We start from the raw sequence: 230,686 nt of genomic DNA, 5'->3' as shown, positions 1-230,686 counted from the left end.
ATGTTAGCGAAGAAATAATCACCGATGTTTACATGTCTACCATAGTCGACGTGTAAAGGCGGATGAACATATATATGTTTTCCTGTACTACCAAACAGTTCTCTTTCCAATTGAACGATTGTCTCAGTATCTTCAATAGGTGTTTGATTAATTTTTTGAGCAAGCATCTTAGCATGTTTAGCACCGTTTTCCTCATGAATTTCGTCTGCTAAATATAATTCGCCTTTTAACATCTGCATATAATCAAAATCTTTTGTCATTTGAATACCTCCACGTGTAATATGTATTTATTAGGAAATTTCCAATATTATGTTTTTATTGTAATAATATGGGTATTTAGTTATTACCAAGGTAATAACTTTGGTAATTAACTTCACTTTTAAGATCCCCTTAAGAGAATCTTAACACCTCACTATGTGTGAGGTGTATTTTTATGTTTATGTAAAAATAATATGTGGTAATAGTTAAATATCAAACATACTACCATTCGTTAGTTTATGTCGAAAAAATTATTTATATATCAATAATACTTCGAATTCTAGCGTATGTAAGAATACATTTAAGGAAGGAATGTTTTAATTTATAAGGTATTTACATTATAGAGGAGATTAGATAATTATGAAAGTTGCACTGAAAGAAATAAAAGATATTGGTGATGACTTATTATATATTTCAATCTTGTTGAGTGAGAAGAACAATTGTAATGTTAATGAAGAAATTACTGCGCTAGAAAAATGTCTGTACAAATTAAAACGTATTGATGATAAAGACAAAGAGACAAAAACCACCTAATCAGGGTGGCTTTTGTGTATCATAGGCACAATACATTTGTTATAGATTATTAAAAGCACTTTGATTTTTCATTAATCAAATATAAATTAAAAAGTAAAGATAAAGAGAATAAATTTGATATAGAAGTGAAAATTACATAGATGAAACATATAATAATGCATCAAAGTTTTAGCACGTAGGGTTAAGGAAACATTACCAGATAAAACTAAATAAAGAGCAGAGTCAGTGAATAAAGAGGCTGGGACTAATATATGTCTCAGCCTTTTTCAGTATCTTGGCAGTAGATGACTGAGTTTAAAATGCGCTTGTATCAAGCTTTTTTCAACTCTAGTCATCCTTGCCGGGGCGGGACTACGAAATCTTTTTATGTAAATTAGATTTCTGCCCCGCGCCCTTTTGCATTTAATCAATATTTTTGATTGACCATCATATTAATCTATTAATTTTATATACATCTTAATTTATGTGGTATTTAAACCTATTATTAAAACCATTTAAATTTCTAAACAATTAACTTAAAAAATATAACAAATTTTCAAATTGAATGGTATAATAGTCAATATTATACATTTTTAGGAGGCTAATATGAAAAATATTTCAGTTTTACTAAGTTTTTTATTACTTTTTACTCAAATGTTTGTTTTTAATAATCAAGCATTAGCAAAGGATTTAACGAATCAAGTGATTAACGATATCAATATTGTTAAACAAGATGGATCTAGTGGTGAATTTTCACACAGAGAAAGAGCTAAGATTTCCGTTTCGTTTGCTGGAAATGGCACTAAAATTTCTACAAACGATACTTTGTCTGTCAATTTACCAAAAGAATTATTAGGTTTTAATTCTTCAATTGCTTTAAAGAATTCTGAAGGCATCACGCTTGGCACTTGTAATGTAACTAATAGTTCAATAGATTGTACTTTTAATGATAATGTTGAAAAACTAGATAATATTAGAGGGGAATTCTTCTTTGAAGCAGAAATAAATAAATCAGAAGAAGGTACTCATAATGTTAATTTAGATTTTGGAAATACAAATATAACTAAAACAATCACTGTAAATAATGGTTCAGCTTCAGGCGTTGAGTCTGATGAAATATTTTATAAATCTGGTCAAATACTACCTGATGACGTTGGTAATATACAATGGGCATTAAGGTTTAACAATAAACAAGATTATTTTAGAGGAAATGATCCTGCATTAATTTCAGATACACTTGGAAGCGGTATGGAATTAAACAAAGATAGCTTGCAATTATCTGTAAAACAAATAAACGAAGCACAACCAAGATTTTATTCTGTTGAAGAATTTGAAAATGCTGGATTAGGAAATGTTGATGTAAATGGAAATAACATCAATGTTAGGTTCAATACACCGAGTTATAATGAATTGATGGTATATTATTCTACAAAAATCACTGATAATTCATTGAAATCATTTGAAAATCAATCATCAGCTACTTATATAGATAAGAATGAAAAACAGGTAACTGAAAATTCTAATGCTACTGTTCAGAATATTAATTCTGGAGGTAAGGCAGAGGGCGATTTAGCAAAATATAGTGGTAAGGTAGTTATTAATAAAGTTGGAAATGATGAAAATGGAAATTCTAAACCACTTGAAGGTGCTGAATTTGAATTAGTCAATTTAGATGGAGAAGTAGTTGGCAAAGGTACAACGGATTCAAATGGAACACTTGCTTTTGATAATATTAAAGGTGGAACATATACACTTAAAGAGACTAAAATTCCTGAGGGATACAAGATTGATGAAGCAAACTTCCCAAATCAAGTAGTCTTAGATTTTGAAAAAGATAAAGAAATTAATATAAATGTTGTTAATATTAAAGAACCTACTGAAGAACCAACAACGGAAGAGCCGACGACAGAAGAACCAACAACGGAGGAACCAACAACGGAGGAACCGACAACGGAAGAGCCGACAACGGAAGAGCCAACAACAGAGGAACCGACAACGGAGGAACCAAATAAAGGTGAATCAATTACAGGCAAATCAACTGAAGAAAAAATGAATAAAGATCAACAAAATAAAAAAGCTATAGAATCCAATGACCAAGGTGAAAAAGATCAAGCTAGAAATAATCATTCCGAAAAAGCAGCGAATAGTACAGGAACACCTGAGAAATCACAACAAAAAGATAATGGAAAATCTCAAGATAGTGGTAATAAAGGTGGAGTCTTACCTAATACGGGTGAAGCAATTCAAAATCATCCAATAATAACTACAGCAAGTATATTGTTATTATTAGCTTTCGGAATCTCTCTAGTATTCTATAGAAGAAAACAACAATAATATTTTTCGATTAAAAGAAAGCCACCCATTTAATATGAATGGGTGGCTTTTATTTATCCTCTAACATTTCATCAATTGTACTAATTTATCAAAGTTGTAAATATTATTTTTATAATAGCAAATAGTGTTAATAGGACACCGAAACTAAATAGGATGATGTTGAATATTTTCTTACCTTCCCATATAAGTAATAACATGCCTACTAGTATTATTGTAATACCGCATAATAAGTACATATTGCCTCCAAATATTTTATGTAAAATTTGAAATAACGTCTTCGTTTGTATGTTTAATTTAATTTTATCATAGTTTGCGACAAATTAGATGATGTTTAATCTTCTAGAAAGTGTGAATTAATAGAGAAGATATATTAACTTTATGAAACTGATAATTAATATATAGCAAACACAATTGTTTGTTGTATAATTGTGTTAAATTAAAAAAGAAATGTATTTTATGAGGAGAGAAAATTTTGGGATTATTGATGGTTAATGATAAGAATGATAATTTATATATGAAAGAATGCAATATAAAGCAAAGTATGGACATTTTAAATTCATTAGGAGATGAATTTAAGGAATTTGAAATGAAGTATGACTTTGAAACAATTAAGAATGTAGATAATTTGATATACATAAATTGTGTTCCTGCTGATAAGGACATGCAAGTGAATATTGATGCAGATATGAAACTCGAAAAATATTTTAAGTATCAAGTTAAAAATGAAATTGTCGAATATGTAAAGCAGTTTGAGTAAAAATGAGTTAAAATAGTCTCTATAAAAAAAAGATTGTGGGTGTATATTATGGATAATCAAGAATATGAATGGGTAAAGGGAACGCGTCATATTTTGTTGGAACAGTGTTCTACTTTAAGTGAAGAAGAATTATCAAAGTCTTTTGATGTTGGTTTTCAATCTATAAAGCAAACATTAGTACATATTGCGGGTTGCTATCATGCATGGTTAGGATCATATGTGCTTAATCTTACGTCAACACCTTTAAACAAGGAAAAAGACATAGAAGATGTATCGTTTGATGATATCGTTGATTATTTTAAACGTGCTGATCAATATGTTGAAGCAGTGTTGAATTTAAGTGAGGATGAATTCTATTTTATACATGATAAGAAACTGTCATGGAGACCAGATAGTCCTATGGTTCATAAATCAGCTAAACAATTATTATTCCATTCTATTAGCCATGAATTTCATCATAAAGGACAAATTGTAACGTTCATTCGTTTACTTGGTTATACGCCTAAAAATACTGATGTATTAGGGATAGATACTATATAATTGAGCCAATAAGGTTAGGAGGATTCATATGAAAGAGAAGAAAAAGAAGCGGGAGAAAAAGGGTTGGGAATATTTTGATTTCGTTGAAGGGTTCTTTTTGATATGGGATCTGTTTAAAGTAGTTGTGTTATATATTCCTCGAGCGATTGGTTGGATTTTTAGATTAATATTTAAGTTATTAGATTAAAACATCGTAATGATGTTTTATTTTTTTATGTATGAAATCAAAGAATGGAAAATATAAAAAAACGGTAATAAATAAGGCATTATTTTAAAATTGTAATATAAATTTCTTCCAAATTTGTTATTATTAAGGTAAGGAAAACAGTTTTAGGAGAGATTGAAATGAAGAAATTTTTATTTTGGGGTTTATGTATTATCATTTTTGCTATGATTGTGGGGATTTTTAGCGAGGACAGTACGGATAACGAATCGGGAAATCAAAGTAAAGATAAGGTGAAGGAAGAACAGAAAAAATCAAATAAGCCAAAGCAAGTAACGAAAGAAAAAACAGAGTCGACGGAAGTTCAATCAGTTGAGGATGATAAAGCACAAGACGACGCCGATCAAACAGAATCTTCAACTGAAGAGGTTAAGAAAAAAACAAAAAAATCTTACACGCCAGGAACGACAGATCGTATTCCTGTAGAATTGGCAGATACAGTTGATGGTGACACAGCGAAATTCTTTTATAATGGAAAGAAATCGTCATTTAGATTTTTGTTAATTGATACACCAGAAACGAAACATCCGAGGTTAGGTAAGCAGCCTTTTGGTCAGGAAGCTTCAGATAGAACAAAAGAATTACTGACGAATGCGAATCAAATTGAAGTAGAATTTGATGTGGGTGGTAAACAAGATAAGTATCAAAGATATTTAGCATACATATATGTAGATGGAGAAATGCTGAATGATATTTTAGTGGAAGAAGGATTAGCGAAAGTTGCTTATGTTTATCCACCAAGTACACGTTACTTAGAACAGTTGGAAAGTTCAGAAGCAATTGCTAAAGAACAAAAACGAGGTATTTGGAGCCTTGGAAGTGCTTTTGATGAAGAGACGACAGAACAAGCAACAACGCAAACGCCGGAAGTACAGCGTACACCAGAAGTTTCAACTGAGTCACCAAGTGTAGAGAATAGTAATCGCAATGAATCTTATCCAAATTGTACAGAATTGAGAAAAGTTTATCCAAATGGCGTGCCAAGTACGCATCCAGCATATGCACTGAAACATGATAGAGATAAAGATAACTTTGCTTGTGAAGCGAGCTAATGGATGGAGTGAAAGTTGATGAAGGTTAGAAAGTTCGAATCTAAGGATGCAGAAGCGGTTAGTAAAATGATTATTCATACGTTAAGAACGACGAATATTAAAGATGAATCTGAAGAAGAAATAGAAAACGTTGTATCGACAATTACACCACAGTCTTTAATAGAAAGAGCGAGTTTTACTCATTTTTATTTGTTTGAAGATAATGACGAAGTAATTGCTACTGGCGCGATAGGACCTTATTGGGATAGTGAAACAGAAAGTAGCTTATTTACCATATTTGTTACACCCGAATACCAAGATAGAGGTATAGGTAAATTAATTATTCAAACACTGGAAAATGATTATTACTATAGAAGAGCTAATCGCATTGAAATTCCAGCCTCATTAACAGCGGTAAATTTCTATAAAAAGTACGGATACGATTATAAGAATGGTATCACGACACAAGATGATGAAGGTATTGTTAGAATGGAGAAATTTAAATAAAAATCCTGAGACGTTGAGCGTCTCAGGATTTTTATTTTGTACAGTATCAAGATATCGTGCGATTGGGTGTGAATCGCACGATATCTTCACTCTTAACATCTTTTAACATCTCATCATTCTACCAATATCTATATCGTCCATTTGATTAACGAAGATGAATAGGTTAGACCGCCACCGAATCCAACGAGTAATAGGTGATCGTCTTTTTTTATTTTATTTTCTGTTACGGCTTTGTTGATGGAAAGTGGAATTGTTGCTGATGATGTATTTCCATAATAACCGAGACTCATAAGTGCTTTGTCGTTATTAATATTTGAACGTTCACTGATGGATTCTATCATTCTAGCATTAGCGCTATGTGGAACGAACCAGTCTAAATCTTCTAATTGAATTTGTCCTTTATGCAAGGTTTCTTCTATTATTTTAGGTACAGAACTAACAGCCCATTTATACACACCTCTACCATTTTGTACGACGTGCCCTGGATTTTCTAATTGCTCTCCAAACATTTCTGTTGAAAGTTCTGAGCAATATAAGTGTTTGCCTTTTGCACCATCTGAACCAAATGTACTTGCGATAAAGCTTGGTTCATCTTCTGTATATTCTACTAAAAATGCACCTGCGCCATCTCCGAATAAGATGCATGTATTTCTATCTGTATAATCAGTTACTTTTGATAAAGTTTCTGATCCTATAACGAGTATTTTTTTATTTTGTCCAGAGGTAATGAGCCCATTTGCAATATTGAGTCCATAGGTAAATCCTGCACATGCTGCATTGATATCTAAAGCACCGGAATGTTCCAATCCTAACTGAGCTTGAATGTATGAAGCCACGCTCGGAGTTTTAAAATCTGGTGTTAATGTCGCATTTATAATCATATCAACATCACTTAAATCTACATTATAATTGTCTTGCAGATTGAGTATGGCTTTATAACTCAAATCACTTGTATATTCATCTTCAGCTGCAATTCTTCGCTCGATTATGCCTGTTCTTTGTTGTATCCATTCATCACTTGTTTCAACGATTTGTTCGAAATCTTGATTGTTCATGATTTTACTAGGTACATAGGCACCTTGAGCGGTAATTTTTGCGTATGATTTCATAATAATATCTCCTTTAAATTACAAAATTAGTACCTAGTACTATTATCACATACTTACTCGAAGTCGTAAATATATCTTGTAAACGAATTAATGTAGATTCATACTTTTTTAGGTTAGTTATATAATTTAATTATATAAACGTTATGGAATATTAAGTTGACAGTATGTAAAGATGAGCGTATACTCTTAAAAATGTAAAGGAAGTGGATACGTTTGAAGTTCAATAAAAAGAAAATTAACGTCGTAGATATCAACATGGCAAAGAAAAGTGTATTTGCCACAGGTATTGGTAATGCAATGGAATGGTTCGACTTTGCACTTTATTCTTATCTTGCAGTAATTATAAGTAAGAACTTTTTTAGTCCTGTTCAAAATGATGAATTAAAATTAATATTCACATTTGCAACATTTGCTATAGCATTCCTATTAAGACCTGTAGGCGGTATCGTCTTTGGTAAAATTGGTGATAAGTTAGGTAGGAAAGTAGTCTTAACGTTTACTATTATCATGATGGCAATTTCTACGCTAATCATTGGTTTATTACCTACTTATGATCAAATTGGTATTTGGGCACCTATCTTATTACTCTTAGCGCGTATATTACAAGGGTTCTCAGTTGGTGGCGAATATGCTGGTGCGATGGTTTACATTGCTGAATCTTCACCAGATAATAAGAGAATTAGACTTGGTAGTGGTTTGGAAATCGGAACATTATCTGGTTATATAGCAGCGTCTATTCTCATTACAATTCTATTCTGGGCATTACCAGATGCTCAAATGGAATCTTGGGGTTGGAGAATCCCATTCTTCTTAAGTGCACCGATTGGTTTAATTGGTCTTTACTTAAGAACACATCTTGAAGAAACGCCTATCTTTGAAAATGATGTTGCGGATCAAGATGAACAGTTGAGTGTAATAGAAATCATTAAACAATACAAAAAAGACATTTTAATCTGTGTTGTATTCGTTGCATTCTTCAACATCACTAACTATATCTTATTAGGCTATATGCCTTCATATTTAGATGAAACAATTGGTATTAGTGATAAAATTAGTACACCAATCACAGCACTTGTGTTGTTGATTATGGTACCATTTGCGATCACTTTCGGTAGACTAGGTGATAAAATCGGAAATAAAAAAGTTATTTCTGCTGGACTTATTCTAGCTTTACTTGTATCAGTGGGATCATTCCAATTACTTAACCTTGGTGGTTTAGGATTCTTATTTATAGGATTACTTTTGTTAGGTATTGTATTATCAGTGTACGAAGGAACAATGCCTGGTTCATTACCAACATTATTCCATACAGATATTCGTTATAGAACGTTATCATGGACATTTAACATTTCAGTTTCACTATTCGGTGGAACAACACCATTAGTTGCTTCTTGGTTAGTACATGCTACAGGAAACAACTTAGCACCTGCATTCTATTTATTAGCTGTAAGTGTTATTGGATTAGTCGTCGTAGTATTCTTATTCGAAGATACATCTAAAAAATCTTTAAAAGGATCTTATCCAACAGTAGCATCTAAAAAAGAATTTAAACACGCTGTGGAAAATCCAAAAGATTCATTATGGTGGCATGAAGAAAGTCCAAAATAATAATTTTTCTTATAGTTGAAGAAGAATTTTAAAAAAACCAGCACAACCTATGAGTATAGGTTGTGCTGGTTTTTTCTATATAATGATGTGTAAATATATTGTTTCTTGGGTATGTGTATGAGAGCATGTAACATTCAATAAATTTATATTGCATGAGGAGTGAATCAATATGGGAAATATATTAAAACGTATATTAAGATATATAGGTACGGCAGTTATTTTTAAACTCATTCGTAACTTAATAAACAAAGCAACTAATAAGAGATAAAAGATGTAATTTGTGTTAATTTTATGTGAATGATTTGTTTAAAGCGTAAAAATCCTGGGTAATTTATTAGTACAAAGCTATTTACCTAGAGTGGTTTTGCTAATACTATTCGTATATTGTATTTGTAAAGGTCGATTCATCGTTTAGATGACTTCGACCTTTATTTTTTGCTTATTCACTCCAACGATCGAGTTTACGCATGAATTTTTTCGTGTACATTTTATTAAGGAAGTATTTTTGTACTTTGTTCATATCTGATTCTTGGAATCTCTTTAAATTGTAGTCATACATTTCATCAAAACTCAAATCCATAGTCCACTCGCCGTTTTGATAACAATGTGTACAATACTTAGAAGATAAACTGCCATCTTTTTCAGTGCCTGCTGGTGTTTTCTTATCTAATGGTATGCCACAACTTTGACATTGAGTAACTTTAGCCATAATGTTCGCCACCTTTTTTATTTGAGTATAGCAAATAGATGTTCAATATAGAAATCATATTTGATAATAAATAAACCCAAAATACACAAAGGCATTTTGGGTCATTGTTGCGTTTATTTAACATTTATTTTCTGATAGCTTTTAAAATAAATGAAACGATTAAAATTAATACGATTGAACCGATAAGTGCTGGAATAATTGCTACTCCACCAATTACTGGGCCTAAATCGCCTAATAATGATCCACCGATAGCAGAACCGATTAAACCAGCGATGATATTACCAATAATACCACCAGGAATATCTTTACCTAAAATAACGCCTGCTAGCCAGCCGATAAGACCACCTACGATTAACATTAAAATGAATCCCATAGTTTTGTTTCCTCCTTTTGCTTGAGCTTCTTTATATATAACCAGAGAAAGGTAGTGCTAAACACATTTTATAAAATATAAATTGGCAAATATACACAACAAAGGTATTAAAATGGAATGTGAATTTAAGCTTTATATCAAGGTATTGATCCTTTTGATTAATGATATGTAGATTCATAACTTATGTTTCGTTTTTAATTAATTTAACTAGTTCAGGCTTAGTCATATTTACTAACTTGTTATCATATATCCTGATTAATCTATTAGTGGCTATTGCGGTAGCTTCAGATGTATTATTGTTTTTTTTAGAGTTATTGCATAATTGAATATATATGTCTGCATCGTCATTTGAATTAAAGATGGATTTACTCTTTTCATTTTTCATGACACCAACAGAGATTGTCTCTTGATATGAAGCTGGATATTATTTTTGTCCAAAGATATCATTACCATTGGCTGTCACGATGATAATTCCTTTACTTCTTGCTTCTGTTATTTTTTCTTGAAGGTCTTTATAATTATGTGTAAAACCATAACTCATGTTAATAATATGCACTTTATTTTTAATAGCCCAATCTATACCATCTATCGTATCTTCTATGGTCCCATTACCATTATTATTTAATACTTCTGCATCGTATATAATGATTTTATTTTGATTTTCTATTTTTTTAGCAATATTAGTGCCATGCATATTTTTATGTTTAGATATGTGGAGAAAATTTTTAGAAATTACTTTACTTCGAATTAATTTACTATCTATACCCGTATCTAATACGGCTACTTTGATGAATTTATTGCTGTGATTATAGTAAATAAAGTAACAGATAAGCATCATAGTTGATATTATAATATACATACTTATGAATTTTTTAACATTAAAATCCTTTTTTATTATAGATTTCATTAAACGTATTCATACTTAAAATGTTCATATTTTTTCTTGAATGCTACATAATCATCTTTATTTTTAAAATTAACTCCTATACCTGTATCGTCATGCATAAAGAATGTTATATTTTGATCTTCACTTAGGATAAAGTAATCGTTCCAAGTCCATCGTTTGTTCATATTTGGTGTTCTTCTTGGGAAATCCATATTCGCGATACTTTCAATCAATTTCTTATGTCTTAAATCTTTTTTGTCAATTTTCACCCAGTAATATTCGAAGTTTTTAAAATCTTCATCTATATCAATATCATTTTTAAATACTTTTCGTTGTAAATGATATTTCCATTTGTGGTGATTTTTTATATATTTGGACAAGAAATTTGTACGTTCTTTTGGAACATCATTATAAGTCATAATAGAGGCAACAAAAATTAAATGATCATACTTTGAGAATACATAGTCGAAGACACTAACCGCATTCTCATTCACTGTTTTAAAATATATAGGATTGTATTCTGAAAAAGTATCTACACTAACATGTTCAGGTCTCTCTAAATATTGTTGTAGTCCTTCTGTTAAATCTACGTGAAATGTCATGTCTTTTAAAAAAAATTCTTTTTTATAAATGGGTAGTTGTATCATTGGTATCATCCTTTTAACTTTTACTTATTATTTTTCCATTTTTATCTAAAGCAGCTTTAATTTGGCCTTTAGGATTTTTTAATTTCCACCATTTTCCTCCGTGGCCAGCAGTATCTCTTTGAATTATCCATTTAGATTTTGGATCTTTATAGGTCGCTGGTTTTCCTTTTTTACTAACTCTGCTTGTGAATTTTTTTAAATTAACTCCTGTACTATTTAGTAAGCTTTTATTAATCCCTTTAGCTATACGGTGTGTATTTGATTGGACAGCTTTATTCACGGCTTTTTTTCCATATTTTTTAATAGCCCATTTGATACCATATCGAGCAGCCATGACAGCTACTACAACTAAAGGAGCTGCTGAAGCTTCAGATAAACGAGTATCGAATTCGTGTTCTTTTCCTGTTTTGTTATCAATTAAGAATCCTGCAATGTCGTTTTCATCCGCATAAGTTAAGTCTATAGAATAGTCGATGTTTTCTATTTCATCATTATTAGATATTTCTCCTTTTAAATTAATATCTCCTGTTTCAAAATTGTTCGTCAAAGTTGTATCTAATGATATTTCTTCATCGTCGATTAATGTGTTAACTTTAGATATTTCTCCAGATTTATTTTCAGTAACATCCGCATTTGAAAGGGTGTCGGTTACTTCAGGATTTTCTTTAATAATACTATTGTCCTCTTGTGCTTGTATATTACCAAATCCTGAGAATAATACAGCGAAAGCAATTAAATAGACAAAGGGTTTAAAATTTTAAACTTCATATAAATCCTCCTAGTTGATTTTGTAATTATTTTCATGAAGAAATAATTACTTATTACTATAGTTAATTATTTCCATAAGATTGTCAATATATGAATTTAATTCCTTTATATGTAAAATATTTCGCGTGAAAAATTTGGTTTTCATGAAAGAGGTGCTTATTTTTATTGTCACAGATATTTAGTACAGTAATCAATTTGAATTGATTACTGTACTAAATATAAGTTTATGAATTTAAGCTTTATGCCCAGCTATTAATCCTTTTCTTTCTAGGAGTGTACCACTTGGTAATAAGCTAGAACCGCGCATGACAATATTTTTCCCATATTTCAAACGGAGAAAGTCTAAATGTTTTTCAACCGCTTCTGTCTTAATTTGAAAGGGATCATCAAACAATGTGAGTTGCTGAATTTGATTAGGGATGAATTTACCAAATGAAATTGCGATTGTGCGATAGAGTCTATCTGTTTCTAAGTGTTGTGATAAATATGCCCATAATGTATCTACAATAGCGTATGTGTTCATGAACCCGGATTTGTTCGTAAATTGTTTTCTGACACCACCAACATCAGCATATCCTACGCTTACGCTAATACGTGTAGGATATAAATTTAACTTCCGCGCTCTAAAATACACTTCATCGACTTGTTCATTTAATACTGTTTTCAATTCATTCAGCTGGTAATCACGCATAAGGATTTGAGATTTTCCTAAAGATTTATCATATGTCTTATGAGGTTGTCTAATCATACTTTCATCAATACCATTTGCGTGTAGGTGTAAATCAACGCCTAAAATACCGAAGTCTCTCTTCAAATATTCAACAGAGTAGTTTGCTAAATGCCCAACTGTAAATATCCCTTTATGATTTAATTTAACTTCAGTACGTTTATTAATGCCCCACATTTTTCGTAATGGTTGAATCGGCCAAAGTTTATCAGGCACGTCTTCGTAACGCCACTCTGATATCCCGAGCTTTGTATGTTTAGCATCAATATCCATAGCAAGTTTCGCGAGCAATAAATTAGGACCAATGCCAATCGTGCTGCGAATTTGAGTATGTTTAAAAATGCGATCTTGTAACTGAACCGCTAATGAAAAGGGTGCATGCGCAAATAAATGATAAGACTCTGAAACATCCATGAAAAACTCATCAATGCTATATTGATGGAAATCTTCAGGTGCAACATAGTCGAGAGCGATTTTACTAATCTGTGTTGATAACTGAATATACTTCTTCATTGTTGGGTTAATAATATAAATATCTTTACGTTGAGGTATTTCAAATAAACGCGAACCCGTAGAAATACCGATTGCTTTCAATGGTGGAGTAGCAGCAAGTACAACAGAACCTTGACGTTTCGTATCAGCAACAACAGCTAGTTTTGTCGTAAGAGGGTCTAATCCCTTTTCAATGCAAGAAACAGACGCAAAGAAACTCTTTAAATCTACACATAAAATATCTTTGTTTAGACAATTATCGTAGTTATACATAAAACCACCTCAGTTATATAGTAGTTTTATTATAAGAACGTACGTTCTGTTTTGTAAAGAGAAAAATACTTAAACGTCTATAATTTTTAAGTCAGATAGAGGAAAATAAATTGTTGGCCATTCTATTTTAAAATCATATAATCTAAATGAATATCTAATAAATGAGGTGTGAACAATGGCTGAATTTATGACGAAAAAAGAATTTGATAAATTAAATGAGAAGATTGATCGCTTACCGAATATTATTCAAGATAAAATAACAATATCGATGCATCAATTTGAGAAAAATATGAACGAAACAAATAAAAGAAATCAAAAATCAATGATTACATGGACATTGTCCGGCATTGGATTACTTATAGCATTTGCTGGACTTATTGGTAACGTATTAGGATTATTTTGAACAAATTAAAATAGACCCATGTCAGCAATATGTGGCATGGGTCTATTACATTTTATTTAATTAATCGGGGAATGAGTTTAATGTAAATCAATTCTCCAATAAGTTCTATCAATGTTTGTGTAACAATCACAGTAGTTACAATGCTAGACCATTGATTGGGTAAGGATAATGCTAAAGGTAAGACGACTAGAGCATTTCGTGTACTTGAACTAAAAGCTAAAGTACGGTTTAAATCAACGGGTAGCTGAAACCATTTGCCAGCTAGTAAACCGATCAAAGGTGCAATAATCATAAAGCAAATATAAATAGGAACAACACGTAAGACATGATGAAAATCAGAGACAATACAACTCATTTGAGATCCGACAACAGTCATTAATACAAGTGCCATAAACGGTACTGGAATCCATTCCGATAAATTTAATAACGGAGTGAATGTTTTAGACTTGATACTCAGAAATTGTAAAGCAACCGCAGCAAGCAGAGGCAAGATTATCATACATATAAAAGTCTCAATAAAAGGTCGAAAATCAATGTAGTGAGAAAGATCTTGATTTAAAAATAATAAAAAATAAATAGGTAGTAATAACATTTGTAGAATAAATAATATAGGTGTAGAAATTAGCATATACTCCATATTACCTTTACCTAAGTTTGTAAATACAATGACATAATCAATACAAGGTGTTAACAACACTAAGTAAAGACCAATCAGAAGCGGTGTCGATGAAATGTTAAATAAAGATACGAGTGTAAATACAAGTATAGGTATGAATACAAAGTTTGAAAGAATCAAAGCATACAAATACTTTAGATTTAAACGCTGATTTCTCAATGAGAAGAACGGTACTTGAGTAAACATACCAAACATGAGAATGATAATAAAAATTGAAATAAAAGGTTCGAACACATATTTAGCATGTTCAAAAGAAAGACCGAAGACAATGCCAAAAATTAAAAATAGCATGTATATGTAAATTTGTTTAAGTTCTAAAAATAATTTAATACGATTCATAAGATGCTCCTTTAACGTAATCATACCTTCAATACAAAGCAGGTAATATAACAATCACTTATGCTATTATGTAGTATAATTACTCAAATTACCAATGAGAATTTAAGTGATAAAGATTCATAGGAGAAGGGGTGTCGTATGAAATATATTAAAATAAATAATGAATTAATTTTACGAGATGCAGAAGAACGAGACATTGAAGATTATATGTCTGTACCATTTAGTAAAGAATTATTAGAAATGTATGGATCAACATTAGATTATAAAACACCGAAGTCAAAGGACAAAGCTAAATTATTAATAGCAGAAATTAGAAAAGAACCTTACGAGTGGGCAATAGAATATAAAGGTACATTTATCGGGCAAGTAAGATTAGTAGTTGATAGTGAAAATAATAAAGCCAAATTTGCAATAGGTATCTTCAATTCAGAATATTGGTCAAAAGGCATAGGTACGAAGGTTACAAAGGAAGTATTAAAATACGGATTTGAAACCTTAAAGTTACATAGAATACATTTAAAAGTCTTGAAATATAATCAAAGAGGCATACAAGCATATGAAAATGCAGGATTTATAAAAGAAGGAGAAGAACGAGAAACTGCACTAATAAATGGAACATATTATAGTGACATTCACATGAGTGTGCTGGCAAAAGAATATTTGAAGTAATAACAAACCGCTAATCTGTCGTATGGACAGGTTGGCGGTTTGTTTTTTTATATTAATTGGTATTTTAAACTGAATATCCGTATTAATCGATTATTTTGTATACGATCGATTCATTAAAACAATTCTCCATCCATCAGGATCTTCAATCGTAACTCCTAGTTCTTCCCAATAAGTATTTTCTGGCGCGACTTCTGGGTAGCCTAAATTTTTTATGCGAGTGGCAACATTATTTATTTCTTGCTTATTCTCTATATAAAAAACTAAAAGATTATCTTTTGTTGGAGATGGGCAAGGGCTACCTTCTATATGTGTAGTGAATTCTAAGTGATAATTTGTATTTGGCAATCCAAGAGTAACCCCTTTATAACCTCTTTTTCCTTCAAATTGTTCTATTTTTTTCAAACCTAGTCCATTCTGATAAAAATTTATGACTTCTTCAAATTTATCAGTAGGTCTTGCTATTCTTATTTGTGATGCATGAAAGTCTTTAAATTCGATATTAGTTCACCTGTTTCTATATATTGTAGTTTGTGGTTAGAAAATTCTGATAATTATAATGGTAAACGAAATAAAATTTGAAATCAATTTATAATTTCCGAATCAATAGAAAAATAAAAATTTCTACTTGCAAAAATGAAACATATACTTTATATTTAAAACGTAGTCATTACGATTTACCTCCGAGAGATGATTTTGACTACTTTACTTTCTTTAATATACGATTTCAAGCCAACGTTATGTTGGCTTCATTTTTTCAATTCACATTAAAAATATAAAAGGAGCACTATAAATGGCGAAAAAATCTAAAATTGCAAAAGAACAAAAACGTATTCAAATGGTAGAAAAATATCGTGAACAACGTGAATTATTAAAAGCGAATAAAGATTACGAGGGTTTGAAGAAGTTACCACGTGATGCATCACCAACACGTATTACGCGTCGTTGCCAAGTGACTGGTAGACCAAGAGGTGTCTATAGAAAGTTTGGTATGTCTAGAATTGCTTTAAGAGATTATGCACATAAGGGTCAAATTCCTGGTCTGAAAAAATCAAGTTGGTAAGTTTTTTTATAAAAGTATGAGGAGGCAATGGTTTGAATAAGATACCTGTAACTGTATTAAGTGGCTATTTAGGATCAGGCAAAACGACGTTGTTAAATAATATTTTGCAAAATCGTGAGGGTTTAAAGATAGCGGTAATTGTAAATGATATGAGCGAGATTAATATTGATAAGGATTTGATTGTAGAAGGTGGCGGGATTTCTAGAACGGATGAGAAACTTGTCGAACTTTCAAATGGGTGTATTTGCTGTACATTAAGAGAAGATTTGCTGATGGAAGTTGAGAAGATTGTTCAGCGTGGAGATGTGGAGCAAATTGTTATTGAATCGACAGGTATTTCCGAACCTGTACCTGTTGCACAAACATTTACATATATGGATGATGAGCTAGGTATAGATTTAACACGTATATGTCGATTAGATACGATGGTTACTGTCGTTGATGCACATCGTTTTGTGAATGATATGCATTCTGAAGATTTATTAAGAGATCGAGACCAAGGTGTTGATTCGGAAGACGAGCGTTCTATTTCTGATTTACTTATTGATCAAATAGAATTTTGTGATGTTTTGATTTTGAATAAAGCAGATTTGGTTGATGAGGAAGATTTGAAGCAGTTAGAAACCATACTCAGAAAAATACAGCCTACAGCAAAATTTATAACGACACGTTTTTCAGAAGTACCATTAGAAGATGTTGTAAATACTGGGTTGTTTGATTATGAGAAAGCAAGTCAGTCTGCGGGATGGATAAAAGAATTAACAGAAGGTGGACATGCACAGCATACGCCTGAAACGGAAGAGTACGGTATTTCATCATTTGTATATAAGAGAAGATTGCCGTTTCATGCAGAACGATTCAACCAATGGATGGAAGATATGCAGCCTAATATTATAAGAACAAAAGGTATTGTCTGGTTAGCGCAGTATAATCACGTTGCATGTTTGATATCGCAGGCAGGTTCATTCGTGAATATACATCCAGTGACTTATTGGGTTGATGCAATGTCGCACGAGCAGAAAGAAGAAATATTAGCAGAACGTCCTGAAGTGAAAGAGAATTGGGATTCTGAATATGGTGATAGAGAAACACAATTTGTTATTATCGGCAGTGACTTAGATGTCGATGAAATTACACAATCACTAGATGCATGTTTAGTAAAAACACAAGAAATGGATGAAGATTGGTCTAAACTAAATGATCCATATCAATGGCAATTATCATAATAAAAATACCTATCAAAGGATAGGTATTTTTTGTGGTTAGTGGTATGATAAAGGATAAATTTAGTGAAGGAGGCGTTGACGATGATATTAGAAACTGAGCGACTGAAACTTGTACCACCAGCAAATACATATATCAATACATTATTTGAAGTGCACAGCAACCCATTGAACCAGAAATACAATCCAAATGGCCCCGTAACATCAATGGAAACATTTAAAGAAACATTAAATCAATGGATTCAACACTATGATACACATGGATTTGGGTATTATGTATTAATTAAAAAAGAAGACTATGAACCAATAGGTATGTGCGGACTACAATTTAAAGAAATAAAGGGACAAACATATTTGAATATATACTATCGAATAGAATCAGTTCAAACGAGAAAAGGATATGTAGGAGAAGCAAGTGAGCGCGTCATATCCCATGTTAAAGAACTAACAAATAATCAATATCAAATCGTTGCACTCACAAAAAAAGAAAACGAACCCTCCATAAAAACAGCAGAATCATTAGGGTTGAAACACGATTCAACGTTTGATGATTATAATGAAGAAGGAAATGTATATTATTTTAGTGAGTGAAGGGATAGAAACTGTAATACCGGCTCAGTACTGAAAATTACTGAGCCGGTAATCACCCTAAAAAATATAAAACTTTGTTTAACCTGCAGATTATGATAAGATAACGCCATTCATGAATTTACATAAACTAATTGGAGGACGTCTAAATGGATTACTACTTAAGAGATTTAAAACAGTCAGATATAGACGATATACACGCATTTAATGCCAAGCCAGAGGTGAGTCAATATCAAGTATGGGAACCTCAAACATATGAAGAAACAGAAGCTTTTGTGAATATGCTTTTAAACAGAGATGAAAACTGGATGTACAATGTGATTGTAGATGCTGACAAAGATAAAGTCATTGGCGCTGTCCAATTAGTCAGTGATACTAAAAACCAAAGTGCAGAGTTGGGTTATATTGTACACCCGGATTATTGGGGTAACGGTATTGCTACAGATATCGGTAGAACAATTATTAAATATGGTTTCAAAGTGCTGAAACTTAATAGAATTTGGGCATCAACAGATATTAGAAATACCGCTTCAGAAATAGTGTTACAAAAATTAGGCATGAAACATGAAGCGATATTAAGACAAAATGTGAAACTGAAAGATGGTTTCAGAGACTCATTAATTTACGGCATTTTAAAAGAAGAATATTAAAAAGTAATTTTAAAAAGGTTCGGTACTCGTTAAAAGAGTACTGAACCTTTTTTAATTCTATTATCACATCAAATAATATTAATTAAATCGTTGATCTAACTTATCGCAATGTTCCTTTAGTATATCTTCTATGTTTAAGTCGTATTTATCTACAATAATTGTTAAATTAGCAAAGACATCACCGAGTTCACTTTTTAATTCTGTTATCTTATCTTCATTATTTAATATAGATTCATCAGGGCGGTCTCTACCAATTTCGATTGCTCTAATGGCCCTTGCTACTTCACCTGTTTCTTCTGTCAGAAATGCTAAACGTTTGAAAACATCTAATTCGTACCATCCTCTTTGTTTGTAAAATTGTTTAGTCCATAATTGGAACTCATTTATATTCATCTGATTATCTCCTTTCAATTTCATTTTTAATTGTATAATAGTAGGTTCACGGTTTCAATTCTATATGATTTACGAACTATAGAGTGGGTATAGGGGTAGAACAAGTATGTGCTGTGAGGTGAGAATATGATTAGCATTATACAGGCGATTGGGTCTATAGGGACTTTTATTATGGCAATTTTGTACTTTATTTCCGTTATGATTCAAATTAGGCAAATAAAAATTTCGTTTATACCTTATTTATCTTTTGATCAAATTATTTTAGAAAAGAAAGACGATATTAAAGTAGTTAACTTAACTTCTTCTGACCATGAGTATGTTCATACCGCTTTTAAGTTATTAAATTTAGGCGGTGGTTCGGCTAGAAATATCGAAGTTGTTTTAAAATTAAACGATAATGAAATACTTCAAAGTAAACATATCAATATATTGCCGAACAATCAGTTTTATTTAATTCCAATTAATCAAAAGGTTTTTGAAGAGTTTAGAAATACGATTGAAAATAACGGGTATCAAACAAATATGACAGTTGAGTTAAAGTATAATGGTCAAGTTTCGAAAAAGAGAGATTCAAATGAATATAGAATTTCTATTGATAATTTTGTGAATTTGGATGACAAAGATTTGTACGAACTTTCATTTGAAAATTTAGAAAATGAATAAAATTGTATAATTAATGATAATAATTGCAAGAAATTAATTAATTTAGCACTATTTTTTAAGGAATTCGTGCTATCATGAAAATAATAAACAAAAAATAAGGAGGGAAGCAATGAGTAGTTTACTTTTTGTAATACTATGGATAATTATATCCATTGCCTTTATAACGACTTTAGTAACTGCAGTAGTCAAATATGCTAAAGATCGTGCTTATGGAAGCTATTTAGTGAGTACAATTATAATGTTCTTTATAGGTGCTATTTGTTTTGCTTGTATATTTGTAAGCATGGCATTTAATAAAGACTATTCATACAGCAAGCTATTTAATGAAGATAAAGGTGTTCAAGATAAGAAAATAGCAGACACATCTAAAAAAGATTTAAAAAATTTAAAAATAGGTGACAAAATAAGAGTCAATGAATTAGAAGTCACAGTAACAAAAGCTGAATTTGTCGAACCAGATGACGGATATTCATATTCTCAAAATGGTAAAATTTTAAAGGTTAACTATAAATTTAAGAATTTAAATAAAGAAAAAGCTTTAATCGATCATACGAATTTTAAAGTTACAACAGATGGTGAAGCGCAGCCACAATTTAACGGTATGAAAGATAATAAAGGTGGATTCCAATATCAATTAGAAAAAGGTCAATCTGAATCTGCATATGTATATTATGACGTGGCAGATATGAATGGTTATAAAGTAGAAATGGATTACAAACCATCTAAAAAACCATATAAAGCGGTATGGGATATTCCACGTAAATCAATTAATGAAGATAAACAACAAACAAATGAAAATCAAATGTTACCACCTCAAGAACTTCAAACAAGTGAACAACCTACAGTAGCACCACCGAATAATAATGATGCAGAAAAGAAACGTCAGCAAGAAGCAGATAAGCAAGCAGCTGCAGATGAGAAAAAACGCCAGCAAGAACAAGATAAACAAGCAGCTGCAGACGAGAAGAAACGTCAACAAGAAGCGGATAAAAAAGCAGCTCAAGAAGAGAAACAGCAGCAACAAGAAGCGGATAAAAAAGCTGCTGAAGAAGAAAAACAACGAAAACAAGAAGAACAAGCTAATGCTAAAAAGGAACAAGAAGCAGAGCAAAAGGCAGCTGAACAAAAGGCGGCAGATCAAAAAGCCGCAGAGCAGAAGGCCGCTGAACAGAAAGCTGCAGAGCAAAAAGCTGCAGAACAAAAGGCAGCAGAACAAAAAGCCGAGCAACAAAAACAACAACAAGCCGCTGAAGATGCTAAGCAACAGCAACAACAACAAGCAAAAGAAAGAGCCGCTCAACAGGCAGCTCAAAAAGCAAAAGAAAAATCAAATTCATCATCTGAAGAAAGATAAGATGTATATAAAAGAGGTTGGGAATCCCAACCTCTTTTTTTGTGTTGAAAATAAGTTGAATATAGTGTCGAACATTGCAAGTGAGGCCTGACAAGCAACATTGAGCGTCTGAACATTGCAAGTGAGGGCTGACAAGCAACATTGAGCGCCTGAACATTGCAAGTGGAGCCCGACAAGCAACATTGAGCGCCTGAACATTGCAAGTGGAGGCTGACAAGCAACATTGAGCGTCTGAACATTGCAAGTGAGGGCTGACAAGCAACATTGAGCGCCTGAACATTGCAAGTGGAGCCCGACAAGCAACATTGAGCGCCTGAACATTGCAAGTGAGGCTCGACAAGCAACATTGAGCGCCTGAACATTGCAAGTGAGGCTCGACAAGCAACATTGAGCCGTCGAACATCCGATAAGCAAGAGAATCCTATTAATATTTACACACAAAAAAAACTGAACTTATCAATCTAAGTTCAGTTTGTTCAAAGTATAAGCTGAGACATTATATCTCAGCCGCTTCTCTCAGCATAAATTAAACTGTTTCAACATTTAATTTAACATCTATATTATTACGTGTTGCTTTTGAATATGGGCAGAAATCGTGAGCGTCTTTTAGATATTTTTCAGCATCTTCTTGAGAAAGATTTTTTACTTTAGCATCAATATCTACTTCTAATTTAGGGCTTTCTGCATTTTCATCATCAACTAAACGTACTGTTAAAGTCACTTCTGGTTCAGCATCACGTACTTTATTTTGTTTAAGAATTAAATCAAATGCACCATTGAAACATGAAGCGTAACCAGCCGCGAATAGTTGTTCCGGATTTGTTGCTTTGCCGTCTGCTTGTTGTGGTGGTAAAACATCTACATCAATTGCTTTATCATCTGTATATACATGACCTTTACGTCCACCAGTGTTTGTTGCTTTTGTTTCATAATGAGTCGCCATTAAAAAAGACCTCCTAATAAGTTTATATATCATATTTACCCGTAACACGTTTTTTCAATCATAAATATATAAAAAGTTTTAATATAAAAATGTTTAATAATATGAAATAATAAATATTATACATAAAGAGAGGTTACGACATGAAGGCGATATTAATAGGTGTTCTTGCAGCTTTATTCTTTGCAGTTACTTTTGTTTTTAATCATATGATGGCAGATGAAGGTGGGGCGTGGTACTTTAGTGCGTCGCTTCGATTTATTTTTATGTTGCCGTTTTTATGGCTAATCGTATTTATTAAGGGGAGAACAAAAGTAGTTACACAACATATTAAGCATCATCGACGTTCATGGTTGATATGGAGCGTCTTTGCATTTGTATTATTCTACGCACCATTAACATTCGCTGCCGAATATAGCCCAGGCTGGTTAATTTCAGGTACTTGGCAAATTACGATTATTTGTGGCATGTTGTTAGCACCATTATTTGTTGAAAAAGTAGTTATTCAAGGCAAGGAAACAATGGTTAGACATCAAATTCCATGGCGTTCGTTGTTGATTTCAGGGATCATGTTTATTGGTATTATCATTATACAAATTCCACAAGCACGTCATATAGAAATGCATGTATTCTTATTAGGGTTCTTGCCAATATTAATTGCAGCAGTATGTTATCCACTCGGAAATCGAAAAATGATGCAAGTTGTAAATAGTGAAATAGGGACGATAGAACGTGTATACGGTATGACACTCGTTACAATACCAATTTGGATCACGATATTTATAATAGGCGTTGTGATTGAGGGTTTACCATCATTTAATCAAGTCGTTCAATCATTTGTTGTTGCTTTATTCTCAGGAATTATTGCAACAGTATTATTCTTCTATGCAACGAACTTAGTGAAGGATAATCAAGATCAATTAGCAGCTGTAGAAGCCACGCAATCTTTAGAAGTTGTATTTGCTATTATTGGAGAAATGATTTTGATGGGATTACCATTACCGAACGGATTGAGTATGATTGGTGTCGGTTTAATTATTGTAGGTATGTGTATCTATAGCTTTATAGATAAATTGTTTAATCGAAAAGTATCATAAAAATTGCTAAATATTGCAGGTGAGGGCTGACATACAACATTGGGCATGGCTAACGAGATAGTTCCGTGAAACAATCCCGTTAGAGCGAAAATAGCCCGCAAAAAAGCATAATTTACTACAAAAAATAAGAAAATGATACGCTAACGAGATAGTTTCAGAAAACAATCTTGTTAGAAAATCTAAAGAGATAGTTCCGTGAAACAATCCTGCTAGCATGGTTAATCTATATATAGTTAATGGACAAAAAGAGTCTGGGACATTATGTCCCAGACTCTTTTATTATCTTCAAATTTGCAAGATGATTAATAGAAGAAGCGATGTTTAAACTGAGATGTTGAATTCTGTGCTTCATCTTTTGTCGTTACTTTACGTCTGAATCATTGATGTTCCATTTCATTTCGTAAGCTTTTTCAGATGAACGTAATTTGAGATAAACTTCATATTTATCTGCGTCAGGTACATCATAATAAACATAACCTTCATCAGATTCACCTGGTTTTAGACTGGCTGAGAATCCATCGTCTGTATCGTCCATACCATAGAATTTAGAAACACGAGATCCATCTGCAAGAATACCGAAGTTTGAATCACTTACGTATAAACTAGAGTTATTAATATTTTGAAGTTTGTAGTAAACTTTTAATACTTTACCTTTAGAAGGTTTACTATATTTAGAACTTGGTTCAACGAATTCAGCTCTATCAACAGTTACTTTTGTACCGACCACATCAATTGAATTACCAACAGATGTAGATTTTCTTTCTGTAGTTGAACTACTGCTATCTTCTTCTGTCGTAGATTCCTCGGTTGTAGATTCTTCAGTTGTTGACTCTTCTGTAGTGTCTTCTTCAGTTGATTTTTCCTCTGTAGATTTTTCTTCTGTTTTGTTAGTCATGTTGTCAATTTGATTTTTGATTGGAGTTGCTGCACATGCACCAAGAATGACTGCCAAAATGATGAAGATAACTAAACACCCACCACAGCCAAATAGCCAAGGTTTCATGCTAGAACCATTTTCATCACCAGAGGTAGGTGGTGGATTACTCCCGTTTGAATCGTTAAATGGATTACTTTGTTGCGAGTTTTGCTGTCCCGAAGCATTCGTGTTAAATGGATTCTGGTTAGAATTTGCCATAATATTCCCCCCTTTTAATAATAATTTTAATAAGACTAAATTGTCTATACATAGCTAAAAAGGAGAATAGACCAGTTGTTAAGTGAATGTATAACAATTGTTGTGATTATTAATTACTTTTATTTTATAGTAATTAGGGAAATAAATCTACATAAGTTTAAGATAAATATAACTTTAATATTCAATTAATATAATTTATAAACTCAACTAAATGTACGAAGTATGTGAAGTAAATGCATAGATTCATAGAAAAAATATCGCTACTCATGTAAAATATAAATAGAAGAACATTGGAGGAATGACTATGACTGATGAACAAAAGAAAACGTTTCCTTATATCGTTGCGACAATATCGTTAGAAACAGAAGAAGATATCAAAAAAACTGTTCAAGAACTTGAATTAAACAAAGATTCAATAGATATCGTGGAGTTTAGAGCAGATACGTTAGCAGATACATCAATTGAAAACATTAATAAAACATTAATGACTTTTAAAGATGCATATCAACAAGCACCAATCTTGTTCACTTATCGTTCAGTAGGGCAAGGTGGGTTTGGAGAATTCGATCATGAAACTTACTATAAATTAATGCAAGACATGATTCATAATAAAAAAGTGGATTATGTAGATATTCAACTTGATACGTATGAAGATAATTTGATGAATTGTATTACAAAAGCACAAAATCATGAAGTTAAAATTATCATTTCACATCATGATTTTAAATCAACACCAGATGTAGAAGAGATGTATGTTACTTTTGAAAAAATGGCAGAATTAGGTGCAGACATCGGAAAATTAGCTGTAATGCCTCAAAATGAAAAGCATCTACTTGCAATGCTTAATGCAATGAATAGAGCGTATCATCAATTGGATATCGATGTGATTGGCATATCTATGGGTGAATTAGGAAGAATGACACGAATTACAGGTGGACTATTTGGATCTAAATTTACTTATGGTTACGTTGGTAAAGAAGCGGCACCTGGACAATTACATGTGAAAGAAATAAAAGAGCAACTCGCTTTATATCAAAAGTAGGAGTGTAGAAGATGGAATTAAAGCAAGCTATTATAGAAAGACGTAGCGTAAAGAATTATGATTATGAAATGTACATCGACGAAGAAAAAGTATTATCTTTAGTTGAACTTGCTGCATATGCGCCGAATCATGGAATGAGAGAACCTTGGAGATTGGTTTATATTAGTAAAAAACAAATTCCCGATTTCGCAGAACAAGTTGCGGAATCTGCATTTCCAAATGATAAAGAAAAGCAGGATAAATACATTAATAAAGTAACTAAAGTCGGAGGCATGTTTGTTATATTATCTAAACGTGATCCGAGACAAAAAGAATACTTAGAAGATCAAATGGCAATTGGTGCATTTGTGCAAAACTTAATGTTACTTGTACATGCTGAAGGAATGGGATCTTGTTGGAAGACACCGGAATTTATCTTCAAGCCGTCATTTAGAAGTATTGTTGATGCACATGCAGATGAAGAAGTGAATGGATTCTTATATATTACAGAACCAGATCCGAACGTTAAATTAATGAAAAGAAAAAACCAATCTATATTAACAAGATGGTAAATAAAAGAGACTGGGACATAATATAATGTCCCAGTCTCTTTTAGTATCTTGGCAGTAGATGACTGAGTTAAAAATGCGCTTGTATCAAGCTTTTTTCAACTCTAGTCATCCTTGCCGGGGCGGGACTACGAAATCTTTTTTTATAAATTAGATTTCTGTCCCGCTCCCTTTTTATATTATTTTAAATGTTCAGCTAAGAAAGCTTTTACATCTTCAGGTGTTTTCGCATTAGCTGAATGTAAGTGGGCAAGCTTTTCGTTTTTAGAGAATACTAATAAACTTGGGATACCCATAACATCATTTTCAGTTGCTGCTTCTGGCACTTGGTCACGATTGATTTGATACCAGTTGTATTGACTATATTCATCAATAATAGGATCAATCCATTGATTCATTCTCGTGCAATCTGGACACCAATCAGCAAAGAATTTTACAACGACAGGTGTTTCACTTTGTGTAATTTCTTCGAATTCTGCATATTGACTAATTGTTCTCATGATTTATTTGCTCCTTAGATATTATACTTATACTTGGATTATATCTTATTTTCAATATTAAAAAAAATATTTAACTCATTACTATCATGTTGAACGTTAATATTGTTATAATGGATTTAAATAGACAGATGGAGGTAAGTACATGATAAAATTTTATCAATATCCTAATTGTACAACTTGTAAAAAAGCAGCAAAGTTCTTAGAAATGAATGGTGCGAGTTTTGAACCGATTGATATTACACAACTTACACCTACAGCTAAAGAACTAAAGGATATGATTGATGGAACAGAAATTACTGTTGATCAATTATTTAATTCTAGAGGTGCTAAATACCGCGAGTTAGGCTTGAAGGATAAAATGCAAGATTTATCAGACAATGAAAAATTCGATTTATTAGCTTCAGATGGCATGTTAATTAAACGACCATTAGCAGTATTAGGTAACAAAGTAACGTTAGGCTTCAAAGAAGAAGAATATCGTAATACTTGGTTATAAAAATAGTTGCTTGAATAATCGCTTTATGTCATGATAATAATTGAATTACATATAGGAGGGGATTACTTTGACAGTGCCTAGTGAGTTAAAATATTCAAAAGAACATGAATGGGTAAAAGTAGATGGCGATGTTGCAACAATCGGTATTACTGATTTTGCTCAATCAGAATTAGGGGACATTGTGTTCGTTGAGTTACCTGAAGAAGGTGACGCATTAACAAGTGGAGATTCATTCGGTAGTGTAGAATCTGTTAAGACAGTTTCTGAACTATATGCACCACTATCTGGTAAAGTCGTTGAAGTAAACGAAGAACTAGAAGATAGTCCGGAATTTGTTAATGAATCATCATATGACAAAGCTTGGATGGTTAAAGTTGAATTAACTGACAAAGCTCAATTAGATGAGTTATTAGACGCGGATGCGTATAGCGAAATGATAGGTGAATAGCATGACATTTAACTCCACGGTACTGTAGTATCATGGAGTTTTTTGTAGTTTCATTTTGAAGTTGAACACTAATATTATTCATTTGTAGAAGGTGAAGCCCATGACGATCATAAAAAAAGTTTTAATCGTAGAAGGTATTTCAGATAAGAAACGAGTGAAAGAAGTATTAAATGATCAAGTTCATATTATATGCACCCATGGAACAATGGGTGTAGAAAAGATGGACGAGCTTTTAGATGAAATTTATGGTGCACAAGTATACGTGCTTGTGGATCAAGATAAAGAAGGCAAACGTATTAGAAAATGGTTTGAAAAATATGTAAGTGAAAGTCATCATATTTATATAGATTCTACTTTTTCAGAAGTAGCACGCTGCCCAAGACAATACTTAGCGAATGTGTTAAACTATCATGGATTTGCAGTGAACAATGATTTTGTATTGAAAGGGAAGTACCGTTATCATGACACACACAGAAATATCGAACGATATATACAAGCATTTTGATGAAGACATTCATTTATTATTTGGTTACACACCGACATGTGGTACATGTAAAATATCAGAACGCATGCTGGATATAGCAAACCAAATTACACAATTACCAATCAATAAAAGCGATTTGAATTTTTACCCTGAATTTTGTAAAGATTATGAGATTCAGTCGGTGCCAGTACTATTTATTATGAAACAGGATAAAGTGATGAAGCGTATTTATGCTTTTCAATCCGTCCCGTTTATAGTTGAGAATATTCAAAAAGTTATTGACGCTAAAAACTTATCATGATAGTATGAATTTAATTAAATACGTAATAACTCTTATCAAGAGTGGTGGAGGGATGTGCCCTTTGAAGCCCGGCAACCGTCATGTAAATGAAATGGTGCCAATTCACAGAAAGTGTTAACTTTTGGAGATGAGAGAAAGACAATAAATTTCACGCCTTTCTCTTATTTATTAGAGTGAGGCGTTTTTAATTTTTGAGATTAGGAGGCAACAGATTTGATTGAGTTAAATAAAGTTGTTAAAACTTTCAAAACTAAAAAAGGCGACATAACCGCTGTTGACAATGTTGACTTAAAAATAGATAAGGGAAGCATATATGGCGTTATAGGTTTTTCGGGAGCAGGAAAAAGTACGTTAATTCGAATGTTTAATGGACTGGAGTCACCAACTGAAGGTGAAGTCATTATTGATAATGTCAATATGGGAGAGTTAAATAAAAGTCAGCTTAGAAAAAAACGACAAAAAATAAGCATGATTTTCCAACACTTCAATTTACTTTGGTCTAGAACAGTGCAAGATAATATCGCATTTCCTTTAGAAATCGCGGGTGTACCAAAAAGAGAAATTAAAGAAAAAACGGTTGCCCTCATTAAACGAGTAGGATTAGAAGGAAGAGAAAATGCATATCCTTCTCAACTATCAGGTGGACAAAAACAAAGAGTAGGTATCGCTAGAGCGTTAGCTAATGATCCTGAAGTACTATTATGTGACGAGGCGACAAGTGCATTAGACCCTCAAACAACAGACGAGATTCTTGATTTATTAGTAGATATCAACAAAGAATTAAAATTAACAATCGTATTAATTACACATGAAATGCATGTTATTAGAAAGATTTGTGATCATGTTGCTGTTATGGAAAATGGTAAATTCGTTGAACAAGGTGAAGTTATCAGCGTATTTAATAATCCTCAAACACATGTCACACAACGATTTGTTAAAGATGATTTAAAAGCAGATGATCTAAATAAAACGTTAAGTAACTTTAGAGAAACTCAACCACATGGCGAAATTTGGAAATTGAATTTTGTTGGAGGTTCAAGTGCGAACCCGGTATTAGCTAAAATCATTAAAGATTACAATGTAGATATCAACGTCATTGAAGGTGATGTGAAGTTAACTCAAAATGGTACATTTGGTCACATGATCGTGCATTTACCTAAAGGTGATTACTCTAAAAAAGAAATCATTGAAGAGCTTAAAGATTTAGGTGTGAAGGTTGAGGTGAACGTAGGTGAATAAGTCATTTGGGGATATCATTACTGAAATGATTACAATGCCTAACGTGAGATGGGATGCTGTTTGGGAAGCATTAAACGAAACCCTTTATATGACAGTGGTTTCAACAGTATTTACATTTGTTTTCGGTTTAATATTAGGTACGTTATTATTCTTAACATCAAGAGGAACATCTAAAAGTTCACGTATATTCTATTCAATCGTATCGTTTATTGTGAACTTATTTAGAGCAATTCCATTCATTATATTAATTTTATTATTGATACCATTTACAGATATATTACTTGGTACAATTAGTGGTCCGAAAGGTGCTTTACCTGCTTTAATTATTGGGGCATCACCATTCTATGCGAGATTAGTTGAAATTGGTATGAAAGAAATTGATAAAGGTGTAATCGAAGCGGCTGTGTCTATGGGGGCAACAACATGGACAGTCGTTAGAAAAGTCTTATTAAAAGAATCACTACCAGCATTAATTTCAGGACTTACAGTGACAGCAATCGCATTAGTAGGATCTACAGCAATTGCCGGAGTTATCGGTGCAGGTGGACTTGGTAACTTAGCTTATTTAACAGGATTTACACGAAATCAAAACGACGTCATATTAGTATCAACAATACTTATATTAATCATTGTATTCGTCATCCAATTTATTGGAGATATAATAGTTAAAAAAATTGATAAACGTTAAAGGAGTGTCATTTATATGAAAAAAGTTTTTGGATTATTATTAGTATCATTATTAACGGTAGTTCTCGTTGCTTGTGGTGGAAATAGCGACAAAAAAGGTAAAGAAGAAACAATTAAAATCGGTGCATCACCAGCTCCACATGCTGAAATTTTAGAAGAAGCTAAACCACTTCTTAAAAAAGAAGGTTATGATTTAGAAATTAAAACAATTAACGATTATACAACACCTAATAAACTTTTAGATAAAGGTGAATTGGATGCAAACTTCTTCCAACACACACCTTACTTAAAAACAGAATCTAAAGAAAAAGGTTATAAAATCGAATCAGCAGGTAACGTACATTTAGAACCAATGGCAGTTTATTCAAAAAAATATAAAAAATTAAAAGATTTACCTAAGAACGCTACAGTATATGTTTCAAATAACCCAGCAGAAGAAGGAAGATTCTTATCATTCTTCGAAAAAGCAGGATTAATCAAAATTAAAGATGGCGTTAATCCAGTAGATGCAACATTTGATGACATTACTGAAAACAAGAAAAATATTAAATTCAACAATAAACAATCAGCAGAATTCTTACCAAAATCTTATCAAGCGAATGAAGGCGATGCGACAATCATCAACTCTAACTTTGCAATTGAACAAGGATTAAATCCACTTAAAGATTCAATCGCTGTAGAAGGAAAAGATTCACCATACGCTAACTTAATCGCAGTTCAAAAAGGACATAAAGACGATAAGAAAATCAAAGCATTAGTTAAAGTATTACAATCAAAAGAAATTAAAGACTTCATCAACAAAAAATACGATGGTGCTGTTATTTCAGCAAAATAAATTTTAAAGCCCTCTAACACAAAAGTTAGAGGGCTTTTTTTATGGATTAATATTGCAAGTGGAGGTCGACAAGCAACACTGGGGCGCTGAACATTGCAAGTGGAGGTCGACAAGCAACACTGGGGCGCTGAACATTGCAAGTGGAGGTCGACAAGCAACATTGGGGCGCTGAACATTGCAAGTGGAGGTCGACAAGCAACACTGGGGCGCTGAATATTGCAAGTGAAGGTCGACAAGCAACATTAAGGCGCTGAATGTTGCAAGTGGAGTCTGACAAGCAACATCGGGGCGTTGAATATTGCAAGTGGAGTCTGACAAGCAACATCGGGGCGTTGAATATTGCAAGTGGAGGTCGACAAGCAACATTGAACGCCGAAATTACTAAATATAAAGAGGCGATAGCAATATGATAAATAAAATGAACATTGTCGCTGCACTAAAATAAATGAATAAGCTGTTTTGTTTATAAATTTTACTTAGCGTTTCATAAATTAATAACTGAGTTAAAAAACTAAAGGTAAATAAAAACACCAAAGCTATCAATTGTCCAACTAACGGTCCAATACTGAAATCTAAATTAACGATAATGAAAATAGATGAAATGAATAAAATGATATAAATGAAATATTGAATGAAAATATTAAATCTGTTGAAGAAATGTGTGATCACTTCAAACGAGAAGATGAATTTCAATAAAAATATATTTAAGAATAGCGAATAAACAAACTGTAAGAATAAAAAAGAAGATAATCTGCCAGAAAACGAAGTGTTAAATTCGATAATTATTGTTATTACTGAAATTAAAAAAATTAATGCTATGAAAAATAAATTTTTGCTTTGATTCATTATTAGCCGCCTTATAACTTTTTTGTCTCTTTAAATCTCAACCTACATTCAAAATTTTACTCATACAAAATGGAAAGCAACATAAATATACCGAGTGTATATAAAATGATTCCGATGATTTTATGTTTTCTTATGTTAAATGTGGCTATGCTAAATAATGTAACGGCTGTAAGGAGTGAATGGTAAAGGTGATTCAAATTTGTGACGCCGACAATATTTAATAATAGTATAAAAGCACAAATGGCACTGATGACAAATGCGAATTGTTCATAACGTTCCATGTGATTATTCCTTTCTGTATGTAGCTTATCTTTCATTATAATATAAGAAACTTAAATCGCTTGTAAATGGATGTATTAGAAATGTTATAAATTGAGAATGAATTGAATTGATTATCATTTGAATGTGTTTTCATAGAAAAGGTTATGATGTGGTGTTTCTTCTATTTAAATTGAGCGAAAGTGTTTAATTGACTATTTAACTACGTTATAATATTAAGGGTAAAGATTCATAACAAACTTTGACGTTACATTAAAATTATTATAAACTAGAAAAGATAATATTGGGTTATCTTTTTAAATGTGAATAAATTCTCTGGAGGGAAAAATAATATGGCATCAAAATTAGAAATTAAAGATTTACACGTAGAAATCGAAGGTAAAAAAATTCTTAAAGGTGTAGACTTAACTATACAACAAGGTGAAATTCATGCAATTATGGGACCAAATGGTACTGGTAAATCAACTTTATCATCAGCAATTATGGGTCACCCTAAATATGAAGTAACACAAGGTGAAATTTTATTAGATGGTGAAAATGTATTAGAAATGGAAGTTGATGAACGTGCTCAAGCAGGTTTATTCCTTGCGATGCAATACCCATCAGAGATTTCAGGTGTTACAAACGCTGATTTCTTACGTTCTGCTATTAATGCAAAACGCGAAGAAGGCGACGAAATCAACCTTATGCAATTCATTAAGAAATTAGATAAACAAATGGATCTATTAGAAATGGATCAAGATATGGCACAAAGATATCTTAATGAAGGTTTCTCAGGTGGAGAGAAGAAACGTAATGAAATTCTTCAATTAATGATGTTAGAACCTAAGTTTGCAATTTTAGATGAAATTGACTCAGGTTTAGATATCGATGCATTAAAAGTTGTATCTAAAGGTATCAACAAAATGCGTGGAGAAGAATTTGGTTGCTTAATCATCACTCACTACCAAAGACTATTAAACTATATTACACCAGACTTCGTACATGTAATGATGCAAGGTCGCGTTGTTAAATCAGGTGGCGAAGAATTAGCGAAACGTCTTGAAAATGAAGGTTACGAATGGATTAAAGAAGAACTTAATATTGAAGACGAAACAATTAATGCTGAGTAATATATAGGAAATATAGTTAAGTAGGAGGAGTATAAATGGCAACTGAAACAAAGTTAAATATTAACGTTGAAGATATCGTTAATTATTCAGCATCTCAGAATGAACCTCAGTGGATGACTGATTTAAGAAAAGAAAGTTTGCAAAAATTAGATCAATTAGAAATGCCTAAACCAGATAAAACAAAAATCGACAAATGGGATTTCGATTCTTTTAATAAACATGTTGTTGAAAGTGAAACTTTTGACGCAATCGAAAATTTACCAGAATCAGTACAAAAAATTATAGATACTGAAAATGCTACTAACTTAATTGTTCAACATAATAATACACCTGCTTTTACTAAAGTAGATGAAAAGTTAACTGAACAAGGTGTTGTAATTAAAGACTTAAAAACAGCTTTAATTGAAAATAGCGATTTAGTACAAAAATACTTCATGACAGATGCTGTCAAAGTAGACGAACATAGATTAACTGCATTACATGCAGCACTTGTAAATGGCGGCGTATTCGTATACGTACCTAAAAACGTTGTTGTTGAAGAACCAATTCAATATGTTGTTCTTCATGATGATAGCGATGCAAGTTTCTTCAATCATGCAATTATTGTAACTGAAGAAAGTGCAGAATTAACTTACGTTGAAAACTATTTATCAACAGTATCTTCAAATAACGGTCAATTAAACATTATTTCAGAAGTGATTGCTGGACCTAATTCAAATATCACTTATGGTGCAGTTGACTTTATGGATAAAGATTTCACTGGTCATATTATCCGTCGCGGTACAGCTGAAGCTGACGCAACAATTGATTGGGCTTTAGGCTTAATGAATGATGGTAGTACGATTAATGATAATACAACGTACTTAATGGGTGACCGCTCAAATAGTAACTTAAAAACTGTAGTTGTTGGTCGTGGCGTTCAAAAACAAAACTTCACAACACAAATCATTCAATATGGTAAAGAGTCTAACGGACATATCTTGAAACACGGAGTTATGAAAGATAGTGCTTCTTCTATATTTAATGGTATTGGTTATATTAAACATGGTGGAACTAAAGCAGATGCACAACAAGAATCACGTGTATTGATGCTTTCTGAAAAAGCCCGCGGAGATGCGAATCCTATATTACTTATCGACGAAGATGATGTAACTGCAGGACACGCTGCTTCAGTAGGTAGAGTAGATCCAACACAATTATATTATTTAATGAGTAGAGGTATTTCACGTAAAGAAGCTGAAAGATTAGTTATTCACGGATTCCTAGACCCAGTTGTATCTGCATTGCCAATTGAAGACGTTAAACGTCAATTACGTGAAGTTATTGAACTTAAAGTAACAACACAAATATAAAAATAGGCACAGAAAGGTCTGATAATGTGGCCGAATCAACATTTAATGTAGAAAAAATTATAAAAGATTTTCCAATATTAGAACAGCAAGTAAACGGTAAACAACTAGTGTACTTAGATTCATCAGCCACTAGTCAAACACCAATTCAAGTTACTGAGAGTATCGCTGATTACTATAATCGATATAATTCGAATGTACATCGTGGCGTTCATACACTTGGTACACTTGCAACAGATGCTTATGAAAAGGCACGTGAAACAGTTAGAAGATTTATTAATGCACAATATTTTGAAGAAGTTGTATTTACAAGAGGTACGACAACGGCCATCAATTTAGTTGCACATAGCTATGGAGATGCAAATGTATCTGCTGGTGATGAAATTGTTGTGACACAAATGGAGCATCATGCGAACATTGTGCCATGGCAACAACTTGCTAAAAGAACAGGAGCAACACTTAAATTTATTCCAATGACTGAAAGTGGAGAACTAGCGAAAGAAGCAATAGATAACACGATTAATGATAATACAAAAATCGTAGCAGTCGCTCACGTTTCAAATGTATTAGGTACAATCAATGATGTTAAATATATTGCTGAAGTAGCACATAAACACAATGCTGTTATTGCAGTAGATGGTGCACAGTCTGCGCCGCATATGCAAGTGGACGTTCAAGATTTAGATGTCGATTTCTTTAGCTTTAGTGGTCATAAAATGCTTGGACCAACAGGTATCGGTGTTTTATACGGCAAGCGTGAATTATTAGATAAGATGGAACCAATTGAATTTGGCGGAGATATGATTGACTTTGTTGGCTTGGAAGATGCAACATGGACAGATTTACCGACTAAATTTGAAGCGGGTACACCATTGATTGCTGAAGCTATTGCATTAGCAGAAGCAATTAGATATATTGATTCAATCGGTTTAGACCAAATTCATCAACATGAGTATGATTTAGTAACGTATGCATATAATGAAATGTCTAAGATTGATGGATTAGATATTTATGGACCAGCACCAGATAAAAGAGCAGGTTTAATCACTTTTAATGTTCAAGGCGTGCATCCACATGACTTAGCAACAGCGCTTGATTCTGAAGGTGTTGCAGTAAGAGCTGGACATCACTGTGCACAACCATTAATGAAATGGTTAAATCAATCTTCAACTGCGAGAGCGAGTTTCTATATTTATAATACTACTGAAGATGTTGATAAATTAGTTCAGGCACTAAATGGAGCGAAGGAGTTTTTCTCTTATGAATTTTAATAACTTAGATCAACTATACCGTTCTGTAATTATGGACCATTACAAAAATCCAAGAAATAAAGGGATTCTTGAAGATGGATCATTAACTATAGATATGAACAATCCTACTTGTGGTGATCGCATCCGCTTAACATTAGATGTTGAAGATAATGTTATTAAAGATGCTAAGTTTGAAGGTGAAGGTTGCTCTATTTCGATGTCTAGTGCATCAATGATGACTGAAGCAGTAAAAGGCCATTCGATAGAAGAAGCTTTAGAAATGAGTAAAGAGTTCTCAAATATGATGCTCGGTGAAACGTACGATATTAGTGAAGAGATGGGCGATATAGAAGCCTTATCTGGTGTAGCTAAATTCCCAGCTCGTATTAAATGTGCAACTTTAGCTTGGAAAGCATTTGAAAAAGGAACTAAAGAGCAAAATAACGCGTAACAGATGCGATTGATATGAACGCTATAATAATAGAGGAGTGAAGAAAATGGCTAAAAAATCACCAGAAGTTGGAGATTATAAATATGGCTTCCATGATGAAGACGTTTCTATTTTCCGTTCAGGTAGAGGTTTAACTGAAGAAATCGTTAAAAAAATATCTGAAATGAAAGACGAACCTCAATGGATGCTTGATTTTCGTTTGAAATCATTAAAACAATTCTACAAAATGCCTATGCCAATGTGGGGTGGGGATTTATCAGAATTAAACTTTGATGAAATCACATATTATGTTAAACCATCAGAACGTTCAGAACGTTCATGGGATGAAGTTCCTGAAGAAATTAAAAATACTTTTGATAAATTAGGTATTCCTGAAGCAGAACAAAAATACCTTGCTGGTGTATCAGCACAGTATGAATCAGAAGTAGTTTACCATAACATGGAAAAAGATTTAGAAGAACAAGGTATTATCTTTAAAGATACTGACTCAGCTTTACGCGAGAATGAAGATCTATTCAAAGAACACTTTGCTTCAGTAATTCCTGCTGCAGACAATAAATTCTCAGCATTAAACTCAGCTGTATGGTCAGGTGGTTCATTCATCTATGTACCTAAAGGTGTTAAACTTGAAACGCCGTTACAAGCGTACTTCAGAATTAACTCTGAAAACATGGGACAATTTGAAAGAACATTAATTATTGCTGATGAAGGTTCTTCAGTACATTACGTAGAAGGTTGTACAGCACCAGTTTATACAACGAATTCATTACACTCAGCTGTAGTTGAAATCATTGTTAAAAAAGATGCATACTGCCGTTATACAACAATTCAAAACTGGGCAAATAACGTATTTAACTTAGTTACAAAACGTACATTTGTTTATGAGAATGGTACGATGGAATGGATTGATGGTAACTTAGGTTCTAAGTTAACTATGAAATATCCATCATGTGTATTATTAGGTGAAGGCGCAAGAGGTATGACTTTATCTATCGCACTTGCAGGTAAAGGCCAAGTACAAGATGCTGGTGCTAAGATGATTCATAAAGCTCCAAATACGTCATCAACAATAGTATCAAAATCTATTTCTAAAAATGGTGGTAAAGTTGTATACCGTGGACAAGTTCACTTTGGCCGTAATGCAACTGGTGCACGTTCTAATATTGAATGTGATACTTTAATCATGGATAATGAATCAACTTCAGATACAATTCCTTATAATGAAATTATGAATGATAACATTTCATTAGAACACGAAGCGAAAGTTTCTAAAGTATCAGAAGAACAATTATTCTACTTAATGAGCCGTGGTATTTCAGAAGAAGAAGCAACTGAAATGATCGTAATGGGCTTCATTGAACCATTCACTAAAGAATTACCAATGGAATATGCAGTTGAAATGAACCGTCTAATCAAATTTGAAATGGAAGGCTCAATCGGCTAATCATATTCATTTAAATAAAGTAAAAAAAGTAGAAATTCCAGTGATGGAATTTCTACTTTTTTTGATTTTAAATAGAATTGAAGGAGGAAGTATTATGGAGGAAAGAGATATCGTGCGATTCAGTATCAATCGCACGAAGACTAAACGATAAGCATATAAAAAAGACGACAAAGTCGAAAACTTTGTCGTTTTTTATCTAGATTTCTTTTTAATCAATCGCAGATAGTTGTGCTTTAGATGTGCGGTTTCTTAGATCAACTTCTATTTCTTCTAAACTACGTCCTCTTGTTTCTGGTAAGTATTTAATAACGAATATCATCGAGATAACTCCGATGAATGCGAAGATAAGGAATACTTGTTCTACACCCATAACTGATGTAAGCATTGGGAAGAACTGTGCGACTAATAAACTACCAATAGATAGTGATAATGTAGCAATTCCTGTAGCCGCGCCTCTAGCTCTCATTGGGAATAGTTCAGGTAACACAATCCAAAGTATTGGCCCCCAAGTAAATGCGAAGAATACGATGAATAAAGTTAAACAAACGACGATGATCCATGCACCGATTGTTGAATTTAAACCAATTGTCCATGATAAAGTTGCCATTATCAATAACGAGCAAACCATACCTATATTACCTGTAACAAGTAGTTTTTTACGATCTACTTTATCTAATATATACACTGCAAAGATTGTTACGATAACGTTGACTGATCCGATACCTACAGTACCTAAAATTGCAGTAGCATCTCCTAATCCAGCTTTACTAAAAATCGTAGGTGCATAATAAATAATGGCATTAATACCTATGATTTGTTGAAGTAAGGCGAATACACATCCAATGAGTAGGACAGGTCGTAACCAAACGGATTTGAGTACAGTCCAAGTGCTTTCTGAAATACGAATGATTTCTTTCATTTCACCAATTTCTTTATCGATTTCTTTTTTATTTCTTGTTATTGCCATAACTTTTCTAGCTGCACTTTCACTTTTATGTTCTAATAACCATCTTGGACTTTCTGGCATGAAATAAACACCAATCATAAGTATTACAGAAGGAACGACCGCTAAACCGACCATCCATCTCCATGCTTCCATATCTGCAAATGCATAGTTTATTAAATAAGATACGAGTATACCGATTGTTATCATTAGCTGATTCAGTGAACTCAATGATCCGCGTGAGTCTGTAGGTGCCATTTCTGAAAGATATACTGGCACAATTGCCGTTGAACCACCGACTGCTAAACCAATAATGAATCTACCTATTACGAGTACAACCATTGATTGAGCAAATGAAAGTATCATTGCACCAATGATAAATACGATGGCAATCATAAATACTAATTTTCTACGACCGAGTTTATCTGATAGTGGACCACTTGCCCCTGAACCAAATATTGCCCCAACTAACATTGAACTAACAACGAGCCCTTCAGTAAAATGAGTCAGTGGAATATCATTTTTGATGAAAAGTAACGCCCCTGAAATGACCCCAGTATCATAACCGTATAGTAAACCACCTAGCGCCCCTAAGAAGAATATCAATTTTGTTCTATAACTACTTGTTTCCATGTTTATTACCCCCTTATGTTTTGGAAAAGACAATGTTGTTTCGATTTATCGAACTTTGTTTTAATTATGTAATCAGATTTAATTATCTTAAATAACTAAAAACTGTTGTATTTATTTAACTAATCTGATTTAATTATAAATGTAAGCCTTTTCAAGAATAAAATCAAGTGTAAAATAAAAAAACTAGAATGATTAGTTATTTGAAGTTACTTAAAGGTATAGGGGGACGGTCATGAAACAAACTTCAAGAATAAATGTAAATTTAATGAAAGATTATAATAAGCAACTTGTTTTAAGAACGATTCAAAAGCATGGTCCGATATCAAGAGTTGATATAGCAAATCGAATTCAACTTTCAAGACCATCAGTTTCAGAAATAGTTACATTATTGATTGATGAACGGTGGATTGAAGAGAAACCTACGAATATGAAAGTTAGAGGTAGACAACCTATACCACTGGATATTAATAGAGAGCAGAAATTGATTATCGGATTAGAGATAGGCGCATATGTAACGAACGTCATAGTGAGTAATCTCAAAGCAGAAATATTGTATGAAGTACAAATAGAAATTAATGCCCAACATGAACCTGAGCAAGTGATTACGTATTTAGGAGAACAAATAAATAAAATTACTGCACATTATATCGAACAAAATATAGACATTTTAGGTTTAGGGGTCGGTATGCATGGTCTTGTTGATACGAAACAAGGTAAGAATATATTTGCACCAAATTTAGGTTGGCGAAATATAGAGATTCAATCGATTTTAGAAAAGATTACGAATCTACATGTCATGATCGATAATGATTGTAATAGTGCAGCATTAGCTGAAATGTGGTTTGGGCAAGGACAAGATGAAAATAATTTTATATCCGTCCTTGTAGATTACGGTGTAGGTGCAAGTATTATCAATCAAGGTGCAATTTTAAAAGGTGCTCACCACGTCACTGGACAGATTGGACATGTGACGATTGATCCTGATGGACCATTATGCTCATGTGGTAATTATGGTTGTTTAGAAACATTTACTTCTGAACAGGCAATTCTAAAAAACTTAAAACGCCAATTGAAACTAGGTGAGAAAAGTAGTGTCATGCAAAGTGTCACTGATATTGATGAACTCAATATCAATCATTTTTATCAAGCAGTTAAAGAAGGAGATTCATTATGTCTCACAATTGCACGTGATGTCGGTAAATATTTAGGACTTGGATTTACGATATTAATAAATTTATTTGGACCAAAGTTTATTGTACTGGGCGGAAGCATCACAACAATGAGTGAGATTTTAATACCAATCATTCAAGATATCATCCAGTTAAAAGTGATGGGCAATGATGCAAAGCATACACCCATCGTAACATCAGGATTAGGAAAAAATTTATATACAATTGGTGCATCGTCATTAATTGTTGAAGAGACATTTAAGTTAACAAATTTGAATAATGAATAAGGGGAGAAAAAACGATGGCAAATTTAAACGAACAAGTTGTAATAGTTACAGGTGCTGGTAAAGGTATAGGAAAAGGCATAGCAAAACAACTCGGCAGTAAAGGGGCGAAAATTGTCGTTGCAACAATTGATGAATCTTTTGGCAGAGAAACTGTGGAAGAAATTATTAAAGACGGTGGGGATGCCTATTTTGTAGAAACAGATGTTTCAAAAGAAGCAAGTATTATCAACATGATTGAAGAAACGGTTCAACATTATGGTCAAATTAATACACTTGTAAACAATGCAGGTATTACAGTATTTAAATCAATAGAAGAAGCATCAGTGGAAGATTGGGATTCAATTATTAATATTGATTTAAGAGGTACATTCTTATGTTCTAAACATGTGATTCCAGAAATGAAACGTCAAGGTGGAGGGTCAATTATCAATATTTCTTCAAATCACTCGCTAGCTACGTTGCCTGATACGGATATGTATGCAGCAGCAAAAGGTGGCGTAAACGGTATGACGAGAGGTATGGCGTTGAGTTTAGGGAAATATCGTATACGTGTGAATGCGATATGTCCTGGATTTACGAATACCTCACATTTAAAAAATTGGTTCGATTCAATGGATAACGAAGAAGAAGTGAGACAAGGTGTTCTTGATTTACATGCTACACATAGAATCAATGAACCTGAAGATATTGGTAAGTTAGCACAATATCTCGCTTCAGATGATTCTGAAATGATGACAGGCGAACATTTAGTTATAGATGGTGGATTATCAGCAAGATTGTACAATGCTGAAGGTTATTAACTTGAAAGGCGTGATGGAATGATGGACGTATTATCAATTGGTGAAACGATGATTGTGTTTTCTCCAAAAGAAGATGGACCAATGCGATATGCACATGATTTTACAACGCATATCGCAGGTGCAGAAACGAATACACTTATTGGTTTAGAAAAATTAGGCGTCAAATCAGGTTGGATTAGCCAGCTTGGAAATGATGAATTAGGTCATAAAATTCTTTCATTTGTTAGAGGTGAAGGTATTAATGTTGATTCCGTTACATTAAATAATGATGCTTCCACTGGATTGTTTCTAAAAGAGAAATTAAATCAAGATCAAACACGCGTACATTATTATAGAAGCAATTCTGCTGCTAGTAAAATGACAGACGCGAATATCGATTTAGATTATGTAGCTCAATTTAAATACTTATATGTTACAGGTATCACGCCAGCATTAAGTGAGAATTGTAAAAAAATGATCTTTCATTTAATAGATGAAGCGAAAAAGTTAGGTTTAAAAATCATTTTTGATCCAAATTTAAGATTGAAATTATGGGCTGAAGATGAAGCACGAGAAACTTTAATAAACATCATCGCTTTAAGTGATATTGTACTACCTGGTATTAGTGAAGGGGCATTTTTATTTGGTGACACGGATGAAGAAATCATCGCGAATAAAATGATTGAACTCGGTGCATCAACCGTAGTGGTGAAGCTAGGGAGCAAAGGTGCATTTTATAAAGATAAAAATGAAGCTGGCTATGCCCAAGCATCTAAAATAGTAAATGTTATCGATCCTGTTGGTGCAGGTGATGGGTTTGCTGCTGGTTTTATTGCTGGTTATATTAACGGATTATCATTAAATGAAGCGGTTGAACAAGGATGTAACGTAGGTGCACTTGTCACAACTGTTAAAGGTGATGTTGAAGGTTTACCTACATTGGAAGCTTTAGAACAAATGAAGGATTCAAATGATATTGAAGATGTAATTAGATGAGGAGGCTTTTCCATGAACACGTTAAATGTAATTAAAGAAACAAAGTTGATTGCTATTATAAGAAATGCGAATCCAGATGATATATTACCAATCGTTAAAAGTCTATATAAATCTGGGGTTAAAGCGATAGAAGTTACGATGAATTCACCAAAAGCATTAGAATCAATTGAATTAATAGCGAATGAGATGAAAGATAAAGTAGTTGTAGGCGCTGGGACTGTCTTAGATCCTGAAACTGCACGATTAGCGATATTAAGTGGGGCAACTTTCATTTTATCGCCGACAGTTAATAAAGAAACGATAAGAATGAGTAAAAAATATGGTGCAGTTAGTATTCCAGGTGCAATGACACCTACTGAAATATTAGAAGCATATGAATATGGTGGGGATATTATTAAAGTATTCCCTACAACGACTTTAGGACCAGCTTATATCAAAGATTTACAAGGTCCATTACCACACATTCCATTGTTACCAACAGGTGGCGTTGATTTAAATAATGTAAGTGATTTTATTAAAGCAGGTGCAGTGGGGGTTGGCTTAGGCAGTGCGCTCGTCAATACTAAAGCTGAAACAAACGACGCTTACTTTGAATCTTTAGAACAAACAGCAAAAGCATTCTATAACAAAGTACATTAATAAAGGACGTGTAAAGAATGAAGATTGTAGACTATGAATTATTTCAATTACCACCTAGATGGTTATTTTTAAAAATAACAACTGACGAAGGTATTTCCGGATGGGGTGAACCATTAATAGAAGGTAAAGCAGCTACAGTTGAAGCGGCTGTACATGAATTTATGAAACAACTCATCGGTAAAGATCCACTTAAGATAGAGGATCATTGGAATATGATGTATCGAAGTGGCTTTTATAGAGGTGGACCTATTTTAATGAGTGCCATTTCTGGGATTGATCAAGCACTATGGGATATTAAAGGTAAATATTATCAAGCACCCGTACATGAGTTAATGGGCGGTGCATGTCGAGATTCAATCAAAGTGTATTCGTGGATAGGTGGAGATCGTCCACAAGATACGGTTAATGCAGCTAAAAAAGCACACGAAAATGGATTTGAAGCGATAAAGATGAATGCGACAGAGGAACTACAATATGTAGATAGTTATGATAAAATCGATCAAGTTGTAGAACGCGTTGCAGGTATAAGAGAAGCGGTAGGGAATCAATTAGGAATAGGTATTGATTTCCATGGTAGAGTGCATAAACCAATGGCTAAAATATTGGCAAAAGAATTAGAACCATTTAAACCGATGTTTATTGAAGAACCTGTACTCAGTGAAAATATAGAAGCGATTCGAGAAATTAGTCAAACGACAACAATCCCAATTGCTTTAGGCGAACGACTATTCTCAAGATGGGACTTTAAACCGATACTTGAAAGTGGATTTGTAGATATCATACAACCTGATTTATCTCATGCAGGCGGAATTACAGAATGTAAAAAGATTATTTCTATGGCAGAAGCATATGATGTAGGTGCGGCACCACATTGTCCACTAGGGCCGATTGCTTTATCTTCATGTTTACAAGTAGATGCGACGAGTCACAATGCATTTATTCAAGAACAAAGTTTAGGTATTCATTACAATAAAGATAGCGATATACTTGATTACATTAAGAATAAAGAAGTGTTTGAATTTGAAAATGGTCAAGTGAAAATACCACAAGGTCCAGGATTAGGTATTGAAATTGATGAAGATCATGTGCGAGAAATGGCAAAGGTAGGACATGATTGGCATAATCCAATATGGAGACATAAAGATGGCAGTATAGCAGAGTGGTGATGAAAAAACAAAAACAGCGTATAAGATTAGTAGTTCGCTAATCTTATACGCTGTTATTTAATTTCTTTGTATTCAAATACTTGTAATGGATTGAATTTAATTAAAAAATGTTCATGCCACGTACTTAGTCCGTATTTTTGTTGGTAATGTTCAAGTGCTTCATCAATATACCCTTCTGATACATCTAAATAGTTACTGAGCTCAAACTTGTTGTGGACACCTGATTGATATGCTTGGACGATATTTTGTAGTGGAATGATTTTTTCAAAACCAAGTCTACGTGCTTTATGTTCAAATTTCCATTTCCATAATTCATCTGTGTCGATGATATTACCATATGAAATATCGTGATGTGCTAATTCTTCACCTAATACTTCAAGTTTTTCTTTGTCAGTTAAATTTTCCTGCAATAAAATTAACCCATCAACGTATAGACCTTTCAAATGATCAGGAAGGTTATTTGTTTCTTTAATGATAATGTGCTCATTATTGATAAGCGTCTTTTCATATCTATTCAATATATCCCCACCATAATTTTCTATTGATATCTTTATTTATTTTGATGTTTTAAGAAATCAACATATTCTAGCACTTTATTGAGTTCTGCTTCTGTTAATTCTCCATCTAAATGAGCAGCGATTGTTTCTGCGGTTGAGTTATACGTTGTTTTAGTTTCCCCATCTAATAAATAACTTACACTTACATTAAACAATTGCGCCATTTCTTCGATTTTCTTCATCTTTGGTGCTTTACGACCTGTTTCCCAATATGAAATGGATTGTTTTGAAACTTGTAATTCATCTGCTAATTTCTGTTGCGTCCAGCCCTGCTTAGTTCTAAGTAAACTGATTTGCTCTGAGAGTTTGTTTCCAGACACCATAAGTTCCCGCTCCTTAATTAATTGATACCTTAATTATAACTATTAGTTATATTATTTCAATAAAAAAACAAAAAATATAACTCAAAGTTATTGACGTCAACCAAAAGTTATACTATAGTGTAACCAAGGAGGTGAACGAAATGGTTAAAATGAATTTCAAATCAGACAAAGTAAACTTTGATTATTCAGAGGAAGATAACCGAATCGAAATAAATCCAGATAAGATCAAACAATTTATAGCTATGATTGGAGGATTTATAGGTGCAGTATATTTAGCATTGAGCGCATCTGGAATTTATATAGATTGGTTGAATCCTCAAAAGTTAGACGCGTGGATGAACGTATTAAATACAGGTATCCCAATAGTGTTCGTACTATATGGCATTTGGAAAAATACTTTCATTTTAACAAGTCGATCGAGAGACCAAGAAACATTTTTAAAACAATCAGGAAAAAAATAAAAAAGAAAAGGATGATTAAATGTTAACAGCAATTGATTACTTAACAAAGAAAGGTTGGGAGATTTCCTCTGATCCAAGAACATATAAGGGGTATCCCGATAAGTACGGATATAGAAATTATATTGAAGGTGGTATCAATTATGATGCATATTGCAGTGGATACCATAGAGCATTTGATGTATTTAACAACAAGACGGATCAAATACCTGCAGTAACAAGTGGAACAGTCATACTCAGTGAACCATTTGGGAATTTCGGTGGGACAATGGAAATTCGAGATAGCAACGGTAATGACTGGATTTATGGACATATGCAAAGAGATATTTTGAAATTTTCGAAAGGTGATAAAGTCAATCAAGGAGATATCATCGGACTGCAAGGAAATAGTAATTATGCAGGAAATCCAATGAGCGCCCACTTGCATATCCAATTAAGAAGAAAAGGCGAAGACATTACTAATGAAGTCACGAGAGTATGTAGTGGGATGCCAATAGAAAAATATGATATTACAAATTTAAATCAAAAATTAGACCAATCAAATAATAAAGGAGTAGTTAAAATGAGTAGAAAAATTATGATCGTAGCAGGACATGGATATAATGATCCAGGAGCAGTAGGAAATGGAACAAATGAAAGAGATTTTATTAGAGCAAATATTGTAGACCGTGTAGCCAATTATCTTAAACAAGCAGGCAATACAGTAGCAGTTTATGGAAAAGACCAAGATATGTATCAAGATACAGCATATGGAGAACAAGTTGGGAACAAGACAGACTATGGATTATATTGGGTTAAATCACAAGGATATGAAATAGTTGTTGAATTTCATTTAGATTCAGCAGGACCAACAGCATCAGGCGGACATGTGATTATTCCAAGTGGATTAGCACCAGATTATATTGATAATGGATTACAACAATCTATTCAGAAATATGTAGGAACAATTCGTGGCATTACACAAAGAAGTGATCTATTACATTGTAATGTTGCCAAAGCAGAATATATCAATTATAGACTTGTAGAATTAGGATTCATTACTTCAACTAAAGACATGAACGCAATTAAAAGTAATTTAAATAACTATACAAAATCACTAGCAGAAGCCATTCATGGCGCACCAATTGGAAGTACACCAACGACGTATACAGTAGTATCAGGAGATACATTATGGGGAATTAGTCAAAAAACAGGCGTATCCGTAGCTACATTAAAAAGTTTAAACGGACTAAAATCAGACGTCATTTACGTAGGACAAGTGTTGAAATTAAAATAAAGGAGCAGTTGAAATGAATGAAAACAATAAAAAAATGCCTTAACAAAAACATATTACAATGACGGCCATCATTTAAATGTTTAAGTAAGACATCTATATAGTAATGTAAATATAACATAAAACCCGCACACCGACAAATAAGGTGTGCGGGTTTTATGTTGTAAATTAATTACAAAAAACATATTGACAGAATATTATGAAATGAATATATTATAATTAAGCTAACTTAAAATAAAGGGAAGAAGTGATTGGGATGAAAAAATGGATATATAGTTTTATAATCATAGTTTTTGCAGTCTTTTCATTATTCGTGCTGAGATACTTAGAACCATATTTAGATAGGGTAAATCCGTTAGTTGAGAAGCAATGGAGTTATGCAGAAGTACCATTTTATAAAGATGCAGAATCAAAGACTAGAGAAGAAATAATAGAAATACAAGATTATAAAAATATAACGTCTTATGATGAAGAAGGAAATAAAAATCGATATAAACTTTCCTTTAAAGGACATGACCCATCAGGTCAATTTGTGAAAATTGAACATAAAGGTAAGTATGTTTTTTTTATTGAATATATAACTAAAAAAGAATTTGAAAGAAAAGTAAGTAAATAAGAGGAATCAAATATGTTTAACAATCGAAGCTAAAGTTAATTAATTTAACTTAGCTTCTTTTTTATTTAATTTTCATGAATAAAACAAACTAACTGAACTATAAATATACGATGTGTTATGATAAAAGTGGTGATGATAAATGATAAATATTGGACTAACTGGTTGGGGAGATCATGATGATTTATATCTCGATCTTTCGAATAAAAAAGATAAATTAAAAACGTATGCTGCTCATTTTCCAATTGTGGAATTAGATGCAACATATTACGCAATTCAACCTCATAGAAACATCGAAAAATGGATTAAAGAAACGCCGAAAAACTTTAAATTTATAGTAAAGATTCATCAAGCGTTAACTGGTCATGCTGAAGTGACTGATTTTGCTGAAGGTAAAGAAGCGTTATTTAATTTATTTAAAGATTCTATTATACCTTTACAAGCTGCCAATAAATTGGCAATGGTATTAGTCCAATTTCCACCGTGGTTTGATTTACAACCGCAGAATATTAATTATTTAAGGTACGTTCGAGAGCAATTAAAGGAATTTGATGTGTGTATCGAATTTCGAAATCGATCGTGGTTTAAAGATGATGTTAAGGAATATACGTTAGAATTTTTAACGAATATGAAATTCATTCATAGTGTTTGTGATGAGCCTCAAAGTGGAGAAGGTTCTATTCCTTTAGTTAATCGTATTACACATGATGTTGCATTTGTTCGATATCATGGTCGAAATGTGAATGGTTGGACAAAAAAGGATATGACTGATCAAGAATGGCGAAATGTAAGGTATCTATATGATTATAATGATGAAGAATTAAAGGAATTAAGCGAAAAAGTTAAGATTTTAAATCATAAAGCGAAAGACATTTATGTTGTATTTAATAATAACTCTGGTGGTCACGCTGCACAAAATGCTAAAACTTACCAAAATATATTAGATATAAATTATGAAGGTTTAGCGCCAAAACAACTTAAATTATTTTAGAGGTGACAGTAGTGGCATATTTAGTATTAGTAATCATAGGGGTTCTTTCGGCAATTATTGGGGCACTTGTTGGTATTGGTGGAGGCATTATCATCGTACCTTCACTTGTTTACTTTGGAATTGACCACCAATTATTGTCTGGAATGACACCTCAAAAAGCAATCGGAACATCTTCAGTTATCTTGATTACAACAGGATTAACTGCAACACTAGGCTATTTAAAAACGAAACAAGTGGATGTGAAGAATGGATTAATATTCTTAGTAGGTATTATTCCTGGTTCTTTAGTTGGTGCGTATTTAAGTAAATATTTTACATTAGATTCATTTAATTTATACTTTGGATTATTTTTAATCATAGTATCTATTATTTTAATGATTCGTAATCACGTCAAACCGATTAAATATTTTCAACAAGAAAAATATTTAAAATCATTCATTGATCAAAAAGGTGTGCATCATCGCTATGGTATCCCACCTGTAATGGCTGTGGTATCTGCGTTTGTTGTAGGTATAACAACTGGGCTATTTGGTATAGGTGGTGGCGCATTAATGACACCATTAATGATCATTGTATTTAAATTCCCACCACATGTCGCTGTAGGAACAAGTATGATGATGATATTCTTCTCAAGTTTATCTAGTTCTGTCAGTCATGTTATTCAAGGAAATGTATTATGGGTACATGCCATTGTGCTTATTGTTTCAAGTTACTTCGGTGCAAAAATTGGCGTGAAAGTAAACAGTAAAATGAATTCAGATACAGTAGTATTAGTATTGAGAATTACGTTATTAATCTTAGGTATATATTTGATTTTAAAAAGTGTTCTATAAGGAGTTGGATTAGTGAAACTCACGATATTTCATACAAATGATATTCACAGTCACTTAAATACATATGCAAAAATATCAAAATATATTAAAGAAGAGAGAAGTCAGCTAGAACATGATTCTTTATATATTGATATTGGCGATCATATAGATTTGTTTCATCCATTAACGGAAGCTTCACAAGGCTTAGAAAATATTAATATATTGAATGAAAGCAGTGTAGATGTCGTTACACTCGGTAATAACGAAGGTATGACAATTTCTCATGAAGCATTGAATCGACTCTATAAAGATGCTGAATTTGATGTTACATGTTGTAATCTATTTGATTTAGAAGGTAATTTACCAGAACATCTCACGTCTCATGTTGTAAAGCACATCAATGGTTTAAATGTTTGCATGATTGGACTTACCGCGCCATTTAATCATATTTATGAGACATTAGATTGGAAAGTTACATCTCCATTACTTGCTTTAAAAAATGAAATTGAACAAATTAAAGAAGACTACGACGTGTTACTCGTATTAAGTCATGTTGGTATATTCTTTGATGAACAACTATGTGAAGAATGTCCGGAAATTGATGTTATTTTTGGCGCACATACGCATCATTACTTTGAACAAGGTGAAGAAAAGAATGGTGTACTTATGGCGGCAGCTGGTAAGTATGGTCATTATGTTGGTACAGTGGAATTAGAAATCGAGGATCATAAAGTCATAAGTAAAAAAGCACATTTATTAGATACAAAAACGTTAGATGAAGTTGAGAATAATTATGAAGAAAAAGGTAAAGATTTATTAAGTAAACCAATTTTCAATCAAGAGATTTCTCTTCCTCGACGCGTCAACAGTGCGAGTTATACAACGGATTTATTATGTGAAAGTATACTTGAATTTACAGAGGCAGATTGTGCAATTATTAATGCAGGGCTTATTGTTAAAGGAAAGACGGGGAATGTTTTGACTGAATACGATATTCATCAAATGTTGCCACATCCAATTAACACAGTTTCAATTGAGCTCAAAGGTATAGAACTGAAGCAAATTATTTATAAAGCAATGGAACAATCTTATATGGACGAAGTAGCAATAGGGTTTGGTTTTAGAGGAGATATTTTTGGAGGATATGTATTTAAAAATATCGGCTATATAGAATCGACTGGACAGTGCTTCGTTAAAGGTGAAGAAATTCAAGATAACAGTACTTATAAATTAGGTACGATTGATATGTATACATTTGGAAGGTACTTCCCAACGTTAAAAGAAATGGATATCAATTATATTATGCCTGACTTTTTAAGAAATATTTTTGAACAAAAAATTATGCAAAGTGAAAAGAAAGCGTAACGAGCATTTAAATTTATATGTTTTTTGTTATAATGAACAAAGATGAAAATTAATTATAGAAGGGTGTATGCGTATATGGCTACCAAGAATGAAGAAATATTACGTAAACCAGACTGGTTAAAGATAAAGTTAAATACGAATAAGAACTATACAGGCTTGAAGAAAATGATGCGTGAGAAAAATCTTCACACAGTTTGTGAAGAAGCAAAATGTCCGAATATCCATGAATGTTGGGGAGAAAGACGTACTGCAACGTTTATGATATTAGGTGCTGTTTGTACAAGAGCGTGTCGTTTCTGTGCTGTAAAAACAGGACTTCCAAATGAATTAGATTTAGATGAGCCACAACGTGTAGCAGAATCTGTTCAATTAATGAACTTAAAACACGTTGTTATTACAGCAGTTGCAAGAGATGACTTGAAAGATGCAGGTTCAACGGTTTACGCTGAAACTGTACGTAAAGTTAGAGAATTAAATCCTTATACGACAATCGAAATCTTACCTTCAGATATGGGTGGAAGTTATGAAGCTTTAGAAACATTAATGGCTTCAAAACCAGACATTTTAAACCATAATATCGAAACAGTAAGACGTTTGACGCCAAGAGTTAGAGCACGTGCTAAGTATGATCGTACGCTTGAATTCTTAAGACGTTCTAAAGAAATGTATCCAGATATCCCAACGAAATCAAGTTTAATGGTTGGATTAGGAGAAACTGTAGAAGAAATTTATGAAACGATGGATGATTTACGCGCAAATGGAGTAGACATTATGACAATTGGTCAATATCTACAACCTTCACGTAAACATTTAAATGTACAAAAGTACTATACACCATTAGAATTTGGTAAATTAAGAAAAGTTGCTATGGAAAAAGGCTTTAAACACTGTCAAGCAGGTCCAATGGTACGTAGTTCATATCATGCAGATGAACAAGTTAATGAAGCAGCTAAACAAAAACACATTCTAGGTGAACAAGCACTTAATAATTAATAAGGTGATTGAATGTTAACTAAAATAGAACAAAGCTATTTTGAAGTAATTAAAGATGATCAAAAATCATTTAATGAAGAACAATTTACATCACGTTATTCTGAAATTCTAGATAAATATGATTTTATTGTTGGCGATTTTGGATATGATCAATTACGATTAAAAGGTTTTTACCATGATTCAAATAAAAAAAGCGATGCTAACAAACGTTTTTCAGCTATTCAAGATTACTTATTAGAATATTGTAACTTTGGATGTAAGTATTTTGTGTTACGACGACTTTCGAAATCCGAAATTGCAAAATTAACAGCCGAAGACGCTGACTTTGTAGATGAAGATAGTAAATTAGACAACGTAAAAATAGAACCGACAATACAACAAAATAGTAAAAAAGAATCTAAGAAACAAAATGAAATTGAAGAAGTAGAAAAAGTGGAAGAAGTGGAGCAAGTCGATGAAGTTGAAGAAATCAAGGAAATCGAAGCACCACAGACCCCTCGAAATACTTTGAAAGATTATTTATAATTACGAAAAGAGGCTGAGACATAACATTGTGTCCAGCCTCTTTTTTCTATACTGCGATTCTAAGGGACATAATTCGGAAAAGTGTCCGTTACACAGTTCTAAGGGACATAATTCGGAAAAGTGTCCGTTACACAGTTCTAAGGGACAGAATTCAGAAAAGTGTCCGTTACACGGTTCTAAGGGACATAATTCGGAATAATGTCCGTTACACGATTCTAAGGGACATAATTCGGAATAATGTCCGTTACACGATTCTAAGGGACATAATTCAGAATAATGTCCCTTACACGATTCTAAGGGACATAATTCGGAAAAGTGTCCGTTACACGGTTCTAAGGGACAGAATTCGGAATAATGTCCGTTACAGCATTCTAACGATCACAATCCGGAATTCTGGCAATTACAGCATTCTAACGATCACAATCCGGAATTCTGACACTTACGTACATACACAACTCAATCATTCATAAAAATAACCTCAATTAAACTAAATATCAATTACATCATTTAAATATTCAGTAACTTCGTCGCCTTCTTCCGCTGACAATCCTAATATATGACTGATATATCCTTCTTCTTCTAAATCATCTTTACCTATAATTCCAAATTTATTATTTTGTGTATTTAATACAATAGTTTTTCCGTAATGTCTGTCGGTATAAATGAGTGTTAAGTCATAACGGCTATGCTCGCCGACAAATCCTACGAATTGTATTTTTGCTTCATCTTGTTCATCATATAAAAACATATCTATCATGTGATTTCATTCCTTTATTTTTAGGGATAGTTTCATTGATAAGTATACAGAGCAATGCCGTATAATTCAAAATTATGATATTATAATATATGAATAGGAGGTTTTCTACATGTATTTTGTGGATAGTAAAACACTGAATTTAAAATTGAACTACTTAGAACAATTAACAATTGATTTTGAAGATGTGAAGCAATCACCATACGCGTTAGAAAGAGTTGCTCATATGATGATTGAATCGGTTGTAGATGTTGGGAATTTAATTATTGATGCATTTATTTTAAGAGATCCGGGCAATTATAAAGACGTAATTGACATTATGGAACTTGAAAAAGTGTTTCAACCTTCAACTGCTGAAGAGATTAGAATTTCCATTGATTATAGAAAAGAATTAACACGTAATTATGAAAATATTGATCATGATGCTTTAAGAAAAGCATTTGAACAAGCAACGCCATATTATAAACAGGCAATTGCGGATACGAAACATTTTTTAGTTAATGAAAATGTAGCCATCACAGCATTTGGTGAAGGAGATAAAAATGAAAGATTATAAAGGTTATTTAATTGATATAGATGGAACGATGTATAAAGGTACAGAAGTGATTGAAGGTGCAATTGAATTTATCAGTTATTTGAATGAACAAAATAAAGATTATTTATTTGTAACGAATAACTCATCAAAAACACCAGATGAAGTTGCTGAAAAATTAAATAATATGGGATTTCAAACATCAAGTGAACATGTAATCACTTCAGCGATGGCAACAGCTGGATATATTAGTGAAATCGCTCCTGGTTCAACAGTATATATGATTGGTGGCAGTGGATTAAGAAAGTCACTTACTGATGCAGGTTTAATCATTAAAGATGATGAACATGTTGATTATGTTGTTGTTGGACTTGATGTGAATATTTCTTATGAAAAATTATCTGTAGCTTGTTTAGCAGTAAGAAATGGTGCGAAGTTTATTTCTACAAATAAAGACGTGTCTATACCTAATGAGAGAGGTTTCTTACCTGGTAATGGTTCACTTACAAGTGTTGTTAGTGTATCTACAGGCATTACACCGATTTTTATCGGTAAACCAGAAACGATTATTATGGAACAAGCAATAGAAAAGATAAATCTTTCTAAAGATGAGTGTGTCATGATTGGTGATTTATATGATACAGATATTTTAGCTGGTATTAATAGTGGCATCGATACGTTGCATGTACAAACAGGCGTGACAACTTTAGATGAAATTAACAAGAAGGAAGTATTACCTACATATAGTGTAGAAAATTTATTCGAAGTCATTAATGAATAACATTAAGGAGTTGGAATCATGGAAGAGAAAGTATTAATATCAAGAAAGTTACCAGAAAAATTCGTTCAACAAATAGAGAATCTTGCTAAAGTAAAAATGTGGGATAGCGAATTAGAACCTATGCCTAGAGCACAATTTTTAGAAGAAGCTAAAGACGCTACTATAGTCATAACGACTTTAAGTGAAAAAATAGACGAAATATTTTTTGAAGCGGCACCAAATGTAAAAGGTGTTGTTAATTTAGCTGTCGGATTTGATAACATTGATTTAGAACTTGCTCATGAGAAAAAAGTGATTGTAACGAACACACCTGAAGTATTAACTGAAACGACGGCAGAATTAGGATTCAGTTTAATGTTAACTGCTGCACGACGAATTGTTGAAGCGGTTGAATATGTTCAAGATGGAGAATGGAAAAGTTGGGGACCTTATTTATTAGCCGGTCAAGATGTTCATGGTTCAACGGTAGGTATATACGGAATGGGTGCAATTGGTGAAGCATTTGCGAGAAGATTATTAGGATTTAATTGCAAAGTACTTTATCATAATCGCTCTAGAAAAGAAGAAGCGGAACAACGTTTAAATGTCGAGTATCGCTCATTTGAAGAACTACTTGAAGAAAGTGATTTCGTTGTATGTACAGCACCTTTAACACCTGAAACAAAAGGTATCTTTAATAAAGATGCATTTGAGAAGATGAAAAATTCTGCAATACTCATTAATATTGGCCGTGGTCCTCATATAGTTGAAAATGACTTAGTCGATGCGATAAATAATAATGAAATACTAGGTGCAGCATTAGATGTTGTTGAGAAAGAACCGATAGCAAATGATCATCCATTTTTAAAAATGGATCAAGTCATTGTCGTACCGCATATTGGTAGTAGTTCATTAAAAACAAGAAATAAAATGGTTCAACTTTGTGTAGATAATACAATTCAAATAATTAAAGGTGATGAACCACTGACACCAGTTAAAATTTAATATTTAATAAAAGCCTTCAAAACGATGATTCAGTTTTGAGGGCTTTTTATTTTCAACATACATTTTCCTTTTAAATACAAAAAATGCTATTATTTTACATATATTAATTGATAAAGATGGATACATAGAATATAATATTGAAATAGAATAAACAAAACATATAAACAAAAGGGGATTAACAATGGAAAAATTTAAAAGTATATTTCAAACTGACAATGCAAAAATAGTCGGATTAACCCTTTTCTATTTTGTAATCATGCTTATTTTATTTTGGATTTATGGTGGCGGGAACGCGAGTAATAATTTTATTTATAACGAATTTTAATAAAGGAGTAAGTATATGAGAGACATCTTAGAACAATTATCGTATATGAGTGAATATCATACTGATAATGTAGCAATAAGTTATAGAGAAACATCTTTAACTTATGGTGAGCTCGATTTTTACTCGAATCAATTAGCTACATTAATAGGTCATTCTAAACAACCACTGGTATTATACGGTCATATGTCACCTTTTATGATTGTAGGAATGATTGCAAGTATGAAAGCAGGTAATGGGTACGTTCCAATTGATATTTCTCTTCCGATAGAAAGGATAGAACATATCATAGAGAAGGTAGAACCTGTTTTTATTTTTAATACAACTGGAAAAATATTGAACGAATTACATATAGAGCAAATTACAATAGAGGATTGTGTCCAAACTGAAATACGCCTTGAAGATATTGAACCTATCAAACGTGAGCAAACGGTTTATACAATTTTCACTTCAGGTTCTACAGGGTTACCTAAAGGTGTTCAAATCAGCTATGAAAGTTTATTAGACTTTATTCAATGGATGACTGATTTAAATAAAGTTGGTAACCATAAGAAATGGTTAAATCAAGCGCCATTTTCATTTGATTTATCAGTGATGTCAATTTACCCATGCTTGATGACAGGCGGTACGTTGGAATTAGTCGATAAACAAATGATTGAAAAGCCAAGAGAACTATATGATTTATTAAATCATAGTGAAGTTGAAAGTTGGGTATCAACGCCATCATTTTTAGAAATGTGTTTATTACTACCTGATTTTAATCAAGATAAATATCCGAAATTGAAACAGTTTTTCTTTTGCGGAGAGATATTTAGTCATAAGACTGCACAGAAATTGCTTGATTTATACCGTGATGCGACGATTTATAATACGTATGGACCTACAGAAGCGACAGTAGCGATTACGGGTGTACAAATTACGCAAGACATACTTGATCAATTTAATCCTTTACCTGTTGGAACAGTTAGACCAAACACAGAAATTGAGCTGACAGATCGAGGTGAATTAGTAATTATCGGTAAAAGTGTGAGTCAAGGTTATCTCAAGGACAAAGAAAAGCATAACAAAGTGTTTAAAAATATAAATGGCAAAGTGCATTATCATACAGGAGATAAAGCAACATTCCGTGATGGATATTGGTTCATTCAAGGACGTTTAGATTTTCAAATTAAGATAAACGGCTATCGAATGGAACTTGAAGAAATTGAAATGATACTTGAACAATTACCAGAAGTGAAACAAGCGATGATAACGCCAATTAAAAATGGAGAAAAGGTTCAATATTTGTACGCCACTTTAGTATTAACTGAAATGAGTACCATTAATGAAGCGGAAATGTCCAAACAGGTAAAAGCAGCACTTAAATTGCAATTACCTGAATATATGATTCCGAGAAAGTTTAGATTTGTGGATCAATTACCACTGACAGTAAACGGTAAATTGGATAGGAAAAAAGTGTTAGAGGAGATTCAATCATGATACCTTACGGTGACTTTACGTATTTCTTAATTACCTTAACGTTAATGATACCTGTAATTGTCTTAGGGTTAATAGGTAAAAGAAGTCTTATTTACAATAGAATCATCACATTAATCATGCTTGTACTTATCTTCTCAGATGATAGTAAAAACATTTTTGATAATCCTTATTTAAGTTTTCAAATTATATTCTTTACTTTATATGTTTGTTATCAAGTTGTTTTAATTAAATCTTACATAACTATTAGTAAAAAATTAAACAACTTCAAACTATTTGTAGTCACTATATTTTTGTCGATTTTACCGTTAATCATTGTTAAAGTTCTGCAAAGTAGTTGGTTAGGTGAACATCAACTGATGATTCACGGTAATAGAGTAATTGAATTTATCGGTTTTCTTGGTATTTCATATATTGCTTTCAAAAGCATTCAGCTCATTATGGAGATACGTGACAATAGAATTAAATCCATTGATTCATTAAAACTCATAGATTTCATCACGTTCTTCCCAACGATATCTTCAGGACCAATTGATAGATATAAAAGGTTCATTAAAGATGAAGATAAAATGATAGATCCTGAAAAATATTATTCGTTGTTACTGAAAGCAATACATATGATATTTCTAGGTTTTTTATATAAATATATCATTGCTTATTATATTAACGAATATGTAATTAACGTCGTATCTATAGATACAGATCCTACATTTTTAAATTATGTGTACTATATGTACGGATATAGTTTTTATTTGTTTTTTGATTTTGCAGGATATAGTTTGTTTGCCGTCGCGTTCAGTTATTTATTTGGCATTCAAACACCGCTCAACTTCAACCAACCATTTAAAGCTAAAAATATAAAAGATTTCTGGAATAGATGGCATATGACTTTGTCATTCTGGTTTAGAGATTGTGTTTATATGCGATTTGTCTTTTGGGTATCTAAAGAAAAATTATTAAAAGATAAGCTATTAATTTCTAATTTAGGATTTTTTATTAATTTCTTTATTATGGGTATTTGGCATGGTATTGAGACATATTATATTCTATATGGCTTATATCACGCGTTATTATTTATTGGTTATGGATACTATGAGCAATGGCGAAAAGCACATCCACCTAAATGGAATAACAAATTTACAAATGCTGTAGCAATAGTAATCACGTTCCATAGTGTCGCATTTGGATTTTTATTATTCTCAGGAAAATTAATACATTAAACGAGGAGATTTATAATGAATTTTGATGAACAAGTATTAAATATATTAGCAGACGTAGCAGAAAATGATATTGTTAAAGAAAATCCAGATATTGCAATATTTGATGAAGGTATTATTGATTCATTCGCAACAGTTGGATTATTGTTAGAAATACAAAATAATTTAGATATTGATGTCACGATTACTGATTTTGATAGAGATGAGTGGGCAACACCAAATAAAATTATAAATGTACTTAAGGAATTACAATGAAATTAAAATGGTTGCTGCCATTACTTATTAGTGGAATTTTATTTGGCTTATTCTTATTGATACCAGTAGACTGGTTTACATCTTTATCAAAGCGACAAAATATTCATGAAGAAGCAACATCACTTAATGATTCGGTGTTAAAAGGTATTCATTCACAAGAAGAAATGTTGAGAAGTAACCGATATTATCCTATATTTGGTTCAAGTGAATTAGAGAAACAAGACATATTTCATCCGGCACATATTTTGAAAGACAAAAATTCAAAATTAAAACCATATTTAATAGGTAAGGGTGGATCAACTGATTTGATTCATGCGATTAATGTTGCTAGCCAAGCACAAAATCTCGAAGGTAAAAAAGTGGGTATCATCATTTCGCCACAATGGTTTACGAACCACGGTTTAACGAATGATAATTTTGATGCGAGGTATTCGCCATTACAAGTAGATCGCCTGTTTAAAAACCCAGCGATCAGCAGTGAATTGAAAGACCGTTTTGCACAACGATTACTAGAGTTTAAACAATTGAAATCCGACAATTATTTAAACTCAGCTGTAAAAAAAGATAATAACACCTATGAAGAAGGCACGTTTATGAATGATTTTCAAAATCGTATTTATGAAAAACACGATGCTTTAAAATCAATATTTGGGAGAGAACAAAGTGTCATTCCTAAATACACGCCTCGACACATAGGTGAAATGGATTGGACAGGTATGAAACGATATGACAGTCAGTATGGTGCAAAGCATTCGTCATCGAATGAATTTGGAATGAATGATCAATATTGGTCGTTATTAAATCAACAGCGTAAGAGATATAACCGAAGTTATGAGTTCAATGCGCATTCTAAAGAGTTTGATGATTTACAATTATTAATTGATGCTTTAAAAGAAGCAAAAGCAGATCCATTATTTATGGTGATTCCTGCGAATGGTAAGTGGTATGATCATATCAATGTTGATAAAAATAAACGGGAAGTCGTTTATAAGAAAATCAATAACATCATCACATCGAATAATATGAAACTTTACGACATTACAGATAAAGAATATGAATCATACGTTATTAATGACGCCGTTCATATTGGATGGAAAGGTTGGGTCTATCTTGATGAACAAATGTTGAATCATATCAATGATAGATTTAAACAAAAAACGCTTAATCGAAAAATCGATTAAGCGTTTCTTTTTTATTAAAATACTTGTTCTACTTCTACAACACCGGGTACTTCTTCTAATAAAGCACGTTCGATGCCGGCTTTTAAAGTAATCGTAGAACTTGGGCAAGTACCACATGCACCAAGTAGGCGTAGTTTAACAATACCATCGTCAACATCAACTAATTCACAGTCGCCACCGTCACGTAATAGAAACGGTCTTAATTTCTCAAGTACATCACTGACTTGATCAAACATTGTTTGTTGTTCGGTTGTCATTTATCGGTACTCCTCTCATCAAGTGTTTATAGATACATTTATCTTATTTATCTATTATAATGGATATAAACTAAAAAATCTATTCATGAAAACTAAAGGGGACGTTTATATGTCTAAAGCAAGTGTAGTGATTTACGGTGCAGATGTTGTGTGTGCGAGTTGTGTGAATGCACCATCATCGAAAGATACTTACGAATGGTTACAAGCAATATTAGGTAGAAAGTATACAGATTTAGATATTGAATACACATACATCGATATTATCAATCAAACTGAAAATTTAACCGACCATGACCAACAATTCATTGAGCGAATTAATGAAGATGAACTGTTCTATCCACTTGTAATTATTAATGATGAATATGTTGCAGATGGATATATTCAATTAAAACAAATTACAAAATACGTTGATAATCATATAGTGAGCACTTCTTAAATAGGGGAGTTAGTGCTTAAAAGTGCTTGTCAACATACTAAAAGAGACAGGAATTTGAATATTCCTGTCTCTTTCATATTATCCGTTATGATATTTATATAACCAAAGGACACCTGATTTAATGACTCTTGCTAAACGTCCAGTCACTGTTTGTTCCATTAAATAAGCAAAACCTTGCTTTTCACCTAATGAACCAACAAAGCCTTGTGGTTTTAACTCAGGCATTTTTTCAGGTAATGGTTTATTATTCCATTGTAATTTCATTACCTCAGCAATTTGATCAGCTTGAATTTCTGCTAAGTATGCACTTGGTGCATGTGGTAAAGCAGCACAGTCGCCGACGATATATACATTTTTATATGTTGGAATTTGGTGATACTGATTCACAATGACTCTTCTGCCATCATTTGTATCAACAGGTAAATTTCTGACGATTTCAACGGGTTGAATACCTGCTGTCCACACAACTAAATCAATATCTTGGATATCTTCGTTATTGTGTAATTTACCAGGTTCAACTTTTGTAATATTTGAATTTGGAATAACTTCAACATCATGTTTATCGAACCATTTTTTAACGTATTTACTTAATTTTTCTGGAAATGCAGGAAGAATTCGAGAACCTCTATCGAATAATTTGATTTGAATATCTTTACGACTTTCACGTAATTCACTTGCAAGTTCGATACCACTTAACCCTGCACCGACGATACCAACTGTTGCACCGCTCGGTAAGTCACATATTGATTGGTAAGTCTTTCTTGCATTTTGAATCGTTTGAATACTATAAGTGAATTCTTTCGCACCTGGTACATTGTGATATTTATCTTCACAACCTAGACCGATTACGAGGTCATCATAATCCACTCTTGTGTCACCAACTGAAACAATTTGATTATCTAAATCAATGTCAGTGATTTCCCCATACACAGTATTTATCTTTTTGTCATTTGGAAATTGAACGCGAACATCTTTATCTGGTGTTGTTCCAGCAGCTAAAGCGTAGAATTCTGTTTTTAATCCGTGAAATGGCATACGATCAATCAGCGTAATTGAATAATCGGAAGGTAATGTACTTGGTAAGATTTCTTTCATCAAGCGCATATTACCATATCCGCCCCCTAATAATACTAAGCTTTTCATCGTTATTCTCCTTTACCCATAAATCAAATTTCTACAAATTTGTATGTATATATTTTATAATACATAAGTATAGTTTTAGTATAATCTTTTTTGGCATAAACTACAATGAATGTTAAAATAGTTTAACGAATATTAAGGAGTAGGTGAACACATTGAACCCGATTGTCGAATTTTGTATTTCTAACATGGCTAAAGGTGCTGATGTAGTGTTTAACAAGCTCGACAATGATCCTGAAGTAGATGTATTGGAATACGGTTGTCTACAGAATTGCGGACCATGTGCTAGAGGGTTATATGCATTAGTAAATGGAGATATGGTCAAGGGAGAGACACCAGAAGAATTATTAGAAAACATATATAGCCATATAGAAGAAAATTGGATTTTTTAAGAAGGAGGAATAAATATGTCAACAGTTATATTAACTGAAGCAGCAGCTTATGAAGTAAAGGATATGATGAAGAATAACGATATGCCAGATGGATACTTAAGAGTATCTGTAAAAGGTGGCGGATGTACCGGTTTATCATACGGAATGGCGGCAGAAGCTGAACCTGCTGAAAATGATGAAATATTAGAGTATTTTGGCGTTAAAGTATTAGTAGATAAGAATGATGCACCCATCTTAAATGGGACTACAATTGATTTCAAAACATCCTTAATGGGTGGTGGATTTGCGATTGATAATCCTAATGCGATTGCAGCATGCGGATGTGGAAGTTCATTTAAGACGAAGGACGTTGCAGGAACACCTGAGAACTGTTAATTATTTTAATGTCTGACACTTGAATTTATCTTTATAAAAATATACAATAAACCTTGTATGTAAATTGTTTTATCTTTGATTGTGACAAAAAGCACAAAGTGACACGACTTTCCTCAGTGTCAAACAAATATTAGAAAGTATAGGTGAAAATAATGGGATTTGAACGTAAAAAAGTTCTCGTATTAGGGGCAGGATATGCTGGCTTACAAACAATATCTAAATTGCAAAAATTAGTTTCAAACCAAGACGTTGATGTTACTTTAATCAACAAAAATGATTATCACTATGAAGCAACATGGTTACATGAGGCATCAGCTGGTACTTTAAATTATGAAGATGCATTATACCCAATTACTAATGTTATTGATCGTAATAAAGTAAACTTTGTTAAAGCTGAAGTAACTAAAATTAACAAAGATGATAAAACAGTAGAAACTTCAAATGGTATATTTGAATTTGATATTTTAGTAGTCGCTTTAGGATTTGAAAGTGAAACATTCGGTATTGAAGGTATGAAAGAACATGCACTTCAAATTGAAAATATTAATACTTCTCGTCGTATCGCTAAACACCTTGAAGATAGATTTGCAAACTATGCTTCATCTAAAGAAAAAGATGAAAATGATTTAGCAATCTTAGTAGGTGGTGCTGGATTCACTGGTGTTGAATTATTAGGTGAATTAACTGAGCGTATCCCAGAACTATGTAAAAAATATGGTGTAGATCAATCTAAAGTTAAAATTACTTGTGTTGAAGCTGCTCCAAAAATGTTACCTATGTTCTCAGAGAACTTAGTAAATTATGTTGTTAGATACCTAGAAGACCGTGGCGTTGAATTCAAAATTTCTACACCAATCGTTGCTTGTAACGAAAAAGGTTTCGTAGTTAAAGTTAATGACGAAGAACAAACATTAGAAGCAAACACTGCAATTTGGGCTGCCGGAGTTAGAGGTAGCAAATTAATGGAAGAATCATTCGATGGCGTTAAACGTGGTCGTATCGTAGTTAAAGAAGATTTATCTATCGATAACCATGAAAATATCTTCGTTATTGGTGACTGTTCAGCAGTTATGGCTGGTGAAGGCGAAAACAAACGTCCATTACCAACTACTGCACAAATCGCAATGCAACAAGGTGAACACCTTGCTAAAAATATTAAAAACATTCTTAATGGCGAACAAACTACAGCTTTCTCATATGATGACAAAGGTACTGTATGTTCATTAGGTAGCCATGACGGTGTTGGTGTTGTTATGGGTCGTGAAATTACTGGTAAAAAAGCAGCGTTCATGAAAAAAGTTATCGATACACGTGCCGTATTCAAAATCGGTGGTATCGGATTAGCCTATAAAAAAGGTAAATTCTAATTTTTAGATTATTAAGTACAGAGACCTGCTATTAGGCGGGTCTCTTTTTTTAAAGGAGGTTAGCTATGATATCGTTACCACAAGTAATTATTTCAATGGCATTATTCTTTGTTTTATTTTTTGGAATTGGTTTTATATTAAATATGTTATTAAAGTCAACATGGATTATGTCAGTATTTTATCCATTTGTAATATTTGCGATTGTAGATAAGATATCAACGTTTACTTATTTTTCAAACCCATCATTGGCATTTTCAAAATTAATAACTGGTTTAACAAATATACATACTGCTGATATACTGATGCTCGGTTCTGGTTGGATTGGTGCGATTGTAGCAGGGTTTGTGATTAGAAACTTAAGAAGAAGCGGATATTCAATGTTCTAAAAAAGGGGATAGTAAAATGAAATTTCAAATAAAAAATAAACAGATTGAAAATGAATTTCCAGTCGTAATCGGATGTCCAAGTCATTTAAATCAAATGAAAAATTTTGAACACATAAATGAAATAGTCAATAACCAATTAGAAGAATTAAAACATGAACAAATATTAAATAGTGAGCTTGGTTCAATTTCAAGCACTGCAATTTCAATCAATGGGAAAGTCGTGAAATTAATTGCAGTTGGATTAGGCAATTTAAAAACAATCAAAGAAAATGATTATCAGGTGATATATGGTAATTTAAGCCGTTACTTATATCAAAATAAAATCGAACAAGTTCAACTTTTAGATGATACATTTGTGGCACAAACTGTTACAGATGAAGAGAGATTATACCGTTTTGGATGGTTCTCAAAACAATCAGTATTTGATTTTGATCATTATAAGACAAATAAATCAGCTCAAGTTGAAACAAAAATTGAACTTATTACTTCACAAGATGAAACAGTACTTACTTATATTCAACAAGGTGAAATTTTAGGTGATAGCATTAACTTAGCAAGAACTTATTCACAAACACCGCCAAATATATTAACACCCGACTATTTTGCAAAAAGTATTGAAAAGCACTTCAAAGGTTCAAATGTTGAAGTTTCAATTAAAGATGACAAAGCAATTAGAGAAGAAGGTTTTGGTTTAATTGATGCGGTTGGTAAAGGTTCTATTCATGGTCCTCGCTTAGTTACGTTGACGTATAAAGGCTCAGATAAAGATCCTATTGCATTAGTTGGTAAAGGGGTTACTTACGATTCAGGTGGTTATCAAATTAAACCTAAGACGGGTATGCCGACGATGAAATATGATATGAGTGGTGCAAGTAATGTCGTAGCGATGGTAAATGCAATTGCGAAATTAGAGTTACCTATTCATATTGTTGCTGTGTTGCCTTTAGCAGAAAATATGATTTCTAGTAATGCCATGAAGCCGGATGATGTATTTACAGCATTAAATGGTGAAACTGTTGAAATAACAAATACGGATGCAGAAGGACGCTTAGTACTAGGTGAAGCGGTGACTTACGCTAAACAATTTAAACCAGAATTAATAATGAATTTTGCTACTTTAACTGGTGCAGTTGTTGCTGCGTTAGGATTTGGGAAGACTGGTATATTCTCTAGTGATGCAGATCAATATATAGATGAAGTGAAAAAAGCTTCAAAATATTCAAATGAGATCAGTTTTGAATTACCAATTACTGAAGAAGAGAAACAAGATATTAAATCTTCTGAAGTAGCAGATTTAACGAATTGTATTTTAAATAAACATGGGAAAGCACTTTTTGCTGCAGCATTCGTAACACATTTCAGTGTTGAAACACCGCATTTACACTTTGATATTGCAGCTTCAAGTGAGACAGAACAAGCATCGTACCGAGGTCCAAAAGGTGCCACAGGTGCAATGATTCCAACCATTCTACATTTCTTAAAAAACAAAGCATAAAAAATTTAAAATAAGTGAGACATGAAAAGTGTCTCACTTATATTTTAGTTACATTTTCTGAAAATTTAGACTAATACTCAGTGTATTGACATGATATTTAACAATTGATATGATATATGCATCATTTCACTTTATCGTGGTAGAGAGTTAAAGAATGGAGAGGATTTACTTGGAAATAAATGCAGTATTAGTAGCCGTTATTGTCATGATTATACTTTGTTTAATGAGATTAAACGTTGTGTTAAGTATATTCGTAGGGGCATTAACTGGTGGATTATTTAGTGGTATGTCACTTGATAAAGTTATTTCAACATTTGGAAATACAATTGTTGATGGTGCAGAAGTTGCATTATCTTATGCGTTATTAGGTGGATTTGCCGCATTAATTTCATATAGTGGCATTACAGATTATATCGTTGGAAAAATTATTCAATCTATGAAGAAAGAGAACTCTCAAAAAAGTAGAGTAAAAATAAAAATTACTTTAGTAGCAGTACTTCTTGTTATTTCTGTAATGAGTCAAAATATTATACCTGTACATATTGCGTTTATACCAATATTAATTCCTCCTTTATTAAGTTTATTTAATGAATTAAAAATGGATAGAAGGTTAATTGCTACAGTGATTGGGTTTGGACTTTGTTTCCCATATATTCTATTTCCATATGGTTATGGACACATCTTCCAATCAATTATTTTTGATGCGTTCCATAAAGCACATGTGAATATAGCTTTTAATAGTATTTGGAAAGCAATGTTAATCCCTTCAATGGGTTATGTTTTTGGTTTAATCGTTGCAATCATTATTTATTGGAAACCAAGAACTTATAAAACAATTAAAGTAGAAGAAGATGAGGAAATTAAAACATTAAAACCTTATCCATTAATTGTTACAATCATATCTATCTTGGCTACATTTATCGTACAAACATATACAGAATCAATGATTTTTGGTGCATTAGCAGGTATATTAATCTTCTTCATCTCAGGATTATATAATTGGAGAAATTTAGATGATAAATTAGTAGAAGGTATACAAATCATGGCGTATATCGGTGTCGTTATATTAGCAGCAAACGGTTTTGCTGGTGTGATGAATGCTACAAATGAAGTAAGTACTTTAGTTAAAAGTTTGGCGCACATTACTGGTGACAACAAAGCGCTGAGTATCATTATGATGTATGCTATTGGTTTAATCGTAACACTAGGTATTGGTTCATCATTTGCGACGATTCCAATCATCGCAAGTTTATTTATTCCATTTGGTCAGGAAATTGGATTAAGTGCAATGGCATTAATTGCTGTTATTGGTACTGCAGGTGCACTAGGTGATTCAGGTAGTCCAGCGAGTGATTCAACATTAGGACCAACAGCCGGATTAAATGTAGATGGAGAACATGATCACATTAGAGATACTTGTATTCCAAACTTCCTTATTTATAACATACCACTGATTATATTTGGTTTTATAGCAGCTATGGTATTATAGAGTGAATGGAGGGATTGCATATGAATTTATTAGAACTTCTTCAAATGAAGACAATAGAATCCAAATATGGATATGTTGAAATGACAATGCCAGTGACTGACAATGTTAAACAGCCGTTTGGTTTTTTACATGGAGGTGCGACAATTGCTCTAGCAGAAACAGCAGCGTCAATGGGTGCACATTTATCATCGAAAGAAGATGAACTTGCATTTGGTCTTGAAATCAATGCAAATCATATAAAGTCCGTTCGCTCAGGTGAGGTTAAAGCAATAGCAACAGCATTGCATATAGGCCGTAGTACACAAGTTTGGGATGTCAAAGTAGTTGACGAACAAGACCAATTAATATCAGTTATAAGAGCCACTATAGCAGTAAGGCAGAAGAAATAAACACAGATTTTTATCAATCAAATAATGCATATTTAGAAAAAGTACCTTTTTATTAATGAAAAGGTGCTTTTTTGTATGTTAAAAAATTTATTTAATGTATAACATAACCACATTGCTTTATCATATTTTTGTTATCATTAAGAAAACCATACATATTTCTAAAGGAGAAAATTATGCATAAAGTTAGCGATAATCTTTATTTATCTGAGTTAAGTGAGTCTGATTTAAAAGAATATTACTATTGGAAATATATTGACGCTGAACAACAAGCAAAAAAATGGAATGGTCCGTATATCAAAGAAGAGACATATTCTTTTGAACAGTTTAAGAGAAATTATAATACGAATAAGTTTCTCTATAATCATGTGCATTCATGTTTAGCAATAAAATATAAAGATGAATTCATTGGAGTAGTAACTGCATATTGGAAAGATCCATATTCTAAATGGATAGAATGTGGAATTGTTATTTATAAAAATAACAACTGGGAAAAGGGATTAGGTTCACAAATATTTAGTGATTGGATTGATCATTTATTTACAAACACTGACACTAATAGAATTGGAATATCTACATGGTCTGGAAATATTAGAATGATTAAGGTAGCTAATAAAATAGGAATGGTCGAAGAAGCTCGAATTCGACAAGGACGAATTGTTCGAGGTCAATCTTATGATGCTATACAAATGGGAATTTTAAAGGAAGAATGGCAAGAAGGTTAAACAACTACCACATTAATCATAATTTTTAATACTATTACTACGATTTTGTAAAGTGCAGACGCCTGTGGGAAAAGTATGCGTGAGAGACTACAGGCTCGAACCATACCCTAGGCAAGCATGCACGAACAAAATCGTAGATTTAAAACAACATTAGAATGATTTTTTTGAGTTCAATGTATATTTAAAAATTTCATTATTGAATATGTAAAGCTGAGACATCAATTAATGTCTCAGCTTTTATTTTCGTATAAACAGGGTATAAAGTAATTATCAATATTTTAAGGAGGAATGGAAGATGTCTAATATAAATCCATTAACTGCATTTTACAATGAAAAATATGAAAAGCAACCTCAAGAATATCCTGGTATACAGAAAGAAATGAAACCTATTCCTGATAGTGGAGAAGATACATATCAAGGATCAAACAAACTAACAGGAAAAAAAGCACTCATTACAGGTGGAGATTCAGGTATCGGACGAGCAGCAGCAATTGCATATGCTAAAGAAGGTGCGGATGTTGCAATTAATTATTTAGTAGCTGAACAAGAAGATGCTGAAGATGTGAAGCGTGCCATTGAAGAAGCTGGACAAAAATGTGTACTTATTCCTGGTGATTTAAGAGATAAGGCATTTCCTAAATCAATGGTAAAAGAAGCGCATAAAGCATTAGGTGGACTAGATATTCTTGTATTAAATGCAGGGATGCAACAATATGAATATGACATCCAAAATCTTTCAGAAGAAAGCTTACGAGATACATTCGAAGTAAATGTATTTTCTGGCGTTACTGCAGTTCAAGAAGCGTTAAATTATTTAGAAGCAGGTAGCAGTATTATCTTTACGTCATCTATTCAAGGTGTTAAACCAAGTTCTCATTTAATTGATTATGCAATGACGAAGAGTTGTAATATCTCTATTACAAAAAGTCTTGCTGCACAATTAGGAGAAAAAGGAATTAGAGTGAATTGTGTAGCACCTGGTCCAGTTTGGACACCATTACAAATATGTGGCGGACAACCACAAGATAAAATACCAGAATTCGGTAAGAATCAACCATTACAAAGAGCTGGTCAACCTGTAGAATTAGCAGATATATATGTATTATTAGCTTCAGATAATGCGAGCTTTATAACAGGACAAGTATATGGTGCTACAGGTGGCGCACCAATTAATTAAAGAATAAAGAACCTCAATCGTGTAACGACGATTGAGGTTTTTTTAGAGTGTCAGCATTTTTATGCGCATGCTTTTCGCGGGCATATTCTCAGGAGGTCGACAAGCAACATTGAGGCGCTGAACATTGCAAGTGAAGGTCGACAAGCAACATTGGAGCGCTGAACATTGCAAGTGAGGGTCGACAAGCAACATTGGAGCGCTGAACATTGCAAGTGAGGGTCGACAAGCAACATTGGAGCGTTGAACATTGCAAGTGGAGGTCGACATGCAACATTGAAGCGCTGAACATTGCAAGTGAGGGTCGACAAGCAACATTGAGGCGGTGAACATTGCAAGTGGAGGCTGACAAGCAACATTGAGCGCTTGAACATTGCAAGTGGAGGTCGACATGCAACATTGGAGCGCTGAACATTGCAAGTGAGGATCGACAAGCAACATTGAGCGCTTGAACATTGCAAGTGGAGGTCGACAAGCAACATTGAGCATGGCTAACGAGATAGAAAGTGAAAACAATCTCGTTAGCGGGATAAATCTGTACAATAAAAAAACCTCAATCGTATAACAACGATTGAGGTTCTTTTTATTTATTTGGCGTCTTTTAAATCATCTCTAATTGTACGTTCACTAGGTTTAACGCCCATGTAATATGCACTTCGAGAAACAAGATGACCTGCTAATGGGCCAGTTATAAATATGAATATAATACCAAGTAATAGTTGGACATTGAAATGTCCATCTTTACCGATAAAGTAAATTAAGACACCTGTAAGGATGAGCATTACGCCTAATGTTGAAGCTTTTCCTGAAGCATGTGCTCTAGAAAATACATCTGGTAAACGTAATATACCTAAAGCAGCGAATAGACTAAAGAGTGCGCCAATGACCATCATGATGATTGAGATACTAATAAGAATCGTTTCTATCATTTTCAATAATCTCTCCTTTGTCCATAAATTTCGCAAATGCTGCTGTCCCTAGAAATGCTAATATACCTATTAATAGTAGTATGACGAACAGATATCTAGTATGTGTTAATACTGAGAACAGTGCAATCATAGCCATTAATGTAATACCTAAAGCATCTAGTGCAATAATTCTATCAGCCAAAGTAGGGCCGATAATAACACGTATGAGTATGCCTATCATAGAGAGTGCAACGATGATAATCGCAATTATAACGAATAAATTTGTCATCGTATGCTCACCTCCTTGATTGCTTTTTCAAATGAATCTTTGATTGCAGATACTTCAGAATCGATATCTGAAAAATCAATAGAATGAATATAAAGTGTTTTTTGATCATCTGAAATAGCGACAACAATCGTACCTGGTGTTAAAGTAATCAACTGTGATAATAACGTAATCTCCCAAGGTTTCTTTAATTCGGTTGGATAAGCAAAGAAAGCGGGCTTATTTTTAATTTCTTTTTGAAGTACGATTTTAATGACATCAATATTAGCTAAAATAAGCTCTTTCATAAATAGAATAGCGAGTTTGATTGACTTCCATACTGGACGTAAATATAAATGATTTCCAGGTAGTAATGGTAAAGCGACTAATACAAACAGTATGCCGAATAAGTATCCAAATATAAATGCACCGAATGTATACGTATCGGAAAGCATCATCCATAACACGGCTAATAATACGTTGATAAGTACTTGTACTGCCATTAATAATCCCCTCCTAACGCATTAACATAAGTTTCAGGATTATAGAAAGGTAATGCTGCTTTTTCTATAAATGGATATAAATAATCTGCACCTAGACCGAATAAGATAGCAATAATCGTAATTGTAACGGATGCAATCATTAATTTTTTTATTTTTAAATCCGGATTAAATGTATAACCTCGTTCTTCTCCCCAAAATGCCATTAAGAAAATACGCATTACTGAATATAAAACGAATAAGCTTGATAATAAAACGATAACGCCACTAATGTAGTAACCATTTTCAAATGTAGACATCACGATAATATATTTACCATAAAAACCACTTAATGGTGGAATACCTGCTAACGATAATGCAGCTATGAAATAAATCCAGCCAAGGACAGGGTAGTGATTGATTAGACCACTGTACTTCCTTAAATCTGGTGAACCGGTAATTTTAATAATGACACCAATTAACAAGAACAGCGCTGCTTTAATGATCATGTCGTGTAATAAATAATAAATACTTCCGATCATACCGTTTTTATCCATCATTGCTGCACCAATTAAGATGACACCTATCGCAATCATAATGTTATAAATGATTATTTTCTTAATGTCGTAATAAGCGATGGCGCCAATACAACCCATGATGATGGTTAGTATCGATAGTACAACTAATGTTTGTGTAATAAATTCACTGTTTACTGAGTAGAATAAACTAAATGTACGCATAATAGCATATGCACCAACTTTAGTTAATAGCGCACCGAATAGTGCGATAATTGGTATTGGTGGTGCATAGTAAGCACCAGGTAACCAGAAGTAAAGTGGGAACATACCTGCTTTAGTAGCAAATACAAATAGGAACATAATAAATGTAATGACAACGATATTTAAATCCGTCTTTGATAACTCCGCGAATTTCACATGTAAATCACCCATATTTAATGTACCAGTTATGGAATACAACATACCAACACCTAACACGAAGAATGCTGATGTAAGTACATTAACAAGAATATATTTAATACTTTCTTGTAATTGTATTTTAGTACCTCCGATAACGAGTAATAAATAAGAAGACATAAGAAACACTTCGAAAAATACAAATAAGTTAAATAAATCACCAGTCATAAATGCACCGTTTACACCAGTTACCATCATCGTAACACCAAAGTAGTAGAAATAACTTTCACGGTGAATACCTATAGACTGATGAGAATAAAGCAATACAATTAATGTGATAAATAAACTTACACTTACTAATAGTGCACTTAACATATCTACATAAATAACAATACTGTATGGTACTGGCCAACTACCTAGGTTAAGCGTTTGAGTGCCATACATATTGACCATATATATATTGTATAAACTCACTAAAAAGGCTAATGAAAATCCCGTTAATACAACTTTACGTTTAACATAAGGTCGTTGTCCTACAAAGATTAAGGCAACTGCTGTTAAAAATGTAATGACAAGAGGTACAATAATCAAATTATTCATCTTTCGGTACCTCCTTCATTTCTTCTAAATTATCTGTACCTAGCTCTTTATAACTTCTAAAAGCTAATACTAAGAAAAATGCAGTAACAGCAAATGCGATTACAATTGCCGTTAAGATTAAGGCTTGTGGTAAAGGATCGACATAATTTTTTATTCCTTTTTCCTCAATTGGAAGGGCGCCTTTTTTTAGACCTCCCATTGTAAGTAACATGAGGTGGACCCCATGTGATAACAACGTCGTACCAATAATAATCCTAATTAAACTTTTAGAGAGAACTAGGTATACTGATACGGATATAATAATACCTGAAACGAAAATCATTAATATCTCCATTATTCATTCTCTCCAATCGCTAATATGATCGTTATGGATGTGCCCACAACAGCTAGTAATACACCTAAATCAAACAACATGGCTGTATGCCAATGTATTTCACCAAAGATTGGTAAATGAAATTCACCAAATTTATGGGTAAAAAATGTTTTATTGTATGTCCAACTTAAAATTGGCGTAAGAACACAGAAAAATAATCCTGTCGCTGTTACTAATTTAAAGTCAAATGGAAACATCTTCTTTAATGTCTTTGTATCAAATGCGATACCGATAATGATGACAGCAGAAGAGAATAGTAATCCCCCTACGAATCCACCACCAGGCGTATAGTGACCACCAAAGAAAATAGATACTGCATACATCATTATGATTAAACAGATGATGACGGCATTGAACTGAAAGAATACATCATTAGATTGTTTCTTCATGTTCTTCACCTCCATCTTTATTTTTATCTTTATCACGTAATTTGATAAGTGTATATATGCCTAGACCGGCGATACCTAATACTGCAGACTCAAACAATGTATCAAATCCACGGAAGTCAACAAGTATAACGTTGACCATATTTTTACCGGCTGCTAAGTCATATACATTATCAATGTAATATTTAGAAATAGAATCAAAATGTCTATTACCATATGCAATTAATCCGATTGCAATTACTGCAATACCAACACATATTGATATTAAGAAATTACCAATTTTGAACTTACGATTTTCATCATGTCGATTCATTTTTGGTAAATGATAGAAACATAATAAGAATAGGGCAGTTGAAATTGTTTCAATCGATAATTGTGTTAATGCTAAGTCAGGTGCGCCAAAGAATACAAAGAATAGTGCAACTGAATAACCTACAGCAGCTAACATGATAATACTGAAAAGACGTGATTTAGAAAGTACAATACAGAATGTACTTACCAGTATTAATCCCATTAATATCACTTCATATGGTCTAATTTCACTAATATTATCAAAAGCAATCTGAACAGGATGCGTAAATAGCGTCAGTGCTGTCATAATAATGAAAAATGCAAAAATATAAATAAGATAAGTTCTGATGAATCCTGTCATATAGCTTTGAGTAATTTTATTTGATAGATATGAGCTTAAATCAATACCTCTATCATAATAGTAATTAAACGTTAAATGTTCAGGATGGAATTGATAAATTTTATTCCATTTATCTACTGATTTGAATAATAAGAAACCTACAACAAATACGATGATCGTTCCAATTAACGCAGGTGTGATGCCATGCCAGTATGAAATATGTACTTCAGGTTCACTTGCGAATGGTGCAATTGCTCTTACTGCTGGAGCGATAATCGTATGACTAAGTATGTTCGGGAATAGTCCGAAGATAATAACTAATGCTGTTAAAATACCTGTTGGCAATAGCATCATAAATGGTGCTTCATGTGCTTTCTTAGGTAATGCATCTGGTTTATATTTACCGAAGAACACTTCGTGAACATACTTGAATGAATATACAAACGTAAAAATACTACCAATAAGTGCAACGATTGGTAATAAATATCCTAACGTTGCTAAACTAAAGATATCTGCATGATGTGCATCAAACATTGCAGTTAAGAATAACTCTTTAGATAAGAAACCATTGAATGGTGGAACGCCAGCCATACTTAATGCAGTAATGATTGTAAATGTGCAAGAAATAGGCATGATGGTCATTAATCCACCTAATTTTTTAATATCTCTCGTACCAACTTCATGATCAATTGTTCCTGTAACCATAAATAATGCACCTTTAAAGGTAGCATGGTTTATTAGATGGAACACAGCTGCAATGATGCTCGCTAAAAATAATTGACTTTCCTCACCTGAGTAGTGGTAACTTACTGCACCAATTCCAAGCATGGACATTATCATACCGAGCTGAGACACTGTTGAAAATGCAAGAATACCCTTTAAATCTTGTTGTTTCACAGCATTAAATGATGCCCAGATTAATGTGATTAATCCTATTGCAGTGACAGTCCATATAAATCCAGCACTTACTGCGAATATAGGCGTTGTACGTGCGACTAAATAAATACCAGCTTTAACCATCGTTGCAGAGTGTAGATATGCGCTGACTGGAGTTGGGGCTTCCATCGCGTCAGGTAACCATATGTGGAATGGAAACTGAGCAGATTTAGTCATTGCACCAATTAAGACGAGTACCATCGCAAAGATAAAGAATGGTGATGATTGAATTGTGTCAGCATTTTGTATTAAAGATGTAATGCTCCACGAATTCCCGGCTAACGATAAACAAATAAAGCCACCAAGCAACATCAATCCACCAAATACGGTGATGATTAAAGATTTTTGCGCGCCATAGATTGATGCTTCTTTTTCACGCCAATATGCGATAAGTAAGAAACTTGAAATAGATGTCAATTCCCAAAATAAATAAAGCATCAATAGGTTATCTGATAATACGACACCTAACATCGCACCCATGAACATTAATAAGTAACAATAAAAATTTCCCAATGCTTCTTGTTTACTTAAGTATGAAATGGAATAAAGTACGACAAGTGCACCAATTCCAGTAATCAATGATGCGAATAAAATGCTTAAACCGTCTAAATGAATTGAGAAGTTCATTCCAAGTCTTGGCATGAAGTCCCAAGTAACGATAAATGGTTTATCTGAATCTGGAACATTTATGTATGACATAAAATAGCTAAATATAATGACTGGAATCGGTAATACAAACCAGCCTAAATGTATGCCATTATAGAATCGATATAAAACTGGAATGATGATTGCAAAAATTAAAGGCAACAAAATCATAATATGCATTAAAGTCATTTAATAACCTCCCTCCAAAATTTACCTAATCTATATTATACACAATTTCTTATAGGCTTGAAAACACTATCACGAAGATAATTCTGAATTTTTAGGTTATTTTTAAATATGAAGAAACACGGCAAAAAGTTATTGAAATTTTTTTGTATAAATTAAAAATTTGTTTTATATTGTTGCTCATAATCAACCTTTAATTGTTCAATACATTTTAAAGCTTGAAGACTATAAGCATTATTTCTTTGTTTCATTTTTTCTTCAAGTTCATAAAGTGATTGTTTAAGAGAGTCTATATAATTTGGAACTTCTGATTGATATGCTTTTAAAAATTGCGCCGTTGTATATCTCTTTTCAAATTGACTTAACGCTTTTCTTTCATGAAAGAATACATTTTCTACTTCATTTGGATTGTGTAAATCGCCTTGTCTAGGGTGTTTAAGCACAGCAAGCACTTTAACAAGTAATTGATCACCTTTTTCTTCTATTATTTCTACAATGTACTGTCCTGTTTTATGAGGAAATTGATATACCATGTTGATATCCCCTTTCAATAAAATTATGTTATGATATCACTATTGTAATTATTTTAACATGAATGGAGCTTATAAAATGACAAACTATCCTCAATTAACAAACGAAATAAATGAAGGCGAAAGAGTAGTTCAAATTAAAACAAATAAAGGTAACATGACTTTTAAATTATTCCCTGAATTAGCACCAAAAACAGTTGAAAACTTTATTGGTTTAGCTGAGAAGAAATATTATGACGGCATCATTTTCCACAGAGTTATAAATGACTTTATGGTTCAAGGTGGAGACCCAACAGGTACTGGTATGGGTGGAGAAAGTATTTACGGAAGTGCATTTGAAGATGAGTTCTCATTACAAGCATTCAATTTATACGGTGCATTATCTATGGCTAATGCGGGACCAAATACAAACGGTTCACAATTCTTCATCGTACAAATGAAAGAAGTACCAGCAAACATGTTGTCACAACTTAAAGATGGCGGTTGGCCAGAAGAAATCGTGGATCGTTATGCTGAAAAAGGCGGAACGCCATGGTTAGATCAAAAACATTCAGTATTCGGTCACATCACTGAAGGCGAAGATGTATTAGAAGATATCGCAAACGTTAAAGTAGGTGCAAATGACAAACCTGTAGAAGACGTAGTTATCGAAACAGTTGAGATTATTAAATAAATCGACATTCAATTGTCATAAAAAGATTAATATATTCGACTCAAACTTTGTTATAATCTAATTGCTAAGGGAGTGGTCGGATTATGATGGAATTTCTTTATTTTCCAGATAATAAATTAGAATATATTCCTGCTGTTGCTACGTTATTACTATTTATGGTTTTAGCCTATATTGTCTTTGTGATGTTTCGTAAGAAATCCAAAAAAGACGAAGAGAAAATGAAATCATTTGAAAAACAAGTGATGGATCATTTAGAGCAAGAGGAGAAAAAAAGTGAAAAATAACGAAACGTATATTCGTTATAACAACTTCTGAAACAATAATTGATATCGAATCTTTAAACAAATGGGAATAAAGACAGCTACGCTATTATGTAGTTATTATATGAAGAAGCTGGGACATAATGTAATGTCTCAGCTTTTTTTAGTATCTTATTTTCAGAATTATATATCAAATAAATGGTTAAATAAAATCAACTATGCTATTATGAAGGAGTTAATAACTATAAGTACAAGGGGTTTTCTAAACGTGAGAAAACAATATAAAGTCGGTCAGTTTGTGAAAGTTAAAGTGACTGGCATACAGCCATATGGTGCCTTTGTTGAAACCCCTGATCATGTGGAAGGTCTCATTCATATATCAGAAGTGATGAATGATTATGTTCATAACCTTAATCAATTTTTAACAGTAGGTCAGATTGTTAAAGCGAAAGTAATTAAGGTAGAAGAAGAAGGTAAACTCAACTTATCACTGAAAGAAAATGAATATTTCAAAAGACAAGAGCGCAAGAAAGAAAGGCGATCAGTGCTAGATGAAATACGGGAGACAGAAAAATATGGGTTTCAACCTTTAGAAGAAAGGTTACCTAAATGGATTAACCAATCAAATAAGCATTTAGAAGACGATTAAATGAAGATTTAATCGTCTTTTTGTATATTTATTTACACATAAATTGCAACTTTAAAATCAGCCTAAAAATTGTAAAAAAATATCTTGAAGTTCACAATAGAAGTGTGTCATTATAGTTATGTAAGGGCTTTCTTTTTTAAGGAGTCCGTATTAACAAAGGGAGGTTTACTTAAATGATTCCATACAAACATGAACCATTTACTGATTTTACGAAAGAAGAGAATAAAGCTGCTTATTTGAAAGGGCTAAAAACGGTCGAAGGTTATTTAGGTGAAGAATATCCTATTATTGTTGGTGGAGAACGAATTTTCACTGATGATAAAACAAGATCATACAATCCTTCTAATATAGAAGAAACTGTCGGGTTAGTTTCTAAAGCAAGTAAAGAACATGCTGAGAAGGCGATGGAAGCGGCTAAAGAAGCATTTGAGACTTGGAGAGAAACAGATCCAAGCGTACGTGCAGATGTTTTATTTAAAGCAGCTGCTATAACAAGACGTCGTAAACATGAGTTCTCTGCATTACTTTCTAAAGAAGGTGGTAAACCATGGAAAGAAGCAGATGCTGATACTGCTGAAGCAATTGATTTTATGGAGTATTATGCACGTCAAATGCTGGAATTGAAAGATGGAAAGAAAGTGGAAAGTCGTCCAGGAGAATATAATAAATATCAATATTTACCTATTGGTGTTTCTGTAGTTATTTCACCATGGAACTTTGCATTTGCGATTATGGCAGGAACAACTGTTGCACCAATCGTTACTGGAAACACAGTTTTATTAAAACCATCATCAAAAACACCAGTCGTAGCATATAAATTTATGGAAGTATTAGAGGAAGCAGGTTTACCAAAAGGGGTAGTTAACTATATTCCTGGTTCATCTAGTGAAATTGGAGATTATTTAATTGATCATAAAGATACAAGTTTAATTTCATTCACAGGATCTCGTGATGTGGGTGTATCTATATATGAAAGAGCTGCGAAAGTACATAAAGGACAAACGCACCTTAAGCGTGTAATCGCTGAAATGGGTGGTAAAGATACAATAATTGTTGATTCAGAAGGCGATTTAGATTTAGCTGCAGACTCAATCGTACAATCTGCATTTGGATTCTCAGGTCAAAAATGTTCTGCATGTTCACGCGTTATTGCTGTAGAAGATATTTATGATGAATTACTAGATAAAGTCGTTGAACGTACAGAACAATTATCTGTGGGTGATTCAACTGATCAAGATAATTATATGGGTCCTGTAATTGATGAAAACTCAATTAAAAAAATTAAAAAATATATTGAAATTGGTAAAAAAGAAGGTCGCGTTGTAGCAGGTGGAACGACAGATGAGTCTAAAGGTCACTTCGTTAATCCAACAGTTATAGCAGATTTAAAACATGACGACCGCGTAATGCAAGAAGAAATTTTTGGACCAGTTGTCGGTTTCAGTAAAGCGAAAGATTTTGATGAAGCAATTGATTTTGCGAATGATACAGAATATGGATTAACTGGTGGAGTAATTACAAATAATCGTGAAAAATTAGAATTAGCACGCCGTAAATTCTTAGTTGGAAACTTATACTTTAACAGAGGTTGTACAGGCGCAATTGTAGGCTATCAACCGTTTGGCGGATTTAAAATGTCTGGTACAGATTCTAAAGCAGGTGGTCCAGACTACTTAATTCTTCATATGCAAGGACGTACAATTTCAGAAATGTTATAATGAAAATGGAAATCATACAAATACAGTAGAGCGTTTTCTAGCTCTACTGTTTTAATGGGAGGAGATTTAATATGACAAAGTCACAAGAAATAATTGAACAAACTAATTCATTTGGTGCTCCAAACTATTTACCGTTGCCGATTGTTATATCAGAAGCGGAGGGCATTTGGGTTAAAGATCCGGAAGGTAATAAGTATTTAGATATGTTATCTGCTTATTCTGCGGTTAACCAAGGTCACCGTCACCCTAAAATTATCCAAGCATTAAAGGAACAAGCTGACCGAGTTACATTGACATCACGTGCATTCCACAGTGATCAATTAGGTCCTTGGTATGAAAAAATATGTAAACTTGCAAATAAAGAAATGGTATTACCAATGAATACAGGTGCGGAAGCTGTTGAAACAGCTATTAAAGCAGCTAGACGTTGGGCATACGATGTTAAAGGTGTAGAAGAAAATAAAGCAGAAATTATTGCTATGAATGGTAACTTCCATGGACGTACAATGGCTGCAGTATCACTTTCTTCAGAAAAAGAATATCAAAGAGGTTATGGACCATTACTTGGTGGCTTTAATCTTGTTGATTTTGGTGATATAGAACAAATTAAATCAGCGATTACACCAAATACTGCTGCGATATTAATTGAACCTATTCAAGGTGAAGCAGGTATAAACGTACCGGAAGACGGTTACTTAAAACAAATTAGAGAAATTTGTGATGAAAATAATGTATTATTCATTGCAGATGAAATTCAAGCTGGACTAGGTAGAACAGGTAAATTATTCGCGACGGACTGGGATAATGTTCAACCTGATATGTACATACTTGGAAAAGCACTTGGTGGCGGCGTATTTCCAATTTCGTGTATCGTTGGAGATAAAGAAGTAATTGAAGTGTTTAATCCAGGATCACACGGATCTACATTTGGTGGAAATCCACTTGCATGTGCAGTATCAAATGCAGCTTTAGATGTATTGATTGATGAAAAATTATCAGAACGTTCTTTAGAATTAGGTACGTATTTTAAAGAAGAATTAGAAAAAATTAATCACCCAGCAATTAAAGAAGTAAGAGGTAAAGGATTGTTCATCGGTGTTGAATTAACTGAAGATGCAAGACCTTACTGTGAAAAACTTAAAGAACTTGGGTTGTTGTGTAAAGAAACACATGAAACTGTAATACGTTTTGCACCACCATTAATTATCGAAAAAGAAGATTTAAATTGGGCCATTGATCAAGTTAAATCGGTTTTTAATTAAAAATTGTGATACCGTTTACAAATTTCATGATAAAGACTTTTAAAAATAATCAATTATGTTACAATTATCTAGAGATTTAAAGTATTTAAAAAAGAGGCGAAGAGGATCATGAGCGAAAATTTAAATTTAGTATCATCGACACAAGAAATTATTGGTGAAGCCCTTAATAAATTAGGTTTTGACGAGGGGATGTATGATTTAATTAAGGAACCAATGAGATTATTAACTGTACGAATTCCAGTTAGAATGGATGACGGATCTGTTAAAACTTTTACCGGCTATCGTGCCCAACACAATGATGCTGTTGGTCCTACAAAAGGTGGCGTACGTTTCCATCCAGATGTAGACGTTGAAGAAGTTACTGCATTATCAATGTGGATGACTTTAAAATGTGGCATTGTTGATTTACCTTATGGTGGCGGTAAAGGTGGTATTGTTTGTGATCCACGACAAATGAGTATTCACGAAGTTGAAAGATTATCTCGTGGTTATGTTCGTGCAATTTCTCAAATTGTAGGTCCAACAAAAGATATTCCAGCGCCTGATGTTTTCACAAACTCACAAATCATGGCTTGGATGATGGACGAATATAGTCAAATGGATGAATTTAATTCTCCAGGTTTCATTACTGGTAAACCAATCGTATTAGGTGGTTCACAAGGTAGAGACCGTTCAACTGCATTAGGTGTAGTTATCGCGATTGAACAAGCAGCAAAAAGACGTGGGAAAACAATTAAAGGTTCTAGAGTCGTGATCCAAGGTTTCGGTAATGCAGGTAGTTTCTTAGCGAAATTCTTATATGACGAAGGCGCTAAAGTTGTAGGTATCTCAGATGCTTACGGTGCTTTACATGATCCAGAAGGTTTAGATATCGATTATTTATTAGATCGTCGTGATAGTTTCGGTACAGTTACAAACTTATTTGATGAAACAATTTCAAACAAAGAATTATTTGAAATTGATTGTGACATTTTAGTACCAGCAGCAATATCTAATCAAATAACTGAAGAAAATGCGAATGATATTAAAGCTGAAATCGTAGTTGAAGCAGCTAATGGTCCGACAACAATGGCAGCAACTAAGATTTTAAGTGAACGTGGCGTTTTATTAGTACCAGATGTATTAGCAAGTGCTGGTGGCGTAACAGTATCATACTTCGAATGGGTACAAAATAACCAAGGTTATTATTGGACAGAAGAAGAAGTTAATGAAAAATTACGTGAAAAATTAGTTAAAGCATTTGATACAATTTATAACTTAGCAGAAAACAGAAGAATAGATATGCGTTTAGCAGCTTACATTGTAGGTATTAAACGTACAGCAGAAGCGGCACGATATAGAGGTTGGGCTTAAACTGTTGTAATAGGAAGAGGCTGGGACATAATGTATGTCTCAGTCTCTTTTTTGTATCTTGGTAGTAGATGACTAGAGTTGAAAATGCGCTTGTATCAAGCTTTTTTCAACTCTAGTCATCCTTGCCGAGGGCGGGACTACGAAATCTTTTTTATGAGTTAGATTTCTGTCCCGCTCCCTTTTTTATTGTGTGCGTTGGAGTGAGTGGGGGATTATGATGTAGAATTCCGGAGAAGTTTTAGATACATGATTCTAAAGGTCAGAATTCGGAATAATGTCCGTTACACAGTTCTAAAGGACAGAATTCGGAATAATGTCCGTTACACAGTTCTAAAGGACAGAATTCGGAATAATGTCCGTTACACAGTTCTAAAGGACAGAATTCGGAATAATGTCCGTTACACAGTTCTAAAGGACAGAATTCGGAATAATGTCCGTTACACAGTTCTAAGGGACAGAATTCGGAATAATGTCCGTTACACAGTTCTAAGGGACAGAATTCGGAATAATGTCCGTTACACAGTTCTAAAGGACAGAATTCGGAATAATGTCCGTTACACAGTTCTAAGGGACAGAATTCGGAATAATGTCCGTTACAGAGTTCTAAGGGACAAAATTCTGAGAAGTGTCCGTTATACAGTTCTAAGGGACAGAATTCGGAATAATGTCCGTTACAGAGTTCTAACGGTCATAATCCAGAATACTGGTAGTTACAGCGTTCTAACGATCATAATCCAGAATTCTGATCCTAATTTTCGAACCACTACGACTAACCACTACATACGAAAAATCCTGGAATCAACTAATTCCAGGATTCTACTATTATAATAATTGTTTAGCTACGTTTATTTGGTGTTTAACTGATTCTTGGCCGGTTGAACCGTAACTTTTACGGCGGCTAAGACAGTTTTCTGGTTTGAGATAGTCATATACGTTAGCTTCAATTTTATTGTTATAAGATTGATATTGTTCTAATGGTACGTCTAATAAATATTTATTATTTTGAATACACCATAGTACTATTTTACCAACGATTTCATGTGCTTCTCTAAATGGGATATTCTGCTCAACGAGATAGTCGGCTAGTTCTGTAGCGTTTGAAAAGTCTTTATGAACAGTTTCATTTAAATGTTCTTTATTGACTTGCATTGTTGTAATCATACCTTCAAAAATACGTAAAGAACCTTTAATTGTATGGATAGCATCGAAGAGACCTTCTTTATCTTCTTGCATATCTTTATTGTAAGCAAGTGGGAGACCTTTTAACGTAACTAACATACTCATTAAATGTCCAGTTGTTCTACCAACTTTACCTCTGATTAGCTCTGCCATATCAGGGTTTTTCTTTTGAGGCATAATTGATGAGCCTGTAGAGAAACTATCAGATAAAGTGATGAACTTGGCTTCGTCTGTTGACCAAAAAATAATTTCTTCAGAAAATCTTGATAGATGAACCATTGTTAATGAAATGTTATGCAATGTTTCTACGATATAATCACGATCGCTAACTGCATCTAGACTGTTCTCGTATAAACTACCAAATTCAAGTAATTCTTGAGTACGATGTCTATCGATTGGATGTGTTGTTCCGCTTAAAGCTGCGGCGCCAAGTGGACTGATATCTATACGTTTAATGCTATCGTTAAATCTTGATTTATCTCTTTCAAGCATCCAAAAGTAAGTCATAATGTGATGGGCAAATGAAATAGGTTGAGCTCTTTGAAGATGTGTATAACCAGGCATAATTGTATGCACATGTTGATCTGCGATTGTCACGATTGCTTGTTGAAGTGACTCTACTAGCTCAATGATTTCTTGTACATTTTCTTTTGTATATAAATGCATATCCGTAGCGACTTGGTCATTTCTACTTCTACCAGTATGCAATTTGCCTCCAACTTGGCCAATCTTTTGAATTAATGCATGTTCAATATTGAGGTGAATATCCTCAAGTGATTCTGAAAGTTCTAATTGATCATTTTCAAAATCTTTTTTGATGTCTTTTAATCCTTGTATGATTAATTCGGCTTCTTCATGTTCAATTATTTGTTGTTCAGCAAGCATTGTTGCGTGTGCAATACTTCCTTGAATATCTTGGTCAATTAAATTTTTATCAAAATGGATAGATGCATTGAATGCATCTACCCATGATTCGGGATTAGATTCGAATCTTCCTCCCCAAGCTTTTTTACTCATTTTAAAACACCTTCAGTTTCTAACAATGCTTTAACTTTAGTAGGTAAACCAAAGATTTCGATAAATCCTACAGCAGCTTCTTGGTTGAAAGCATCTTCTTTAGTATATGTTGCTAAAGCTTCATTATATAAGCTGTACGGAGATTTACGTCCGTTAACAATAACATTACCTTTGTATAATTTAACACGTACTGTACCAGTAACTTGAGTTTGAGTTGAATCTATAAATTGTTTCAAGCTATCTGTTAAAGGAGAGAACCATAAACCGTTATAAATCTGTTCAGCTAATTGTTTTTCAATGATTGGTTTAAAGTGTGCCACATCTTTCGTTAAAGTAATTGTTTCTAACGCTTTATGTGCTTCCATGATGACTTTAGCACCTGGTGTTTCATAAACTTCACGTGATTTAATACCAACTAAACGATTCTCAACATGGTCGATTCTTCCAATACCGTGTAATCCAGCTACTTCATTAAGATGTAAAATCAATTGATCTAAATCATAAGCTTGGTTATTAATAGACACTGGTAAACCATTTTCAAATTCAAGTTCTAATTCTTCAGCTGTGTCAGGTGTATTTTCCAGTGCATTTGTTAAATCGTATGCATCTTCTGGTGGTGTAGCGAAAGGATCTTCTAAAATACCACACTCATTACTACGACCCCATAAATTTTGGTCAATTGAATAAGGAGAGTCTAAATTGATTGGAATAGGGATATTATGTTTTTTTGCATAATCAATTTCTTCTTCACGACTCCATGACCATTCACGAACAGGTGCAAGCACTTTAATGTGTGGTGCAAGTGACTTAATAGCAACTTCGAAACGAACTTGGTCATTTCCTTTACCAGTACAACCATGAGCAATCGCAATTGCATCTTCTTTTAATGCAATTTCAACTAATTTTTTAGAAATAAGTGGTCTACTTAAAGCGGATACTAAAGGATAGCTACCTTCATACATTGTATTCCCTTTAATTGCATATCCAACAAAGTCTTCACTAAATTCTTTAGTGGCATCAATGACATATGACTGTTCAGCGCCCATATCTAAAGCCTTTTGTTGAACTAAATCTAAATCTTTACCTTCACCAACGTCTAAGCAACATGCAACGATTGTATAACCTTTCTCAATCAACCATTTCACTGCAACACTTGTATCTAAACCACCTGAATAAGCTAAAACAACTTTATTAGACATAACTTAAAACCTCTCTTTTGTATTAATATTTAATATTTTGTATATTTAATCGATAAACATACAGTACCATATGGAAAATGAATTTTCAATAGTAATATTAAATAAATATGCATTTAAGAGCAGAACATTCTTTATAGATTGAAAGCCTATGAAAACTAGAGTAAAATAAAGGTGCTATTAAATATATGTATGAAACAAATAGGAGGATATTATGACACATATTCAATTTGATTATAAAAAGGCATTAACGTTTTTTGGTGAACATGAATTAGACCAATCTCGTGATTTAGTAAAAAATATACATCATGTTATACATGAAAAGACAGGTGCAGGTAGTGACTTTTTAGGATGGGTTGATTTACCTGTTGATTACGATAAAGAAGAATTCGATCGTATCTTAGCTGCATCTAAACGTATTAAAGAACAATCAGAAGTATTACTAGTAATCGGTATCGGTGGTTCATACTTAGGTGCAAGAGCGGCAGTAGAAATGCTAAACTCAACATTTGCGAATTATGAAAAAGGTGATCATCCACAAATTATCTTCGTAGGACATCATTTATCATCATCATATGTTCACGATTTAATCAATTATATAGATGGAAAAGACTTCTCTATTAATGTTATTTCTAAATCTGGTACAACTACAGAACCAGCAGTAGCGTTTAGAATATTCAAGAAAATATTAGAAGAAAAATACGGTAAAGAAGAAGCTAAAAATCGTATCTTCGCTACAACTGATAAAGAAAAAGGTGCATTAAAAGACTTAGCAACAGGTGAAGGTTATGAAACATTTGTTGTACCTGACGATGTAGGCGGAAGATATTCAGTATTAACTGCAGTAGGATTATTACCAATTGCTGCAAGTGGTATTGATATTCAAGAAATGATGAATGGGGCAGCTGCTGCACGTGAAGATTTATCATCATCAGAATTAGAAGAGAATATTGCATATCAATATGCAGCTATTCGAAACATTCTTTATGCAAAAGGTTATTCAACAGAAATGCTGATTAATTATGAACCAGCATTACAATACTTCAGTGAATGGTGGAAACAATTATTCGGTGAATCTGAAGGTAAAGATTTCAAAGGAATTTACCCTTCAAGTGCCAACTTCACATCTGATTTACATTCATTAGGTCAATATGTTCAAGAAGGACGCCGTTTCCTATTTGAAACAGTTGTTAAAGTTGAATCACCTAAACACGATATTACAATAGAAGAAGATAAAGATGATTTAGATGGATTGAATTTCTTAGCTGGCGAAACAGTTGATTTTGTTAATACGAAAGCATTCCAAGGAACATTATTAGCACATACTGATGGTGGAGTACCAAACTTAGTTGTTAAAGTACCTCAGTTAGATGCATATACATTCGGTTATGTTGTATACTTCTTCGAATTAGCATGTGCAATGAGCGGATATTTATTAGGCGTAAATCCATTTAACCAACCAGGCGTAGAAGCATATAAACAAAATATGTTCGCGCTACTTGGTAAACCAGGATTTGAAGATCTTAAAAAAGAATTAGAAGAAAGACTATAATATAAAAATGACGTACGAAATAAAAGTCCCCGAATTTAATTCGGAGGACTTTTTTTGTTTTTGAGGAAAATTTTTTGAAAAAATGAGGTGTATTTTTTATGAAATTGCAAAAACCACAAATATTCAATTATATTGAAGCACTGCAGGGAAAAATTGAACACTTACCAAAGGAGATGGAAGAAACTTATGCAGTAATGAAACTAGGTTATGATGTTGAATCTGAATTTGCACGATTATTGCATGAAACCACAGATTGTTGGTGGATTCATGATTTACAAATCAAAAATCAAAATAAAATTCAATTTGATTTTATAGTGATAAATGATGAAACTATCATTCAATTTGAAATTAAAAATTTTTCCGGGGACTACTTTTATGAGAAACAAAAATTATATAGAAGTACTGGATTTGTATCGAAAGATTTAATAAATCAATTTGAAGTGGCCAATGATGGATTGGTAAGGATGATAGATAAACTTAAAATAGATAGAGAAGTGAAAAGTTACATAGTATTTATAAATCCAACATTTACTTTACATGGTGATTTAAGAAAAAGAGTGAATATTTTATTAAGAAGTGAATTGTATAAATTGGACAATATACTCGGTACAAATTTTAAGTATGGTGAAAACCAAATGATATATGAAATGTTAAAATCATTGAATCAGCCGTTCTTGTCTCAATTTGATAATTATAAGTTAGTAGATTTCGATCAAGTTAACACCGGTATTAAATGTATTAAGTGTAAAAAATTAATAGAACCTAATATGTTTTTTGACCAAAAGAAATATGTGAAATGTAATAAATGCGGTGATAAGATAGGTAGGAACCATTTAATTATACAAGCACTAAAAGAGCTATATATATTGAAAGGTAAACCAATTTCAGTTAAAGATTCAGTGGAATGGACAGGGATTTCAAAAGCAGCACTTAAGCGTATCTTATATAGTCACTTCTCAAGAGTAGGACAAAATAAAGCTAGTAAATATATATACATTGAACGCGAAAACGAATATTAATTATAGATGAAAACGGGAATACCGGCTCAGTACTGGAAAAAACTGAGCCGAAAAACAGAATACCAACTCAATACCATATCAATACTAAATAAAACCTCACCTCCAACTCACTTCATTCTCCCTATCATTCATTTTCATCAAATGACCTAATTCATCCTTGTCTCTACGACTATTTGCGTATGTCAATTTGCTTTAATATTTCTAAAATTATGGGTATACTATATATAAATTTATGAAGGAAGTTGCGTCACATGGTATTTCAAGATATTTTAAACTGGTTTAGTGAGGAGAATATTACTCACTTAATTGAAACGTTTAGATCGTTTGGTATATTTATAGCATTCTTGCTTCCATTTATAGAAGCATTTATTCCATTTCTTCCAATTATTCTATTTGTGATTGTTAATGTGAATGCTTATGGATTGTTATTAGGCTTTATCATTACATGGGCAGGTACTGTGACTGGGAGTTATCTCGTCTTTTTAATTTTTAGATTGATTTCTAAAAAGCCGTTTATGGTTAAAGTCGTCGAGCAACCAAAAGTCGTCAGATTTATACATTGGATAGATAGTCATGGATTTGGACCATTATTTATTTTATTATGTTTTCCGTTTACACCAGGCGCCTTAGTTAATATGGTAAGTGCATTCTCGCATATTAGTAAACAAGTATATTTAATTGCATTAATTTTATCAAAAGCAATTATGATATTTACATTGAGTTACATTGGGTCTGATATAAATTCCTTTTTTGCCAGTCCTAAAAAGAGTATAATAGTTCTCGTGATTATATTTATACTATGGTTAGTTGGAAAAGGCCTAGAAAAATATTTTGATAATCGCTTAAAAAATAGGAGTTCATAATGAGAAAAATACTCGAATGGTTTTTGGCTATTATTTTTGCGCTAGTAATATTGTTTGTCGTGAGAACATTTTTATTCATTAGCTATGTTGTTGATGGTCATTCAATGGAACCGACATTTCATAACGGTGATCGTTTGATTGTAAACAAATTAGTGAAAAATATTGGACAAATTGATAATGGTGATGTTATTGTTTTTCATGCTAATAAAAACCAAGACTATATTAAAAGAGTTATCGGTTTGCCAGGCGACACGGTTGAAATGAAAGACAGCAAATTGTATATTAATGGTACACTTGTGAAAGAAAAGTATTTAAAAGACAAAGAAATAACTGATGATTTCAGTACAAGAACCATTCAAGGCTCTAAGAGTGACGTTATACCTAAAGACGAATATTTAGTTTTAGGTGATAACCGTAACAATAGTAGAGATTCAAGAGAAATTGGATTTGTTCTTGAAAAAGAAATAGTTGGTAAAGTGAATTTGAGATATTATCCATTTAACCAAATAGATGTAAAATTCGATAAATAAAAATAATGAGGTGGCATGTTTGAAAAAAGAAATATTTGAGTGGGTTATAGCAATCGCTGTTGCCGTTGCTTGTGTACTACTTATACAAAAATTCTTGTTTGTAACTTACACAGTCTCTGGAGATTCAATGTATCCGACATTGAAAAATAATGAAAAAGTAATTGTGAACAAAATCGGATATAACGTAGGAAAAATTGATCATGGTGATGTTATCGTCTTCCATGCAAATGAAAATGATGACTATGTAAAACGTGTGATTGGTATGCCTGGTGACACAGTTAAATATGAAAATGATCAACTGTATGTTAATGGTAAGAAAGTACCAGAAGAATACTTGAAACAAAATAAAGCAAATAAATCTCGTGATTTATTAACTGAGAATTTCCAAGTTAAAGATTTAGTCAACTCTAATGGTGTTAATAAAATTCCAAAAGATGAATACTTAGTACTAGGTGATAACCGTGAAGTAAGTAAAGATGGACGTTCATTTGGTTTAATTAACCGAGATGTAATTGTTGGAGAAGTTGCATTAAGATTCTGGCCAATCAATCAATTCCATTATAATTTTGATCCGTCAACAAATTAATATTTGAATGGCTAACGCCTCGCTTATATCGTTAAGTGAGGCGTTATTTTTATGTTAAAATATATACATGAGAAAAATTGTAAGGGAGGTTGAATAGATGCAACTTAATGTATGGACTGGTCGAAGTGGCACAGGGAAAACGAGCCAAATGATTCAACACATGACTGAAGAAATGATTGGAGATCCATTAGGAAATCCGATTATATTTTTAACGCCGACACAAAATACTTTTCAATATGAACAAGCTTTCGTTCGCAATCCAAAGTTGAAAGGGAGTATTCGTACATCTGTATTCGGTTTTGAGAGATTGAGTTGGAGAGTATTAAGTGAAGAAGGTGGATTAATAGAGCAACAAATTTCTGATGAAGCTTTAGAAATGTTGACTTACCATTTATTACATACACATAAACAACAATTAAATTTATATCAATCAACGATTCAACATTATGGCTTCAGCCATAAAATGATGAATGAAATTAAAGACTTTAAAAAATATAACGTTCAACCTGATGATATTTTAGCGTATTTAGATCAAAGTACGACGATTCCTGTCAGAATGAAAGATAAATTGAATGATATTGAAATGATTTATCGTGCATTGGAAAATCAACTTGAAGGAAGATTTGTACAAGCTGAAGATATTCTATATAAATTAATCGAGAAGGCACCATCTTCATCATTTATAAAAGATGCGGATATTTATATTGATGGATTCCATAACTTTTCAACATTAGAATATCGTGTTATCGAAGCATTAGTGAAAAATAGTAAATCAGTGACGGTTGGATTAACGACAGATGGAAGTAAGGATCCATTTAGTTTGTTTAGAAAGACATCAGAGACATTGAGTCACTTGGAAGATATCGCGCATAACTTAAATATTTCAATTCAAAAGACGCATTTTAAAGAAACGAAACGATTCGATGATAATCAAGATTTGAAGCATATAGAAAGTCAATTTGATGCACTCATCCCAAATAAAAAAAATCATGAACATTTATCGATTGTAGAAGCATCTAATATGCGAGAAGAAGTTCAATATGTTGCGAGAGAAATTTTAAGACGATCAAGAGAATATGATATTTCTTATAAAGACATCGCAATATTATATAGAGATCCAAGTTATGAACAATTGATAGAAACAGTGTTACCGCATTTTGATATTGCTTATAACCATGATGCTAAAAAGAAAATGGCATACCATCCATTTATCGAATGTTTAAGATCAATGTTAGAAGTAATTCAATCAGGATGGAAATTTGAATCAATGATGAGAATGTTGAAAACGGGAATATTGACGAGCCATATTCCAAATGCAGATTACTTAATTGATATTCTAGAAAATTATGCATTTGAACGGGGAATATCTGGTCGTAGATGGACAAATCCAGATTACTTCACAATTGAATCATTTGAAAAATTAGGCAAAAAAACACTCAAAAAAGAAGCGTCATCTATAACTGAAGAAGACCAAAAAACAATACAAAGTGTCATTCAATTAAAAGATTTTGTCGTTAACAAAGTGGAAAGATTAGCACAAGCATTATCAGAATGCGATACGGTTGAACAATTTACGATGAATTTATATGACATCATTGAACAATTTGAATTACCAACACATTTAATGACATTAAGAGATGAACTAGAAATTAAACATCAATTTGAAGAAGCTGAACAAATTGACCAAGTGTGGCAAGGTACGATTCGTATATTCGATGATATTGTAGAAGTGTTAGGTAACACATCATTATCTTTAAATGAATATATTGAAATACTGGATAGAGGTATGGATGAATTAGAATTCTCAATGATTCCTCAAACGCTTGATGAAGTTACAGTAGGGAATATGGATTTAGCAAAAGTAGACAACAAAGAAATTGTATTTCTATTAGGTATGAATGATGGCGTATTACCTAAAGCATCCAATCAAATGTTGTTACTTACTGACGACGAGAAAAAAGAATTGGCAGAATCAAGCGGTTTAGAATTGAGTCCAACGAGTGATATTTTACAAATGGATGAAGCGTTTGTATGTTACATCGCAATGACGAGAGCGAAACGGGATGTTGTGTTTACATATAGCTTGATGTCAGATAGTGGAGAAGTAAGAGAGAAAAGTCCATTTATCGAAACAATAGAGTCATTGTTTACAGATTTAAAAGTACAGTCATTAAAAGAAAATATTGAAACAAATCCAATCCAACTGATTGAACATGAACATCAAAGTCAAATGCATATCTTTGAACAACTTAACGATTGGTTAAATGATGAAATTGTAAATGATATTTGGTTAGATGCTTTTCATGCTTCGCAATCACTGCATCATTTAGATCATACTATGCAATTTTTAGCGTCAGCATTGACTTATAAGAATGACACCGTTCAGTTAAATAATGATGTTTCTGAACAATTATATGGTGATAAAATTAATGCAAGTGTTTCAAGGTTTGAAACATATAATCAATGTCCATTTAAACATTATGTTTCACACGGATTGAGATTAAATGAACGGTCGAAATATCAAATTCAAAGTGTTGATATCGGTAATATATTCCATCAAACGTTGAAGTATATTTCTGATGAAGTCAATGGTGACTTTAGTAAATTATCAACTCAAAACATGATGCGTTTAATTAATGAAGCGATTGATGAAAGTTTACCTAAAATCCAATTTGATTTATTAAATCGAACAGCACATTACAGATACTTAAAATTAAGAATACAAAATATACTTAAATCAACATTAGAGGCAATGAAATATCAAACGGGCCATTCGAAATTTAAAGCGTATCAATTTGAACTCAACTTTGGATCTACAGCGAACCATCAATTGAAAACAACACCACTAGAGACAAAACGTCATGTGCCAATCAATATTCGCGGACAAATTGACCGTTTAGATGTATATAAAGCTAAAGAACAAGATTATGTTTCAATCATTGACTATAAATCTTCTGAAACAAGTTTAGATTTAACTAAAGTATTATATGGCATGCAAATGCAAATGTTTACTTACTTAGATGTTGTATTGCAAAATAAAGAAATTTTAAAATTACAACCTCAAGTTTCACCAGGTGCATTGTTATACTTCCATGTGCATGAACCAGAAATTAAAGCAAAACGATGGGGCGATATACCAGCAGTTGAAGAAATTCAAAAGCAAACAATAGAGAAATTCAAAATGGATGGATACGTAAATAAAAATCCTGAAGTAGTAGAAGCGCTGGACTATAAATTGGAAGAGCAACTCAAATCAGATATGATTCCAGTTACTAGAAAGAAAAATGGTGAATTATATAGTTATAGTAAAGCATTGGATGAAGAATTATTCTATAAATTAATTGATAAGAATAGAGAGAACTTTGTTGAAACGGCCACTCAAATTATGGACGGGCATACTGAAGTTGCACCTATGAAATATCAGAAGCGGTTACCTTGTCAATTTTGTGAATATAAATCAGTATGCCACATTGATCCTATAACGGATACTGAGCAATATAGAGAAATTGATCATACATTGAGTAAAGATGAGTTAATCAGTCTTTTAAGAGAGGAGGAAGATGAATGACAATACCAGTGAAACCTGTAGATGCGCAATGGACGGATGACCAATGGCGTGCCATATATACTCAAGGACAAGATACACTCGTTGCAGCTGCAGCGGGCAGTGGTAAAACAGCTGTGTTAGTCGAACGTATCATTCAGAAAATTATGCGTAATCAACAAGATGTAAATAGACTCTTAGTCGTGACATTTACGAATGCAAGTGCGCGTGAAATGAAAGCAAGGGTCAATGCAGCGATACAAAGAGAAAGTGTGAAGCATCCTGAAGACGAGCATTTGAAATCACAAAGAATTAAAATTCATCAAGCTCAAATATCGACATTGCATAGTTTTTGTTTAGCTTTAATAAAATCACATTACGATGAAATAGATATTGATCCAAATTTCAGAACGGCCAGTGAAGTTGAAGGTATCGTATTGTTAGATCAAGCCATTGATGATGTATTAGAAACCTATTATGAACAGAATGATACACATTTCTTAGCATTAGTAGAGCACCTTTCAAATGATCGATCAGATGATTCGTTAAGGGAATTATTAAAACGTTTATATCGCTTCAGTATTGCGCATGCACATCCATTTGAATGGCTCGAGCAATTAAATCAGCCATATAAAGATATTGATGAACAACATGAATATTTTAAGATGATGGATAAATTGATAGAACGTAAACTTAATAGTGCCAAAAATGCGTTATATCAATCCATCGATTGTTATCAACATTTAGCAGAAGTAGATAAACATATGGCATATTTAGAAGGCGAACGCATATGGATTGATCAAATTTTAGATGGCAGTAAATCTTATGACGCAATCGCTTCTGATATATCATCAAAAAAATTACCCGTCAATAGTGCAAAAATTAAAAGTGAAAATGAAGGCAATGAGCAATTATTAGAACTCGGCAAAAATTATTATAAAAATTATATTGAATATTTGAAAGAACTAACAGAAGGATATTTAAGTCGTGAAAGAGCGGAATTAATAACAGATATGCATGAAATGCAGCCTAGAGTAGAAGTTCTTTCTTCCATTACTAAAGATATCATTACTCACTTTAGAACATTAAAAAGAAATAAACGCATTATTGATTTCTCAGACTATGAGCATCTTGCTTTAGAAATATTAACAGATGATGAAGGGAATCCTTCACAAACAGCATTACAATATCGAGAGCACTTTGATGAAATATTAGTTGATGAATACCAAGATACAAATAGAGTTCAAGAAGCGATTATTAGTTGCATTAAAAGTGGTGAAGAAAAAGATGGTAATTTATTTATGGTTGGTGATGTAAAACAATCTATTTATAAATTTAGACAGGCAGAACCAGAACTCTTCATTGAAAAATATAAACGATTCAAAGAGACCAACCTTGAAAGTGGAGAAGTGATTGATTTATCTAAGAACTTTAGATCAAGAACTGAAGTGTTAGATAATACGAATTATCTTTTTTCACATATGATGGATGAAGTTGTTGGTGAAATTGAATATGACGATGCAGCAAAATTATATTATGGTGCAGATTATGATGAACAAAAAACACCTCTAGAGATAGATGTACTAGTGCAAGATGCATTTGAAGAAGATGATAATCAATTGTTAGAAGCAAAGCATATTGTAAGTAAAGTACAAGATATTCTAGAGCATAAGCAAGTTTATGATAGAAAGTCAAAATCGTATAGACCAGCAACATATAAAGATATTGTTATTCTCGAAAGAAGTTATAGTAACGCAATGCATCTTCAACAACAATTTAAAGATGCGAACATTCCGTTCTACGTTGAATCTAAAAAAGGATACTTCGAACAAAATGAAATTAGAATGATGTTATCATTTTTAAGAGTGATAGATAATCCACTCCAAGATACATATTTGGTAGGGCTTATGCGTTCTATAGCATTTCAATTCAAAGAGGATGAATTGGCGGAAATCAGAAATAAAGCACCACAAGAAATATACTATTTAGATTCAATGTATAAATATATTGCGCATGCTGAAGGTGAACAACAGCTTATTGAAAAAATAAATCGATTTTTAAATCAGTTGAAATCGTATCAAACGATGAGCAAATCAGTGCCGGTATGGCAATTATTAGACAAAATATACAATGATTTTTATTTGATTCCTTATTTTAGTGGCTTAACAGGTGGCGTTCAAAGACGACAAAATTTATATGGACTCCTAAATAAAGCTGTTCAATTTGAAGCTTCTAGCTTAAGAGGTATATTCCAATTCATAAGGTTTATCGATGAACTTATCGAAAGAGGGCAAGATTTCGGACAAGAAAGTGTGATAGGTCCGAATGACGATGTTGTGAGAATGATGACCATTCATAGCAGTAAAGGTTTAGAGTTTCCATTTGTTGTATACTCTGGGATATCCAAGTCGTTTAACCGCACAGATTTAACAGATCATGTGTTACTTAATAACAAATATGGTTTAGCTATGTCATATTTTAATATTGAGAATGAATTGACTTACCCAACTTTAGCTACAGCCATTTTCAAAAATATAAACGAGACTGAAATGATTTCAGAAGAAATGCGTTTGATTTATGTTGCGTTGACACGTGCAAAAGAAGCATTATATCTTATCGGACGTGTGAAAAATGATAAAGCCGTTGAAAATCTTGGGTTGATTCAAGCAGATAAACACGAATTGATTGATCCAGAATTTAGAGTGAGTGCAAAATCAGCTTTTGATTTAATTGCAACTATACTAGCTAAATCTAAAACATATGGATTGTCTAATGCGATTCAGTTTAATACTAATCAAAATGAATACTTTAAGTTCAATATTATAAATGCAGCGGAAGATAATGAAATGGAAGACGTATATGATGAACGACCGACGATTGAAGCTTTATATAATTATAAACCGTCTAGTTTAAAACAAGATATTCATGAACGACTTGTGTACAAATATCCGAATCAACATCTATTGAACATTGCTGCGAAACAATCTGTTTCAGAAATCAAAAGACAAAGAGAAACAGAAGAAGCGGGAACAGATTATCAAATCGTGAGACAATATCAAGTTGGTACGAGATCTTATGATCGACCTAACTTTTTATCTAAAGAAAAACGTAAGAGTACAGAAATTGGGACATTAATGCATACGGTTATGCAACATTTACCATTAGTTCAAGGTGGATTAAAAGAAGCAGAAATAGAGGCTTTAATTAAGAATGACTTGATAACGAAAGATATATTACCAAGTGATGCACTTGAAGATTTAGATTTAAAACTCGTTGAAGCATTTACCGAATCTACTTTATATGACCGTCTCGTTAAAGCAGATAAAGTGTACCGAGAAGTACCTTTTGTTGTCGGTCAAGACGATATTGATAAAGGACTTACTTACAATATTACTGATGATGATAATAAACCAATTATTCAAGGAATGATTGATTGCATCTTTGTTGAAGGGGACAAAGTTTCATTTATCGATTATAAAACGGATGCATTTATCGTTCGTCGAGGAAAATCTATGGATGATGTAGCAGAAGAAATGAAGAAAAAATATGAAGTACAGATGCAATACTATAAAAATACGTTAGAAACAATATTACAACAACCCGTTGAAGGTTATTTATATTTCTTTCAATATGGAACGAAACACATCAAGGAGCACAAATAATGGCAAAACAACGAATATTTAGTATTGATGCACTAAGAGGATTTAGTTTATTAGGTATTTTATTAATGAATATTTTGACCTTTGCTTACCCATATCATATTATCAATCCGTTTGAGTATTTCCAGCATGAGGATGGGGCACTATTTAAGTTAAGTGCCTTGTTTATCATTGCATCTTTTTATCCAATATTTGCATTTTTATTTGGATATGGTCTTTCAATGATGTATCAGAATAGCATTGAAAAACAAATCGACTATTATCCAATGATAATAAGAAGGTTATCATTTTTATTACTACTAGGAGTTCTGCATGGTATCTTTATATTTTATGGAGATATTTTAGCTACGTATGCAATTCTTGGATTTATCGCAATTATCTTTGTTAAACTAAAACCACAATATGCTTTAGTTGCAATGACAATTGGATTTAGCATATTTGTGTTGTTGTTTATCTTGCCGATGATTTTGATTCAAGACGTTACACAGACTGAAAATTTTGTTGGATTGCAAGAGTTAGAAAGAGTAAATAATATTTTAGCAAGTTCAGACTATTTATCTATGATTGGGTATAACTTGAAGTATTTCGGTACGAATATTGGAAGTATCATCATGGTTGGTCCGTTTACAATCTTGCCGATTATGCTGTTTGGTATTTATGCACATCAAATCAATTGGTTTAAGAAGATTATAATGCGCAAACAATTTTATACTTGGCTAGGATTAGGAATATTTATTTTAGGGCTTATGGTGAAAATGATTCAAATCGTATTAGTTGGATCAGCAACTTCGCAATTATTGAGTCAAATGCTCGGTGGACCTATCGTTGGGATGAGTTATATTATTTTCTTTGTCTTATTGTGTGAAGATGCCAAACTTAAAAAGGTTCTAGCACCAATGCAATATATCGGTAAATTGAGTTTGACGACGTATATTTCACAAAGTGTGATATGTGTGGTTATCTTTTATGGCGTTGGTTTGAATTTGTATAGTAAACTGCCCGTATCTACAATATATTTAATCGCAATCGGTATTTATATTGTTCAACTACTAGTAGGATACTTCTATTTCAAACGATTTAATCAAGGTCCTTTAGAAAAATTATGGAGAAAAGTAACATATTTAAAATAATAGCTTTAAAATAATGCGATTTATCAAAAAATTCGGTATAATGGGTCACAAGAACAAGAAGGAGCTGACAGAGTGGATGAAATTTTTAACATTTAATTATAAAGATATAACTTCTTATGGTGTGAAAGTAAAACGTGAAGATGCAGTTTGGGATTTACGTAAAATATTTGAAACTTTTGGCGAAGATGGGTTTAATCCTAAAACTTTACTAGAAGGACTACAATTAAATATAAACGTTGATTTTCAAGAAGCTGTACGTAAAGCGGTTGTTAAAGTTTTAGAATCACCAGATAAAGACGAATATAAATATAGCTTTGAAGATATTGAATTCTTACCACCAGTTACACCAACAAATAATGTGATTGCATTTGGCCGTAACTATAAGAAACACGCTGAAGAATTAAATAATAAAGTTAATCGTTTATATGTATTTACTAAAGCGGCGTCTTCTTTAACAGGTGATAACGCTGAAATTCCTAATCATCAAGATGTTACAGAACAATTAGATTATGAAGGCGAATTAGGTGTAGTTATTGGTAAGCACGGAGAAAAAATTCCACGTGGTTTAGCATTAGATTACGTTTATGGATATACAATTATAAATGATATTACGGATAGAAAAGCACAGAAAGAACAAGATCAAGCATTCTTATCTAAATCTTTAACTGGTGCTTGCCCAATGGGACCATATATCGTTACGAAAGATGAGTTACCATTACCTGAGGATGTTAATATCGTTACTAAAGTTAATAATGATATTCGCCAAGATGGGAATACGAATGAAATGATTTTGAAAATTGATGAATTAATCGCTGAAATTTCAAAATATGTAGCATTACATCCTGGAGATATTATTGCGACAGGTACACCGGCTGGCGTTGGTGCTGGTATGAATCCACCACAATTCTTACAACCTGGAGATGAAGTTAAAGTAACAATCGATGGTATTGGTACGTTAACAACGTTTATAAGTAAATAAGCTATAAATGTATATTTGTTAAAAAAATGAATACGCCTATGGTATAATTCTATAGGATTACAAATATTCATATGTAGGGGGAACGGAACATGATACATTTCCATATATTTAGCTGGTTAGTAATGATTATATTATTCTTTGTCGTTTATATGAAAGTTACAAACAAACCAGTACATATGGTATTAAGATTATTCATGGTATTTGTTTTAATTTCAGGTATCTATTTATTTATTCAAGCTATGGGTATAAATGGTATGCTATATGGAATTAAACTTCTTCTTGGTATAGCAGTATTAGGACTGATTGAAGTTACAATCGCTAAGAAGAAAAAGAATAAAAACAGCAATGGATTATTAATTGCGACTGTCCTTGTAATGATTTTAACTATCTTACTTGGCAGTTATTTACCAATGGGTGTATTACACTTTGGTTAATGACTCAAAAGCATCTCTGTATAGAGGTGCTTTATTTTTTTATGACAATTTGATGTAGGTCTATCGGTTAAGTAACCGTTTTAGTATAATATAAGTAATTGGGTAATAAAGAGGGTTGAATAGATGAATAAATGGGCAAAGTTAATAATCATGGTGGTTTTAATATCGCCAATATTTAATGGATACGCATTTGCAAATGAAAAAGAATTTGAAGATGTAAAATATCCGAGAATTTATAGTTTAGTCGTTGATCGTTTTATGAATGGAAATAATGAAAATAATAAAATGATTAGAAATGATAACAAGTCGAATAATTTACCTATGGGTGGAGATTTTCAAGGTATACAATCTAAATTAGATTACATTAATGATATGGGGTTCAATACGGTACATATTTCTCCTGTGTTTTCACATGATCAAAATGACTTTTTAGGATACAAAGTAAATAACTATGATGAAATAGACCGTGTGCTTGGTGGAGAGAAAGCATTTAAATCACTTATTAACGAAGTACATAAGAAGAACATGAAGATGATCGTTGATATGCCTGTAACGTATACAAAAGAATTTAATGGATCTACAGATGGGGACTTAAATCAAATTCAAAAATCATACTTTAAAGATACAAAATTTATTGATTTAAAAGATGCTAAAAATCAGAAACTGTATAAAGAAAAAGTAGATCGCTTTATTAAAAAATATAAAGTAGACGGTATTTCAATGAATATCGTACAAGATGGTATAGATGCAAAAACATTTTTACCTGAAAATATAGATACTTATGGCATAATCAATAAAAAAGGTATTTCTGCTAAACACTTCAAACATTTATCGACACAAGAATCACGTAATGACATACAAAATGCATTTAAAAATGTAAATACAAAAATACCTGATTACCAAAAAGATAATTCAGTCTTAATTGCAGATACATGGTTTACTGAACGATTTACAAAACATGCAGCAGATGAAAATATGTTCCCAGGAACAAGAATTAAACAATTGATGACTTATATGTGGGGATATAAAGGACCGATAATGATGAATTACGGTACAGAAATTGCTGCAAATGGATCTAAAATCGAAACGATAAACCAATTGCAAAATTTTAGAACAGATAAAGAAGTTATTAAATATTTAGAAAAAATAGGAGATACATTTAAGCAGTATCAAGAATTGTACGAAGGTGATGTTAAAGCATTACCACATGATAAAGGTACGAATGTATTTTACTATAAAACAAATACGATTGATTATATCTTGAATATTAATGATTCAAGCAAATCGAAAAAAGTAAGTTTAGATGATAAAGTCATAGAAGAAAATAAAATGTTATCAGGATTAATTATTGGAGATAACATTAAAAAGAAAAATGGACAATATAATTTAATCACAGATAGAGAAGAAACTGAACTATATGCAGTAGTGAATGAAAGAGGATTAAATAACACATACTTAATAGCAGCAATATTAGTTATTGTACTCTTTGGTTTATTCTTATTCCTTGTCGCAAGAAAAAGTAAAAAACAAAAAATGCAAAATAAATAAATTTGAATAAGAAAGGGCTGGGACATTATGTCCCAGCCCTTTCTATATACTATTTTAAAAGATATCGTGCGATTGCTACCTAAACGCACGATATCTCGGCAAAACCCTAAAGTCTTCGTGCGATTGACCTCGAAACGCACGATATCTTGGTCGATACCCTAAAGTCTTCGTGCGATTGACCTTGAAACGCACGATATCTTGGGCTATACCCCAAAGTCTTCGTGCGATTGCCCCTGAAACGCACGATATCTCAGCTCATACCCTAAAACTTCATTACCATTCATGTTATTGTGCTTTATAGCCAATCATATTTACGATGTCTTTTGGACTTGAAAATGGAGGAGCATATGCAATTTCGATATCTCTTAAATCATCTACAGTCAAATCTCCTATAATTGCAGTCGATAATATATCGATTCGTTTATCTACGCCATCTTTACCAACTGCACATGCGCGTAATATTTTACGTGTTGAGTTGTCGAAGTATACACGTAATGTTATCGGTTGTGCGTCTGGATAATAGCCGGCGTGTTGTTTTTGTGTTTGTTCGATAACTGTATAATCATAGTTTTCTAATTCATGTTCTGCAATACCTACGCTACCTAATGCATAATCAAAGAAACGAACTATATTTGTACCAAGTAAACCTTTGAATTTGGCCATATGAGATTTACTTGAAATATTTTCTGCAACTAATGAAGCGGCTCTGTGCGCACCCCAAGCTAATGTGACGGTTGTAGGTTGTTGTGTATGTCGATAGAATGTTTCGATAATATCGCCAATTGCGTAAACATCGTCTAAATTTGTTTCGAAGTATTCATTTACTGGAATATATCCTCGATCGTTGAGTTTTAACTGAGATGTTTGTAACCAATCACTGTTAGGTTCGATGCCAATACCAGTAATAATGATATCGTAATCTTCTACATGTCCAGATTTGAAAGTTACGGTTTTATTTTCAATGTGTTTAATTTCTTCATCTAATCTATAGTTGATTTGACGTTTTTCTAGTTCATCAAAAATCACTTGATTAAGATCTTTGTCCATACTTTTATTAATATGGTCACTTCTATGAATTAAAGTTGTTTCGATGTTTCTATTGTGCAAGTTTTCGAGTATTTCTAAACTAATATAACCAGCACCTACGACAAGTGCCTTTTGAACATTGTTTTGTACAATGAAATCTTCTATTTTATCTGTGTCTACTAAATTTCGTAAAGTAAATACACGATCGGATTCTATAGGAAATTGACGTGCTCGACACCCTGGACTTAAAATGAGTTGATCGTAATGATCTTCAAAAATCTCACCGGTTTGATGATTTTTAACACGGATAGTTTTATCTTGATCATTTAATGCAATTGCTTCATGAAAAGTCTTAACGGTAATATTTTTCTTATCAAGAAATTGTTCTGGCGTTGCTGATAACATATAATCACGATCTTCAACAACATTCCCGAGATAATAGGGGAGTCCACAATTTGCAAAACTCATATCTCTATCTTTCTCGTATACAACTATTTCACTATCTGAGTCTAATCGCCTAATTTGTGACGCTACAGTAGCACCACCAGCGACAGCACCAATGACTATAATTTTATTCAATTGTAATCACTACTCCTTATAATAAAATATGGCAACTGTTCCGCTACCTGTATGAGAACTAATCACTGGACCAATATTAGAAATATAGATTGCTTTAGGTGACAATGATGATTCCATTAATGCTTTTAACTTTTCTGCTTCTTCAATATCGTCAGAATGTGTAATATAAATGGACTCATTAGAAAAGTCGCGATTGTCTTGTTGCATTGTATTAATAATCGCTTGCCATAGTTTTTTAGAACCACGATACTTTTCAATTGGAACGAGTTTACCTTCTTCTACATGTAATAATGGCTTAATGTTAAGCAAAGTTCCTAAAAATGCTTGTCCCTTTGATAATCTTCCACCACTTGCTAAATATTTTAAATCTTTAACAGTAAATAAGTGTCTGATTTTTTGGATTTTATCTTTAATATATTGATCCAATTCCTCAAATGTATATGATTCGTTAATCTTATCTTGCACATCTAAAATTAATTTACCTAATCCCATTGAAGCACTGAATGTATCATAAATCGTAATATCAAGATCTGGATAATCTTCTTTGACTTGTTCTTTCACGAGGCAAGCTGTTTGATAAGTACCACTCAATGCGCTACTAAATGCTAAATAAATGGCAGACTCTTTATTTTGTGCAATTTCAGTGAACACGTTAATCATTTGTTCCATTGTAGCTTGATTGGTTTTAGGATGTTTATCATTTTTAATCGCGGATAATACTTCTTCATTTGTTATTTCATATTGATCAATTTTACTTTCATCATCGATAACGATACCAAAAGGTAAAAAGTAAAATCCGTGTTCTTCTATTTGTGATAATGTTAAATCAGAACCACTGTCTACGATCATTTTCATAGTTAAAACTCCTTACATATTTAGGTTGAAATACTGATTTAAATATTTTCCTATACCGTCATTATTATTTGAATCTGTGACTTCATTTGCAATAGCTTTAAGTTCCGGAATTGCATTGCCCATCGCTATGCCATAGTTAGCAAATTGTATCATTTCGTAATCATTATCTTCGTCACCAAATGCGATGATATTGTCATAATCAATGTTGAGGTAATCAGCGACATATTTAACGGCTTTCCCTTTATTAATACCCTTTTTAACAATTTCAAGTACAGGAAATGGTGCGCCCCAACGACGATGCTCTATAAATTCTGCATAATGTTTCGTCAAGTGACTTTTAATTGTAGGAATCTCACTTTCTTCTGCTTGAATCAGAATACTTGTCGGCGATTCGGGTAACAACTCATTTAATTGCCCGTATTTTATATCAGGATTGCCCATGCTAAAGCCTTCAAATAAGGTTTGATCATAAGTATTGATATAAACTTGATCTCTTACTTCAGCAATGACATTTTTAACATTGAGTTTACTAATGTCATTAAAAATTTTAGTCGCGATACGTTTATCGAATTGTTCATGAACAGGTTCGAATCGTTGATCGTTAGGATGGTGAATATACGCACCGTTAAAATTAACAATAGGGGTATTCATTTCTAATGCTTTATAATAATCGAGACTGGCACGATAAGGTCGACCAGTTGAAATGATAATTTCGTGACCAGATTTTTGTAAATATTGTAAAACCCTTTTTGTAAAAGGTGAGATGTGCTTTTTATCGTTTAATAATGTGCCATCTAAATCTAAACAAATTAAATGTTTTTCCATGGGGACAGCTCCTTACGCGTTATCTTTATCTTACATACTATAATATCATATCATTTTCTTTAACCCATGCTTTAAATTTGATATATTATATGTAGTAACTTTTAGAATGAGGTGAAAAAATGGAAGAAGCAATGAAAGATAGTATATTAGGTGCGCTTGAGAATGTTATTGATCCAGAATTAGGCATCGATATTGTTAATTTAGGACTTGTATATAATGTTGATTTAGATGATGAAGGTTTATGCACAGTTGAAATGACTTTAACTTCAATGGGTTGTCCAATGGGGCCACAAATCATAGACCAAGTTAAGACAGCATTAGGCGAATTACCTGAAATTAAAGATACAGAAGTTAATATTGTATGGAATCCACCATGGAATAAAGACAAAATGTCTCGTTATGCGAAAATCGCTTTAGGCGTAAGCTAATCATAAATTTAACTTATTTTATAAAAGAAGCATAGCACTCAACTATTAGTAGTTGAATGCTATGCTTCTTTGTTTTAATGATGACATAAATGGTAGTGATGACCGAATAATAAATCGTTTATTCAATTCTACATATGGAAAGCGGGCAGTTCTCACAGTTGATTGCATTTTTTAAATAGTCGAGGTTGTGAACCGTAATTTTCTTATGGTTGACTGATACGATGTTGTTCTTTTTTAAATTACTCAACATTCTGTTGACACTCTCTCTTGTTACGTTGCAAAAGTTTGCTAGCTCATGATTCGTTAATTCAACATTTATAAATATGTCGTTGCCTTCTTGAATGCCATAAGTGTTAGCTAATTTAATTAAGATTGAATAAAATGCACCTGTCTTTCCTAGCGTATAAATATCTCTTAATTGATATTCATTTTTTTCGTTTTCATTTTGTACCCATAACAACCATTCATATTTTAAAACTTCATCATTTAATATTGCTTCTTCGAATTGTGTTTTTAAGATTCGATAAACAGTGCATGGTTCTTTCACTCTCGCTGATAGACTATGTGTTTTTCTACCACAAAATAATGTTGTTGAACCGAATATACTATGTCTACCTAACAATTTAGTATTGAATTCTTTACCATCTTCCATCACACGATGTGTAATGACTTTTCCTTCTACGATGACATAAATATGATTACATCGGTCTCCACAATGGTATAGATAATGGTGAGGTTGAACATGCATGCGTTGTCCATTTGCAATAATGTATTCTATTACTGAAGTTGCTTCTGTATATGTCGTTTGCAAAAGATCACTTCCTGGTTTATATTCACTTTTATTTTACCATAAAATGTAATAGAAAAGGTTTGGAATTTGGATGGTTTATATTTGTCAAAGTAGGTCAAACAAGGTATAATTAATTTAAGGTCAAAGATAGTCAAACTATTGATCAAAGAATATAAAAAGAGGTGATACATTTGGATATTAATCAAATGACGTATTCAGTGCAAAGTGTTGTAGAACAAGCTCAACAATTATCGCAATCACATCAACTACAAAATATTGAAATAGAAGCTGTATTATTATCAGCATTGAATCAAGATGAAAGTATCTTTCAAAGAACTCTCGAAAGAGCGCAAATAGATACAGATAAATTAAAGCAAGACTATGAACAAAAATTAAAACAATATTCAGTTGTAAAAGGTGAGAACGTACAATATGGACAGTATATTTCACCGAAACTGAACGAATTATTTAATAAAGCCAATCAAATTAAAGAAGATATGAACGATGATTATATGTCTATGGAACATATCTTAAAGGCGGCCATTGAAGTCGATGTAACAACTAAAGAAACTGTTGGTAATAAAAAAGCAGTTGTCGATGAAATTATTAATAAGATTAGAGGGGGTAATCGTGTGACATCACAAAATCCAGAAGTACAATATGAAGCATTATCGAAATACGGTAGAGATTTAGTTGAAGAAGTTAGAAAAGGGAAAATGGATCCAGTAATCGGTAGAGATGAAGAAATTAGAAATACGATTCGTATATTAAGTAGAAAAACAAAAAATAATCCAGTACTCATCGGTGAACCAGGTGTTGGTAAAACGGCAATCGTTGAAGGATTGGCTCAACGTATTGTTAAGAGAGATGTACCAGAATCATTATTGGATAAAACCATTTTTGAATTAGATTTATCAGCTTTAGTAGCTGGTGCTAAATTTAGAGGTGAGTTTGAAGAACGTTTGAAAGCAGTTTTAAAAGAAGTAAAAGAATCAGAAGGTAGAATTTTGCTGTTTATAGATGAAATTCATATGCTCGTAGGTGCAGGTAAAACAGATGGAGCAATGGATGCAGGAAATATGTTGAAACCGATGTTAGCACGTGGTGAGTTGCATTGTATTGGTGCAACAACATTAAATGAATACCGTCAATATATTGAAAAAGATTCTGCATTAGAAAGACGTTTCCAAAAAGTAAATGTTAAAGAACCAGATTTAGAAGATACGATTTCTATTTTAAGAGGATTGAAAGAAAGATATGAAGTTCATCACGGTGTGCGCATTCAAGATAGAGCGTTAGTTGCAGCTACAGAATTATCAGATCGATATATTACAGATCGTTTTTTACCAGACAAAGCAATTGATCTCGTAGACCAAGCATGTGCAACGATCCGTACGGAAATGGGATCTAATCCTACAGAGTTAGATGCGGTGAATAGACGTGTGATGCAACTTGAAATAGAAGAAAGTGCATTGAAAACAGAGTCTGATCAAAGCAGTCAAAATCGTTTAGTAGAATTACAAAAAGAACTTGCTGACGAAAAAGAAAAGCAACAACAACTTCAAAATAAAGTTGAACAAGAAAAAGAACAAATTAAGCACTTACAAGACAAAAGAGAAGAGTTAGATGAGAGTAAACAAGCTTTAGAAAATGCTGAAAATCAATATGACTTAGCAAAAGCAGCAGAATTAAAGCATGGTAAAATTCCTCAACTTGAAGCTGAATTAAAAGACTTAGAAGAATCATTTGCAGAAGAAACAGGTCACGATCATGATCGATTAATTCGAGAAATTGTGACGGATGAGGAAATTGGATACATTGTGAGTCAGTGGACAGGAATACCAGTATCGAGATTAGTAGAAACAGAAAGAGAGAAACTACTTAAACTTTCAGATATTCTACATGAAAGAGTTGTTGGTCAAAATGAAGCGGTAGATCTTGTTTCTGATGCAGTTGTAAGAGCAAGAGCAGGCATTAAAGATCCAAACAGACCAATCGGAAGTTTCTTATTCTTAGGTCCTACAGGTGTAGGTAAAACAGAATTAGCTAAAACATTAGCATCTACATTGTTTGATTCTGAGAAACATATGATTCGCATTGATATGAGCGAATACATGGAGAAACATTCAGTGGCACGACTAATTGGTGCACCTCCAGGATATGTAGGATATGAAGAAGGTGGACAATTAACTGAAGCTGTTAGAAGACAGCCATATTCAGTAATCTTACTTGATGAAATAGAGAAGGCGCATAATGATGTATTTAATGTATTACTTCAGTTATTAGATGAAGGTAGATTAACTGACGCAAAAGGTAGAAGTGTAGACTTTAAAAATACAATCATCATTATGACAAGTAATATAGGGTCTCAATATCTGTTAGATGGTGTGACAGAAGATGGAGAGATTGAAGCATCAGCTAAAAAGAAAGTTGATGAAAGCTTACATGCTTACTTCAAACCAGAAATTCTAAACAGAATGGATGATATTGTATTATTTAAACCATTATCTGTTAAAGATATGAGTTATATTGTAGACCACATCATTAATCACCTTAATATGAGATTAGTTGATCAACATATTAAAATTAATGTAAATCAAAGTGTTAAAGAATGGATTGCACAAGAAGCATATGAACCTCAATTTGGTGCACGACCATTGAAACGATTTGTACAAAGACAAATTGAAACACCATTAGCTAGATTAATGATAGGTGAAGAATTAAAAGAAGGTACAGAAATAAATGTGTATCTTGAAAACGATGAAGTTAAATTTGAAGTAAATAAATAAAAATAAGGCTTTGGCAAAAGATGCCAAAGCCTTATTTTTTATGAATGTTTTGAATCTTGTACGTTAGAAGTAGATTTACCAATTAATAAGTCTAAAATAATAATTATAACTAAAAACACAATTGCATAAATCGTAGGACTAACAAAGTTAAGTGCCTCTTCGCTACCACCTAAACTGTGGAGTACAAAGTTTAACATTTGTGATAAAGCGAATGCCCATATAAATGTAAGAATATAATGCATTTCTATTCCTCCGTAACATTAATATCATACATTTCATTATAATTAACTTTCTTTTAAAAGTATACCTATTCAGATGAAAACGATTTAAAATTTTTGTAATCAATGTGCGAAGCTTGTGTAGAGTAGTATAAATATGTTAAATTAGTACCTGATAATAACAACAGATTATAAGAAGGTGTCAATATAATGGATATTGGTATAAAAGGTTTTGGTGCATATGCACCGGATCGAGTGGTAAAAAATGAACATTTTGAAAGTTATTTAGAAACATCCGATGAATGGATTACTAAAATGACTGGTATAAAAGAAAGAAGATTTGCAAACGAAGACCAAGATACAAGTGATTTAGCTTACGAAGCGGCTAAACGTGCTATTGAAGATTCAGGATTAGATAATGATGAAATTGAAATGATCATTGTAGCAACATCTACAGGGGATAAACCATTTCCAACAGTTGCAACAACACTTCAAAAGCGTCTTGGTTTAAATAAAGTACCTTCAATGGACCAACTTGCAGCTTGTACTGGATTTATTTACGGTATTGCTACAGCTCAAGCTTTCGTCAATTCTGGTCTTTATAAAAATGTACTTGTTGTAGGTGCAGATAAATTATCTAAAATAACGGATATGCATGATAGAAGTACAGCGATACTATTTGGTGACGGTGCTGGCGCTGCAGTTATTGGCGAAGTTTCTGAAGGTAAAGGTATCTTAGGTGTTGAATTAGGCTCTGACGGGAATGGTGGTCCATACTTATATCAAGACATGGATGAACATACAATTAAAATGAACGGTAGAGAAGTATTTAAATTTGCTGTAAGAATTATGGGTGAAGCATCAACTAAAGTAGTTGAAAAAGCAGGTCTACAATCTGAAGATATCGATATGTTTGTACCTCACCAAGCAAATATTAGAATTATGGAATCTGCAAGAGAACGTTTAGGGATTGAAAAAGAAAAAATGAGTGTGACTGTGGATAGATTTGGGAATACATCTGCGGCATCAATACCCTTAAGTATTGCATATGAATTAGAACAAGGTAAAATAAAAGATAACGATACATTAGTCCTAGTTGGATTTGGTGGCGGCTTGACTTGGGGTGCCATAACATTACGCTGGGGTAAATAGGAGGAACTTAGAAAATGACAGAGAAAAAACGTGTTGTAATGACGGGTTTAGGGACGTTAAACCCTATAGGAAATGATGTACCGACTACATGGGAAAATGCCATCAATGGTGTGAATGGTATTGATGCAGTAACAAGAATAGATGTTTCTGAATTCCCAGCAAAATTAGCGGGAGAATTAAAAGATTTTAACGTTGAAGATCATATTTCTAAAAAAGATGCTAGAAAAATGGACAGATTCACGCAATACGCTATTGTAGCTGCTCGTGAAGCGTTAAAAGATTCAAAATATGAAATAACAGATGAGAACAGTCATCGTATTGGTGTTTGGATTGGATCAGGTATCGGTGGTATGGAAACATTTGAAGTTTCTCATAACATGTTATTAAAACGTGGTCCTAAAAGAGTAAGTCCATTCTTCGTACCAATGATGATTCCTGATATGGCAACTGGTCAAGTATCTATCGATTTAGGTGCGAAAGGTCCAAGTGGTTGTTCAGTAACTGCTTGTGCTACAGGTACAAACTCAATCGGTGATGCATTTAAAGTCATCCAACGTGGAGATGCTGACTTAATGATCGCAGGTGGCGCAGAAGCTCCAATTACTGAAATGGCAATGGCTGGATTTAGTGCTAACAAAGCATTATCAACGAATCCTGATAAAAATACTGCATGCCGTCCTTTCCAAGAAGGTAGAGATGGTTTCATCATGGGTGAAGGTGCAGGCGTAGTTATATTAGAATCTTTAGAATCAGCTGAAGCACGTGGCGCGCATATCTACGCAGAAGTAGTAGGATATGGTTCAACAGGAGATGCTTACCATATTACTGCACCAGCAGAAAATGGTGAAGGTGGCGCTCGTGCAATGCAAGCAGCAATTAAAGATGCTGGTATTCAACCATCTGACATTCAATATTTAAATGCACATGGAACAAGTACACCAATTGGAGATTTATATGAAGTATTAGCGATTAAATCTACTTTTGGAGAAGCAGCGAAGAACTTAAAAGTAAGTTCAACTAAGTCAATGATGGGACATTTACTTGGCGCAACAGGTGCTGTAGAGTCTATTTTAACAGCATTATCAATACAAAATAGCGTTGTAGCACCAACAATCAATGCTAATACACCAGATCCAGAAATCGATTTAGATTATACGCCTAACAAATCAGCTCAATTAGATATTGAGTATGCAATGAGTAACAGCTTAGGATTCGGTGGACATAACGCAGTATTAGTATTTAAAAAATATCAAAAATAATACAACATAATAAAAAAAGAACCCAGGATTTTATATCCCGGGTTCTTTTTTGTATGTTGAAATGAAAAATCGCACGATGTCTCGGCAAAAACCTGAAGACTTCGTGCGATTGGTACTGAAACGCACGATATCTCGGCAAAATCCTGAAGACTTCGTGCGATTGGTACTGAAACGCACGATATCTCGGGAAAACCTTGGAGGCATCGTGCGATTAGAACTCACCGCTAAAAAATATTAAACAACAAATCCTAATAAAATAGAAATGATAAAGAAAATAGTGCTAAGTACTACAAACGGTAGTAACCAATTGATTCTCTTTCTCTCTTTAATATGTATGTCTTTCATATTTGGATTCAACATGTCATCATTTTTTAAATACTCTTGTGATGCTTTGGATTTCATGTGGAAATTAAATTTTCTAATCGCTTGTTTAGAAACATCTCCAACGCCATCTTGCCTCATTGCCATAAACCAACTTACCGCAAACAATACCGTCATAATATAGAAGTAAATATTACTCGCTTGATCTAAATGATTCATGAAGACAACGCTTAGTAGTAAAAAGATAACAATATACACCAAAGATATAATATACCAATATTTCATAATGATCAACCTCTTATTTTTTCTTGTATTTGTATTATAACAGATAAAAAAATATTATGTTTTGCGGAACTTAATAAAATTATTCTTGTAAATTTACTCATGTATATTTTTTGTATGCAAGTACATGAAAACTAACTGAAAATTAGAAAAAATAAGTAATTACTATATTGATAATGTATATTTATGCTATTAATATGTATAACATCGTCGCGTTGTCGCTTTATTGCAGTAAACAAATTAGGGTATTAAAGGTTTTCATATTCTAAAATTCAGAAAATTCATATTGATTTATATTGTATAAATTATGTATAATGTATTTAAATATTTCTGAATATTAAAAGAAATATCATTTCGAAGAGGGGATAGGAGGCAAAACAATGGTTAGGTATACTTTGAAACGTATTATTTATATGTTCATATCATTGTTTTTAATTATGACGATAACATTTTTCTTAATGAAATTGTTACCAGGTTCACCTTACAATGATGAAAAATTATCAGAGGAACAAAAGGTGATCATCAATGAAAAGTATGGTTTGAATGATCCTGTACCAGTACAGTACGCAAATTATTTGAAGAGCGTTGCACAAGGTGATTTTGGGATTTCATTCCAATACGATAACAGAGAAGTATGGGGACTTATTAAACCAAGATTAGGACCATCAGTTGAGATGGGAACATATGCAATGATTTTAGGAACAATAACGGGGCTATTACTCGGTATCGTTGCTGCAATCAGGCAAAACACATTTATAGATTACGGGGCCACCTTCTTATCGGTAATATTTATATCCGTACCATCATTTGTTCTGGCAGTATTGCTACAATATGTATTTGCAGTAGAATGGCAAATCTTCCCTGTAGCAGGTTGGGATGGATTTATGACAGCTGTATTACCATCGATTGCTCTAGCGGCTAGTGTAACAGCAACAATTGCACGTTACATTCGTTCAGAGATGATAGAGGTCTTAGGTTCTGATTACATAGAACTTGCGAGAGCCAAAGGGATGTCGAGTGGACGAGTAATTTTCATACATGCAGTAAGAAATGGATTAATTCCAATTGTAACTGTTATTGTACCTATGTTAGCGGGGATTTTAACAGGTACACTTACAATCGAGAATATATTTGGTGTACCAGGATTAGGTGACCAATTCGTTCGTTCAATTCAAACAAATGACTATCCAGTTATTATGGCTTTAACTTTACTATTTAGTTTCTTGTTTATTATTTCAATCTTTATCGTAGACGTTCTTTATGGATTGATTGATCCAAGAATACGTGTGCAAGGAGGTAAAAAATAATGACTAAGAATGATACAAATAATATAAATGATAATGCGGCAGTTACGCATACATCGGAAGGAATACCTTCAGAAAATTTTGTTTTACAAGGTAGAGAAAGTGTTGTTGAAGAGAAATTCGAAAGAAAGAGTCGTACTTTTTGGCAAGATGCTTGGGTTCAATTAAAAAGAAATAGACCAGCTGTTATCGGATTAATTGGTTTAATTTTACTTACAATAATGGCATTAGTTGGACCACATATGAACGATCATAAATTTAGTGATCAAAATGTAGCACAACAACATTTACCGCCAAAAGTACCTGTACTTGATAAAGTGCCATTTTTACCATTTAACGGTTTAGATAAAGACGGTTACGATGCATATGAAGGTGCAGGAGTAAAAGAATATTATTGGTTTGGTACAGACGAACTTGGTCGTGACCAATGGACGCGAACTTGGAAAGGTGCACAAGTATCATTATTTATAGGTGTAGTTGCAGCAGCACTTGATATTTTAATTGGTGTCATCTACGGTGCTATATCTGGATATTATGGCGGAAGACTTGATGATATTATGCAACGTATTGTAGAGATATTATCTTCAATTCCAAACTTAATTGTAGTTATTTTATTCGTATTACTATTTGATCCATCGATGTGGACAATTATTCTAGCAATGACTGTAACAGGTTGGTTAGGTATGAGTCGTATCGTACGTGGACAATTCTTAAAACTTAAAGAACAAGAATTTGTAATGGCTTCAAGAACTTTAGGTGTTTCAAATTCTAAATTAATTTTTAAACATATTTTACCGAATACGCTTGGACCAATTATTGTAACTTCAATGTTTACAGTACCAAGTGCAATCTTCTTTGAAGCATTCTTAAGCTTTATTGGATTAGGAATTCCAGCACCACAAGCTTCATTAGGTTCATTAGTAGATAGCGGTAGAAAAATGTTATTACAATATCCACATGAATTATTCGTACCAGCTGTGATATTAAGTTTATTAATCTTATTCTTCTACTTGTTTAGTGATGGATTAAGAGATGCTTTTGACCCTAAAATGCGTAAATAATAAGGAGGAAATGAATAATGGCCAAAAGAATACTTGAAGTTAATAATTTAAAAGTTTCCTTCGATATTGACGCGGGGGAAGTACAAGCTGTAAGAGGTGTAGATTTTTACTTAGATAAAGGGGAAACATTAGCAATCGTTGGTGAATCAGGTTCAGGGAAATCAGTTACAACGAAAGCGCTCATGCAATTGTTACCTAGAAAAGTAGGAAGAATCAAAGAAGGTTCTATCTTATTCGATGGTAAAGACCTAGCCAAGTTAAGTGAAAAAGAAATGCAAAAGATACGCGGGAAAGAAATTGGGATGATATTCCAAGATCCAATGACATCATTAAATCCAACGATGAAAATTGGTAAACAAGTTATGGAACCACTTATTAAGCATCAGAAATTATCAAAACATGATGCTAAAAGTAGAGCTTTAGATATTTTGAATTTAGTTGGTTTACCGAAAGCGAAAGAAAGATTTAATAACTATCCTCACCAATTCTCTGGTGGGCAAAGACAACGTATTGTCATAGCTACAGCTTTGGCATGTGATCCTAAAGTATTAATCGCTGACGAACCAACTACAGCGCTAGATGTTACGATTCAAGCGCAAATCTTGGAATTAATGAAAGAACTACAACATAAAATAGATACATCTATTATATTTATTACACATGATTTAGGAGTTGTAGCAAACGTAGCAGATAGAGTAGCAGTAATGTATGGTGGGCAAATTGTTGAGACAGGTTCAGTAGATGAAATATTCTATAACCCTAAACATCCTTATACTTGGGGACTGTTATCATCAATGCCTAGTTTAGAAACAGCACATGATACAGAGTTACTCGCAATACCGGGAACACCACCAGACTTAATTAAGCCACCAATTGGCGATGCTTTTGCTAGACGTAGTGAATATGCTTTAGATATTGACTATCAGGAAGAGCCACCTTGGTTCCAAGTTTCACCAACGCATTTCGTGAAATCTTGGTTATTAGACGAGAGAGCGCCAAAGGTTGAATTACCAGAAGCAGTTAAATTAAAGCAAAGAGAAACTCCAGAACAATTTGATAAGCCAAAACGTGTAGAGAGGGTGACGTTCTAATGGCTGAAAAAAAAGACGTGCTAATTGATGTTCAAAATTTAAAACAATATTTTAACGTTGGTAAGAAAAATGAAGTACGTGCAGTTGATGATATTTCATTTAAAATTTATAGAGGCGAAACATTGGGGCTAGTAGGTGAATCTGGTTGTGGGAAATCCACAACTGGCCGCACACTTATTAAATTATATGATGCTACGGATGGAAAGGTAATCTTTGATCAAGTTGATATTCAAAATATTAAAAAGAGAAAAGATTTACTTAGATTTAATAGACGTATGCAAATGATATTCCAAGATCCTTATGCTTCTTTAAATCCTAGATTAAAAGTAATGGATATTGTAGCTGAAGGATTAGATGTTCATAAATTAGTTTCAAGCAAAGAAGAAAGAAAAAAACGTGTTTATGAATTGTTAGAAACAGTAGGTTTATCTAAAGAGCATGCGAATAGATATCCTCATGAATTCTCTGGAGGGCAACGTCAAAGGCTAGGGATTGCTAGGGCATTGGCAGTAGAACCAGAATTTATTATTGCCGATGAACCTATTTCAGCATTAGATGTTTCTATTCAAGCGCAAGTTGTGAACTTAATGCAGAAATTACAAGATGAAAAAGGAATTACATTCTTATTCATTGCTCATGATTTATCAATGGTTAAATATATCTCAGATAGAATTGGTGTTATGTACTTTGGTAAATTGGTTGAACTTGGACCATCTGATCAAATCTATAAACACCCTCAACATGAATATACGAAATCATTGTTATCAGCGATTCCTTTACCTGACCCAGATTCTGAACGTACAAGAACGAGATCATCCTACAACCCAGAAATTCATAAGTATACAGATGATGATCAGCTGGAACTGAGAGAAGTTGGTCCAGACCACTTTGTATATTGTTCAGAGAAAGAATTTGCTGAGAAAAAAGAAAACTATAATAAAACATTTGATTTAACAGAGGCTTAATTGACAAGGGAATAATCAATTAAATTTTAGCAATATAACAAAGGTTTAAATATTGTATGAAAGCCTATTGTATTTCGTACAATTTTAAAATATAATAAAATTATAAATCTTCTGAAAATTCAGAAGAAGGAGAACAAGGGGGAAATACTATATGAGGAAAAGACTTTCGGTATTAGTATCTTTATTAGTTGCAGCTGTTTTAACGTTAGCGGCATGTAGTGGTGGAGGATCGAAAAATGAAGAGGGTGGCAGTAAAGGTGGCGTTAAAACTGAGAAAAAAGAAAATGTTTTAAACTTAGTTTCAACATCTGATATTCCAACTTTAGATCCATCTTTAGCAACTGACCAAGTAGCATTCTTTACATTTGCACAAACAATGGAAGGTTTATATGTTTTAGATAAAAATGATAAACCAATTCCAGGTGTAGCAAAAGGAGAACCAGAAAAATCAGCTGACGGGAAAACTTGGACGATCAAATTAAAAGATAACGCTAAATGGCAAAATGGTGACCCTGTAACGGCTAAGGACTTTGTATTCGCTTGGCAAAGAACAGTTGATCCAAAAACAGCAGCTGAGTATGCATATATGTTTGAAAATATCGAAAACGCAAAAGAAATCACTGCTGGTAAGAAAAAACCTGAAGAATTAGGTGTAAAAGCAGTAGACGATCATACATTACAAATTAAATTAGTGAAAGATGTACCTTGGATGCAAGCATTATTAGCATTTGGTTCATTCAATCCACAAAATGAGAAATTTGTTAAGAAACAAGGGGACAAATACGGTACAACTGTTGAAACAACACTTTCAAATGGACCATTCGTATTATCACAATGGAAAACTGAAGATAAGTGGACTTTAAAACCTAATAAAGAATATTGGGATAAAGATAAAGTTAAATTAGGTGAAGTAAATTATAAAGTTATTAAAGATTTACAAACTGCATTGAACTTATATGAAACAGGTAAAGCAGATTCAGTAGTTATTGAATCTCAAAACGTTGCGAAGTACAAAAAAAGAAAAGACTTCACAACTGAACTAGTTGCAACAAGTAGATTTATCAGATTGAATCAAACGAAAAATAAAGATTTAGCAAATGAAAATCTTCGTAAAGCATTAGCAAAATCATATGATAAAAATGCGTATACTGATTCATTATTGAAAAATGGTTCATTACCAAGTGATACTTTAATGATTAAAGATTTCGTTAAAATGCCAGATGGTAAAGACTACAAAGATGGCGTTAAATCACCATTAAATTATGATAAAAAAGAAGCTAAAAAACTTTATGACAAAGCTAAAAAAGAATTAGGTAAAGATAAGTTTACTATTGAATATTTAACTTATGATGCGGAAGAAAGTAAAAAAGCAGGTCAATTTATGAAAGAACAAATTGAATCTAATCTTCCAGGTGTTACGATTAAAATTAAACAACAACCATTTAAGCAAAAACTTAAATTAGAAAGTAACAAAGATTATGATGTAGCATACGGTGGTTGGGGTCCTGACTATCCAGATCCAACAACTTACCTAGATTTATTCAAGAAAGATAGTCCACATAACCAAAGTGGATATAGTAATCCTGAATATGACAAAGCTTTAGATGAAGCAAATTCAGATGAAATGCTTAAAGATGAAAATGCTGAAAAACGTTTGAAATTATTACAAAAAGCAGAAGGTATGTTATTAGATGATGCAGCAATTGCACCTGTGTATCAAGATGGTGTAGCACGTTTACGTCAACCTTATGTTAAAAATTGGCAACAACATAAATTCGGTGGAGACTACTCACTTAAAGAAGTAGAAATCGCTGGAGCAAAATCTAAATAAAATTAAATGAAAGCAATCAATGTAAACATTGATTGCTTTTCTTTATATACATACTAAAAGGAGGCTAAAAATGAATAAAAATTTTTTTGTATTCATAGCAGTTATCGCATCAATGGTATTAATATTATCGGCATGTAGTGGAGGTAATAAGAAATCTAATGAAGATAATATTAAAAAAACAAAAGAAAAGAATGAATTAAATTTATCTTCAGGTGATGATATCCCTACAATGGATTCATCATTAGCGTCTGATCAAGTTTCATTTACGACGTTCACACAAACATTAGAAGGCTTATATGTGCTTGATAAGGATGATAAACCAGTTCCTGGTGTGGCTAAAGGAAAACCTGAAAAATCAAGTGACGGTAAAACTTGGACGATAAAATTAAGAGATAACGCAAAGTGGTCAAACGGAGATCCTGTTACTGCAAATGATTTTGTGTTTGCATGGAGACGTTCTGTAGATCCAGATACTGCTGCTGAATTCTCGTATATGTTTGAAAATATTCAGAATGCCAAAGATATTACAGCAGGTAAGAAAAAAGTAGAAGACCTTGGTGTTAAAGCAGTTGATGATCATACGCTAGAAATTAAATTAGTTAAAGACGTTCCATGGATGGAAAGTTTATTGGCATTTGCATCATATATGCCTCAAAATGAAAAATTTGTGAAATCACAAGGTGAAAAATATGGTACTACTGCTAAGTCAACGTTATCAAATGGTCCTTTCAAATTAACTGAATGGAAAACAGAAGATAAGTGGAAACTTGAACGGAATGAAAATTATTGGGATAAAAAGAAAGTGAAATTAGATGCAGTTAATGTGAAAATTATTAAAGACACACAAACGGCAATTAATATGTATCAAACAGGTAAACTTGATACTGTTGGATTAGATGCTCAAAATATTAAGAAATACAAAGGTAGAGAAGATTTCTCAACAGAAGCTACGTCAGGTAGTTATTTCTTTAGAATTAACAAAGAAAAAAATAAAAACCTGAAAAATAAAGACCTTAGATTAGCAATTTCAAAATCAATAGATAAGAAATCGTATGTCAATTCATTACTTAATAATGGTTCTAAACCATTAGACACACTTATGATTAAAGATTTTGTTAAAGATAGTAAAGGAAATGATTATACAAAAGGCGTTAAATCTCCATTAAGTTATGATAAGAAAGAAGCTAAAAAACATTTAGAAAAAGCTAAAAAGGCGTTAGGTAAAGATAAAATTACGATTGAATTACTCACTTATGATGAAGACGAATCTAAAAAAGCAGGTGAGTTCGTTAAGGAGCAAATTGAGAAGAATTTACCAGGTGTCACATTAAAAATTAAACAACAACCATTTAAACAAAAATTATCTTTAGAAGCTAAAAAAGATTTCGATATTTCATTTGCAGGTTGGTTCCCTGACTATCCAGATCCAACAACATTTTTAGATTTATTTACATCAGATTCACCACATAACCAAACAGGTTATGCTAATAAAGAATATGATAAAGCACTTGAAAAAGCTAATTCAGATGAAATGCTAAAATCTGATAAAAGTGATGAAAGAATTAAGGAGCTACAAAATGCAGAATCTCAATTCTTAGAATCTGCGTCTATTACACCGTTATACCAAACTGGTGCAGCTCGTTTGAGACAGCCTTATATTAAAAATTGGCAAAATCATAAATATGGTGGCGATTATTCACTTAAAGAAGTAGAAATCGCTGGAGCTAAATAATTTAAGTTAAAGGGAGTGGGACAGAAATCTAATTTATAAAAAAGATTTCGTAATCCCATCCTCCCAGAGTGTCGACAAAGTTATCACTTTGTCGGCATTTTTTATGCGCATGCTTTCCGCGGGCATGTTCTCAGCCTGTAGTCTTCGAATCATGCTGTTCCCGCAGGAGTCAGCGCTAAAAAATGCTGAACATTGCAAGTGAAGGCTGACAAGCAACATTGAGCATGGCTAACGAGATAGTTATGGGAAACAATCCTGTTAGAAAATCTAACGAGATAGAAAGTAAAAACAATCTCGTTAGAGCGAACAAAGCCCACGAAAAATCCTGATTAATTACAAAAAATGAGAAAATAACTCACTAACGAGATAGTTTTAGGAAACAATCTCGTTAGAGCGAACATAGCCTACTAAAAATCTTGATTAATTACAAAAGTTAATGTAATAAACAAAAAATATATTCTATTCATATAATTTAAAGTTATGTTGCGTCAAATTGAAATTATCTTTATAATTAAAGAAAGTTCAGAAAATGACTGAATTTTCAAAAATCGAATAAGGGGAAATGTGTATGAACAAGAAATATTTGAGGTGGCAAGTACTCGTATTGTTATCATTAGTGTTGGTTTTATCAGCATGTAGTGGTGGTGGAAAGGATAACAGTAGCTCTTCTGCAGGGGATGGCAAAAAGTTACGTTTAATTTCTATATCTGATATACCATCCATGGATTCGACATTAGCAACAGATGCAGTTTCTTTTGATACATTAAATAATACGATGGAGGGTTTGTACAAGTTAGATAAGAATGATAAGGCGATACCTGGCATTGCGAAGTCTGATCCTGAAAAGTCAGATGATGGGCTGACTTGGACTATTAAACTACGAGATGCAAAGTGGTCTAATGGTGATGATGTGACAGCACAAGATTTTGTATATGCTTGGCGTAAACTTGTAGATCCAAAGACAGCTTCTGAATATGCATTTATTATGTTTGATATTAAGAACGCAGAAGACATTAATAATGGAAAGAAAAAGCCTAGTGAATTAGGTGTGAAAGCAATTGATGATCATACTTTAGAAATCAAATTGAATCGTGAGTTACCATATTATCAAGAGTTATTAACATTTGGTTCATTCTTACCTCAAAACGAGAAGTTTGCCAAAGATAAAGGTGAGAAATACGGTACAACAGCAAAAGACACGCTATACAATGGACCATTTACTTTATCAAGTTGGAAAACGGAAGATCGTTACACATTAATAAAGAATAAACATTACTGGGATAAAGGTAATGTGAAATTAGACGCAGTAAATTATAAAGTAGTGAAAGAGCCTCAAACTGCATTAAATATGTATAACGCAGACGATGTGGATGAAACTTTAATCCCAGCTGAAAACGTTAATAAATATAAAAAAGATAAAGCTTATAATACGGAGCTTGAAGCAAGAGTGTACTTCATGAGATTGAATCAAAAAGATGTACCTGAATTTAAAAATAAAGATTTAAGAATGGCAATCGCACAATCGATTGATAAAGACCAATACGTTAAGAGTAATTTAAATAATGGTTCAAAAGCAGCGAATACACTAGTGCCAACAGAATTTGTTAAAGATACGAAAGGTGAAGATTACGTTAAAGGCGTGAAATCTGAAAATAAATTCGATAAAAAAGCAGCTAAGAAACATTTAGAAGCAGCTAAAAAATCACTTGGCAAAGATAAATTCACTTTTGAATTATTAACTTACGATCAAGATAATGCGAAAAAAGATGCAGAATACTTCAAAGAACAAATTGAACAGAATTTACCGGGCGTAACAATTAAAGTGAAACAACAACCTTACAAACAAAAATTAAAACTAGAAGAAAAGATGGATTATCAAATTTCATTTGGTAGATGGGGCCCTGATTACCCAGATGCGATGACATTCTTAGAATTATTTACGAGTGACAATGTAATGAATGAAACAGGTTGGAAAAATAAAGAATATGATAAGAAAATCAATGAAGCAGGACATGCACTATTAAATAAAGAGCAAGAACGTATTAGTACAATGCAAGATGCAGAATCATTATTGCTAGATGAAGCGGTAGTTGTGCCGATCTATCAACAAGGTAATGCAAGACTGACTCAAGACTATGTTAAAGGCATTGAAAGACACCAATTTGGTGGAGATACTGATTTGAAACATGCTTCAGTTCAAAAGTAATTTCAGTATTTAAAATATAAGGGGGATGAGTCATATGTCTAAATTTTTAAAGTTCATGGCAATCATGTTAACGGCGGTATTAGTACTAAGTGCGTGTTCTTCAGGTGGAGGAAAGAAAGACAGTAAGAGCGATGAAACGCTTGATTTACAAATCAATGGGGATGTTCCTACTATGGATTCGGCAATGGCTACAGATGGATTATCATTTGATATGTTCTTCCAAACGATGGAAGGGTTATATACATTAGATAAAGATGATAAGGCCATTCCGGCAGTTGCTAAAGGCGAACCGAAAATTACAAATGACGGTAAAAAATGGACAGTTAAATTAAGAGATGATGCGAAATGGTCAAATGGTGATCCAGTTACTGCAAATGATTTTGTGTATGCTTGGAGAAAAGTTGTAGACCCAGATACAGCATCTGAATATGCATACATTTTATTCGATATTAAAAATGCTGAAGCAATTAATACGGGTAAGAAAAAACCGGAAGATTTAGGGGTTAAAGCAATAGACGATCATACTTTAGAATTTGAGCTAACAAAATCACTACCATATTACAAAGAGTTATTATCATTTGGAACATTTATGCCTCAAAATAAAAAATTCGTTGAAAAACAAGGCGATAAGTATGGAACTACTGTAAAATCTACACTTTATAATGGACCATTTAAAATGTCACAATGGAAACCAGATGATAAAGTAACTTTAACTAAAAATGATGAATATTGGGATAAAGGTAAAGTGAAATTAAATAAAGTGAACTACCAAGTCGTCAAAGAAGCATCAACAGCGATGAATTTATATGAAACGAATAAATTGGATATTGTAGATGTCCCAGCAGAACAAGTTAAGAAATATAAAGATAAGAAAGAATTTAGTACAGAATTAGGAACAGTGACATATTACTTCAAATTAAATGAAGATACCGTTCCAGAATTTAAGAATAAAGACTTTAGATTAGCATTTGCGAAAGCGATTGATAAAGAAGCATATGTGAAAAATAATTTAAATAATGGTTCAATAGCAGCAGATAATTTTGTACCAAAAGGTTTTGTGAAAGATAGTAAAGGCAAAGAATATCAAGATGGCGTAAAAAATAAAAATCAATACAACGTAAAAGAAGCGAAAGCGCATTTTGAAAAAGCTAAAAAAGCATTAGGAAAAGATAAGTTCACAATAGAGTTAATGACTTATGATAAAGATACAGCTAAAAGAGATGCAGAGTACTTTAAAGAGCAATTAGAAAAAAATCTACCTGGCGTTACAATTAAAATCAAACAACAACCATTTAAACAAAAATTAGATGTTGTTTCAAAAGGGGAATATGAAATGTCACTAGAGAATTGGATTCCGGATTATCCAGATCCAATGACATTCCTAGAATTATATGTAACTGATGGATCTCACAATAATACAGGATGGTCTAATAAATCATATGACAGTATTATAAAAGCAGCAGATTCAACATTAGCGAGTAACCCTGATAAACGATTATCTGAATTACAGCGTGCAGAAGGTATGTTGTTAAATGAAGCGGGCATTGTTCCACTTTATCAAGTTGGGGTAGCACAAATGCAGAAATCAAATGTTAAAAATGTCGTGAATCATCAATTTGGTGGTGTGACAACATTAAAAGAAGCCTATATTGAGAAATAATATATGAGAACAAAAAAACGGGAGCGGGACAGAAATCTAATTTACAAAAAAAGATTTCGTATCTCGCCCCGGCAAGGATGACTAGAGTTGAAAAAAGCTTGATACAAGCGCATTTTTAACTCAGTCATCTACTGCCAAGAAACTCAAACGAGGCTGAGACATATATTATGTCCCAGCCTCGTTTTAATATTTATTAGTATTTTTTGCGCATGCTTTCCGCGGGCATGTTCTCAGCCTGTAGTCTTCGAATCATGCTGTTCCCGCAGGAGTCAGCGCTAAAAAATACTATGTATAACGCGCTAACGAGATAGTTTTAGGAAACAATCCTGTTAGAAAATCTAACGAGATAGAAAGTGAAAACAATCCCGTTAAAAATTCTAACGAGATAGAAAGTAAAAACAATCCCGTTAGCGGGGAAAAATCCTGTTTTTAGGTGAAAAATCATGAAAAAAGTTAGTGTTCAACGCGCTAACGAGATAGTTTTAGGAAACAATCCTGTTAGAAAATCTAACGAGATAGAAAGTGAAAACAATCCCGTTAGCGGGGAAAAATCCTGCTTTTAGGTGAAAAATCATGAAAAAAGTTAGTGTTCAAAGCGCTAACGAGATAGTTCTGAGAAACAATCCCGTTAGAACATCTTTCATTATAAAATAGGGATGTCGACAACAAAAAAACGACTTGGATTTTTTCATCCAAGTCGTTTTAATATTTACTATTTTCTTTTACGTCCTAATCCCATTGCGTTTTCCATCTTTTTAAGTGTTTTATTTGCAACGAAACTTGCTTTGTCTCTACCTTGATCTAAGATTTCATCTAATACGTCTTTATTTTCATAGAAATAGTTGAATTTTTCTTGGAAAGTTAAAAGGAATTGTTTCACTACTTCAGCTAAGTCGCCTTTGAAGTCGCCATAACCTTTTCCTTCATATGCTACTTCAAGTTCTTCAACTGTTTTATTTGTAAGACTTGAATATATAACGAGTAAGTTACTGATACCTGGTTTGTTTTCTTTATCGTATTTTACGATACCATCAGAATCTGTAACTGCGCTTTTAATTTTTTTAGCAGCAACGTTTGGTTCGTCTAACAGTGAAATAAAGTTCTTTTGATTATCATCACTTTTACTCATTTTCTTAGTTGGATCTTGTAGACTCATAATACGTGCACCGAATTTTGGCATATGAATTTCTGGTTTTGTTAATATATCGTTGTATTTAGAGTTGAAACGATCAACTGTATTTCTTGTTAATTCTAAGTGTTGTTTTTGGTCTTCGCCAACTGGAACAATATTTGTATTATATAGTACAATGTCAGCAGCCATAAGTGGTGGATATGTTAATAATCCAGCAGGTATGCCTTGTGTTTGTTTTTGAGCTTTATCTTTATATTGTGTCATTCTTTCCAATTCACCGACGGAAGTGATTGTAGTTAAAATCCAACCTGCTTGTATATGTGCAGGTACTTCTGATTGTATAAATAATGTTGCTTTCTTATGATCTATACCTGATGCTAAATAAATAGCTGCCAATTTACGTATATTTTCTCTTAATTTAAGTCTATCTTGAGGTACTGTAATTGCATGTTGGTCTACTATACAAAAGTAGCAGTCATAATCATGCTGAATTTGATTAAATTGGTTTAATGCACCAATATAATTACCTAAAGTTGGGATACCACTAGGCTGGATGCCTGAGAACAAAGTTTCCATTATATGTTGCCTCTTTTCTACAAAATTTCTTTATATCATTATAACAGTATTTTAATCATTTGTAAGTTGTGTTATTCTAGTTAATAGATAAATATGTTGTGAATAGAAAATTCACCAATAATTTATTTGGTTTTTAATGAATTATTAGTAGTTTCTCATTTAATTTTAATCTTTGAGTTATACAATGTATTTATAGCAAATAGATAAAGAGTAAACCAAGTGAACATATGTTGTTTAACCTATAGCTATAATGGGTATATATGTTATAAGTGTAAAGTATCTTATAAAATCACTGACGTTTAACATAAATTATATTCGATTAGGAGAGTGAGATGTATGGTAACATTATTTACTTCACCAAGTTGCACATCTTGCCGTAAAGCGAAAGCATGGTTACAAGAACATGACATTCCGTATACGGAGCGAAATATTTTTTCAGAACATTTAACATTAGATGAAATTAAAGCAATCTTAAAAATGACAGAAGATGGAACAGATGAAATCATTTCAACTCGTTCTAAAACATATCAAAAATTAAATGTAGATATCGATGCATTACCTCTACAAGAATTATATACAATTATACAAGATAATCCAGGTTTACTTCGTCGTCCAATTATTTTAGATGACAAACGTTTACAAGTTGGATATAACGAAGATGAGATTCGTCGTTTCTTACCAAGAAAAGTACGTACGTTCCAACTAATGGAAGCGCAACGTATGGTTGACTAATTTAATCTAATATTAAATTTAAGAGGCTGTGACATTTTTTGTCGCTGCCTCTTATTTTATTTTTTTATCAAATTTAAACGGGATAATACGTGCTGTATGAGTATTTAAAATTAAATGCTGATGGATTAAACAAATTACTGTTAAAATGTATTTGTTTATAATACAATGAATGTACTATTCCGACAGTAAGGGAGTGTGACATTATGAGAATAGAACGAATTGATGAAACAACTGTAAAGTTATTTATCACATATCAGGATATCGAAGCACGTGGTTTTAAAAGGGAAGACTTATGGACAAACCGTAAACGTGGGGAAGAGTTTTTCTGGTCAATGATGGATGAAATTAATGACGAAGAAGAATTTGTAGTTGAAGGCCCATTATGGATTCAAGTACATGCATTTGAAAAGGGTGTTGAAGTAACAGTTTCAAAATCTAAAGGTGATGAACTGATGAACATGACTGATGAAGAATCTAATGAACAATTAGAATATCAAGTCAATGATTTCTTATCTCAAGCACTCGATTCAGATCAAAATATCGGAGAACTTTTAAATGAAGATAATGATGATAAACCATTCATCCCTAAAGATATTGGTTTGCTTGTTAGATTCGAAGAGTTAGAAGATATTATTGAATACGCACATTATAACGAACACAAAGACATTGTATTTACTGACTTACTATATATGTTAGATAATAAATATTATTACTATGTACAATTTGATCAAATTGATAGTGAAGAAATTATCAATGATTTCTATGGACAATTGCTTGAATATGCAAATCCAACACAAATATCTAAATTATACCTTGATGATTACGCTAAAGTTGTCATGAGTTATAATGTTACAGGACAAATTACAAGATATTTTGAACCAAAAAACTAAATAAGTAATTTGAACACCTCTTTACGTTTAATAAAGTAAAGAGGTGTTTTTTTATGTTAATCGGTTTGAACCAAGACAATGAATTAGTGCATGCGCAATATGCAGAGGAAAGAGAAGAATATAGATGTCCGGAATGTTTATGTGAACTTATTTTAAGAAAAGGACGACACACGATTATCCATTTTGCACACAAATCTAATAGTGCTTGTTCCAATTCGGCAATGAAGAAAGAGTCTTTAGAACATATCTCATCTAAGCATCATATTTATGCCAAATTAAATAATAAAGTACAAGTGGATATGGAATACTATTTGTCAGAAATTAATCAAATTCCGGATATTATTATTAATAAGCGATTGATTGTTGAATTTCAATATTCACCGATTAGTTTTACTTTACTGCTAAATCGAACTGAAGGTTATCACGCACTAAATATGGATGTTAAATGGATTGGGAAGGACGTAACGTATAGTGACGGTATGCTCCATTTGAATTATTTTGAAGCAGCATTAATTAATTGTACTGAGCGAACATTATTAACATATAATCCAATTACACAAACGTTAATCAAGTATGAGAATATCCAATCAATAGATAAGCATCTATTTATAGCTAATAGAAAGGTTATTCAATGGATGGATTTAATACCGCACTGTGAAAGATGTGAGGTTCCAACATTTTATTTAACCAATCAAGCATATGATGAATATATTAGTAAATGTAAGAAACAGAGAAATGTATTAGAACCGACACTTTCGATGCTGTATCAAGCGAGACTACTAAATGAGAAACGACTGGATATTATAGGGATTATTGTACCGGAACAAATTTATTTCTTAACGCATTGTATTACTTGGCAAGCTTTTATCTATAAGGAAATTAAAGAAGGTACATTTTCATTCAAAAAATTGTATGGGTTTATAAAGTTCAGATCATTTCATTTTAATTATTCAAAGATGGACGTACTAAAAAGGGCAGTAAATACATACTTTACAATCATTCAGAAAAAGGCTATATCACGTGCAAAATCAAGCGTTTAATGAGAAAATTATAAGTACGATAATCAAAGGAGGCTATTAAAATGGCAAATCTAATTACGAGAGAAGAACAACAAGAGCAATACACTTGGGATTTAACAACAATTTTCCCTTCAGATGAAGCTTATGAAGAAGCATTCAAAGAATTAGAAACATATCTTGGTAAAGAAGAACAATTCAAAGGGCACTTAAAGGATAGTTCTGACACACTTTATCAAGCATTGTTATTAGATAGTGAGATTGATGAAAAGTTAGGTAAAGTTTATGTGTATGCACACTTAAAACATGACCAAGATACAGCAAATGATAAATATGCTGGTTATGAAGCAAAAGCAGCAACATTGGCTAATAAATTTGCTAGTGCATGGAGCTTTATCTTACCTGAATTAATGTCTATTGATGAAACAACATTAAACGAATTTGTTGAATCTAATGAAGACTTAAAGAGATATCAATTTGATATTGAAAAGTTAAATAAAAAAAGACCACATATTTTAAGTGATAAAGAAGAGAAGATACTTGCTGAAGCGGGTGAAGCATTACAAACGCCAAGTAATGTCTTTGGTATGTTTAACAATGCAGATTTATCATTTAAACCTGCGATTGATAAAGACGGTAATGAACATGAATTAACACAAGGTACTTATAACAAATTATTAGAATCTGAAGATAGAATCTTAAGAAAGTCAGCTTATGACAACGTCTATGAAGCATATGGTAGTCACAATAATACATTGACTGCAACTTTAAGTGGTAAAGTCAAAACTGCAATATTTAGCTCTAAAGTGCGCCAATATCAATCAGCGAGAGAGCAAGCGTTATCTAATAACTTTATACCTGAAGACGTATATGACAATTTGATTGAAACAGTACATAAACATCTTCCATTGTTACATCGTTATACTGAATTGCGTAAAGAGCTATTAGGCTTAGATGAAATGCATATGTATGACATGTACACACCATTAGTTAAAAATTCATCATTTGAAATGCCATATGAAGAAGCGAAAGATTGGATGTTGAAAGCATTACAACCAATGGGTAAAGAATACATGGATGTCGTTGAAGAAGGATTGAACAATAGATGGGTAGACGTTTATGAAAATAAAGGTAAACGTTCAGGTGGTTATTCTTCAGGTGCACATTTAACAAATCCATTTATACTGTTGAATTGGTCAGATTCAATTTCTGATTTATTTACACTTATTCATGAATTTGGACATTCGGCACATAGTTACTTTAGTCGTAAACATCAATTGTCTAACGAAAGTGATTATTCAATCTTTGTAGCTGAAGTAGCTTCAACAACAAATGAAGCATTATTAAGTGAATACATGGATAAAAATTTAGAAGATCCTGAAAAACGTAAGTATTTATTAAATCAAGAATTAGAGAGATTTAGAGCAACTTTATTCAGACAAACAATGTTTGCGGAATTTGAATATTTAATTCATAAGATTGTAGAAGAGGGTGAACCTTTAACTGCTGATCGATTAAATACGGAATATGCCGAATTAAATAAGAAGTACTTTGGTGATTCAGTTGTGACTGATGAAAATATTGCTAAAGAGTGGTCAAGAATTCCTCATTTCTATTATAATTTTTACGTTTATCAATATGCGACTGGCTATAGTGCCGCACAAGCATTGAGTAAACAAATATTAGATGAAGGTGAACCAGCAGTTACAAGATATATTAATGAATTCTTAAAAGCGGGTAGTTCAGATTATCCAATTGAAGTTTTGAAAAAAGCAGGCGTAGATATGACATCTAAACAGCCAATAGAAGAAGCGATGGAAGTGTTTGAAGAGAAATTAAATGCCTTTGAGAAGCTTGTAAAAGAACTTTAAGGCATGAACGCGTTTCCAATATGACAAGTATGTGACAAATCAAAAAAAACGGTGTTTTTTGTTGAATTCGGTGTACATACCATGTTATATTACATACATGAAATTAATCACATAACAAACATACCCCTTTGTTTGAAGTGAAAAATTTCTCCCATCCCCTTTGTTTAAGCACCGTGTAATCAGACACGGTGTTTTTTTTATCTAAAGTTAACATCCCAAAAGTTATCTAATTAAGATTTGAGTAGTGAGTAGACCACACTCAAATGAAAAAGCACTTCTTACTTGGAATTTATTTTCCTCGTAAGAAGTGCTTTTTTTATTGCATTAGATTATTTTGCTTTTTCATTCATTTTCTTATATTGCCAGAAGTCTCCATGTACGGATGTTTGTTGTTCGATATAACCTTGTAATTGTAGTTTTCTCAATTCTCTTTTTACAATCTTTTCTGGCCATTCATATATTGTTTCAATTTCTTGTTCTGTAATAATGTTTTGCGTCTGTATATATTCAAGAAGTTTTGGAGGAAGTTGTTTTTCTACTTCTGTACCAATCAGTTCTTGGATGATATACGTATAAATATGATATGGGTATAATCCTTCAACTTTAAGTCCTTCAGCATGAACATCTTCATTAAAGAACACAAGGGAAGGTGTCATGTTTATATCCATCTCTCTTGCGATGTGTAAGTCTGTTTGTAGACTTTCTTTTAATGCTGGATCCTTTAAATCTTTGATGAATACAGGTAAATCAATTCCTGATTTATAAGCGCACTTTCTAATTAGTTCAGAAGTGATTATTTTTTCATGAGGAATGATCTCATTCTGTATCAGATTTAAGAATCTTGTCGCTCTGTTATGCCCTTGTAATTCGGCTGCTTTAAATGCTAACGCAACGTTATCAAATTCACATGTACTTTGCGCTTGGCATTTCGTTAAAACTTTAAGAGACGGGTTTAAAATCTGACGGATTTTAACATATTTTTGATATTCGATTTTTAACTTTGCTAATGTTGATGATAGATTGAAGCAATCCTCGCAAAATGGATCGAAAAATGAATAAATTTCAATTTTGCTTACTGGCGTTAAATCTATATTATTTTGTTCATTAGCATGGATTAATCTTAATTCTTCGGCCATATTATCCACCTTCACTATATTAAGCGTTAACCATGTGATTTGCAGTTAGCTTTAGTCTTTCGTATAAATATTCTTGGACATCTTTATCAAGACGAGATGAGGTAAGCGCGATATGCATATTTTCTAACCAAGCATCTCTTTCGTATTGCGTAATCGTAAATGGTAAGTGACGTTGTCGTAACATTGGATGTCCGTGTTCTTCAGTATATAAAGAAGGACCACCCAAAAATTGTGTTAAAAATTGTTTCTGCTTGCGACTTGTTTCAGCAAAGTCGCCTGGAAAAAGATGATTAATTCGCGTGTCTTCTGCTACTCGTTCATAAAAGTAATCAATCATGTCGTATAAATCTGTGGGGTCGATAACTTCGTATGGCGTCATAATTTCACCTTTTCTTGCTTATTTCAATATTGATAATATTAATATAACATGTTCATAAATTTTTGAAAGTATTTCGACTTGTAATGAAAGTTGTTTCAAGTAGTTCGTCTATTTGCATCAAAGAAGCGTTTAACCTTATTGTCAGGCGTTTGTTTATCAATTTGAAGATCAGTTAATAATTGTTCAAATGCAATTTCACCTTGCTCATAATCGGTAACTTCAAACTCTAACTCATAATCTTCAATTCCTAAATATAAGCTGTGATCAAGTACTAACAATCCTGAATCTAATTGTTTTTCTAATCGGTATGTTGTCAGTTCACCGAGTAATCGTAAATTTTCTATTTCAATATGATGTTCTGATAATACTTGAACAATTTGAGGAGGTAATTCATTTCTATGAAGGAAACGATCTTCACTAGGTAATTCATCGACAACTTCATTATATTCTAAAAGTCCAACTGTTTGAGGTACTTTTAATGTCATTTCATAATGTTCAGCTTTCTTTCTGATTCTTAGTGCCATTTTTTTTGAAATGATATCATGGTTTGGTGTGTCTATATAGTAATTTGTTTGTTTAAATGGTTGATTATCGTTAAAATAGGTCTGTTTGATTTTTTTATATTGAAGAGGTGTGAGTATATTTTTAAATTCAATTTCTAATTCTTCTGCCATTATGTAACACTTCCTTTCCTTCTATTATTATAGAAGATTTACGTGAAAACAAGTAATTACATAAATTTAGAGTGATGGCATGAATGTTTAAATTAAAATGTGTTAAAATAGATTGGAATAAGGAGGAACAGCAATGCGTATTTATGTAAATGAAATTAAGATAAAAGATAATCAAATTCAATGTTACACTGACAAATCTACTGAAGGTTTAGAACCAGCAGAACATATGATAGTAGATAGTGATAATCATGCGTTTGTATATATGTTAGATAATGGTGAACAATATCAATATTTATTATTTGTAGAAGAAACTTGGTCTATGATACATGAACATTTAGATAAAGAGATTATTGTGAATGATCAAATTAAATTGACTTCATTTAAAGAAGAAATGGAATTTTTATTAGATAATATTGCAGATAATCACAATTATGGCAAAGATTTTGTGGCTACTGTCGAGGAAGCATTTGAATTAAACAAAGCGGAGTGATGGTTATGAATCAATGGGAAGAATTTTTGGCACCATATAAACAAGCAATTGATGAATTAAAGATTAAGTTGAAGGGGTTGCGCAAGCAATATGAATCTTTAGATAGACCTTCGCCAATTGAATTTGTAACGGGCCGTGTGAAACCAATTTCAAGCATTATAGATAAAGCAAATCAACGTGATATTCCATTTGATCGTTTGAGAGAAGAAATGTATGACATTGCTGGTTTAAGAATGATGTGCCAATTTGTTGATGATATAGATGTTGTTGTTGAGTTATTAAGACAACGTCAAGACTTTGAAGTCATAGAAGAGCGTAATTACATTGAGTACACGAAAGAAAGTGGTTATCGTTCTTATCATGTAATCATCAGTTACCCAATTGAGACATTACACGGTCAAACAAATATTTTGGCAGAAATACAAATTAGAACTTTAGCAATGAATTTTTGGGCGACAATTGAACATACTTTAAGGTATAAGTATGATGGTGATTATCCTCCAGAAATCAGAAATCGACTGGAAAGAGCTGCTGAAGCGGCATTTTTATTGGATGAAGAAATGTCCGAAATACGTGAAGAGATACAAGAAGCACAGAAGTATTATTCGAGACAGAAAAGTAATAAACATAATCATGATTAAGGGGTGAATGCTTTGAAGTATAATATTTTGTCTAAAGGAGATTCTAAATCGAATGCATTAATGTATAAGATGAAAAATCATATGAATGACTTTAATATGATAGAAGATAAAGAGTCTCCAGATATTGTAATATCAGTTGGTGGCGATGGTACTTTGTTACAGGCATTTCACCAATATAGTCATATGTTAGGCGATGTAAGTTTTGTCGGTGTACATACAGGGCATTTAGGATTTTATGCAGATTGGTTACCACATGAAGTAGAGAAATTAATTATTGAAATCAATAATTCAACATATCAAGTGATTGAATATCCATTACTAGAAGTCATCATTCGTTATAAAAAGGGTGGATATGAAACACGATATTTAGCATTGAATGAAGCGACAATCAAAACAGATAATGGTGCAACGTTAGTTGTAGATTTAGTGTTAAGAGGTGAACAGTTTGAAAGGTTTAGAGGAGATGGCTTATGTGTGTCAACGCCATCTGGTTCAACTGCTTACAACAAAGCTTTAGGAGGAGCATTAATTCATCCTTCTCTAGAAGCAATGCAAATTGCCGAAATAGCATCCATCAACAACCGTGTATTTAGAACTGTTGGGTCACCATTAGTTTTACCTAAACATCATGTATGTCATATTCATCCAGTTAATAATGATACGTTGCAAGTTACAATCGATCATGTCAATGTTAAGCATAAAAACATCGAATCGATTCAGTATAGAGTCGCAAACGAGAAAGTACGCTTTGCAAGATTTAGACCATTTCCATTTTGGAAGAGAGTCCATGATTCATTTATTTCGAATGAGGATTAAAATATGAAAGTCATACTTTATCATGTAGAAATAGAAATGACTTTAAAAGCATTATTATATGAAAAAGGCATTTCTAAAAGTAGTTTAAGCGCCATTAAGCAAAATGGTGCTTTATTTGTGAATGAAGAAAGTGTTACTGTACGTAAAATGCTTTATCCAGGTGATCAAGTAAAAGTACATTTACCAATTGAACAACCGAGTCATAATTTACTGCCATTTCAAATGAAATTGCAGATTTTATTTGAAGATGAATGGTTTATTATCATTTCGAAACCTGCTAATGTCAGTACATCTCCATCAAGAGATCATCGACATGGCAGTTTAGTAGAGGGCGTACTTTATTATATGCATCAAAACAATGAGCAAACAATTCCACATATCGTAACACGTTTAGATAGAGGTACAAGTGGTATTGTTATATTTGCAAAACATCAGCTGTTACATCATATGATTTCAAACAGTGATATAAGCAAATATTATTTAGCTATCGTTCATGGTGTTGTGGGCGAAGCAAATGGTGATATTCGTTTGCCAATAGGTAGAGCACCTCATTCAATTATTGAAAGAGAAGTATCTGAGAATGGAAAGTTTGCACATACGTCATTTAATCGAATAAATGACGATGGACAGTATAGTTTATTGAAATTACAATTATTTACGGGAAGAACACATCAAATTAGAGTACACTTATCACACATTGGTCATCCAATCGTTGGAGACAGTTTATATGGCTTTGAAGATGAAGAAGTGAACCATCAATTATTGCATTGTAATAATGTGATTTTTATTCATCCAATTACACATGAAAAAATTAATATAATTGATGAAATGCCAGAAAACTTTGTGCTTAGAGGTGTGCTATAATAAATTGTATTTTTATGAGGAGGTGGCAAAGTTGGTTAACGATAACAATGAACAATTCGTTGAAGATGAAGCGTTCGATAAAGACAAATTGGACGCTTTATTATTTAACGATGAAATAGACCAATTTCGAGAAGAATTTTTAAGTATGCATACATATGATCAAGGTGAATACTTTGAACTATGTGATAACGAACTGAAACAAAAAATCTATCAATTCCTTTCACCTTTAGAAGTTGCAGATTTCTTTGAAACAACGGAATTAGATGATGAGGAATATGAAGAAATATTTCAAAATATGAATGCCAATTATGCAAGTCAGATGTTAAGTGATATGTCTTACGATAATGCCGTGGATATATTAAATGTACTTTCTAAGAATAAAGTTGCCACTTTACTTACACTCATGAATAGGGAAGATGCTAAAGAAATTAAAGCATTACTACATTATGAAGAAGATACTGCCGGTGGTATCATGACGACAGAATTTATATCTGTCTATTCAACGATGTCAGTAAAGGAAGCAATGTTTTATGTCAAAGAACAAGCACCTCAAGCTGAGACGATTTATGTCATATTCGTAGTTAATGAAAATAAAAAATTAGCGGGTGTTATTTCTTTACGTGACCTTATCGTTGCAGAAAATGATGCTTATATTGAAGAAATTATGAGCGAACGTGTCATTAGTTCAAATGTTGCTGATGACCAAGAAGATGTCGCACAAACGATGCGTGATTATGACTTAATCGCATTACCAGTTATTGATTATCAAGACCATTTATTAGGTATTATCACAATTGATGATATCCTAGATGTAATGGATGAAGAAGCAAGTGAAGACTACTCTAAATTAGCCGGTGTTTCTGATATTGACTCAACGAATGATTCAGTATTTCAAACTGCCATGAAACGTTTACCATGGCTATTAATCTTAACTGTACTTGGTATGATCACTGCATCTATACTTGGTCAGTTTGAAGAAACATTATCACAGGTTGCTTTACTTGCGGCATTTATTCCGATTATTAGTGGGATGAGTGGGAACTCTGGAACTCAATCATTAGCCGTATCAGTTCGTAATATATCAACTGGTGAAATAGATGAGCAAAGCAAATTTAAACTTGCATTACGTGAATCAGGTTCAGGATTATTGACCGGCGTATTCTGTGCGATTAGCTTATTTATTATTATCGTATTATTATATAGGGAACCGGTCTTAGCATTAATTGTATCTATTAGTTTAACAATCGCTATGACTGTCGGAACATTAATGGGCGCTGTTATTCCAATGTTTATGAATAAAATGAACATTGACCCTGCCGTTGCTAGTGGACCATTTATTACTACTATTAACGATATTGTCAGTATGTTAATTTATTTCGGACTAGCAACAGCATTTATGTCTTATTTAATTTAAGGAGAATCATATGGAGCATTCAAGTTTTACATCACTAGTAATCGTTGTTATAGCAGCATTTTTAACACCGGTTCTAGTAAATAGACTTAAAATATCATTCTTACCTGTTGTTGTCGCTGAAATATTAATGGGGATTATATTAGGAGATTCGTTGTTTGGATTAGTAAAAGAAGATACGTGGTTATCCATCCTTTCAACATTAGGGTTTATATTCTTGATGTTTTTAAGTGGTTTAGAGATAGATTTCAACGCATTTAAGACGAAGAAACACGAAGATAAAGAAGATGAGAATGAAATACCAAGCAATATATATTTAACAACGATTGTATTTAGTATGATCATGGTTATTTCCATCTTCTTAGCATTCGTATTTAAATGGACTGGATTAATTGATGATGTTCTATTAATGATTATCATTATTTCTACGATTAGTCTAGGTGTCGTCGTACCTACATTAAAAGAAATGAACATTATGCACACGAATATTGGGCAATTTATCTTATTAGTTGCCGTTGTTGCAGATTTAGCGACAATGTTATTGCTTACAGTTTACGGGACAGTCAATGCACATGGAGATTCTCCATTGTGGTTAATAGGTATATTAATTGTATTTAGTTTTGTATTCTATATCGTTGGTGGTTTATTTAAAAAATCATCATTCCTAAAGAAATTGACGTCTGGAACTACACAAATTGGTATACGTGCCGTATTCGCATTAATTATTTTATTAGTTGCGCTCGCTGAAGGTGTAGGCGCTGAAAATATACTTGGTGCATTCTTAGCAGGTGTTATAGTGTCCTTACTCGGCCCTGATCAAGATATGGTAGAAAAATTAGACTCATTTGGTTATGGATTTTTCATTCCTATCTTCTTCATAATGGTAGGTGTGAATTTAGATATTCCTTCATTAATCAAAGAACCAAGTTTACTTATCATCATTCCATTATTGTTTGTCGCATTTCTAGTTTCAAAAATTATACCTGTTGCTTATATTGGCAAATGGTACGATAAATATACAACGATTTCATCAGCATTTTTATTAACGTCAACGTTATCACTCGTTATTGCGGCTGCTAAAATAGCTGAACAATTAGACACAATTTCACCTGAAATTTCAGGCATACTTATTTTAAGTGCTGTTATTACATGTGTATTTGTTCCAGTTGTATTCAAGAAATTATTCCCAATGCCGGAAGAGACGAAGACAATCGTGAAAGTAAGCTTTATCGGGAAAAACCAATTATCAATACCAGTCGCACAAAGTATACATTCAAATATTTATCAAACGACAATGTTCTTTAGAAAAGATTTATCAGATAATAGAAAGTTAGATCAAAGTATTCGAACGTTTGAATTAGATGACTATATTGAAGAAGAATTGATAGAACTCGGATTATTTAATTCTGATATTATTGTATGTTCTGCTAATGATGACTTGATTAATAAGAAAGTCGCATTAATGGCACATGACCATGGTGTTAAACGTATTATTTGTAAACAAGAAAATGGCTTTGAAGATGAAGCATTTGAAGGTAAAAATATTGAATTCTTTAGTAGTTTCTTAAGTAATAAAACACTGTTAAAAGGTTTAATAGAATCACCAAATATGCTGAACTTATTAAGCAATGTTGAAACATCATTATATGAAATTGAAATGAAAAATCACAGTTATCATAATGTGTTATTAAGATCATTCCCATTTGCTGGAGACGTTATCTTCGTTCGTATTATTAGAGGGAAAGATTCAATCGTTCCGCATGGTGACACAGAACTACAATATGGCGATAAATTAATCGTTACAGGTTCAAAAGAATATGTTTCACAATTGAAACAAGATATGGAATTTATTTAAGTTATGTTTTAAGTATGTCGACAAAGTCTTAGCTTTGTCGGCATTTTTTTATGAGCATACTTTTAATATAACGCTAAAAAATGCTTGGGGTTTATGGCTAACGAGATAGTTCTGGGAAACAATCACTTTAGAAAATCTAACGAGATAGAAAATGAAAACAATCACGTTAGCGAGTAAATGGAGCACACAAAAGCCCGGATTTACTACAAAAAGTGAGAAAACAAGACGCTAACGAGATAGTTCTGGGAAACAATCCTGTTAGAAAATCTAACGAGATAGAAAATGAAAACAATCTCGTTAGCGGGTAAATGGAGCACACAAAAGCCCAGATTTACTACAAAAAGTGAGAAAACAAGACGCTAACGAGATAGTTCTGGGAAACAATCTTGTTAGAAAGTCTAACGAGATAGAAAGTAAAAACAATCACGTTAGCGAGTAAATGGAGCACACAAAAGCCCGGATTTACTACAAAAAGTGAGAAAACAAGACGCTAACGAGATAGTTCTGGGAAACAATCCTGTTAGAAAATCTAACGAGATAGAAAATGAAAACAATCTCGTTAGCGAGTAAATGGAGCACACAAAAGCCCGGATTTACTACAAAAAGTGAGAAAACAATGTGCTAACGAGATAGTTCTTGAAAACAATCCTGTTAGAAAATCTAACGAGATAGAAAGTAAAAACAATCACGTTAGCGTGGCATTTTTTTATGAGCATACTTCAACATCAAAAACTCAAGCTTTTAATTTAGGATTGAAATGTATAACGCTTGTCAGGTGGTATGACCAGTGTTATTATTTAATATGAATGTAATGAATAATATACATATTAAAGGAGTATACTGAATGTTCAATTTAGAAGGTAAAACATATGTGATTATGGGTATCGCGAATAAGAGAAGTATAGGATTTGGCGTAGCTAAAGTACTAGATGAATTAGGTGCAAATTTAGTATTCACTTATAGAAAAGAACGTAGTAAAATTCAACTTGAAAAATTATTCGACGAATTAAAAAATCAACAAGGACAACATATATACGAATGTGATGTTCAACAAGATGATCAAGTCATTCAAGCATTTGAACAAATTGGCGAGAAATTCGGCCAAATTGACGGTGTTTATCATTCAATTGCTTTTGCTAACATGGAAGATTTACGCGGAAGATTTACAGATACATCACGTGAAGGATTCTTATTAGCACAAGATATTAGTTCTTACTCATTAACGATAGTTGCACGTGAAGCTAAAAAATTAATGCCTGAAGGTGGAAGCATTGTTGCGACAACATACTTAGGCGGAGAATTTGCAGTACCAAACTATAACGTGATGGGTGTTGCTAAAGCAAGTCTTGAAGCAAACGTTAAATATTTAGCTCGTGACTTAGGTGAAGATAATATTCGTGTGAATGCAATATCTGCTGGACCAATCCGTACATTAAGTGCGAAAGGCGTTGGCGGTTTTAATTCAATTCTTAAAGAAATTGAAGAGCGTTCACCATTGAAACGTAATGTTGATATTATCGAAGTAGGTAAGACAGCGGCTTATTTATTAAGTGATTATTCAAGCGGTGTTACTGGTGAAAATATCCATGTAGACTCAGGTTATCACGTAGTAAGATAATACAAAAGGAGCAAGACAATGTAATCTCATTGTCTTGCTCCTTTTTATTATTTTAGTTTGTTTTCATCGATAGGATCATCTTCTAATGTTCTATTTGCTGATGAACTGATCGTTTGTCTATGTGTATAGACATTTCTAACAATTGTTTTTAGTACAGCATATGTTGGAACTGCAATTAAAATGGCAACAAATCCACCTAAATTACCGGCAGCTAATATAACAGTGATAATCGTTAATGGATGTATATTGAGTGATTTACCCATAATGTTTGGCGTAATGACATTACCTTCAAGCTGTTGACATATTAATGTGATAATACTAACCCATACAAGCATCATTGGATCTTGTATTAACGCTATGATTGCAGCGGGTATAAATGCTAACCATGGACCTAAGAAAGGTATCATATTTGTGATTAAAGCAAGTAGCGCTAATAATAGTGCGTAATCTAAACCGACAAATGTATAGCCTAAAAATAGTAATACGCCAAGAATAACACTGACAGTAACTTGACCTTGAATATATGATTGTAAAGTTTGGTTAATATCTTTACTTAAATTAACGACAAACCATTTTGTACGTCCTTTAAATGGTTTTGCGATAAACGGAATAAATCTTTCGTGATCCTTTAACATATAGATTAAGAAAAATGGTACTAAAATTAGTAAAAATAGTGTAGATACTAATGATGAAATATAACTAAATGAATTCGAAAGCATCTTAGTAACTATGGCACTTATAGTTTCGATAGAGTCGTTGATTTTTTGAGAAATGTTATCTGGTAAACGATCTCTTTGTTGTAAGGCATAGTCTACAATATTTTGTACTTCCCTTTGTATATATGGGATATTTTTAATTAAGTTATTAATTTGATCTGTTAGCACAGGTGCAATAGTTGAGATAAATAACATAATGACCAATATTAAAGTAATAAGAATAATTGATATGCTACCCCAGCGCGGAATTTTTCGTTTTTCGAGCAATTTTTGAAAAGGTAAGCAAATATAAAATAAAAATCCACCAAGTAATAACGGTAATAAAATAGAATGTATAATAACGATTACTGGATAAAAAATATGATTGATTTCCATAAATACTTTAATAATTAGAAACGTTAGGAGTATAGCAATTCCTGTACGAAACCAAGCTTTATTTAACAATGGAATAACCTCCTTAAGAACTTTGTCATACTTATATATTATAAGCGAAAATTCAGATTTAACAATGAAAAATGTGATTAATAATAATTAACAATATCCTTTATTTTCTAGAGCGATTATATTGTACGGATTAGAATAATTATTAAGTTAATGTGAATAAAATGTAAGGGATAAATTTTGATATATTAATATACTAAACCTTATTTAACAATGATGTAAGCGCTTACTTTGTTTGCGAGTATAATTTCAAAAAAAGATTGATTGTGTATTTATACATGGTATAATCGTAACAAGGTAAATTCGAAATTTTCTGATTTATAAATTACCTTAAAAGCTACAACAAAGGGGAGATTAATTATGGAGTCTATTGTTAGCTTTATGAATGAAATTGTTTGGAGTAAAGTACTTGTATATGGTTTGTTATTAACCGGTATACTATTTTCATTTATGATGCGGTTCTTCCAAGTTCGGCATTTTAAAGAAATGATTCGGTTGATGTTTCAAGGGGAAAAATCACCTACAGGTATATCTTCATTCCAAGCGATTGCAGTGTCATTAGCTGGTCGTGTAGGAACAGGTAACATTGTTGGTGTATCTACCGCAATCTTTCTTGGTGGTCCCGGTGCAGTATTCTGGATGTGGGCAACAGCATTCTTAGGTGCAAGTTCTGCGTTTATTGAATCTACACTTGGTCAGATTTATAAGAAAGAGATTAATGGACAATACCGTGGTGGACCTGCTTACTATATTGAATCAGGTATTAAAGGTAAAGTAGGTAAAATCTACGCAATTATCTTTGCTGTAGTAACTGTATTATCAGTTGGGTTACTGTTACCAGGTGTTCAATCAAATGCGATTGCTTCTTCAATGAAAAATGCATTTGGTTTAAACCAATGGATTATCGCGATTGTATTAGCAGTATTACTTGCTTTAATTATCTTTGGAGGTATTAAATCCATAGCAAATGTTGCAACAGCTGTTGTACCATTTATGGCAATTGTTTACATAGGTTTAGCGGTTGTTATCATTATTATGAATATTGATGCAGTTCCAGGACTTATTGCATTGATCTTTAAATCAGCATTTGGGGTTGAAGCTGCATTCGGTGGTATTCTCGGTGCAATGATTGAGATTGGTGTTAAACGTGGTCTTTATTCCAATGAAGCCGGTCAAGGTACTGGTCCACATGCTGCAGCAGCTGCAGAAGTATCACATCCTGCTAAACAAGGTTTAGTTCAAGCGTTCTCTGTTTATGTAGATACATTATTAGTATGTACAGCGACAGCATTAATGATTTTAATGTCAGGTACGTTTAATACGACAGATGGAACGACAAATAAAGATGGATCGCCACATTTAATGCATGATGGTGGTGTTTATGTGCAAAGTGCAGATGGCAGTAAAGATGTTAGTGGTACAGCCATGTATGCACAAGCAGGTATAGATAAAGCATTCTCAGGAGGGGATTATACATTTAGTCCTGACTTCTCTGGATTTGGATCTTACTTTATTGCACTTGCATTATTCTTCTTCGCATTTACGACAATTCTCGCATATTACTACATTGCAGAAACAAATATAAGTTATATATTTGATCCAAGTAGGCAAAAGATATGGATAAACGTCGTACGGATAGTGCTCATTACTGCGACAATCTATGGTTGTGTAAAAACAGCAGACGTCGCTTGGGCGATGGGTGACTTAGGTGTTGGTATGATGGCTTGGTTAAATATTATAGCAATCTGGATTCTGCATAAGCCGGCGCTACGTGCGTTACGTGACTTTGAGAAACAGAAAAAAGCAAAAGGCTCTGGTAATTATGCCATTTATAAACCAGGTCCAGAAGAAGTACCAACTGCTAAATTCTGGCACGAAGATTATCCTAAACGATTGAAAGAAATGGATATTGAAGAGAAATAATTAAACAATATCAAACGCTTTCAAATATACGCTCTCTACTGTACAATGTATTTATATGTATAGTTGGGAGCGTTTTTTATGGATAAAAAAATAGGTCTAGTTGACCAAATTAAACTTGAAAGTAAATTTTTGGAAAGGGAAGTGACAATCTCAATTTACTTACCTAAAGATTATACTGATCTATATAAGCATCATGTTGTGATTACATTCGATGGGCGTGATTTCTTCCAATTTGGACAAATTCATCGTACATATGAAAAGTTAAGATCCAATCACGAACTCGAAAGAGCGATTATTGTTGGTGTACATTATGAGGATGTTGAACGCAGAAGAACTGAATTCCATCCAGACGGTGAACATAGACGAGAAATGTCACAATTTGTTGTGAAAGAGTTATGTCCTTACATTGATAAAACATTCTCAACTTTAAAAGTAGGAAATGCAAGGATATTATTAGGGGATAGTCTTGCAGGAAGTATCGCTTTATTAACTGGTTTGGAATACCCACATCATTTTAGTCAAATAGGTATGTTCAGTCCAATGATCAATGAAACGGTAACACATGCATTTAATAGTTGTATATCTAAAGATTTATTAACAATTAAACATTATATAGGTTTAGAAGAAATTGAGTTTAAATTAATCAGTGGTAAGATGGCTGATTTCTTAACACCAAATAGAGCCTTTAGTGAACTTGTTAAGCAATCTAATGTCACATATGATTATGAAGAATTAAATGGCGGTCATACATGGAAAACATGGAAGCCAGAATTAGGAGAAATGTTAAGTTTCTTTTTAAGTGAGCATAATCAGAAAAATTTGATATAATAAAAGAGAAGAAAACAAAGGAGGAAGTGTCATTATGAAATTAGGCATCGTACTTATTCCATCTAAACCATTCCAAGAAGCAGTGAATGCTTATCGTAAAAGATATGACAAACACTACGCATTAATTGCACCTCACATTACAATTAAAGAGCAATTTGAAATTGAAGAAAGTACTTTAGAAGAGGTTAAGTCTAAAGTTGAAGAAGTAGCGAAAAAATCAGAACCACTTGAAGTACAAGTTTCTAAAGCATCTAGTTTTGCACCAACTAAAAATGTTATTTATTTTAAAGTAACTAAGACAGATCAATTAGAACAATTGTATAACGAATTTAATAGTGGAGATTTTTATGGAACAAGTATTCATCCATTTGTACCTCACTTTACAATTGCTCAAGGATTAACTAGTCAAGAATTTGAAGATATCTATGGTCAAGTTAAAATGGCAGGTATCAATCATTCTGAGACAATTGATACAATTAAATTAATGAAACAAAATGACGACAATACATGGTCAGAAGCAGCTTCATTTACTTTAGGCTAGTCATTTATATAATAAAAACGACAGTGTCTATTATTAAGGATAAGCATATCCTAGTAATAGATGCTTTTTTGTTTGATTTGAGCTTGGGTTATTAGCATATTGAGTTAGAAATGCAAATAAGAGGTGCCATATTAGCAAGAGTAGTCGAACATGCAAATAAGAGGTGCCATATTAGCAAGAGTAGTCGAACATGCAAATAAGGGGCGTCATATTAGCAAGAGTAGGCAAAGGTGCAAATAAGAGCTGCTATATTAGCAAGAGTAGGCAAACGTGCAAATAAGGCCGATCATTTGAAACGAAAAAACAGGCAGGGACATATTCGTCCTGCCTGTTTCTTTTATATTTTCTTTTTATGATTTATTACAAAATATGAACCGTAAAACAGTGCTAAGAATAAGAACATAATACTTGATGCATAGATTGTGTAATACACGTCGTTATATATTTCTGAAATGAGTCCGCCTAATACTGGACCTATCATTGTTCCGAATCCTTGTACACTATTGAATACGCCCCATGTTTCTTCTTGCACTTTATTGTGTATATGACTCGCCATAAAAGTATTCCAAGCTGGCAATAATAAGCCATAAATTGTTCCGATGAACAGTGCAATAATAAGTACAATGAATAATTGTGTTAATAACGTCAATCCAAATATAAATGAGCTATATGCTAAAAATCCAATGAAAATCACTGAATGTGTAAATATTTTAGAATGTTTATCCATTAATTTTGAGAAGAATAACATGGATATTGTACATCCAATACCACCGACAATCAGCATGAACGTATATTCTAATGTAGACACGCCCATATGTTTCGTTGCATATGTTGGTAGTATTGGCACGAGCATACCTATAGCCGAACCTTGTAAGAATATACCTGGGAATAGGAGTAAGTGCCTTTTCGTTACTTGAACAATTTCAGTGAGTTGCTTCTTAGCAGATTTACTCTCATAGTTTGTTAATTGTACTTTGACGAAATAGAACAGTATCCATGCCAAGAGTACACATAATGCCATCATAAATGTGAAGCGGGTAGGATGTATCTTGAATAATAAATTCATGAAGATCATACCTGATAACATTCCGACTAACCAGCTGAAGTATACATATCCCATTTGTTTACCGCGGGATGCCTCATCAACACTTGATAGCATAATAACCCAAATTGGGCTTACTGCTATACCAAGTAAAATGGCGCTCAATATAAATACGACTGGTGTAGGGAAAAATACGATTAAAGCTAAACTAGAAAAAGCTAACACAAATCCACACGTTAATATAATAGTAGGACCAAACCTTTTTAGAAGAAAACCGATAACGAAATTGGTTAATGCATCACTGACAAAGTGCAGTGTGATTGCTAAAGAAGTAATACCTACAGTTACTTTTGCAGTAGTTGCAGGTAGTATAGGTAAATAACTTAAAATGTACATACCTCTAGCAAATTCCATCATAAATAATATGACGAGCATTATCCAAAAGTCTTTTTTATAAAATGTTTTACCTGATGAAGTACTTGGCATACATTGGAACCTTTCCGTAAACTTCATTATAAGTGAGTGAATCACTTAATAATGAAAGTAAGTCGTTACAAATTGTTTCGGTTGATTTTTCAATATAGTTTTCTTCTAATCGTTGTGTCATTGCGTTTAATTCTTCTGGTTGGTTTATAAGTGAAATTACTTTGTTTGTTGCTTCTTCTGGTGTATGCGCGATACTTCCGTAACCTTTTTCAGAGAAGTACACAGCATTTTCTAATTCTTGACCTGGTGCTGGGTTTAAGAATATCAGCGGTAAATGTCTTGAAAAGGCTTCTGATATTGTTATACCACCTGGTTTAGTAATCATTAGGTGACTTGACGCCATCCATTCATTCATATGCTTTGTATAACCAAGAATGAGAACATTATCATTATCTTTAAAGTGTTGTCGTAATTCTTGTTTTAAAGATTTACTATTTCCGCAAATCATAACAATTTGTGAATGTTTAGCGTGTTGATCGATTTGACTTATCATTGAAGAGAAACCAGTAGACACACCAAACGCACCAGCTGACATAAGAATTAATTTCTTGTCAGGATCTAGCTTGTGCTTCATTAACCACTGATTACGGTCTATCGATGCTTCAAATTGTTTAGAAATCGGAATACCCGTTACTTTAACGTCACGTTTATCTACACCAATTGATTCGATTTCATTCTTTAAATCTTCCGTTGCAACATAATATCTATTAGAGTGTGATGTTACCCAGTTCTTGTGTAATCGATAATCGGTCATGACAGTTGCAATAGGTATATTTAAGTTAAATTGTTCAGTAAGTACTGAAACAACAGGCGTAGGGAAAGTTAATAAAATTAAATCCGGCTTTTCCTTTATAAGTAAGTTTAATAATTTATTTAATCCATAGTATTTATAGAAACATTTATCTATTTGTTCAGGTCTACTGTAATAGAAAAATTTATACATATTTCTAAAGTATTTAAAACTGTTGATATACCATTGTTTCGCTATTGAAGTCATAATCGGGTGCGCTTCTAAAAATAAATCATGCTCAATGACAGTTAAATGATTTAAATTCATTTCACCAAATTGTTTCACAATACTATTCGTAACTTGTAAGTGACCGTTACCGAAAGAACCAGTAATAATCAATAATTTTTTGTTTTGAGAAACCATTAGCCACACTCCGTATTTGTATTTAATATCTATGATAGTTTAACGCATTTTCCTTAATTTGTGAAAAGATATCGCATATAATTACAAAAATCACATAAATTATTTATAGTTGCTCAACAATATCTCAACACTTTCATTAATTCAAGTGTTAAAAAATCGGCATGCTTAATGAATTCTATGTGATAATCTACAAATATGTCAATAAATGAAACTAAAATTATTTATAACTAGTTATATAATGAGTTACGCAATTGAATATATATCCCAAGCTATAAAATCATATTAATTACGTGTATAATAAACCTATTGAATTATAAAGGAGAAATAACGATGGATGTTAATACGTTATTAAGTAAAATAAAAATTAAACAAGTATACGGCAATGTGAATCAAGATGTTGTTGATATTACAACAGATTCAAGAACAGCTCAACAAGGTTCAATCTTTGTTGCGTCTAAGGGATATACAGTAGATAGTCATAAATTTATTCCTAATGTTATAGAGCAACAATGTACTGTAATTGTAAGTGAAAAATATATCGACCTTCCAGAAGAAGTGTTATTAATCGTTGTTAAAGATACTTTGAAAGTTGCAAGTATTTTTAGTCATGTATTGTTTGATTTTCCGAGTCAACAGTTAACAACAATTGGTGTAACTGGAACAAACGGAAAGACTACAATTGCTACAATGATTCACCATTTAACGCGTGGTCTTGATAAAGGTAGTGCATACTTAGGGACAAATGGTTTTCAAGTCAACGAGACTGTCACTAAAGGTGTGAATACAACACCAGAAACAGTTACGCTAACGAAACATATCGTTGAAGCTGTAAAAAATGATTGTAAGAGTATGACATTTGAAGTATCAAGTCATGGTTTAATGATAGGTAGATTAAGAGGCGTTGAATTTGATATTGCTATTTTTTCAAATTTAACTCAAGATCACTTAGATTTTCATGGTACGATGGATGCTTATGGTCATGCTAAATCATTATTATTTAGTCAACTTGGGCAAGATTACAGAAAAGATAAATATGTCATTCTAAATGCAGACGATGCTTATACAGCGTCATTAATACCTGTAACGCCATTTGAAGTGTTTACATATGGTATCGACAACGATGCTGATTTTATGGCGACGAATATACGCGAATCTATAAATGGTGTACAATTTACACTTAACACGCCTTTTGGTGAATATGAAGTGAACTCGCCATACCTTGGAAAATTCAATGTATTAAATTTATTAGCAAGTATCCTTGGTCTATGGGTGCAAGGTTATGACATTGAACGCATTATTCATGCGGTTGATCACATGCCTCCAGTTGAAGGACGATTAGAAGTATTGGATAGAGATTTACCAATAGATTTAATTATCGACTATGCACATACGCCAGATGGAATGGATAAACTTATTGATGCAGTTAAGCCATTCGTTAAACAAAAATTAATATTCTTAGTTGGCATGGCTGGTGAAAGAGATTTAACGAAAACACCAGAAATGGGTAAAATTAGTTGTCGTGCAGATTATGTGATATTCACACCAGATAATCCTGCGAATGATGATCCTAAAATGTTAACTGCTGAATTAGCAAAAGGAGCGACACATAATAATTATGTAGAATTTGAAGATAGAGCAGAAGGAATTAAACATGCAATCGACATTTCAGAGCCAGGTGATACGGTTGTTTTAGCGTCAAAAGGCAGAGAACCATATCAAATTATGCCTGGCCACATAAAAGTACCGCATAGAGATGATTTAATTGGTTTAGAAGCAGCATATGAAAAATATGGAGGAAAGCCAAGTGAAGATTAGAGAAAGCCATTCTCAAAATTTAAATTGTAAAGTTTATATATATGAAAATAAAAAAGAAGAATATTTTGTGATATCTATTCCGGATTTATTTTGGTCAATTGAAGTAGATTATGAATTATATGGAGAATCTTTGATTGAACATCTTTACTTACATTTATTTAATGTACTTGATGAAGATGAAGCTAATGAATTAGCGAATAGAATAAGCCAATGGACATCTGAATTATAAGGAGAAATGAATCGTGACGATTAAACAAGAAGTAGAAAGTAGAAAGACATTTGCGATAATATCCCATCCAGATGCCGGCAAAACAACACTAACTGAAAAGTTATTACTATTTGGTGGTGCGATACGACAAGCTGGTACAGTTAAAGGGAAGAAAACAGGAAAATTTGCGACGAGTGACTGGATGAAAGTTGAACAAGAACGTGGTATATCTGTTACAAGTTCAGTTATGCAATTTAATTACGATCACTACAATATTAATATATTGGATACACCGGGACATGAAGATTTCTCAGAAGATACGTATAGAACATTAATGGCCGTTGATAGTGCCGTAATGGTTATTGACTGTGCAAAAGGGATTGAGCCACAAACATTAAAACTATTTAAAGTTTGTAAGATGCGTGGTATTCCAATTTTTACGTTTATCAATAAACTAGACAGAATGGGTAAAGAACCATTCGAATTATTAGAAGAAATTGAGAAAACGTTAGAAATTGAAACATATCCAATGAACTGGCCAGTAGGTATGGGTCAAAACTTCTTTGGTATTATAGATAGAAAAGATAAAACCATTGAGCCTTTTAGAGATGAAGAAAATGTACTTCATTTAAATGACGATTATGAATTAGAAGAAGATCATCCAATTAAAAATGATTCACAATTTGAACAAGCTATTGATGAATTAATGTTAGTTGATGAAGTTGGAGAAACTTTTGATGAAGAAATGTTATTAGCTGGAGAACTCACACCTGTATTCTTTGGTTCTGCATTAGCAAACTTCGGTGTTCAAAATTTCTTAAATGCATATGTAGACTATGCGCCAATGCCAAGTGGCCGTAATACAGAAGAAGGAGAAACGGTTGATCCATTCGATCAAGACTTCTCTGGATTTATCTTTAAGATTCAGGCGAATATGGACCCACGTCATAGAGATAGAATTGCATTTATGAGAATCGTAAGTGGTGCATTTGAAAGAGGTATGGATGTAACACTTCAAAGAAATAAGAAAAAGCAAAAAATCACACGATCCACATCATTTATGGCGGATGATACACAAACTGTGAATCATGCGGTGAGTGGAGATATCATTGGATTATATGATACTGGAAACTATCAAATAGGTGATACACTTGTTGGAGGTAATCAGAAGTTTCATTTTGAAACATTGCCACAGTTTACACCTGAAATCTTCATGAAAGTCAGTGCTAAAAATGTTATGAAACAAAAACATTTCCATAAAGGTATTGAGCAACTGGTTCAAGAAGGCGCAATTCAATTGTATAAAACATTGCATACAAACCAAATACTGTTAGGTGCGGTAGGACAATTACAATTTGAAGTGTTCGAACACCGAATGAAGAATGAATACAATGTGGATATTGTGATGGAACAAGTAGGTAAGAAAATTGCGAGATGGATTGAAAATGAAAAAGACATTACAGATAATATGAATTCAAGTCGATCTATCCTTGTGAAAGATCGTTACGATCAATACGTATTCTTATTCGAAAATGAATTTGCGACAAGATGGTTCGAAGATAAGTTTCCACAAATTAAATTATTTAGTTTGTTATAATCAAGAAAACATTGTATAATGACAAAGTAAAATTAAATAGACCTACGACTTTGTCGAAGGGGAGTAACTTTAGAATCTCAAAATTCTAGCATATTATCGTCATTACGAAACGTTTGTTTCCGGTAATATGGACATACTATAAATGTTAAGTGAGACCTTTGCCTTTTATTAGGCATGGTCTCTTTTATTTTCTAAAATTTAAAATGGAGTGTGACGTTATGGATCCGAGTTTATTACTGAGTTACGGTTGGGTATTAATTGTTTTAATTTTTCTTGAAGGCTTATTAGCTGCAGATAATGCGGTGGTTATGGCTGTTATGGTAAAACATTTACCTGCCGATTTAAGGAAAAAAGCTTTATTCTATGGTTTGTTAGGTGCATTTGTATTTCGTTTCTTATCATTATTCTTAATCAGTTTCTTAGCAAACTTTTGGCCAATTCAAGCAGCAGGGGCATTGTACTTAATTTACATGTCTGTGAAGAACTTAATTGACTTCAGGAAGCATAAAAATGAAGAGAATCAAGTTGTAGATGATGAAGATGTTGATCAAATAGATGAAGGACTTAATCGTAAAGGTCAACATAAAAAAGGTAAAGGCTTCTGGATGACAGTATTGAAAGTAGAATTTGCTGATATTGCATTTGCAATCGATTCAATGTTAGCTGCCTTTGCTATTGCAGTAACATTACCAGCAATGGGAATTGATTTTGGTGGAATGGATGCAGGTCAATTTGGTGTTATGTTCGTAGGTGGTATGATTGGTGTCATCATTATGAGATTCGCAGCAACATACTTTGTAGAATTATTGAACAAATATCCAAACTTAGAAGCGGCAGCTTTTGCTATTGTCGGTTGGGTTGGTGTTAAATTAGTCGTAATCGTGCTTGCTCATGATGAAATTGCTGTTTTACCACATGACTTCCCACACGGCATTTTATGGCAGTCAATATTCTGGTCAGTATTATTAATACTTGTTGTGTTCGGATGGTTGAGTTCTGTTCGCAATAATAAAAAAGCAAATGAATAAATAGTTATTAAGCTGGAACACATACAAAATGTTGTTCTAGCTTTTTTTATTTGAAGTAGTGCCGAGATATCGTGCGATTGGGTATGAATCGCACGAAGAGTTAAGGGGTAGTACCGAGATATCGTGCGATTAGGTATGAATCGCACGAAGAGTTAAGGGGTAGTACCGAGATATCGTGCGATTAGGTATGAATCGCACGAAGAGTTAAGGGGTAGTATCGAGATATCGTGCGATTAGGTGTGAAACGCACGAAGAGTTAAGGGGTAGTATCGAGATATCGTGCGATTGGGTGTGAATCGCACGAAGAGTTAAGGGGTAGTGCCGAGATATCGTGCGATTAGGTATGAAACGCACGATATCTTTTTCATATCCGTAAAATGTTGTTGAGACAATGTTAATGAGTCGTTAATTATAAATTAAAAATAAACTGATGAATTTTATCAATAAATGAAACAAAATTAGGTGTATAATATGGAGGACACAGTGGATATAGGTTAATAATTTTAATATAATATGGCATAATAGATACATTAAGTGTATAGATTGAGGAGGACAATAGATGTCACGAAAAAAACATGTCATTCCTAGAAATGAATATGCGAGACAACGCCGTGAATTCTTTCATAATGAAGAACGTGAAAGAAGGATTGAACAAGAACAAAAAGAAAATGAAATAAAAGAGGCAAATGAACAGGAATTACATAAGAAAAATGAATTACGTGTTAAGGAAAATATGCAAAAGGCACGTATTGAAAAATTAACTAAAGAAGAAATAAAGAAACAAGAAGAAGCATCTCAATCTCATCCAACGATTGACTTAGATGATGATAGTTTATCTGCGTCTCAATCTGATATGCCTAACGAAAGTGAGCATATAGATACACCTCATGAAAAGGTTGAACAAGAAAATCAATCTAAAGATGAAACATCTGATATTAAATATAAAAAAGCTAAAAAAGAACAAAAGCAAGAACAAAAAGAAGAACCTAAACTAGAGAATCAGACAGTTTATGCTCAGGACAAGAAGAGTGAATTTGAGAAAAATAAACAACTTGGTGCTAAGCATGATGAAAATGTTGAACAAAAATCTCAAAACAGCCAAAGTATATTAAATAAATTGTTAGCTAAAGTTGAAAAGCATTGGCCAATAATTGCGATTATATTAGCGATTATATTGATATTTATACTTGTTTGGAGTATTTTTCAAAATGTAAATCCTCCTAATGAAGGTAGAAAGACAATTGAAGAACAGCAATCACAAAAAGGTTTCCAAAAGCCTATAACGAATGTAATGGAAGCTGTTGAAAAATCTAAACGTTCAGTAGTAGGAGTATCACATGATGGTTCTGATGTCTCTAGTAAAAAAGCTTCATCTCAAAAAGAAAAAGAAGAAAATAGCGGCGTCGGTTCTGGCGTCGTCTATAAAGTTGAAGATAATAAAGCATACATAGTAACAAATGCACATGTTGTTTCTGATGATAAAAAACCAATTATAACGACATCTAATAAAAAGAAATTTGAAGGTAAAATCATTGGTTCAGATAAGTGGACTGATATCGCTGTATTAACGATTCCACTTAATAAAAATGATCATTTTAAACCAATCAAATTTGAAGACTCAGATAATTTGATTTTAGGTGAAACAGCAATCGTAATCGGAAGTCCATTAGGTGCTGAATTCCAAAACAGTATTTCAACTGGTGTTGTATCAGGATTAAATAGAAAAGTACCTGTTGATTTTGATGGTGATGACGAGTATGATTGGGAGATTAAAGCGATTCAAACTGACGCTGCTGTCAATCCAGGTAACTCAGGAGGACCAATATTAGATTCACAAGGTAATCTTATTGGTATCGTGTCATTGAAGATAGATATGCCGAATGTAGAAGGTATGGCCTTTGCGATTCCATCTAATGAAGCATCAGATTATATTAATAAGTTAGAAAAAGATGGCGAAATTAAACGTCCTTCGTTAGGCTTAATGGCACAAAACTACTCTAAATTAAGTGATAGTGAGAAGTCATTGATTAATTTACCAGACAAATATAAGTCAGGTATGGCTGTGATGGCTATTTCTAAAGGTGGAAGTGCCGATAAAGCAGGTATTAAATTCAATGATATTATCGTTGGTATTAACAATACTAAAGTAGAAAACAATCTTGAGTTTCGTAAAGCATTATACAATAATCATAAACTAGGTGATGAAGTAACATTCCAAATCATTCGTGATGGAAAAGAAATTACTAAATCATTTACATTGAAATAAATAGAGGTGACAATTTGTGTCCATTATTAAATACTTTTTTCAAAAAATGACTCCACAACAAGGTATTGTATTGTATTATTTGGGCGCAATTATTGTCGCCTTTTTATTATTAAATTTACCTTATGTGGTAAAACCAGGCGTCAAAGTTGCACCAGTCGACACACTATTTGTAGCGGTCTCAGGAGTGAGTGTTACAGGGCTAACACCAGTCACGATAGGTGAAACGTATACGATGTTTGGACAAGGTATTATATTGTTCATTTTAAATATCGGTGGTATCGGTGTTATGGCTATCGGTACATTGCTATGGGTTATATTAGGTAAGCATATAGGATTAAGAGAAAGACAATTAATCATGTTAGATAGTAATTCAAACGCGATGAACGGCGTTGTGAAATTAATCTTAGATATTGTTAGAACGATATTAATGATCGAAGTTATCGGTGCGATATTATTGTCATTCTATTTCTATAAAGATATAGGATCTATTAAAGAAGCAATTCATTATGGTATATTTGCATCTGTTTCAGCAACGACAAATGGTGGGTTAGATATTACAGGTGAATCATTGGCACCATATGCGAATGACTACTTTGTACAAACCATTATCATGTTGTTGATTATGCTAGGGGCGATAGGTTTTCCTGTGCTTATAGAAGTTAAAACATATATGCGTAATACGATTCCTAATTTTAGATTTTCATTATTTACTAAAATAGCTAGTGCAACATATTTATTCTTGTTCTTACTAGGTACGATTGTGATTTACTTATTTGAATTTTCAAATGCATTTAAAGGTGTTACTTGGCATAAAGCTTTGTTTTACGCTATGTTCCAATCATCATCTACACGAAGTGCTGGATTATCAACCATAGACTTAGGTCATTTCACTGAAGCAACGAACTTCTTCTTAGGAGGATTAATGTTTATTGGTTCATCTCCAAGTTCAGTAGGTGGGGGTATAAGAACAACAACGTTTACAATTTTAATCTTATACTTAGTGAACTTCAGTAACGGTAGAACGACCATTAAAGCCTTTAATCGAGAAATACATCCATTAGATATTCAAAGGTCATTTGCTGTTATTTCGTTAGCATTAACAATTACTTTTGTAGGTGTATTAATGGTTGTTCGATTTGAAGATGGTAAGCATGATTTATTATCTATATTCTTCGAGACCATGTCAGCATTTGGTACGTGTGGATTATCCATGGGGATAACCGATCATTTGCAATTAGGTTCTAAAATCGTTATCATGCTGCTGATGTTCATAGGGCGAGTAGGATTATTATGCTTTGTAGTCATGTTAGGTGGGAAATCAACACCTGATAAATTCCATTTCCCTAAAGAACGTATACAAATTGGATAAAAAAAGAGAAGTCGATATTCGACTTCTCTTTTTATTTTTTGCTTATATTTAAAGGTAACGTAATGATAAAGGTTGTTCCTTCGTTTTTATGAGATTGTACTTCGATGTGTCCTTTCCAGTCTTCGATTAATTTTTTACTTAAGTATAAACCTAAGCCGCTTCCTGATTCTTTTGTTGTAAAGAATGGTTCGAATATTTGTTCTTGTGTTTCTTTAGAGATGCCCATGCCGTTATCCTTAAATATGATGCATGCTTGTCCCGGACTTTGCTGTTGTAATTGTATTTCAATTGCCGGATTTGTTGTTTGTTCAAGTGCATCTTTTGCGTTTTGTATTAAATTAATAAGTATTTGTTTGAGTTGATCTTCTGAAATATATGCATAAATCGATTCTTCAGGTAATTTTAAATGTATATTGATATTATGTTGTTCTAGTTCATATGCTAGAAATGTTTGTACATCAGAAATTACTTGTGCGATATTAACGTTTGTATATGTTAAATTGGTTGGCTTTCCTAAATATAAAAACTGCGTCACGATATTATTAATTCTATCAAGTTCTTCAGTAATGATATTAAAGTGTCGATCTTTATAATCTTTATCGTATTTCATTCTTGTGAGTTCAATAAATCCATTAATACTTGTAAGTGGATTTTTAATTTCGTGTGCTGTATTAGCAGCAAGCGTACCGATTAGACGTAATTTCTCATTATTCGCTTGGTCAATTAGCTTTTCATGTTCCATTCGTTCAGTTCGGCTCTTATATAAAAGCGCGAGTATCGTTAATAATAAGAAAATGACTAAAAATATAAATATACTTGGTAATATGATTCGCGTAATATAGTTGTATTGTCCTGAAATCGTGATGAAGACGGGAAGATCTTTATACATATAAGTGATTTCTTTAGATTGTTGATGCTGTTTACCAACTTCATAAAATTTAGTGCCATCAATGCCTTTGACTTCAATGTTAAATCGTTTTGTAATCAATTTGATTTCATCCTTAAACGCACGCATATTGATTACTGTAGCTGCAGTATAGCTTTTATGATTAATATTTAAATCGTTAGTTAACAATAAAGTATCTGGACGTTTTAAATTATTTGATTTACTACTTAAAATTGAAGATTCATTAATAGGAAAGTGAAATTTATAATTATTAAAATGTTCCTCATCTTGCTTTATATTTCCTTTTCCTTTTGAATCATAAATCACTTTCTTATTTTCATCTATTACATAGATGTGATCAATCCATTGGTATCGTATATGGTTATCTTTCAAAAATTTATTAACAAATGCCTCATTATCTGAATTTGATAATATGGTTGTTAATGATTCTGAAATACTCGTTGTATCATTGATAAAAGACTGTATTTTTAGATTAACGATTTCTTTAGTATTGTTTAATCGTTGATTGACTCTATTTGTATAATTTCTATTTATTAATGCACCGACTGTTACTGATATGATTAATGCAATAATAATATTGAGTATAATAATTTTTGAAAAAGATTTCATTGGGTCCTCCTATGTGACATTCTACTTAATGAGTATATTATGTTAAATATGTATTGCCAACATAAATCTCAAAAACAATTGAATGTGTAATGATATAGATGGAACCATTCATCATTTAAAAGTGTTAAAATAAATAAAAAGAGGGGGTTAAACTTTGAAGACAAATGAACTCGTGACAATTGATTTATTAGCAACTTCTGATTTACACGGTCAGATAGGTAAGAGTGGTATTAGTGGTAACATCTTAAAGATGGCTACTTATGTTAAACATAAACGTAAAGCAAATCATCATGTACTCTTATTAGATAATGGAGGGATGTTGTCTGGGTCAATGTTTGCATTTTATTATGCACAAATTGCGCCATATAAAAGAAATCCCATGATTAAAATAATGAATGACATGCAATTCGATGCGAGTGGTGTGAGCCCGGATGAATTTAATTTTGGCTTAGACTTCTTAAATAAATCTATAGCATTAAGTCGATTTCCATGGCTAGCAGCAAATATAGAACATAGTAAGACGAGAGAACCGTATTTTACAACGCCATACACTGTGAAATATATAGATGGTATTAAAATCGGTATTATTGGATTTACATCCAGTGGACTAATGGAAAATAAAAACGTCGAGTTTGAAGATGAAGTCGTCGTTGGTGAATCAATGACCTCAGCTAAACGTTGGGTAAGATATTTACATGAGAAAGAAAGTCCTGACTTCTTAATTATGTTGTATCATGGTGGTTTAAACACATATACAGATAAAAATAATTACAGATCATACTATAGTAATAACGCGGAAAATATGATTAAAAGTACAGAAGGCGTTAATGTGATTATTACTGGGCATCAAGAGCATAATGTAGATTTAAAAGTCGCAGAAACGCAATTTATACAACCTGGTAAAGATGCTACAAATATAGTGGATATGTCTATACAATTTAGAAAAAGAACAAACTCTGTCGAAATCGTGGATACTTCAATTAAACATGTTGAAATTTCAAGTTATCCAGAAGATAGAGATTTATTAGAACTTACACATTTTGATCAAAAGGCAGTTCAACATTGGTCTGAGCAATGTGTCGTAGATAGTCCAGTTGTATTGAATTATAAAGAATTTACAGATATATTTACGAAACCACATCGATTTATGGCGTGTATCCAAAATAGTATGGCGCATGCATTTTCAGGAGAAAGTTTTGTTTGTGCGCATATTGGGAATCCTACTGGTCAAGGATTGAGAGGCGTGTTGCATGTGAAAGATGTTTATAATGCTTATGTCCATACGGATAAACCAATACACATTAAATTAAGTGGTAAAGAAATTAAGCGCATCATAGAGAGAACAGCAACAGCTTTGTCGAAAGAAAATGAATCTATCATTTATAATGAAGATATATTAGAACCAACATTGATGACTATTTGGAAAGGATTTAAATATACCATTGATCTCAATAAACCCGTTGGTAATAGAGTGCAACTAGAACAAGTAGAAATGGATCAGAAGTATGATGTCATTATGACTGATTATATATTTAGACACGTGAATAAAATTATCGAAGAATCTACGTATGAAATGTCTAAGAAGACTGTAATTGAATATATGATTGATGAAATTGGAGAGAAAAAAGGGAAGATAGACCTAGATTATGAATTTGAAGTTAAATAAAAGTGCTTTTCTATATAGATAATCTTTAGCCAATCGGCAAAGTCTTAGACTTTGCCGATATTTTTATTGACATATTGATATATCGGTATTAGAATTACATGTATCTTAAGTGAATACAAGTTATTTGAATATATTTTTTAGACAACATGTACTTGCGCTTAATACATGTACATGTTAACTAGGAGGAAGAAAGTATGAAAGTTATTTTAATTACTGGTGCAACAAATGGAATTGGACTTGAAACGGCTAAATTATTAGCTACACAAGGTCATATTGTGTATGCAGCAGGTAGAAATTTAGAAAAGTTGGAGTCCTTAAATAATATAAAATCATTATATTTAGATATTACAGATGAAAAGTCAATTGAATCTGCAGTAAATAAGGTTATAAGTGAACAAGATAGAATTGATGTATTAATTAATAATGCGGGCTATGGATCTTATGGATCAATAGAAGATGTGTCTTTAACAGAAGCCAGAAATCAATTTGACGTAAATGTTTTTGGATTAGCGAGTTTAACTCAAAAAATAATACCAGTTATGAGAAAACAAAATGATGGACATATTATTAATATTTCATCTATTTATGGAAGGTTTACAGCTTCATTTGGTGGTTGGTATCATGCGACTAAATATGCAGTTGAAGCTTTGAATGATACATTGAGATTGGAAACTAAACAATATGGTATAGAAGTAACCGTTATCGAACCAGGACCAATTAAAACTGACTGGGGTATTATTGCTGCAAATAAATTAGCCGATTCTGCTCAAGGGAGTGCATATGAGAAACAAGCACTAAAATCGTCAAATAGAATGAAAAAGCTTTATACATCTAACTTATTGTCTAAACCACAAGTCGTATCAAAGGCGATTGCCAATGTAGTTAATAAAAAGCAACCTAAAGTGAGATATGTTGTTGGAAGAGGAGCAAAATTTTTTATTTTCCTAAATACAATTATACCAACACGTATTTTTGATAAAATTATTTCAAAAATATAGTTTAACTAAGTAAATATGATTAATAAAAAATGAAGGAGTAATTACATGGATTCAAAGTTTTCTGTCGCAATTCATACTTTAGTTATGGTTTCAAAGTACTCACCAAATATCAATTCAGAAGATATTGCAAATAGTGTTAAAACCAATTCAAGTTATATAAGAAAAATAGTCTCACTGTTAAAGAAAGCAGATATTATTAAGACTTATCAAGGCAAAAGTGGAATTATTTTAAATGTACCTAAAGAGGAACTAAATTTACTTGATATTTATTTAGCTGTGAACAATAAAAATAAAAAATTACTAGATGTTCATACTGAAGCGAATCAAAATTGTCCTGTAGGAAAACATATTGAAAATGTGTTGATACCTACTTTTGATAATATAGAAGATCAGTTTTATATTTATTTAAAAAATAAAACACTAGCAGATATTATAAATGAAATTAGTAAATGTAAATAGGTCGAGAGATCTATAGTTATGTGAAAATTCAGGAGGAAATTATTCATATGTTAAATGAATTTAAGTTCATATTTAAAAATAGAAAGCTAATGATTTCATTGATATCAATATCACTAGTCTCAGCAATATACGTCGCGATGTTTGTAGGATCGGTTTTTAATCCATATGATAGAACGAAAGATTTAAAAATTTCTGTCGTCAATCACGATAAATCAATAGATACCAATGGTAAAACAATTTCTATAGGTGATGACTTAGTTAACAAATTAAAAGATAAAAATACTTTTGATTTTCAAAGTATAAATGAAAAAGAAGCATTAAAGCGACTTAAATCTGGGGAATCATCAGGAACGATTATTATTCCTGAAGATACTTCGAAAAATGCATTAACTATATTAAGTAAGGATCCCAAAAAAATTAATATAGAAACACAAGTTAATCCGGGTGCTAGTTATATTGGAAGTCAAACTTCTAAAAAGGCGCTTGATATTGTAATAGAATCAATTAATCAAAATATACGTACAAAATATTTAACTGAAATATTTAATAATGTTAATAAGTCAAAATCGAGTCAAACAACGACTCAACAAAAAGGTATGAATTTTGATAAAAATAATGAAATGGTTCTGAATAATGCTACTAAAGTAACTGAAAATAACCCGACGAATATTGATTATTATGGGGAGAGTATCGTTCCTTATATGGCTGGCGTAAGCCTCTTTGTTGTAGCAATTTCTATTTGTGCAATTTATCCATTTAGAAAAACAATTAATAGAGATACACCAGTAATAAAGCAAACGCTTGGTAAATTTATGTTTTATATAGTAGAAGGTACATTAGCTGCTATTTTAATGAATATTTTGGTCATATTTGTGTTTCAAATACATATTGATCATATAGCGCAATTTATTGTAATGAGTATATTATGGGGGATTGCTGCTATTTCTATTACATCGTTCTTAGGCTTATTATTGGATAGAATAGGACTATTTTTATCAATGATCTTACTCGTATTTCAATTGAGTTCAAGTGAAGGAATGTTTCCAATCGAACTTTCACCGAAGTTCTTCCAATTAATTAATCCATTATCACCAATGTCATATGTAATTCAAGGGTTTAGAGAAGCAATGTTTACAAATGCAGGACATTATAGTTATGGAGTAGCAATATCCGTAGTTATTGGAATTATTATAGTGATGGCACTGTTACAATTTCTAGTTTTAAAATGGTTCAACGGTAAAGATAAACTTCCATTTGCAATGGAATTTAAATAATGTTGAAGTATTTATGAGATATAAAATTATATGAATGATACAAAATAGCTATAAAGAAATCTAGAACATTAGATTTCTTTATAGCTATTTTTAGTTATCAGACAAAAGAATAAAATTAAACATTCAAAATATCTTATAGAGTTTAAATTTACACTTAGTAGCATATATAGTTTTTAAAATAATAGTAAAAATTAATGATAGGTAAAAAGAATTAATACATTTACTAAAATAAATGTATTATGCTATATACTTAATGTTGAATTTATAATAAAATAATTTAAGTAAATATTCATTTAATTATACATAGGTAAGGAGAAACGAAGATGAATTTATTAATTTTAATCATTATTGCGGTCATAATAGGCCTAGTCTTATTGGGATCATTAGTATGGTACCTTTACATGAAAGCGCGTTTTAAAACAGTGCCTTCAAATGAAGCTTTAATTATTACAGGTCCAAATATTGGGGACCCAAAAACAGAATCCAATGTGTATCAAGATGATGAAGGACGTCATATGAGAGTCGTACGTGGTGGCGGCTATAGAATGAAGATGTTCCAATCATCAACACGTATTTCTTTAAAATCATTTCAATTAGAAATTAAAACACCTGTTGTCTGGACTAAAGCAGGCGTAGGTATTGAGGCAGAAGCAGTAGCAACGGTTAAAGTTGCCGATCAGTTAAAAGGCATCGTGAAGTATGCTGAACAATTCTTAGGTAAATCAAAAGACGAAGTGTCTGATGAAATATCACAAGTATTAAATACTAACTTACGTGCAATCTTATCTAAAATGACTGTCGAAGAAATTAACTCAGATAGAGAAGCGTTTAATAACAAAGTAACAGAAGTTGCTCAAGAACAACTTAATAATATGGGCTTTACGATTACATCTCTAGGGTTATCTGATATAAGTGATAATGAAGGTTACTTAGAAAATCTAGGGAAACCTGAGATCGCTAAAATTAAGAAAAAAGCAGATATTGCTGAAAGTGATGCTTTAAGAGAAACTGAGATGAAAATCGCAGAAAACACTGAATTAACGGAGAAAGAAAAGATTTCTCGTGAAATGAATGTTGCTGACTCTCGTAGAGAAAAAGATTTAAAAGAGCAATCTATTTTAAGTGAAACAAACAAAGCGAAAGCACAAGCTGAAGCTTCTGGTCAGTTAGAGCGTGAGTCTAGAGCATTAGAAATTAAAGAAAAGCAATTGAGTGTAGAACGTACTGAAAAAGAAAATGAATTACACTTAATTCAAATGGAACGTGAAAACGATGTTCGCATTCAACGTCAGAAAGATGATGTACGTCGTCAACAATCTGAAACAGATGCAGCCATTAAAATTAAACAAGCTGAAGCATCTTATGAAGCACGTATCAAAGAAGGTAAAGCCGAAGCGGAAGTTATTAGAGAACAAGAAAAAGCTAAAGCAGATGGTTTAAGAGAAAGAGCAAAAGCACTTTCTGAAAATAAAGATGTGATGTTAGCTGAAATGATGATTCAAACGTTACCAGAATTTGCGAAAGCAATTGCAGAACCATTATCAAATGTTGAGAATATCCGTATTCTTGACGGTGGCAATGGACAAGGTATCAATTCATTAGCAAACGGCATTATTTCTCAAATGGCAAATGCTGAAGAAGGATTAAATCAAATGACAGGATTTAATTTAACTAAGATGCTTGAAAACGTCTCTAATCAAAAGAAAACATATGCTTTTGAACAAAATGAGACTGCTAATGACGATAGTGAACTTGCAAATGAAGCAGAATCAGAAGTAAAGACAGACGAATTAGAAGAGACAGAACAAGTAGTAGCACAAGAAAAAACAGAAGATGTATCTGAAACTACTAATGTAAACGATCAAACAGAAAAATAATAAAAAAACAGAAAGCATTCAATCAGATGATTGAATGCTTTCTGTTTTTAAATTTAGCTAAAAATAATAACAAGTATAATAATTGCTGCAACTTGGGCAATATAAGAAGTCACTATTCTCTTTGTATAGTAGAACAAAGTAGATAATATTAATTGTGCTAAAAATATAAAAATAAAAATAGCTATATTATCTAAATATAAAAACAATGAACTTGATGCTAATGCACTAACAACAATTGCTATAACCGGTTGTGAAAATTTCATTTGTAGTTGATTTTGTAGAATCGTTCTAATATATAGTTCATGACACGGTATAGCGATTACAATCGTTACAAGCATTTGCCATTTATAAAACACACCAGCATACATGAGTTCTTTTAATAATGATGCATAAGAAAGCCCACTATAAACTTGTGATAACAAAAGTTGTAGAATAACCATTAAGATTGCACCAATTAAACCATAACCTATAGATTGTAGTAACCGTTTAGATTTAATGTCGCGTTGATAAAAAATATAGCTTATACCTGCAATCAACATGATGCCTGTATATAAATACCAAAATACTTCTTTTTCACCTTGCATTAAAAATAATATAAGGTGGAAAAATACAAAACTAGAAATGAACCATATTAATTGAGCATTAATTTGATTTTTCACTATTATCCCTCTTCAGAAATTATAGTATAGCGTTTATGATTCACGACCGTTTTTTCAGGTAACTCTAAACTTTCAAAGTTATCCATAATTGTTAGGTCAACGATAACTGAATTTTCATTAATTTTTTCTACGCGGCCTTTTAATCCATCTTGAAATTCAATAATATTTCCAACTTCTGCAACTGTCATGTTATTCCTCCTAAATAATACTATGAAACATTATACTAAATTACTGGAACTTATTAAAGTATAAATGCATGTTGTCTCTATTTTAGCACAAACATATCTTACATATAATGAATTAAACATATGGTAAGATAAAAATAAGGCATTTAGGGGAAAATAAGGAGGATAAAAAAATGAAATTTGTTAGTAATAATGGGATAAATGATCCAATGATTAATTTAGCAATGGAAGAATATGTACTAACTTCATTACCGAAAGATGATAGTTATTTCTTGTTTTATATTAATCAACCTTCAATCATCGTTGGTAAAAATCAAAATACGATTGAAGAAGTGAATCAAGCTTATGTTGAAGAGCATAATATAAAAGTCGTCAGAAGAATTTCTGGTGGAGGTGCGGTGTATCACGATTTAGGAAATTTGAATTTTAGTTTTGTAACGAAAGATGATGAAGATAGCTTTCATAATTTCGCGAAATTTACACAACCAATTGTAGATGCACTTAACGCAATGGGTGTAAATGCTCAAATTTCTGGACGTAATGATATACAAGTCGGGGACAGAAAAATTTCTGGGAATGCAATGGTGAAACAAAAAGATAGAATGTTCTCTCATGGTACATTGATGTTGAATAGTGAAATTGAAGAAGTAGTAAATGCTTTGAGAGTAAATGAAGCTAAAATTAAATCAAAAGGTATTAAATCTATTCGATCTAGAGTTGCGAACATACAAGAATTTTTAGACGAACCAATGGATATCGAAACGTTCAAACAACATATACTTACTTCTATTTTTAAACAAGAGGGTAGTGAAGAAGTAGAAGAATACCATCTTACACAAGAAGACTGGGATAATATTAATGAACTCAGTAAAAATAAATATCAGAAGTGGGAATGGAATTATGGTAAAAATCCAAAATATAATTTTGAAAGAAGCCACAAGTTTGAAAAAGGGTTAGTACAAATTAAATTAGACGTTAAAAAAGGAATTATAGAACACGCTGCAATATTTGGAGACTTCTTTGGTGTAGGGGACGTTAAAGATATTGAATCAGCAATTGTTGGTGTACAACATCAGAAACAATATTTGACTGAAGCATTAGCGGATATTGATACGTATCATTACTTTGGTGATATTGATAAAGAAGAATTAATTAAATTAATGCTATAAAAAAAGAGACTATTTTTGATTGTTTTCAAAAGTAGTCTCTTTCTATGTGTTAAATTTTAAATGACAACTCACGATTGCAAATCCTCCAACTGTATTAATTCTTCACTGTATTGTTCAAATAAAGTTTGATTACGATTTGCGAGTGATTCATCTATTAGAACGGATAATTCACGTTTACGGTTTTCTCGTAAAGCAGAGTCGATGACAAGTTCAACAGATAAGTCATTTAAGTTATTAACAAACGTTTCTAAGCTTTGATGTTTAACTTGTGAATATGGTTTCATTTTGAACAACCCCCTTATTTATTTGTTAAAATTATAGCGTATTTATTTTCTAAATGCAATGAATATTCAGAAAATTTTAAAAAAGTTATGCTTATTTAGATATTAAAAATAATCTAACTTTATAAGTCTATTATAATTTAGTATTTATAATTTTCAAATAATAATGCTCAGCAGAACATTTAAAATTTACTTTACAGAGATATTGTTAAAAATCAAATTAATTATGAAAGAAAAATGACCAAAAAGAGGGGATCCATTTTTATAAAAAACAAATAGAAATACTTGTAAAAAACATTGACTTAAAAATAGAATTGCACTATATTATATGTAGATAAATATAAAAAGTGAAAAATAGAATATCAAAAAGGAGGCATGTTGAATGACCAAATTCATCATTAAGCAATCAACAATCTATTTAAAAGGAATTAAAGTGAATGATCATCTTGTTCACACTGAAGTTTTAGAAGTGGGGAAACAACCCTACATTATTGAACAGAAACCTCAAGAAATTATGAATCAATCGTGTCGATTTTACGGAGAACATTTTCAAGAACGAAAATTATTTACAAATCGACTCATAGGATCAACAAGCAAACAACCCATTTTAGTATCTCCATTTACATCTACTTATTTCTTCTGCACACAATCCGAAAGAACACCTGATAATACTTGGATTAATATTCTTTATGTACAACACCTCAAAAAACTCAAAGGCAACAAAACAAAAATACTACTAGAGCAAGACCAAACTCTCACATTTCCAATTTCTTATCACATCGTGCGACAACAATATTTAAAATGCACTGACTTATTCTTTTCCAATCATAGAAAAAATTTATTCATTAAAAAACTGAATGGTCCTAATATAGATCACTCACAAGAAGGTTATAATATAATGGATGTAATGAAAATGTATCCGAACGATTAAATATAATCAGGAAAATTGAACATTAATGGAACAAGTGCAAGTAAAGTGTAAATGTTCCGTTAATTTTTTTGAGTTTTCTCTTGAAAATATTAATAGGGTTGATATAATAGTATTTGTGCTTGATATAAATCATATTAATCCACAGTAGCTCAGTGGTAGAGCTATCGGCTGTTAACCGATCGGTCGTAGGTTCGAGTCCTACCTGTGGAGCCATGGAGATGTACTCAAGTTGGCTGAAGAGGCGCCCCTGCTAAGGGTGTAGGTCGTTCTGCGGCGCGAGGGTTCGAATCCCTCCATCTCCGTTATAATAATTAAAGCATTTTTGAAACACCGAAACCTTGATATTATAGGTTTTGGTGTTTTTTTATGAACAAATGAATACACAAATGCTACATAATAGATTTCTAGGTGGAAAGTCGATGTATCGAGAAAGTTTATACTTATTTCAAAAGGGAATTTATTAAATGCTTGTAACTTTAATATGAAGAGGGGCTTTTAAAATATGGCTAATCAAAAGAAAGTGCTAGTAACAGGTGCAACTAGAGGAATGGGAAAAGAAATTTCAAAAGTATTAGCAGAGAAAGGCTATCATGTAATATTAGGTGCAAGAAATCTACAAGATGGTCAATCTATTGTGAAAGAATTAGAGTCAAAAGGCTTGTCTGTTGATACAGTTCAACTAGACGTTACTGATATAAATTCTGTGGAAAATGCAGCTCAAGAAATAAACGCTTTAGATATTTTAATTAATAATGCAGGTATAGCTTTAGAAGCTTCTAGTCCATCTAAACTTGATGTCACTAAAGTGAAAAAGGAATTTGAAGTTAATGTATTTGGTGTTATTAATGTAACTTCAGCATTATTACCATTACTTCAAAAAGAGAAAGAAGCAAAAATTATTAATATGTCTAGTATGATGGGATCTCTTACTTCAGCTTTAGATAAAGATTCAATTGTATATAATGCAAGTGTTGCTGGGTATCAATCATCAAAAGCTGCATTAAACATGTATTCAATTCAGTTATCAAAAGAATTAGAAAAAGAAGGCTATGATATCAGTGTAGATTTAGTTGATCCTGGAATGGTAGCCACTGAATTTGGAGGATTAGATCCAGAAACAGCTAAAAAAATGGGAGCACGTTCAATTGATGTAGGTATAAAAAGAGTTGTTGAATTAGTAGAACAAGATGGAAAAAATAAAAATATCACTTTTACAAACATTGATGGAGTTGTACCTTGGTAATTTAAAACGATTAAGAATTTTGTGCTTTTCATAAACGTTACTGTTAGAAAAATATCACTTTAACCCCACCTAAATGAATAGGTGGGTTTTTTGCCAACATAACGCTAACGAAATGGCTTAAACACTTGTATTAAGAGGTTTCTAATATTCCTCACTCTTCGTTATAATAATTGACGTTAAATCACAAAATTTAGTACTTTTATGTTTTGATGATTTTATTCCAAATGACTTTGCTTCATAAATTGAACACAGTTTGTTGCTCCTGCAGACGCTTTTAGATGTTAAATAAATTCCCAATAAAGTTGATTTGGTATTTTAAAGACGTTTATAAATTCGTATCTACTTTCTTCTTTTATACAATTAAATTTTAATGTATTATATAATTAATTAGAATGAAAAGAGGGAAGAGTTATGGTTAAGATCGCTTGGGTAGTACCATCACTTAGTGTATTGAATAATCAACAAGGAGATTTAGTTATTGAAAAACCTTTATCTTTTATTGATTTGGAAGCTTTACCAAACAATTTTTCTTTTAATGTATCTTTTGGGATAATTAATTTGGAAGATTTTAGACAATATGACTTAAATTTTAAAATTATAGACCCAGAGGAACAAATAATTTTTGATATTAATGTTGCAATAGATCATCAAAAATTAATTCAAGATAATCCAGAGAAGCAATTAAAAAATGTGTTTGAATCGAATGCAAATTTCAACAATTTTAAATTTCAAAAAGAAGGACTTTACACTATTAAATTATCTATAGATAATACTGAAGCCCAATCTAATTTTAATGTGAATTTGGTGTCGTAAATTATGAAAAACAACAAAATTACTAGACTAGAACATTTTAATATTCAAAATAAAGAAGATAGAAAAACATTTGATTCAAAGCAATTAAAAAGGGCAAGTGGAAGTTACGAATTCAATCCAAATTCTACTTATGAAGAGGTGTCTATAATGAGTGATTTTATTGAAAGAAAAGAATTTGAGCAGTTTGAAAAAAGAATTGATGATAACTTTAAAAATCTTAACTCTAAAATTGATAGTCTTCCTATTATCTTTGAAGACAAGATTGATAAGCATGTAAATAAAGCAAAAGTTGAATTGATTATGTGGATCATAGGTACTGCCATTGCATCTGGAGGATTAATTTTAACTGCCATTGGTATAGGTGCTAAATTATTAGGAATATACTAATACTATCTTGATTGAAGAACACCCCTAAAGTCGAACTAAAAGTTCAACTTTAGGGGTGTTTTATTAGGTTTAATAAATTTTTATTTGTCCTCTTCATCTCCATTATTATGCTTTTTAAAGTAAATTGCTTGTATGAAAAGTGTTAACATAGCTGTAAATATTAATAAACTGAAGACTGCCATTACTCTAGCTATAGGGCTTTCTTTATAAATGACTACATAAAAGGCTTGTATAAAAAAGTAAAGATAAAATGGAGAAAGTAAAAGCAAAGGTTTGATTGAATTTTTCATTTGTAATCACTCCTTTTTATGACCATTTTAGTATAACTATGATTTCATATATGCTCGTTCTTTTAAAGTGAAAATACAATGATGGATTAATTGCGATGTAAAATTGAAGGCAGATTCTTTGAAAAACGAAAGATAAATATACAGTTTTATAAGAATAAAAAGACCGATTTGCAGTTAAAAAAGAGATGACGAATTTTAGCGAAAGTAGTAAAATGATATTGGAAAAATATAGAAAAAACTAAGTGGGTTATTAATACAAAGTTATACACTATTAAAAAATAGCTAATTAAACTCACTGATAGTAAAAAACCGGTACTCACATTTTTAAAAAAGGGAGGAAGATATGCAATGAAATTATGGACGTATATTGGTAAAAAAGTAATGATAACGTTTAAAGACGGAGAAGAATTAAATGGAATAGTTACACATTATGATGATGCAGTAGATAATGAAACTGGTGAAGATTCTATAATTTTTAAAGTTGGTAAAGCATCATATGATATCGATGAAAGCGAAATTAAATATATAGAAATCCTAGATTAAGCAATCAGATGAAAACATCTAATAAAGAGTGGGAATTATTCTAAGGGAATCACGTTATTCAGAAACGGGAAGGGGATATACGATGAAATTATGGACGTATATTGGTAAAAAAGTAATGATAACGTTTAAAGACGGCGAAGAATTAAATGGAATAGTTACACATTATGATGATGCAGTAGATAACGAAACTGGTGAAGATTCAATAATTTTGGAAGTTGGAAAATCTTTATATGATATCGATGAAAGTGAAATTAAATATATAGAAATCTTAGATTAAGCAATCAGATGAAAATATCTAATAAAGAGTGGGAATTATTCTAAGGGAATCACGTTATTCAGAAAAGGGATGGAGATATGCGATGAAACTATGGACTTACGTTGGGAAAAATGTTTTGGTAACGTTAATTAACGGACGAGAATTTATTGGAAAAGTTACAAATTTCGATGATGAAGTAGAAAACGAATCTGGAGAGGATTCAATAAACTTGGATGACGGAAAATCATTATATGATTTTGATGAAAGCCAAATAAAATCTATTGAAATCCTAGATTAAACACCTGGAAATAAAGGTAGCAGACAGACTTTAAATGGTAGAAATCCTATTTATTGAAATTATCAAAAAAAGTGTAAAGAGCATTATGCTCTTTACACTTTTCGACTTTATGTTTATTTGTTTACTTATTTAATGTACGATCTAATTTTTTATATAAATCATTACCAATGATTTTTTTAAGCTCAGAATTAGGTATTTTTTTAAATTTTTTATTAGCTTTGAGTACATCTTCGGTAAACTTATTATCTAAGTTTGACATGTGTTCTACAAGTTCATATGCAGTAGCTTGACCAGATTGAATTTTTTCTAAGTCTGTTATTAATCCTTTAAGGTGGGTTGAGCTAGCTTCATTAAAGGTAATGAAAAAATCTCCCACTATTTTTTCGTTTTTATTAGCCTTAAAATTTTTAAGATTCTTTTTATGAATTTTTAGGTTATCGTCAAATTCCTTCGAATATTGTTTATATTTTTTTATCGCAACTTGAGGTTTAGCTGTTTCATCAGAACTAGAAAGCATATAGTTAAACATACGATCTGTTGTAGGTATATCTTTGCTTAAGAATTCTCTTAGTTCTTTATTGTAATCACCATCTTCATTTTTACTCTTTTTTGTTTCATTTTTATGTGTCTTTTCATCGTTTTCTTTAGTGATAGGTCCACATGCACCTAACAATATAGTTCCGACTAACGTGACAGCTAATAATTTTTTCATTTAATAACCTCCTTATAATCATTTATATTTGTTTAGATGTTATCGTCCATAGTGCTGATGACATTAAAAGATTGTCTGTAAAATGTAGTAGCAGAATTTAAAGGATAGAAGCTTTTTTATTGAAAGTGTCAAAAAAGTGACTGGGACATAATGTAATGTCTCAGCCGCTTTTAGTATCTTTACTCTATTTTATGTTTATTAAGAAAATGAGAATAGATCTTTGATCATATGTTTACTGACTCATTGCATCGTTGTATTTTTTATATAAGTCATTACCAATGATTTTTTTCAACTCAGAATCAGATACTTTTTCGCTTTCTTCATCTACTTTGTTCGTACCCTCATTAAACTTATCGGATAACTTGCCCATGTGTTTATAAACTTCAGGGTTAGTATCTTGACCAGATTGAATTTTTTCTAAGTCTTTTATTATTCCTTTAAGGTATGTTGAGAAAACTTCATTTAGAGTAATAAAATAATCACCCACGATTTTTTCTTTACCATTAGCCTTAAAGTTTTTTAGATTATCTTTATGAATTTTTAGATTATCGTCAATTTCCTTCGCATATTGTTTATATGCATCTATCGTATCTTGAGGATTGGCTGCTTCATCTGGATGAGAAGACATATATTTAAACATACGATCTAATGTTGGTATATCTTTTCTAAAGTATTTTCTTAGTTCTTTATTGTAATCGCCATCTTCATTTTTACTACTTTTTGTTTCATTTTTATGTGTCTTTTCATCGTTATCTTTAGTGATATTTCCACATGAGCTTAATAATATAGTTCCGACTAACGTTACTGCTAATAACTTTTTCATTTAAAAATCTCCTTATATACATATGTTTTTTTCTTAGTTGTTATCGTTCATATCAAACATAACTTTATTGGTACTAAACATTGCTGATTTAATAATCAATTTTTTCTTATCATCATTTACGATGTTATCTGATACATCAAATGCAATTTTTCCGTCCATAGTGCTGTCTGGGTTTATTTTTTGATATAAGAATGATTTATCTGTTGAATAACCTTCACCTTCACCTTGACTTGCGCTAAGTGAACCCATGGTATCAGTGTCCGCTACCTTATCTCCTGATTTAATATTGAACATATTTTCATCGACAGTAAGACTTTTAGTTCCGTTATTTTTTATTGTTATATCAGCAATTACAAATGAGTTTTTCGCTTTTGTAGGTGCTAAAGAAGGACCCACTTGGTCTGCTACTTCTACTGAATTTACAGTGACCTCTAAATCGCCATTTTTAGCAGAATCGCCAACTTTATATGTTTTATACTTGTTTACCTTTGATGAAAGGCTAGATTTAGAATTGCTATCACTAATTAAAGCAACACAACCTCCAAAAATAATTGCTAAAATGATGAATACAACTAAGCAACCACTACAACCCCAAATCCATTTATTTTTGTTAGATTTCTTTTTATTTTTGTACTTCTCAAATTCTTCCCACTCTTTAGAGCTTATTTCTTCATTGTTCATTTTTACCTCACCTTTATTAAAATTATATATTTAACGCTTCAATTTAGAATGCGTATAAATCTTACTGCTAAATTATCTGATATTAAATGAGTTATCTCCAAATTAAGCCTTAATATTTGTTCATCAGCTATTCTACACACAGTTAAAATTAGAGATACTATTTAAAAAATGAAATAAACTTTTTTCATCTTATATATTAAAATAGTATATTTTTATTACTTAAAAATTATAATATAAAATGATTATATGATGTTATATAGTTCCTAACTGTCCTTTTTTAGTTCCTAAGTGTATTGGTAGGCAGTATATAGAGCTGAGAAATAGTGCGATTCAGTATCAATCGCACGAAGAGTTGGGGGTATGTGCCGAGTTATCGTGCGTTTCGACAACCATCGCACGATATCTTTTATTTAAAATTCGAAAAGGCTAGGACAACTTTGTCCTAGCCTTATTCTTTATCTTAAAAATGTCGTCTCCAAATATAAAGATAGTGTGTGAAAGCGCTTTTATTTAAGTGTATTCTCTATTTATGGAGTAAGCGCTTACTTTTCAACTGAAAAATGATTCTTTAATGTTTCCAAACTTCTATCTTTAGTTAATACGTTTTGTATATCTAATGTAGGGCTTTCAATAGATTGTGGTGTTAGTTCATTTTCTGATTGAATGCTTCTAAATTGTTGTGGTGTCATGCCAAATAGTTCTTTGAATGTTTTATTTAAATATCGTACATCTGAAAAGCCGCTTGTTTGGCTGATGGTTAGTAAATTATTTTTAGTATTACTTAGTAAATATTTTGCTTTCTCACATCGTGCATAATTGACTAAATCTTGAAAAGTATAACCAAAATGCGTTTTTATAAAGTTTGATAAATAGGCCGTGCTTAAATTTTCATTCTCGGCTAATTCACTTAGGCTAATCTTTTCATGATAATGACGATTTATAAACTGACTAATTCTAGTGATGCGTTCATTTCTTGATAGCAAACGATCCCGTTCATTATTAGAAATTTGTGTGTAAGGTACGATGTTTAACAGTTCATTCAACGCTAAGATTGCATAACCGTAACATGATAGATGGAAATTATCTTTTTCTTGAAAATATAAAAAGCACATTGAAATAAAGTTATCCATAAGTGTCTGTGATTGATTTGGATTGATAGGTTGGTTATCAAATAGGATTTCGTTTATTTCGGGGAATACATGCTCAATGGATTTTGTATTGAATTGCAATATGAGTAATTGGGCAGTGCTATCTGAAATGAATTCGTGTAGTTGGCAAGTATTCAAAATGATGAATTGATCTTTTTTAACTTCTAACTGCTGATTTTCTAAATTTACCGTAAGTGAACCATCAACTACATAGATGATTTCTAAATCAGTATGTAAATGTGGGCGTCTATAATTGATTTCAATCAAAAATATTTTAATGTCATTTATTTTTTGATGCTCAATTAATTCGTATTCACTTTTCATTGATAATCACCTCTTATCAATAAATATAGACTTAATCATTTATATAAACAATAAAAATAATAATATTTGGAGGAATGAACTATGGCTTATTTTGAAAACATAGAAAAAATTAAATATGAAGGTGTTAATACGGACAATCCGTTAGCTTTTAGACATTACAATACTGAAGAAGAGGTATTGGGTAAACCGATGAAAGAACATTTACGTTTTGCTGCTGCATATTGGCATACAATGACACAAGATGGGTCTGATCCATTTGGTAGTGCAGTTAATACGCGTAATTGGTTTGATGAAGATCCGATGCAAACAGCTAAAAATCGTGTTGAAGCATTCTTTGAATTTATGGACAAAGTGGGTATTAAATATTTTTGTTTTCATGATGTAGATATTGCGCCTGAAGGTAATTCACTTCAAGAATTCTATGATAATTTGGATGTTATTACAGACTTAATTAAAGAGAAAATGGATGAAACAGGTATTCAATTATTATGGAATACAGCGAATATGTTTACACATCCTCGATATAACAACGGAGCAGCTTCTACGAATAATGCAGATATATTTGCTTTTGCAGCGGCACAAGTGAAAAAAGGTTTAGATCTTTCTAAAAAATTAGGTGGAAAAAACTATGTATTCTGGGGTGGCCGTGAAGGTTACGAAACATTACTGAATACAGATATGAAACTTGAACAAGATAACATTGCTCGATTTTTCAAAATGGCAGTTAAATATGCTGAGAAAATTGGTCATAAGCCTCAATTTTTATTAGAGCCTAAACCGAAAGAACCTTCAAAACATCAATATGATTTTGATGCTGCGACTACAATTGCATTTATAAAGCAATATGATTTAGAAGATGATTTTAAATTGAATTTAGAAGCTAACCATGCAACGTTAGCTGGGCATACATTTGAACACGAACTAAATGTTGCAAGAAACTATGATGCACTTGGCTCAATCGATGCTAACCAAGGTGATTTGTTATTAGGATGGGATACAGATGAATTCCCTACAGACATTCACGCTGCAACTTTAGCAATGTTAGAAGTAGTTCGTAATGGTGGATTAGAACCAGGAGGAATTAACTTTGATTCTAAAGTACGTCGTTCATCATTTGAGATGGAAGATTTAGTTCTTGCACATATTGCAGGTATGGATACTTATGCCCGTGCTTTAAAATCTGTAGAGCGCTTAATGAATGATCGTTTCTTTGAAGACTTGATTGCAGAACGATATGCATCATTTAAAACAGGTATAGGTGCGCGTATCGTAGAAGATAAAGAGGACTTTGATTCATTGACTGAACATGCATTCAGTTTAGATGATGTAGAGCTTAAATCTAGTCATATTGAATTAGTTAAATCTAAATTTAATGACTACTTAGTTTAAGCAAAAAATATATCTAACTATCTAATGATATTTGGATAGTTAGATTTTTTTAGAGGTGAAAATATGAGTTACGTATTAGGCATAGATTTAGGAACAAGTAGTTTGAAAGGTATTTTGATGAACAGAAGCGGAGAAGTTGTTGCTGAAAGTAGTAGTGAATATCCTTTAGACACGCCAAGTGTTGGATATGCAGAGCAGCATCCAGATTGTTGGATACTTGCTTGTGAAAAAGTATTAACGCAATTAACAATTGATGTGAAAGACTTTGGCTCAAAGTTAGAAGCAATTAGCTTTTCAGGACAAATGCACTCACTTGTCGTATTAGGAGAAGATCATCGTCCTGTCTATCCTGCAATATTATGGAATGATGTTCGTACGACTGATGAATGTAAAGTCATTGAAGATAAACTAGGTGAACGTTTATTTAAAATTACGAAGAATAGAGTGCTTGAAGGATTTACTTTACCTAAAATTCTGTGGTTACAAAAAAATGAACCAGAAACTTGGAGCAAAGTTAAAAAAATCATGATGCCTAAAGATTTTCTTGGTCATTGGTTTACAGGTGTTTATTACACTGAATTTAGTGATGCTGCAGGCACACTTTTATTAGATGGAGAGACAAATACGTGGTCTGAAGAAATGGCGAGTCACTTTGATATTGATAACGATCAATTGCCTAAATTACTAGAATCATTCGCATTAGTGGGTCAAGTTCGTGAAGATATTAAAGAACGTTTCAATTTAACAAACGATGTGAACGTTTATGCTGGTGGTGCGGATAATGCATGTGCTGCACTTGGGGCTGGTTTATCAAGTGATACTGGACTTGTGTCTATTGGTACGAGTGGCGTCTTTAGTGCAATTGAACCAGAAGTAAAAAACTATAAAGGACAATTACATTTCTTTAATCACGTCATTCCGAATCAATATTATTCTATGGGTGTTACTTTAGCGGCAGGTAATTCATTGAATTGGTTTAAAAACACTTTTGCGAAAGGGCAAGATTTTTCAGCATTATTAAATGAAATATATACTGTGAATCCTGGATCAGAAGGATTGCTCTTTACACCTTATATCGTAGGTGAACGCTCTCCACATTATGATAGTCAAATACGTGGTAGTTTCATCGGTATCGATACACATCATGAATTAAAACACTTTTCACGTGCGGTATTAGAAGGAATCACGTTTAGTTTGAAAGATAGCCAAGTTATCTATAACCAATTAAATGATGATCATATAGATCGTTTGATTTCTGTAGGTGGAGGATCAAAAAATCCAGATTGGATGCAAATTCAAGCAGATATCTTCAATAAAAATATTATCCGACTAGAAGTAGAACAAGGTCCAGGGTTAGGTGCATGTATGATTGCAGCGATTGGACAAGGATGGTTTGTATCAGCAGATGAAGCGATTGAAGAATGGGTGAATTATAAATCAGCAGTATTTACACCTAATCAAAAAGCAGTTGAACATTATGAACGTGTCTATTCAATTTGGAAAACAGCTTATGCACAGACAAAAAATATGAGTCATTCATTACAAACAATAATAAAATACGAGTAAATGAGGGATAAAGATGAAATTATCAAAATCAATGATATTTTTCTTTGGTGCTTTAGGAGGGTTATTATTTGGGTATGATACGGGTGTCATAGCAGGAGCCCAAATATTTATTCAAGAAGAATTAAAGTTAAATGAATCTCAAATTGGATTTGTAGTAAGTTGCGTATTAATCGGTGCAGTAATTGGTGCGGTATTAATTTCGCCACTAGCAGATAAATATGGACGCAAGAAGATGATGATGGTTACAGCATTTATCTTCTTTATAGGTGCAATTGGTTGTGGATTAGCACCTGATGTTGTTGTCTTAAATATTTCTCGATTATTTTTAGGTATCGCAGTTGGGGGAGCAAGTGCTTTAGTGCCAATGTATTTAGCAGAACTTGCACCAGCAAAAGATAGAGGACGATTAACAGCATTAAACCAATTAATGATTATGACAGGTATGTTAATTGCATATATCGCCAATTTTGTGTGGCAAGATTCAGCAATTGGCTGGCGTTTAATGCTTGGATTTGCAGCTGTTCCGGCTTTAATTTTATTTATAGGAGCAGTATTATTACCGGAATCCCCTAGGTATTTGGTGAAGAACGGTAAAATAAGCCAAGCGTTAGACATATTAAATAATGTGTTAACTAAAGAAGAAGCTGATAAAGAAATTAATGATATACAAGAACAAAATGCTCAAGCGACAGGTACATTTAGAGATGTATTTTCAAAATGGATAAGACCTGCATTAGTTGTTGCATTTGGATTAGCGATTTTGCAACAATGGATGGGATGTAATACTGTGTTTTATTACGCACCACGTATTTTAATGAGTGGCGGAACGGACGCAGCGACCGCAATTAAGACTCAAATTTTATTAGGTGTATTCTATGTGATTGTGACAGTTGTAGCGACAATATTTATGGATAGATTTAAACGTAGAACCGTATTAATGGTAGGCGCAATTGCGATGGGCGTTTCATTCTTTGCTTTAGCATTGGCATTTCATTTTGAAGCGGGTAAAGAAGGATTTCATATTTGGACATTTGTATTTATAGCTACATACATTTCAAGTTTCTGTGCAACATGGGGGCCAGTGATGTGGATCATGATTGGAGAAGTATTCCCACTTAAAATTAGAGGACTAGCAGTAGGGATTGCTTCTTTAGTAAACTGGGTAGCTAACTGGACAGTATCAGTAAGTTTTCCAGCATTAGAAGCATCTTTAGGAGATATTGTCTTATTTAGCATATTTGGTATCTTTTGTGTGATTGCAGCATTGTTTGTGAAATACTTTGTATTTGAAACACGAGGCCATACGTTAGAACAAATTGAACATGCATTAATAGAAAATAAAACAAAATTATTGAATTAAAATGTAGCAATCATATTGCAAATTGAAAAAGATAACCATCTCTAAATTTTTATAATTTAGGATGGTTATTTTTAATGAGAATAAGGTAAAAGAAGACTAAGGTGGTATGATTAAACAAATGAATTAAAATGATGGAGTGAGGAAGTTGTTGAAATTAAAAGAATCTAGAAATATTTATTTGAAAGGTGGTAATGAAGCGGTATTACTTTTACATTCTTTCACAGGAACGATTAGAGATGTGAAAGACCTTGCAGAAATATTACATAAGGTAGGATTTACATGCTATGTACCTGCTTATAAAGGACATGGATTAAGTATCGAATCATTTTTAGCGTATGACGTTAGAGATTGGTGGGCACAAGTTGAAGCGGCGTATCAATTTTTAATAGATGAAGGTTATGAAGTGATTAATGTGCTAGGCGTATCATTAGGCGGATTAATGTCATTAAAACTTTCAGAAACACATAAAATAAATAAGTGCATTGCCATGTCGACGCCGCAAGAACGCTATGGTGAAGATATCAAAAGTAGACTAAAACGTTATGGTAAGAAAATGAACGAAATTCAAGGATTAAATCAAGAAGAAAGTGAGAGACAGCTTGCTTTAATAGAAGATTATGATCAAGGTGCTAAATTATTTACAGCATTCATCGTTGAAATAATGAACGATTTAAAAGAAATTAAAAATCCAATTTCAATTATGTATGGTGGTCAAGACCAACAATTATATAAAGAAAGTGCAGAATATATTTATAATAATGTGGCTACTGAAGATAAAACATTAAAAGAATATAAAAACGCATCACATCTAATGACACGTAGTGAAGATCACGAAAAAATTGAACAAGATATAATGGGAATTTTGCGAACGTAGGTGTTGAAGTAGCTGGGCTTGGAAGTTGAGTAGGGAAATTGCGTGAGTCGTAGATTAAGTTATGAATTAAGCGACGAGATGAGCCAAGTCGTGAGTTAACGCGGAAGTTAATCCAAGAAACGGCCAAAGTCGTGAGTTAACGCGGAAGTTAATCCAAGAGATGAGCCAAGTCGTGAGTTAACTCCGGAATTAATCCAAGAGAAAGCCAAAGTCGTGAGTTAACTCCGGAATTAATCCAAGAGATGAGCTAAGTCGTGAGTTAACTCTGGAATTAATCCAAGAGATAGCCAAAGTCGTGAGTTAACTCTGGAATTAATCCAAGAGATAGCCAAAGTTGTGAGTTAACTCGGAAGTTAATCCAAGAAACGGCCAAAGTCGTGAGTTAACGCGGAAGTTAATCCAAGAGATGAGCCAAGTCGTGAGTTAACTCCGGAATTAATCCAAGAGAAAGCCAAAGTCGTGAGTTAACTCCGGAATTAATCCAAGAGAAAGCCAAAGTCGTGAGTTAACACCGAAGTTAATCCAAGAGATAGCCAAAGTCGTGAATTAACTCGCTAAATAAATTCAAATAAAAAACCTGAAGACAAAGTTCGTTTTGAACTTTATCTTCAGGTTTTATTTACATACCGCCTAGTAGTCCACTGATGTATACACCAAGTGCTAATAAAAGACCGAATATTGTATTTGCTTTTCCTGTTGCTGCCATAGCGGGCATCATAGATTGTGGTGTGTCATTCTTATTAAAGCGTCTTACTGCTTTAATTGGGAATGGTACTGAAATTAATACGAGTAGCCATAATATTGATCCATATGGTTTAAATAATGCTAAGTATATAACGATGACATATGCAACGATATATAAAATAGCCATAGTCATGATTGAAAATCTTTTTCCAACTAATATTGCATAAGTCTTTCTTCCGCTTAATTTATCTTTTTCGCGGTCTCTAATATTATTTGCTAAGTTAATTAGACCAATAGTAATAGAAACTGGGATACTAAGTAATGCAGGGAAGAAGCTTAAATGACCTGTTTGAATATAGAAGGATATCATAACGATAACAAAGCCCATGAAGAATCCGGCAAAGATTTCTCCAAATGGTGTCCAAGAAATCGGGTATGGTCCGCCTGTATATAAATAACCAATTGCCATACAAACAAGTCCTATTGGTATTAGTAACCAAGTACTTTGCATACAAATATAAATACCTAAAAATATAGATATAATATAAAAGACAATTGCTATGTTGTAGACTGATTTAGGTGACATGCCGTTTCGAACAATTGCACCACCGATACCAACTGAAGTATGGTCATCGAGTCCGCGTTTATAATCGAAATATTCATTGAACATGTTGGTTGCTGCTTGTATAAGTATGCTTGCTAAAAGCATTGCAAGGACAACCGAAATTTTGATTGAAGATTCAGCACCAGTTAAAAATATTTTTGAAGCTGCTGTACCTAATAAGACGGGTACAAATGAAGCAGTGAGCGTATGTGGTCTCATTAGATGGTAATATTTTTTTAATCCAGAATGCTGAGATAAATTTTGTGACATATTGTACCTCTTATAATAATATTTTTGACAGTATTAGTATATGCTTTCAGATTCAATTGGTCAATCACTGTAATTGTGTAAAATTTTAATATATATTCGCTTTTCTAAAAGCAATATTAGCACATGTTATGATAAAAAATGATAAAATAGGTAGATAGATATTTATCGGAAAGAAGTGGAAGTGAGATGGCCTTGAGGACGGATTTGAAGCAAAAAATAATTTCTGAAATCGACGTAAATAAAAATTATATTTCAGTTGAAATTGAGCTTCAAGATCAACCAAATATAATCCATTTATTAAGAGAAGAAATTAATTTAAAAGGACAACGTTTTTATTACAAGTCTAAGGATTACAAATTAGAAATGTGCGGTATCGGTTATTTGTTAGAAGCGAGATATTCACATTTAAAACACGATGAAATATATGATTGTTGGCAGAACATTAAAGAACAGTTAGATGCCCACAAAGATCATGAAGAAAAGCATCATTTGAAATTTTTCGGTGGCTTTCAATTTTCAGAACATGCTCTAACAAATGAATGGCAAGACTTCGGGATGAGCCATTTTGTCTTACCTAAATTTATGATTACGATTGAGAATGGCCGTAGTTATTTAACGTATACGGATCACAGTAATCAATTTGATATAGAACAATTATATCAAATGGTAGAAAAGATAAAACCTCGTGTTACATCTACGATTGAACATACACCAGAAGTTGTTGATAATTATGATATTCAAAGTGAAGCATGGAAAGATCTAGTGACGAAAGCTGTATCATTAATGAATGCATCAGTTGCATTACAAAAAGTCGTACTAGCAAGAAGAAGAAAAATTGAATTTAATGAGCATGTAAATGTTGAAGATGCTTTACAAAGATCTTTAGATAGCCATGAATCAAGCTATTTATTATTATTTGAATCAGGCAAATCACAATTCATTTCTCAAACACCTGAGCAGTTATGTCAAATAGACAACGGCAAATTGTTTACGAATGCAATTGCGGGAACGATTGCAAGATCAGATGATGAAGGACAGAACCAAGTTTATAAAGATGAATTATTAAACGATGCTAAGAATCAGTTTGAACATCGTTATGTAGTGGATAGTATCATTCATGATATTAAACCATTTACGAAACATTTAAAATATGATGAAAGACCAACGATTTTAACAAATAAACATTTGTATCATTTATATACGAATATCCAAGCAGATTTACTTTCGGAAAATGTACTAGACATCGTTAATCAATTGCATCCGACACCTGCATTAGGTGGTTTTCCAAAAGTAGAAGCGATAAAATATATAGAACATGAAGAATTTGGTACAAGAGGATTTTATGGTGCGCCGCTTGGGTATATGGATTTAGATAACAATGGTGAATTTGTTGTTTCTATTAGATCAATGCTTGTTAAAGATAAAGTAGCTACGTTATATTCCGGTTGTGGAATCGTTAAAGATTCAAATGCAATTTCAGAATTTGAAGAAACAGATTTGAAATTTAAACCAATGTTAAAAGCACTAGGAGTGATGTAGATTTGAGTACGCATATAGAGAGTCTTACGAAACAAGTATTTACATTTGTATCAAAGTTATATGAATATGGCGTTGATGATGTCGTTATTAGCCCAGGATCTAGATCAACACCATTAGCCATTGCATGTGAAAGACATCCACATATTAAGACGTGGATTCATCCTGATGAGAGAAGTGCAGCTTTCTTTGCTCTAGGTATTATTAAAGGAAATCAACGACCAGTAGCAATCATCTGTACTTCTGGAACTGCAGCATCAAATTATACACCAGCTGTATCTGAAGCTTTTATCAGCAAGTTACCACTTATTGTAGTAACGAGTGACCGCCCGCATGAATTAAGAAACGTAGGTGCGCCACAAGCCATTAATCAAGTAAATATGTTCCAAAATTTCACGAAATTCCAAATGGATATGCCGATTGCTGATGAAACGGAAGAAACGTTAAATGCGATTCATATCAATATGATTAAAGCGGAAAAACATTTTGTCGGTCCACAAAGAGGGCCAGTACATTTTAACTTTCCATTTAGAGAACCGTTAATACCAAATGTGAAACTTAGACGCTATCTCTCATCTAAGCGAAAGGTAGAAACGAAGTACCAGAAATCAATTGATTTTTCTAATGTACAAACTTACATTGAAAAACCTAGAGGTGTCGTTGTTGTAGGTGATACACAAGGACAAGATTTATCACAAATTTTAACGTATTCAGCGATTCATAATATACCAATCTTAGCAGACCCTTTAAGTAATTTGAGAAGATTAAATCATCCTAATGTCATTTCAACTTATGATGCATTATTTAAAGGTGGTTTAAGTATTGAACCTCAATTTATTATAAGAGTTGGACAACCAGTTGTTTCGAAGCATTTAAATAATTGGCTTAAATCTGTTAAATGTCCGCAAATTCTTGTGCAAAATAATGATACACCTGATGCTTATCCAAAAGTACCAACATTATCTGTGGAAATGAGTCCTAATGATTTCTTTAGACAAGCTCAAGATGTCACACCAACTCAAAATAAAAACTGGCTTGATAAGTGGATTACAATGGAAAATGAAGCGAAATCATTAATTGAACAGTATATTGAAGAAGAAACAGATGAAGGTGCAGCGATGGGGAATATTCTTAAGAAATTGACCTCAAAAGATACATTGTTTGTTGGTAATAGTATGCCAATTAGAGATGTGGATACATTTAATATTGGTTCTAAAGCTGAAATTGCGGCCAACAGAGGTGCAAATGGTATAGATGGTGTTGTATCTACAGCATTAGGAATGGCAGTATACAAAAAAGTAACATTAATCATTGGTGATATATCATTTTTCCATGATATGAATGGACTTATTATGAGTAAATTACATGATTTAGATATTACTATCATATGCATGAACAACAATGGTGGAGGCATATTTAATTATTTAGCACCTAAAGAAGAAGCGCCTGAACACTTTGAGAAACTCTTCGGTACACCATTGAATCTTGATTTTCAACATGTTGCGCATTTATATGAACTAGGTTATGAAAAATTCGAAGATGTATCAGATTATAAACGTCAGAATTTACCTCAATTTGGATCTTATTTATATGAAATAGTAACAAATCGAGAAATAAATACAGAAACACATCGTGAACTTTTCAACAAAATGAAAGGCATTCAGTATGTTAACACACTACGCTAAGCTGACAAATTCAGAAAATCCAACGTTAATTTTATTACATGGATTTATAAGTGATCATACGACTTTTCATTTAGTTGAAGAAACATTGATCAATCAAGGTATCAATGTTATTACAGTCGATTTACCAGGACATGGGAATGACAATTCAAATGATGATTTAACGTGGGATATGGCTTATATAGCTGATCAAATCAAGTCTTTAATTATGCATTACAATCTTAAAAAAGTTTATATCCATGGTTATTCTATGGGTGGACGTGTAGCGTTAAGCTTCGCAAATCAATTCCCAACATTGATAGAAGGCCTTATTTTAGAAAGTGCAAGTCCAGGCATTTCGAATGATGTTGATAAACAAGCGCGCATAGAAGTAGATAAAAATAGAGCATCATATATTCAAGAAGTTGGATTAAAACAGTTTGTTGAAGAATGGTCCAAATTACCTTTATTTGATAGCCAATCGGTACTTACAGATACAGAAAAACAGCGCATAGAACTAATGAGATTATCACAACAACCAAAAGGGTTATGTAAAGCACTTGTCGATTATGGTACAGGTGCGCAACCTTCATATTGGGAAGTGTTACATCAATTCAATGTGCCAACTTGCATCATTGTTGGTGAGAAGGATGCTAAATTCATTAATATTGGTCAACGTATGAATCAATTGATGAAAAAAAGTACTTTTCATATGGTGCAAGGTGCTGGCCACACAATTCATGTGGAACAACCAACAAAATTTGATACAATAGTAATAGAATTTATTTTAGGAGGCAAATTATGTCAAGACAATGGGAAACGATAAAAGAATACAAAGAAATTAAATATGAATTTTACGAAGGTATCGCTAAAATTACTATAAACCGTCCAGAGGTACGTAACGCATTTACACCTTTAACAGTACAAGAAATGATAGATGCATTTTCAAGAGCAAGAGATGATCAAAGAATTGGTTCAATCATTTTAACAGGTGAAGGCGATTTAGCATTCTGTTCAGGTGGAGATCAATCTATCCGTGGACATGGTGGTTACGTTGGAGATGACCAAATTCCAAGATTAAATGTATTAGACTTACAACGTTTAATTCGTGTTATTCCTAAGCCAGTTGTAGCGATGGTTAGAGGCTATGCGATTGGTGGAGGACATGTGTTACATATCGTATGTGACTTAACAATTGCTGCAGAGAATGCACGTTTTGGACAAACTGGACCAAAAGTAGGTTCATTTGATGCTGGTTACGGTTCAGGTTATTTAGCTAGAATCGTTGGCCATAAAAAAGCACGTGAAATTTGGTTCTTATGTCGTCAATATGATGCTAAAGAAGCAATCGATATGGGCTTAGTTAACACAGTTGTGCCTTTAGATAAAATTGAAGATGAAACAGTACAATGGTGTAAAGAAATGATGCAACATTCACCAACTGCATTAAGATTCTTAAAAGCAGCAATGAATGCTGATACAGACGGCCTTGCAGGTTTACAACAATTTGCTGGTGACGCAACATTATTATATTACACTTCTGATGAAGCGAAAGAAGGTCGTGACGCATTTAAAGAAAAACGTCAACCAGACTTCGATCAATTCCCTAAGTTTCCTTAAAACATAAATAAGGATAATGATATCCTTACAATAAAAATAGCACTCATGTTAAGATTTTTAAAATCTTGGACATGAGTGCTTTTTTTATTTTTGTGGTGATTAAGTTTAAAATAAATCTTTAACCATACGTTCTAAACGGTTAAGACCTTCTTCTAACGCTTCTAAATTATAGGCGTAAGAAATACGGATATAACCTTTACCTATATGCGTGAATGCAGAACCTGGAACGATTGCCACGTGATACGTTTCTAATGCTTTCATGCAAAAGTCATAATCATCCATACCAAAGTGTGAAATTTTAGGGAAGATATAAAATGCACCTTGTGGCTTCTCATCTAATTCAAATCCTATATTTATTAATCGATCATAAACGTAGTCACGACGTTCGATATAAGCTTTGTTCATTTCTTTTGGTGAATCTATAGAATGAGTGAGTGCTTCAATTGCTGCGTATTGGCTAGGTACGTTAGCACAAATACAGTTATAGGCATGAACAAATGTTAATTGTTTCATCACATACGCAGGTCCAAGTAAAAAACCAATTCTTAAACCTGTCATAGAATGAGATTTACTCAATCCGCCTAATAAGATACATCTATCTTTAATGGAGTCATATGAAGCAAATGACGTATGTATTTGATTAAATGTATTTTCAGCATAAATTTCATCACTGACGATAAAAATAGGATACTGTTCAAAAACGTTAACTAAATCGTCTACTTCTTGCTTATTCAAAGTAATACCTGTAGGATTATTTGGATAATTCAATAGTATGGCTTTTGTTTTAGAAGTAATATGAGATTTAACAAGTTCAGGTGTTATTTTTAATCCAGTTTGGGTAGTATCTATATATACTGGTGTTGCACCTAATAGTTCAATTAAAGGCACGTAGCCTGCATAAACCGGTGATGGTATTAATACTTCGTCACCAGGCTCTATAATACCTCGTAAAGCGGTATCTAAAGCTTCACTGGCACCGTTAGTAACCAATATTTCGTTCGTATCAAAATGAGCATTAAATCGATTTTCATAATAGGATTTGATAACTTTTCTAAGTTCTAATAATCCTGCGTTATGAGAATAAGATGTAAAATTGTGATCAATTGCGTCTTTCATTGCATTTTTTACACGTGTAGGAACAGGAAAATCAGGTTGCCCAACGGTTAAGTTGATAACATCATCAATTTCAGGTATACGATTTGAAATAGCTCTTATTCCAGATACTTGTAATTGAGATGCGAATTTATTTAATGGTAGTTGCATGATATTCACCTCTTATGTACGATGAGTTAATTATACAGATAAATATTGTACAAATAAATGGTTATAGATAAAATTTAGCATTCGTAATACAATTAGAGAAACATTACAATAATAGGGGATGTTTATATGGTGAATTTAAATAATATGAATCAGAAGTTAAAGCTATTACTTTCTTTAAATATATTTGAATGGTTACCACATCCGACTTTTGTGCTTATTCAAAATAATGATGAGCAATGGATGATATCATTTGAAGAAGATAACATACATATTTGCCGAGCAGAACATCAACTGCCACATTTCCATCGATATTACTTTGGGGAAGATCATCGCCTTATTAAGCATGTGCAATTTCATATTAAATTTAAGGAAAAATCTGAGTTATCGATGGATGAGAGAAGGTTTGTTTCAGATTTTATGCAACCTACAGAAAAGAAAGAAAATCCAGTTCTATTTATACAGTCAGATACACCATATACACAAGAATGGATAGATTATTTAACATATTTATTAAGTGCAAGTTATGAAGTACTAGAGCCTTTATACAATAACAACGAAACATTAGCGCCGATTACACATAAACAAGTGCAAATACCTGCGTATTTACTCAATCAGGATGAAAAGTTTGTAGGAACAATTTCGTATGATTCATTAATAAGGTAGATTAGTTAAATATTAAAATGAGAATCAAATTTGATGATGAGATATCGTGCGATTATGTGTCAATCGCACGATATAACTTCTCATCAAACGAAAAAAAGAATCTGGGATAGAACCCAGATTCTTTTTTTATTACTCTTTAGTTTTAGGTGGCTTTTTAACATTGACCACAGGATTTGCATAATGTTTAACAATATCACTACTAAAGAAGTAAACAATAATAATTGTGATTAATATAATCGCAATCCATACATATGGTTTATCAATGAGTACGCGATCCCATTCTTGAGAACGAAATAGTCCAACGAATAATCCGTGCAGTAAATATATAAACATTGTTCTTGAACCAATATATGTGAGAGGTAATTTTCGTTCAGGTATTAAATTCATGAAACTTAATGTTGAAACAAAAATAACTACATATATGAATAGTCGTTTCATTGCACTATATACATCAACGTCTGGTTCAAGTGCAGAGTATGGTTTACTTCCAAATAGCCATTCGAAATTATAGTCTGTTAGGTAATACGCGATAAATATAGCAAGCAAGCTCAATATAGATAGCCAAATATATTTCTTGTTTCTTAAAATGAGTGACTGTTCTTTATTAATATAATAGCCTAATAAGAAAATTGGAAAGAATACAAAGGTTCTAGATAAACTTAACTTACCGTTTATAAAGTCGAAATAACCAACGACTAAACCAAGTATTATCGCAACTGTAAATGTAATATAAGGATTAAAGTTTCTTACAAAGTGAAGGATCACATGCCATGAGAATAAGCTGACTAAGAACCACATTGCCCATTGAGGATCAAATGGACTTATATTTAAAGTGTCATCTCGGTCTATGTAATAGTAATATAATCCATAAAATATTTGGAAGATAAGATAAGGGACTAAAAGTTTAATTGTTACTTTTTTTATGTAACGAGGTTTTCCAACACCTTTAGCAAAGAATCCAGATATGAGTACAAATGCAGGCATATGGAAACTGTATATAAACATATATAGTGCTTTAAAAATATGTGTATCATTCACATATGATCGTGTTAAATGACCAAATACTACTAGAACAATTAGGAAGAACCTAGCATTGTCAAAATAATGGTCTCTTTCTTTTTCTTTTACCATGGAATAAGCTCCTCTAAGTCGAATATGTAAATTGAAATTTAGATTATAAATTAATTTTTTATAAAGTACAAATATAAATATTTATTAACCTAAAAAATAAAGGTAAGACATCCAATCTAAGTGTGTCATTAGATTTTGTTGTCTTACCTTCATTAATATGAATAGATTATCCTTTATATTGATCTACGTCATAATATTGCCCATCAGTTTGAATTTGTTGATAGAAATCGCTTATACGTTTAGCATTTGATTTGGCAAAGTCTATGCCTGTAGCATATTGATGAGTTCCAGGACTTTGTGGATTCCAACGCATTTTATAAAGTGTGTTTTGACCTGATTTAATGTAGTTATTTGCTATAAATTGAGCACCGCCGAGAATTGCTTTTTCAGGGGTATTCCAACCAGCTTGTTGTGCATATTTGATTCCACCATATAATGCTTGTTTATCAATTGCACCTACACCAAACATATTATAATACTTCTCTTTAGAATCTAAATCTACATTACCATCCTTATCAATTGAACCACCATTAGCTAATTGACTTGTACCATTTCCAGTTTCTAGAAGGGCATGTGAAATTAAATAAATTTCATTTACGCCAACAGATTTTGCAGCTTGTCTAAAGGCATCACCTTGATTTTCTAAAATACCTTTACCGCGCAATAAGTCATTAAGTTTAGAAGCTGGAATGTCTTGAGATTTATTTAAATCTAAAAATTGATACTTTTGAACTGGATCATTTACATATTTTGATGTATCCATAGTATCTTTTACTTCAGCTCTAGTTGCTTTTCTTACACCGGTAGATAGGACTTTTTTAGGTTCTGAACCATTTGTTAAAGCCATTTGCTTATCTACAGCTTGGTCTAATGTATAAGGACTAGTTGAAATGTTAGTAGACTCTTGAGCAAGTTGTAAATATTTTTCACTAATCCATACAGTTTTACCATTAAGAAGTCCTTTATACCAAGTTATATCGCCAATTTTTTGTGAAGAAATAACTTTAAAGTATGCGTATTGATAATTTTGAAGTGAACCTAATAATGTCTTTTTAGATACATTTGGTTCGCTATAGAAATAACCAGTATTATCAAAGATTAAATAATTTGTATACTTGTCTTTTAATGCAATTGCTTTGTTATTGATACTACTTGATTTAATTGCATTTGTTTTCTTAGGTGTTACTTTAGTTGTTTGATTTACAACTTTAGGTTGTGCAGTTTGCACTTGAATATCGCTAGACTTAACCCAACCTAATGGAATACCTTGATTATCTTGTAGTAAATAATAAGTTTGATTATTATAAACAGATTGTTTTCCTATTTTGAACGTTTTACCAGCTTTATTAATTGCTGGAACTACTTTTTGATCATAAACAGAAGTATAAACTCCTGAAATGTTTTTGCTTACTTTACCAACATAATTAACTCTAGTTGTTTTAGCCGGCTTCACAGAAGAAGACGCAGTAGGCTTAACAACCGGTTTTGGCTTCACAGAAGAAGACGCAGTAGGCTTAACAACCGGTTTTGGCTTCACAGAAGAAGACGCAGCAGGCTTAACAACCGGTTTTGGCTTCACAGAAGAAGACGCAGCAGGCTTAGCAACTGGTTTTGGCTTCACAGAAGAAGACGCAGTAGGCTTAGCAACTGGCTTCGGTTTCACAGAAGAAGACGCAGTAGGCTTAGCAACTGGCTTCGGTTTCACAGAAGAAGATGCAGTAGGCTTAGCAACTGGTTTTGTTACTTTAGTTGGTGTTGCCTGCATTTGAACATCTGTAGATTTAACCCAACCTAAAGGTGTTCCGTTATTATCTTGTAACAAGTAATAAATTTGATTATTAAATGTAGATTGTTTACCAATGTTAAATGTTTTACCAGCTTTATTAGCTCCAGATTTAGCTGTTTGATCATAAACTGAAGTATAAACGCCAGATACAGTAGGTTTTACAGTACCTTTGTATTTTACAGCTACAGTTTTTGGAACACTTGTTACAGGTTTACTAGCAACAGGTGTAGTTGGTTTCGGTTTAGCAACAGTAGGCGCGGTTGGTTTTGGTTTAGAAACAACCGGTTTTGTTGGTTTCGGCTTAGCAACAGTAGGCGCGGTTGGCTTCAGTTTAGAAACAACTGGCTTTGTTGGTTTTGGTTTAGTAACAGTAGGAGCAGTTGGTTTCGGTTTAGAAACGGCAGGCGCACTAAGGTTACCTGTTTTATATAAATATTTCTCACGAACTAAATCAACAAGTTCATTGAAAGTATAGTTATTTTCAGCAAACCATCCATAAGGATCACTATGGTTTGTACCACCTAAATATCTAGATACAGCATCATGTGACCATAATGTACCTACACCGTCATTTTCAGCACTATCTAAAGGTAATCCATAATAGGCTAGATTTGTTGCTAAATAATCAGCATAGTTATTAATAGATTTAGCAAAACGATCACTACCATAAACACGTACTAACTCAACGTGCATGAATCGTTCATTGGCAACACCACCAGCACCCCAAGCTAAGTAATCAGTTGGTGCTACTTCAATAATGTTGTTGTCATCTACGAAAGCATGAACAAATGCACTTTGGTAGTTGTTCTTCATATATGCAACTTCGCCTTGAATAGTTGAATTTGGATTTGCTGTTTCATGTGCAATAATTCCTTCAGGTTTACCTACACCATTACGGTAAGGCATTTTAGGAATATGACTAGAAAAATCTTCAACATAAGTTGGAACAGTATAATTATTAGTTCTAATTTGATTATTTATTGTAGAGCTTACACTTGGTGCATAACTTGAAACTGCAGTTTTCTTAGCAGTAGGAGCATAGCTAGCCGATCTCAAAGCAAATGAACGCGGTTGAATATCAGCAGTTTCTAATTGTACTGACTGATTATCGTCTTCAGCTATTTCATCTGAATCATCATAGTCAGTGCTATAAGTATCTGTTTCAGCACTAGCATCAGTAGAATCATCTACATTAGACTGTTCATCAGTAGCTGTAGTGTCTTGAGTGTTGTCGCCAGCAACAGGCTGAGTAGTATCAGTACTAGCTTGAGTAGAATCATCTACATTAGACTGTTCATCAGTAGCTGTAGTGTCTTGAGTGTTTTCGTCAGCAACAGGTTGAGTAGTATCAGTACTAGCTTGAGTAGAATCATCTACATTAGACTGTTCATCAGTAGCTGTAGTATCTTGAGTGTTTTCGTCAGCAACAGGTTGAGAAGAATCAGTACTAGCTTGAGTAGAATCATCTACATTAGACTGTTCATCAGTAGCTGTAGTATCTTGAGTGTTGTCGTCAGCAACAGGTTGAGAAGAATCAGTACTAGCTTGAGTAGAATCATCTACATTAGACTGTTCATCAGTAGCTGTAGTGTCTTGAGTGTTTTCGTCAGCAACAGGTTGAGAAGAATCAGTACTAGCTTGAGTAGAATCATCTACATTAGACTGTTCATCAGTAGCTGTAGTATCTTGAGTGTTGTCGTCAGCAACAGGCTGAGTAGTATCAGTACTAGCTTGAGTAGAATCATCTACATTAGACTGTTCATCAGTAGCTGTAGTATCTTGAGTGTTGTCGTCAGCAACAGGCTGAGTAGTATCAGTACTAGCTTGAGTAGAATCATCTACATTAGACTGTTCATCAGTAGCTGTAGTGTCTTGAGTGTTTTCGTCAGCAACAGGTTGAGTAGAATCAGTACTAGCTTGAGTAGAATCATCTACATTAGACTGTTCATCAGTAGCTGTAGTGTCTTGAGTGTTGTCGCCAGCAACAGGCTGAGTAGTATCAGTACTAGCTTGAGTAGAATCATCTACATTAGACTGTTCATCAGTAGCTGTAGTGTCTTGAGTGTTGTCGTCAGCAACAGGTTGAGTAGTATCAGTACTAGCTTGAGTAGAATCATCTACATTAGACTGTTCATCAGTAGCTGTAGTATCTTGAGTGTTGTCGTCAGCAACAGGTTGAGAAGAATCAGTTGCTTGAGTATTGTCAGTTACCGTATTCTCTTTGTTTAGATTAGGGTCTTCAATTATTGAAGGGTCTTTGTATTCTTTGGTACCTGAAACGTTTAAAGATTGGCTTTTTAATTCTTTTTGTTTATTTTGGATTTGACTAGCATTGTCATGTTGATCAATGATGTTAGTATTGTCGTTATTGGCATTTTCAGCGGCATTTACCTGATGCGTTACGAGTGTTGATCCAGCTAAAGTCATCGCGACAAGCGTTGGTGTTTTGTAATAGAATTTTTTATCCATAAACAATCTCCTTTGAATAGGTATTTTGTTACATTATACTTTCTTTTTAGAACAAAGGATTATAATTGTTTAATTTGTAATGTAACTTTAATATTTGAGTTTTTGTAGAATTTACTCGTATATTAATTTCATTTTGTAGTGAGGAATGCCTTCTTCTAAAAATTCTTCACCCTCGACTTGGTATCCTAACTTGTTATAAAAACCTTTAGCATGCGTTTGACCATTTAATATTGATCCTCGAAAACCTTCTTCTTTAGCGTTTGAATTTATAAAATCCATGACTACTTTACCAAAACCATATTTTCTATAAGGTTTCATTACAGCGACTCGTTCAATTTTAGCGAGACCACTTTCATAAGATCTATATCTTCCTACAGCTGCAGGTTTATTATCTTCATACAAAATAACGTGTTTGCAAATATCTTCGAGATCATCAATTTCGGCTTCTAATGATACGCCTTGTTCATCAACAAATACGGATTTTCTAACACTTAAGGCATCTTGCATTTCTTTTTCTGTTTCAACTATTTTAATCATAATTAACCTCCAGCTATTTTAGTGTGTCTTCAAATGATAATTATAAAGTGAGAATTAATCAATAGTAGGAAGTTTATTAAAATAAGAGGTGGTATATTAGCAAGAAGAGGTAAACGTGCAAATAAGGAGTGGTATATTAGCAAGAAGAGGTAAACGTGCAAATAAGGGTGTTGTTATTAGCAAGAAGAGGTAAACGTGCAAATAAGGATGCACATATTAAACATAAAAAAATCCAAACCTCTCGGTTTGGATTTTTTTATAATGCTTCTCTTCTTACTATTGCTGTATATTGCCAAAAGAGTCGTAACTGGAACATATTCCAATTTGTGATTCCCATTGTATATCCACTTGGTGTGAATATTTGGATTTGGCTTGTTTCTAACGCAGCTGCTACAAGATATTGCATATGAACACTTAAAGATTTCATTTCTTCTGTCAATCCTGTTTCTGTATACACCCATGAGAAAGGAAGGGGATTATCGAAAATATTGACGACATTAAATATTTCTGGAATTGCAATGATATAGCAAGCACCATCCATAATTGGATCGTTATTAGCTTGATTGTAATAAAGCAATAAGGCTTCATAATTTTCACGATGTTCATGATTTACATAGTACAAATTTTGTCTGAAATGGGCTAAGTCTCCAGAATGAACGATTTGTTCTTCCAAAGCGTCAAACATTGAATTAATTTGTTCGTACTTTTCATAAGTTTTACGTTTAATCATTATATGCCTCCTTTCCTAGTATACATCTGAACCAGGTTGTTGTGCATTTGGATCAACTGCTTGATTATCTTGCGCTGGTTGTTCTTGTGCTGCTGGTTGCTGTGCTGGTGCTTCTTGCGTAGGTGCTTCTTCTGATGGTGCTTGTTCTACCGGTTGTTGTTGAGGTTGTTCAACTGGTGCTTGTTGTGAAGATTCTTCAGTATCAGGCTGCACAGCAGGTTCTACTGTCTCAGTTGTATCGATTTCATTAGTATTAGATTGGCCTTTATTTAAGCTTTTCTTTGATACTTCGATATAAGGTACTAAATCACCATATTCACGTAACATCATGTAGTTCATCATTTGTGATTTTTTCGTTTTTGGTAGTTTTAAGTCTTTTCTTAATGTGTTTGATACTTGTAATAAGTTATCTAAATCAGGATTGAAGAAGTAAACACCATTGAAATTAGCATCTGTACCACTAATTTGTTCTGTTTTAATTTTAACTTTACTTGATGAATATGTTGTTGCTAATGTTTGAATATTTTCGAATGTTAAATTATGTTTAGCGTTTTTACCAACGATCTTAACTAAATCATCTAATTTATTGATTGAATTCGTTTCTTGCGCTTTTCTTATAATGGCTCTTATCATTTCCATTTGACGTTTACCGCGTTCTAAATCTGAATCTTGTTTTCTTGATCGAACGACTGCAAGTGCTTCGTCACCTGTTAATGTTTGTTTACCTTTTTTAACTTTGATTCTACCTTTGTCCTCAGTGTTCGGTTCATTTAAATTAAATGGAACATCATATTCAATACCACCAAGTTCGTCTACAACTTCAACGAAAGCTTCCATATTAATTCTTGCATAAAAATCAACTGGAACATTTAATGTAGATTCGACACTTTCCATTGAACCTTTAGGACCGTCAATTGCATGTGCGTGTGTTATTTTGTCGTAGTATTTAACTGCTGGAATATAACTTAACGTGTCACGCGGAATGCTGACCATGCGGATTTGTTTTTTATCTTTATTAAAAGTTGTATAAATCATTGCGTCTGTTCGTGATTGACTTGCCTTTTGTCCACCTTCACGTCTTGAATTACTATCATCTACGCCGAGAAATAGTACAGAAACGTGATTTAAACTTGGATCTACTGGTTTATCTCGTAAAGATGATTTGCTTTTATTTGAATCAAGAAAAGAGTCTTTAATTGCACCTTTTGTTTCAAGATAAAGCATTAATCCAAATACTACAGGAAGAATCATAAGAACGATTGACAGTAGTAGTAAACCTATCTTTGAAAATTTCTTCATAATTTTGTATTTACCCTTCTATATCGTATTGTGATTTTAAATTCTACTTTTTTGCATATTATACATCATATATGATTATACAAGTAAAATTCAACAAATTAAATGAATTATGTGTATCTCAGTCTAAAGTCCTAATGTAAATTTGTTGTAAATTATATAGAAATGGTGTAAATTATAGTGAAGTATAAGAGAGGTGAGACAAATGGCAAAAGTACTAGAAAAAGATTTAAGTAGAGTAAGAGAACAGATTAAAGTAAGTCAGGAACCTTCCTATGATGTAATTAAACCACAAACAATTAACGTTCTAGGTTTGCCATTTGCAAACCTAACGGCTAATGAAATGGTTGAGCGTGTGAAATATTTTGTAAACCAGGAAACTGTGGATAATTTATTTATCGTAACAGCGAATCCTGAAATTGCACATTACGCATATCATAACAATCATTATCAAAGAAGAATTAAACATGCAGATTATATCGTACCTGACGGAATAGGTATTGTTAAAGCAGCGAAATATTTAAAAACACCATTAAAAGAACGTGTACCTGGTATAGAATTAATGGAAGAAATGCTTAATATTGCGAATGCAAGCAGTAAGCGTGTATTCTTATTAGGTTCATCTAAGGAAGGCGTTAAGGAAACACGTAAAATTTTAGAAGAACATTATCCAAACGTTACATTTGATCATAAGCATGGTTATAAACATGTATTAGATTATAAAGTAACGAAAAAAATCAAACAATTTGAACCTGATTTTATCTTTGTTGCTATGGGGTTCCCTAAACAAGAAGATTGGATTTACTACAATAGAAGTCACTTTAAACACACTGTATTAATGGGTGTGGGTGGTTCTTTTGATGTAATAAGCGGAAATGTGAAACGTGCTCCAAAATTCTTTATTAAAATGAACCTTGAGTGGTTGTATAGAATCGGTACTGATTTACAACGTGTGAATCGCGCACTAAAAATTCCATTATTCTTGAAAGAAGTACAATTTCAAAAAACAATCACACCTAAGAAAAATAAATATGACTATATGAAGAATAGATAATACAGATAAAGCTGAGACTGAAATAATGTCTCAGCTTTTTTAGTATATAGACATCCTTGCCGGGGCGGGACTACGAAATCTTTTTTATAAATTAGATTTCTGTCCCGCTCCCTTTTCTTTATGACTATTGTTAACTAATGATATAATTTGATTAACGATTGGAGGGGCATTGTGACAATTCTAGATTTAATCAAACAACAAGTAGAACAAAATAAAGCCGAAATTGCGGTTTATGCTGACGGACAAGAGATAACATATCAAGAGTTATGGCAAAAAAGTCATGAATGTTCAGAGCAATTGAGCTGTCATGATGAGGGAACGAAAATTGGAATCGCGATAAAGCATCCGATTCAGTTTATAAAGTGGTATATCGGAGCATTAATCAATCATCAAATTCCATGTGTGATCGATGCATCTCGGGAAGATAATCATATCCGTGATGTACTAACGATTAATCACATTCCTATCTACATTGATAAAACTGAACAAATCATAGTAATGGAGAAGGTGGAGGTACAATCATTGCCACACGATACTTTACATATAGGATTTACTTCTGGAACAACAGGTATGCCTAAAGCGTATGTACGTAGTCACATGTCATGGATGAAGTCTTTTCAATATAATGATGCATTTATGAACGAAAACATTAAAGTATATGCTGCTCCTGGACCGCATTCACACTCTTTATCTCTTTATGTGATGATTTATGCGTTATGCCGAGGAAAATGTTTTTATGGCCAATATTCTTTTAATGCTCAAAAGTTAGTTCAAGAGTTGAATCGTTTAGAGCAAAATAAAACATTGTTTGTTGTACCTACAATGATTTATAGCATATTAAATGAAGGTGTAAATTTAAAGAATTTATCCAGTATGTACTCATCAGGTGCGAAGTTACCTAGGGCAATATTTGAAAAATTAAAAACGAAATATCCACTCATAGACATCATTGAATTCTTTGGAAGTTCAGAAGCGAGTTTTATTAGTTATAACTTAAATGGTAAAGCACCTATAGATACAGTTGGATATTTATTTCCAAGTGTGAAAATAAAGCTAGAAAATAAAGGTACTGATCAAATTGGGAAATTGTTTGTGAGTAGTGACATGATTTTTAGTGGATATTTAAATAGCGACAATGATCATTCATGGATAGAAGTAGGTGACTGGGCATCGATTAATGAACAACAAGAATTGCGTTTATATGGTAGAGATAGTGAGCGTTTAATTATCGGCGGTAAAAATATTTACCCAGAAGTCATCGAACAATCTGTACTTAGTATTGATGACGTGTTCGAAGCGATTGTTATTGGTGAAGATCATCATCAATTTGGAGAAATCGCTGTATTAATCTATAGAGGGGATGTCGAAATCAAATATAAAGATTTAAGAAAGTTGTTGTTGAGTAAAGGATTAAGTCGATATGAAATACCTTCTAAATTAACGCGTGTTAGAAAAATGAACTATACAGAAAGCGGTAAAATTTCAAGATACAAAATGAAGTGTGCGTATCAGAATGGAGGTAAAGAATGGAAGCAATTATTGTAGCAGCTAAAAGAACAGCTTTTGGAAAATATGGAGGTGTGTTTAAACATTTGGAACCTGAGATGTTATTAAAACCACTATTTGAATATTTTAAAGAAGAACATACAGATGCACTACAGAATATGCAAGAGGTTGTGTTAGGCAATGTTATTGGCAATGGAGGTAACATAGCTAGAAAATCATTACTAGAAGCATCATTACCTCAGTCAATACCAGGAGTAACCATTGATAGACAATGTGGTTCAGGATTAGAAGCAGTTACATATGCATGTAGAATGGTTCAAGCAGGAGCTGGAGATGTTTATATCGCAGGTGGCGTAGAAAGTACGAGTCGTGCACCGTGGAAGATGAAACGACCACAATCATTATATCCCTCAGATACACCTGAGTTCTTCGAAAGAGCACCATTTGCGCCTGAAGGGGAAGATCCGTCCATGATAGAAGCGGCTGAAAATGTCGCTCAAGTTTACCATGTTACAAGAGAAGAACAAGATGAATATGCATATTTTAGTCACCAAAAGACCTTCAATGCATTAAATAATGGATTTTTATCACGCGAAATATTGCCTATTAAAGTGAGAAATGAATGGATTAGCAACGATGAAAGTGTAAAACCAAGATTAAATTTAAATACTTTATCTCGGTTTAAACCACTTATAAAGGAGGGTACTGTAACTGTAGGCAATAGCTGTATGAAAAATGATGGTGCAGTTTTACTACTCGTTATGAGTAAAGAAAAGGCGATTTCTTTAGGGTATCAAACAGGAATAACATTTGTTGATAGTGTCGTAAAAGGTGTAGACCCTAATATATTGGGTGTAGGACCAGTGCCAGCTGTTTCACAATTATTAAACAAAAATAAAATGACGATTGAAGATATAGATGCGATTGAATTTAATGAAGCATTTAGTTCACAAGTTCTCGCTAGTAAGAAACAATTAAATATGCCAGATGAGAAATTTAATAAATATGGTGGTGCAATAGCTATCGGTCATCCATATGGTGCAAGTGGTGCACAGCTCGTGACACGACTATTTCATATGGAAGAGATAAACAATGGAATCGTAACTATGGGAATCGGAGGTGGAATGGGACATGCAGCACTCTTTAGAAGATGGCATAGAGACAAAGCACATTGAATTTACGAAAAAAGAAATACAAGCATATAAAACATTGCTAAATTTAAATACAGATGACGTTCCTGATCTTTATATTGCTAAAGTATGGCCATCATTCGAATTATTTAAACCATTTATTCACCGTAAAGTATTGTTAAAAGAATCAAATATTCGTCGCATTAAAAAGCTCAAAATAGATACAAAATATAAAGCTACTTTAATACATAACTACACGAAACAAATTAAACAATTTCGAGTACATCAATTTACTTTAACAATTTCAAAAGAAGGTGAACAATATATTGAAATAAAACAAATATTTATAGAACAGTGAGTGATGAAATGATATTTAATAGCGAATATGTACATAACTATTTGAACTTAATCAATGATCAAAATCCTGTACACGATGAGGTAGTACCAGGTCAACTTGTATGTGAATGGTTGTTATTAGGAATCGAATGGCCATCGTATACAATTCAATATAAAAAATCTATTTATATGGGAGAAAAACTGTTTAAGGATATACAAAAAGATCACATTAAATGTGTAAATGAATATGGGGAACTTAAAATAACAATCAAAAAAGCGTAGTGATGATATTTCATCACTACGCTTTTTAATAATTATTTAACAAAGAATCGTGTTGCATCTAGTTCATCTTTAAATGATTTTTTCTCATCTACAGATTTTTTATTAAATGTTTTCAAGAAATCTTGATATTTTGGTAAGACTTCTTCTGTCGTACCGAATTCTTTTAATTGACCGCCTTCAATCCAAGCGATTTTAGAACAAAAGTCTTTCACTTGTCCAATATTATGGCTGACGAAGAAAATAGTTTTACCATCTTCTTTAAATTGATTCATTTTATCTAAACTTTTCTTTGTGAATGTTTGGTCACCAACAGATAATGCCTCATCAATAACAAGGATGTCTGGATTAACGGTAACATTGATAGCAAAACCTAATTTGGATTTCATACCACTAGAATATTTTTTAACAGGTTGGTAAATAAATTCACCTAACTCTGAGAATTCAATAATCTCAGGTGTAAGTTCTTTAATTTCCTTCTTTGTAAATCCTAATAACAACATTTTATATTCTATATTATCTACACCATTTAATTGCGTGTTTAAGCCGGAATTAATGGCAATCACATTCACATCACCATTACGCTCAATAACGCCACTTGATGGTTGTAAAGATCCCCCGATAATATTACTTAATGTTGATTTACCAGAACCATTGATGCCAACTAATCCGATAATATCACCTTCATAAGCAGTGAATGAAATATCTTGAAGTGCGTGAAATCGTTTAGATTTATGGCGAGGGAGGAATACGTCCTTCAATCGTTCTTTATTGTTACGGAAAATTTTATATTCTTTTGTTAAATTTTTAATGACTACTGATTCATTCATATGTACTTCATTCCTTATAATTATTAACAAGTCTATTATGCATTATTTTGAGAGTTTAGTAAATTTATTGTAAATTTTGTTGGAATCATGTAAATTAAATATGTTCTATAATTATCAGATTTACCTAAAGATAAATATATCATCTTATGTGAAATGATGCTATATTATTGAATGAGTAATAAATGTCGAAGCGAGAGAGTGATATTCATGCATGCTGTATTTACAGTGATTAAAGAGCACTTAAAAAACTTTTATTTAATACAAAGGTTGGCACAGTTCCAGTTGAAAATATCTAACCATGATAATTATCTTGGGCTAGCGTGGGAACTTATTAATCCTATTTTACAAATCTTTGTATATTGGTTTGCCTTTGGATTTGGTATTAGACAAAATGCTCCAATAGATGGCGTACCATTTATTTTATATTTGTTAGTCGGAATTAGTATGTGGTTCTTTGTGAACCAAGGTGTACTTGAAGGAACGAAATCGATTGGTTCAAGATTTAATCAAGTAGCCAAGATGAACTTCCCGTTGTCCGCAATACCAGCTTATATTTTAACAAGTAGATTTTATGGCCATATTATATTAGTGATCGTGATTATGCTTATATGTATGGCATCAGGTATCGTACCATCAATTTATGTTATACAATTAATCATATTAATGCCGTTCGTTTATATATTTGCATTTTCAGTTTCATTATTAACATCAACACTTGGCGTGCTCATTCGAGATACGCAAATGGCGATGCAAGCATTGTTAAGAATGTTATTCTATTTATCACCAATCTTATGGATTCCAGACAAGGGATCTGTTGTAGAAATGATTATGAAATTAAATCCAGTCTTCTTCTTTGCAGAAGGATATAGAGCTGCAATTTTATATAATAATTGGTATATCATAGATCATTGGCAATTAGCATTATATAATGTTTGCGTGACGTTATTATTCTTTGTAGTAGGTTCAATTCTACATGTTAAATTCAGACAAAGATTTGCTGATTTCATTTAAAATTTAAATAACTAAAGAGGCTGAGGCATTTATGTCCCAGCCTTATTTTATAAAGATTAAGAGAATGTTAGGAAGTGTCAAAGTGATTAGAAATATAGTTAAGCAAATGTATCTAACAGGAATTAAAGTGTTTGATACATGTTTCAAACATAATATTAATGATAATCATGTCGTTGTGTTTATGACTTTTAAAGAAGATATTAGCCCAATCATTGAAGCTTTAAAGAAAGAAAAATTTCAAATTACGATTATTGCTCATCCAAAATGGATTGAATACGCGAAATCGCTGAACGTTGATCGTGTAATTAATCTAAGAAATAAATATGTCTTTCAACAATTAAAAGCAATTAAGACAAGTAAAACAGTCATAATTGATACATATTATTTATTATTAGGGAGTATCAGTAAGCACAATAATCAAACTGTTATTCAAACATGGCATGCTGCAGGTGCTTTGAAAAAATTTGGTCTTGAAGATAATAGTATTGATCAATCCAATGAACAACTCATTAATAATTATTTATCTGTATATCATTTTACGGATTACTATTTAGTAAGTTCAGATATTATGAAACAAATATTTATAGATAGTTTAGATGCTAAAGAAGATCAAATATTGCCTATTGGGTTACCTCGTTTAGATAAATACGCAGAACATACGCAATCTAATCAAACAGGTAAGAAAATCGCATTATATGTACCGACGTACAGAGATTATACGAATGAGATTCATACAATTGATCAAAAAGCATTCGAACAAAATTGCCCAGAATATAATTTAATTACTAAGCTACATCCAAGTATTAATCATTCAGAATCTGATTCTAGAGATATACAAACACTCGTTGAAATGGCAGATGTGATTATAACGGACTATAGCTCGTTAAGTATAGAGGCGTCAATATTAGATAAGCCTATAATATTTTATTGCTATGATGAAGAAAAATATAATGAAATGCGTGGTTTAAATACGTATTATTATGAAATGACGAAAGTGAATAAAGCATTTAATTTAGATGCTTTATATAACTTAGTGAATGAAGCGGAATTGAATGATCAAATTAAGCCAATGTGGCATCAATATACGACATTTAATGCAACAGAAAAACTAATTGATTTTATTAAAAAGGAGAATAACTAATGGAAGTTAGTGTTATTATACCGGTTTATAATGCGGAGAAGACGATAGAAGAAACGATACAATCTATTAAGAGTAAGTATGCACATGAAATCATTTGTATCAATGACGGGTCTGCTGATAACAGTGCAGATGTGATTAGTAATATCGATAATCCAAATATCGTATTAGTTAATAATGAAAACCAAGGTGCCGCAGCAACACGAAATGAAGGCATACGTATCGCTAAAGGAAAGTATATCATGTTCTGTGATGCAGATGATAAACTTGGTGCAGATGTCATTGATCAAATGGTAGATACGATTAAATTACATAATACTGATATAGTCGTTGGTAAAGTAGCACATTTAATTGGCGACGAAGTTAGAACAATTCAAACATATAATGATTTGAAACCAGTTGAAAGAACGACGTTAAATCGTACACCTGAAGTCATTCAATCCATTGGTCCATACGGTAAATTATATAAACGTGAAATATTATCAGATATTAAATTTGATGAAGGCATTACATTCTGTGAAGAACATACATTTAATTTAAAAGCTTGGGCGAAAAGTAAAATCACAGTTATTGATCACGTATCGTATCTTTATAATATTGGTGTTGAAGACTCCATCATTGCTACGAGTTATAAAAACATTGAAAAATATTTGAACGATGCAACAGAAGTGAGAAAACAGTCATTAATAATTTTAAACGAATTAAAAGAAAAAGTAGGAAATTATTATAGCTATAGAATGGACTATTTAATCATTTACTTCCTAATTCGTAATAATTTTATGAAAGTCGAAGATATTGACCAATTATTAAATGCAGCAATATCATATTTTGAGGTTATCGAGCATATAGACACTAAACATGTGAAAGAATTAAAATCATTAATATTGACGATAGCTACAACAAAAAATTATCAATCATATGTTCAAGTAGCAACACAAATAAATGAAAATACAGATAAGAAAACATTTAGACATTATAAAATGAAACGAATCAAACTTATAACTAAAATGAACTTACGAAGTGTTAGAAATAAAAGTAAAAAAATATCACATTAAAAGGGAGCGGGACAGAAATCTAATTTATAAAAAAAGATTTCGTAGTCCCGCCCCGGCAAAGATGACTAGAGTTGAAAAAAGATTGATACAAGCGCATTTTCAACTCAGTCATCTACTGCCAAGGTACTCAAAGAGGCTGAGACATATATTATGTCCCAGCCTCTTTTAACTTTCGACAAGCAACATTGGAGCGCTGAATATTGCAAGTGGAGGCTGACAAGCAACATTGGAGCGTTGAATATTGCAAGTGGAGGTCGACAAGCAACATTGAAGCGTTGAATATTGCAAGTGGAGGATGACAAGCAACATTGGGACGCTGAACATTGCAAGTGAAGGCTGACAAGCAACATTGGAGCGTTGAACATTGCAAGTGGAGGTCGACATGCAACATTGAGGCTCTGAATATTGCAAGTGGAGGTCGACAAGCAACATTGGAGCGTTGAACATTGCAAGTGGAGGTCGACATGCAACATTGGAGCGTTGAACATTGCAAGTGGAGGTCGACATGCAACATTGAGGCGCTGAACATTGCAAGTGGAGGTCGACATGCAACATTGAGGCTCTGAATATTGCAAGTGGAGGTCGACAAGCAACATTGGAGCGTTGAACATTGCAAGTGGAGGTCGACATGCAACATTGGAGCGTTGAACATTGCAAGTGGAGGTCGACATGCAACATTGAGCATGGCTAACGAGATTGTTTTTACTTTCTATCTCGTTAGAATATCTAACAGGATTGTTTCCTAGAACTATCACGTTAGAGCGCTATTTGGATGTATTTTTTTGTTTTTTACACACGAAAATCGCAAATTGAACCGTTAACGAGATTGTTTTTACTTTCTATCTCGTTAGAATATCTAACAGGATTGTTTCCCAGAACTATCTCGTTAGAGCGCTATTTGGATGTATTTTGTCGTTTTTTACACACTAAAATCGCAAATTGAACCGCTAACGAGATTGTTTCCACTTTCTATCTCGTTAGAATTTCTAACAGGATTGTTTCCCAGAACTATCTCGTTAGCGTATTATCACAAGCATTTATTGCGCTGACTCCCGCGGTGCCCGCGGAAAGCATGCGCAAAAAAATAATCCTGGGACATAATATAATGTCTCAGGATCTTTTGGTATCTCGGCAGTAGATGACTGAGTTGAAAATGCGCTTGTATCAAACTTTTTTCAACTCTAGTCATCCTTGCCGGGGCGGGACTACGAAATCTTTTTTATATTAATAAGATTTCTGTCCCGCTCCCATTCTGCACCTTTGTTATATCTAAGATAATTTTTGGTTTAATATTTTTGTGAAAATGTGTTTTAAATGTTTTTCTAATTGACCATCATAAGGTTGAGGTAATTTATTGCTAGCAATTGAAACAACGTAATTTTTATTGGAATAGGTTACGAAGTCATTTTTGTAGAAGAGCCCTCTATATCTTTGATGTTTTGGATAATTATAAAATCCGTATCGATATGTTCCAGGGTACAGGTTGAATTTAGCGGGCGCTAATAAATTTTGTGTAGAGTTTTTATTTAATAAATGTCCATTTTTGAAATTTAAAACGATTTTAGCCATATCATTAGTCGAAATATAAACATTGCCTGCACCATAATATTTGTCTAAATAGCGTGTTGGCGTGTATGTCACTTGATTATTTTTAAGTTCATAACCTTTTACAAACAAAGTATGATGCTGAGTTGAGTCAAATAAAGATGTATGTTTCAAATTGAGTTTCTGAATAATATATTTATCTAAACTTTTTTGAAAGGGTTGGTGGGTGACATTTTCAATTATCTTAGCTAATACAATATAGTTCACATCATTATAGTTGTATAGATGATACGTGTAAGGGTCAAAGTCCTTTGCTTTAATATCTTCAATAGCGCTATCTAGACCGTGCGTAAGGGGATTAGCTTTCAGTTTAGGTAATCCGCTTGTATGTAAGACTAAATCACGTACTGTAATTGGATAGTTCTGTTGAAGATGGAATAGGGGTATATAACGATTTACATTGTCATCTAAGTGGATTTTTCCTTCTTCTTCAAGCTGTTTAATAATCATACCTGTCACAAATTTATTCGCAGATCCAAGCAAATACATGGATTCCGAATCGTGCTTAATGCCAAGTTCATAGTTTCTATAACCATAAGCTCTATCCATAATTCGTTTATTTTTTCATATACTGTAATATTCCCAGTAAAATAAATGCTTTTTAAATAGTTGTCTATGTTATCAACCTTTTTTTGAGTGGATAGTTGTTGTTGCTTTGAAATGTTTTTATTAGGTGTATTTTTTGGATGTGTATACTGATTTTGATTATCATTGAATATAAATATACGCATACTTAAGAAAATACAACCAATGATAAATAAAATGAATGTAAGTAAAAGTAATTTTTTCATTTGTCACTCCTGATGTTTATTTACTTTATAAATACAATTATGTTAAATATTTACATTTGTATGCGAAAAAAAGAACACAATTAAGTGTTCTATTCGTTACCGTATAATTCTTTTTTAATTTGAGTAGTTGAGATACCTTCAGTTCTTTTAAGATAAATGACTTCACAATGTTCTTTAAGGAAGTCAAATTCGCCTTCCCAATCATGACCCATTAAGAAAGTGTCTACTTTGTAATTTAAAACATCATCTGTTTTTTGTTCCCAATTGTTCTCAGGAATTACAAGGTCAACATATCTAATAGATTCAAGCATCATTTTTCTTTGTTCATAATTGTAATATGATTTTTTATTTTTCAACTTATTAAATTCATCTGTCGATAAAGCAACAATTAAATAGTCACCATTTTGCTTAGCTCTTCTTAACAGCTCGATATGGCCGTAATGTAATAAATCATAAGTTCCATAAGTAATTACTCTACGCATTTTTTCACCCCATCTTTTTCGATACAACATAAGCTTAATATATAAAGGTAATAATGTAAACTGTTTGCTTATAATGTAAAGTAAATGTTAATTTTTTATTTTACAATTCATTAAATGGGTATATTATTCTTGATTCGATAACTTCATATAAGATAAAATCAATATCGGTTCAAATTAACATGAGAATGTTAAAAAGTTAGAACAGTAGAAAAAAGGGAATTATAAAAAAAAGTATTGTAAAACATTTATTTACAATAAATTGAAGACTTATACCATGAGATAAGTCTGTACGAGGTGTAGAATGATAAAAATTATAGATATTCATGCGCAACCAAATTTAGAATCGATACTTAATTCTAATATAGAAGCGAGTCATATAATATTGAAAGATCAATATACAGAAGTGAAAGAAAATGTAATAGCACGATTAGAGTTGGATCAGAGTTCGTATGTTGTTGATTATACAAATGAAGGTTATTATACGAACGATAGTAAATATATGGGCCAAACTTTTATCAATATTAAAGATTGGTTTAACAACATCACATTACAACCAAATATCATTTTTGAAATTGAAGATTTGAAGTGGCTAGTATCAAAATTCAAATGGGAAAACACATTTGATATTACCTTGAATGCGCTACTTCATCTTAAAGATATAAAAATTGATACACATGTCGTGTTTGATTTTCAGAAGAAATACGCACCAAGTGAAATGGTGTTATTAGCGACGAAAACAAACATTCAAGATAATGAAACGAAATTTCAATTAAATAAATTAGCTGTGCTAAACGGGTATCAGCCAATTTATCGTACGAAAGAAGTAAGTTTACCGCCATATGCGCGAACTTTAGACAAGATTCTATTTAAAACAAAATTTAAATTACCAAATCGCACATATCAACAACTTTATAAAAAGACGCTAAATCATCAAATGCAGTCCATTAATATTTATGAAAAGAAACAAGAACAAGTAAAACCTTACATTGTATTTTTAGGATTTGATTATGGTTATAGAGGAAATTCCAAATATTTATTTGAATATATAACTAAACAATATCCGAAATATACCGTTTATTTTGTCACTGAAGAAAAAACGGGTAATCATTTTATTAAACCAAATGATATAGATACGCAATCAATCATTGAACAAGCAGGTGTCGTTGTTCTAGAAAGTTATTTGCCTGATCATTTACAACCGAATGGTACGATCATTCAATTATGGCACGGCACACCAATGAAGCAGTTATTTTTAGATAGTAAAGAACCAAAGCAGAATGGAAGTATTTATAATTATAGAGCGCGTAAATATAATAAATTAAAAAAACAAGATTATTTTATAACGGATGTTGAAACAATCAATTCACAATTTCAATCAGCATTTCCAATGGAAGAAACTAAAATCATACCTTGTGGTTATCCTAGAAATCAGTATTTGTTAGAACATGCCGATGATAAAACTGTAATCAATGAGACAAAACAAGCTTTGAATTTAGACGATGAAAAACAAACCATTTTATATGTTCCAACATGGAGAGATATAGAAGGCGATCATTATTTATTAGATTTCCCAGAAGAAATTAAAGACAATTATAATATTATTTATAAACTTCATGAAGAGGATATGTCTCAACAAACCAATTCACAACAAAACATCAATCAATTTGATACACAAGAACTTTTGTTAGTTGCTGATATTGTAATTAGCGATTATTCATCAACCGTGTTTGATGCCTTAACAATAGATAAGCACGTTTATTTATATACACCAGATTTCGAAGTGTATAATGAACAGAGAGGGCTTTATCGAACAGTATATGACTCAATTAATCAAAATCAATATTTTGATAGTGAAACCTTGTTTACAGCTATTTATGAAAAGCAATATAATAAACAAGATGATACCTTTATAAATAAATCGAATCATTCATATGAAACAATCACACAATTAATCGAGCAATCTATGATTTGAAAGAGGGGATGCAAGTGAAGTCATTTACATTTTTAGTTCATAATATTTATCACATGGGTGGAACGACGAAATCTATTTCTAATTTAGCCAATATTTTAAAAGAAAAAGGGCACACTGTTAAGATTATTTCAGTTTTTAAAGCGAGTGAACAACCCTATTTTAATCTGCATGAAGATATAGAAATAGAACCTATTATTGAGTATGGAAAATCAATTAAAGGCTTACAACATATTCTGTTCAATAGAATAAATAAATTCACACCTTTACTTAAACCAAAGTATATACATCCGTCAGAACCAGGGTTGAATCAATTTTCAAGCTATATAGAAAAGAAGATTATACAAAAAATTAAAGAAGTGGATACAGATATTATTGTAGGTACCCGTGCGAGTTATAATTTACTTGTGGCTCACTATGCGAAGAAAGACATTTTCAAAATAGGCATGGAGCATATGTATTTAAAAGCACACGATGAACGCTATCAACAAGATATTTTAAGTGCATATAGTAAACTAGATCTAGTTACAACTTTGACTAAAGAGGATCAACAAGATTATCAAGCACAGTTGTCACAAACTAAAGTGATTATAGTGCCTAATATTATTAAAGAGACGATATATAATCTTGAAAAGAAAAATACAATTGTCGCTGCAGGACGATTTGAAAAAGAAAAAGGCTTTGATTTATTAATTGAAAGTATTCAAATCATAGCGGATAAAATGAGAGAAAAACATTATGTGTTAGATATATATGGTGATGGACAAGAAAAAGAGACGTTAAATTCACTGATCAATCACTATCAACTTAATGACATTATACAATTGAAACCAACGACAAATCACTTATCTAAAGTATTGTCATCAAGTAAAATAACTGCCGTCCCATCTCGTATTGAAGGCTTTGGCTTAGTTATATTAGAAGCTATGTATCAAAATAGTATCGTTGTGAGCTATAAAGGATGCTATGGTCCAGAATACTTAATTGATGAAAAAGTAAATGGCTTTTTAGCAGAACCACAAAATAGTGAAGAATTTGCTCATGATCTTGGATATATCATTGATCATTACGAAAGTAACGAGATACAAGCGATGATAAAAAATGCACAACAAAAAACAACACAATTTGAAGATACAGCTATTTACGATCAATTTATAAAAGACATTCAGATCAGCAAATAGTATTCTTAGCAAAATCCCTTAACAATTTAATTGTTAAGGGATTTTAATTTAATGTAAAAATATTGTAAATATTCGATAATGACTTTCTTATAAAAAATATGAACTATATACTTACATTTGTATATTAATAAAAGGAGTTTTACATATGCAGATGAAGACAATAGATATAGAAAAGAAATTTAGACCTGAAATAGAAGGCTTGAGAGTAGTTGCAGCATTATTAGTTGCGATATATCATATTTGGTTTGGCAAGGTTTCCGGAGGTGTAGATGTATTCTTCGTTATTTCTGGATTTTTAATAACAACTTCTATTATTTCCAGATTCAATAGAGAAGGTGAATTTAAGTTCTTACCTTATATTCAAGGTTTGATCAAGCGATTATTCCCTTCAGTATTAACGGTTTTATTTATAACCGTCTTATTAAGCTTTATTTGGTTACCACAATCTATTTTAGGTAAAACGATTAAAGAAACGATTGCTTCTTTATTTTATTATCAGAATTGGCAATTGGCTTTTTCAAGTACTGACTATTTAAATAAAGACCAAATGAAAACACCGATAGAACATTTTTGGGCAATGTCTATTCAAGGACAGTTCTATATCATTTGGTTTTTACTGTTTGCTTTTATTTTTATGATTTTCAAGAAATACAGTAAGTTAGATGTGATTAAACTAATCAATATTTGTTTAGCTAGTATATTTATCGCGTCATTCACATATTCTGTTTATTTAACAAATGTAAATCAACCGTGGGCATATTTTCATACATTTACTCGCGTGTGGGAATTCTCATTAGGTGGATTATTAGCAATGAATTTATCTAAAATAAAAATCAACCAATTCATTGCGAGTATCATTGGTTGGATTGGTTTAGCTGGCTTGATACTGACGGGTATTATTTTCAATGTATCAACGATGTTCCCAGGATATATCGCGCTATGGCCAATGCTTTGTGCCGTGTTTATATTATTATCTGGAAATTATGAAACAAAATTTGGTGTGAAATCGATACTCGGTTCAAAGCTTATGGTTAAATTAGGTGGATTATCATTTGGATTGTATTTATGGCATTGGGTGATATTATCCTTCTGGCAATATCATAATAATGGTAGACCAGGTATTATTTTAGGTGTAGGTATGATATTACTATCTTGGTTATTATCTTATATCATGACTAAGTTTATTGAGACACCAATTCGAAGTGCTTCTTCTAATAAGAAAGCTTTCAAAAAACTAGGTACAGGATTGTTGATTAATCTAATTGCATTAGCATCGATATACTTCATATTATTCAATAATCCATTTGAAAAGGAAAAAACAGCATTAAGTAAAGATTATCCAGGTGCAATGGCAACTGAAAAAGGTGTCAGTGTAAATACAGGTGTTAAAGCAATACCTGAATTCTCAGAAATAAGAAATGAGTCTCCAGATTCAACGAGAGATCAAGTACACCAAAAAATTGGAGAATCTAAAGTACTTGTCGGAACATATGGACATAAAAAGAATTATGATAAGACGATTGCATTAGTCGGAAGTTCTCATGCGCAACATTGGTTAGGTGCTTTACAATCAGCAGCCAAAGATAGTAATTATAGAATATTAAGTATGACGAAAAGTGGTTGTGAATTAAAAACGAAAGATAGTGCCAAAGATTGTGAACAGTGGAATAAGAATGTCATTAAAGAAATAGAGAAGCAAGATATTGATTTAGTTGTAACAACTGCTGATTCGGCTAATGATATTAATGGTCAAATTGACCCATTACAACTTAAACAATTCGATAATATCACCAATACGAAGACACCTATTTTTGCTATTAGAGATAACCCAAGGTTTCAATTTAATGTTCCTGAAACATTAGATAAGTTTGGTGAAGAAGAAACGATAAAGAAAATGAATGCGAAACCAAGGTTACCGGAAACTTCAAAATGGGATCAATTAGAGAAAAAACCAAAAGATACACACTATGTTGATTATACAAATTACTTTAAAAAAGACGGTAAGTTTGTTCCTGTAGTAGGAAATGTCATTGTATATATGGATAAAGGTCACCTTACAAATAGCTTCTCAAAAACATTAGGACCTAAAATTAAAAAGGATATTGATAAATATTTTGAAGAACTCAATTGATATTGAGTTCTTTTTCTTTTTGAATTATTTAGCAATTGTAAACTTTAATAAAAGTATGTAAACCCTTCCTTAAGTATCTGTTAATCACCTGTTTATTACTTTAATTATCGTTACAATGAACTTAACATTACGTAAGTAATAGTTTAACAATTAATTATTAAAGGATGGATATCATATGAAATTAACTACTATTGGATTAGGCTACATCGGATTACCAACTTCTATTATGTTTGCTAAGCACGGCGTAGATGTTGTTGGTGTGGATATAAATAAAGAAGCAGTGGATAAATTAAATAACGGACAAATTCATATTGAAGAACCTGGTTTACAAGAAGCATACGAAGAAGTGTTAGCTAAAAATAAATTTAAAGCAAGCTTAAAACCAGAAAAAGCAGACACATTTATCATTGCAGTGCCAACACCAAATAATGATGATCAATACGAATCATGTGATATTTCATTAGTGATGGGTGCAGTAGAATCGATTGTCCCATTTTTAGAAAAAGGTAATACAGTAATTGTGGAATCAACAATTGCACCACGTACAACAGACGATCATGTTAAACCTTATTTAGAAGAACAAGGTTTTGTGATTGGTGAAGATATATTCTTAGTACATTGTCCTGAACGTGTACTACCAGGTAAGATTCTGCATGAATTAATTCATAATAATAGAATCATTGGTGGTATTACACCTGAATGTGTTGAAGCAGGTAAACGTGTTTATGGAACATTTGTTCAAGGTGAAATGATTGAAACAAATGCTAAAACAGCAGAAATGAGTAAATTGATGGAGAATACGTACCGTGATTTAAATATCGCATTAGCAAATGAACTTGCTATGGTGTGTAACCATTTAGATATTAATGTACTTGATGTAATAAAAATGGCAAACAAGCATCCACGTGTAAATATTCATTTACCTGGACCAGGTGTAGGTGGACATTGTTTAGCAGTTGATCCATATTTCATTATTGCGAAAGATCCAGAAACAACAACACTTATTCAAGAAGGCAGACGTATTAACCGTTCAATGCCAAATTATGTTATAGAAGAATCGAAAAAGATTTTAAAACAATTAAACGGTAAAAAAGTAGTCGTGTTCGGTTTAACGTATAAAGGTGACGTTGATGATGTAAGAGAATCACCTGCATTTGATATTTATAATGACTTAAGAAAAGAACAAGATATTATCGTTGAAGCATACGATCCACATGTTGAATTAGGATTTGTTGAAAAAGATATTAAAAAAGCCGTTCAAGATGCATCGTTAGTATTAATATTGAGTGATCATTCTGAATTTAAACAATTGATGGATCAAGATTTCGAAGGTATGAAAGATAAAGTGATTTTTGATACTAAAAACGTAGTGCAAACACAGTTTGAACAAGTTGAATACTACAATTACGGTAATCTATATACTTTTGGAAAAGAACTAGCATATTCATTTAATAAGTAAAAGAATGAGGGGTCTTCATATGATTGATGTAAAAAGTCCATTTATTCAAAGCGGACTAAGCTTTCAAATTATTTTAATAGAACCAGAGAATCAAGACATATTTGATGTCGATAATGATGAAATTTCGGTTGGTCACGTATCTGACCATTTAAATAAAGCTTTAAAAGTAATATCAGTTAAAGAAATTGAAAGTGAGTTATATGGATTACTTGTTCGAGGTTCTAACATTATTGGATGGACTAAACTCCAAGATTCTATCAAATTGATATCTAAACCTATTGATACAATTCGAGTAGATTTAAAAGACTTTAGTGCACCTCAAATAAATAGAGACCTTGGTTTTAAAGTAGATTACCATTTACTATTTCAAGAGAAGAATTTCTCATCAAGAGCGATTTATAAGCATAATGGAGAAATTTTAGAAGCAATATTTAATAAAGGTACATTTACAGGTTTTGTGCATACAAAAGATATTGACCGTGCAATCACATTAAATACGAAAGTTTCTATCAATAGTGGGACAGTATTTTATCAAGATAGTGCTTTAAATAAGACGATTGATCTTGATTTAGATCAAGAAAGATTTGATTTTGAAAATGTGAATATCAATATGGTGTTTTTAAAAGCAAGATCAGCAAGAGTAGCGATTAAAAAGAAAAAATATTGGATGAATCTTTCGGATATTATAGACGATACAATGATTGCGCAATTAGAGAGTATGAATTACGAACAATATAATGACTTAGAGCTGGAACAGTTAGATACGATTACAAACTTTCAAGAAGAAAGAAAAGAATCAAAATCAGCGATCGTTAGATTGATTAATGAAAACATTGCGCTTCAGAAGACAACAGTAAAAGAAGATACAAAACAATATGAAAGACTATATAACAACTTAAGAAATTCTAAATTAGGAAAAATTCAAACGAAATACTGGAGTTGGAGAAAGAGGAGGAATCTGTAATGTCTTCAAATGAACCAACTAACAAAAATCGCAGTCAATCATTACAATCTACAAAAGATGAATTAGTAAATTTTGATGATAAGTCAAAAGCTGAACAACTTGAAGAAGTATTGGATATCGTCGAACAAGATTATATGTATGGACTGTATAAATTAAAAAAAGTTAAAGACTATACAAATCATCATAATTATTATAAGAAAGTAGCCGAAGAAGCGAAATTAGACTTCTTGGAAAATCATCATCAACAACTTGAACAATTGAATCATGGAGATGAATCAAAAGTATTTGTTAAAAATGATTATAAAGTTGGACTGATTGCAGATGAATTCTTATATAATTCCTTTAAAGATATCGGTAATATCGTGTATATCGATAGTGAATTCACGAGCTTAAGTAAAGATATGGATGTCATTATCGTTGCTACAGCATGGAGAGGTATTGATGGCAGTTGGACAGGTTTAGCTTCAGTAAATAGTGAAAAACGAAGAAAGCTAATTGATGGTATTCAAAAAGCGAAAAACCTAAACATTCCAATTGTGTTTTACTCAAAAGAAGATCCTGTGAATTTCCACTTGTTCAAAGATATTGCTACTGAATGTGATATTATTTTAACTTCTGCAGCAGAAGTTGTAGATGATTATAAAGAATATTGTCAAAACGATAGGGTCCATGTATTACAATTTGGAATTAACCCACATTACCATAATCCTATTGGCACTAGAAGTCAGTATAATCAATCATTTAAAAATGATGTCATATTTGCTGGTAGTTGGACTGAAAAGTATCCAGTTAGAAATCAAGAATCAGCAAGAATGTTTGATGAATTGATTAATAATGAGAATGATTTAACGATTATTGATAGAAACTTGCCATTAAGACGTGCAAGATATCAATTTCCAATGAAGTATATTCCATTTTTAACAATGCCAGTTGATCATAATGAATTAATGAAATTACACAAAATTTATCGATGGGCAGTTAATGTCAACTCAGTAAAATATTCAGAAACAATGTTTGCTAATAGAATATTTGAATTACAGGCGTTTGGGAATTTAATATTATCTAATTATTCAGTGGGTATTAATAATCAGTTTCCTAATGTATTTATGATTAACCATAAAAGCGATGTAGCGCCAATTATGAATCAGTATAAAGAATACGAATTAGAAGACATGCAAGCGAAGAGTATTAGAAGTGTGATGAGAAATGGCACAACTTACCATAGGCTAGATGAAGTATTAACTTATATTGATATAGAACCTAGTCAGAAGGAACATAAAGTTCTTGTTGTCGTTGACCAAATGACAGATAAAATGACGGATATACTAAATCGTCAACTGCATGTTGATTTTGAAGCGGTAGAAGCGCAAAATCTATCACAGCAAAATAAAGACTATACGTTTGTAACATTTATGAAAGACGCAATTGAATACGAAGAATATTATTTAGAAGACTTATTATCAGCATTTAAATATGCTAATGTTGATTTCGTAACGAAAGATAAGCAGCATGAGGCACATCAATTTGTTGATAAACATGCAGATAAATATTTAACGATGTATCATCGTGATATGTTTGATGACCAATTCAATTTGAATCAATCAAGCAAAGGTTATAATTTAGATCAATCTGAAATTTATACGTCTGATTTATATGGTCAAAATAATAAAAAGAAAAAATTAAGTGTGATTATTCCAATTCATAACAATGGAACTTACTTAGAAGATAAGTGTATGAGAAGTTTACGCAGATCTTCAATATTTAATGAAATGGAAATCATATTTGTAAATGATGGTAGTACTGATTCTGAGACAATTTCAATCATTAACCGTTTGAGAAGACGTTTCCCTGAAATTGTATACTTTGAATATGAAAAAGGTTCAGGTAGTGCCTCAAGACCAAGAAATAAAGGCGCTGAACTTGCTTCAACACCATATATTACTTATTTAGATCCAGATAACGAAGCTACTGGAGATGGATATGCGACATTATTAGAAGAAATTCAATCTAATAAAGATGTAGACATGGTTGTCGGTAATATCATTAAAGAAGACAATAAACGTAGAGCATTATTTAATTACGCTGGTACTGTAATGAAATATAACGATGGAAAATTATTGATTGATGATCCTAAAAAGTATATGAAAAAATGTGGTTTAAGAGCACAAAGTATTCAAGCTTTAGTTATTAAATCAGAGATTATTAAAGGAAATAATATAAAAATGGTTGAAGGTGCTGCTGGACAAGATACATTATTCTTCCAAGAATTAATGATTAATTCCAAGAAAGTACAAGCAGTTACAGATGTAATTCATATGTACTATGCAGCAGTTTCAGGCTCAGTAACGAATTCAATTTCTAAAAAGTTATTTGATAAATATTACACATTGGAAATTGAAAGAATACCGTTTTATGAAAAACATGGTTTACTTCAATCCTATTTAGATCATAGATTTAATTTCTATGTTAAAGGCTGGTATTTACCAAGACTTGAAAAAGTGAAACCAGAAGAAAGAAAAGAAGCTGTAGAAAGATTTTTAGAAATATATCATTTATATGATGAATATCAAAGACCTGAAGATCAAGACTTAAATCGTTATATTGAGAATTTAAAGCAAGAAGTTCAATTACAAGTTAATCAATGATAAATCATTCGCGTGGAGGGGAATAATATGGATAATATATTAGCACCATTTCATAAATCTTTTATGGTCATACCTCATGAATATCAGTTCAATGATCAAGATAAGATTGAATTTAGTCATTTTAATGTTTACTATTCACAAGATATGTCGACATTTCAAATAACAATTGATGGTATGAAAATATTGTTATTAGGTCATTTTGTCCATACTAAAAAGAGTGATTTAAATTATTCCGAAATCTTCACGCGTTTATTATCATATTCATTAGATTCTACTCAGTTTCTTGAAGAAATGAGTTACTTTAATGGCAGATATGGCATTTTTATAGAGAAGGATGATAATCTCTATTTCTATAATGATGCAACATCATTTTTATCCATGTATTATCATTCGGAGAAATCCATTTATGCAAGTCACTCTGAACTCGTGCAGCAATTATTACAACATTTATACAATATGAAAAGTAACAGAATTGCTTATAAATCGAATGGATTTTTAGATTATAGTAAATATGAACATATTTATAAATTTAATTCGAACACACGATTTGATTTAACGAATCATAAAGTGAAACGGATTTTCCCAATAAATGCATATCAAGAAAAATCAGCAGAGGAAGTATTAAATTTAATTTATGATGAAATGGTTGCTTCTGTGAATGCTTTGTTTCGTTTTGATAAAGACATTGTATGCTCAATCACAGCTGGACATGATTCACGGGTGTCATTATCCTTTTTGAAAAATCATTTAGATAAAGTTAAGTTTTTTACGTATACAAAGGATTTAGAGATGATACAGAATGAGCAAGCTGTGAAGATATATCAAGTGGATGAAGCGGCGATTAAACAAATTGCTGAGAATTTAAACTTGAATCACACACTGTTTAATATGGATGCATATGATTTAGCAGAAGAGGTTGAGCGTGATTATGAACTTTATGAAACGAGTCACGGTATTCAACTCATTAATTATTATCATTATGATCATGATTTTCAAAATGTGATTCATCTTAAATCTACAATTTTCGAGTTAGCTAAAGCAATTATTCCAAAAAGTATCCATTCAAAAGATGATTTTTTACCTTATGCACAATTTATAAAAAGATGGGCTAAAGATTTTCCTTTTGAAAATGGTGATGTACAAGATTACTTAACAGATTTCATTAAACGAAATGAGATTGAGAAGACGATTGAATTAGGTTATCATCCATTTGAAATACTTTATTATGAAGCGAGGATGAATGGATGGCATAGTGCAATCATTCAAGAAAGTGATCCTTATATCGACGTGTTTAGTTTAATTAATTCAAGGCACATATTATTTGAATTGTTAAACATACAACCAGAAGACAAAAGTGAAAATAAATTACATAAGCTAATTATTCAAAAAAATTGGCCGATTTTAAATTATTTTCAGGTGAATTCAACGAAAACGTTAGAAGACTATATTATTGAGTTAGAAAATCAGAACAAACCAGAAAAGCAAGATAAAGCAAATCTTACTATTGAAACGAAAGATTTCTATCAAGTTCACCAAGAAAAGGGATTAAGATTTAGGGCATTATCGAATGCATTTAGCAGTGAAACTAAAAAAGTACTATACTTAACGAATAAGACAAATCAAATTTTAAATATTGAAATTAAAACATTTTATAAAAATAAACAAGGCAAAGGGTTCATATACTTTGAATTTGATAATCAAGTGGTGGACTTAGTCGATTTAAGTAATGAAGGATTTGTTATCAACATAAATCCAGAATCTACTCAATCTATTTCAATATATGCCAATAAAAATTTTGAAAAGTCGTCTTGGACTACAGCATCAGAATTTGAACTTATTGAAAAATAATATAATCAAGTAGGTCGTTAAAATATGAAGATAGTTACAGAAATCTTTAAAGAACAATTTAATCATTTACCTAAAATATTTAAGTTAGCAATTTATAATATGAAAAGTCAATACGCCAATCATTATCTTGGCGTATTTTGGAATATATTACAACCGATACTACAAGTTGCTGTTTACTATCTTGTATTTGGTTTAGGTTTAAGAGGAGATGCGAGTGCACAAGTCGTTGGGGTTCCATTTCTAATACACCTCATTTCAGGACTGTTTCCTTGGTTGTTTCTTTCACAAGGTATTAACACTGGTGCAACGGCAATTCAGGCGAATGTAGGACTGCTATCTAAAATGAAATTCCCGTCCTCAATTTTCATATCTATCGCTTTAACAAACAATATGATTAACTTGATGATTACTTCATCCATATTATTTGTCATTTCATTAATCAATGGATATGTACCATGGTGGCATTACTTTTGGTTTATTTACTTCTTAGTTGCATCATATGCGATCATTTTTGGTATTTCATTAATAATGAGTACATTAATTATCATCGTGAGAGACACAAAGAACTTATTACAAAATGTAATCAGAATGCTATTCTTCATGACACCAATATTTTGGGCAATGGAAGAGGCACATGGCATATTGCAAAGACTGGCAAGTTTAAATCCATTTGCTTATTTAATCGGTGTTTATCGAACAGCCTTTGTACATGGCCATGTTAATGTATACGGTCATTGGCATGATCACATCTATTTTTGGTTAATAACGATCATATTATTACTAATAGGTTCATTAATTCATACAAGATTTAAGAGAAGATTACTAGACTACTTATAGGGTGTTCAAATATGACGAAAAAGTTATTAATGATTTCACAAAATTTTTATCCAGAACTGGGATCAGCAGCTAATAGAATGAAGATGATGTTCAAAGCATTCAAATCAATTGGTGCAGATCCAACAATATTAACAACAGAGCCAACATATCCAAATAGAAATTTATTTGAAGATGATGCTTATTTTACTGATGAAACTTTAAATAAATTAGAAAAAAAGAAAATTATACGCATGAAAATGCATGGAAACAAACAAAATAGCAATCTATTTATGCGACTGATTTACTATATTGAACAATATATTAGATTAAGAGTCTTTATAAAAATGCATGATGCAGATTATGATATTGTTTATGTTTCTAGTCCGAATATTTTTCTTGCATGGGCAACGCTTTTTTTCAAAAAAGCAAAACATCCCATTTACGTACTTGAAATTAGAGATCTTTGGCCAGATAGCGTACATGGTTTAAAGCATGTAAATATAAGTCTCTTTATGCCTGTATTGAAATACTTAGAGAAGAAAATGTACAATTCTGCAGATAAAATCGTTATCAATAATGAAGCTTTTAGGTCACATATACAGAAGAATTTAGAAAGTAAGATACCAATCTTTTATTTGCCTAACGGATTATCTAAAAGTGAGTTGATTACTGAACAAAAATATCAATCGTTCAGTGTGATTTATACTGGCAATATTGGATATGCTCAAGACGTTGATAAACTAATTGCGCTTTGTATTGCGCTAAATAATAAGCAAATATATGTAACAGCAGTCGTTTACGGTGTACAAGCAGACAAATTTAGAAAGGCTGTTAAAAATTGTTCATATATTTTTGTGAAAAAGCCAATGGATCGCGTGTCTTGTCTTGCTGAAATTGCGAAACATCATTTATCTATTTCGATTTTAGAATCATCAGATGTATTTATGAATGTAATGCCAGGAAAAATAGTTGATTCCATCGGTGTAGGTACACCACCAATCTCTAACATAAGCGGACCAACAGAGGCACTCATTCAAAAATATGATATTGGTTTTGCGAGAAAACAAGCATCAATTGACACAATGGTTAATGAAATTGTGTCATTAAAAAATGACGAAAAAGCGTTGATAAGAAAACAAGAAAATGCCAAAAAATATCGTGATGAACATCTGATTTGGGAAGATAATATTGAAAAGCTAATAACGTTTTTAAGAAAAGGTGAAGAAGATGACAAAAACATACAAAATAAAATGTGAAAATGTCTCAAAAGTTTATGATTTAAATGTGAATAGGAAAGATAAATTACTTTCTTTATTTACGTTTGGTCTAAGCTATAAATCAAAACCTTATTATGCTTTGCATGATATATCATTTGAAGTTGAGGAAGGTACATCTGTCGGCATACTAGGATTAAATGGTTCAGGTAAATCAACGTTATCTAACATATTAGGTGGCGTAGTTGAACCATCATCAGGTTCAGTATATACGAATGGAAAGCCATCATTAATTGCTATAGGTGCAGGACTAAATCCCGACTTTACTGGTGAAGAAAATATTCATTATAAATGTTTAATGCACGGTATGACTCAGAAAGAGATTAATGATAAATTTGACGACATCGTTCAATTTAGTGAATTAGATGAATTTATTTATCAACCGTTAAAATCCTATTCAAGTGGTATGAAGTCAAGATTAGGATTTGCCATTGCAATACATACTGATCCGGATATATTAATTGTAGATGAAGCTTTATCAGTAGGTGATGAAACATTTTCAAATAAATGTATTGATAAAATGCATGACTTGCAAGCACAAGGTAAAACCATTTTCTTTGTTTCGCATTCAGCGGGACAAATTAAAAAAATGTGTAAAAAAGCGATTTGGATACATTATGGTGAAATGGTTGCTTATGGTGAAGTGAATGATGTTATAGGACGTTATGTTCATTTAATCCAAAAACTTAAAAAGAAATCAAAAAAGGAACAATTAGAATATAAGCGTATTAAAATTCAACAGCAACGTCAAAAGCAGGTAGATGAAAGTTTAATTCATAAAGAAAAAAGACCAATAGGATTATTAGCAACGATTGGCGTATTTAGTGTCGCTTGGTTCTATATCTTGCTATTCCAAATAGGCATTTTATAAATAAATCATTGAAATGGAAGAGGTTAGAGCATGAAGAAAGTCACAATGTTTGTATGGAATCACTTTACGAATGATGCGAGAGTGAATCGCGAATGTACAACGTTAGCACATTCAGGATATGATGTGAATTTAATCGCGATTAACGATCCGAAAAATGCGGCTATATCAGCGTATGAGGAAATATCAGATTCCTTTAGAGTTCATAGAGTAAAGAGGTATCCATGGATATTACAAGCTTATCAAGACCATGGTAAAAAGTTTTTACTTGTCGTTGCTGGTGTACAAGTTGCCATAATACCAAGTTTATTTTATATTAGCTTCACAATAATGGCAGCCTATTTCATGGCGCTTATTGTTGCAGCAGGTGTTATAAAAGTAAAGAAAGTAAGGAAGTGGGTTATTAATGGCGCAATCATTACAAGAATGATTGTGAAAGGTTATTTCCAGCATGCAGATATTTATCATGCTAACGATTTAAATACATTGCCACAAGCAATTGTTTGTTCAAAGTTAAGACTAAAACCTAGACCATTAATTTATGATAGTCATGAAGTTCAATCAGACCGAACAGGATATAATCAAGATCGAATTAAAAAAATCGAATCTTTCATGTTAAAGTTTGTGAATCAAATGATTGTAGAAAATCATACACGAGCTCAATATAATGAAAAGATTTATGGTTTTTATCCAAAAACGTTATACAATTACTCTGAAAAATATAATATCAATGACAAACCAAAAATTAATTTACATCAGAAAATAGGTATTCCTGAAAATGAAAAAATCTTACTTTATCAAGGTGGTTTACAACAAGGTAGAGGACTTGAATTATTAATTCAAGCTATGGATGAAATTAAAGAAGGTCATTTATTGTTTATAGGTGGAGGAAAGTTAACTCAAACCTTAAAACAACAAAGTGAGCAATCTGAACAATCTAATAGAATACACTTTTTAGATAAAGTACCATTTCAAGAACTACCATCATATACACGTGAAGCTTATCTAGGATTTCAAGTGTTGCAGAACATATGCTTTAACCATTATTCAGCAAGTTCAAATAAACTATTTGAATATATGATGGCACATGTACCAGTCATTAGTTGTGATTTTCCTGAAATAAAAAAAGTTGTCGAAGAAACAGAAACAGGACTAATAGTGGACTCACACGACGCTTCTTCAATTGCTCAAGCTGTAAATGAACTAGTAGAAAATGAAGCGTTAAGAAATCAATTAAGTGAAAATACAAAGCAAGCTAAAGAAATTTACAATTGGAATAATGAAAGATCGAAACTCATCAATATTTATAATCAGTTTCTTCCAATACCTAAACACATTTCATTGAATAAAGAAGTATAATCATTTAGCGAACAAAGATGAAGTCATCTTTGTTCGTTTTCGTATTAATGAAATTAATGAAGATATTGACACTTGTATTTTATATACATAGGGATTACAATTATAAAACTAATTCTAAAAAATATAGACGGGAATAGAAGGAGTAATAGATACAATGTATATACATAAGGGAATTAATCGCGTTCATGCTTTTATAGAAGAAGGCAATGATAAAGAAGCGATGATGTTATTAAGGGATATTGAAACAAACGTTATGAGATACGACTTTGAAATAATGGGAGACGGATTCAATCAATTTGCTGATTTATACGTGTCCTTAAAAAAGAGAAAAAGAGCACTCGAAATGTATCAAAAAGCAATTTTATATTATCGAGAAGTAGGGAACTCAGAGAAAGTAGAAACAGTTAGTCATAAATTTGAACGTGTATTATTATAAAACAAAAAAAGAGTCTGGGACATAATTCCTAATTCAAAAAAAATAACATCTCATTTTACTGATTTATTCAGCATAAAATGAGATGTTATTTTTTATAATCTACGATTTTGTTCGTGCATGCTTATTAGGGTATGGTTCGAGCCTGTAGTCCCTCACTCATATCCCAAATACTTTTCCACTAAATATTGAAGTATTAATTCCTTAAAATGACAAATGGAAAACAACCCAGGTTATTAAGAGTGCTTTCAGAGGTCATTGGTATTGAACATTAGAAATATCTCAATCAATATTTCTGATTAAATTATAAGATTTCTAATGGTAGATTTCAGTTAAATTCCTGTAAAGATAAGTATAGGTTTTTGTGAAGAAGGATCATATTAATTGTTCTTAATATTATTCTTTAAGGGAAAGAATAAATTAATGTATTATAGTTGACATAAGCAACTTATTGACATATAGTTGTTTTTGTCAACTATTAGGAGGTATGTAATATGGAAGTTAATGATATTAGGAGATTTAATAGATTTTATACACGTGTGTTAGGTGTATTTGACGAAAGTGTATTTGAATTAGACTATTCACTACTTGAAATGAGAACTTTAGGTGAAATTGGAAGGAATAAAGGAATCACTGGGAATTATCTATGCAAGTATTTAAAGATTGATAAGGGATATTTAAGTCGTATTCTAAGTAAACTTATTAACAATCAACTCATATATAAGGAAAAAAATGAAGACGATAATAGAGTTTATCATTTATTTCTTACTGATGATGGAGAAGAACTAAATAAGTATGTGGAAATAGAATCTGATAGAAAAGTAGTCGACCTTTTAAAACCTCTAAAAAATTCTGAAATTCAAGAACTAAAAAGATCAATGGTATCTATAGAAAGTATTTTAAATAAAGTTGTTACTAATGAACTGGAGGAAAGATAGATGATTTCATTTGAAAATGATTATCTTGAAGGAGCACATACTAATGTGTTAGCACAATTAGTAAAAACAAATATGATACAAGAGTCTGGATATGGTATGGATAATTTTACTGTTAGAGCAAAAGAAAAAATTAAAAATGTAATTGATTGTCCTGAAGCTACAGTTAAATTTTTAGTAGGAGGTACACAGACGAATCAAGTTGTTATTAATTCTATCTTGAAGCCATATGAAGGTGTTATTGCTGCAGACACAGGCCATATCAGTACACATGAAGCAGGTGCCATTGAATATACGGGTCATAAGATATTAAGCATACCTTCTAATGAGGGGAAAATTACAGCTATAGATATTGATAATCTAGTAAGAGATTTTTATAACGATAAAAATTACAGACATATGGTTTTTCCAGGTATGGTTTATATTTCTTTTCCAACAGAATACGGTACATTATACAGTCGAGAAGAATTGATAACGATATCTAATATATGTAAAAAACATGATTTACCATTATATATAGATGGAGCACGTTTAGGTTATGGTTTAGCAAGTTATGAAAGTGAATTGACTATAAAAGATATTGCTAAATATAGTGATATTTTTTACATTGGTGGAACGAAAATTGGCGCTTTATGTGGAGAAGCTGTTGTATTTACTAATAAAAATGAACCAAGTCATTTTACAACATTGATAAAACAACATGGTGCTCTTTTAGCTAAAAGTAGATTAGTTAGTATTCAATTTCTAGAATTGTTCAATAATAATCTATACTTTGAAATTAGTCGACATGCAGTAGATATGTCATTAAAAATAAAAAAATCATTATTACAAAAAGGGTATAAGCTTTATTACGATTCTCCTACAAATCAGCAATTTATTGTTGTTAATAATAGTAAATTGCAAGAATTAGAAGAAAAAATTAAATTTTCTTTTTGGGAAAAGTATGATGAGGAACATACAGTTATCCGTTTTGCTACTAGCTGGGCAACTAAAGAAGAAAATGTGGACTTTTTAATAGATTTATTGTAAAAATAATTTTAAAAAGAAGGGATATAAATGAATGAAGAACTATATTTATTAGATAGTTATAAAAATAACTGTATTATTAATATAAATTCTATAAGTGAAGACAGGAGAAGTATCTGTATAGACAAAACGATTTTTTATCCTGGAGGGGGTGGTCAACCTAAAGATATTGGGTACATTGAACATAATGGGAATCATTATGTAATTGAAAATATAGAATTAGATCAAAATCAACAATATATTTATAGGTTAAGTACTCCCTTACCCACTGATATAAGGACAGTAACTATGCATATAGATTGGGAACATAGGTATAAAAATATGCGTTATCATACGTTATTACATTTAATATCTGGCTATTTGTACTTAACATATGGGGCTTTGGCAACTAGTAGCCAAATTGAAAAAGGCTATGCACGTCTAGAAGTAACTTTTTCAGAAGACTGTTTACCGGATGAATTAAATAAAGAAAAATTGAATAATAAAATAGAAGAGCTAATTACACATGAATCTCCAGTAAACATCAAATATGTTAAACGTAAAGATCTTGAGAAGAATAATGAATTAATAAGAACTTATACAAATTTAATTCCAGAACAAATTAACAATATAAGATTAATTGAAATTGAAGGGGTAGACAAACAAGCTTGTGCTGGAACGCATGTATCAAATATTAAAGAAATAGGTTCTTTTCAAATAGAACAATTAAAAAGCAAAGGGCGACTAAAGAAACGCATTAAAGTTGTTATCACTTAAATTAAAGATAGAAAGTAGCCAATATTTAAGAGTCTGGGACATAAATCCTAACTCAAAATAAATAACATCTCATTTTACTGATTTATTCAGCATATAATGAGATGTTATTTTTATAATCTACGATTTTGTTCGTGCGTGCCTAGGGTATAGTTCGAGCCTGTAGTATCTCACTCATACTTTTCCCTAAGGCGTCAGCGCAAAAAATGATTTAGGTATGTGGCTAACGAGATAGTTTTAGGAGACAATCTCGTTAGCGTATTTAAAGCTGTTCTATAGTATATTTATTGGTTATTCAGAACAAACAAAAAGAAGCCGAGACTTAAAGTCTCGGCTTCTTCTTTATATATAGATATATTACATGTGAGCAGCGTGACCGCCAACCATAACCCAATAAGTACCTATAATTACTAATAAAGTAATTACTACTGCGAAGAATACTTTAAAGGCTACTGCACGGCCGTCCGGTCCTTCTGTAACATGCATGAACATTAATAATTGAACTAATGCTTGTACAAAAGCAAATCCAATAATAATTGATGTTCTAACTTGAAGAGACATGCCAGTGTATAACATTACATAAACAGCTAACAATGTTAGTACAATTGAAAATATTAATCCGACTGTATGTGAAATGACTGTTTTACTCATGATCCACTCACCATCCCTACAAGATAAACTAGTGTAAAGATAAAGATCCATACAACATCTAAGAAATGCCAATATAAACTTCCGATAAATACTTTTGGTGCATTATATTCAGTTAATCCACGTCTAAGGATTTGAATTAATATACCACTTATCCAGAAGATACCTACAGTAACGTGAAGTCCGTGAGTACCTAATAGGATGAAGAATCCAGACCAGAATGAACCTAATTGAGCTGTTACGCCTTCATGTACATAGTGTGTAAATTCGAAAAGCTCAAATCCAACGAATCCAGCACCTAATAGTAAGGTAATAATCATCCAAATCATCATTAATTTAACATTTTGTTTACGCATATAATAAACTGCGATACCACAAGTGTAACTACTTACTAAAAGTAGGAACGTCATGATCATAACTAATGGAAGTTCAAATAATTCTGGTGTTTCAAAGCCACCGTATGAACCACTTTTTTGTAATACTAAGAACGTAGCAAATAACGTACCGAATAACGCAACTTCAGCTGTAAGAAAGATCCAAAATCCGAGTTTATTTAATTGTCCTGTTTCATTAACAGTATCAATTGTTTGGTGTTGTTCATTACTCATCTTTATTGTCCTCCTTTTCTTCTTGTTCACGTAATTCACGTAATTTAGCTTCGTTTTCTTTCAGTTCTTCAGCGTGGATATGGTAACCGTGATCGTTCTCGAAACTTCTCCAGAACATACAAACAAGAACACCAATACCGAAGATAATTGCTGGAACGTAAGTTTCAAATATTACGAAGAAACCTGCGAACATAATAAATACTGCGAACCAGAAACCGATATGAGTATTGTTTGGCATATGAATATCTTTATAATCTTGATTATCAAGATAGTGTTTACCATTTTTCTTCATATCTACAAATGTTTCTGTATCATACCATTCTGGTGTAATAGCAAAGTTGTAATGAGGTGGCATTGCTGATGCAGTTGCCCACTCTAAAGTTCTACCTAAGCCATTCCAGTTGTCACCTGTAGATTCACGTTTAGCTTTAAGGAAGCTGTAAACGACGTTCCAAACAAGTGCTAAGAAACCAATACCCATTAAGAATGCACCGATTGTTGAGATGAAGTTTAATGAAAACCATCCATCTTGAGGTACATATTTGTATAAACGACGTGGCATACCATCTAAACCTAAAATAAATTGAGGTAAGAAACATACGTTAAATCCTAATACGAATGTCCAGAATAACCACTGATTGATTTTTTCATTTAATTTATAACCAAACATTTTTGGATACCAGAATATTAAACCTGCGAAACATGCGAATACAACACCTGCAATAATTACATAGTGGAAATGCGCCACTAAGAAATATGTGTTGTGGTATTGATAATCGGCTGATGCCATTGCAAGCATAACACCAGTTACTCCACCTAATGTAAAGTTAGGAATAAATGCTAATGAGAACAACATAGGTGATTCAAATGTGATTCGACCTTTATGCAAGGTGAATAGCCAGTTGAATATTTTAACACCGGTTGGTACTGCAATTAACATTGTTGTAATTGAGAAGAATGAGTTAACTAATGCACCATTACCCATAGTGAAGAAATGGTGAACCCAAACGATAAAGCTTAAGAATGCAATACCACAGATTGCCCAGACCATACTTTGATGACCGAATAATCTCTTTCTTGCAAACGTAGGGATAATTTCTGAGTAAATACCGAAAGCAGGTAATACCAGAATATAAACTTCAGGGTGACCCCATACCCAGAAGAAGTTCGCCCATAACATTGGCATACCGCCATTAGCAATTTCATAGAAGTTTGTACCCATTAAACGGTCGAATGTCATTAAAGCAAGTGCGACAGTTAAAATAGGGAAAGCTAAAATGATTAATAATGACGTAATTAATGTTGTCATAGAGAACATTGGGATTTGCATAAATTTCATTGATTTAGTACGTAATTTTAAAATAGTAACAAAGAAGTTAATCCCTGTTGCTAATGTACCAATACCAGCAATCTGAAGTGAAACTAGGTAGTAGTTAATACCAGTACCTGGACTGAAATCAGTTGCTAATGGTGCATAGTTTGTCCAACCTGCTGCTGGTGATCCACCAATTACAAATGAGATATTGAATAATCCCATTCCGGCAGCGAACAACCAGAAACTTAAGTTGTTAAGCATTGGGAACGCAACGTCTCTTGCACCAATTTGTAATGGTACAACAACGTTCATTAAACCAATGATAAATGGCATTGCCATAAACATAATCATAATAACGCCGTGTGTAGTGAAAATTTCATTATAATGTTGAGACTCTAAGAATTCATTATTTGGCACCATTAATTGTAAACGAATTAATAATGCATCTAAACCACCACGGAAAAACATGATGATTGCACATACGATGTACATTACACCGATTTTTTTATGGTCAACTGAAGTTAACCATTCAGAGTACAACCATTTCCATTTTTTAAAGTAAGTTAAACCTCCAACGACAGCAATACCCGCTATAACTAGCGTGATTTGTGCCATTGTAATCATCCAGTCATTTTGTAAGAGAAACTCATGCCATGGAAAATTCATTATTTGTCACCTCCATGGTTTTTATCAGAAGCTTTTTCTTCTTTAGATTTAGCATCATCTTGTATTTTTTCCATTTCATCCATATGATGGTCTTCTTTTTTCTTGAATTCACTATCATATTTCTCATTGTTTTTAAGAATCATAGGTTTCATACCATGACGCTCATAGTTAGGGTTTGTAACTGTAACTTTACGTCCTGGCAGTACAGGTTTTGTAGTTACGCCTTTACTTTCATCATAGAAGTTAGGATCTTTTGGTACGTAACGGAAACGTTTATATGCATGGAAGATATATTCTGGATCTGCAGCAGCATCAACAAATGCTAAATGTGTTCCGCTATATGTAAGTTCCTTATTCTTAGTTGTTGGTAATAATTGACGATCAAATGTATCTTGATCTAATGTTTTACGTTTTTGAGATTTAGAAACCCAAGCATCGTAGTCTTTAGAACTTACTGAGTTAACATTGAAAGTTTGTCTAGAGAAACCTTCACCATTAAAGTTTGAATTTCTACCTTTAAACGTACCAGTTTCATTGGCTTTTAACGTCCAATCCATAGTCATGCTTGTCATGGCATATTTTTGACCACCTAATTGAGGAACCCAAAAACTTGTCATTGTATCCATAGATTGAAGTTTGAATACGACTGGTCTACCTTCTGGAATAGTTACATGATTCACTGTTTCTATTTTTTCGTCTGGATAACTAAAGAACCATTTAAATCCTGCACTTGTCGCATAAATAACTACCGGATCTTCATCTGATTTCGGTGCTTCTTCATACGAGTAGAGCGATTTAACGGTTG

Annotated in this window: 221 protein-coding genes, 2 tRNA genes, 1 pseudogene and 1 riboswitch (2 of these 225 running past the window's edge); of the genes and pseudogenes, 158 read left to right on the top strand and 66 right to left on the bottom strand. The window is 32.3% G+C overall.

The window, feature by feature from the left end; all coding sequences use genetic code 11:
- Positions 1 to 260, bottom strand: partial view of a sugar O-acetyltransferase gene (locus tag P3U32_RS10020; protein ID WP_323702997.1) — the 5' portion only. The gene continues 370 nt to the left of window position 1, outside the view; the window shows 260 of its 630 coding nt (coding positions 1–260); it begins with the start codon at positions 258 to 260; its stop codon lies off the left edge, out of view.
- Positions 261 to 618: 358 nt separating this feature from the next.
- Here P3U32_RS10020 and P3U32_RS10015 point away from each other — a divergent pair, with 358 nt between their 5' ends.
- The 7 genes from P3U32_RS10015 (at position 619) to P3U32_RS09985 (ending at position 6,163) form a co-directional block, all read left to right on the top strand.
- A complete protein-coding gene (locus P3U32_RS10015) occupies positions 619 to 792 on the top strand; it encodes a hypothetical protein (protein WP_323702996.1) in 174 nt (57 codons plus the stop codon).
- Positions 793 to 1,377: 585 nt separating this feature from the next.
- A complete protein-coding gene (locus P3U32_RS10010; protein ID WP_323702995.1) occupies positions 1,378 to 3,105 on the top strand; it encodes a SpaA isopeptide-forming pilin-related protein in 1,728 nt (575 codons plus the stop codon).
- Positions 3,106 to 3,577: 472 nt separating this feature from the next.
- Positions 3,578 to 3,862, top strand: a complete 285-nt coding sequence (locus tag P3U32_RS10005) for a hypothetical protein (RefSeq protein WP_323702994.1) — start codon at positions 3,578 to 3,580, stop codon at positions 3,860 to 3,862.
- 48 nt (positions 3,863 to 3,910) lie between these two features.
- Entirely contained in the window at positions 3,911 to 4,402 is a 492-nt protein-coding gene (locus P3U32_RS10000) for a DinB family protein (protein WP_323702993.1), read from the top strand.
- Between the two features lie 28 nt (positions 4,403 to 4,430).
- On the top strand, positions 4,431 to 4,589 hold the full coding sequence (locus P3U32_RS09995) for a hypothetical protein (RefSeq protein WP_323702992.1): 159 nt from the start codon (positions 4,431 to 4,433) through the stop codon (positions 4,587 to 4,589).
- A 158-nt stretch (positions 4,590 to 4,747) separates the two neighbouring features.
- A complete protein-coding gene (locus P3U32_RS09990) occupies positions 4,748 to 5,677 on the top strand; it encodes a thermonuclease family protein (RefSeq protein ID WP_323702991.1) in 930 nt (309 codons plus the stop codon).
- 18 nt (positions 5,678 to 5,695) lie between these two features.
- Positions 5,696 to 6,163, top strand: a complete 468-nt coding sequence (locus tag P3U32_RS09985; RefSeq protein WP_323702990.1) for a GNAT family N-acetyltransferase — start codon at positions 5,696 to 5,698, stop codon at positions 6,161 to 6,163.
- 128 nt (positions 6,164 to 6,291) lie between these two features.
- Here the strand turns inward: P3U32_RS09985 and P3U32_RS09980 are convergent, their stop codons facing one another.
- Complete coding sequence (locus P3U32_RS09980) at positions 6,292 to 7,272, bottom strand: ketoacyl-ACP synthase III (protein ID WP_323702989.1); 981 nt, start codon at positions 7,270 to 7,272, stop codon at positions 6,292 to 6,294.
- Between the two features lie 213 nt (positions 7,273 to 7,485).
- On the opposite strand from P3U32_RS09980, the gene P3U32_RS09975 reads away from it, so the two are divergent.
- Complete coding sequence (locus P3U32_RS09975) at positions 7,486 to 8,880, top strand: MFS transporter (protein WP_323702988.1); 1,395 nt, start codon at positions 7,486 to 7,488, stop codon at positions 8,878 to 8,880.
- Positions 8,881 to 9,319: 439 nt separating this feature from the next.
- On the opposite strand, the gene P3U32_RS09970 is transcribed toward P3U32_RS09975, so the two are convergent.
- The 6 genes from P3U32_RS09970 to P3U32_RS09945 form a co-directional block, all read right to left on the bottom strand.
- Complete coding sequence (locus P3U32_RS09970; protein ID WP_323702987.1) at positions 9,320 to 9,589, bottom strand: zinc ribbon domain-containing protein; 270 nt, start codon at positions 9,587 to 9,589, stop codon at positions 9,320 to 9,322.
- 124 nt (positions 9,590 to 9,713) lie between these two features.
- On the bottom strand, positions 9,714 to 9,962 hold the full coding sequence (locus tag P3U32_RS09965; RefSeq protein WP_323702986.1) for a GlsB/YeaQ/YmgE family stress response membrane protein: 249 nt from the start codon (positions 9,960 to 9,962) through the stop codon (positions 9,714 to 9,716).
- A 424-nt stretch (positions 9,963 to 10,386) separates the two neighbouring features.
- The gene (locus tag P3U32_RS09960; protein ID WP_323702985.1) at positions 10,387 to 10,821 is read right to left on the bottom strand and encodes a S8 family serine peptidase; all 435 of its coding nucleotides are present in this window, start codon (positions 10,819 to 10,821) and stop codon (positions 10,387 to 10,389) included.
- A gap of 47 nt (positions 10,822 to 10,868) precedes the next feature.
- Positions 10,869 to 11,495, bottom strand: coding sequence for a DUF3885 domain-containing protein (locus P3U32_RS09955; protein WP_323702984.1), 627 nt, complete (start codon positions 11,493 to 11,495; stop codon positions 10,869 to 10,871).
- 13 nt (positions 11,496 to 11,508) lie between these two features.
- Positions 11,509 to 12,228 (bottom strand): SAR2788 family putative toxin, encoded by a 720-nt coding sequence (locus P3U32_RS09950; protein WP_416361248.1) that lies wholly within the window; start codon positions 12,226 to 12,228, stop codon positions 11,509 to 11,511.
- A gap of 267 nt (positions 12,229 to 12,495) precedes the next feature.
- A complete protein-coding gene (locus P3U32_RS09945) occupies positions 12,496 to 13,755 on the bottom strand; it encodes a Y-family DNA polymerase (RefSeq protein ID WP_323702983.1) in 1,260 nt (419 codons plus the stop codon).
- Positions 13,756 to 13,930: 175 nt separating this feature from the next.
- Here P3U32_RS09945 and P3U32_RS09940 point away from each other — a divergent pair, with 175 nt between their 5' ends.
- The gene (locus P3U32_RS09940) at positions 13,931 to 14,158 is read left to right on the top strand and encodes a hypothetical protein (protein ID WP_323702982.1); all 228 of its coding nucleotides are present in this window, start codon (positions 13,931 to 13,933) and stop codon (positions 14,156 to 14,158) included.
- 52 nt (positions 14,159 to 14,210) lie between these two features.
- Here the strand turns inward: P3U32_RS09940 and P3U32_RS09935 are convergent, their stop codons facing one another.
- Positions 14,211 to 15,173: an arsenic resistance protein gene (locus P3U32_RS09935; protein ID WP_323702981.1), complete on the bottom strand. Its 963-nt coding sequence runs from the start codon at positions 15,171 to 15,173 to the stop codon at positions 14,211 to 14,213.
- A gap of 138 nt (positions 15,174 to 15,311) precedes the next feature.
- Here P3U32_RS09935 and P3U32_RS09930 point away from each other — a divergent pair, with 138 nt between their 5' ends.
- Positions 15,312 to 15,842, top strand: coding sequence for a GNAT family N-acetyltransferase (locus P3U32_RS09930; protein WP_323702980.1), 531 nt, complete (start codon positions 15,312 to 15,314; stop codon positions 15,840 to 15,842).
- Between the two features lie 90 nt (positions 15,843 to 15,932).
- Here the strand turns inward: P3U32_RS09930 and P3U32_RS09925 are convergent, their stop codons facing one another.
- Positions 15,933 to 16,340 carry a VOC family protein gene (locus tag P3U32_RS09925; protein ID WP_323704875.1) on the bottom strand — a complete coding sequence of 136 codons (408 nt, stop codon included), beginning with the start codon at positions 16,338 to 16,340 and terminating at the stop codon, positions 15,933 to 15,935.
- A 292-nt stretch (positions 16,341 to 16,632) separates the two neighbouring features.
- Here P3U32_RS09925 and rpsN point away from each other — a divergent pair, with 292 nt between their 5' ends.
- The 4 genes from rpsN to P3U32_RS09905 all read left to right on the top strand — a co-directional run bounded on the left by rpsN (position 16,633) and on the right by P3U32_RS09905 (position 19,363).
- Positions 16,633 to 16,902 carry a 30S ribosomal protein S14 gene (gene rpsN / locus P3U32_RS09920; protein ID WP_323702979.1) on the top strand — a complete coding sequence of 90 codons (270 nt, stop codon included), beginning with the start codon at positions 16,633 to 16,635 and terminating at the stop codon, positions 16,900 to 16,902.
- A 32-nt stretch (positions 16,903 to 16,934) separates the two neighbouring features.
- Positions 16,935 to 18,128 (top strand): GTP-binding protein, encoded by a 1,194-nt coding sequence (locus P3U32_RS09915; RefSeq protein WP_323702978.1) that lies wholly within the window; start codon positions 16,935 to 16,937, stop codon positions 18,126 to 18,128.
- An 81-nt stretch (positions 18,129 to 18,209) separates the two neighbouring features.
- Positions 18,210 to 18,716 (top strand): GNAT family N-acetyltransferase, encoded by a 507-nt coding sequence (locus P3U32_RS09910; protein WP_323702977.1) that lies wholly within the window; start codon positions 18,210 to 18,212, stop codon positions 18,714 to 18,716.
- 146 nt (positions 18,717 to 18,862) lie between these two features.
- On the top strand, positions 18,863 to 19,363 hold the full coding sequence (locus tag P3U32_RS09905; protein ID WP_323702976.1) for a GNAT family N-acetyltransferase: 501 nt from the start codon (positions 18,863 to 18,865) through the stop codon (positions 19,361 to 19,363).
- Positions 19,364 to 19,441: 78 nt separating this feature from the next.
- Here the strand turns inward: P3U32_RS09905 and P3U32_RS09900 are convergent, their stop codons facing one another.
- Positions 19,442 to 19,756 carry a MazG-like family protein gene (locus P3U32_RS09900; RefSeq protein ID WP_323702975.1) on the bottom strand — a complete coding sequence of 105 codons (315 nt, stop codon included), beginning with the start codon at positions 19,754 to 19,756 and terminating at the stop codon, positions 19,442 to 19,444.
- Positions 19,757 to 19,882: 126 nt separating this feature from the next.
- Here P3U32_RS09900 and P3U32_RS09895 point away from each other — a divergent pair, with 126 nt between their 5' ends.
- Both P3U32_RS09895 and P3U32_RS09890 read left to right on the top strand, forming a co-directional pair.
- The gene (locus tag P3U32_RS09895; protein WP_323702974.1) at positions 19,883 to 20,419 is read left to right on the top strand and encodes a DUF8453 domain-containing protein; all 537 of its coding nucleotides are present in this window, start codon (positions 19,883 to 19,885) and stop codon (positions 20,417 to 20,419) included.
- A 109-nt stretch (positions 20,420 to 20,528) separates the two neighbouring features.
- Entirely contained in the window at positions 20,529 to 21,773 is a 1,245-nt protein-coding gene (locus P3U32_RS09890) for a hypothetical protein (RefSeq protein WP_323702972.1), read from the top strand.
- A 526-nt stretch (positions 21,774 to 22,299) separates the two neighbouring features.
- Here the strand turns inward: P3U32_RS09890 and P3U32_RS09885 are convergent.
- On the bottom strand, positions 22,300 to 22,716 hold the full coding sequence (locus P3U32_RS09885) for an organic hydroperoxide resistance protein (RefSeq protein ID WP_323702971.1): 417 nt from the start codon (positions 22,714 to 22,716) through the stop codon (positions 22,300 to 22,302).
- Positions 22,717 to 22,856: 140 nt separating this feature from the next.
- On the opposite strand from P3U32_RS09885, the gene P3U32_RS09880 reads away from it, so the two are divergent.
- Complete coding sequence (locus P3U32_RS09880; RefSeq protein ID WP_323702970.1) at positions 22,857 to 23,810, top strand: DMT family transporter; 954 nt, start codon at positions 22,857 to 22,859, stop codon at positions 23,808 to 23,810.
- A 361-nt stretch (positions 23,811 to 24,171) separates the two neighbouring features.
- On the opposite strand, the gene P3U32_RS09875 is transcribed toward P3U32_RS09880, so the two are convergent.
- On the bottom strand, positions 24,172 to 24,945 hold the full coding sequence (locus P3U32_RS09875; RefSeq protein ID WP_323702969.1) for a DUF4352 domain-containing protein: 774 nt from the start codon (positions 24,943 to 24,945) through the stop codon (positions 24,172 to 24,174).
- Between the two features lie 304 nt (positions 24,946 to 25,249).
- On the opposite strand from P3U32_RS09875, the gene aroD reads away from it, so the two are divergent.
- Together aroD and P3U32_RS09865 are read left to right on the top strand one after the other, a co-directional pair.
- Positions 25,250 to 25,987 carry a type I 3-dehydroquinate dehydratase gene (gene aroD / locus P3U32_RS09870; RefSeq protein ID WP_323702968.1) on the top strand — a complete coding sequence of 246 codons (738 nt, stop codon included), beginning with the start codon at positions 25,250 to 25,252 and terminating at the stop codon, positions 25,985 to 25,987.
- 11 nt (positions 25,988 to 25,998) lie between these two features.
- Complete coding sequence (locus tag P3U32_RS09865) at positions 25,999 to 26,538, top strand: nitroreductase family protein (protein ID WP_323702967.1); 540 nt, start codon at positions 25,999 to 26,001, stop codon at positions 26,536 to 26,538.
- Between the two features lie 176 nt (positions 26,539 to 26,714).
- Here the strand turns inward: P3U32_RS09865 and P3U32_RS09860 are convergent, their stop codons facing one another.
- Entirely contained in the window at positions 26,715 to 27,035 is a 321-nt protein-coding gene (locus P3U32_RS09860; RefSeq protein WP_323702966.1) for a thioredoxin family protein, read from the bottom strand.
- 142 nt (positions 27,036 to 27,177) lie between these two features.
- Between P3U32_RS09860 and P3U32_RS09855 the strand changes: the two genes are divergently transcribed.
- The 12 genes from P3U32_RS09855 to sufB all read left to right on the top strand — a co-directional run bounded on the left by P3U32_RS09855 (position 27,178) and on the right by sufB (position 38,256).
- The gene (locus P3U32_RS09855; RefSeq protein WP_323702965.1) at positions 27,178 to 27,531 is read left to right on the top strand and encodes an arsenate reductase family protein; all 354 of its coding nucleotides are present in this window, start codon (positions 27,178 to 27,180) and stop codon (positions 27,529 to 27,531) included.
- A gap of 67 nt (positions 27,532 to 27,598) precedes the next feature.
- Positions 27,599 to 27,979 (top strand): glycine cleavage system protein GcvH, encoded by a 381-nt coding sequence (gene gcvH, locus P3U32_RS09850; RefSeq protein WP_323702964.1) that lies wholly within the window; start codon positions 27,599 to 27,601, stop codon positions 27,977 to 27,979.
- A 100-nt stretch (positions 27,980 to 28,079) separates the two neighbouring features.
- A complete protein-coding gene (locus P3U32_RS09845) occupies positions 28,080 to 28,484 on the top strand; it encodes a toprim domain-containing protein (protein ID WP_323702963.1) in 405 nt (134 codons plus the stop codon).
- Complete coding sequence (locus tag P3U32_RS09840) at positions 28,441 to 28,764, top strand: thioredoxin family protein (protein WP_323702962.1); 324 nt, start codon at positions 28,441 to 28,443, stop codon at positions 28,762 to 28,764. Before P3U32_RS09845 ends, P3U32_RS09840 begins: the two co-directional genes overlap by 44 nt.
- Positions 28,765 to 28,793: 29 nt before the next feature.
- Positions 28,794 to 28,898, top strand: a riboswitch (SAM riboswitch).
- A gap of 79 nt (positions 28,899 to 28,977) precedes the next feature.
- On the top strand, positions 28,978 to 30,003 hold the full coding sequence (locus P3U32_RS09835; RefSeq protein WP_323702961.1) for a methionine ABC transporter ATP-binding protein: 1,026 nt from the start codon (positions 28,978 to 28,980) through the stop codon (positions 30,001 to 30,003).
- Complete coding sequence (locus tag P3U32_RS09830; protein WP_323702960.1) at positions 29,996 to 30,691, top strand: methionine ABC transporter permease; 696 nt, start codon at positions 29,996 to 29,998, stop codon at positions 30,689 to 30,691. Before P3U32_RS09835 ends, P3U32_RS09830 begins: the two co-directional genes overlap by 8 nt.
- A gap of 15 nt (positions 30,692 to 30,706) precedes the next feature.
- Complete coding sequence (locus P3U32_RS09825; protein ID WP_323702959.1) at positions 30,707 to 31,525, top strand: MetQ/NlpA family ABC transporter substrate-binding protein; 819 nt, start codon at positions 30,707 to 30,709, stop codon at positions 31,523 to 31,525.
- 1,457 nt (positions 31,526 to 32,982) lie between these two features.
- Positions 32,983 to 33,762, top strand: a complete 780-nt coding sequence (gene sufC / locus P3U32_RS09820) for a Fe-S cluster assembly ATPase SufC (protein WP_323702958.1) — start codon at positions 32,983 to 32,985, stop codon at positions 33,760 to 33,762.
- A 35-nt stretch (positions 33,763 to 33,797) separates the two neighbouring features.
- A complete protein-coding gene (gene sufD / locus P3U32_RS09815) occupies positions 33,798 to 35,114 on the top strand; it encodes a Fe-S cluster assembly protein SufD (RefSeq protein WP_323702957.1) in 1,317 nt (438 codons plus the stop codon).
- Positions 35,115 to 35,116: 2 nt separating this feature from the next.
- Positions 35,117 to 36,382 (top strand): cysteine desulfurase, encoded by a 1,266-nt coding sequence (locus tag P3U32_RS09810; protein ID WP_323704873.1) that lies wholly within the window; start codon positions 35,117 to 35,119, stop codon positions 36,380 to 36,382.
- Positions 36,372 to 36,812, top strand: a complete 441-nt coding sequence (gene sufU / locus P3U32_RS09805) for a Fe-S cluster assembly sulfur transfer protein SufU (RefSeq protein ID WP_323702956.1) — start codon at positions 36,372 to 36,374, stop codon at positions 36,810 to 36,812. Before P3U32_RS09810 ends, sufU begins: the two co-directional genes overlap by 11 nt.
- A 46-nt stretch (positions 36,813 to 36,858) precedes the next feature.
- A complete protein-coding gene (gene sufB, locus P3U32_RS09800; RefSeq protein WP_323702955.1) occupies positions 36,859 to 38,256 on the top strand; it encodes a Fe-S cluster assembly protein SufB in 1,398 nt (465 codons plus the stop codon).
- A 208-nt stretch (positions 38,257 to 38,464) separates the two neighbouring features.
- Here the strand turns inward: sufB and P3U32_RS09795 are convergent, their stop codons facing one another.
- Entirely contained in the window at positions 38,465 to 39,832 is a 1,368-nt protein-coding gene (locus P3U32_RS09795; protein WP_323702954.1) for a glucose transporter GlcP, read from the bottom strand.
- Positions 39,833 to 40,064: 232 nt separating this feature from the next.
- On the opposite strand from P3U32_RS09795, the gene P3U32_RS09790 reads away from it, so the two are divergent.
- The 5 genes from P3U32_RS09790 to dgoD are packed head-to-tail and all read left to right on the top strand — an operon-like array spanning position 40,065 to position 44,868.
- The gene (locus P3U32_RS09790; protein WP_323702953.1) at positions 40,065 to 41,288 is read left to right on the top strand and encodes an ROK family transcriptional regulator; all 1,224 of its coding nucleotides are present in this window, start codon (positions 40,065 to 40,067) and stop codon (positions 41,286 to 41,288) included.
- A gap of 14 nt (positions 41,289 to 41,302) precedes the next feature.
- A complete protein-coding gene (locus tag P3U32_RS09785; RefSeq protein WP_323702952.1) occupies positions 41,303 to 42,088 on the top strand; it encodes an SDR family NAD(P)-dependent oxidoreductase in 786 nt (261 codons plus the stop codon).
- A gap of 21 nt (positions 42,089 to 42,109) precedes the next feature.
- The gene (locus P3U32_RS09780; protein WP_323704872.1) at positions 42,110 to 43,063 is read left to right on the top strand and encodes a sugar kinase; all 954 of its coding nucleotides are present in this window, start codon (positions 42,110 to 42,112) and stop codon (positions 43,061 to 43,063) included.
- Positions 43,064 to 43,075: 12 nt separating this feature from the next.
- Positions 43,076 to 43,702 carry a bifunctional 4-hydroxy-2-oxoglutarate aldolase/2-dehydro-3-deoxy-phosphogluconate aldolase gene (locus tag P3U32_RS09775; RefSeq protein WP_323702951.1) on the top strand — a complete coding sequence of 209 codons (627 nt, stop codon included), beginning with the start codon at positions 43,076 to 43,078 and terminating at the stop codon, positions 43,700 to 43,702.
- A gap of 17 nt (positions 43,703 to 43,719) precedes the next feature.
- Positions 43,720 to 44,868 carry a galactonate dehydratase gene (gene dgoD, locus P3U32_RS09770; protein WP_323702950.1) on the top strand — a complete coding sequence of 383 codons (1,149 nt, stop codon included), beginning with the start codon at positions 43,720 to 43,722 and terminating at the stop codon, positions 44,866 to 44,868.
- A 53-nt stretch (positions 44,869 to 44,921) separates the two neighbouring features.
- Here dgoD and P3U32_RS09765 read toward each other — a convergent pair whose 3' ends face one another.
- Positions 44,922 to 45,386: an ImmA/IrrE family metallo-endopeptidase gene (locus P3U32_RS09765; RefSeq protein ID WP_323702949.1), complete on the bottom strand. Its 465-nt coding sequence runs from the start codon at positions 45,384 to 45,386 to the stop codon at positions 44,922 to 44,924.
- 32 nt (positions 45,387 to 45,418) lie between these two features.
- On the bottom strand, positions 45,419 to 45,748 hold the full coding sequence (locus P3U32_RS09760; protein WP_323702948.1) for a helix-turn-helix domain-containing protein: 330 nt from the start codon (positions 45,746 to 45,748) through the stop codon (positions 45,419 to 45,421).
- A 140-nt stretch (positions 45,749 to 45,888) separates the two neighbouring features.
- Here P3U32_RS09760 and P3U32_RS09755 point away from each other — a divergent pair, with 140 nt between their 5' ends.
- From P3U32_RS09755 to P3U32_RS09720, 8 genes and pseudogenes are all read left to right on the top strand, one after another.
- Positions 45,889 to 46,209 (top strand): phage holin, encoded by a 321-nt coding sequence (locus tag P3U32_RS09755; protein ID WP_323702947.1) that lies wholly within the window; start codon positions 45,889 to 45,891, stop codon positions 46,207 to 46,209.
- Positions 46,210 to 46,228: 19 nt separating this feature from the next.
- On the top strand, positions 46,229 to 47,482 hold the full coding sequence (locus P3U32_RS09750) for an N-acetylmuramoyl-L-alanine amidase (protein WP_323702946.1): 1,254 nt from the start codon (positions 46,229 to 46,231) through the stop codon (positions 47,480 to 47,482).
- Between the two features lie 253 nt (positions 47,483 to 47,735).
- Positions 47,736 to 48,095 carry a YxeA family protein gene (locus P3U32_RS09745; protein WP_323702945.1) on the top strand — a complete coding sequence of 120 codons (360 nt, stop codon included), beginning with the start codon at positions 47,736 to 47,738 and terminating at the stop codon, positions 48,093 to 48,095.
- A gap of 139 nt (positions 48,096 to 48,234) precedes the next feature.
- Positions 48,235 to 49,083, top strand: a complete 849-nt coding sequence (locus P3U32_RS09740) for a DUF72 domain-containing protein (protein WP_323702944.1) — start codon at positions 48,235 to 48,237, stop codon at positions 49,081 to 49,083.
- 11 nt (positions 49,084 to 49,094) lie between these two features.
- Positions 49,095 to 49,916, top strand: a complete 822-nt coding sequence (locus P3U32_RS09735; protein WP_323702943.1) for a sulfite exporter TauE/SafE family protein — start codon at positions 49,095 to 49,097, stop codon at positions 49,914 to 49,916.
- Between the two features lie 12 nt (positions 49,917 to 49,928).
- Positions 49,929 to 51,260: a bifunctional metallophosphatase/5'-nucleotidase gene (locus P3U32_RS09730; protein WP_323702942.1), complete on the top strand. Its 1,332-nt coding sequence runs from the start codon at positions 49,929 to 49,931 to the stop codon at positions 51,258 to 51,260.
- A 75-nt stretch (positions 51,261 to 51,335) separates the two neighbouring features.
- A complete protein-coding gene (gene lipA / locus P3U32_RS09725) occupies positions 51,336 to 52,253 on the top strand; it encodes a lipoyl synthase (RefSeq protein ID WP_323702941.1) in 918 nt (305 codons plus the stop codon).
- A 12-nt stretch (positions 52,254 to 52,265) separates the two neighbouring features.
- A pseudogene (locus P3U32_RS09720) lies at positions 52,266 to 52,643 on the top strand (YutD family protein); the annotation flags it as partial.
- Positions 52,644 to 53,265: 622 nt separating this feature from the next.
- Here P3U32_RS09720 and P3U32_RS09715 read toward each other — a convergent pair.
- The gene (locus P3U32_RS09715) at positions 53,266 to 53,535 is read right to left on the bottom strand and encodes a DUF3055 domain-containing protein (RefSeq protein WP_323702940.1); all 270 of its coding nucleotides are present in this window, start codon (positions 53,533 to 53,535) and stop codon (positions 53,266 to 53,268) included.
- 109 nt (positions 53,536 to 53,644) lie between these two features.
- Here P3U32_RS09715 and P3U32_RS09710 point away from each other — a divergent pair, with 109 nt between their 5' ends.
- The 8 genes from P3U32_RS09710 (at position 53,645) to dltD (ending at position 60,280) form a co-directional block, all read left to right on the top strand.
- On the top strand, positions 53,645 to 54,088 hold the full coding sequence (locus tag P3U32_RS09710) for a DUF86 domain-containing protein (protein WP_323702939.1): 444 nt from the start codon (positions 53,645 to 53,647) through the stop codon (positions 54,086 to 54,088).
- Entirely contained in the window at positions 54,075 to 54,845 is a 771-nt protein-coding gene (locus P3U32_RS09705) for a TIGR01457 family HAD-type hydrolase (RefSeq protein WP_323702938.1), read from the top strand. The genes P3U32_RS09710 and P3U32_RS09705 overlap by 14 nt, the downstream gene beginning before the upstream one ends.
- 18 nt (positions 54,846 to 54,863) lie before the next feature.
- A complete protein-coding gene (locus P3U32_RS09700) occupies positions 54,864 to 55,829 on the top strand; it encodes a 2-hydroxyacid dehydrogenase (RefSeq protein WP_323702937.1) in 966 nt (321 codons plus the stop codon).
- Positions 55,830 to 56,010: 181 nt separating this feature from the next.
- The gene (locus P3U32_RS09695) at positions 56,011 to 56,154 is read left to right on the top strand and encodes a teichoic acid D-Ala incorporation-associated protein DltX (protein ID WP_323702936.1); all 144 of its coding nucleotides are present in this window, start codon (positions 56,011 to 56,013) and stop codon (positions 56,152 to 56,154) included.
- Between the two features lie 15 nt (positions 56,155 to 56,169).
- On the top strand, positions 56,170 to 57,630 hold the full coding sequence (dltA, locus tag P3U32_RS09690; protein WP_323702935.1) for a D-alanine--poly(phosphoribitol) ligase subunit DltA: 1,461 nt from the start codon (positions 56,170 to 56,172) through the stop codon (positions 57,628 to 57,630).
- On the top strand, positions 57,627 to 58,847 hold the full coding sequence (dltB, locus tag P3U32_RS09685) for a D-alanyl-lipoteichoic acid biosynthesis protein DltB (RefSeq protein ID WP_323702934.1): 1,221 nt from the start codon (positions 57,627 to 57,629) through the stop codon (positions 58,845 to 58,847). Before dltA ends, dltB begins: the two co-directional genes overlap by 4 nt.
- A gap of 15 nt (positions 58,848 to 58,862) precedes the next feature.
- On the top strand, positions 58,863 to 59,099 hold the full coding sequence (dltC, locus tag P3U32_RS09680; RefSeq protein ID WP_323702933.1) for a D-alanine--poly(phosphoribitol) ligase subunit 2: 237 nt from the start codon (positions 58,863 to 58,865) through the stop codon (positions 59,097 to 59,099).
- Positions 59,096 to 60,280 carry a D-alanyl-lipoteichoic acid biosynthesis protein DltD gene (gene dltD / locus P3U32_RS09675; protein WP_323702932.1) on the top strand — a complete coding sequence of 395 codons (1,185 nt, stop codon included), beginning with the start codon at positions 59,096 to 59,098 and terminating at the stop codon, positions 60,278 to 60,280. Before dltC ends, dltD begins: the two co-directional genes overlap by 4 nt.
- A gap of 14 nt (positions 60,281 to 60,294) precedes the next feature.
- Here dltD and P3U32_RS09670 read toward each other — a convergent pair whose 3' ends face one another.
- Positions 60,295 to 60,537, bottom strand: coding sequence for a NifU family protein (locus P3U32_RS09670; RefSeq protein WP_017001072.1), 243 nt, complete (start codon positions 60,535 to 60,537; stop codon positions 60,295 to 60,297).
- A 109-nt stretch (positions 60,538 to 60,646) separates the two neighbouring features.
- On the opposite strand from P3U32_RS09670, the gene P3U32_RS09665 reads away from it, so the two are divergent.
- Positions 60,647 to 60,973, top strand: coding sequence for a YuzD family protein (locus tag P3U32_RS09665; protein WP_323702931.1), 327 nt, complete (start codon positions 60,647 to 60,649; stop codon positions 60,971 to 60,973).
- A gap of 78 nt (positions 60,974 to 61,051) precedes the next feature.
- Here the strand turns inward: P3U32_RS09665 and P3U32_RS09660 are convergent, their stop codons facing one another.
- Positions 61,052 to 62,116 carry an NAD(P)/FAD-dependent oxidoreductase gene (locus tag P3U32_RS09660; protein WP_323702930.1) on the bottom strand — a complete coding sequence of 355 codons (1,065 nt, stop codon included), beginning with the start codon at positions 62,114 to 62,116 and terminating at the stop codon, positions 61,052 to 61,054.
- A gap of 152 nt (positions 62,117 to 62,268) precedes the next feature.
- On the opposite strand from P3U32_RS09660, the gene P3U32_RS09655 reads away from it, so the two are divergent.
- From P3U32_RS09655 to P3U32_RS09615, 9 genes are all read left to right on the top strand, one after another.
- Positions 62,269 to 62,505, top strand: coding sequence for a YuzB family protein (locus P3U32_RS09655; RefSeq protein ID WP_323702929.1), 237 nt, complete (start codon positions 62,269 to 62,271; stop codon positions 62,503 to 62,505).
- Between the two features lie 15 nt (positions 62,506 to 62,520).
- Entirely contained in the window at positions 62,521 to 62,880 is a 360-nt protein-coding gene (locus P3U32_RS09650) for a HesB/IscA family protein (RefSeq protein ID WP_323702928.1), read from the top strand.
- A 152-nt stretch (positions 62,881 to 63,032) separates the two neighbouring features.
- On the top strand, positions 63,033 to 64,247 hold the full coding sequence (locus P3U32_RS09645; protein WP_323702927.1) for an NAD(P)/FAD-dependent oxidoreductase: 1,215 nt from the start codon (positions 63,033 to 63,035) through the stop codon (positions 64,245 to 64,247).
- A 65-nt stretch (positions 64,248 to 64,312) separates the two neighbouring features.
- On the top strand, positions 64,313 to 64,633 hold the full coding sequence (locus tag P3U32_RS09640; RefSeq protein ID WP_323702926.1) for a YuiB family protein: 321 nt from the start codon (positions 64,313 to 64,315) through the stop codon (positions 64,631 to 64,633).
- A gap of 16 nt (positions 64,634 to 64,649) precedes the next feature.
- Positions 64,650 to 66,128: a M17 family metallopeptidase gene (locus P3U32_RS09635; protein WP_323702925.1), complete on the top strand. Its 1,479-nt coding sequence runs from the start codon at positions 64,650 to 64,652 to the stop codon at positions 66,126 to 66,128.
- Between the two features lie 175 nt (positions 66,129 to 66,303).
- Positions 66,304 to 67,617 (top strand): Na+/H+ antiporter family protein, encoded by a 1,314-nt coding sequence (locus P3U32_RS09630; protein ID WP_323704871.1) that lies wholly within the window; start codon positions 66,304 to 66,306, stop codon positions 67,615 to 67,617.
- A gap of 20 nt (positions 67,618 to 67,637) precedes the next feature.
- A complete protein-coding gene (locus P3U32_RS09625; protein ID WP_323702924.1) occupies positions 67,638 to 68,006 on the top strand; it encodes a PaaI family thioesterase in 369 nt (122 codons plus the stop codon).
- Between the two features lie 173 nt (positions 68,007 to 68,179).
- A complete protein-coding gene (locus P3U32_RS09620; RefSeq protein ID WP_323702923.1) occupies positions 68,180 to 68,728 on the top strand; it encodes a GNAT family N-acetyltransferase in 549 nt (182 codons plus the stop codon).
- Positions 68,729 to 69,023: 295 nt separating this feature from the next.
- The gene (locus P3U32_RS09615) at positions 69,024 to 69,905 is read left to right on the top strand and encodes an SDR family oxidoreductase (protein WP_323702922.1); all 882 of its coding nucleotides are present in this window, start codon (positions 69,024 to 69,026) and stop codon (positions 69,903 to 69,905) included.
- A 584-nt stretch (positions 69,906 to 70,489) separates the two neighbouring features.
- Here the strand turns inward: P3U32_RS09615 and mnhG are convergent.
- The 8 genes from mnhG to kapB form a co-directional block, all read right to left on the bottom strand.
- Positions 70,490 to 70,831 carry a monovalent cation/H(+) antiporter subunit G gene (gene mnhG / locus P3U32_RS09610; RefSeq protein ID WP_323702921.1) on the bottom strand — a complete coding sequence of 114 codons (342 nt, stop codon included), beginning with the start codon at positions 70,829 to 70,831 and terminating at the stop codon, positions 70,490 to 70,492.
- Positions 70,809 to 71,099 (bottom strand): Na(+)/H(+) antiporter subunit F1, encoded by a 291-nt coding sequence (locus P3U32_RS09605; protein WP_323702920.1) that lies wholly within the window; start codon positions 71,097 to 71,099, stop codon positions 70,809 to 70,811. Before P3U32_RS09605 ends, mnhG begins: the two co-directional genes overlap by 23 nt.
- Complete coding sequence (locus tag P3U32_RS09600) at positions 71,096 to 71,578, bottom strand: Na+/H+ antiporter subunit E (RefSeq protein WP_323702919.1); 483 nt, start codon at positions 71,576 to 71,578, stop codon at positions 71,096 to 71,098. The genes P3U32_RS09605 and P3U32_RS09600 overlap by 4 nt, the downstream gene beginning before the upstream one ends.
- Positions 71,578 to 73,068, bottom strand: coding sequence for a Na+/H+ antiporter subunit D (locus tag P3U32_RS09595; RefSeq protein ID WP_323702918.1), 1,491 nt, complete (start codon positions 73,066 to 73,068; stop codon positions 71,578 to 71,580). The genes P3U32_RS09600 and P3U32_RS09595 overlap by 1 nt, the downstream gene beginning before the upstream one ends.
- Positions 73,061 to 73,402: a Na(+)/H(+) antiporter subunit C gene (locus P3U32_RS09590; RefSeq protein WP_323702917.1), complete on the bottom strand. Its 342-nt coding sequence runs from the start codon at positions 73,400 to 73,402 to the stop codon at positions 73,061 to 73,063. The genes P3U32_RS09595 and P3U32_RS09590 overlap by 8 nt, the downstream gene beginning before the upstream one ends.
- Positions 73,402 to 73,830, bottom strand: a complete 429-nt coding sequence (locus tag P3U32_RS09585) for a Na(+)/H(+) antiporter subunit B (protein WP_323702916.1) — start codon at positions 73,828 to 73,830, stop codon at positions 73,402 to 73,404. The genes P3U32_RS09590 and P3U32_RS09585 overlap by 1 nt, the downstream gene beginning before the upstream one ends.
- A complete protein-coding gene (locus P3U32_RS09580) occupies positions 73,814 to 76,228 on the bottom strand; it encodes a Na+/H+ antiporter subunit A (RefSeq protein WP_323702915.1) in 2,415 nt (804 codons plus the stop codon). The genes P3U32_RS09585 and P3U32_RS09580 overlap by 17 nt, the downstream gene beginning before the upstream one ends.
- A 152-nt stretch (positions 76,229 to 76,380) precedes the next feature.
- A complete protein-coding gene (kapB, locus tag P3U32_RS09575) occupies positions 76,381 to 76,758 on the bottom strand; it encodes a sporulation phosphorelay system protein KapB (RefSeq protein ID WP_323702914.1) in 378 nt (125 codons plus the stop codon).
- A 76-nt stretch (positions 76,759 to 76,834) separates the two neighbouring features.
- On the opposite strand from kapB, the gene P3U32_RS09570 reads away from it, so the two are divergent.
- The 6 genes from P3U32_RS09570 (at position 76,835) to P3U32_RS09545 (ending at position 82,670) form a co-directional block, all read left to right on the top strand.
- Positions 76,835 to 77,428 carry a peptidylprolyl isomerase gene (locus P3U32_RS09570; RefSeq protein WP_323702913.1) on the top strand — a complete coding sequence of 198 codons (594 nt, stop codon included), beginning with the start codon at positions 76,835 to 76,837 and terminating at the stop codon, positions 77,426 to 77,428.
- Between the two features lie 83 nt (positions 77,429 to 77,511).
- Positions 77,512 to 77,712 (top strand): hypothetical protein, encoded by a 201-nt coding sequence (locus tag P3U32_RS09565; RefSeq protein ID WP_323702912.1) that lies wholly within the window; start codon positions 77,512 to 77,514, stop codon positions 77,710 to 77,712.
- Between the two features lie 244 nt (positions 77,713 to 77,956).
- Positions 77,957 to 78,337 (top strand): S1 domain-containing post-transcriptional regulator Ygs, encoded by a 381-nt coding sequence (ygs, locus tag P3U32_RS09560; protein ID WP_323702911.1) that lies wholly within the window; start codon positions 77,957 to 77,959, stop codon positions 78,335 to 78,337.
- A gap of 173 nt (positions 78,338 to 78,510) precedes the next feature.
- A complete protein-coding gene (gene pruA, locus P3U32_RS09555) occupies positions 78,511 to 80,055 on the top strand; it encodes an L-glutamate gamma-semialdehyde dehydrogenase (protein ID WP_323702910.1) in 1,545 nt (514 codons plus the stop codon).
- Between the two features lie 71 nt (positions 80,056 to 80,126).
- Positions 80,127 to 81,317: an ornithine--oxo-acid transaminase gene (locus P3U32_RS09550; protein ID WP_323702909.1), complete on the top strand. Its 1,191-nt coding sequence runs from the start codon at positions 80,127 to 80,129 to the stop codon at positions 81,315 to 81,317.
- Positions 81,318 to 81,425: 108 nt separating this feature from the next.
- Positions 81,426 to 82,670, top strand: coding sequence for a Glu/Leu/Phe/Val family dehydrogenase (locus tag P3U32_RS09545; RefSeq protein ID WP_323702908.1), 1,245 nt, complete (start codon positions 81,426 to 81,428; stop codon positions 82,668 to 82,670).
- Between the two features lie 822 nt (positions 82,671 to 83,492).
- Here the strand turns inward: P3U32_RS09545 and argH are convergent.
- Together argH and P3U32_RS09535 are read right to left on the bottom strand one after the other, a co-directional pair.
- On the bottom strand, positions 83,493 to 84,866 hold the full coding sequence (gene argH, locus P3U32_RS09540; RefSeq protein ID WP_323702907.1) for an argininosuccinate lyase: 1,374 nt from the start codon (positions 84,864 to 84,866) through the stop codon (positions 83,493 to 83,495).
- Entirely contained in the window at positions 84,863 to 86,065 is a 1,203-nt protein-coding gene (locus tag P3U32_RS09535) for an argininosuccinate synthase (protein ID WP_323702906.1), read from the bottom strand. Before P3U32_RS09535 ends, argH begins: the two co-directional genes overlap by 4 nt.
- A 211-nt stretch (positions 86,066 to 86,276) precedes the next feature.
- Here P3U32_RS09535 and P3U32_RS09530 point away from each other — a divergent pair, with 211 nt between their 5' ends.
- From P3U32_RS09530 to P3U32_RS09480, 11 genes are all read left to right on the top strand, one after another.
- The gene (locus P3U32_RS09530; RefSeq protein ID WP_323702905.1) at positions 86,277 to 87,614 is read left to right on the top strand and encodes a glucose-6-phosphate isomerase; all 1,338 of its coding nucleotides are present in this window, start codon (positions 86,277 to 86,279) and stop codon (positions 87,612 to 87,614) included.
- A gap of 98 nt (positions 87,615 to 87,712) precedes the next feature.
- Positions 87,713 to 88,633, top strand: a complete 921-nt coding sequence (locus P3U32_RS09525) for a nuclease-related domain-containing protein (RefSeq protein WP_323702904.1) — start codon at positions 87,713 to 87,715, stop codon at positions 88,631 to 88,633.
- Positions 88,634 to 88,884: 251 nt separating this feature from the next.
- Positions 88,885 to 89,496, top strand: a complete 612-nt coding sequence (locus P3U32_RS09520) for a TVP38/TMEM64 family protein (protein WP_323702903.1) — start codon at positions 88,885 to 88,887, stop codon at positions 89,494 to 89,496.
- On the top strand, positions 89,496 to 90,026 hold the full coding sequence (gene lepB, locus P3U32_RS09515) for a signal peptidase I (protein WP_323702902.1): 531 nt from the start codon (positions 89,496 to 89,498) through the stop codon (positions 90,024 to 90,026). Before P3U32_RS09520 ends, lepB (P3U32_RS09515) begins: the two co-directional genes overlap by 1 nt.
- A 19-nt stretch (positions 90,027 to 90,045) precedes the next feature.
- Positions 90,046 to 90,612, top strand: a complete 567-nt coding sequence (gene lepB, locus P3U32_RS09510) for a signal peptidase I (protein ID WP_323702901.1) — start codon at positions 90,046 to 90,048, stop codon at positions 90,610 to 90,612.
- A 97-nt stretch (positions 90,613 to 90,709) separates the two neighbouring features.
- Positions 90,710 to 94,180: a helicase-exonuclease AddAB subunit AddB gene (addB, locus tag P3U32_RS09505; RefSeq protein ID WP_323702900.1), complete on the top strand. Its 3,471-nt coding sequence runs from the start codon at positions 90,710 to 90,712 to the stop codon at positions 94,178 to 94,180.
- Entirely contained in the window at positions 94,177 to 97,818 is a 3,642-nt protein-coding gene (gene addA, locus P3U32_RS09500; protein WP_323702899.1) for a helicase-exonuclease AddAB subunit AddA, read from the top strand. Before addB ends, addA begins: the two co-directional genes overlap by 4 nt.
- Entirely contained in the window at positions 97,818 to 98,945 is a 1,128-nt protein-coding gene (locus P3U32_RS09495; RefSeq protein ID WP_323702898.1) for a DUF418 domain-containing protein, read from the top strand. The genes addA and P3U32_RS09495 overlap by 1 nt, the downstream gene beginning before the upstream one ends.
- A 76-nt stretch (positions 98,946 to 99,021) precedes the next feature.
- On the top strand, positions 99,022 to 99,924 hold the full coding sequence (locus tag P3U32_RS09490; protein ID WP_323702897.1) for a fumarylacetoacetate hydrolase family protein: 903 nt from the start codon (positions 99,022 to 99,024) through the stop codon (positions 99,922 to 99,924).
- 89 nt (positions 99,925 to 100,013) lie between these two features.
- On the top strand, positions 100,014 to 100,358 hold the full coding sequence (locus P3U32_RS09485; RefSeq protein WP_323702896.1) for a DUF1516 family protein: 345 nt from the start codon (positions 100,014 to 100,016) through the stop codon (positions 100,356 to 100,358).
- A gap of 123 nt (positions 100,359 to 100,481) precedes the next feature.
- Positions 100,482 to 101,906 carry an alpha-amylase family protein gene (locus P3U32_RS09480; protein ID WP_323702895.1) on the top strand — a complete coding sequence of 475 codons (1,425 nt, stop codon included), beginning with the start codon at positions 100,482 to 100,484 and terminating at the stop codon, positions 101,904 to 101,906.
- 285 nt (positions 101,907 to 102,191) lie between these two features.
- Here the strand turns inward: P3U32_RS09480 and P3U32_RS09475 are convergent, their stop codons facing one another.
- From P3U32_RS09475 to P3U32_RS09465, 3 genes are read right to left on the bottom strand one after another with little or no spacing between them, the layout of a single operon-like run.
- A complete protein-coding gene (locus P3U32_RS09475; RefSeq protein ID WP_323702894.1) occupies positions 102,192 to 103,511 on the bottom strand; it encodes a CoA-disulfide reductase in 1,320 nt (439 codons plus the stop codon).
- Between the two features lie 9 nt (positions 103,512 to 103,520).
- Positions 103,521 to 104,366: a DegV family protein gene (locus P3U32_RS09470; protein ID WP_323702893.1), complete on the bottom strand. Its 846-nt coding sequence runs from the start codon at positions 104,364 to 104,366 to the stop codon at positions 103,521 to 103,523.
- A 12-nt stretch (positions 104,367 to 104,378) separates the two neighbouring features.
- A complete protein-coding gene (locus P3U32_RS09465) occupies positions 104,379 to 105,191 on the bottom strand; it encodes a Cof-type HAD-IIB family hydrolase (protein WP_323702892.1) in 813 nt (270 codons plus the stop codon).
- 119 nt (positions 105,192 to 105,310) lie between these two features.
- Here P3U32_RS09465 and P3U32_RS09460 point away from each other — a divergent pair, with 119 nt between their 5' ends.
- A complete protein-coding gene (locus P3U32_RS09460; protein WP_323702891.1) occupies positions 105,311 to 105,619 on the top strand; it encodes a metal-sulfur cluster assembly factor in 309 nt (102 codons plus the stop codon).
- Between the two features lie 118 nt (positions 105,620 to 105,737).
- Here P3U32_RS09460 and P3U32_RS09455 read toward each other — a convergent pair whose 3' ends face one another.
- Positions 105,738 to 106,430, bottom strand: coding sequence for a Crp/Fnr family transcriptional regulator (locus tag P3U32_RS09455; protein WP_323702890.1), 693 nt, complete (start codon positions 106,428 to 106,430; stop codon positions 105,738 to 105,740).
- Positions 106,431 to 106,600: 170 nt separating this feature from the next.
- Between P3U32_RS09455 and clpB the strand changes: the two genes are divergently transcribed.
- On the top strand, positions 106,601 to 109,198 hold the full coding sequence (gene clpB, locus P3U32_RS09450) for an ATP-dependent chaperone ClpB (RefSeq protein WP_323702889.1): 2,598 nt from the start codon (positions 106,601 to 106,603) through the stop codon (positions 109,196 to 109,198).
- A 38-nt stretch (positions 109,199 to 109,236) separates the two neighbouring features.
- On the opposite strand, the gene P3U32_RS09445 is transcribed toward clpB, so the two are convergent.
- Positions 109,237 to 109,440, bottom strand: coding sequence for a DUF2929 family protein (locus tag P3U32_RS09445; protein WP_323702888.1), 204 nt, complete (start codon positions 109,438 to 109,440; stop codon positions 109,237 to 109,239).
- 186 nt (positions 109,441 to 109,626) lie between these two features.
- Between P3U32_RS09445 and P3U32_RS09440 the strand changes: the two genes are divergently transcribed.
- A complete protein-coding gene (locus tag P3U32_RS09440; RefSeq protein WP_323702887.1) occupies positions 109,627 to 110,568 on the top strand; it encodes a beta-ketoacyl-ACP synthase III in 942 nt (313 codons plus the stop codon).
- 14 nt (positions 110,569 to 110,582) lie between these two features.
- Positions 110,583 to 111,827 (top strand): beta-ketoacyl-ACP synthase II, encoded by a 1,245-nt coding sequence (gene fabF / locus P3U32_RS09435; protein ID WP_323702886.1) that lies wholly within the window; start codon positions 110,583 to 110,585, stop codon positions 111,825 to 111,827.
- Positions 111,828 to 112,061: 234 nt separating this feature from the next.
- On the opposite strand, the gene P3U32_RS09430 is transcribed toward fabF, so the two are convergent.
- Positions 112,062 to 112,433: a DUF3899 domain-containing protein gene (locus tag P3U32_RS09430; RefSeq protein WP_323702885.1), complete on the bottom strand. Its 372-nt coding sequence runs from the start codon at positions 112,431 to 112,433 to the stop codon at positions 112,062 to 112,064.
- 377 nt (positions 112,434 to 112,810) lie between these two features.
- Between P3U32_RS09430 and opp3b the strand changes: the two genes are divergently transcribed.
- The 8 genes from opp3b to P3U32_RS09390 all read left to right on the top strand — a co-directional run bounded on the left by opp3b (position 112,811) and on the right by P3U32_RS09390 (position 124,280).
- Complete coding sequence (gene opp3b / locus P3U32_RS09425; RefSeq protein ID WP_323702884.1) at positions 112,811 to 113,737, top strand: oligopeptide ABC transporter permease; 927 nt, start codon at positions 112,811 to 112,813, stop codon at positions 113,735 to 113,737.
- Complete coding sequence (opp3C, locus tag P3U32_RS09420) at positions 113,737 to 114,795, top strand: oligopeptide ABC transporter permease (protein ID WP_323702883.1); 1,059 nt, start codon at positions 113,737 to 113,739, stop codon at positions 114,793 to 114,795. The genes opp3b and opp3C overlap by 1 nt, the downstream gene beginning before the upstream one ends.
- Before the next feature lie 17 nt (positions 114,796 to 114,812).
- On the top strand, positions 114,813 to 115,886 hold the full coding sequence (locus tag P3U32_RS09415) for an ABC transporter ATP-binding protein (protein WP_323702882.1): 1,074 nt from the start codon (positions 114,813 to 114,815) through the stop codon (positions 115,884 to 115,886).
- Complete coding sequence (locus P3U32_RS09410; RefSeq protein ID WP_323702881.1) at positions 115,886 to 116,851, top strand: ABC transporter ATP-binding protein; 966 nt, start codon at positions 115,886 to 115,888, stop codon at positions 116,849 to 116,851. The genes P3U32_RS09415 and P3U32_RS09410 overlap by 1 nt, the downstream gene beginning before the upstream one ends.
- Positions 116,852 to 117,002: 151 nt before the next feature.
- On the top strand, positions 117,003 to 118,682 hold the full coding sequence (locus P3U32_RS09405) for a peptide ABC transporter substrate-binding protein (protein ID WP_323702880.1): 1,680 nt from the start codon (positions 117,003 to 117,005) through the stop codon (positions 118,680 to 118,682).
- 70 nt (positions 118,683 to 118,752) lie between these two features.
- Positions 118,753 to 120,414: a peptide ABC transporter substrate-binding protein gene (locus P3U32_RS09400; protein WP_323702879.1), complete on the top strand. Its 1,662-nt coding sequence runs from the start codon at positions 118,753 to 118,755 to the stop codon at positions 120,412 to 120,414.
- A 568-nt stretch (positions 120,415 to 120,982) separates the two neighbouring features.
- Positions 120,983 to 122,620 carry a peptide ABC transporter substrate-binding protein gene (locus P3U32_RS09395; RefSeq protein WP_323702878.1) on the top strand — a complete coding sequence of 546 codons (1,638 nt, stop codon included), beginning with the start codon at positions 120,983 to 120,985 and terminating at the stop codon, positions 122,618 to 122,620.
- 34 nt (positions 122,621 to 122,654) lie between these two features.
- Positions 122,655 to 124,280: a peptide ABC transporter substrate-binding protein gene (locus P3U32_RS09390; RefSeq protein ID WP_323702877.1), complete on the top strand. Its 1,626-nt coding sequence runs from the start codon at positions 122,655 to 122,657 to the stop codon at positions 124,278 to 124,280.
- Between the two features lie 712 nt (positions 124,281 to 124,992).
- Here P3U32_RS09390 and trpS read toward each other — a convergent pair.
- Entirely contained in the window at positions 124,993 to 125,988 is a 996-nt protein-coding gene (gene trpS / locus P3U32_RS09385) for a tryptophan--tRNA ligase (protein ID WP_323702876.1), read from the bottom strand.
- Positions 125,989 to 126,324: 336 nt separating this feature from the next.
- On the opposite strand from trpS, the gene spxA reads away from it, so the two are divergent.
- From spxA to pepF, 4 genes are all read left to right on the top strand, one after another.
- Positions 126,325 to 126,720, top strand: a complete 396-nt coding sequence (spxA, locus tag P3U32_RS09380) for a transcriptional regulator SpxA (protein ID WP_323702875.1) — start codon at positions 126,325 to 126,327, stop codon at positions 126,718 to 126,720.
- 203 nt (positions 126,721 to 126,923) lie between these two features.
- Positions 126,924 to 127,610, top strand: a complete 687-nt coding sequence (gene mecA / locus P3U32_RS09375) for an adaptor protein MecA (protein WP_323702874.1) — start codon at positions 126,924 to 126,926, stop codon at positions 127,608 to 127,610.
- 53 nt (positions 127,611 to 127,663) lie between these two features.
- Positions 127,664 to 128,650, top strand: coding sequence for a competence protein CoiA (locus P3U32_RS09370; RefSeq protein ID WP_323702873.1), 987 nt, complete (start codon positions 127,664 to 127,666; stop codon positions 128,648 to 128,650).
- A gap of 41 nt (positions 128,651 to 128,691) precedes the next feature.
- The gene (pepF, locus tag P3U32_RS09365; RefSeq protein WP_323702872.1) at positions 128,692 to 130,497 is read left to right on the top strand and encodes an oligoendopeptidase F; all 1,806 of its coding nucleotides are present in this window, start codon (positions 128,692 to 128,694) and stop codon (positions 130,495 to 130,497) included.
- Positions 130,498 to 130,826: 329 nt separating this feature from the next.
- On the opposite strand, the gene P3U32_RS09360 is transcribed toward pepF, so the two are convergent.
- The 3 genes from P3U32_RS09360 to P3U32_RS09350 all read right to left on the bottom strand — a co-directional run bounded on the left by P3U32_RS09360 (position 130,827) and on the right by P3U32_RS09350 (position 132,686).
- A complete protein-coding gene (locus P3U32_RS09360; protein ID WP_323702871.1) occupies positions 130,827 to 131,633 on the bottom strand; it encodes a DsbA family protein in 807 nt (268 codons plus the stop codon).
- A gap of 19 nt (positions 131,634 to 131,652) precedes the next feature.
- Complete coding sequence (locus tag P3U32_RS09355; RefSeq protein WP_323702870.1) at positions 131,653 to 132,012, bottom strand: truncated hemoglobin; 360 nt, start codon at positions 132,010 to 132,012, stop codon at positions 131,653 to 131,655.
- A gap of 95 nt (positions 132,013 to 132,107) precedes the next feature.
- A complete protein-coding gene (locus tag P3U32_RS09350) occupies positions 132,108 to 132,686 on the bottom strand; it encodes a CYTH domain-containing protein (RefSeq protein ID WP_323702869.1) in 579 nt (192 codons plus the stop codon).
- A gap of 133 nt (positions 132,687 to 132,819) precedes the next feature.
- Here P3U32_RS09350 and P3U32_RS09345 point away from each other — a divergent pair, with 133 nt between their 5' ends.
- The 7 genes from P3U32_RS09345 (at position 132,820) to fabI (ending at position 140,381) form a co-directional block, all read left to right on the top strand.
- Entirely contained in the window at positions 132,820 to 133,176 is a 357-nt protein-coding gene (locus tag P3U32_RS09345) for a UPF0738 family protein (protein WP_323702868.1), read from the top strand.
- Positions 133,177 to 133,181: 5 nt separating this feature from the next.
- Positions 133,182 to 133,817 (top strand): GTP diphosphokinase, encoded by a 636-nt coding sequence (locus P3U32_RS09340; protein WP_323702867.1) that lies wholly within the window; start codon positions 133,182 to 133,184, stop codon positions 133,815 to 133,817.
- 12 nt (positions 133,818 to 133,829) lie between these two features.
- Complete coding sequence (locus tag P3U32_RS09335; RefSeq protein ID WP_323702866.1) at positions 133,830 to 134,633, top strand: NAD kinase; 804 nt, start codon at positions 133,830 to 133,832, stop codon at positions 134,631 to 134,633.
- Between the two features lie 3 nt (positions 134,634 to 134,636).
- Entirely contained in the window at positions 134,637 to 135,497 is an 861-nt protein-coding gene (locus P3U32_RS09330; protein ID WP_323702865.1) for an RluA family pseudouridine synthase, read from the top strand.
- Between the two features lie 31 nt (positions 135,498 to 135,528).
- Positions 135,529 to 136,911 (top strand): magnesium transporter, encoded by a 1,383-nt coding sequence (gene mgtE / locus P3U32_RS09325; protein WP_323702864.1) that lies wholly within the window; start codon positions 135,529 to 135,531, stop codon positions 136,909 to 136,911.
- A gap of 10 nt (positions 136,912 to 136,921) precedes the next feature.
- Positions 136,922 to 138,763: a cation:proton antiporter domain-containing protein gene (locus P3U32_RS09320; RefSeq protein WP_323702863.1), complete on the top strand. Its 1,842-nt coding sequence runs from the start codon at positions 136,922 to 136,924 to the stop codon at positions 138,761 to 138,763.
- A gap of 844 nt (positions 138,764 to 139,607) precedes the next feature.
- Entirely contained in the window at positions 139,608 to 140,381 is a 774-nt protein-coding gene (gene fabI / locus P3U32_RS09315; protein ID WP_323702862.1) for an enoyl-ACP reductase FabI, read from the top strand.
- Between the two features lie 47 nt (positions 140,382 to 140,428).
- Here the strand turns inward: fabI and P3U32_RS09310 are convergent, their stop codons facing one another.
- Positions 140,429 to 141,541: an AI-2E family transporter gene (locus P3U32_RS09310; RefSeq protein WP_323702861.1), complete on the bottom strand. Its 1,113-nt coding sequence runs from the start codon at positions 141,539 to 141,541 to the stop codon at positions 140,429 to 140,431.
- Between the two features lie 354 nt (positions 141,542 to 141,895).
- Here P3U32_RS09310 and P3U32_RS09305 point away from each other — a divergent pair, with 354 nt between their 5' ends.
- The 3 genes from P3U32_RS09305 to P3U32_RS09295 all read left to right on the top strand — a co-directional run bounded on the left by P3U32_RS09305 (position 141,896) and on the right by P3U32_RS09295 (position 144,830).
- The gene (locus P3U32_RS09305) at positions 141,896 to 143,461 is read left to right on the top strand and encodes an alanine/glycine:cation symporter family protein (RefSeq protein ID WP_323704870.1); all 1,566 of its coding nucleotides are present in this window, start codon (positions 141,896 to 141,898) and stop codon (positions 143,459 to 143,461) included.
- Positions 143,462 to 143,539: 78 nt separating this feature from the next.
- Positions 143,540 to 144,289 (top strand): esterase family protein, encoded by a 750-nt coding sequence (locus tag P3U32_RS09300; protein ID WP_323702860.1) that lies wholly within the window; start codon positions 143,540 to 143,542, stop codon positions 144,287 to 144,289.
- 34 nt (positions 144,290 to 144,323) lie between these two features.
- Positions 144,324 to 144,830, top strand: coding sequence for a YjcG family protein (locus tag P3U32_RS09295; RefSeq protein ID WP_323702859.1), 507 nt, complete (start codon positions 144,324 to 144,326; stop codon positions 144,828 to 144,830).
- A 337-nt stretch (positions 144,831 to 145,167) separates the two neighbouring features.
- On the opposite strand, the gene ltaA is transcribed toward P3U32_RS09295, so the two are convergent.
- A complete protein-coding gene (gene ltaA / locus P3U32_RS09290) occupies positions 145,168 to 146,358 on the bottom strand; it encodes a lipoteichoic acid biosynthesis MFS flippase LtaA (RefSeq protein ID WP_323702858.1) in 1,191 nt (396 codons plus the stop codon).
- On the bottom strand, positions 146,336 to 147,511 hold the full coding sequence (locus tag P3U32_RS09285) for a diglucosyl diacylglycerol synthase (protein ID WP_323702857.1): 1,176 nt from the start codon (positions 147,509 to 147,511) through the stop codon (positions 146,336 to 146,338). Before P3U32_RS09285 ends, ltaA begins: the two co-directional genes overlap by 23 nt.
- A gap of 330 nt (positions 147,512 to 147,841) precedes the next feature.
- Between P3U32_RS09285 and P3U32_RS09280 the strand changes: the two genes are divergently transcribed.
- The 6 genes from P3U32_RS09280 (at position 147,842) to P3U32_RS09255 (ending at position 155,794) form a co-directional block, all read left to right on the top strand.
- A complete protein-coding gene (locus P3U32_RS09280) occupies positions 147,842 to 149,326 on the top strand; it encodes a UDP-N-acetylmuramoyl-L-alanyl-D-glutamate--L-lysine ligase (RefSeq protein WP_323702856.1) in 1,485 nt (494 codons plus the stop codon).
- Positions 149,316 to 149,555 (top strand): YueH family protein, encoded by a 240-nt coding sequence (locus P3U32_RS09275; RefSeq protein WP_323702855.1) that lies wholly within the window; start codon positions 149,316 to 149,318, stop codon positions 149,553 to 149,555. Before P3U32_RS09280 ends, P3U32_RS09275 begins: the two co-directional genes overlap by 11 nt.
- 13 nt (positions 149,556 to 149,568) lie before the next feature.
- Positions 149,569 to 151,131 (top strand): peptide chain release factor 3, encoded by a 1,563-nt coding sequence (locus tag P3U32_RS09270; RefSeq protein ID WP_323702854.1) that lies wholly within the window; start codon positions 149,569 to 149,571, stop codon positions 151,129 to 151,131.
- Positions 151,132 to 151,349: 218 nt separating this feature from the next.
- A complete protein-coding gene (locus P3U32_RS09265; protein ID WP_323702853.1) occupies positions 151,350 to 152,159 on the top strand; it encodes a TerC family protein in 810 nt (269 codons plus the stop codon).
- Positions 152,160 to 152,718: 559 nt separating this feature from the next.
- Entirely contained in the window at positions 152,719 to 154,425 is a 1,707-nt protein-coding gene (locus tag P3U32_RS09260; protein ID WP_323702852.1) for a S1C family serine protease, read from the top strand.
- A 16-nt stretch (positions 154,426 to 154,441) separates the two neighbouring features.
- Positions 154,442 to 155,794: a TrkH family potassium uptake protein gene (locus P3U32_RS09255; protein ID WP_323702851.1), complete on the top strand. Its 1,353-nt coding sequence runs from the start codon at positions 154,442 to 154,444 to the stop codon at positions 155,792 to 155,794.
- Positions 155,795 to 155,825: 31 nt separating this feature from the next.
- Here the strand turns inward: P3U32_RS09255 and P3U32_RS09250 are convergent, their stop codons facing one another.
- On the bottom strand, positions 155,826 to 157,310 hold the full coding sequence (locus tag P3U32_RS09250; protein ID WP_323702850.1) for a two-component system sensor histidine kinase NtrB: 1,485 nt from the start codon (positions 157,308 to 157,310) through the stop codon (positions 155,826 to 155,828).
- A gap of 154 nt (positions 157,311 to 157,464) precedes the next feature.
- Here P3U32_RS09250 and P3U32_RS09245 point away from each other — a divergent pair, with 154 nt between their 5' ends.
- From P3U32_RS09245 to P3U32_RS09225, 5 genes are all read left to right on the top strand, one after another.
- The gene (locus tag P3U32_RS09245) at positions 157,465 to 158,976 is read left to right on the top strand and encodes a bifunctional metallophosphatase/5'-nucleotidase (RefSeq protein ID WP_323702849.1); all 1,512 of its coding nucleotides are present in this window, start codon (positions 157,465 to 157,467) and stop codon (positions 158,974 to 158,976) included.
- A gap of 194 nt (positions 158,977 to 159,170) precedes the next feature.
- Complete coding sequence (locus P3U32_RS09240) at positions 159,171 to 159,974, top strand: oxidoreductase (protein WP_323702848.1); 804 nt, start codon at positions 159,171 to 159,173, stop codon at positions 159,972 to 159,974.
- Positions 159,975 to 160,019: 45 nt separating this feature from the next.
- Complete coding sequence (locus tag P3U32_RS09235; protein ID WP_323702847.1) at positions 160,020 to 160,433, top strand: Rrf2 family transcriptional regulator; 414 nt, start codon at positions 160,020 to 160,022, stop codon at positions 160,431 to 160,433.
- 47 nt (positions 160,434 to 160,480) lie between these two features.
- Positions 160,481 to 161,707, top strand: coding sequence for a YhgE/Pip domain-containing protein (locus tag P3U32_RS09230; RefSeq protein ID WP_323702846.1), 1,227 nt, complete (start codon positions 160,481 to 160,483; stop codon positions 161,705 to 161,707).
- Positions 161,708 to 162,030: 323 nt separating this feature from the next.
- Positions 162,031 to 163,584 carry a flotillin family protein gene (locus P3U32_RS09225; protein WP_323702845.1) on the top strand — a complete coding sequence of 518 codons (1,554 nt, stop codon included), beginning with the start codon at positions 162,031 to 162,033 and terminating at the stop codon, positions 163,582 to 163,584.
- 53 nt (positions 163,585 to 163,637) lie between these two features.
- On the opposite strand, the gene P3U32_RS09220 is transcribed toward P3U32_RS09225, so the two are convergent.
- Together P3U32_RS09220 and P3U32_RS09215 are read right to left on the bottom strand one after the other, a co-directional pair.
- Positions 163,638 to 164,243, bottom strand: coding sequence for a CPBP family intramembrane glutamic endopeptidase (locus P3U32_RS09220; RefSeq protein WP_323702844.1), 606 nt, complete (start codon positions 164,241 to 164,243; stop codon positions 163,638 to 163,640).
- A 2-nt stretch (positions 164,244 to 164,245) separates the two neighbouring features.
- The gene (locus tag P3U32_RS09215; protein WP_323702843.1) at positions 164,246 to 164,431 is read right to left on the bottom strand and encodes a YkvS family protein; all 186 of its coding nucleotides are present in this window, start codon (positions 164,429 to 164,431) and stop codon (positions 164,246 to 164,248) included.
- Between the two features lie 170 nt (positions 164,432 to 164,601).
- Here P3U32_RS09215 and P3U32_RS09210 point away from each other — a divergent pair, with 170 nt between their 5' ends.
- Positions 164,602 to 165,597 carry a lipoate--protein ligase gene (locus P3U32_RS09210; RefSeq protein WP_323702842.1) on the top strand — a complete coding sequence of 332 codons (996 nt, stop codon included), beginning with the start codon at positions 164,602 to 164,604 and terminating at the stop codon, positions 165,595 to 165,597.
- 68 nt (positions 165,598 to 165,665) lie between these two features.
- Here P3U32_RS09210 and P3U32_RS09205 read toward each other — a convergent pair whose 3' ends face one another.
- Positions 165,666 to 165,881, bottom strand: coding sequence for an IDEAL domain-containing protein (locus tag P3U32_RS09205; RefSeq protein WP_323702841.1), 216 nt, complete (start codon positions 165,879 to 165,881; stop codon positions 165,666 to 165,668).
- A gap of 379 nt (positions 165,882 to 166,260) precedes the next feature.
- Between P3U32_RS09205 and P3U32_RS09200 the strand changes: the two genes are divergently transcribed.
- From P3U32_RS09200 to P3U32_RS09175, 6 genes are all read left to right on the top strand, one after another.
- Positions 166,261 to 166,809: a competence protein ComK gene (locus P3U32_RS09200; RefSeq protein ID WP_323702840.1), complete on the top strand. Its 549-nt coding sequence runs from the start codon at positions 166,261 to 166,263 to the stop codon at positions 166,807 to 166,809.
- A gap of 138 nt (positions 166,810 to 166,947) precedes the next feature.
- Positions 166,948 to 167,022, top strand: a tRNA-Asn gene (locus P3U32_RS09195).
- Position 167,023: 1 nt separating this feature from the next.
- Positions 167,024 to 167,111, top strand: a tRNA-Ser gene (locus tag P3U32_RS09190).
- A 200-nt stretch (positions 167,112 to 167,311) separates the two neighbouring features.
- Positions 167,312 to 168,052, top strand: coding sequence for an SDR family NAD(P)-dependent oxidoreductase (locus P3U32_RS09185; RefSeq protein WP_323702839.1), 741 nt, complete (start codon positions 167,312 to 167,314; stop codon positions 168,050 to 168,052).
- Positions 168,053 to 168,463: 411 nt separating this feature from the next.
- Positions 168,464 to 168,865: a DUF6941 family protein gene (locus tag P3U32_RS09180; RefSeq protein WP_323702838.1), complete on the top strand. Its 402-nt coding sequence runs from the start codon at positions 168,464 to 168,466 to the stop codon at positions 168,863 to 168,865.
- Positions 168,866 to 168,868: 3 nt separating this feature from the next.
- Positions 168,869 to 169,252, top strand: coding sequence for a hypothetical protein (locus P3U32_RS09175; protein WP_323702837.1), 384 nt, complete (start codon positions 168,869 to 168,871; stop codon positions 169,250 to 169,252).
- An 80-nt stretch (positions 169,253 to 169,332) separates the two neighbouring features.
- Here P3U32_RS09175 and P3U32_RS09170 read toward each other — a convergent pair whose 3' ends face one another.
- On the bottom strand, positions 169,333 to 169,542 hold the full coding sequence (locus P3U32_RS09170; RefSeq protein ID WP_323702836.1) for a hypothetical protein: 210 nt from the start codon (positions 169,540 to 169,542) through the stop codon (positions 169,333 to 169,335).
- 348 nt (positions 169,543 to 169,890) lie between these two features.
- Here P3U32_RS09170 and P3U32_RS09165 point away from each other — a divergent pair, with 348 nt between their 5' ends.
- From P3U32_RS09165 to P3U32_RS09155, 3 genes are all read left to right on the top strand, one after another.
- Entirely contained in the window at positions 169,891 to 170,085 is a 195-nt protein-coding gene (locus tag P3U32_RS09165; protein WP_323702835.1) for an LSM domain protein, read from the top strand.
- A gap of 82 nt (positions 170,086 to 170,167) precedes the next feature.
- The gene (locus tag P3U32_RS09160) at positions 170,168 to 170,362 is read left to right on the top strand and encodes an LSM domain protein (RefSeq protein WP_323702834.1); all 195 of its coding nucleotides are present in this window, start codon (positions 170,168 to 170,170) and stop codon (positions 170,360 to 170,362) included.
- 82 nt (positions 170,363 to 170,444) lie between these two features.
- Positions 170,445 to 170,639, top strand: a complete 195-nt coding sequence (locus tag P3U32_RS09155) for an LSm family protein (RefSeq protein ID WP_323702833.1) — start codon at positions 170,445 to 170,447, stop codon at positions 170,637 to 170,639.
- A 121-nt stretch (positions 170,640 to 170,760) separates the two neighbouring features.
- Here P3U32_RS09155 and P3U32_RS09150 read toward each other — a convergent pair whose 3' ends face one another.
- The 4 genes from P3U32_RS09150 to P3U32_RS09135 form a co-directional block, all read right to left on the bottom strand.
- On the bottom strand, positions 170,761 to 171,351 hold the full coding sequence (locus P3U32_RS09150; RefSeq protein ID WP_323702832.1) for a hypothetical protein: 591 nt from the start codon (positions 171,349 to 171,351) through the stop codon (positions 170,761 to 170,763).
- Positions 171,352 to 171,583: 232 nt separating this feature from the next.
- Positions 171,584 to 172,174: a hypothetical protein gene (locus P3U32_RS09145; RefSeq protein ID WP_323702831.1), complete on the bottom strand. Its 591-nt coding sequence runs from the start codon at positions 172,172 to 172,174 to the stop codon at positions 171,584 to 171,586.
- A 33-nt stretch (positions 172,175 to 172,207) separates the two neighbouring features.
- A complete protein-coding gene (locus P3U32_RS09140; protein WP_323702830.1) occupies positions 172,208 to 172,855 on the bottom strand; it encodes a DUF4352 domain-containing protein in 648 nt (215 codons plus the stop codon).
- Positions 172,856 to 173,397: 542 nt separating this feature from the next.
- Positions 173,398 to 174,327, bottom strand: a complete 930-nt coding sequence (locus P3U32_RS09135; RefSeq protein WP_323702829.1) for an AraC family transcriptional regulator — start codon at positions 174,325 to 174,327, stop codon at positions 173,398 to 173,400.
- A gap of 81 nt (positions 174,328 to 174,408) precedes the next feature.
- Between P3U32_RS09135 and xylA the strand changes: the two genes are divergently transcribed.
- The 4 genes from xylA (at position 174,409) to P3U32_RS09115 (ending at position 179,516) form a co-directional block, all read left to right on the top strand.
- Positions 174,409 to 175,716: a xylose isomerase gene (gene xylA, locus P3U32_RS09130; RefSeq protein WP_323702828.1), complete on the top strand. Its 1,308-nt coding sequence runs from the start codon at positions 174,409 to 174,411 to the stop codon at positions 175,714 to 175,716.
- A 63-nt stretch (positions 175,717 to 175,779) separates the two neighbouring features.
- Complete coding sequence (xylB, locus tag P3U32_RS09125; RefSeq protein WP_323702827.1) at positions 175,780 to 177,282, top strand: xylulokinase; 1,503 nt, start codon at positions 175,780 to 175,782, stop codon at positions 177,280 to 177,282.
- A 13-nt stretch (positions 177,283 to 177,295) separates the two neighbouring features.
- A complete protein-coding gene (locus P3U32_RS09120; protein WP_323702826.1) occupies positions 177,296 to 178,642 on the top strand; it encodes a sugar porter family MFS transporter in 1,347 nt (448 codons plus the stop codon).
- Positions 178,643 to 178,790: 148 nt separating this feature from the next.
- The gene (locus P3U32_RS09115; protein WP_323704869.1) at positions 178,791 to 179,516 is read left to right on the top strand and encodes an alpha/beta hydrolase; all 726 of its coding nucleotides are present in this window, start codon (positions 178,791 to 178,793) and stop codon (positions 179,514 to 179,516) included.
- A gap of 619 nt (positions 179,517 to 180,135) precedes the next feature.
- On the opposite strand, the gene P3U32_RS09110 is transcribed toward P3U32_RS09115, so the two are convergent.
- Positions 180,136 to 181,074, bottom strand: coding sequence for a 1,4-dihydroxy-2-naphthoate polyprenyltransferase (locus P3U32_RS09110; RefSeq protein WP_323702825.1), 939 nt, complete (start codon positions 181,072 to 181,074; stop codon positions 180,136 to 180,138).
- A 204-nt stretch (positions 181,075 to 181,278) separates the two neighbouring features.
- On the opposite strand from P3U32_RS09110, the gene P3U32_RS09105 reads away from it, so the two are divergent.
- The 4 genes from P3U32_RS09105 to menB are packed head-to-tail and all read left to right on the top strand — an operon-like array spanning position 181,279 to position 185,891.
- Positions 181,279 to 182,613 carry an isochorismate synthase gene (locus P3U32_RS09105; protein ID WP_323702824.1) on the top strand — a complete coding sequence of 445 codons (1,335 nt, stop codon included), beginning with the start codon at positions 181,279 to 181,281 and terminating at the stop codon, positions 182,611 to 182,613.
- 2 nt (positions 182,614 to 182,615) lie between these two features.
- A complete protein-coding gene (gene menD, locus P3U32_RS09100) occupies positions 182,616 to 184,295 on the top strand; it encodes a 2-succinyl-5-enolpyruvyl-6-hydroxy-3-cyclohexene-1-carboxylic-acid synthase (protein ID WP_323702823.1) in 1,680 nt (559 codons plus the stop codon).
- A complete protein-coding gene (gene menH, locus P3U32_RS09095; RefSeq protein WP_323702822.1) occupies positions 184,276 to 185,097 on the top strand; it encodes a 2-succinyl-6-hydroxy-2,4-cyclohexadiene-1-carboxylate synthase in 822 nt (273 codons plus the stop codon). Before menD ends, menH begins: the two co-directional genes overlap by 20 nt.
- Positions 185,070 to 185,891: a 1,4-dihydroxy-2-naphthoyl-CoA synthase gene (gene menB, locus P3U32_RS09090; protein ID WP_323704868.1), complete on the top strand. Its 822-nt coding sequence runs from the start codon at positions 185,070 to 185,072 to the stop codon at positions 185,889 to 185,891. The genes menH and menB overlap by 28 nt, the downstream gene beginning before the upstream one ends.
- Before the next feature lie 105 nt (positions 185,892 to 185,996).
- Here menB and P3U32_RS09085 read toward each other — a convergent pair whose 3' ends face one another.
- Positions 185,997 to 187,154, bottom strand: coding sequence for an aminotransferase class I/II-fold pyridoxal phosphate-dependent enzyme (locus P3U32_RS09085; RefSeq protein WP_323702821.1), 1,158 nt, complete (start codon positions 187,152 to 187,154; stop codon positions 185,997 to 185,999).
- Between the two features lie 126 nt (positions 187,155 to 187,280).
- Between P3U32_RS09085 and P3U32_RS09080 the strand changes: the two genes are divergently transcribed.
- Positions 187,281 to 187,817 carry a hypothetical protein gene (locus P3U32_RS09080; RefSeq protein WP_323702820.1) on the top strand — a complete coding sequence of 179 codons (537 nt, stop codon included), beginning with the start codon at positions 187,281 to 187,283 and terminating at the stop codon, positions 187,815 to 187,817.
- A gap of 129 nt (positions 187,818 to 187,946) precedes the next feature.
- On the opposite strand, the gene P3U32_RS09075 is transcribed toward P3U32_RS09080, so the two are convergent.
- The 5 genes from P3U32_RS09075 to P3U32_RS09055 form a co-directional block, all read right to left on the bottom strand.
- Positions 187,947 to 188,948, bottom strand: a complete 1,002-nt coding sequence (locus P3U32_RS09075) for an acyltransferase family protein (RefSeq protein WP_323702819.1) — start codon at positions 188,946 to 188,948, stop codon at positions 187,947 to 187,949.
- A gap of 166 nt (positions 188,949 to 189,114) precedes the next feature.
- Entirely contained in the window at positions 189,115 to 193,203 is a 4,089-nt protein-coding gene (locus tag P3U32_RS09070; RefSeq protein WP_323702818.1) for a glucosaminidase domain-containing protein, read from the bottom strand.
- Positions 193,204 to 193,314: 111 nt separating this feature from the next.
- On the bottom strand, positions 193,315 to 193,740 hold the full coding sequence (locus P3U32_RS09065; protein WP_323702817.1) for a GNAT family N-acetyltransferase: 426 nt from the start codon (positions 193,738 to 193,740) through the stop codon (positions 193,315 to 193,317).
- A 256-nt stretch (positions 193,741 to 193,996) separates the two neighbouring features.
- Positions 193,997 to 194,467, bottom strand: a complete 471-nt coding sequence (locus tag P3U32_RS09060) for a DUF2538 family protein (RefSeq protein WP_323704867.1) — start codon at positions 194,465 to 194,467, stop codon at positions 193,997 to 193,999.
- A gap of 18 nt (positions 194,468 to 194,485) precedes the next feature.
- The gene (locus P3U32_RS09055) at positions 194,486 to 195,769 is read right to left on the bottom strand and encodes an LCP family protein (RefSeq protein WP_323702816.1); all 1,284 of its coding nucleotides are present in this window, start codon (positions 195,767 to 195,769) and stop codon (positions 194,486 to 194,488) included.
- A 202-nt stretch (positions 195,770 to 195,971) separates the two neighbouring features.
- Between P3U32_RS09055 and P3U32_RS09050 the strand changes: the two genes are divergently transcribed.
- From P3U32_RS09050 to P3U32_RS09030, 5 genes are all read left to right on the top strand, one after another.
- Positions 195,972 to 196,820: a WecB/TagA/CpsF family glycosyltransferase gene (locus tag P3U32_RS09050; RefSeq protein WP_323702815.1), complete on the top strand. Its 849-nt coding sequence runs from the start codon at positions 195,972 to 195,974 to the stop codon at positions 196,818 to 196,820.
- Between the two features lie 171 nt (positions 196,821 to 196,991).
- Entirely contained in the window at positions 196,992 to 198,365 is a 1,374-nt protein-coding gene (locus tag P3U32_RS09045) for an AMP-binding protein (protein ID WP_323702814.1), read from the top strand.
- A complete protein-coding gene (locus P3U32_RS09040) occupies positions 198,347 to 199,501 on the top strand; it encodes a thiolase family protein (protein ID WP_323702813.1) in 1,155 nt (384 codons plus the stop codon). Before P3U32_RS09045 ends, P3U32_RS09040 begins: the two co-directional genes overlap by 19 nt.
- Positions 199,458 to 199,814: a protein vraC gene (locus P3U32_RS09035; protein ID WP_323702812.1), complete on the top strand. Its 357-nt coding sequence runs from the start codon at positions 199,458 to 199,460 to the stop codon at positions 199,812 to 199,814. Before P3U32_RS09040 ends, P3U32_RS09035 begins: the two co-directional genes overlap by 44 nt.
- Before the next feature lie 8 nt (positions 199,815 to 199,822).
- Positions 199,823 to 200,074: a hypothetical protein gene (locus P3U32_RS09030; protein WP_323702811.1), complete on the top strand. Its 252-nt coding sequence runs from the start codon at positions 199,823 to 199,825 to the stop codon at positions 200,072 to 200,074.
- 32 nt (positions 200,075 to 200,106) lie between these two features.
- On the opposite strand, the gene tagH is transcribed toward P3U32_RS09030, so the two are convergent.
- Positions 200,107 to 200,901, bottom strand: a complete 795-nt coding sequence (gene tagH, locus P3U32_RS09025) for a teichoic acids export ABC transporter ATP-binding subunit TagH (protein WP_323702810.1) — start codon at positions 200,899 to 200,901, stop codon at positions 200,107 to 200,109.
- Between the two features lie 207 nt (positions 200,902 to 201,108).
- On the opposite strand from tagH, the gene P3U32_RS09020 reads away from it, so the two are divergent.
- The 3 genes from P3U32_RS09020 to P3U32_RS09010 all read left to right on the top strand — a co-directional run bounded on the left by P3U32_RS09020 (position 201,109) and on the right by P3U32_RS09010 (position 204,105).
- Positions 201,109 to 201,912 (top strand): ABC transporter permease, encoded by an 804-nt coding sequence (locus P3U32_RS09020; protein WP_323702809.1) that lies wholly within the window; start codon positions 201,109 to 201,111, stop codon positions 201,910 to 201,912.
- A gap of 82 nt (positions 201,913 to 201,994) precedes the next feature.
- The gene (locus tag P3U32_RS09015) at positions 201,995 to 203,053 is read left to right on the top strand and encodes a CDP-glycerol glycerophosphotransferase family protein (protein ID WP_323702808.1); all 1,059 of its coding nucleotides are present in this window, start codon (positions 201,995 to 201,997) and stop codon (positions 203,051 to 203,053) included.
- Entirely contained in the window at positions 203,053 to 204,105 is a 1,053-nt protein-coding gene (locus P3U32_RS09010) for a glycosyltransferase family 2 protein (RefSeq protein ID WP_323702806.1), read from the top strand. The genes P3U32_RS09015 and P3U32_RS09010 overlap by 1 nt, the downstream gene beginning before the upstream one ends.
- Positions 204,106 to 205,374: 1,269 nt before the next feature.
- Here the strand turns inward: P3U32_RS09010 and P3U32_RS09005 are convergent.
- Together P3U32_RS09005 and tagD are read right to left on the bottom strand one after the other, a co-directional pair.
- Entirely contained in the window at positions 205,375 to 206,259 is an 885-nt protein-coding gene (locus tag P3U32_RS09005; RefSeq protein WP_323702805.1) for a serine hydrolase domain-containing protein, read from the bottom strand.
- Between the two features lie 331 nt (positions 206,260 to 206,590).
- Complete coding sequence (tagD, locus tag P3U32_RS09000; RefSeq protein WP_323702804.1) at positions 206,591 to 206,983, bottom strand: glycerol-3-phosphate cytidylyltransferase; 393 nt, start codon at positions 206,981 to 206,983, stop codon at positions 206,591 to 206,593.
- A gap of 301 nt (positions 206,984 to 207,284) precedes the next feature.
- Here tagD and P3U32_RS08995 point away from each other — a divergent pair, with 301 nt between their 5' ends.
- From P3U32_RS08995 to P3U32_RS08925, 15 genes are all read left to right on the top strand, one after another.
- On the top strand, positions 207,285 to 208,955 hold the full coding sequence (locus P3U32_RS08995) for a CDP-glycerol glycerophosphotransferase family protein (protein ID WP_323702803.1): 1,671 nt from the start codon (positions 207,285 to 207,287) through the stop codon (positions 208,953 to 208,955).
- 14 nt (positions 208,956 to 208,969) lie between these two features.
- A complete protein-coding gene (locus P3U32_RS08990; protein WP_323702802.1) occupies positions 208,970 to 210,133 on the top strand; it encodes a glycosyltransferase in 1,164 nt (387 codons plus the stop codon).
- A 145-nt stretch (positions 210,134 to 210,278) separates the two neighbouring features.
- On the top strand, positions 210,279 to 212,264 hold the full coding sequence (locus P3U32_RS08985) for an acyltransferase family protein (RefSeq protein WP_323702801.1): 1,986 nt from the start codon (positions 210,279 to 210,281) through the stop codon (positions 212,262 to 212,264).
- A gap of 175 nt (positions 212,265 to 212,439) precedes the next feature.
- A complete protein-coding gene (locus tag P3U32_RS08980) occupies positions 212,440 to 213,723 on the top strand; it encodes a nucleotide sugar dehydrogenase (protein WP_323702800.1) in 1,284 nt (427 codons plus the stop codon).
- A 19-nt stretch (positions 213,724 to 213,742) separates the two neighbouring features.
- Positions 213,743 to 214,687, top strand: a complete 945-nt coding sequence (locus P3U32_RS08975) for a hypothetical protein (protein ID WP_323702799.1) — start codon at positions 213,743 to 213,745, stop codon at positions 214,685 to 214,687.
- Complete coding sequence (locus P3U32_RS08970; RefSeq protein ID WP_323702798.1) at positions 214,687 to 217,332, top strand: glycosyltransferase; 2,646 nt, start codon at positions 214,687 to 214,689, stop codon at positions 217,330 to 217,332. The genes P3U32_RS08975 and P3U32_RS08970 overlap by 1 nt, the downstream gene beginning before the upstream one ends.
- A gap of 27 nt (positions 217,333 to 217,359) precedes the next feature.
- Positions 217,360 to 219,180, top strand: a complete 1,821-nt coding sequence (locus P3U32_RS08965; RefSeq protein WP_323702797.1) for a hypothetical protein — start codon at positions 217,360 to 217,362, stop codon at positions 219,178 to 219,180.
- Between the two features lie 24 nt (positions 219,181 to 219,204).
- Complete coding sequence (locus tag P3U32_RS08960; protein WP_323702796.1) at positions 219,205 to 220,017, top strand: ABC transporter permease; 813 nt, start codon at positions 219,205 to 219,207, stop codon at positions 220,015 to 220,017.
- 11 nt (positions 220,018 to 220,028) lie between these two features.
- Entirely contained in the window at positions 220,029 to 221,252 is a 1,224-nt protein-coding gene (locus P3U32_RS08955; protein WP_323702795.1) for a glycosyltransferase family 4 protein, read from the top strand.
- Positions 221,224 to 222,141: an ABC transporter ATP-binding protein gene (locus tag P3U32_RS08950; RefSeq protein ID WP_323702794.1), complete on the top strand. Its 918-nt coding sequence runs from the start codon at positions 221,224 to 221,226 to the stop codon at positions 222,139 to 222,141. Before P3U32_RS08955 ends, P3U32_RS08950 begins: the two co-directional genes overlap by 29 nt.
- Before the next feature lie 30 nt (positions 222,142 to 222,171).
- Positions 222,172 to 223,497, top strand: coding sequence for a glycosyltransferase (locus P3U32_RS08945; RefSeq protein ID WP_323702793.1), 1,326 nt, complete (start codon positions 222,172 to 222,174; stop codon positions 223,495 to 223,497).
- 154 nt (positions 223,498 to 223,651) lie between these two features.
- Positions 223,652 to 223,933 carry a hypothetical protein gene (locus P3U32_RS08940; RefSeq protein ID WP_323702792.1) on the top strand — a complete coding sequence of 94 codons (282 nt, stop codon included), beginning with the start codon at positions 223,652 to 223,654 and terminating at the stop codon, positions 223,931 to 223,933.
- 491 nt (positions 223,934 to 224,424) lie between these two features.
- On the top strand, positions 224,425 to 224,868 hold the full coding sequence (locus tag P3U32_RS08935) for a MarR family winged helix-turn-helix transcriptional regulator (protein ID WP_323702791.1): 444 nt from the start codon (positions 224,425 to 224,427) through the stop codon (positions 224,866 to 224,868).
- Positions 224,869 to 225,894, top strand: coding sequence for a threonine aldolase family protein (locus tag P3U32_RS08930; RefSeq protein ID WP_323702789.1), 1,026 nt, complete (start codon positions 224,869 to 224,871; stop codon positions 225,892 to 225,894).
- 27 nt (positions 225,895 to 225,921) lie between these two features.
- Positions 225,922 to 226,647 (top strand): alanyl-tRNA editing protein, encoded by a 726-nt coding sequence (locus tag P3U32_RS08925; RefSeq protein ID WP_323702788.1) that lies wholly within the window; start codon positions 225,922 to 225,924, stop codon positions 226,645 to 226,647.
- Between the two features lie 354 nt (positions 226,648 to 227,001).
- On the opposite strand, the gene qoxD is transcribed toward P3U32_RS08925, so the two are convergent.
- The 4 genes in view from qoxD to qoxA are tightly spaced (each overlapping or abutting the next) and all read right to left on the bottom strand, a layout consistent with a single transcriptional unit that may run on beyond the window.
- Positions 227,002 to 227,295: a cytochrome aa3 quinol oxidase subunit IV gene (gene qoxD, locus P3U32_RS08920; protein ID WP_323702787.1), complete on the bottom strand. Its 294-nt coding sequence runs from the start codon at positions 227,293 to 227,295 to the stop codon at positions 227,002 to 227,004.
- Complete coding sequence (gene qoxC, locus P3U32_RS08915; protein ID WP_323702786.1) at positions 227,292 to 227,900, bottom strand: cytochrome aa3 quinol oxidase subunit III; 609 nt, start codon at positions 227,898 to 227,900, stop codon at positions 227,292 to 227,294. The genes qoxD and qoxC overlap by 4 nt, the downstream gene beginning before the upstream one ends.
- Positions 227,893 to 229,881, bottom strand: a complete 1,989-nt coding sequence (gene qoxB, locus P3U32_RS08910; protein WP_323702785.1) for a cytochrome aa3 quinol oxidase subunit I — start codon at positions 229,879 to 229,881, stop codon at positions 227,893 to 227,895. The genes qoxC and qoxB overlap by 8 nt, the downstream gene beginning before the upstream one ends.
- A protein-coding gene (gene qoxA, locus P3U32_RS08905) for a cytochrome aa3 quinol oxidase subunit II (protein WP_323702784.1) crosses the window boundary here: on the bottom strand, positions 229,881 to 230,686 show its 3' portion. It continues 298 nt past the right edge of the window; the window shows 806 of its 1,104 coding nt (coding positions 299–1,104); its start codon lies beyond the right edge, outside the window — the gene reads right to left on this strand; it ends in the stop codon at positions 229,881 to 229,883. Before qoxA ends, qoxB begins: the two co-directional genes overlap by 1 nt.

The organism is Mammaliicoccus sp. Dog046 (assembly GCF_034039665.1).
GTDB lineage: Bacteria > Bacillota > Bacilli > Staphylococcales > Staphylococcaceae > Mammaliicoccus.
The sequence above is the reverse complement of the archived record's forward strand: the minus strand, read 5'-3'. Positions and strand labels throughout refer to the sequence as shown.

Coding starts and splice junctions, on each gene's coding strand:
- P3U32_RS09390 (WP_323702877.1), top strand. CDS start 122,655: ATGTCTAAATTTTTAAAGTTCATGGCAATCATGTTAACGGCGGTATTA.
- P3U32_RS09400 (WP_323702879.1), top strand. CDS start 118,753: ATGAATAAAAATTTTTTTGTATTCATAGCAGTTATCGCATCAATGGTA.
- P3U32_RS09840 (WP_323702962.1), top strand. CDS start 28,441: ATGACACACACAGAAATATCGAACGATATATACAAGCATTTTGATGAA.
- P3U32_RS09710 (WP_323702939.1), top strand. CDS start 53,645: ATGTATTTTGTGGATAGTAAAACACTGAATTTAAAATTGAACTACTTA.
- P3U32_RS09845 (WP_323702963.1), top strand. CDS start 28,080: ATGACGATCATAAAAAAAGTTTTAATCGTAGAAGGTATTTCAGATAAG.
- P3U32_RS09740 (WP_323702944.1), top strand. CDS start 48,235: ATGATAAATATTGGACTAACTGGTTGGGGAGATCATGATGATTTATAT.
- opp3b (WP_323702884.1), top strand. CDS start 112,811: ATGGTTAGGTATACTTTGAAACGTATTATTTATATGTTCATATCATTG.
- P3U32_RS09440 (WP_323702887.1), top strand. CDS start 109,627: ATGGATATTGGTATAAAAGGTTTTGGTGCATATGCACCGGATCGAGTG.
- lepB (WP_323702902.1), top strand. CDS start 89,496: ATGAGAAAAATACTCGAATGGTTTTTGGCTATTATTTTTGCGCTAGTA.
- P3U32_RS09405 (WP_323702880.1), top strand. CDS start 117,003: ATGAGGAAAAGACTTTCGGTATTAGTATCTTTATTAGTTGCAGCTGTT.
- P3U32_RS09175 (WP_323702837.1), top strand. CDS start 168,869: ATGAAAAACAACAAAATTACTAGACTAGAACATTTTAATATTCAAAAT.
- P3U32_RS09620 (WP_323702923.1), top strand. CDS start 68,180: ATGCATAAAGTTAGCGATAATCTTTATTTATCTGAGTTAAGTGAGTCT.
- P3U32_RS08975 (WP_323702799.1), top strand. CDS start 213,743: ATGATTGATGTAAAAAGTCCATTTATTCAAAGCGGACTAAGCTTTCAA.
- P3U32_RS09930 (WP_323702980.1), top strand. CDS start 15,312: ATGAAATATATTAAAATAAATAATGAATTAATTTTACGAGATGCAGAA.
- tagD (WP_323702804.1), bottom strand. CDS start 206,983: ATGCGTAGAGTAATTACTTATGGAACTTATGATTTATTACATTACGGC.
- P3U32_RS09300 (WP_323702860.1), top strand. CDS start 143,540: ATGGATAAAAAAATAGGTCTAGTTGACCAAATTAAACTTGAAAGTAAA.
- P3U32_RS09160 (WP_323702834.1), top strand. CDS start 170,168: ATGAAATTATGGACGTATATTGGTAAAAAAGTAATGATAACGTTTAAA.
- P3U32_RS09550 (WP_323702909.1), top strand. CDS start 80,127: ATGACAAAGTCACAAGAAATAATTGAACAAACTAATTCATTTGGTGCT.
- P3U32_RS09535 (WP_323702906.1), bottom strand. CDS start 86,065: ATGTCTAATAAAGTTGTTTTAGCTTATTCAGGTGGTTTAGATACAAGT.
- P3U32_RS08965 (WP_323702797.1), top strand. CDS start 217,360: ATGGATAATATATTAGCACCATTTCATAAATCTTTTATGGTCATACCT.
- qoxD (WP_323702787.1), bottom strand. CDS start 227,295: ATGAGTAAAACAGTCATTTCACATACAGTCGGATTAATATTTTCAATT.
- sufC (WP_323702958.1), top strand. CDS start 32,983: ATGGCATCAAAATTAGAAATTAAAGATTTACACGTAGAAATCGAAGGT.
- pruA (WP_323702910.1), top strand. CDS start 78,511: ATGATTCCATACAAACATGAACCATTTACTGATTTTACGAAAGAAGAG.
- P3U32_RS09050 (WP_323702815.1), top strand. CDS start 195,972: ATGGCAAAAGTACTAGAAAAAGATTTAAGTAGAGTAAGAGAACAGATT.
- sufB (WP_323702955.1), top strand. CDS start 36,859: ATGGCTAAAAAATCACCAGAAGTTGGAGATTATAAATATGGCTTCCAT.
- P3U32_RS09250 (WP_323702850.1), bottom strand. CDS start 157,310: ATGAAATCTTTTTCAAAAATTATTATACTCAATATTATTATTGCATTA.
- P3U32_RS09480 (WP_323702895.1), top strand. CDS start 100,482: ATGAATAAATGGGCAAAGTTAATAATCATGGTGGTTTTAATATCGCCA.
- lipA (WP_323702941.1), top strand. CDS start 51,336: ATGGCTACCAAGAATGAAGAAATATTACGTAAACCAGACTGGTTAAAG.
- P3U32_RS09170 (WP_323702836.1), bottom strand. CDS start 169,542: ATGAAAAATTCAATCAAACCTTTGCTTTTACTTTCTCCATTTTATCTT.
- P3U32_RS09795 (WP_323702954.1), bottom strand. CDS start 39,832: ATGGAAACAAGTAGTTATAGAACAAAATTGATATTCTTCTTAGGGGCG.
- P3U32_RS09210 (WP_323702842.1), top strand. CDS start 164,602: ATGAAATTTGTTAGTAATAATGGGATAAATGATCCAATGATTAATTTA.
- P3U32_RS09590 (WP_323702917.1), bottom strand. CDS start 73,402: ATGGAGATATTAATGATTTTCGTTTCAGGTATTATTATATCCGTATCA.
- P3U32_RS09145 (WP_323702831.1), bottom strand. CDS start 172,174: ATGAAAAAGTTATTAGCAGTAACGTTAGTCGGAACTATATTATTAAGC.
- P3U32_RS09565 (WP_323702912.1), top strand. CDS start 77,512: ATGATGGAATTTCTTTATTTTCCAGATAATAAATTAGAATATATTCCT.
- P3U32_RS09410 (WP_323702881.1), top strand. CDS start 115,886: ATGGCTGAAAAAAAAGACGTGCTAATTGATGTTCAAAATTTAAAACAA.
- P3U32_RS09755 (WP_323702947.1), top strand. CDS start 45,889: ATGGTTAAAATGAATTTCAAATCAGACAAAGTAAACTTTGATTATTCA.
- mnhG (WP_323702921.1), bottom strand. CDS start 70,831: ATGATAGAAACGATTCTTATTAGTATCTCAATCATCATGATGGTCATT.
- P3U32_RS08955 (WP_323702795.1), top strand. CDS start 220,029: ATGACGAAAAAGTTATTAATGATTTCACAAAATTTTTATCCAGAACTG.
- P3U32_RS09070 (WP_323702818.1), bottom strand. CDS start 193,203: ATGGATAAAAAATTCTATTACAAAACACCAACGCTTGTCGCGATGACT.
- sufD (WP_323702957.1), top strand. CDS start 33,798: ATGGCAACTGAAACAAAGTTAAATATTAACGTTGAAGATATCGTTAAT.
- P3U32_RS09355 (WP_323702870.1), bottom strand. CDS start 132,012: ATGACGCCATACGAAGTTATCGACCCCACAGATTTATACGACATGATT.
- P3U32_RS09370 (WP_323702873.1), top strand. CDS start 127,664: ATGTTAATCGGTTTGAACCAAGACAATGAATTAGTGCATGCGCAATAT.
- P3U32_RS09225 (WP_323702845.1), top strand. CDS start 162,031: ATGAATTTATTAATTTTAATCATTATTGCGGTCATAATAGGCCTAGTC.
- P3U32_RS09780 (WP_323704872.1), top strand. CDS start 42,110: ATGGACGTATTATCAATTGGTGAAACGATGATTGTGTTTTCTCCAAAA.
- P3U32_RS09910 (WP_323702977.1), top strand. CDS start 18,210: ATGATATTAGAAACTGAGCGACTGAAACTTGTACCACCAGCAAATACA.
- P3U32_RS09490 (WP_323702897.1), top strand. CDS start 99,022: ATGAAATTTTTAACATTTAATTATAAAGATATAACTTCTTATGGTGTG.
- kapB (WP_323702914.1), bottom strand. CDS start 76,758: ATGGTATATCAATTTCCTCATAAAACAGGACAGTACATTGTAGAAATA.
- P3U32_RS09080 (WP_323702820.1), top strand. CDS start 187,281: ATGGTGAATTTAAATAATATGAATCAGAAGTTAAAGCTATTACTTTCT.
- P3U32_RS09150 (WP_323702832.1), bottom strand. CDS start 171,351: ATGAAAAAATTATTAGCTGTCACGTTAGTCGGAACTATATTGTTAGGT.
- P3U32_RS09990 (WP_323702991.1), top strand. CDS start 4,748: ATGAAGAAATTTTTATTTTGGGGTTTATGTATTATCATTTTTGCTATG.
- mecA (WP_323702874.1), top strand. CDS start 126,924: ATGAGAATAGAACGAATTGATGAAACAACTGTAAAGTTATTTATCACA.
- P3U32_RS09485 (WP_323702896.1), top strand. CDS start 100,014: ATGATACATTTCCATATATTTAGCTGGTTAGTAATGATTATATTATTC.
- P3U32_RS09185 (WP_323702839.1), top strand. CDS start 167,312: ATGGCTAATCAAAAGAAAGTGCTAGTAACAGGTGCAACTAGAGGAATG.
- xylA (WP_323702828.1), top strand. CDS start 174,409: ATGGCTTATTTTGAAAACATAGAAAAAATTAAATATGAAGGTGTTAAT.
- P3U32_RS09650 (WP_323702928.1), top strand. CDS start 62,521: ATGTCAACAGTTATATTAACTGAAGCAGCAGCTTATGAAGTAAAGGAT.
- P3U32_RS09660 (WP_323702930.1), bottom strand. CDS start 62,116: ATGAAAAGCTTAGTATTATTAGGGGGCGGATATGGTAATATGCGCTTG.
- P3U32_RS09605 (WP_323702920.1), bottom strand. CDS start 71,099: ATGACAAATTTATTCGTTATAATTGCGATTATCATCGTTGCACTCTCT.
- P3U32_RS09960 (WP_323702985.1), bottom strand. CDS start 10,821: ATGTATATTATAATATCAACTATGATGCTTATCTGTTACTTTATTTAC.
- xylB (WP_323702827.1), top strand. CDS start 175,780: ATGAGTTACGTATTAGGCATAGATTTAGGAACAAGTAGTTTGAAAGGT.
- P3U32_RS09470 (WP_323702893.1), bottom strand. CDS start 104,366: ATGAAAATGATCGTAGACAGTGGTTCTGATTTAACATTATCACAAATA.
- P3U32_RS10015 (WP_323702996.1), top strand. CDS start 619: ATGAAAGTTGCACTGAAAGAAATAAAAGATATTGGTGATGACTTATTA.
- P3U32_RS09055 (WP_323702816.1), bottom strand. CDS start 195,769: ATGAAGAAATTTTCAAAGATAGGTTTACTACTACTGTCAATCGTTCTT.
- argH (WP_323702907.1), bottom strand. CDS start 84,866: ATGAGTAAAAAAGCTTGGGGAGGAAGATTCGAATCTAATCCCGAATCA.
- P3U32_RS08985 (WP_323702801.1), top strand. CDS start 210,279: ATGCAGATGAAGACAATAGATATAGAAAAGAAATTTAGACCTGAAATA.
- P3U32_RS08945 (WP_323702793.1), top strand. CDS start 222,172: ATGAAGAAAGTCACAATGTTTGTATGGAATCACTTTACGAATGATGCG.
- P3U32_RS09525 (WP_323702904.1), top strand. CDS start 87,713: ATGAAATTGCAAAAACCACAAATATTCAATTATATTGAAGCACTGCAG.
- P3U32_RS09860 (WP_323702966.1), bottom strand. CDS start 27,035: ATGAGAACAATTAGTCAATATGCAGAATTCGAAGAAATTACACAAAGT.
- pepF (WP_323702872.1), top strand. CDS start 128,692: ATGGCAAATCTAATTACGAGAGAAGAACAACAAGAGCAATACACTTGG.
- addB (WP_323702900.1), top strand. CDS start 90,710: ATGCAACTTAATGTATGGACTGGTCGAAGTGGCACAGGGAAAACGAGC.
- P3U32_RS09985 (WP_323702990.1), top strand. CDS start 5,696: ATGAAGGTTAGAAAGTTCGAATCTAAGGATGCAGAAGCGGTTAGTAAA.
- P3U32_RS09600 (WP_323702919.1), bottom strand. CDS start 71,578: ATGGCAGTACAAGTACTTATCAACGTATTATTAGCCGTGTTATGGATG.
- P3U32_RS09905 (WP_323702976.1), top strand. CDS start 18,863: ATGGATTACTACTTAAGAGATTTAAAACAGTCAGATATAGACGATATA.
- qoxC (WP_323702786.1), bottom strand. CDS start 227,900: ATGAGTAATGAACAACACCAAACAATTGATACTGTTAATGAAACAGGA.
- P3U32_RS09035 (WP_323702812.1), top strand. CDS start 199,458: ATGCAGCACTCTTTAGAAGATGGCATAGAGACAAAGCACATTGAATTT.
- P3U32_RS09065 (WP_323702817.1), bottom strand. CDS start 193,740: ATGATTAAAATAGTTGAAACAGAAAAAGAAATGCAAGATGCCTTAAGT.
- P3U32_RS09165 (WP_323702835.1), top strand. CDS start 169,891: ATGAAATTATGGACGTATATTGGTAAAAAAGTAATGATAACGTTTAAA.
- P3U32_RS09350 (WP_323702869.1), bottom strand. CDS start 132,686: ATGGCAGAAGAATTAGAAATTGAATTTAAAAATATACTCACACCTCTT.
- P3U32_RS09645 (WP_323702927.1), top strand. CDS start 63,033: ATGGGATTTGAACGTAAAAAAGTTCTCGTATTAGGGGCAGGATATGCT.
- P3U32_RS09890 (WP_323702972.1), top strand. CDS start 20,529: ATGAGTAGTTTACTTTTTGTAATACTATGGATAATTATATCCATTGCC.
- P3U32_RS09695 (WP_323702936.1), top strand. CDS start 56,011: ATGGAAAAATTTAAAAGTATATTTCAAACTGACAATGCAAAAATAGTC.
- P3U32_RS09880 (WP_323702970.1), top strand. CDS start 22,857: ATGAAGGCGATATTAATAGGTGTTCTTGCAGCTTTATTCTTTGCAGTT.
- P3U32_RS08935 (WP_323702791.1), top strand. CDS start 224,425: ATGGAAGTTAATGATATTAGGAGATTTAATAGATTTTATACACGTGTG.
- P3U32_RS09360 (WP_323702871.1), bottom strand. CDS start 131,633: ATGGCCGAAGAATTAAGATTAATCCATGCTAATGAACAAAATAATATA.
- P3U32_RS09235 (WP_323702847.1), top strand. CDS start 160,020: ATGGATTCAAAGTTTTCTGTCGCAATTCATACTTTAGTTATGGTTTCA.
- P3U32_RS09715 (WP_323702940.1), bottom strand. CDS start 53,535: ATGATAGATATGTTTTTATATGATGAACAAGATGAAGCAAAAATACAA.
- rpsN (WP_323702979.1), top strand. CDS start 16,633: ATGGCGAAAAAATCTAAAATTGCAAAAGAACAAAAACGTATTCAAATG.
- P3U32_RS09285 (WP_323702857.1), bottom strand. CDS start 147,511: ATGGTTTCTCAAAACAAAAAATTATTGATTATTACTGGTTCTTTCGGT.
- P3U32_RS09545 (WP_323702908.1), top strand. CDS start 81,426: ATGAGCGAAAATTTAAATTTAGTATCATCGACACAAGAAATTATTGGT.
- P3U32_RS09495 (WP_323702898.1), top strand. CDS start 97,818: ATGGCAAAACAACGAATATTTAGTATTGATGCACTAAGAGGATTTAGT.
- P3U32_RS09595 (WP_323702918.1), bottom strand. CDS start 73,068: ATGAATAATTTGATTATTGTACCTCTTGTCATTACATTTTTAACAGCA.
- fabF (WP_323702886.1), top strand. CDS start 110,583: ATGACAGAGAAAAAACGTGTTGTAATGACGGGTTTAGGGACGTTAAAC.
- P3U32_RS09635 (WP_323702925.1), top strand. CDS start 64,650: ATGAAATTTCAAATAAAAAATAAACAGATTGAAAATGAATTTCCAGTC.
- P3U32_RS09745 (WP_323702945.1), top strand. CDS start 47,736: ATGAAAAAATGGATATATAGTTTTATAATCATAGTTTTTGCAGTCTTT.
- P3U32_RS09230 (WP_323702846.1), top strand. CDS start 160,481: ATGTTAAATGAATTTAAGTTCATATTTAAAAATAGAAAGCTAATGATT.
- sufU (WP_323702956.1), top strand. CDS start 36,372: ATGAATTTTAATAACTTAGATCAACTATACCGTTCTGTAATTATGGAC.
- P3U32_RS09585 (WP_323702916.1), bottom strand. CDS start 73,830: ATGAAGAAACAATCTAATGATGTATTCTTTCAGTTCAATGCCGTCATC.
- dltB (WP_323702934.1), top strand. CDS start 57,627: ATGATACCTTACGGTGACTTTACGTATTTCTTAATTACCTTAACGTTA.
- P3U32_RS09120 (WP_323702826.1), top strand. CDS start 177,296: ATGAAATTATCAAAATCAATGATATTTTTCTTTGGTGCTTTAGGAGGG.
- dltD (WP_323702932.1), top strand. CDS start 59,096: ATGAAATTAAAATGGTTGCTGCCATTACTTATTAGTGGAATTTTATTT.
- P3U32_RS09180 (WP_323702838.1), top strand. CDS start 168,464: ATGGTTAAGATCGCTTGGGTAGTACCATCACTTAGTGTATTGAATAAT.
- aroD (WP_323702968.1), top strand. CDS start 25,250: ATGACTGATGAACAAAAGAAAACGTTTCCTTATATCGTTGCGACAATA.
- P3U32_RS09855 (WP_323702965.1), top strand. CDS start 27,178: ATGATAAAATTTTATCAATATCCTAATTGTACAACTTGTAAAAAAGCA.
- P3U32_RS09085 (WP_323702821.1), bottom strand. CDS start 187,154: ATGCAACTACCATTAAATAAATTCGCATCTCAATTACAAGTATCTGGA.
- P3U32_RS09625 (WP_323702924.1), top strand. CDS start 67,638: ATGAATTTATTAGAACTTCTTCAAATGAAGACAATAGAATCCAAATAT.
- tagH (WP_323702810.1), bottom strand. CDS start 200,901: ATGAATGAATCAGTAGTCATTAAAAATTTAACAAAAGAATATAAAATT.
- P3U32_RS09940 (WP_323702982.1), top strand. CDS start 13,931: ATGGCTGAATTTATGACGAAAAAAGAATTTGATAAATTAAATGAGAAG.
- P3U32_RS09340 (WP_323702867.1), top strand. CDS start 133,182: ATGAATCAATGGGAAGAATTTTTGGCACCATATAAACAAGCAATTGAT.
- P3U32_RS09330 (WP_323702865.1), top strand. CDS start 134,637: ATGAAAGTCATACTTTATCATGTAGAAATAGAAATGACTTTAAAAGCA.
- P3U32_RS09295 (WP_323702859.1), top strand. CDS start 144,324: ATGAAATTAGGCATCGTACTTATTCCATCTAAACCATTCCAAGAAGCA.
- P3U32_RS09700 (WP_323702937.1), top strand. CDS start 54,864: ATGGAAGAGAAAGTATTAATATCAAGAAAGTTACCAGAAAAATTCGTT.
- P3U32_RS09265 (WP_323702853.1), top strand. CDS start 151,350: ATGGATCCGAGTTTATTACTGAGTTACGGTTGGGTATTAATTGTTTTA.
- P3U32_RS09895 (WP_323702974.1), top strand. CDS start 19,883: ATGATTAGCATTATACAGGCGATTGGGTCTATAGGGACTTTTATTATG.
- P3U32_RS08950 (WP_323702794.1), top strand. CDS start 221,224: ATGACAAAAACATACAAAATAAAATGTGAAAATGTCTCAAAAGTTTAT.
- menH (WP_323702822.1), top strand. CDS start 184,276: ATGTTAACACACTACGCTAAGCTGACAAATTCAGAAAATCCAACGTTA.
- P3U32_RS09970 (WP_323702987.1), bottom strand. CDS start 9,589: ATGGCTAAAGTTACTCAATGTCAAAGTTGTGGCATACCATTAGATAAG.
- P3U32_RS09240 (WP_323702848.1), top strand. CDS start 159,171: ATGAAAGTTATTTTAATTACTGGTGCAACAAATGGAATTGGACTTGAA.
- dltC (WP_323702933.1), top strand. CDS start 58,863: ATGAATTTTGATGAACAAGTATTAAATATATTAGCAGACGTAGCAGAA.
- P3U32_RS10010 (WP_323702995.1), top strand. CDS start 1,378: ATGAAAAATATTTCAGTTTTACTAAGTTTTTTATTACTTTTTACTCAA.
- trpS (WP_323702876.1), bottom strand. CDS start 125,988: ATGGAAACTTTGTTCTCAGGCATCCAGCCTAGTGGTATCCCAACTTTA.
- P3U32_RS09980 (WP_323702989.1), bottom strand. CDS start 7,272: ATGAAATCATACGCAAAAATTACCGCTCAAGGTGCCTATGTACCTAGT.
- P3U32_RS09260 (WP_323702852.1), top strand. CDS start 152,719: ATGTCACGAAAAAAACATGTCATTCCTAGAAATGAATATGCGAGACAA.
- P3U32_RS09750 (WP_323702946.1), top strand. CDS start 46,229: ATGTTAACAGCAATTGATTACTTAACAAAGAAAGGTTGGGAGATTTCC.
- P3U32_RS09995 (WP_323702992.1), top strand. CDS start 4,431: ATGAAAGAGAAGAAAAAGAAGCGGGAGAAAAAGGGTTGGGAATATTTT.
- P3U32_RS09200 (WP_323702840.1), top strand. CDS start 166,261: ATGACCAAATTCATCATTAAGCAATCAACAATCTATTTAAAAGGAATT.
- P3U32_RS09010 (WP_323702806.1), top strand. CDS start 203,053: ATGGAAGTTAGTGTTATTATACCGGTTTATAATGCGGAGAAGACGATA.
- P3U32_RS08925 (WP_323702788.1), top strand. CDS start 225,922: ATGAATGAAGAACTATATTTATTAGATAGTTATAAAAATAACTGTATT.
- P3U32_RS09530 (WP_323702905.1), top strand. CDS start 86,277: ATGACACATATTCAATTTGATTATAAAAAGGCATTAACGTTTTTTGGT.
- P3U32_RS09865 (WP_323702967.1), top strand. CDS start 25,999: ATGGAATTAAAGCAAGCTATTATAGAAAGACGTAGCGTAAAGAATTAT.
- spxA (WP_323702875.1), top strand. CDS start 126,325: ATGGTAACATTATTTACTTCACCAAGTTGCACATCTTGCCGTAAAGCG.
- addA (WP_323702899.1), top strand. CDS start 94,177: ATGACAATACCAGTGAAACCTGTAGATGCGCAATGGACGGATGACCAA.
- P3U32_RS09075 (WP_323702819.1), bottom strand. CDS start 188,948: ATGGTAAAAGAAAAAGAAAGAGACCATTATTTTGACAATGCTAGGTTC.
- P3U32_RS09135 (WP_323702829.1), bottom strand. CDS start 174,327: ATGAAAAGTGAATACGAATTAATTGAGCATCAAAAAATAAATGACATT.
- dltA (WP_323702935.1), top strand. CDS start 56,170: ATGAGAGACATCTTAGAACAATTATCGTATATGAGTGAATATCATACT.
- P3U32_RS09020 (WP_323702809.1), top strand. CDS start 201,109: ATGCATGCTGTATTTACAGTGATTAAAGAGCACTTAAAAAACTTTTAT.
- fabI (WP_323702862.1), top strand. CDS start 139,608: ATGTTCAATTTAGAAGGTAAAACATATGTGATTATGGGTATCGCGAAT.
- P3U32_RS09670 (WP_017001072.1), bottom strand. CDS start 60,537: ATGACAACCGAACAACAAACAATGTTTGATCAAGTCAGTGATGTACTT.
- P3U32_RS09320 (WP_323702863.1), top strand. CDS start 136,922: ATGGAGCATTCAAGTTTTACATCACTAGTAATCGTTGTTATAGCAGCA.
- P3U32_RS10000 (WP_323702993.1), top strand. CDS start 3,911: ATGGATAATCAAGAATATGAATGGGTAAAGGGAACGCGTCATATTTTG.
- P3U32_RS09345 (WP_323702868.1), top strand. CDS start 132,820: ATGCGTATTTATGTAAATGAAATTAAGATAAAAGATAATCAAATTCAA.
- P3U32_RS09580 (WP_323702915.1), bottom strand. CDS start 76,228: ATGACTTTAATGCATATTATGATTTTGTTGCCTTTAATTTTTGCAATC.
- P3U32_RS09825 (WP_323702959.1), top strand. CDS start 30,707: ATGAAAAAAGTTTTTGGATTATTATTAGTATCATTATTAACGGTAGTT.
- P3U32_RS09430 (WP_323702885.1), bottom strand. CDS start 112,433: ATGAAATATTGGTATATTATATCTTTGGTGTATATTGTTATCTTTTTA.
- P3U32_RS09215 (WP_323702843.1), bottom strand. CDS start 164,431: ATGACAGTTGCAGAAGTTGGAAATATTATTGAATTTCAAGATGGATTA.
- P3U32_RS09155 (WP_323702833.1), top strand. CDS start 170,445: ATGAAACTATGGACTTACGTTGGGAAAAATGTTTTGGTAACGTTAATT.
- P3U32_RS09205 (WP_323702841.1), bottom strand. CDS start 165,881: ATGAAACCATATTCACAAGTTAAACATCAAAGCTTAGAAACGTTTGTT.
- qoxB (WP_323702785.1), bottom strand. CDS start 229,881: ATGAATTTTCCATGGCATGAGTTTCTCTTACAAAATGACTGGATGATT.
- P3U32_RS08995 (WP_323702803.1), top strand. CDS start 207,285: ATGATAAAAATTATAGATATTCATGCGCAACCAAATTTAGAATCGATA.
- P3U32_RS09705 (WP_323702938.1), top strand. CDS start 54,075: ATGAAAGATTATAAAGGTTATTTAATTGATATAGATGGAACGATGTAT.
- dgoD (WP_323702950.1), top strand. CDS start 43,720: ATGAAGATTGTAGACTATGAATTATTTCAATTACCACCTAGATGGTTA.
- P3U32_RS09665 (WP_323702931.1), top strand. CDS start 60,647: ATGTCTAAAGCAAGTGTAGTGATTTACGGTGCAGATGTTGTGTGTGCG.
- P3U32_RS09935 (WP_323702981.1), bottom strand. CDS start 15,173: ATGAATCGTATTAAATTATTTTTAGAACTTAAACAAATTTACATATAC.
- P3U32_RS09140 (WP_323702830.1), bottom strand. CDS start 172,855: ATGAACAATGAAGAAATAAGCTCTAAAGAGTGGGAAGAATTTGAGAAG.
- P3U32_RS09900 (WP_323702975.1), bottom strand. CDS start 19,756: ATGAATATAAATGAGTTCCAATTATGGACTAAACAATTTTACAAACAA.
- P3U32_RS08930 (WP_323702789.1), top strand. CDS start 224,869: ATGATTTCATTTGAAAATGATTATCTTGAAGGAGCACATACTAATGTG.
- P3U32_RS09775 (WP_323702951.1), top strand. CDS start 43,076: ATGAACACGTTAAATGTAATTAAAGAAACAAAGTTGATTGCTATTATA.
- P3U32_RS09040 (WP_323702813.1), top strand. CDS start 198,347: ATGGAAGCAATTATTGTAGCAGCTAAAAGAACAGCTTTTGGAAAATAT.
- P3U32_RS09785 (WP_323702952.1), top strand. CDS start 41,303: ATGGCAAATTTAAACGAACAAGTTGTAATAGTTACAGGTGCTGGTAAA.
- P3U32_RS09465 (WP_323702892.1), bottom strand. CDS start 105,191: ATGGAAAAACATTTAATTTGTTTAGATTTAGATGGCACATTATTAAAC.
- P3U32_RS09640 (WP_323702926.1), top strand. CDS start 64,313: ATGATATCGTTACCACAAGTAATTATTTCAATGGCATTATTCTTTGTT.
- P3U32_RS09945 (WP_323702983.1), bottom strand. CDS start 13,755: ATGTATAACTACGATAATTGTCTAAACAAAGATATTTTATGTGTAGAT.
- P3U32_RS09955 (WP_323702984.1), bottom strand. CDS start 11,495: ATGATACAACTACCCATTTATAAAAAAGAATTTTTTTTAAAAGACATG.
- opp3C (WP_323702883.1), top strand. CDS start 113,737: ATGACTAAGAATGATACAAATAATATAAATGATAATGCGGCAGTTACG.
- P3U32_RS09460 (WP_323702891.1), top strand. CDS start 105,311: ATGGAAGAAGCAATGAAAGATAGTATATTAGGTGCGCTTGAGAATGTT.
- P3U32_RS09445 (WP_323702888.1), bottom strand. CDS start 109,440: ATGCATTATATTCTTACATTTATATGGGCATTCGCTTTATCACAAATG.
- P3U32_RS08960 (WP_323702796.1), top strand. CDS start 219,205: ATGAAGATAGTTACAGAAATCTTTAAAGAACAATTTAATCATTTACCT.
- P3U32_RS09030 (WP_323702811.1), top strand. CDS start 199,823: ATGATATTTAATAGCGAATATGTACATAACTATTTGAACTTAATCAAT.
- P3U32_RS09280 (WP_323702856.1), top strand. CDS start 147,842: ATGGATGTTAATACGTTATTAAGTAAAATAAAAATTAAACAAGTATAC.
- P3U32_RS08970 (WP_323702798.1), top strand. CDS start 214,687: ATGTCTTCAAATGAACCAACTAACAAAAATCGCAGTCAATCATTACAA.
- P3U32_RS09965 (WP_323702986.1), bottom strand. CDS start 9,962: ATGGGATTCATTTTAATGTTAATCGTAGGTGGTCTTATCGGCTGGCTA.
- P3U32_RS09885 (WP_323702971.1), bottom strand. CDS start 22,716: ATGGCGACTCATTATGAAACAAAAGCAACAAACACTGGTGGACGTAAA.
- P3U32_RS09760 (WP_323702948.1), bottom strand. CDS start 45,748: ATGGTGTCTGGAAACAAACTCTCAGAGCAAATCAGTTTACTTAGAACT.
- P3U32_RS09790 (WP_323702953.1), top strand. CDS start 40,065: ATGAAACAAACTTCAAGAATAAATGTAAATTTAATGAAAGATTATAAT.
- P3U32_RS08980 (WP_323702800.1), top strand. CDS start 212,440: ATGAAATTAACTACTATTGGATTAGGCTACATCGGATTACCAACTTCT.
- P3U32_RS09005 (WP_323702805.1), bottom strand. CDS start 206,259: ATGGATAGAGCTTATGGTTATAGAAACTATGAACTTGGCATTAAGCAC.
- P3U32_RS09415 (WP_323702882.1), top strand. CDS start 114,813: ATGGCCAAAAGAATACTTGAAGTTAATAATTTAAAAGTTTCCTTCGAT.
- P3U32_RS08940 (WP_323702792.1), top strand. CDS start 223,652: ATGTATATACATAAGGGAATTAATCGCGTTCATGCTTTTATAGAAGAA.
- P3U32_RS09875 (WP_323702969.1), bottom strand. CDS start 24,945: ATGGCAAATTCTAACCAGAATCCATTTAACACGAATGCTTCGGGACAG.
- ltaA (WP_323702858.1), bottom strand. CDS start 146,358: ATGCCAAGTACTTCATCAGGTAAAACATTTTATAAAAAAGACTTTTGG.
- P3U32_RS09110 (WP_323702825.1), bottom strand. CDS start 181,074: ATGTCACAAAATTTATCTCAGCATTCTGGATTAAAAAAATATTACCAT.
- P3U32_RS09520 (WP_323702903.1), top strand. CDS start 88,885: ATGGTATTTCAAGATATTTTAAACTGGTTTAGTGAGGAGAATATTACT.
- P3U32_RS09395 (WP_323702878.1), top strand. CDS start 120,983: ATGAACAAGAAATATTTGAGGTGGCAAGTACTCGTATTGTTATCATTA.
- P3U32_RS09570 (WP_323702913.1), top strand. CDS start 76,835: ATGACAAACTATCCTCAATTAACAAACGAAATAAATGAAGGCGAAAGA.
- P3U32_RS09615 (WP_323702922.1), top strand. CDS start 69,024: ATGTCTAATATAAATCCATTAACTGCATTTTACAATGAAAAATATGAA.